The organism is Streptomyces puniciscabiei, assembly GCF_006715785.1.
Lineage (GTDB): Bacteria > Actinomycetota > Actinomycetes > Streptomycetales > Streptomycetaceae > Streptomyces > Streptomyces puniciscabiei.
Map to the genome: position 1 here is coordinate 3,127,460 of NZ_VFNX01000001.1, position 226,559 is coordinate 3,354,018.

Annotated in this window: 203 protein-coding genes, 15 tRNA genes, 1 other RNA gene, 4 pseudogenes and 1 riboswitch (2 of these 224 running past the window's edge); of the genes and pseudogenes, 114 read left to right on the plus strand and 109 right to left on the minus strand. The window is 71.0% G+C overall.

All coding sequences use genetic code 11. From position 1 onward, the window contains the following. From rpmH to FB563_RS14305, 9 genes are all read left to right on the plus strand, one after another. Positions 1-90: the 3' portion of a 50S ribosomal protein L34 gene (rpmH, locus tag FB563_RS14265; protein WP_003956500.1), read on the plus strand. It extends 48 nt beyond the left edge of the window; the window shows 90 of its 138 coding nt (coding positions 49-138); the start codon falls outside the window, past its left edge; the stop codon is at positions 88-90. 21 nt (positions 91-111) lie between these two features. Continuing rightward, positions 112-483, plus strand: coding sequence for a ribonuclease P protein component (rnpA, locus tag FB563_RS14270; RefSeq protein ID WP_079048889.1), 372 nt, complete (start codon positions 112-114; stop codon positions 481-483). After that, entirely contained in the window at positions 480-854 is a 375-nt protein-coding gene (yidD, locus tag FB563_RS14275) for a membrane protein insertion efficiency factor YidD (protein WP_055707457.1), read from the plus strand. The genes rnpA and yidD overlap by 4 nt, the downstream gene beginning before the upstream one ends. Positions 855-857: 3 nt before the next feature. Beyond that, positions 858-2,138: a membrane protein insertase YidC gene (gene yidC / locus FB563_RS14280; RefSeq protein WP_055707458.1), complete on the plus strand. Its 1,281-nt coding sequence runs from the start codon at positions 858-860 to the stop codon at positions 2,136-2,138. Between the two features lie 15 nt (positions 2,139-2,153). After that, positions 2,154-2,666, plus strand: a complete 513-nt coding sequence (locus FB563_RS14285) for a Jag family protein (protein ID WP_055707459.1) — start codon at positions 2,154-2,156, stop codon at positions 2,664-2,666. 116 nt (positions 2,667-2,782) lie between these two features. Then, entirely contained in the window at positions 2,783-3,499 is a 717-nt protein-coding gene (gene rsmG / locus FB563_RS14290; RefSeq protein WP_055707460.1) for a 16S rRNA (guanine(527)-N(7))-methyltransferase RsmG, read from the plus strand. Positions 3,500-3,764: 265 nt separating this feature from the next. Next, on the plus strand, positions 3,765-4,838 hold the full coding sequence (locus FB563_RS14295; protein WP_079048890.1) for a ParA family protein: 1,074 nt from the start codon (positions 3,765-3,767) through the stop codon (positions 4,836-4,838). Further along, positions 4,835-5,929: a ParB/RepB/Spo0J family partition protein gene (locus tag FB563_RS14300; protein WP_055707462.1), complete on the plus strand. Its 1,095-nt coding sequence runs from the start codon at positions 4,835-4,837 to the stop codon at positions 5,927-5,929. The genes FB563_RS14295 and FB563_RS14300 overlap by 4 nt, the downstream gene beginning before the upstream one ends. Positions 5,930-6,251: 322 nt before the next feature. Further along, positions 6,252-6,869 (plus strand): GNAT family N-acetyltransferase, encoded by a 618-nt coding sequence (locus FB563_RS14305; RefSeq protein ID WP_055707463.1) that lies wholly within the window; start codon positions 6,252-6,254, stop codon positions 6,867-6,869. Positions 6,870-6,973: 104 nt separating this feature from the next. Here FB563_RS14305 and trxA read toward each other — a convergent pair whose 3' ends face one another. The 7 genes from trxA to FB563_RS14340 all read right to left on the minus strand — a co-directional run bounded on the left by trxA (position 6,974) and on the right by FB563_RS14340 (position 16,951). After that, the gene (trxA, locus tag FB563_RS14310; protein WP_055707464.1) at positions 6,974-7,303 is read right to left on the minus strand and encodes a thioredoxin; all 330 of its coding nucleotides are present in this window, start codon (positions 7,301-7,303) and stop codon (positions 6,974-6,976) included. 45 nt (positions 7,304-7,348) lie between these two features. Beyond that, positions 7,349-8,320, minus strand: coding sequence for a thioredoxin-disulfide reductase (trxB, locus tag FB563_RS14315; RefSeq protein WP_055707465.1), 972 nt, complete (start codon positions 8,318-8,320; stop codon positions 7,349-7,351). 348 nt (positions 8,321-8,668) lie between these two features. Then, on the minus strand, positions 8,669-9,574 hold the full coding sequence (locus FB563_RS14320; RefSeq protein ID WP_055707466.1) for a zf-HC2 domain-containing protein: 906 nt from the start codon (positions 9,572-9,574) through the stop codon (positions 8,669-8,671). Then, positions 9,571-10,296, minus strand: a complete 726-nt coding sequence (gene sigM, locus FB563_RS14325) for an RNA polymerase sigma factor SigM (protein ID WP_055707467.1) — start codon at positions 10,294-10,296, stop codon at positions 9,571-9,573. Before sigM ends, FB563_RS14320 begins: the two co-directional genes overlap by 4 nt. Before the next feature lie 26 nt (positions 10,297-10,322). Then, on the minus strand, positions 10,323-12,041 hold the full coding sequence (locus tag FB563_RS14330) for a protein kinase family protein (RefSeq protein WP_055707468.1): 1,719 nt from the start codon (positions 12,039-12,041) through the stop codon (positions 10,323-10,325). Positions 12,042-12,159: 118 nt separating this feature from the next. Further along, positions 12,160-14,523, minus strand: a complete 2,364-nt coding sequence (murJ, locus tag FB563_RS14335) for a murein biosynthesis integral membrane protein MurJ (protein ID WP_055707469.1) — start codon at positions 14,521-14,523, stop codon at positions 12,160-12,162. A gap of 46 nt (positions 14,524-14,569) precedes the next feature. After that, the gene (locus FB563_RS14340; protein WP_055707470.1) at positions 14,570-16,951 is read right to left on the minus strand and encodes a DUF6049 family protein; all 2,382 of its coding nucleotides are present in this window, start codon (positions 16,949-16,951) and stop codon (positions 14,570-14,572) included. Positions 16,952-17,254: 303 nt separating this feature from the next. Here FB563_RS14340 and FB563_RS14345 point away from each other — a divergent pair, with 303 nt between their 5' ends. Beyond that, positions 17,255-18,697 (plus strand): CCA tRNA nucleotidyltransferase, encoded by a 1,443-nt coding sequence (locus FB563_RS14345; protein ID WP_055707471.1) that lies wholly within the window; start codon positions 17,255-17,257, stop codon positions 18,695-18,697. Between the two features lie 110 nt (positions 18,698-18,807). On the opposite strand, the gene FB563_RS14350 is transcribed toward FB563_RS14345, so the two are convergent. From FB563_RS14350 to FB563_RS14365, 4 genes are all read right to left on the minus strand, one after another. Beyond that, positions 18,808-19,305, minus strand: coding sequence for an LppU/SCO3897 family protein (locus tag FB563_RS14350; RefSeq protein WP_055707472.1), 498 nt, complete (start codon positions 19,303-19,305; stop codon positions 18,808-18,810). A 124-nt stretch (positions 19,306-19,429) separates the two neighbouring features. Continuing rightward, entirely contained in the window at positions 19,430-20,692 is a 1,263-nt protein-coding gene (locus tag FB563_RS14355; protein WP_055707473.1) for an MFS transporter, read from the minus strand. Positions 20,693-20,817: 125 nt separating this feature from the next. After that, positions 20,818-21,900, minus strand: a complete 1,083-nt coding sequence (locus tag FB563_RS14360; protein WP_055707474.1) for an inositol-3-phosphate synthase — start codon at positions 21,898-21,900, stop codon at positions 20,818-20,820. Between the two features lie 43 nt (positions 21,901-21,943). Then, positions 21,944-22,621, minus strand: coding sequence for a PadR family transcriptional regulator (locus FB563_RS14365; protein WP_055707475.1), 678 nt, complete (start codon positions 22,619-22,621; stop codon positions 21,944-21,946). A 789-nt stretch (positions 22,622-23,410) separates the two neighbouring features. Here FB563_RS14365 and FB563_RS14370 point away from each other — a divergent pair. Then, positions 23,411-25,687, plus strand: coding sequence for a transglycosylase domain-containing protein (locus FB563_RS14370; protein ID WP_055707476.1), 2,277 nt, complete (start codon positions 23,411-23,413; stop codon positions 25,685-25,687). A gap of 129 nt (positions 25,688-25,816) precedes the next feature. After that, a complete protein-coding gene (locus tag FB563_RS14375; RefSeq protein WP_199832883.1) occupies positions 25,817-27,361 on the plus strand; it encodes a glycosyltransferase family 87 protein in 1,545 nt (514 codons plus the stop codon). Positions 27,362-27,442: 81 nt separating this feature from the next. Here FB563_RS14375 and FB563_RS14380 read toward each other — a convergent pair whose 3' ends face one another. From FB563_RS14380 to FB563_RS14390, 3 genes are all read right to left on the minus strand, one after another. Further along, positions 27,443-28,474, minus strand: a complete 1,032-nt coding sequence (locus FB563_RS14380) for an alanine racemase (RefSeq protein ID WP_055707477.1) — start codon at positions 28,472-28,474, stop codon at positions 27,443-27,445. An 83-nt stretch (positions 28,475-28,557) separates the two neighbouring features. Continuing rightward, positions 28,558-29,679, minus strand: a complete 1,122-nt coding sequence (gene femX, locus FB563_RS14385) for a peptidoglycan bridge formation glycyltransferase FemX (RefSeq protein WP_055707478.1) — start codon at positions 29,677-29,679, stop codon at positions 28,558-28,560. A gap of 103 nt (positions 29,680-29,782) precedes the next feature. Beyond that, entirely contained in the window at positions 29,783-30,094 is a 312-nt protein-coding gene (locus tag FB563_RS14390; RefSeq protein WP_055707479.1) for a hypothetical protein, read from the minus strand. A gap of 272 nt (positions 30,095-30,366) precedes the next feature. Between FB563_RS14390 and rpsF the strand changes: the two genes are divergently transcribed. The 4 genes from rpsF to rplI all read left to right on the plus strand — a co-directional run bounded on the left by rpsF (position 30,367) and on the right by rplI (position 32,071). After that, a complete protein-coding gene (gene rpsF, locus FB563_RS14395) occupies positions 30,367-30,657 on the plus strand; it encodes a 30S ribosomal protein S6 (RefSeq protein ID WP_055707480.1) in 291 nt (96 codons plus the stop codon). A 74-nt stretch (positions 30,658-30,731) separates the two neighbouring features. Beyond that, positions 30,732-31,310 carry a single-stranded DNA-binding protein gene (locus FB563_RS14400; protein WP_030640108.1) on the plus strand — a complete coding sequence of 193 codons (579 nt, stop codon included), beginning with the start codon at positions 30,732-30,734 and terminating at the stop codon, positions 31,308-31,310. A 59-nt stretch (positions 31,311-31,369) separates the two neighbouring features. Further along, complete coding sequence (gene rpsR / locus FB563_RS14405; RefSeq protein ID WP_003949403.1) at positions 31,370-31,606, plus strand: 30S ribosomal protein S18; 237 nt, start codon at positions 31,370-31,372, stop codon at positions 31,604-31,606. Positions 31,607-31,624: 18 nt separating this feature from the next. Beyond that, positions 31,625-32,071, plus strand: coding sequence for a 50S ribosomal protein L9 (rplI, locus tag FB563_RS14410; protein WP_023548640.1), 447 nt, complete (start codon positions 31,625-31,627; stop codon positions 32,069-32,071). 140 nt (positions 32,072-32,211) lie between these two features. Here the strand turns inward: rplI and FB563_RS14415 are convergent, their stop codons facing one another. Next, a complete protein-coding gene (locus FB563_RS14415; protein WP_055707496.1) occupies positions 32,212-33,549 on the minus strand; it encodes an MATE family efflux transporter in 1,338 nt (445 codons plus the stop codon). A gap of 481 nt (positions 33,550-34,030) precedes the next feature. Here FB563_RS14415 and dnaB point away from each other — a divergent pair, with 481 nt between their 5' ends. After that, positions 34,031-35,509, plus strand: coding sequence for a replicative DNA helicase (dnaB, locus tag FB563_RS14420; RefSeq protein WP_055707481.1), 1,479 nt, complete (start codon positions 34,031-34,033; stop codon positions 35,507-35,509). Positions 35,510-35,590: 81 nt separating this feature from the next. Continuing rightward, positions 35,591-36,976, plus strand: a complete 1,386-nt coding sequence (locus tag FB563_RS14425; RefSeq protein ID WP_055707482.1) for a serine hydrolase domain-containing protein — start codon at positions 35,591-35,593, stop codon at positions 36,974-36,976. Positions 36,977-37,048: 72 nt separating this feature from the next. Here FB563_RS14425 and FB563_RS14430 read toward each other — a convergent pair whose 3' ends face one another. Further along, a complete protein-coding gene (locus FB563_RS14430) occupies positions 37,049-37,501 on the minus strand; it encodes a GNAT family N-acetyltransferase (protein WP_055707483.1) in 453 nt (150 codons plus the stop codon). Positions 37,502-37,510: 9 nt separating this feature from the next. Beyond that, the gene (locus FB563_RS14435) at positions 37,511-37,969 is read right to left on the minus strand and encodes a MarR family winged helix-turn-helix transcriptional regulator (RefSeq protein ID WP_055707484.1); all 459 of its coding nucleotides are present in this window, start codon (positions 37,967-37,969) and stop codon (positions 37,511-37,513) included. Positions 37,970-38,111: 142 nt separating this feature from the next. On the opposite strand from FB563_RS14435, the gene FB563_RS14440 reads away from it, so the two are divergent. Continuing rightward, positions 38,112-39,320 (plus strand): MFS transporter, encoded by a 1,209-nt coding sequence (locus FB563_RS14440; RefSeq protein WP_055707485.1) that lies wholly within the window; start codon positions 38,112-38,114, stop codon positions 39,318-39,320. A 107-nt stretch (positions 39,321-39,427) separates the two neighbouring features. Beyond that, complete coding sequence (locus FB563_RS14445) at positions 39,428-39,847, plus strand: GlcG/HbpS family heme-binding protein (RefSeq protein ID WP_055707486.1); 420 nt, start codon at positions 39,428-39,430, stop codon at positions 39,845-39,847. Between the two features lie 73 nt (positions 39,848-39,920). Here the strand turns inward: FB563_RS14445 and FB563_RS14450 are convergent, their stop codons facing one another. After that, the gene (locus tag FB563_RS14450; protein ID WP_055707487.1) at positions 39,921-40,787 is read right to left on the minus strand and encodes a GNAT family N-acetyltransferase; all 867 of its coding nucleotides are present in this window, start codon (positions 40,785-40,787) and stop codon (positions 39,921-39,923) included. Positions 40,788-40,938: 151 nt separating this feature from the next. Here FB563_RS14450 and FB563_RS14455 point away from each other — a divergent pair, with 151 nt between their 5' ends. Both FB563_RS14455 and FB563_RS14460 read left to right on the plus strand, forming a co-directional pair. Next, complete coding sequence (locus tag FB563_RS14455) at positions 40,939-41,571, plus strand: HAD family hydrolase (RefSeq protein ID WP_055707488.1); 633 nt, start codon at positions 40,939-40,941, stop codon at positions 41,569-41,571. Positions 41,572-41,872: 301 nt separating this feature from the next. Beyond that, the gene (locus FB563_RS14460; protein ID WP_234357828.1) at positions 41,873-43,153 is read left to right on the plus strand and encodes a globin domain-containing protein; all 1,281 of its coding nucleotides are present in this window, start codon (positions 41,873-41,875) and stop codon (positions 43,151-43,153) included. Positions 43,154-43,158: 5 nt separating this feature from the next. Here the strand turns inward: FB563_RS14460 and FB563_RS14465 are convergent, their stop codons facing one another. The 5 genes from FB563_RS14465 to FB563_RS14485 form a co-directional block, all read right to left on the minus strand. Continuing rightward, positions 43,159-43,641 (minus strand): NUDIX domain-containing protein, encoded by a 483-nt coding sequence (locus tag FB563_RS14465; protein WP_055707489.1) that lies wholly within the window; start codon positions 43,639-43,641, stop codon positions 43,159-43,161. 88 nt (positions 43,642-43,729) lie between these two features. Next, entirely contained in the window at positions 43,730-44,635 is a 906-nt protein-coding gene (locus tag FB563_RS14470) for a LysR family transcriptional regulator (protein ID WP_055707490.1), read from the minus strand. Positions 44,636-44,851: 216 nt separating this feature from the next. Further along, entirely contained in the window at positions 44,852-46,009 is a 1,158-nt protein-coding gene (locus tag FB563_RS14475) for a cystathionine gamma-lyase (RefSeq protein WP_055707491.1), read from the minus strand. Then, the gene (locus FB563_RS14480; RefSeq protein ID WP_055707492.1) at positions 46,006-46,497 is read right to left on the minus strand and encodes a low molecular weight protein-tyrosine-phosphatase; all 492 of its coding nucleotides are present in this window, start codon (positions 46,495-46,497) and stop codon (positions 46,006-46,008) included. The genes FB563_RS14475 and FB563_RS14480 overlap by 4 nt, the downstream gene beginning before the upstream one ends. A gap of 7 nt (positions 46,498-46,504) precedes the next feature. Next, a complete protein-coding gene (locus FB563_RS14485; RefSeq protein ID WP_055707493.1) occupies positions 46,505-46,882 on the minus strand; it encodes a phage holin family protein in 378 nt (125 codons plus the stop codon). 57 nt (positions 46,883-46,939) lie between these two features. Here FB563_RS14485 and FB563_RS14490 point away from each other — a divergent pair, with 57 nt between their 5' ends. The 4 genes from FB563_RS14490 to FB563_RS14505 all read left to right on the plus strand — a co-directional run bounded on the left by FB563_RS14490 (position 46,940) and on the right by FB563_RS14505 (position 49,323). Continuing rightward, positions 46,940-47,257, plus strand: coding sequence for a cupin domain-containing protein (locus tag FB563_RS14490; RefSeq protein ID WP_023548672.1), 318 nt, complete (start codon positions 46,940-46,942; stop codon positions 47,255-47,257). 163 nt (positions 47,258-47,420) lie between these two features. Then, positions 47,421-47,633: a DUF5326 family protein gene (locus FB563_RS14495; protein ID WP_055707494.1), complete on the plus strand. Its 213-nt coding sequence runs from the start codon at positions 47,421-47,423 to the stop codon at positions 47,631-47,633. Positions 47,634-47,856: 223 nt separating this feature from the next. Next, entirely contained in the window at positions 47,857-48,786 is a 930-nt protein-coding gene (locus FB563_RS14500) for an IclR family transcriptional regulator (RefSeq protein ID WP_244329019.1), read from the plus strand. A 99-nt stretch (positions 48,787-48,885) separates the two neighbouring features. Beyond that, positions 48,886-49,323, plus strand: coding sequence for an SsgA family sporulation/cell division regulator (locus tag FB563_RS14505; protein ID WP_142218691.1), 438 nt, complete (start codon positions 48,886-48,888; stop codon positions 49,321-49,323). A gap of 134 nt (positions 49,324-49,457) precedes the next feature. Here the strand turns inward: FB563_RS14505 and FB563_RS14510 are convergent. Beyond that, positions 49,458-49,904: pseudogene (locus FB563_RS14510) on the minus strand (YibE/F family protein); the annotation flags it as partial. 347 nt (positions 49,905-50,251) lie between these two features. On the opposite strand from FB563_RS14510, the gene thiC reads away from it, so the two are divergent. Then, the gene (gene thiC / locus FB563_RS14515) at positions 50,252-52,036 is read left to right on the plus strand and encodes a phosphomethylpyrimidine synthase ThiC (RefSeq protein ID WP_142218692.1); all 1,785 of its coding nucleotides are present in this window, start codon (positions 50,252-50,254) and stop codon (positions 52,034-52,036) included. Between the two features lie 413 nt (positions 52,037-52,449). Here thiC and FB563_RS14520 read toward each other — a convergent pair whose 3' ends face one another. The 3 genes from FB563_RS14520 to FB563_RS14530 form a co-directional block, all read right to left on the minus strand. Then, positions 52,450-53,310, minus strand: a complete 861-nt coding sequence (locus FB563_RS14520; protein WP_142218693.1) for a hypothetical protein — start codon at positions 53,308-53,310, stop codon at positions 52,450-52,452. A gap of 179 nt (positions 53,311-53,489) precedes the next feature. Further along, positions 53,490-54,569 (minus strand): metallophosphoesterase, encoded by a 1,080-nt coding sequence (locus tag FB563_RS14525; RefSeq protein ID WP_142218694.1) that lies wholly within the window; start codon positions 54,567-54,569, stop codon positions 53,490-53,492. 279 nt (positions 54,570-54,848) lie between these two features. Beyond that, positions 54,849-55,961, minus strand: coding sequence for a LacI family DNA-binding transcriptional regulator (locus FB563_RS14530; protein ID WP_142218695.1), 1,113 nt, complete (start codon positions 55,959-55,961; stop codon positions 54,849-54,851). Positions 55,962-56,393: 432 nt separating this feature from the next. On the opposite strand from FB563_RS14530, the gene hisC reads away from it, so the two are divergent. Next, positions 56,394-57,473, plus strand: a complete 1,080-nt coding sequence (gene hisC, locus FB563_RS14535; protein WP_142218696.1) for a histidinol-phosphate transaminase — start codon at positions 56,394-56,396, stop codon at positions 57,471-57,473. 13 nt (positions 57,474-57,486) lie between these two features. Here the strand turns inward: hisC and FB563_RS14540 are convergent, their stop codons facing one another. After that, positions 57,487-57,864 carry a cyclophilin-like fold protein gene (locus FB563_RS14540; RefSeq protein ID WP_055710497.1) on the minus strand — a complete coding sequence of 126 codons (378 nt, stop codon included), beginning with the start codon at positions 57,862-57,864 and terminating at the stop codon, positions 57,487-57,489. A 208-nt stretch (positions 57,865-58,072) separates the two neighbouring features. Here FB563_RS14540 and FB563_RS14545 point away from each other — a divergent pair, with 208 nt between their 5' ends. The 3 genes from FB563_RS14545 to cydD are packed head-to-tail and all read left to right on the plus strand — an operon-like array spanning position 58,073 to position 64,467. Further along, on the plus strand, positions 58,073-59,581 hold the full coding sequence (locus tag FB563_RS14545) for a cytochrome ubiquinol oxidase subunit I (RefSeq protein WP_142218697.1): 1,509 nt from the start codon (positions 58,073-58,075) through the stop codon (positions 59,579-59,581). 15 nt (positions 59,582-59,596) lie between these two features. Beyond that, the gene (cydB, locus tag FB563_RS14550) at positions 59,597-60,616 is read left to right on the plus strand and encodes a cytochrome d ubiquinol oxidase subunit II (protein ID WP_142218698.1); all 1,020 of its coding nucleotides are present in this window, start codon (positions 59,597-59,599) and stop codon (positions 60,614-60,616) included. Positions 60,617-60,675: 59 nt separating this feature from the next. Beyond that, a complete protein-coding gene (gene cydD / locus FB563_RS14555; RefSeq protein WP_142218699.1) occupies positions 60,676-64,467 on the plus strand; it encodes a thiol reductant ABC exporter subunit CydD in 3,792 nt (1,263 codons plus the stop codon). 42 nt (positions 64,468-64,509) lie between these two features. On the opposite strand, the gene FB563_RS14560 is transcribed toward cydD, so the two are convergent. The 5 genes from FB563_RS14560 to FB563_RS14580 all read right to left on the minus strand — a co-directional run bounded on the left by FB563_RS14560 (position 64,510) and on the right by FB563_RS14580 (position 69,996). Beyond that, positions 64,510-65,397, minus strand: a complete 888-nt coding sequence (locus FB563_RS14560) for a Cof-type HAD-IIB family hydrolase (RefSeq protein ID WP_199832899.1) — start codon at positions 65,395-65,397, stop codon at positions 64,510-64,512. Positions 65,398-65,497: 100 nt separating this feature from the next. Beyond that, positions 65,498-66,400: an LLM class flavin-dependent oxidoreductase gene (locus FB563_RS14565; protein WP_055707769.1), complete on the minus strand. Its 903-nt coding sequence runs from the start codon at positions 66,398-66,400 to the stop codon at positions 65,498-65,500. A 131-nt stretch (positions 66,401-66,531) separates the two neighbouring features. Then, positions 66,532-67,080 (minus strand): RNA 2'-phosphotransferase, encoded by a 549-nt coding sequence (locus tag FB563_RS14570; RefSeq protein WP_055707768.1) that lies wholly within the window; start codon positions 67,078-67,080, stop codon positions 66,532-66,534. A gap of 286 nt (positions 67,081-67,366) precedes the next feature. Beyond that, on the minus strand, positions 67,367-69,121 hold the full coding sequence (locus tag FB563_RS14575; protein ID WP_107100695.1) for an SDR family oxidoreductase: 1,755 nt from the start codon (positions 69,119-69,121) through the stop codon (positions 67,367-67,369). Positions 69,122-69,153: 32 nt separating this feature from the next. Beyond that, positions 69,154-69,996, minus strand: a complete 843-nt coding sequence (locus FB563_RS14580; RefSeq protein WP_055707767.1) for a M24 family metallopeptidase — start codon at positions 69,994-69,996, stop codon at positions 69,154-69,156. Positions 69,997-70,261: 265 nt separating this feature from the next. Between FB563_RS14580 and FB563_RS14585 the strand changes: the two genes are divergently transcribed. From FB563_RS14585 to FB563_RS14610, 6 genes are all read left to right on the plus strand, one after another. Then, positions 70,262-71,242: an ABC transporter ATP-binding protein gene (locus FB563_RS14585; RefSeq protein ID WP_055707770.1), complete on the plus strand. Its 981-nt coding sequence runs from the start codon at positions 70,262-70,264 to the stop codon at positions 71,240-71,242. Continuing rightward, positions 71,232-72,149, plus strand: coding sequence for an ABC transporter permease (locus FB563_RS14590; RefSeq protein WP_055707766.1), 918 nt, complete (start codon positions 71,232-71,234; stop codon positions 72,147-72,149). The genes FB563_RS14585 and FB563_RS14590 overlap by 11 nt, the downstream gene beginning before the upstream one ends. Continuing rightward, a complete protein-coding gene (locus FB563_RS14595) occupies positions 72,146-73,057 on the plus strand; it encodes an ABC transporter ATP-binding protein (protein ID WP_055707765.1) in 912 nt (303 codons plus the stop codon). Before FB563_RS14590 ends, FB563_RS14595 begins: the two co-directional genes overlap by 4 nt. A gap of 10 nt (positions 73,058-73,067) precedes the next feature. Then, complete coding sequence (locus tag FB563_RS14600; protein WP_055707764.1) at positions 73,068-73,787, plus strand: ABC transporter permease; 720 nt, start codon at positions 73,068-73,070, stop codon at positions 73,785-73,787. 78 nt (positions 73,788-73,865) lie between these two features. After that, positions 73,866-74,108 (plus strand): SGM_3592 family protein, encoded by a 243-nt coding sequence (locus FB563_RS14605; RefSeq protein ID WP_055707763.1) that lies wholly within the window; start codon positions 73,866-73,868, stop codon positions 74,106-74,108. 239 nt (positions 74,109-74,347) lie between these two features. After that, positions 74,348-74,433 (plus strand) — tRNA-Ser (locus FB563_RS14610). A gap of 191 nt (positions 74,434-74,624) precedes the next feature. On the opposite strand, the gene FB563_RS14615 is transcribed toward FB563_RS14610, so the two are convergent. The 9 genes from FB563_RS14615 to FB563_RS14655 all read right to left on the minus strand — a co-directional run bounded on the left by FB563_RS14615 (position 74,625) and on the right by FB563_RS14655 (position 84,531). After that, positions 74,625-75,425, minus strand: coding sequence for an HAD family hydrolase (locus tag FB563_RS14615; RefSeq protein WP_055707762.1), 801 nt, complete (start codon positions 75,423-75,425; stop codon positions 74,625-74,627). Further along, a complete protein-coding gene (gene serS / locus FB563_RS14620) occupies positions 75,422-76,699 on the minus strand; it encodes a serine--tRNA ligase (RefSeq protein ID WP_055707761.1) in 1,278 nt (425 codons plus the stop codon). The genes FB563_RS14615 and serS overlap by 4 nt, the downstream gene beginning before the upstream one ends. Before the next feature lie 582 nt (positions 76,700-77,281). Then, a complete protein-coding gene (gene pheA / locus FB563_RS14625; protein WP_055707760.1) occupies positions 77,282-78,217 on the minus strand; it encodes a prephenate dehydratase in 936 nt (311 codons plus the stop codon). Between the two features lie 97 nt (positions 78,218-78,314). Then, positions 78,315-79,598, minus strand: coding sequence for an iron uptake transporter deferrochelatase/peroxidase subunit (gene efeB / locus FB563_RS14630; RefSeq protein ID WP_055707759.1), 1,284 nt, complete (start codon positions 79,596-79,598; stop codon positions 78,315-78,317). A gap of 8 nt (positions 79,599-79,606) precedes the next feature. After that, positions 79,607-81,526: a copper resistance CopC/CopD family protein gene (locus FB563_RS14635; protein ID WP_055707758.1), complete on the minus strand. Its 1,920-nt coding sequence runs from the start codon at positions 81,524-81,526 to the stop codon at positions 79,607-79,609. 16 nt (positions 81,527-81,542) lie between these two features. Then, positions 81,543-82,016 (minus strand): copper chaperone PCu(A)C, encoded by a 474-nt coding sequence (locus FB563_RS14640; protein ID WP_055707757.1) that lies wholly within the window; start codon positions 82,014-82,016, stop codon positions 81,543-81,545. After that, positions 82,013-82,666, minus strand: a complete 654-nt coding sequence (locus tag FB563_RS14645; protein ID WP_055707756.1) for an SCO family protein — start codon at positions 82,664-82,666, stop codon at positions 82,013-82,015. The genes FB563_RS14640 and FB563_RS14645 overlap by 4 nt, the downstream gene beginning before the upstream one ends. Before the next feature lie 105 nt (positions 82,667-82,771). Continuing rightward, positions 82,772-83,536 (minus strand): YcnI family copper-binding membrane protein, encoded by a 765-nt coding sequence (locus tag FB563_RS14650; RefSeq protein WP_055707755.1) that lies wholly within the window; start codon positions 83,534-83,536, stop codon positions 82,772-82,774. 116 nt (positions 83,537-83,652) lie between these two features. Next, a complete protein-coding gene (locus FB563_RS14655; protein WP_055707754.1) occupies positions 83,653-84,531 on the minus strand; it encodes a hypothetical protein in 879 nt (292 codons plus the stop codon). A 186-nt stretch (positions 84,532-84,717) separates the two neighbouring features. Here FB563_RS14655 and FB563_RS14660 point away from each other — a divergent pair, with 186 nt between their 5' ends. Further along, positions 84,718-85,164 (plus strand): ATP-binding protein, encoded by a 447-nt coding sequence (locus FB563_RS14660; protein WP_055707753.1) that lies wholly within the window; start codon positions 84,718-84,720, stop codon positions 85,162-85,164. A gap of 71 nt (positions 85,165-85,235) precedes the next feature. On the opposite strand, the gene pdxR is transcribed toward FB563_RS14660, so the two are convergent. From pdxR to FB563_RS14675, 3 genes are all read right to left on the minus strand, one after another. Then, entirely contained in the window at positions 85,236-86,597 is a 1,362-nt protein-coding gene (pdxR, locus tag FB563_RS14665) for a MocR-like pyridoxine biosynthesis transcription factor PdxR (protein WP_055707752.1), read from the minus strand. 66 nt (positions 86,598-86,663) lie between these two features. Further along, positions 86,664-88,148 carry an aminopeptidase P family protein gene (locus FB563_RS14670; protein WP_055707751.1) on the minus strand — a complete coding sequence of 495 codons (1,485 nt, stop codon included), beginning with the start codon at positions 88,146-88,148 and terminating at the stop codon, positions 86,664-86,666. Positions 88,149-88,304: 156 nt separating this feature from the next. Beyond that, positions 88,305-89,702 carry a PP2C family protein-serine/threonine phosphatase gene (locus FB563_RS14675; protein WP_142218700.1) on the minus strand — a complete coding sequence of 466 codons (1,398 nt, stop codon included), beginning with the start codon at positions 89,700-89,702 and terminating at the stop codon, positions 88,305-88,307. 608 nt (positions 89,703-90,310) lie between these two features. Here FB563_RS14675 and FB563_RS14680 point away from each other — a divergent pair. Together FB563_RS14680 and FB563_RS14685 are read left to right on the plus strand one after the other, a co-directional pair. Beyond that, complete coding sequence (locus tag FB563_RS14680) at positions 90,311-90,994, plus strand: bifunctional DNA primase/polymerase (protein WP_055709573.1); 684 nt, start codon at positions 90,311-90,313, stop codon at positions 90,992-90,994. 198 nt (positions 90,995-91,192) lie between these two features. Continuing rightward, the gene (locus tag FB563_RS14685) at positions 91,193-91,900 is read left to right on the plus strand and encodes a hypothetical protein (RefSeq protein ID WP_234358021.1); all 708 of its coding nucleotides are present in this window, start codon (positions 91,193-91,195) and stop codon (positions 91,898-91,900) included. Between the two features lie 244 nt (positions 91,901-92,144). On the opposite strand, the gene FB563_RS14690 is transcribed toward FB563_RS14685, so the two are convergent. From FB563_RS14690 to FB563_RS14700, 3 genes are all read right to left on the minus strand, one after another. Continuing rightward, entirely contained in the window at positions 92,145-93,107 is a 963-nt protein-coding gene (locus tag FB563_RS14690) for a DUF5926 family protein (RefSeq protein ID WP_055709574.1), read from the minus strand. A gap of 680 nt (positions 93,108-93,787) precedes the next feature. After that, positions 93,788-94,426 carry an ATP-binding protein gene (locus FB563_RS14695; protein WP_055709575.1) on the minus strand — a complete coding sequence of 213 codons (639 nt, stop codon included), beginning with the start codon at positions 94,424-94,426 and terminating at the stop codon, positions 93,788-93,790. Between the two features lie 168 nt (positions 94,427-94,594). Next, positions 94,595-95,425: a glycerophosphodiester phosphodiesterase gene (locus FB563_RS14700; protein ID WP_055709576.1), complete on the minus strand. Its 831-nt coding sequence runs from the start codon at positions 95,423-95,425 to the stop codon at positions 94,595-94,597. Between the two features lie 258 nt (positions 95,426-95,683). Between FB563_RS14700 and FB563_RS14710 the strand changes: the two genes are divergently transcribed. The 3 genes from FB563_RS14710 to FB563_RS14720 all read left to right on the plus strand — a co-directional run bounded on the left by FB563_RS14710 (position 95,684) and on the right by FB563_RS14720 (position 98,528). Beyond that, a complete protein-coding gene (locus tag FB563_RS14710; RefSeq protein ID WP_142218702.1) occupies positions 95,684-97,177 on the plus strand; it encodes a S1C family serine protease in 1,494 nt (497 codons plus the stop codon). Between the two features lie 73 nt (positions 97,178-97,250). Beyond that, positions 97,251-97,338 (plus strand) — tRNA-Ser (locus FB563_RS14715). 203 nt (positions 97,339-97,541) lie between these two features. Continuing rightward, positions 97,542-98,528, plus strand: coding sequence for a hypothetical protein (locus FB563_RS14720; RefSeq protein WP_142218703.1), 987 nt, complete (start codon positions 97,542-97,544; stop codon positions 98,526-98,528). Positions 98,529-98,649: 121 nt separating this feature from the next. On the opposite strand, the gene FB563_RS14725 is transcribed toward FB563_RS14720, so the two are convergent. After that, positions 98,650-99,522: a bifunctional DNA primase/polymerase gene (locus tag FB563_RS14725; RefSeq protein WP_142218704.1), complete on the minus strand. Its 873-nt coding sequence runs from the start codon at positions 99,520-99,522 to the stop codon at positions 98,650-98,652. A 371-nt stretch (positions 99,523-99,893) separates the two neighbouring features. On the opposite strand from FB563_RS14725, the gene FB563_RS14730 reads away from it, so the two are divergent. The 6 genes from FB563_RS14730 to FB563_RS14755 all read left to right on the plus strand — a co-directional run bounded on the left by FB563_RS14730 (position 99,894) and on the right by FB563_RS14755 (position 105,516). Continuing rightward, on the plus strand, positions 99,894-100,211 hold the full coding sequence (locus FB563_RS14730; protein WP_055706249.1) for a hypothetical protein: 318 nt from the start codon (positions 99,894-99,896) through the stop codon (positions 100,209-100,211). Between the two features lie 216 nt (positions 100,212-100,427). Next, positions 100,428-101,363: a bifunctional MaoC family dehydratase N-terminal/OB-fold nucleic acid binding domain-containing protein gene (locus FB563_RS14735; protein ID WP_055706250.1), complete on the plus strand. Its 936-nt coding sequence runs from the start codon at positions 100,428-100,430 to the stop codon at positions 101,361-101,363. 51 nt (positions 101,364-101,414) lie between these two features. Beyond that, complete coding sequence (locus tag FB563_RS14740; RefSeq protein WP_055706251.1) at positions 101,415-101,858, plus strand: MaoC family dehydratase; 444 nt, start codon at positions 101,415-101,417, stop codon at positions 101,856-101,858. Then, on the plus strand, positions 101,855-103,021 hold the full coding sequence (locus FB563_RS14745; protein ID WP_055706252.1) for a lipid-transfer protein: 1,167 nt from the start codon (positions 101,855-101,857) through the stop codon (positions 103,019-103,021). Before FB563_RS14740 ends, FB563_RS14745 begins: the two co-directional genes overlap by 4 nt. Positions 103,022-103,190: 169 nt before the next feature. Further along, positions 103,191-103,745 carry a SigE family RNA polymerase sigma factor gene (locus FB563_RS14750; protein ID WP_055706253.1) on the plus strand — a complete coding sequence of 185 codons (555 nt, stop codon included), beginning with the start codon at positions 103,191-103,193 and terminating at the stop codon, positions 103,743-103,745. A 115-nt stretch (positions 103,746-103,860) separates the two neighbouring features. Next, the gene (locus FB563_RS14755) at positions 103,861-105,516 is read left to right on the plus strand and encodes a long-chain fatty acid--CoA ligase (RefSeq protein ID WP_055706254.1); all 1,656 of its coding nucleotides are present in this window, start codon (positions 103,861-103,863) and stop codon (positions 105,514-105,516) included. A gap of 66 nt (positions 105,517-105,582) precedes the next feature. On the opposite strand, the gene FB563_RS14760 is transcribed toward FB563_RS14755, so the two are convergent. Together FB563_RS14760 and FB563_RS14765 are read right to left on the minus strand one after the other, a co-directional pair. Next, a complete protein-coding gene (locus tag FB563_RS14760) occupies positions 105,583-110,214 on the minus strand; it encodes a hybrid sensor histidine kinase/response regulator (RefSeq protein ID WP_079048770.1) in 4,632 nt (1,543 codons plus the stop codon). Between the two features lie 279 nt (positions 110,215-110,493). Continuing rightward, positions 110,494-110,940, minus strand: coding sequence for an SSI family serine proteinase inhibitor (locus FB563_RS14765; RefSeq protein ID WP_055706256.1), 447 nt, complete (start codon positions 110,938-110,940; stop codon positions 110,494-110,496). A 246-nt stretch (positions 110,941-111,186) separates the two neighbouring features. Between FB563_RS14765 and FB563_RS14770 the strand changes: the two genes are divergently transcribed. From FB563_RS14770 to FB563_RS14785, 3 genes are all read left to right on the plus strand, one after another. After that, positions 111,187-111,277: transfer RNA gene (locus FB563_RS14770), tRNA-Ser, on the plus strand. 202 nt (positions 111,278-111,479) lie between these two features. Then, positions 111,480-111,552, plus strand: a tRNA-Arg gene (locus FB563_RS14780). 156 nt (positions 111,553-111,708) lie between these two features. Continuing rightward, positions 111,709-111,930, plus strand: coding sequence for a hypothetical protein (locus FB563_RS14785; RefSeq protein WP_055706257.1), 222 nt, complete (start codon positions 111,709-111,711; stop codon positions 111,928-111,930). Between the two features lie 324 nt (positions 111,931-112,254). On the opposite strand, the gene FB563_RS14795 is transcribed toward FB563_RS14785, so the two are convergent. After that, positions 112,255-112,746 (minus strand): MarR family winged helix-turn-helix transcriptional regulator, encoded by a 492-nt coding sequence (locus tag FB563_RS14795; protein WP_142218705.1) that lies wholly within the window; start codon positions 112,744-112,746, stop codon positions 112,255-112,257. An 89-nt stretch (positions 112,747-112,835) separates the two neighbouring features. Between FB563_RS14795 and FB563_RS14800 the strand changes: the two genes are divergently transcribed. The 7 genes from FB563_RS14800 (at position 112,836) to FB563_RS14830 (ending at position 120,954) form a co-directional block, all read left to right on the plus strand. Further along, positions 112,836-113,201, plus strand: coding sequence for an HGxxPAAW family protein (locus FB563_RS14800; RefSeq protein WP_142218706.1), 366 nt, complete (start codon positions 112,836-112,838; stop codon positions 113,199-113,201). Between the two features lie 273 nt (positions 113,202-113,474). After that, positions 113,475-114,350 (plus strand): DUF2797 domain-containing protein, encoded by an 876-nt coding sequence (locus tag FB563_RS14805; RefSeq protein ID WP_142218707.1) that lies wholly within the window; start codon positions 113,475-113,477, stop codon positions 114,348-114,350. Positions 114,351-114,455: 105 nt separating this feature from the next. After that, the gene (locus FB563_RS14810) at positions 114,456-114,779 is read left to right on the plus strand and encodes an antibiotic biosynthesis monooxygenase family protein (protein ID WP_055710394.1); all 324 of its coding nucleotides are present in this window, start codon (positions 114,456-114,458) and stop codon (positions 114,777-114,779) included. A 100-nt stretch (positions 114,780-114,879) separates the two neighbouring features. Further along, the gene (locus FB563_RS14815; RefSeq protein ID WP_055710393.1) at positions 114,880-115,620 is read left to right on the plus strand and encodes a response regulator transcription factor; all 741 of its coding nucleotides are present in this window, start codon (positions 114,880-114,882) and stop codon (positions 115,618-115,620) included. Continuing rightward, positions 115,617-117,260 (plus strand): sensor histidine kinase, encoded by a 1,644-nt coding sequence (locus FB563_RS14820; RefSeq protein WP_079049133.1) that lies wholly within the window; start codon positions 115,617-115,619, stop codon positions 117,258-117,260. Before FB563_RS14815 ends, FB563_RS14820 begins: the two co-directional genes overlap by 4 nt. Before the next feature lie 14 nt (positions 117,261-117,274). Continuing rightward, positions 117,275-118,768 (plus strand): bifunctional glycosyltransferase family 2/GtrA family protein, encoded by a 1,494-nt coding sequence (locus FB563_RS14825; protein ID WP_055710391.1) that lies wholly within the window; start codon positions 117,275-117,277, stop codon positions 118,766-118,768. Then, on the plus strand, positions 118,765-120,954 hold the full coding sequence (locus FB563_RS14830) for an ArnT family glycosyltransferase (RefSeq protein WP_142218708.1): 2,190 nt from the start codon (positions 118,765-118,767) through the stop codon (positions 120,952-120,954). The genes FB563_RS14825 and FB563_RS14830 overlap by 4 nt, the downstream gene beginning before the upstream one ends. A 74-nt stretch (positions 120,955-121,028) precedes the next feature. Here FB563_RS14830 and FB563_RS14835 read toward each other — a convergent pair whose 3' ends face one another. The 4 genes from FB563_RS14835 to FB563_RS14850 form a co-directional block, all read right to left on the minus strand. Further along, positions 121,029-121,499, minus strand: a complete 471-nt coding sequence (locus tag FB563_RS14835) for a PPOX class F420-dependent oxidoreductase (protein WP_055710403.1) — start codon at positions 121,497-121,499, stop codon at positions 121,029-121,031. A gap of 49 nt (positions 121,500-121,548) precedes the next feature. Beyond that, positions 121,549-122,370: a YceI family protein gene (locus FB563_RS14840; RefSeq protein ID WP_055710402.1), complete on the minus strand. Its 822-nt coding sequence runs from the start codon at positions 122,368-122,370 to the stop codon at positions 121,549-121,551. A gap of 105 nt (positions 122,371-122,475) precedes the next feature. After that, positions 122,476-124,953, minus strand: coding sequence for an MFS transporter (locus FB563_RS14845; RefSeq protein ID WP_055710401.1), 2,478 nt, complete (start codon positions 124,951-124,953; stop codon positions 122,476-122,478). A gap of 82 nt (positions 124,954-125,035) precedes the next feature. Then, a complete protein-coding gene (locus FB563_RS14850) occupies positions 125,036-125,530 on the minus strand; it encodes a MarR family winged helix-turn-helix transcriptional regulator (RefSeq protein ID WP_055710400.1) in 495 nt (164 codons plus the stop codon). 206 nt (positions 125,531-125,736) lie between these two features. On the opposite strand from FB563_RS14850, the gene FB563_RS14855 reads away from it, so the two are divergent. After that, positions 125,737-125,934: a hypothetical protein gene (locus tag FB563_RS14855; protein WP_055710399.1), complete on the plus strand. Its 198-nt coding sequence runs from the start codon at positions 125,737-125,739 to the stop codon at positions 125,932-125,934. Positions 125,935-125,962: 28 nt separating this feature from the next. Here FB563_RS14855 and FB563_RS14860 read toward each other — a convergent pair whose 3' ends face one another. The 9 genes from FB563_RS14860 to FB563_RS14900 form a co-directional block, all read right to left on the minus strand. Further along, complete coding sequence (locus tag FB563_RS14860) at positions 125,963-126,520, minus strand: hypothetical protein (RefSeq protein WP_341874416.1); 558 nt, start codon at positions 126,518-126,520, stop codon at positions 125,963-125,965. Positions 126,521-126,771: 251 nt separating this feature from the next. Then, positions 126,772-127,728: an RNA polymerase sigma factor SigF gene (locus FB563_RS14865; RefSeq protein WP_142218710.1), complete on the minus strand. Its 957-nt coding sequence runs from the start codon at positions 127,726-127,728 to the stop codon at positions 126,772-126,774. Between the two features lie 326 nt (positions 127,729-128,054). After that, positions 128,055-128,939 (minus strand): RNA polymerase sigma factor SigF, encoded by an 885-nt coding sequence (locus FB563_RS14870; RefSeq protein ID WP_055708364.1) that lies wholly within the window; start codon positions 128,937-128,939, stop codon positions 128,055-128,057. A gap of 144 nt (positions 128,940-129,083) precedes the next feature. Further along, positions 129,084-129,377 (minus strand): Dabb family protein, encoded by a 294-nt coding sequence (locus tag FB563_RS14875; protein ID WP_055708363.1) that lies wholly within the window; start codon positions 129,375-129,377, stop codon positions 129,084-129,086. Positions 129,378-129,387: 10 nt separating this feature from the next. Further along, positions 129,388-129,567 carry a hypothetical protein gene (locus FB563_RS14880; RefSeq protein WP_055708362.1) on the minus strand — a complete coding sequence of 60 codons (180 nt, stop codon included), beginning with the start codon at positions 129,565-129,567 and terminating at the stop codon, positions 129,388-129,390. 186 nt (positions 129,568-129,753) lie between these two features. After that, positions 129,754-129,838, minus strand: a tRNA-Ser gene (locus FB563_RS14885). Between the two features lie 45 nt (positions 129,839-129,883). Then, positions 129,884-130,315, minus strand: a complete 432-nt coding sequence (gene tadA / locus FB563_RS14890; protein WP_055708361.1) for a tRNA adenosine(34) deaminase TadA — start codon at positions 130,313-130,315, stop codon at positions 129,884-129,886. A gap of 56 nt (positions 130,316-130,371) precedes the next feature. Beyond that, on the minus strand, positions 130,372-130,908 hold the full coding sequence (locus FB563_RS14895; protein ID WP_055708360.1) for a tRNA adenosine deaminase-associated protein: 537 nt from the start codon (positions 130,906-130,908) through the stop codon (positions 130,372-130,374). A gap of 337 nt (positions 130,909-131,245) precedes the next feature. Further along, entirely contained in the window at positions 131,246-131,476 is a 231-nt protein-coding gene (locus tag FB563_RS14900) for a hypothetical protein (protein ID WP_411573209.1), read from the minus strand. A gap of 139 nt (positions 131,477-131,615) precedes the next feature. On the opposite strand from FB563_RS14900, the gene upp reads away from it, so the two are divergent. Beyond that, positions 131,616-132,251, plus strand: coding sequence for a uracil phosphoribosyltransferase (gene upp, locus FB563_RS14905; RefSeq protein ID WP_055708358.1), 636 nt, complete (start codon positions 131,616-131,618; stop codon positions 132,249-132,251). A 38-nt stretch (positions 132,252-132,289) separates the two neighbouring features. Here upp and FB563_RS14910 read toward each other — a convergent pair whose 3' ends face one another. The 6 genes from FB563_RS14910 to FB563_RS14930 all read right to left on the minus strand — a co-directional run bounded on the left by FB563_RS14910 (position 132,290) and on the right by FB563_RS14930 (position 135,794). Next, the gene (locus FB563_RS14910) at positions 132,290-132,922 is read right to left on the minus strand and encodes a LytR C-terminal domain-containing protein (RefSeq protein ID WP_234357878.1); all 633 of its coding nucleotides are present in this window, start codon (positions 132,920-132,922) and stop codon (positions 132,290-132,292) included. A 105-nt stretch (positions 132,923-133,027) separates the two neighbouring features. Next, positions 133,028-133,324, minus strand: a complete 297-nt coding sequence (locus FB563_RS14915) for a type II toxin-antitoxin system VapB family antitoxin (RefSeq protein WP_004943146.1) — start codon at positions 133,322-133,324, stop codon at positions 133,028-133,030. Between the two features lie 191 nt (positions 133,325-133,515). Continuing rightward, positions 133,516-133,644, minus strand: a complete 129-nt coding sequence (locus FB563_RS44905; protein ID WP_267888662.1) for a hypothetical protein — start codon at positions 133,642-133,644, stop codon at positions 133,516-133,518. A 64-nt stretch (positions 133,645-133,708) separates the two neighbouring features. Beyond that, positions 133,709-134,029 carry a hypothetical protein gene (locus FB563_RS43510; protein WP_208766296.1) on the minus strand — a complete coding sequence of 107 codons (321 nt, stop codon included), beginning with the start codon at positions 134,027-134,029 and terminating at the stop codon, positions 133,709-133,711. 399 nt (positions 134,030-134,428) lie between these two features. Further along, the gene (locus FB563_RS14925) at positions 134,429-135,097 is read right to left on the minus strand and encodes an HdeD family acid-resistance protein (RefSeq protein ID WP_055707989.1); all 669 of its coding nucleotides are present in this window, start codon (positions 135,095-135,097) and stop codon (positions 134,429-134,431) included. Positions 135,098-135,185: 88 nt separating this feature from the next. Then, a complete protein-coding gene (locus FB563_RS14930; RefSeq protein ID WP_055707988.1) occupies positions 135,186-135,794 on the minus strand; it encodes an HhH-GPD-type base excision DNA repair protein in 609 nt (202 codons plus the stop codon). Positions 135,795-135,925: 131 nt separating this feature from the next. Here FB563_RS14930 and FB563_RS14935 point away from each other — a divergent pair, with 131 nt between their 5' ends. The 5 genes and pseudogenes from FB563_RS14935 to FB563_RS14955 all read left to right on the plus strand — a co-directional run bounded on the left by FB563_RS14935 (position 135,926) and on the right by FB563_RS14955 (position 141,901). Further along, positions 135,926-138,058: a penicillin acylase family protein gene (locus FB563_RS14935; RefSeq protein WP_055707987.1), complete on the plus strand. Its 2,133-nt coding sequence runs from the start codon at positions 135,926-135,928 to the stop codon at positions 138,056-138,058. Continuing rightward, positions 138,055-138,651: a GNAT family N-acetyltransferase gene (locus tag FB563_RS14940; protein WP_055707986.1), complete on the plus strand. Its 597-nt coding sequence runs from the start codon at positions 138,055-138,057 to the stop codon at positions 138,649-138,651. The genes FB563_RS14935 and FB563_RS14940 overlap by 4 nt, the downstream gene beginning before the upstream one ends. 161 nt (positions 138,652-138,812) lie before the next feature. Next, positions 138,813-139,434 (plus strand): annotated as a pseudogene (locus tag FB563_RS14945) (SDR family NAD(P)-dependent oxidoreductase). Between the two features lie 4 nt (positions 139,435-139,438). Then, the gene (locus tag FB563_RS14950) at positions 139,439-141,286 is read left to right on the plus strand and encodes a copper resistance CopC/CopD family protein (protein ID WP_142218711.1); all 1,848 of its coding nucleotides are present in this window, start codon (positions 139,439-139,441) and stop codon (positions 141,284-141,286) included. Between the two features lie 261 nt (positions 141,287-141,547). Next, a complete protein-coding gene (locus tag FB563_RS14955; RefSeq protein WP_055710435.1) occupies positions 141,548-141,901 on the plus strand; it encodes a hypothetical protein in 354 nt (117 codons plus the stop codon). A gap of 115 nt (positions 141,902-142,016) precedes the next feature. Here the strand turns inward: FB563_RS14955 and FB563_RS14960 are convergent, their stop codons facing one another. The 6 genes from FB563_RS14960 to FB563_RS14985 form a co-directional block, all read right to left on the minus strand. Next, positions 142,017-142,688 carry a hypothetical protein gene (locus FB563_RS14960; protein WP_055710434.1) on the minus strand — a complete coding sequence of 224 codons (672 nt, stop codon included), beginning with the start codon at positions 142,686-142,688 and terminating at the stop codon, positions 142,017-142,019. After that, positions 142,681-143,943 carry an ABC transporter permease gene (locus FB563_RS42930; RefSeq protein ID WP_055710433.1) on the minus strand — a complete coding sequence of 421 codons (1,263 nt, stop codon included), beginning with the start codon at positions 143,941-143,943 and terminating at the stop codon, positions 142,681-142,683. Before FB563_RS42930 ends, FB563_RS14960 begins: the two co-directional genes overlap by 8 nt. Then, a complete protein-coding gene (locus FB563_RS14970; protein ID WP_107100804.1) occupies positions 143,943-144,695 on the minus strand; it encodes an ATP-binding cassette domain-containing protein in 753 nt (250 codons plus the stop codon). The genes FB563_RS42930 and FB563_RS14970 overlap by 1 nt, the downstream gene beginning before the upstream one ends. A 77-nt stretch (positions 144,696-144,772) precedes the next feature. After that, a complete protein-coding gene (locus FB563_RS14975) occupies positions 144,773-145,120 on the minus strand; it encodes a hypothetical protein (protein WP_055710432.1) in 348 nt (115 codons plus the stop codon). 212 nt (positions 145,121-145,332) lie between these two features. Then, a complete protein-coding gene (locus FB563_RS14980) occupies positions 145,333-146,604 on the minus strand; it encodes a glycosyltransferase 87 family protein (RefSeq protein ID WP_167528486.1) in 1,272 nt (423 codons plus the stop codon). 551 nt (positions 146,605-147,155) lie between these two features. Then, positions 147,156-147,243 (minus strand) — tRNA-Ser (locus tag FB563_RS14985). Between the two features lie 120 nt (positions 147,244-147,363). On the opposite strand from FB563_RS14985, the gene ffs reads away from it, so the two are divergent. The 6 genes from ffs to FB563_RS15020 all read left to right on the plus strand — a co-directional run bounded on the left by ffs (position 147,364) and on the right by FB563_RS15020 (position 156,250). Then, an RNA gene (ffs, locus tag FB563_RS14990) (signal recognition particle sRNA small type) lies at positions 147,364-147,460 on the plus strand. Between the two features lie 80 nt (positions 147,461-147,540). After that, a complete protein-coding gene (locus FB563_RS14995) occupies positions 147,541-149,928 on the plus strand; it encodes a DNA polymerase III subunit gamma and tau (RefSeq protein WP_142218712.1) in 2,388 nt (795 codons plus the stop codon). A 128-nt stretch (positions 149,929-150,056) separates the two neighbouring features. After that, complete coding sequence (purD, locus tag FB563_RS15000; protein ID WP_055710331.1) at positions 150,057-151,319, plus strand: phosphoribosylamine--glycine ligase; 1,263 nt, start codon at positions 150,057-150,059, stop codon at positions 151,317-151,319. A gap of 267 nt (positions 151,320-151,586) precedes the next feature. After that, positions 151,587-153,512, plus strand: coding sequence for a M48 family metalloprotease (locus FB563_RS15005; RefSeq protein ID WP_142218713.1), 1,926 nt, complete (start codon positions 151,587-151,589; stop codon positions 153,510-153,512). Between the two features lie 252 nt (positions 153,513-153,764). Next, positions 153,765-155,246 (plus strand): N,N-dimethylformamidase beta subunit family domain-containing protein, encoded by a 1,482-nt coding sequence (locus tag FB563_RS15015; RefSeq protein ID WP_055707127.1) that lies wholly within the window; start codon positions 153,765-153,767, stop codon positions 155,244-155,246. A gap of 104 nt (positions 155,247-155,350) precedes the next feature. Continuing rightward, positions 155,351-156,250 carry a phosphoribosylaminoimidazolesuccinocarboxamide synthase gene (locus FB563_RS15020; protein ID WP_055707128.1) on the plus strand — a complete coding sequence of 300 codons (900 nt, stop codon included), beginning with the start codon at positions 155,351-155,353 and terminating at the stop codon, positions 156,248-156,250. Positions 156,251-156,295: 45 nt separating this feature from the next. Here FB563_RS15020 and FB563_RS15025 read toward each other — a convergent pair. From FB563_RS15025 to FB563_RS15060, 8 genes are all read right to left on the minus strand, one after another. Next, a tRNA-Gly gene (locus FB563_RS15025) sits at positions 156,296-156,368 on the minus strand. Positions 156,369-156,391: 23 nt separating this feature from the next. Next, on the minus strand, positions 156,392-157,006 hold the full coding sequence (locus FB563_RS15030) for a response regulator transcription factor (RefSeq protein WP_055707129.1): 615 nt from the start codon (positions 157,004-157,006) through the stop codon (positions 156,392-156,394). After that, positions 157,003-158,262 (minus strand): sensor histidine kinase, encoded by a 1,260-nt coding sequence (locus FB563_RS15035; protein ID WP_055707130.1) that lies wholly within the window; start codon positions 158,260-158,262, stop codon positions 157,003-157,005. Before FB563_RS15035 ends, FB563_RS15030 begins: the two co-directional genes overlap by 4 nt. Before the next feature lie 22 nt (positions 158,263-158,284). Then, positions 158,285-159,028, minus strand: a complete 744-nt coding sequence (locus FB563_RS15040; RefSeq protein ID WP_055707131.1) for an ABC transporter permease — start codon at positions 159,026-159,028, stop codon at positions 158,285-158,287. A gap of 170 nt (positions 159,029-159,198) precedes the next feature. Further along, on the minus strand, positions 159,199-160,137 hold the full coding sequence (locus FB563_RS15045; RefSeq protein WP_055707132.1) for an ABC transporter ATP-binding protein: 939 nt from the start codon (positions 160,135-160,137) through the stop codon (positions 159,199-159,201). 127 nt (positions 160,138-160,264) lie between these two features. Next, a tRNA-Gly gene (locus tag FB563_RS15050) sits at positions 160,265-160,337 on the minus strand. 82 nt (positions 160,338-160,419) lie between these two features. Further along, positions 160,420-160,491, minus strand: a tRNA-Gly gene (locus FB563_RS15055). Positions 160,492-160,693: 202 nt separating this feature from the next. Then, on the minus strand, positions 160,694-161,011 hold the full coding sequence (locus FB563_RS15060) for a histone-like nucleoid-structuring protein Lsr2 (RefSeq protein ID WP_031164632.1): 318 nt from the start codon (positions 161,009-161,011) through the stop codon (positions 160,694-160,696). Positions 161,012-161,333: 322 nt separating this feature from the next. Here FB563_RS15060 and purS point away from each other — a divergent pair, with 322 nt between their 5' ends. The 3 genes from purS to purL are packed head-to-tail and all read left to right on the plus strand — an operon-like array spanning position 161,334 to position 164,538. Further along, entirely contained in the window at positions 161,334-161,606 is a 273-nt protein-coding gene (gene purS, locus FB563_RS15065; protein WP_055707133.1) for a phosphoribosylformylglycinamidine synthase subunit PurS, read from the plus strand. Then, the gene (gene purQ / locus FB563_RS15070; RefSeq protein ID WP_055707134.1) at positions 161,603-162,283 is read left to right on the plus strand and encodes a phosphoribosylformylglycinamidine synthase subunit PurQ; all 681 of its coding nucleotides are present in this window, start codon (positions 161,603-161,605) and stop codon (positions 162,281-162,283) included. Before purS ends, purQ begins: the two co-directional genes overlap by 4 nt. Next, positions 162,280-164,538, plus strand: coding sequence for a phosphoribosylformylglycinamidine synthase subunit PurL (gene purL / locus FB563_RS15075; protein ID WP_055707135.1), 2,259 nt, complete (start codon positions 162,280-162,282; stop codon positions 164,536-164,538). Before purQ ends, purL begins: the two co-directional genes overlap by 4 nt. Positions 164,539-164,636: 98 nt before the next feature. On the opposite strand, the gene FB563_RS15080 is transcribed toward purL, so the two are convergent. Together FB563_RS15080 and FB563_RS42935 are read right to left on the minus strand one after the other, a co-directional pair. Beyond that, positions 164,637-167,273 (minus strand): SpoIIE family protein phosphatase, encoded by a 2,637-nt coding sequence (locus tag FB563_RS15080; protein WP_234357806.1) that lies wholly within the window; start codon positions 167,271-167,273, stop codon positions 164,637-164,639. A 282-nt stretch (positions 167,274-167,555) separates the two neighbouring features. Beyond that, the gene (locus FB563_RS42935) at positions 167,556-167,960 is read right to left on the minus strand and encodes a hypothetical protein (RefSeq protein ID WP_167528487.1); all 405 of its coding nucleotides are present in this window, start codon (positions 167,958-167,960) and stop codon (positions 167,556-167,558) included. A gap of 25 nt (positions 167,961-167,985) precedes the next feature. Between FB563_RS42935 and FB563_RS15090 the strand changes: the two genes are divergently transcribed. From FB563_RS15090 to purM, 4 genes are all read left to right on the plus strand, one after another. Then, positions 167,986-168,783, plus strand: a complete 798-nt coding sequence (locus tag FB563_RS15090; RefSeq protein WP_055707137.1) for a maleylpyruvate isomerase family mycothiol-dependent enzyme — start codon at positions 167,986-167,988, stop codon at positions 168,781-168,783. 35 nt (positions 168,784-168,818) lie between these two features. Continuing rightward, positions 168,819-169,289 carry an META domain-containing protein gene (locus tag FB563_RS15095; protein WP_055707138.1) on the plus strand — a complete coding sequence of 157 codons (471 nt, stop codon included), beginning with the start codon at positions 168,819-168,821 and terminating at the stop codon, positions 169,287-169,289. Between the two features lie 212 nt (positions 169,290-169,501). Next, positions 169,502-171,031: an amidophosphoribosyltransferase gene (purF, locus tag FB563_RS15100; RefSeq protein WP_055707139.1), complete on the plus strand. Its 1,530-nt coding sequence runs from the start codon at positions 169,502-169,504 to the stop codon at positions 171,029-171,031. Between the two features lie 34 nt (positions 171,032-171,065). Further along, complete coding sequence (gene purM, locus FB563_RS15105; RefSeq protein ID WP_055707140.1) at positions 171,066-172,133, plus strand: phosphoribosylformylglycinamidine cyclo-ligase; 1,068 nt, start codon at positions 171,066-171,068, stop codon at positions 172,131-172,133. Between the two features lie 93 nt (positions 172,134-172,226). On the opposite strand, the gene FB563_RS15110 is transcribed toward purM, so the two are convergent. Both FB563_RS15110 and FB563_RS15115 read right to left on the minus strand, forming a co-directional pair. Next, positions 172,227-172,475, minus strand: a complete 249-nt coding sequence (locus FB563_RS15110; RefSeq protein ID WP_055707141.1) for a DUF3073 domain-containing protein — start codon at positions 172,473-172,475, stop codon at positions 172,227-172,229. A gap of 290 nt (positions 172,476-172,765) precedes the next feature. Next, entirely contained in the window at positions 172,766-173,872 is a 1,107-nt protein-coding gene (locus FB563_RS15115) for a Leu/Phe/Val dehydrogenase (protein WP_055707142.1), read from the minus strand. A 199-nt stretch (positions 173,873-174,071) separates the two neighbouring features. Here FB563_RS15115 and FB563_RS15120 point away from each other — a divergent pair, with 199 nt between their 5' ends. Both FB563_RS15120 and bldC read left to right on the plus strand, forming a co-directional pair. Further along, a complete protein-coding gene (locus FB563_RS15120) occupies positions 174,072-174,914 on the plus strand; it encodes a DUF8083 family protein (RefSeq protein WP_055707143.1) in 843 nt (280 codons plus the stop codon). 539 nt (positions 174,915-175,453) lie between these two features. Further along, a complete protein-coding gene (bldC, locus tag FB563_RS15125) occupies positions 175,454-175,660 on the plus strand; it encodes a developmental transcriptional regulator BldC (protein WP_003949541.1) in 207 nt (68 codons plus the stop codon). 460 nt (positions 175,661-176,120) lie between these two features. Here the strand turns inward: bldC and FB563_RS15130 are convergent, their stop codons facing one another. The 6 genes from FB563_RS15130 to FB563_RS15155 all read right to left on the minus strand — a co-directional run bounded on the left by FB563_RS15130 (position 176,121) and on the right by FB563_RS15155 (position 181,958). Next, a complete protein-coding gene (locus FB563_RS15130) occupies positions 176,121-176,312 on the minus strand; it encodes a DUF6274 family protein (RefSeq protein ID WP_055707144.1) in 192 nt (63 codons plus the stop codon). A gap of 457 nt (positions 176,313-176,769) precedes the next feature. After that, positions 176,770-176,844, minus strand: a tRNA-Asp gene (locus tag FB563_RS15135). Between the two features lie 96 nt (positions 176,845-176,940). Beyond that, the gene (gene hrpA / locus FB563_RS15140) at positions 176,941-180,885 is read right to left on the minus strand and encodes an ATP-dependent RNA helicase HrpA (RefSeq protein ID WP_055707145.1); all 3,945 of its coding nucleotides are present in this window, start codon (positions 180,883-180,885) and stop codon (positions 176,941-176,943) included. A gap of 59 nt (positions 180,886-180,944) precedes the next feature. Next, on the minus strand, positions 180,945-181,265 hold the full coding sequence (locus FB563_RS15145; RefSeq protein WP_208766297.1) for a hypothetical protein: 321 nt from the start codon (positions 181,263-181,265) through the stop codon (positions 180,945-180,947). After that, the gene (locus FB563_RS15150) at positions 181,262-181,468 is read right to left on the minus strand and encodes a DivIVA domain-containing protein (RefSeq protein ID WP_055708963.1); all 207 of its coding nucleotides are present in this window, start codon (positions 181,466-181,468) and stop codon (positions 181,262-181,264) included. The genes FB563_RS15145 and FB563_RS15150 overlap by 4 nt, the downstream gene beginning before the upstream one ends. Positions 181,469-181,685: 217 nt before the next feature. Next, positions 181,686-181,958, minus strand: coding sequence for a hypothetical protein (locus tag FB563_RS15155; protein ID WP_142218714.1), 273 nt, complete (start codon positions 181,956-181,958; stop codon positions 181,686-181,688). Positions 181,959-182,670: 712 nt separating this feature from the next. Between FB563_RS15155 and FB563_RS15160 the strand changes: the two genes are divergently transcribed. The 10 genes and pseudogenes from FB563_RS15160 (at position 182,671) to FB563_RS15205 (ending at position 189,946) form a co-directional block, all read left to right on the plus strand. Further along, positions 182,671-183,408 carry a GntR family transcriptional regulator gene (locus tag FB563_RS15160; protein WP_055708965.1) on the plus strand — a complete coding sequence of 246 codons (738 nt, stop codon included), beginning with the start codon at positions 182,671-182,673 and terminating at the stop codon, positions 183,406-183,408. Between the two features lie 568 nt (positions 183,409-183,976). Then, positions 183,977-184,246 carry a DUF6284 family protein gene (locus FB563_RS15165; protein WP_055708966.1) on the plus strand — a complete coding sequence of 90 codons (270 nt, stop codon included), beginning with the start codon at positions 183,977-183,979 and terminating at the stop codon, positions 184,244-184,246. After that, positions 184,243-184,692 (plus strand): Pycsar system effector family protein, encoded by a 450-nt coding sequence (locus FB563_RS15170; RefSeq protein ID WP_199832963.1) that lies wholly within the window; start codon positions 184,243-184,245, stop codon positions 184,690-184,692. The genes FB563_RS15165 and FB563_RS15170 overlap by 4 nt, the downstream gene beginning before the upstream one ends. Continuing rightward, positions 184,689-185,390: pseudogene (locus FB563_RS44010) on the plus strand (protein spdB); the annotation flags it as partial. The gene FB563_RS15170 and the pseudogene FB563_RS44010, both read left to right, overlap by 4 nt. A gap of 494 nt (positions 185,391-185,884) precedes the next feature. Next, positions 185,885-186,247 carry an RRQRL motif-containing zinc-binding protein gene (locus tag FB563_RS15180; RefSeq protein WP_055708967.1) on the plus strand — a complete coding sequence of 121 codons (363 nt, stop codon included), beginning with the start codon at positions 185,885-185,887 and terminating at the stop codon, positions 186,245-186,247. A gap of 13 nt (positions 186,248-186,260) precedes the next feature. Further along, entirely contained in the window at positions 186,261-186,578 is a 318-nt protein-coding gene (locus tag FB563_RS15185) for a hypothetical protein (protein ID WP_055708968.1), read from the plus strand. Between the two features lie 2 nt (positions 186,579-186,580). After that, a complete protein-coding gene (locus FB563_RS15190; protein ID WP_199832964.1) occupies positions 186,581-186,751 on the plus strand; it encodes a pRL2-8 in 171 nt (56 codons plus the stop codon). Further along, positions 186,745-187,047: a hypothetical protein gene (locus FB563_RS15195; protein ID WP_234357934.1), complete on the plus strand. Its 303-nt coding sequence runs from the start codon at positions 186,745-186,747 to the stop codon at positions 187,045-187,047. Before FB563_RS15190 ends, FB563_RS15195 begins: the two co-directional genes overlap by 7 nt. Positions 187,048-187,134: 87 nt before the next feature. Next, the gene (locus tag FB563_RS15200) at positions 187,135-189,279 is read left to right on the plus strand and encodes an FtsK/SpoIIIE domain-containing protein (RefSeq protein ID WP_055708969.1); all 2,145 of its coding nucleotides are present in this window, start codon (positions 187,135-187,137) and stop codon (positions 189,277-189,279) included. A gap of 205 nt (positions 189,280-189,484) precedes the next feature. Then, positions 189,485-189,946, plus strand: a complete 462-nt coding sequence (locus FB563_RS15205) for a hypothetical protein (protein WP_055708970.1) — start codon at positions 189,485-189,487, stop codon at positions 189,944-189,946. Here FB563_RS15205 and FB563_RS15210 read toward each other — a convergent pair. Continuing rightward, the gene (locus tag FB563_RS15210; RefSeq protein ID WP_063797131.1) at positions 189,937-190,899 is read right to left on the minus strand and encodes an HNH endonuclease; all 963 of its coding nucleotides are present in this window, start codon (positions 190,897-190,899) and stop codon (positions 189,937-189,939) included. The two genes, FB563_RS15205 and FB563_RS15210, sit on opposite strands and share 10 nt — an antisense overlap. A gap of 218 nt (positions 190,900-191,117) precedes the next feature. On the opposite strand from FB563_RS15210, the gene FB563_RS15215 reads away from it, so the two are divergent. The 6 genes from FB563_RS15215 (at position 191,118) to FB563_RS15245 (ending at position 196,422) form a co-directional block, all read left to right on the plus strand. Then, positions 191,118-191,813 (plus strand): class I SAM-dependent methyltransferase, encoded by a 696-nt coding sequence (locus FB563_RS15215; protein WP_055708972.1) that lies wholly within the window; start codon positions 191,118-191,120, stop codon positions 191,811-191,813. Further along, a complete protein-coding gene (locus tag FB563_RS15220; RefSeq protein WP_199832965.1) occupies positions 191,810-192,460 on the plus strand; it encodes a DNA cytosine methyltransferase in 651 nt (216 codons plus the stop codon). The genes FB563_RS15215 and FB563_RS15220 overlap by 4 nt, the downstream gene beginning before the upstream one ends. Beyond that, positions 192,457-193,347 (plus strand): bifunctional DNA primase/polymerase, encoded by an 891-nt coding sequence (locus FB563_RS15225; protein ID WP_055708973.1) that lies wholly within the window; start codon positions 192,457-192,459, stop codon positions 193,345-193,347. Before FB563_RS15220 ends, FB563_RS15225 begins: the two co-directional genes overlap by 4 nt. A gap of 349 nt (positions 193,348-193,696) precedes the next feature. Further along, positions 193,697-194,842 carry a DUF3631 domain-containing protein gene (locus tag FB563_RS15235; RefSeq protein WP_055708974.1) on the plus strand — a complete coding sequence of 382 codons (1,146 nt, stop codon included), beginning with the start codon at positions 193,697-193,699 and terminating at the stop codon, positions 194,840-194,842. Between the two features lie 180 nt (positions 194,843-195,022). Then, a complete protein-coding gene (locus FB563_RS15240) occupies positions 195,023-195,220 on the plus strand; it encodes a helix-turn-helix domain-containing protein (protein WP_055708975.1) in 198 nt (65 codons plus the stop codon). Continuing rightward, positions 195,220-196,422 carry a site-specific integrase gene (locus FB563_RS15245; RefSeq protein ID WP_055708976.1) on the plus strand — a complete coding sequence of 401 codons (1,203 nt, stop codon included), beginning with the start codon at positions 195,220-195,222 and terminating at the stop codon, positions 196,420-196,422. Before FB563_RS15240 ends, FB563_RS15245 begins: the two co-directional genes overlap by 1 nt. 92 nt (positions 196,423-196,514) lie before the next feature. On the opposite strand, the gene FB563_RS15250 is transcribed toward FB563_RS15245, so the two are convergent. From FB563_RS15250 to FB563_RS15265, 4 genes are all read right to left on the minus strand, one after another. Next, positions 196,515-196,588 (minus strand) — tRNA-Phe (locus tag FB563_RS15250). 24 nt (positions 196,589-196,612) lie between these two features. After that, a tRNA-Asp gene (locus tag FB563_RS15255) sits at positions 196,613-196,687 on the minus strand. A gap of 36 nt (positions 196,688-196,723) precedes the next feature. Beyond that, positions 196,724-196,796, minus strand: a tRNA-Glu gene (locus FB563_RS15260). An 80-nt stretch (positions 196,797-196,876) separates the two neighbouring features. Continuing rightward, a complete protein-coding gene (locus tag FB563_RS15265; RefSeq protein ID WP_425281732.1) occupies positions 196,877-198,451 on the minus strand; it encodes a metallophosphoesterase family protein in 1,575 nt (524 codons plus the stop codon). 82 nt (positions 198,452-198,533) lie between these two features. Here FB563_RS15265 and FB563_RS15270 point away from each other — a divergent pair, with 82 nt between their 5' ends. The 5 genes from FB563_RS15270 to FB563_RS15290 all read left to right on the plus strand — a co-directional run bounded on the left by FB563_RS15270 (position 198,534) and on the right by FB563_RS15290 (position 204,029). Then, positions 198,534-198,884 carry a metallopeptidase family protein gene (locus FB563_RS15270; RefSeq protein WP_142218716.1) on the plus strand — a complete coding sequence of 117 codons (351 nt, stop codon included), beginning with the start codon at positions 198,534-198,536 and terminating at the stop codon, positions 198,882-198,884. 408 nt (positions 198,885-199,292) lie between these two features. Next, positions 199,293-199,826: a hypothetical protein gene (locus FB563_RS15275; protein ID WP_142218717.1), complete on the plus strand. Its 534-nt coding sequence runs from the start codon at positions 199,293-199,295 to the stop codon at positions 199,824-199,826. A 235-nt stretch (positions 199,827-200,061) separates the two neighbouring features. Next, positions 200,062-202,236 carry a DEAD/DEAH box helicase gene (locus FB563_RS15280; RefSeq protein ID WP_142218718.1) on the plus strand — a complete coding sequence of 725 codons (2,175 nt, stop codon included), beginning with the start codon at positions 200,062-200,064 and terminating at the stop codon, positions 202,234-202,236. Positions 202,237-202,351: 115 nt separating this feature from the next. Next, on the plus strand, positions 202,352-203,857 hold the full coding sequence (locus FB563_RS15285; protein ID WP_055709474.1) for an amino acid permease: 1,506 nt from the start codon (positions 202,352-202,354) through the stop codon (positions 203,855-203,857). Positions 203,858-203,956: 99 nt separating this feature from the next. Beyond that, positions 203,957-204,029, plus strand: a tRNA-Lys gene (locus FB563_RS15290). 64 nt (positions 204,030-204,093) lie between these two features. Here FB563_RS15290 and arsM read toward each other — a convergent pair. After that, the gene (gene arsM / locus FB563_RS15295; protein ID WP_055709475.1) at positions 204,094-204,936 is read right to left on the minus strand and encodes an arsenite methyltransferase; all 843 of its coding nucleotides are present in this window, start codon (positions 204,934-204,936) and stop codon (positions 204,094-204,096) included. A gap of 106 nt (positions 204,937-205,042) precedes the next feature. Here arsM and FB563_RS15300 point away from each other — a divergent pair, with 106 nt between their 5' ends. From FB563_RS15300 to FB563_RS44020, 4 genes and pseudogenes are all read left to right on the plus strand, one after another. Next, positions 205,043-205,420: an ArsR/SmtB family transcription factor gene (locus FB563_RS15300; RefSeq protein ID WP_079049055.1), complete on the plus strand. Its 378-nt coding sequence runs from the start codon at positions 205,043-205,045 to the stop codon at positions 205,418-205,420. Then, complete coding sequence (locus FB563_RS15305) at positions 205,417-206,151, plus strand: aquaporin (protein ID WP_055709477.1); 735 nt, start codon at positions 205,417-205,419, stop codon at positions 206,149-206,151. Before FB563_RS15300 ends, FB563_RS15305 begins: the two co-directional genes overlap by 4 nt. 37 nt (positions 206,152-206,188) lie before the next feature. Then, on the plus strand, positions 206,189-206,614 hold the full coding sequence (locus FB563_RS15310; RefSeq protein WP_055709478.1) for an arsenate reductase ArsC: 426 nt from the start codon (positions 206,189-206,191) through the stop codon (positions 206,612-206,614). 216 nt (positions 206,615-206,830) lie between these two features. Then, positions 206,831-207,000 (plus strand): annotated as a pseudogene (locus FB563_RS44020) (IMP dehydrogenase); the annotation flags it as partial. 56 nt (positions 207,001-207,056) lie between these two features. On the opposite strand, the gene FB563_RS15320 reads toward FB563_RS44020, so the two are convergent. After that, positions 207,057-207,782 carry a TetR/AcrR family transcriptional regulator gene (locus FB563_RS15320; protein WP_055709479.1) on the minus strand — a complete coding sequence of 242 codons (726 nt, stop codon included), beginning with the start codon at positions 207,780-207,782 and terminating at the stop codon, positions 207,057-207,059. 138 nt (positions 207,783-207,920) lie between these two features. Between FB563_RS15320 and FB563_RS15325 the strand changes: the two genes are divergently transcribed. Beyond that, positions 207,921-208,562, plus strand: coding sequence for an NADPH-dependent FMN reductase (locus FB563_RS15325; protein WP_055709480.1), 642 nt, complete (start codon positions 207,921-207,923; stop codon positions 208,560-208,562). Positions 208,563-208,580: 18 nt separating this feature from the next. Next, positions 208,581-210,302: an MFS transporter gene (locus FB563_RS15330; protein WP_142218719.1), complete on the plus strand. Its 1,722-nt coding sequence runs from the start codon at positions 208,581-208,583 to the stop codon at positions 210,300-210,302. Positions 210,303-210,345: 43 nt separating this feature from the next. Here FB563_RS15330 and FB563_RS15335 read toward each other — a convergent pair whose 3' ends face one another. Next, positions 210,346-210,978, minus strand: coding sequence for a GTP cyclohydrolase II (locus FB563_RS15335; protein ID WP_055709954.1), 633 nt, complete (start codon positions 210,976-210,978; stop codon positions 210,346-210,348). A 116-nt stretch (positions 210,979-211,094) separates the two neighbouring features. Beyond that, entirely contained in the window at positions 211,095-211,604 is a 510-nt protein-coding gene (locus FB563_RS15340; protein ID WP_055709955.1) for a MarR family winged helix-turn-helix transcriptional regulator, read from the minus strand. Between the two features lie 62 nt (positions 211,605-211,666). Between FB563_RS15340 and FB563_RS15345 the strand changes: the two genes are divergently transcribed. Further along, positions 211,667-212,800, plus strand: coding sequence for a dihydrofolate reductase family protein (locus tag FB563_RS15345; RefSeq protein WP_055709956.1), 1,134 nt, complete (start codon positions 211,667-211,669; stop codon positions 212,798-212,800). A 79-nt stretch (positions 212,801-212,879) separates the two neighbouring features. Here the strand turns inward: FB563_RS15345 and FB563_RS15350 are convergent. Next, positions 212,880-212,953 (minus strand) — tRNA-Met (locus FB563_RS15350). Between the two features lie 112 nt (positions 212,954-213,065). Between FB563_RS15350 and FB563_RS15355 the strand changes: the two genes are divergently transcribed. From FB563_RS15355 to FB563_RS15365, 3 genes are all read left to right on the plus strand, one after another. Next, positions 213,066-214,259, plus strand: coding sequence for a PP2C family protein-serine/threonine phosphatase (locus FB563_RS15355; RefSeq protein WP_055709957.1), 1,194 nt, complete (start codon positions 213,066-213,068; stop codon positions 214,257-214,259). Positions 214,260-214,493: 234 nt separating this feature from the next. Continuing rightward, positions 214,494-214,640, plus strand: a riboswitch (cyclic di-AMP (ydaO/yuaA leader). A 9-nt stretch (positions 214,641-214,649) separates the two neighbouring features. Beyond that, positions 214,650-215,675, plus strand: coding sequence for a M23 family metallopeptidase (locus FB563_RS15360; protein WP_055709958.1), 1,026 nt, complete (start codon positions 214,650-214,652; stop codon positions 215,673-215,675). Positions 215,676-215,745: 70 nt separating this feature from the next. Beyond that, positions 215,746-216,690 carry an aldo/keto reductase gene (locus FB563_RS15365; protein ID WP_055709959.1) on the plus strand — a complete coding sequence of 315 codons (945 nt, stop codon included), beginning with the start codon at positions 215,746-215,748 and terminating at the stop codon, positions 216,688-216,690. Between the two features lie 77 nt (positions 216,691-216,767). Here FB563_RS15365 and FB563_RS15370 read toward each other — a convergent pair whose 3' ends face one another. The 4 genes from FB563_RS15370 to FB563_RS15385 all read right to left on the minus strand — a co-directional run bounded on the left by FB563_RS15370 (position 216,768) and on the right by FB563_RS15385 (position 221,794). Next, on the minus strand, positions 216,768-218,090 hold the full coding sequence (locus FB563_RS15370) for a PrsW family intramembrane metalloprotease (RefSeq protein WP_199833016.1): 1,323 nt from the start codon (positions 218,088-218,090) through the stop codon (positions 216,768-216,770). Between the two features lie 42 nt (positions 218,091-218,132). Further along, positions 218,133-218,981 carry a tRNA (guanosine(46)-N7)-methyltransferase TrmB gene (trmB, locus tag FB563_RS15375; RefSeq protein WP_142218720.1) on the minus strand — a complete coding sequence of 283 codons (849 nt, stop codon included), beginning with the start codon at positions 218,979-218,981 and terminating at the stop codon, positions 218,133-218,135. Positions 218,982-219,088: 107 nt separating this feature from the next. Further along, positions 219,089-220,306, minus strand: a complete 1,218-nt coding sequence (gene lhgO / locus FB563_RS15380) for an L-2-hydroxyglutarate oxidase (protein WP_055709898.1) — start codon at positions 220,304-220,306, stop codon at positions 219,089-219,091. 63 nt (positions 220,307-220,369) lie between these two features. Beyond that, complete coding sequence (locus FB563_RS15385) at positions 220,370-221,794, minus strand: NsdA family TPR-like regulatory protein (RefSeq protein ID WP_055709899.1); 1,425 nt, start codon at positions 221,792-221,794, stop codon at positions 220,370-220,372. A 668-nt stretch (positions 221,795-222,462) separates the two neighbouring features. On the opposite strand from FB563_RS15385, the gene FB563_RS15390 reads away from it, so the two are divergent. Together FB563_RS15390 and FB563_RS15395 are read left to right on the plus strand one after the other, a co-directional pair. Continuing rightward, positions 222,463-224,538, plus strand: a complete 2,076-nt coding sequence (locus FB563_RS15390) for an asparagine synthase-related protein (RefSeq protein ID WP_055709900.1) — start codon at positions 222,463-222,465, stop codon at positions 224,536-224,538. Between the two features lie 301 nt (positions 224,539-224,839). Beyond that, positions 224,840-226,559, plus strand: partial view of an AfsR/SARP family transcriptional regulator gene (locus tag FB563_RS15395; RefSeq protein WP_208766298.1) — the 5' portion only. Its footprint extends 1,616 nt past the window's final position; only the first 1,720 of its 3,336 coding nucleotides appear in the window; the start codon lies at positions 224,840-224,842; its stop codon lies beyond the right edge, outside the window.

The window sequence follows — 226,559 nt, forward strand, 5'->3', positions numbered from 1 at the left end:
CACGGCTTCCGGCTGCGTATGCGCACCCGTGCCGGCCGCGCGATTCTCGCGTCCCGCCGCAGCAAGGGTCGCGCCCGCCTGTCCGCCTGATCCCGATCAGGTCATGACGTCGTGCTGCCCACCGAGAACCGGCTGAGGCGGCGCGAGGACTTCGCGACCGCGGTCCGACGAGGTCGCCGGGCAGGACGCCCGACCCTCGTCGTCCACCTTCGTAGCGGTGCCACGGACCCGCACGCGCCTGGGGAGAGCGCTCCCCCGACGCGTGCGGGTTTCGTCGTGAGCAAGGCCGTGGGTGGAGCGGTCGTGCGCAACAAAGTGAAGCGCAGACTGCGTCATCTGATGCGTGACCGAGTCGCCCTGTTCCCCCCCGGTAGCCTGGTAGTCGTACGAGCGCTGCCCGGAGCGGGCGACGCAGACCACGCACAGCTGGCCCGAGACCTGGATGCCGCCGTTCAGCGGCTGCTGGGAGGGGGCGCGCGATGAAGTACCCGCTGCTGGCTCTGATCAAGCTGTACCAGTGGACGATCAGTCCACTGCTGGGGCCGGTGTGCAAGTACTACCCGTCGTGCTCCCACTACGGCTACACGGCCATCGACCGGCACGGTGCGATCAAGGGAACGGCGCTCACCGCCTGGCGCATCCTCCGGTGCAATCCGTGGTCGCTGGGTGGTGTGGACCATGTTCCGCCGCGCAAGCGCCCGCGGTGGCACGAAATGCTGCGCAACGCTTGGCGCGCACGCAAGGCGGGGCCCTCCGCCGCCGAACCGGCCACCGAAGCGAAGCCCGAGAGTCCTTCTTCCGAGCTTCCTCCGAGCCCGGCCGCAGAGACCTCGTCCCATGCCCAAGGAGCATGATTAGTGGACACGATTGCCAGCCTCTTCAGCTTCATCACGACACCCGTCTCATGGGTCATCGTCCAGTTCCACAAGATGTACGGCGCCATCTTCGGCCCCGACACCGGGTGGGCCTGGGGCCTGTCGATCGTGTCCCTGGTGATCCTGATCCGTATCTGCCTGATCCCGCTCTTCGTGAAGCAGATCAAGTCGACGCGGGCCATGCAGACGCTCCAGCCGGAGATGAAGAAGATCCAGGAGCGCTACAAGAACGACAAACAGCGTCAGTCCGAAGAGATGATGAAGCTGTACAAGGACGCGGGCACCAACCCGCTCTCCTCGTGCCTTCCCATCCTGGCGCAGTCCCCGTTCTTCTTCGCCCTGTACCACGTGCTCAACGGCATCGCGTCGGGCAAGACCATCGGCGTCATCAACCAGAGCCTCCTGGCGAGCGCCCAGAAGGCCCACATCTTCGGCGCCCCGCTGGCCGCGAAGTTCCTGGACAGCGCCGACACGGTGGCGAAGCTCGGTGCGTCGCTGACCGACGTCCGGGTCGTCACCGCGATCATGATCGTCCTGATGTCGGGGTCGCAGTTCTACACACAGCGCCAGCTGATGACGAAGAACGTCGACACCACGGTGAAGACGCCGTTCATGCAGCAGCAGAAGATGCTGATGTACGTCTTCCCGGTCATGTTCGCCTTCTTCGGTATCCGGTTCCCCGTCGGCGTCCTCATCTACTGGCTGACCACCAACGTGTGGACCATGGGCCAGCAGATGTACGTCATCCACAACAACCCGACCCCGGGTTCTAAGGCCCAGGCCGCCTACCTGGAGCGCCTGACCAAGCACGTCACGCACCACGGCAAGGTCCGCCGGCGCAGCGAGAAGGCCATCGTCAAGGCGATCGTCGCCAAGGGCCGCGACCGCAACGAGTTCGAGCGCAAGTTCGTCAACGCCCTGAACAAGGCCGGGCTCGCCGCCCAGACCGACGGCACCGTGGTGAAGAGCGTGGCCCAGGCCACGGCGCAGACCGCTGACGGTGTGGAGACCACCTCGGAGGCCGGCACCGGCACCGCCGCCCGGCGCCAGCAGCCCAAGCGCCAGTCGAAGGCACAGCGTCAGTCCGGCGGGCCCAAGCAGGCCGGCGGGTCCACCTCGCTGGAGAAGTCCGACGAGCCGCAGGACGCCAAGCCCACCGCTGCCCAGCAGGCCCCGAAGCCCAGCTCCGGCACCCGCAGCAAGGCCCAGTCCGGCCAGCGCAAGGGTGGCCCGCAGCGGCCCAAGTCCCCGTCCAAGAAGTAAGAAGGAGTCCATCCCGTGACGGAAGGCACCACCTCCGCCGCTGCCGAGGGTGCAGACGCCCTGACCCGCCTGGAGCAGGAGGGTGAGATCGCGGCGGACTACCTGGAGGGTCTGCTGGACATCGCCGACCTCGACGGCGACATCGACATGGACGTCGAGGCCGACCGCGCCTCCGTGTCGATCATCAGCGACACCGGCACCCGTGACCTGCAGAAGCTGGTCGGCCGGGACGGCGAGGTACTGGAGGCCCTGCAGGAGCTGACGCGCCTGGCGGTGCACCGGGAGACCGGCGACCGGAGCCGGCTGATGCTGGACGTCGCGGGTTACCGGGCCAAGAAGCGGTCCGAGCTGTCCGAGATCGGCGCCAAGGCCGCTGCCGAGGCAAAGAACACCGGCGAGCCCGTCAAGCTCAAGCCGATGACCCCGTTCGAGCGCAAGGTCGTGCACGACGCGGTCAAGGCCGCGGGGCTGCGCAGCGAGTCCGAGGGCGAGGAGCCGCAGCGGTTCGTCGTCGTGCTGCCCGCCTGATCGGCCCCACGTTTCACCGGCCCCGTCTGTTGAGCAGACGGGGCCGAACTTTGTCAGCCTGGTAGTTCTGGTGGCCGGTGCGTGAAGCGCCGGCGCGGTACGGAAGGACGGTCCCCGTGACGGAGGCAGCGGAGCTTCCCCCCGCGCCCGAGCAGGCGCGGGAAGTGTTTGGTGATCGCTTCGCCGATGCGGTCCGCTACGCGGAGCTGCTTGCCGAGGCGGGCGTGCAGCGCGGCCTGATCGGCCCGCGGGAAGTGCCCCGCCTGTGGGAGCGGCATCTGCTGAACTGCGCGGTGCTCTCCGAGGCCGTCCCCGAGGGAGTGACGGTCTGCGATGTCGGCTCCGGCGCCGGCCTGCCCGGCATCCCGCTGGCCCTGGTCCGGGAAGACCTGAACATCACCCTGCTGGAGCCGCTGCTGCGACGCACCAACTTCCTCACCGAGGTCGTCGAGCTGCTCGGCCTGGACCACGTCACGGTGGTGCGGGGCCGTGCCGAGGAGGTCCTGGGCAAGCTGCCGCCGGTCCATGTGGTGACCGCGCGGGCCGTGGCCCCGCTGGACCGTCTGGCCGCCTGGGGCATCCCGCTGCTGCGCCCCTACGGCGAGATGCTCGCGCTGAAGGGAGACACCGCCGAGGAGGAGCTGAAGGCCGCGGGCACAGCGCTGAGCAAGCTCGGCGCGGTCGAGACGTCGATCCTGCATGTGGGTGAGGGCATCGTGGACCCGATGTCCACGGTGGTGCGGGTCGAGGTCGGGGAGAGCCCGGGCGGTGTGCGGTTCGCGGCGAAGCGGGCGAAGGCGGCGCGAACGGGCCGGACACGTCGCCGTCGCTGATCCGTTCTGGCCAGGAGACGTACTCCACACAAGCTGCCAAACCTACGCAGGACGGAGTGTCGCAAAGGTCCGGTCGGTGTCGCTGTGCATCGTGTTTCACGTGAAACGTCGCTCACTGCTGCACGGGATCATCAGTCGAGGCCGCGCTGCCGCCGAACCTCGCGACCGAAAGCCTCTCGGTTCACTCGGAGGGGCAACGGAGTTGTCCACAGAGGTGGATTTCTCCACAGAACACCAGGCCTCACTGGTTCACGACCCCGAAGACATGGGAGGCTCTGTTCATTGCGAGCCTGAAGTCGAGGAGAGTGAATCCTTGCGGTCCGACGCCAACATCGCGGGACCGATGACCGATCCGGTCCCCGGTCCCCGTACCGAGTCGATGGGGGCGGATGTTTCACGTGAAACACCGCCTCCGATGGACGACACTCCGATCGGTCGTGCGGCCCAACTGGCGGTAGAGGCTCTGGGCCGCGCCGGCGAAGGCCTGCCACGGCCGGAGCAGACCAGAGTCATCGTGGTCGCCAACCAGAAGGGCGGCGTGGGCAAGACGACGACCACCGTCAACCTTGCTGCGTCGCTCGCTCTGCACGGCGGCCGGGTCCTCGTGATCGACCTCGACCCGCAGGGCAACGCGTCCACCGCCCTGGGGATCGACCACCACGCCGAAGTTCCTTCCATCTACGACGTGTTGGTGGAGAGCAAGCCCCTCGCCGAGGTCGTCCAGCCGGTCCCCGACGTGGAAGGTCTCTTCTGTGCCCCCGCCACCATCGATCTCGCCGGTGCGGAGATCGAGCTGGTGTCCCTGGTGGCCCGTGAGAGCCGACTGCAGAGGGCGATCCAGGCGTATGAACAGCCGTTGGACTACATCCTCATCGACTGCCCGCCCTCGCTCGGCCTGTTGACGGTCAACGCGCTGGTGGCGGGCCAGGAGGTCCTGATCCCGATCCAGTGCGAGTACTACGCACTCGAGGGCCTGGGCCAGCTGCTGCGCAACGTCGACTTGGTGCGGGGGCACCTCAACCCCACGCTGCATGTGTCGACCATCCTGCTCACCATGTACGACGGCCGGACGCGTCTCGCCTCCCAGGTCGCGGAAGAGGTGCGCACCCACTTCGGTGACGAGGTGCTGCGGACAAGCATTCCCCGCTCGGTCCGTATCTCCGAGGCGCCGAGTTACGGGCAGACGGTGCTGACCTACGATCCTGGATCGAGCGGTGCCCTCTCGTATCTCGAGGCGGCCCGAGAAATCGCGCTGAAGGGCATCGGCATCAGCTATGACGCGAGCCAGGCCCACAGCGCCGTCCAGAACGACCCAAGCATGGTGGAGGGGATCCAGTGAGTGAGCGACGGAGGGGGCTGGGCCGTGGTCTCGGCGCACTGATCCCCGCTGCCCCGACGGAGAAGAATCCGGCTCCGGCCGCCTTGGGAGGCGGGGCCTCCGCCTCCCCCGCGGCAGTCCCGGTACTGACGACCGACCGCGGGGTCGCCGCGGCGAAGGTGGCCACGCTGCCGCCGGTTTCACATGAAACCGACGAGCCCCCAGCAGGCCCCGCCATGGAGACGCCGGCCCCTCCGATGGGCGCGCACTTCGCCGAGATCCCCCTCGACGCGATCTCACCCAACCCGCGCCAGCCGCGTGATGTCTTCGACGAGGACGCCCTCCAGGAGCTGGTCACCTCCATCAAGGAGGTCGGTCTGCTGCAGCCCGTCGTCGTAAGGCAGCTGGGGCCCGCCCGCTATGAACTGATCATGGGCGAGCGTCGTTGGCGGGCCTGCCGCGAGGCCGGCCTGGAGGCCATCCCGGCGATCGTCCGGGCCACGGAGGACGAGAAGCTCCTTCTGGACGCGCTGCTGGAGAACCTGCACCGCGCACAGCTGAACCCGCTGGAAGAGGCGGCCGCCTACGACCAGCTGCTGAAGGACTTCAACTGCACGCATGATCAGCTGGCCGACCGGATCGGGCGCTCCCGGCCCCAGGTCTCCAACACGCTGCGGCTGCTGAAGCTCTCGCCGGCTGTGCAGAAGCGGGTGGCTGCCGGTGTCCTCTCTGCCGGGCACGCCCGGGCACTGTTGTCCATCGAGGACTCCGAGGAGCAGGACCGGCTGGCTCACCGCATCGTGGCCGAGGGGCTGTCGGTGCGAGCCGTCGAGGAGATCGTGACCCTCATGGGCTCGCGGCCGCAGAAGCCCCAGCGTCCCAAGGGGCCGCGTGCCGGCTCCCGGCTGTCCCCGGCCCTGAACGAGCTGGCGACCCGCCTGTCGGACCGCTTCGAGACACGGGTGAAGGTCGACCTCGGTCAGAAGAAGGGCAAGATCACCGTCGAGTTCGCCTCGGTCGACGATCTTCAGCGGATTCTGAGCACGCTCGCTCCCGGCGAGGGGCCGGTACTGCCGCAGGAGCTGCAGAACACGGACGAGCAGGACGACTGACCCTGGTCCGACCCACTCGGCCGTATAGAGAGCGGGCTGTGTCCGGTGTGTACCGGAACACCGCCCGCTCTTTGCTTTGAGGCGGTATCGAACGAATCGCATCGTGGATACGATGCGAAAGGGTATGGCACATCCACCGGACAGCATCTGCATCTCTGAGTGGGGAGACGGGGGCCATGCGATCGATGAGCCGCACCGGACTGGTGAGCGCCGGCCTGAGCCTTGGAGCGGTCGGCGGATTCGTCGGCAGCCTGCTCAGGGAGCGGAGCGCTCTGGCAGCCGCGCGTGATGCGGCGAGCGAGGAAAGCGAGGAACAGCCTTCATGGGGCGTCGGCTCGTGCCGCTCACGCTGGACAACCTTCAGGACCTTCCCCAACGCTGTCGGTCGTGTGTCTTCTGGGAACTGGATCCCGTCAGCGGCGAAGCGGCGGTGAGGGCCGGTACCTCGGCCCTGGAGAAGGAAGCCTGGATCTCCGCTGTCCTGCTGGACTGGGGATCATGCGGCCGGGTGGCCTACGTCGATGACGTGCCGGTGGGTTTCGTTCTCTACGCCCCTCCGGCCTATGTCCCGCGCTCGACGGCTTTCCCCACAAGCCCTGTCTCGCCGGATGCCGTGCAGTTGATGACGGCGTTCATCATGCCCGGATATCAGGGGCAAGGGCTGGGGCGAGTGCTCGTGCAGACGGTCGCCAAGGATCTCCTGCGTCGAGGCTTCAGGGCGATCGAGGCCTTCGGAGACGCTCGCTGGAAGGAGCCCGCCTGCCTGCTGCCGGCGGATCATCTTCTGGCCGTCGGTTTCAAAACGGTCCGGCAGCACCCCACGCATCCCCGCTTGCGGCTGGAGCTGCGGTCGACGCTCTCCTGGAAGGAAGACGTGGAGATGGCACTCGACCGGCTTCTCGGAGCGGTCCAGAAGGAACCGGCGTTGAGGCCGCTGTAGCGTCAGCGAAGTGCCAGAGACGGAATGGGCCAACCCCGCGGGGTTGGCCCATTCGTGTTTCACGTGAAACATGAACCGTCACTCGGACGGCCCCGTTCTCCGCCTTACTCGGCGATGAACTCCTCGAGGTCGCGAACGATCGCGGCCTTCGGCTTGGCACCGACGATGGTCTTGGCGACCTCGCCACCCTGGTAGACGTTCAGGGTCGGGATCGACATGACGCCGTACTTGGCAGCCGTACCCGGGTTCTCGTCGATGTTCAGCTTGACGACCTCGATCTTGTCGCCGTACTCGGCAGCGATCGCCTCGAGGGACGGGGCGATCTGGCGGCAGGGACCGCACCAGGCAGCCCAGAAGTCCACAAGAACGGGCTTGTCGCTCTTGAGGACCTCCTGCTCGAAGGAGTCGTCGGTCACGTTCTTCAGGTCGGCCACAGCGGGCTCCTTAACTTGATCGCGCGGGGGCGGGGAGGGGGGAGGTCAGACGACGGCGGTCTTCTCGGGCTCAGCCTTGTCCTCGTCCGCGAGGGCGGAGAGGAAGCGCTCGGCGTCCAGGGCGGCGGAGCAGCCGGTGCCGGCTGCGGTGATCGCCTGCCGGTAGGTGTGGTCCACCACGTCACCGGCGGCGAAGACACCGGTCACATTGGTGCGGGTGGACGGGGAGGCGACCTTCAGGTAGCCCTCCTCGTCCAGGTCCAGCTGGCCCTTGAACAGCTCGGTGCGCGGGTCGTGGCCGATCGCGATGAACAGACCGGTCACGGGCAGCTCGGACAGTTCGCCGGTCTTGACATTGCGCAGCTTCAGACCGGAGAGCTTCTGCTCGCCCTGGATCTCGGCGACCTCGCTGTCCCACACAAACTTGATCTTCGGGTCACCGAAGGCGCGCTCCTGCATCGCCTTGGAGGCGCGCAGCGTGTCCCGGCGGTGGACGATCGTCACGGACTTGGCGAACCGCGAGAGGAAGGTGGCCTCCTCCATCGCGGTGTCACCGCCGCCGATCACGGCGATGTCCTGGTCCTTGAAGAAGAAGCCGTCGCAGGTGGCGCACCATGAGACACCGCGGCCGGACAGGGCGTCCTCGTTCGGCAGGCCCAGCTTGCGGTGCTGCGAACCGGTGGTGACGATGACAGCCTTCGCCTGGTGGACCGTGCCTGCCGTGTCCGTGACGGTCTTGATCTCACCGCTGAGGTCGACGGAGACGACGTCGTCCGGGACGAGCTCGGCGCCGAAGCGTTCGGCCTGCGCCCGCATGTTGTCCATCAGTTCGGGGCCCATGATGCCGTCGCGGAAGCCCGGGAAGTTCTCGACCTCGGTGGTGTTCATCAGCGCGCCACCGGCGGTGACGGCGCCCTCGAACACCAGGGGCTTCAGCGACGCGCGCGCGGTGTAGAGCGCCGCCGTGTAGCCTGCGGGCCCGGAGCCGATGATGATCACGTTACGGACGTCGCTCACGGCTTGTTTCCTCGTCTCTGGTCTGCGTCAGTCGACCGGTGGGAGACCCTTTCGGGACTCTCACACCACCCAACGGATCCTACGGGGCGCGCATTCCCGGTGTGTCGGGGCGCACGCATACGGCGGGCCGCAGACAGCAAGACCACCTTCAGAGCGGCGTCTGCGGCTCCTGCGCCGCGGGGGAGCGGGGTCGCTGCCGCCAAGATCTGCCACCTTCTGATCTTGCGGCGTCTGATCTCGCGGCGTCGTTGAGGTGGCCTGCTGAACATTCATGCAAGTGGGTGACGTGGAAGGCCACGAGTTCGGTGCTCGTGGCCTTCCCTTCACCACAGCCTCGGCCGAGTCGTTTCAGGGCGTGGGGTAGGACTCTTTGAAGAGGACGGTGCCCGAAGCCGTGGGCGGTTGACGCATGCAGGCCGCGTCGACGATATAAGCCGTGACCCGGGCACTGTCATGGGTATCGGGCACGACGAGGAGGTAGGCGCTCTTCCCGGCGTAGGTGCCCACCTTCGAGGCCAGCGCGTGGTCACCCCGGAGGATGGCCCGCTGGATACAGCCCGGTACCGGGACCTCGGTCTGAAGCAGGGTGTGGGCGCTCTCTGTGCCCCCTGGCGTGCCCTGTCCGGAGTCGGTGCCGGAGCGCGGCCGCTGACCGGTGGTTCCGTGTGCGGTGTTCTTGTCCGAGGCCAACAGGTCCCGCACCTGGTTCTGCACACTGACACCGGAGAAGGCGCTGCTGGACGGACTCGGCTTGCCGTGAGCCGTCGTCGATGACGTCCCGTTGCCGAACACCTGGACCACCAGGGCCCCGGCTCCCAGCACGGCCGCGGTCAGAACACCCCCGAGAACGACGGCCCGGCGGCGGCTGCGGCCGGTCTTCTTCCGCCCTGGTCCGGTTGCCCCCTGCGGGCGCCCGGCAGGGCGAGAGGCCGTAACCGGTGTTTCACGTGAAACATGGTCGGCGATGTCCTCCCCGGAGGGGCTGTTGTCCTCCCCGGAGGCGCTGAGGAGTGCCTCGGCGGCGAGTGCCGCGTCGATACGGTCGGCCACGTCGGCCGGCATGCGCACAGTCTCCGATACGGACCCCAGCAGCCCCCGGATCTCCTCCAGTGAGGCATGGACGTCCGCGCATGGCTCGCACGAGTCGAGGTGGTGACGTATGGCGCTGCTGCGGTCCGGAGGGAGAAGGCCTTCGGTGAGGTCGGAGATCTCCGCGACGTCCGGGTGCCCGGCCGTGTCTGTCGTGGAAGTCACGCTCGCCCACCTCCGCCCTTCACTGCGGCTGAATCGCTCGGTCCGGCGTTCTTGAGGCCTTCGCTCGGAGACCCCGTTGCAGGTGGGACGGATGTCCCCTCCACCCGGTTCCGTCCCGTGCCGGGTTCTTTCCCGCTTCCGGAACCTTCGGGCCGTAGATGAGCCAGCAGAGGAAGCAGCCGGGCCCTGCCCCGGGCGCACCGGCTCTTCACCGTGCCCGTCGGTACATCGAGGATCCGGGCGGCCTCGGCCACGGGGTAGCCCTGCATGTCCACGAGGACCAGGGCGGCCCGCTGGTCGTGCGGGAGGGTACCGAGCGCTTCGAGGAGCTGGCGGTGCACGTCGTTGCGCTCGGCCGGTGCCGAAGCCGACTCGTGCGGCTCCAGCAGCTGTTCCAGCCGCTCGGTGTCGTCGACCGGCGAGGTCTTCCGTGAGGCGACCTTGCGGGCACGGTCCAGGCAGGCGTTCACCGTGATCCGGTGCAGCCATGTGGTGACGGCCGACTGGCCCCGGAAGGTGTGGGCGGCCCGGTAGGCCGACACCAGGGCGTCCTGGACCGCGTCGGCGGCCTCCTCACGGTCCCCCAGCGTCCGCAGCGCGACCGCCCAGAGCCGATCCCGATGCCGCCGGACGATCTCGCCGAAGGCATGGGAGTCGCCTTTTACATGGCGGGCGAGCAGATCCTTGTCGCTCACTCCGTCGTATCCGGCGTCCTCCGCCATCTGCCCCCTCCGGTCCGGGTGCGACGTCAGCCTGTGAACTTCACTTCGCCGATGGCCTGCTTCCAGCCGGCCGTGGAGTACAGGGTGGAGTCGTACCCCGAGTTCGGCACGGCCGTCAGCCAGACGAGGACGTACTGCGTCTTGACCGACTTGGTGACCTTCACCGTGGCGGCGGTGCCTGTGGTCGTGACGCTGCCGATATTCGTCATGGAGCCCAGCGACGCCGGCGTCAGCGAATCCGCAGCGTACAGCTCGACCGTCGTGTGGTTGCCGCCGTAGCGCATCTCGAGGGTGGCGGTGCTGAGGTTCTTCGCCGAGCCGAGGTCGTACACGATGCCGACACCCGGCTTGTACGGCGCGATCGACGGACCCTCGAGGAAGCTCTTGGTCTTCCAGTACGTCGACGGGTTGCCGTCGTAGGTCTTGGGTTCGGCACCGGAGTTCTGGGTGGGGCCGTCGGCGGTGAACTCCCGGGCGTTCTGGATCTTTATTGGCTGTGGCTTCGGCTTTGCCGCGCCTTTGTCGCCGTCACCCGTGGTCTGGCTCTTGTTGGTGTCGCCGGACTTGCCGCCCCGGTCCATCAAGGCGTCCGCCAACTGCCAGCTGCCCAGGCCGAGGGCGGCGATGAGGAGCGCGGACACCGCCCACTTCAGCGCCTTGCCGGTACGGCTCTGCAACGGGGGCGGCGGACTGGTGATCGGCTGGGTGGCTCCGGGGTGCGGCGCAGGGCGGCCGTACGTCCCCTGCTGGTAGGTCGTGCGCTGGTACTCCGGCGGGGCCGTGAACGCCGGCTCCGGCGGGCGGATGCGCGGCATCTCGCCGATCGCCTTCACCAGCTCTTCCGGCGTGGTGCACGGGGCCTCGTGACGGGAAGCGGTGGCACCGTCGTTCGCGAGCGCACGCATGGCCAGTTCGGACAGGCCCCGGTGCACACCGGCCCGCACCTGGTCCGGTGCGATCAGGCCGACGCCCTTGGGAAGCCCGGACAGGCCGTACGCGTCGCTCTCGTACGGCCAGCGCTGGGTCAGCGCCGCGTACAGCAGGGCGCCGATGGCCTCGGTGTCGGTGCGCTGCGGGGTGTCGGAGCTGATGCCGCGCAGCGCGGCGTTCACGGCGAGGCCCCGGATGCGCCACTGGCCGGTCGAGGCGCGCAGGACGGCGTTGGGGTTGAGCCGGAGATGGGCGAGGCCCTCGCGGTGCGCGGCCGCCATGGCGGACGCGACCTGACTGACCATCTGGTAGGCGTCGTGCGGTTCCAGCGGGCCGTTGGCGAGGAGTGTGGTCAGCTCGGTGGCGTCGGGCAGCCACTCGTGCACGACGTAGACGAGGTCGTTCTCCTCTACGGCGTCGAGGACCTGGACGAAACGGGGGTCGCCGAGCAGCGCGGAGGAACGGGCGGCGGCAAGCACGGAACGGGCTCGTACGTGCTCCGCGGGAAGGATGTGGACGCCGACCGCGCGGCGCAGTTTCTCGTCGACCGCACGCCAGCTGCTGAATCCGTCCAGACGGGTGACGCACTCCTCCAGGCGGTAGCGTCTGGCGAGCTTGTGACCGCTGTGCAGTTCGGGAGGCGAGGCCTTCTGCCCGGAACCTTCCGTACCGTTCCCCTGTGTCTGGTCGCTGTCCGTGTCCCGCTCCGGGTTCTTGGCCACCCCGTCGGCCGTGGACTGGTCCGCCTTGGCGGTCAGCGGTTGCTCACCGCTGTTGTCTGCCACGTCGACGGCAGCCGTGCTCCGTTCCGCCACCGTCGTCCCTGCCTCCCCATCCGTTGCACGCTGTCCGACGCCGAAACCAATTGTGCCCACAGTCCGCCGCTATGCACGACACACGGCGGCGGACGATGGTTGTGCGCCTACCCCCGCCTCAGCGGCCCAGACGCCCGCGGACCATGCCCACGAGCGAATTGAGTTCCTCGATGCGCATCCGGCGGGCGGCCCCGAAGAAGACGCCGAGCAGGACGGCACCACCGGCGATCAGCGCGGCGAAGGAACCGACGACGCCCTGGCCGAGGGTGTGTCCGATGCCGTAGCAGGCCGCGCCGCTGAGCAGGGCCGCCGGCACCGAGGCGATGCACAGGCGCGCGTACGTCCGCATCACCCGGGTGCCGTCCAGGTCACCGCCGAGCCGCTTGCGCAGCCGCCGCCAGGCGACGCCCACACCGATCGCGTAGGCGAGGCCGTACGCGGCCGCCATGCCGGCCACGGCCCAGCGGGCGGGCAGCAGGACGTAGCAGAGCGCTGAGGCGCCCGCGTTGACGGCGGCGACGATGACGGTGTTGTAGAAGGGCGTGCGGGTGTCTTCGTACGCATAGAAGGCGCGCAGGACGACGTACTGCACCGAGTACGGGATCAGGCCGAGGCCGAAGGCCATCAGCATGTATCCCATTTTGGTGGCCTCGCCGGTGCCCGAGGGGCCGAAGATCAGCGTGCACATCGGGATGCCGAGCGCGAGGAAGCCGAAGGCGATCGGCACGATGGCGACCGCGGTGGTCCGCAGGCCCTGGGAGATGTCGTCGCGGACCGCCCCGCCGTCGTCCTCGGCGGCGGAGCGCGAGATGCGCGGCAGCAGGGCGGCCATGAGGGACACCGTGATGATGGCCTGCGGAAGGCCCCAGATCAGCTGGGCGTTGGCGTAGGCGGCGAAGCCGGTGCCGGCGACACCGGAGTCCTTGCCGGCCGCCGTGGACAGCTGGGTGACGATCATGGCGCCGGCCTGGTTGGCGAGGACGAACAGGACCGTCCACTTGGCGAGCATCGCGGCCTTGCCCAGGCCGTGGCCGCGCCAGTCGAACCGCAGCCGGATCCGGAAGCCCGTCTCGCGCAGGTAAGGGATCATCGCCAGCGCCTGGACGACCAGACCGAGCAGCACACCGATGCCGAGTAGGCGCTGGCCCTCCGGCGGGATGTTCGTGACCTTCATGTGGGAGTCGGCGGCGGTGCCGTAGACCCAGATGAACATGCCGAGCGTCACGATGATGACGATGTTGTTCAGGACCGGGGTCCACATCATCGCGCCGAACTTGCCGCGGGCGTTGAGGATCTGACCCATCACCACATGGATGCCCATGAAGAAGATCGAGGGCAGGAAGTAGCGAGTGAAGGTGACCGCCACATCGTTGGCCGCCGGGTTGGTCGCGATCGGGTTGGACAGCAGCCGTACCAGCAGCGGGGCCCCGAACATCGCGAGACCGGTCAGTGCGGCCAGGGCCACCATCACCAGGGTCAGCAGACGGTTGGCGAAGGCCTCGCCGCCGTCGTCGTCCTCCTTCATCGCGCGCACCAGCTGTGGCACGAAGACGGAGTTGAGACCGCCGCCGACGGTGAGGATGTAGATCATCGTCGGCAGCTGGTAGGCGACCTGGAAGGAGTCACCGAGAACGTCGAGGCCGAGCGCCGAGACGATCAGCGCCGAGCGGACGAAGCCGGTGAGGCGGGAGACCATCGTGCCCGCCGCCATCACGGCACTGGACTTCAGCAGGCCGGCGGCCTTGCCGCCCTTCTTCGCGGGTGCGGCGGGGGCCGCTGGAGCCGCTGCTGGCTCGGGTTCCGCCTCCTGGTACGGGCCGACCGGATCCAGCGCCGTGGCCGGGGCGGGCACGGGCGGCTGCACCGGGTTCCCCGGGGCGGCCGGGTAGGAGGCCGCGGCGTACGGGTTGCCCTGCTGGGGGCCCTGGCCGGGTGCCGGCGGGTACGGGCCGGCGGAACCGTACCCGGTACCTGGAGCGGTGGCCGGCTGGGAGTAGCCGGGCGGATCCATGGGCGCGTGCCCACCGCCCTGCTGCTGGTCCTTGAAGAGATGGGCGAAGGCGTCCGGTTCGTGGCGCTCCTCGCCCGAGTGCGTGACCAGGTCGTCCACGCCCACGAACTCGGTCGTGCGCGGGTCGTCGCCGTACGGCAGGTACGGGGCCGGGCCCTCCGGTTCCGGCGCCGGCGTCTGGGCCCACACCCGGGGGTCGGGCGCGTACGGCGACTGGGCGGGCTGTCCGTAGAGCGGCTGCTGTCCGTAGCCGTCCTGAGTGGGCGGCGGGTGCGCGGCGCGGTCGTAGAGCGCCTCGGCGACCGGGTCCTGGGCGGCGAGGTCGTGCCCCCGGTAGGGGTCCTGGTCGTAGGCGTCCTGGAGGTACATGTCCGCTGCTTGCTGCGGTACCTGACCGGGCTCCGGCGGTGTCTCGGGGTAGCCCGAGCCGGCCGCGCCCTGGCCGCGATCACCGTCGTACGGCGCGTTCATGCTTACCCCACCTCATCGTCCCTGGCCCCACCGGCCACGACATCGCTCAACGGTCCACTCTCTCACCCGTCCCGGAGGGGTCGGGGCTTTCCGGTGCGGTGTCCGGCGCAGGGTCACTCGGGTGCTCCCGGTCGTCTGCCCCGGCGGGAGAGGCGGAATCCTCCGGTTCTTCCGGGAGACGGTCGGCGGGGGCGTCGGGGTTCCCGGACCCGTCGGCGGCCTGCTCCGCCGCGTCGGGACCGTTCTCCTCCGGCCGGCGGGCGGATGCCCGTTTGCGCTGGGTGTACATCCGGAAACCGGCGAGGACGAGGAGGAGCACGCCACCGCCGATGACCAGCATCACAGTGGGGGTGATCTCGGTGACCTTCACGTCGAAGCTCACGGGGTCGCCGTACTTCTGGCCGTCCTCGGTGTACAGCTGGGCGATCACCGTGACCCGGCCGTTGGCGTTGGCCGAGGTGGTGAACTTCACGGACTGGCTGTGCCCCCCGGAGATCTCCACCGGCTGCTCGGAGTAGGCCTTGCCGCCGATCTTCAGCCGGGTCGGCATGGTCGAGGTGAGGCGCAGGACCAGATGGCCGACCGGCTGGACGAGGTTGTTCTGGACGGTCACCGGGATGGTCGCGCTGCGTCCGGAGAGCTTGGTCTCCGACTTGTCGATGAGCTTGACCTGGTCGGCCAGCTCGTCGAGCCACCCCTCCACACCGTCGCGGTAGCTCTGCGCGTGCCAGCTCCCGCCGCGCCACGACGTGGACATCTCACGGTTTATGGCCCGTCCGAACGGTGTGACGACGCGGGACTGGTCGGAGAGGATCACCTGGAAGCTGTCGAGCTTGTCCTGGGTGCGTGCGATCTGCTCGAAGGCCGTCCGCGGCAGTTCCTGCCCGCGCAGGGAGGAGGGGTAGGCGGACCCCGACGGGATGCGCGTGGTGGCGTTCGGGTCGGGCCTGTCCTTGGCCGCTGCGGAGAGGTCCTGGGACTCGGACCAGTTCCCCTCCTGGAGCGCCTTCAGCGCCGCCGCCATCGCCTGTGCCTGGCTCCCGGTGGGCATGCGCTGCGGGGCGACGACGATGCTGCGCTGCTTGTCCGTCTGCGCGTTCACCTCGAGGCTCTGCGCCAGGAACTGCTGCACGGCGAGCGTGGCCGAGTCCGCCTTCGTGAGGTCGCCCTCGAAGGCCGTGGAGAGCCGGGCGTCGGAGACCACCGCCGTGGTGCCGCCGCCGACCGGGCGGGCGGCGGAGGGCGTGTACGGCAGCCCGGCGGTCTCCTGGAGGCTGTCGCTGCGGGCGATGACACGATCGGCCCCTGCGGAGGTGGCGACCTTCATGATCGCCGGGTCCACGGCCCCCTCCACCGGCCAGGCGAAGTCCGTGCTCGGTGTGACGTGGAGCACGGTCTTGACGGTGATGGCGGCGACGTCGGTGGCGTCCTTGAGGTGGCTGAGGGAGCCGGTGACGCTGGTGCCGTTGTGTGCCAGGGAGGCGAGGTCCGGGTCGGCGAACGGCAGCGCGACGACCTCCTTGCCCGCCACCGCGTCCTGCAGGTTCGCCAGCCACTGCTTGGCGAGGGCCTGGTGGTCCTTCGGGCCGGGCTTGGTGGTGTGGTTGTCCCCCGGCAGCCGGTAGTTGCCGGTCGCCATCCTGTCCACCGAGGCCAGCAGGTCCGGGTCGATCACCCAGGTGACGTCCAGGTCCTTGCCCAGCTCCACCATCTGGGCCAGCCGGCCGCCCGGCGTCAGTTCCTTGGCCAGGTCGTCGTTGAGGAACACCGGCGTCTGGAGCTCACCGGCGCCCGTCTTGGCCGTCATGTGGACCGTGGAGATCAGCGGCCACAGGTAGGTCGTCTTCGTCTTGGTGTCGGCCTCGGACGGCTGCCACGGCAGGAACGTCCGCTGGATGCCGAGCATCTGGTCCCAGGGCTGGGCGGCCGTCCTGCCGGAGAGGGAGACACCGAACTCGTACACGCCGTCGCCGCCGAGGTCGAGCTTGTCCACGGGGACGGAGATGCTGAAGTGCTCCGCGACACCGGGGGCCAGCTTGGCGAACTTCTCCACGTACTTGCCGCCGACCTCGGAGCCGGTGTCGCCGGTCAGGTCGTCGGAGTGCTGCGCGACGGAGTCGATGCCCGAGCGGGTGTCCAGCATGGGGCCCACCCGCAGGTCCACGTGGGCGCCGGTGACGGTCTGCCTGCCGTTGTTGGTCACGGTGCCGGACACGGTCAGCGTGTCCCCGTCGGTGGGGGCGCTGGGGGTCAGTGAGTCCAGGGCGACGGACACCGTGTCCGAGGAAGCGGCCTGGGCGGGCGCCGCGGAGGGCAGCTGCAGCAGCCCGGCCAGCAGCGGCGCACCAGCGAGCAGCGCGCCGGCGCGTCGCAGCCACCGGCGGGCAGGTGAGGCACTGGTCCCCTGGAATTCAGCCGCCTCGGCCACGCGCTCGCCCGTCCCTCGTCGTCGTCAGTGGTCGTCGGAATGTGCGTCCACGCATGGTAACGATGCGCGCCGAGGGGAAGTGCCGCGGTCTCCGTCACAAGATCGAGAAACACAGGCGTCCCGTCCTCTATATCCAGTATCGAGGGGAGAGCTTCCGTACGCCTCGAGGGCAGTGCTTGTGACGGGTATGCCAGGAGCTGTCCGCGCCCCTGCCGGCAGGCTGCCATCTGGATCACCTGGAGGGCGCCCCTGGTCACAAATGGAGGGCGTCCCAGGTCGCCGCGGCACGTACCCTCTTCTGTTGTGCCGAACCCGAACGAAGACACTTCCTCTGCCCTGAGCCAGGCGCAGCAGCGCGCGGTCGCCGAGCTGCTGCGGGTGGCGCCCGTCGCCGACGATCTCGCCCGCCGATTCCAGGCGGCCGGGTTCTCCCTCGCCCTGGTCGGCGGGTCGGTGCGTGACGCGCTGCTCGGCCGGCTCGGCAACGACCTGGACTTCACGACCGACGCCCGCCCCGAGGACGTTCTGAAGATCGTCCGCCCCTGGGCGGACGCCGTCTGGGAGGTCGGTATCGCCTTCGGCACCGTCGGCGCGCAGAAGGACGGCTACCAGATCGAGATCACCACCTACCGGTCGGAGGCCTACGACCGCACCTCGCGCAAGCCCGAGGTGTCGTACGGGGACTCCATCGAGGAGGATCTGGTCCGCCGGGACTTCACGGTCAACGCGATGGCCGTGGCACTGCCGGAGAAGGATTTCATCGACCCGCACGGAGGCCTTGAGGATCTCGCGGTGCGCGTGCTGCGGACGCCGGGCACGCCGGAGGAGTCCTTCTCGGACGATCCGCTGCGGATGATGCGGGCCGCTCGGTTCGCCGCCCAGCTGGACTTCGCGGTCGCCCCCGAGGTCGTCACCGCGATGACGGACATGGCCGGGCGTATCGAGATCGTCTCGGCCGAGCGGGTCCGGGACGAGCTGAACAAGCTGATCCTCTCCGCGCACCCGCGCAAGGGGCTGGGCCTCCTCGTCGAGTCCGGGCTCGCCGACCATGTGTTGCCCGAACTGCCGGCGCTGCGCCTGGAGCGGGACGAGCACCACCGGCACAAGGACGTCTACGAGCACACGCTGATCGTCCTGGAGCAGGCCATCGCCCTGGAGGAGGACGGTCCCGACCTCACCCTGCGGCTGGCCGCACTGCTGCACGACATCGGCAAGCCGCGCACGCGCCGCTTCGAGAAGGACGGTCGGGTCTCGTTCCACCACCACGAGGTGGTCGGCGCCAAGATGACCAAGAAGCGCATGACCGCCTTGAAGTACTCCAACGAGCTGGTGAAGGACGTCTCACGGCTGGTCGAACTGCACCTGCGGTTCCATGGCTACGGCACCGGGGAGTGGACGGACTCGGCGGTGCGCCGCTACGTCCGTGACGCGGGCCCGCTGCTGGACCGCCTGCACAAGCTGACCCGCTCGGACTGCACCACGCGCAACAAGCGCAAGGCAGCCGCACTGTCCCGGGCCTACGACGGCCTGGAGGAGCGCATCGCCGAGCTGCAGGAGCAGGAAGAGCTGGACGCGATCCGCCCGGACCTCGACGGCAACCAGATCATGGAGATCCTGGGGGTCGGCCCGGGCCCTGTCGTCGGCAAGGCGTACAAGCACATGCTGGAGCTGCGGCTGGAGAACGGGCCGATGGAACACGACGCGGCGGTGGCGGCCCTCAAGGAGTGGTGGGCCGAGCAGAGCTGATCTCTGCCGGGCCGGACGGAGCGATGTTTCACGTGAAACACCCCGCCCGGATCAGAACGCCGTAGGGGCGATGTTTCACGTGAAACATCGCCCCTACGCATGTTCAAGCGCTACTTCTTGTTGTCTCCGAGGCAGAGGACAAAGGAGTCGCTGCCTTCCTTCCACTCGATGGCAGCGGTCGTTCCCTGGACCGACTGGCAGGCGAGCATGGAGAGGCTGGTGCTGCCGTCCTTCTTGAGCACCTTGTAGTCCGCCTTGGCATCGCTGCAGTCCAGCTGCTCGATGTTCGGTTCCTTGTCGGTTCCCTTGTTCGTCAGGCAGTCGCCCACAGCCAGCTTCTGGGTGTCGTCGTTGTGGCTGTTGAGGTAGCCGCCGGCCGCCGCGATAAGGCCGACGACGATGATGCCTATGCGCACGTACAGCTTGACGTTGCGCTTCGGCCGCTGAGGAGGCACCGGTGCGTACGGTGCCGTGCCCTGCTGGGGGAAGCCGGGCTGGCCCGGCTGCTGCGGGTAGCCGCCCTGCGGAGGGTACGGAGCCTGGGGCTGGCCGTACGCCTGCTGGCCCTGTGCGAATGGGTTCTGGCCCTGGGGCGGCGGAGTCGTCACTTGGGTGTCCCCCTAAGAGAGTTGGTGAGCAGCGCACATAAGCGGCGCGTAAGACGCACGTAAGTTACCGGGCTCCACTGACACTTCTGTGACCGAGGGGGGCTCTGTGGCTTTGATGTGACACTCACCGGTGTTCAAAGCGGGCCATAGCCCCAGCAACTGCCCCGTAGATGACGGCGACTGTGATGACCAGCGTTGGCGAGCGTCCGTCCGGCGGCAGCATCAGGGCCGCCACTCCGGCCGCTCCGACGAAGGCCACGTTGAACAGCACGTCGTACACGGAGAAGATCCGGCCGCGGAAGCCGTCGTCCACGGAGGCCTGGACGATCGTGTCCGTGGCGATCTTCGCGCCCTGGGTGATCAGACCGAGGACGAAGGCCGCCACCAAGAGGGGGCCGGTGGCGAACGGGAGGCCGAGGGCGGGCTCCAGCACGGCCGCGGCGCCGGAGCACACCACGATCCAGCGCCCGGGCCTGAGGCGTCCCGCCGCCCACGGCGTCACCGCGGCAGCGGCGAAGAATCCCGCACCCGACAGCGCCAGCGCGAGCCCGAGCAGCCGGAGCCCGTCCTCCGGACTCGCGGAGAGGGCGTACCGGCACAGCATCAGCAGAAGGACAAGGAGCGCGCCGTAGCAGAAGCGCATCAGCGTCATCGCTGCCAGCGCCCATGCCGCTTCCCTGCGCCGCGGCGCGGCCAGATGACGGACGGCCGCCATGAGTTCGCGTGCCGTCGCGGCGAGGGCGGTGGCCATGTGCGGCCGTACCTGCTGCCGGTCGGGACCGAGGAGCGCGGGAGGCATGGTCAGGGAGGCCAGGCTTGCGCACAGATAGAGGAAGGCGCCGAGGAGTACCACCGCCGCGTCGGAGCCGGACGCCACGAGCCGTACGGCGAAGGCGAGACCGCCGCCCGCGGTCGCGGCGAGTGTTCCGGCTGTCGGCGACAGCGAGTTGGCGAGCAGAAGACGCTCGGCGTCCACCACGCGCGGCAGGGACGCGGACAGCCCGGCGAGGACGAAGCGATTGACGGCCGTGATGCAGAGCGCGGAGACGTAGAAGAGCCAGTCGGGGACCTGGCCGGCCATCAGTGCGGCGGTGATCGCGGCCAGCAGAGCGCGCAGCAGGTTGCCGTAGAGGAAGACCTGCCGGCGGCGCCAGCGGTCCAGCAGGACGCCCGCGAACGGGCCGACCAGCGAATAGGGGAGCAGCAGGACGGCCATCGCCGAGGCGATGGCGGTGGCCGAGGTCTGTTTCTCCGGGGAGAAGACGACGTAGGCGGCGAGTGCGACCTGGTAGACACCGTCGGCGCCCTGGGACAGGAGGCGGATGGAGAGCAGGCGTCGGTAGTACCGCAGGCGCAACAGGACGCGCAGGTCACGGACGACGGGCATGGAGCACAGCCTCACACATGCGGAAGGTCCCCGGGTCGGGGAACCCGGGGACCTTCACAGCCCTGGCAGGAGCGTTCTGGAGCGAGCGGTCGCCCTTGGGCGGCAGTGCTCAGCGCCGTGTCGAGCTAGCGCTCGACCTCGCCGCGGATGAACTTCTCGACGTTCTCGCGGGCCTCGTCGTCGAAGTACTGGACCGGCGGGGACTTCATGAAGTAGGAGGACGCCGACAGGATCGGGCCGCCGATGCCGCGGTCCTTGGCGATCTTCGCGGCGCGCAGGGCGTCGATGATGACACCCGCGGAGTTCGGGGAGTCCCAGACCTCGAGCTTGTACTCCAGGTTCAGCGGGACGTCACCGAAGGCGCGGCCCTCGAGGCGGACGTAGGCCCACTTGCGGTCGTCCAGCCAGGCCACGTAGTCGGACGGGCCGATGTGCACGTTCTTCTCGCCGAGGTCCCGGTCGGGGATCTGGGAGGTGACGGCCTGCGTCTTGGAGATCTTCTTGGACTCCAGGCGCTCGCGCTCGAGCATGTTCTTGAAGTCCATGTTGCCGCCGACGTTCAGCTGCATCGTGCGGTCCAGGATCACACCGCGGTCCTCGAACAGCTTCGCCATGACGCGGTGCGTGATGGTGGCGCCGACCTGGGACTTGATGTCGTCACCGACGATCGGCACACCGGCCTCGGTGAACTTGTCCGCCCACTCCTTGGTGCCGGCGATGAAGACCGGGAGGGCGTTGACGAAGGCGACCTTGGCGTCGATCGCACACTGGGCGTAGAACTTCGCCGCGTCCTCGGAGCCGACCGGCAGGTAGCAGACCAGGACGTCGACCTGCTTGTCCTTGAGGACCTGGACGACGTCGACCGGCTCGGCGTCGGACTCCTCGATGGTCTGGCGGTAGTACTTGCCGAGGCCGTCGAGGGTGTGGCCGCGCTGCACGGTGACACCGGTGGAGGGCACGTCGCAGATCTTGATGGTGTTGTTCTCGGAGGCGCCGATCGCGTCCGCCAGGTCGAGGCCGACCTTCTTGGCGTCGACGTCGAACGCGGCGACGAACTCGATGTCGCGCACGTGGTAGTCACCGAACTGCACGTGCATCAGGCCGGGGACCTTCGACGCCGGGTCGGCGTCCTTGTAGTACTCGACTCCCTGCACCAGCGACGCGGCGCAGTTGCCCACGCCGACGATGGCTACGCGAACCGAACCCATTCCGGTTGCTCCCTGTGTGTACGAGTGAGGCCCTGAGTGGGTCTCACGTGGCGGTGTCGCCGGGCGTATCCGTGCGGGGGGTGTCCCCGCGACGGGGCAGGCCGCCCGTCGATCCAGTGGTGGTGTCCTGCTGAGCGGGCCCCCCGGACGCGGAACGCTTGAGATCCCGCCCGGCCCGCTCGCTCTCGATGAGCTCGTTCAGCCAGCGCACTTCGCGCTCCACGGACTCCATTCCGTGGCGCTGGAGCTCAAGTGTGTAGTCGTCGAGGCGCTCCCGCGTGCGCGCCAGGGAGGCACGCATCTTCTCCAGGCGCTCCTCCAGGCGGCTGCGCCGGCCCTCCAGCACGCGCATGCGCACATCGCGCGACGTCTGCCCGAAGAAGGCGAAGCGTGCCGCGAAGTGCTCGTCCTCGTACGCGTCGGGGCCGGTCTGCGAGAGCAGCTGCTCGAAGTGCTCCTTACCTTCTGCCGTCAATCGGTACACGATCTTCGCTCGGCGTCCGGCGAGAGGAGCGGGGTCCTCATGGGCGCTGCCCGGTTCCTCGATCAACCAGCCGTTGGCGACCAGCGTCTTGAGGCAGGGATACAGCGTTCCGTAGCTGAACGCCCGGAACACACCCAGGGACGTGTTGAGTCGTTTGCGCAGCTCATAGCCGTGCATCGGGGACTCGCGCAGCAGGCCGAGCACGGCGAACTCGAGGATGCCGGAACGTCGGCTCATCGTCGCCTCCTCTCGGTCCCGCTGATCGCTCATGCGGGTCTCGCAGTGCCTCTCAGCGTCTTTATCTCGCGCTGATGTATCGACTCGATACATCAAGACGATAGAACGGCCGTCCGCAGGCGACAAGAGGGACGGTGGTGAACGGGATCACATCACCGATTCATACGGTGCGGGTTGCCTGTTTTGGGGTGAACTTCGGGGCTCGGCTGGTTTTGGTGGTGCGTAGTCTGTGCGGCATGCAATCCACCGGGAACCAAGTGACGCCCGGGGAGCGTCGTCGTCCCCGGTGCAGTACGGGTGAATGCGGGACCGACCACATCCGTACTTCGGGGGGACCGGAAACCAGCCGCCGTTCCAGGCGCGCACGGGTGCGCCTGCCCGAGGAGTAATCGTTCGATGAGCGAGCACCGTCGCAAACCGCCGCAGCCGCAGGGAGGCGGACGTGCCGCGGCCCGACGCGGCCAGTCCGGTTCGTCCTCCGGTCGCCGTGCGGCACCGCGAGGCGCCACCGGGTCTCCTGCCGACTCCTATGGGTCCAGTTCCTATGGGTCGGGTGCCAGCGGTCCGGGAGGTGAAGAGCGTGCCTACGGCGGCCGTGCCGAGGCCCGCCGAGCGGCACAGAGAGGCAGCCGCCGCAGAGGCGCGGACAACGCCGGTCCGGGTGGCCGGCGCGACGCTCCCGGCGGCCCGAACGGTCCCGGGCGCGGCAGAGGCCGCGCGTCGACCGCTCCCGGCAAGAAGCGGCTGATCGACTATCCCCGAGCCGGAAAGTACGGCTGGCGCCGCTGGGTGCCGTCCTGGAAGCTCGTCTCCGGGCTGTTCATCGGCTTCATCGGCAGCCTGGTCGCGCTGGTCGGTGTGGGCTACGCGATGGTCTCGATCCCCAACGAGAACGACGCCGCCAAGTCCCAGAACAACGTCTACTACTGGGCCGACGGCAAGCAGATGGTGGCCACCGGCACCGGCGTCAACCGCCAGAACGTCGACATCTCCCAGATTCCCGACGCCATGCAGTGGGCCGTGATCTCGGCCGAGAACAAGAGCTTCTACCAGGACTCGGGTGTGGACCCCCAGGGGCTGCTGCGCGCCGTGGTCAACATGGCGCGAGGTGGTCAGACCCAGGGTGGTTCGACGATCACCCAGCAGTACGTGAAGAACACGTACCTGAGCCAGCAGCAGACCCTCACGCGTAAGTTGAGGGAGATGTTCATCTCCATCAAGGTGGGGACGAAGCTCGACAAGAAGCAGATCCTGCAGGGCTACCTGAACACCTCGTACTTCGGCCGGGGCGCGTACGGCATCCAGGCGGCCGCGCAGACGTACTACGGCAAGAACGCCGTGGACCTCACGCCGAGCCAGTGCGCCGTGCTCGCGGCACTGCTCAAGGGCCCGACGTACTTCGACCCGGCGGGCAACGCGGACCTCGACCAGTCGGCGACCGCGGATGCCAACAAGAAGCGCTCGATGGATCGCTGGGCGTGGATCCTCGAGCAGATGCACAACGATCACCACCTGACTGACGACCAGTACCAGAAGGCCAAAGCGCAGTACCCCATGCCCGACGGCCGCAAGGCGACCAGGGGCATGACCGGCCAGATCAGCTACCTGGTCGACACGGCGAAGAAGTACGTCCTCGCGCACTCCGACATCACGGAGGCGCAGTTCGACCGCGGTGGCTACCAGATCTACACGACCTTCCAGAAGGACAAGGTCAACGAGCTGACCGCGGCCGTGAAGAAGGTCCAGGCGACACGCCTCGATCCGAAGCATCGCAGCCTGGACAAGTACGTGCAGTTCGGCGCCGCCTCGGTGAAGCCCAAGGACGGTGCGATCGTCGCCCTCTACGGCGGTGACGGCTACGAGAACGGCCACTTCACCAACAACGCCGACACCTCGGGTGTCCCCGTCGGTTCGACGTGGAAGCCGTTCGTGCTGGCCGCGGCCATGAAGTACGGCACGTACAACTCGGACGGCGTCGGTATCTCGCCACTGAGCAAGTACAACGGCGACGACCACCTCAAGGTCCGCAAACCGGATGGGTCGTATTACCTCAACAAGGACAACTCGATCTTCTATCAGAACAACGAGTCTCCTCACCCGTGGGGGTACATCACCCTTCGCAAGGCGATGGAGCAGTCCATCAACACGCCGTTCGTGCAGCTCGGTGTCGATGTGGGCATGACGCACGTCCGGGATGTGGCGAAGGCGGCCGGCATACTCCCCCAGAGCATGTCGGTGGACCTCAACCCGTCGTTCGCGATCGGTACGTCGACTCCGAGCGCGATCCGCATGGCCGACGCCTACGCCACGTTCGCCGCGTCCGGTGAGCAGACGGACCCGTACTCGGTGACGGCCGTGAAGACCAACGGCGCGGACGCGCCCAGCTTCGTCAAGCCCAAGCCGGCCCTCAAGGAGGCGATCGACCCGGACATCGCCAACAACGTCACGGACGTCCTGCAGAACGTGATCCAGAACGGTACGGGTCAGAAGGCCAAGGCTCTCGGGCGTACGGCGGCGGGCAAGACCGGTACCACCGACAGCAACAAGTCGGCCTGGTTCGTCGGCTACACCCAGCAGCTGTCCACCTCGGTGGCGATGTTCCGCGAGAACCCGAAGGACCACAGGCTGCTGTCCATGAACGGTACGGCCGGTGTCCCGTCGATCCACGGTGGTGACATCCCGACGCTGGTGTGGACCGAGTACATGCAGGCCGCGCTCAAGGGAGCCAATGACCTCGGCTTCCCGAACGCCACCGAGATCGGCAAGGTCCAGGACGAGCCCGGTGCCCCGTCCCCGACCCCGACGGTCAGCATTACGCCGAGCCAGACGCCGAGCGACTCGCCGAGCCCGTCGGCCAGCGAGCCGTCCACGACGCCCTCGCCGTCGGCGAGCCAGACGTGCAACGGCTGGAGCTGGAAGTGCGACACCACCGGAGGCACGAACACGGGCGGCACCGATGGAGGCCCGTCGCCGGCACCCAGCGTCTCGGATACGTCCGGGACCGGAGGTAACACCCGGGGTAACGGCAACGGCAACGGAGGCATCTTCGGTGGTCCCACCGGTTAGCCGCCTGGCCTGACCGGTTGGCGGCCAAATGGTCCGCCAAGGGTGTTTCACGTGAAACATGGGCCGTCGCACCCCCCGGGTGCGGCGGCCCTCGGCGCTTTCCTAGACAGGTACGGCAGGATGTGCCCCATGCCCAGTGCAGAGATGACGCCCGCGAGCATGCACGAGCCCGAGCCCGTGCGGCCCGCCATGGCAGAACCGGTGCGGCCGACCAGTGAGGACGAGCTCGCCCGGGCCGGCAGTGAGCTGATCGGCGGCCCCCTGGGGCGACGCGCGCTGCTCGGCACCTCCTGGTGGACCCCCGTTCGGGTGGTCGCGCTCGTGGCGATCGGCATGTTCGCCCTCGGCCTGGTCCAGAAGGCGCCCTGCTACAACAGCGCCTGGTTCTTCGGCGCGAGCAGCCAGTACACGAAGGCCTGCTACTCGGACATCCCGCACCTCTACCAGGGCCGCGGTTTCGCCGACCATCTCGTGCCGTACTTCGACAGACTCCCGGACGACATGTCCGGCGGCATGAGCTACCTCGAATACCCGGTGCTGACCGGTGTGTTCATGGAGGTGGCGTCCTGGCTGACCCCGCACAGCGGCACCCTCCAGTACCAGGAGCAGTGGTACTGGTTCGTCAACGCCGGGATGCTGTTGGTGTGTGCGGCTGTCCTCGCCGTCTGTGTGGCCCGCACCCACCGTCGGCGCCCCTGGGACGGCCTGCTGGTCGCCCTGGCGCCCGCCCTCCTGCTCACCGCGACCATCAACTGGGACCTGCTGGCGGTGGCGCTCACGGCCGCCGCGATGCTGATGTGGTCCCGGAGCCGTCCGGTCGCCTTCGGCGTCCTCCTGGGCCTCGCCACGGCCGCCAAGCTCTACCCCGTGTTCCTGCTGGGACCGCTCTTCGTGCTGTGCTGGCGGGCCGGCAAGTGGCGGGAGTACGCCCAGGCCGTGGGCGGCGCGGCGATCGCCTGGCTCCTGGTGAACGCGCCGGTCATGCTCTTCGCCTTCCAGGGCTGGTCGAAGTTCTACACGTTCAGCCAGGAACGGGGCGTCGACTTCGGCTCGTTCTGGCTGATCTGGGCGCAGAACTCCAGCAGTCCGCCGAGTACGGGCTTTGTGAACGCCGCCGCGATGGTGCTGGTGGTGCTGTGCTTCCTCGGCATCGCCGCGCTGGCGTTCACCGCACCGCGCCGGCCGCGCTTCGCCCAGCTGGCCTTTCTGATGGTGGCGGCCTTCATCCTCACCAACAAGGTCTACTCCCCGCAGTACGTCCTGTGGCTGGTGCCGCTGGCGGTCCTCGCCCGGCCCAAGTGGCGTGACTTCCTGATCTGGCAGGCCGGCGAGGTGGCGTACTTCCTGGGCATCTGGATGTACCTCGCCTACACGACCAGCGGCGATGCCCACAAGGGTCTGCCGACGCACGGCTACCACTGGTCGATCGTGCTGCACCTGGCGGGCACGCTCTACCTGTGCGCCGTCGTCGTACGGGACATCCTCATGCCGGAGCGGGACGTGGTGCGCCGGTCCGGCGACGACGATCCGTCGGGCGGGGTGCTCGACGGCGCGCAGGACGTCTTCGTGCTCGGCGCGGCAGCCCATCCGCCGCGGCACGCCGCCCACTTCGAGGGACCTCAGGTGGACTGGGGGATGCCGGAACCACCGTCTCCCGAGCGTCGTTCACTCTGAGCGAACGCGCCGTAGGAAGGGCATGAAGAAGGCCGTACACGCGGGGTGCGTGTACGGCCTTCTCGCTGACCTGGGCGGGATTCAGCGGTCCACGAGCCGGTCGAACTGCGTGGTGGTGTGCCGCAGATGGGCCACCAGCTCGTCGCCGACCTTCGGCTCCGGGGCGTCCGAGGGGACGAACAGAATCGACACCTGCATGTGCGGCGGCTCGGCGAACCAGCGCTGCTTGCCGCCCCAGACGAACGGAGAAAGGTTCCGGTTGACCGTGGCGAGGCCGGCCCGTGCGACGCCCTTGGCGCGCGGCATGACGCCGTGGAGGGCCTTCGGGGCCTCCAGGCCCACCCCGTGCGACGTACCGCCCGCCACGACCACCAGGAAGCCGTCGGAGGCGGCCTTCTGCTGCCGGTAGCCGAACCGGTCGCCCTTGGCCACGCGCGTCACGTCCAGTACGGCACCGCGGTACTCGGTGGCCTCGTGGTCCCCCAGCCACAGCCGTGTGCCGATGCGGGCACGGAACCGGGTCTGCGGGAACTGCTGCTGGAGCCGGATGAGTTCATCGGCCTTGAGGTGGCTGACGAACATCGTGTGCAGCGGCAGCCGGGCCGCGCGCAGCCGGTCCATCCAGCCGATGACCTCCTCGACCGCGTCCGAGCCGTCGGTGCGGTCCAGCGGCAGATGGATGGCGAAGCCCTCCAGCCGGACGTTCTCTATGGCCTGGTGCAGCTGGGGCAGGTCCTGCTCGCTGATGCCGTGCCGCTTCATCGAGGACATCACCTCGATGACGACACGAGCGCCGACGAGGCCGTACACGCCGTCGATCGACGACACCGAGCGCACCACCCGGTCGGGCAGCGGAACGGGCTCCTCGCCGCGCCGGTACGGCGTCAGCACCAGCAGGTCACCGCCGAAGAAGTCCTTGATGCGCGCGGCCTCGTAGGTCGTGCCGACGGCGAGCAGGTCCGCGCCCAGCCGCGTGGCCTCCTCCGCCAGCCGTTCGTGCCCGAAGCCGTAGCCGTTGCCCTTGCAGACCGGGACGAGTCCCGGGAACTGCTCCTGCACGTGCTTGTGGTGCGCCCGCCAGCGCGCGGTGTCGACGTAGAGCGTGAGCGCCATGGCCGGACCCGGAACCTTTCTCGTGGCTGCGGTGTGTCAGAGGTGGGAGAGCTGTGAACCCTATGGAATCAAACGCCCGCGGCTCAGCGGCGCGACATGTAGATGTCGAGCGCCTTGTGGAGCAGCTTGTTGAGCGGGAAGTCCCACTCGCCGAGGTACTCGGCGGCCTGCCCGCCGGTGCCGACCTTGAACTGGATCAGGCCGAACAGGTGGTCCGTCTCGTCCAGCGAGTCGGAGATGCCGCGCAGGTCGTAGACGGTGGCGCCGAGCGCGTAGGCGTCGCGCAGCATCCGCCACTGCATCGCGTTCGAGGGCCGGACCTCACGGCCGATGTTGTCGGAGGCGCCGTAGGAGTACCACACGTGCCCACCGACGATCAGCATCGTCGCCGCCGAAAGGTTCACGCCGTTGTGGCGGGCGAAGTACAGCCGCATGCGGTTGGGGTCCTCGGTGTTGAGGGCCGTCCACATGCGCTGGAAGTACGACAGCGGGCGGGGCCGGAAGTGGTCGCGCACAGCGGTGATCTCGTACAGCCGCTGCCACTCGGCCAGGTCCTGGTAGCCGCCCTGGACGACCTCGACGCCGGCCTTCTCGGCCTTCTTGATGTTGCGGCGCCACAGCTGGTTGAAGTTCTTGTGCACCTCTTCCAGGGAGCGATTGGCCAGCGGCACCTGGAAGACATAGCGCGGCTGTACGTCGCCGAAGCCGGCGCCGCCGTCTTCGCCCTGCTGCCAGCCCATGCGGCGCAGCTTGTCGGCCACCTCGAAGGCGCGCGGCTCGATGAAGTCGGCCTCCATGTCACGCAGGCGCTTGACGTCCTGGTCCTGGATGCCCTTCTTGATGGTCTCCGCGTTCCAGCGCCGGATGATCACCGGCGGGCCCATCTTCACGGAGAAGGCGCCCTGCTGCTTCAGGTGCGCCAGCATCGGCTGGATCCAGTCGTCCAGATTCGGCGCGAACCAGTTGATGACCGGGCCCTCGGGAAGATAGGCGAGATAGCGCTTGATCTTGGGCAGCTGGCGGTAGAGGACCAGGCCCGCACCGACCATCTCGCCGGTGCGCTCGTCGAACCAGCCGAGGTTCTCCGAGCGCCACTCCGCCTTCACATCGGCCCAGGCCGGGACCTGCATGTGGCTCGCCGCCGGCAGGCTCTGGATGTACGCCAGATGTTGCTCGCGGCTGATGGTCCTCAGGGTCAGGCTCATGTCGGGGCGCTCCTCGGGCTGGTGTGTCCCCATGGGTACAGGGGCTCCGGCTCTCGCGCCGAAGCCTACTGCGCCGTCCGAGCGCCCCGACTGGGCGTACGGCTTAGAAGAGGCCGCCGAACAATCCGCCGTTCGCCATGCTGATGAGGAAACCGACTCCCGAGGCGCCCATACCGATCACCAGCCCGAAGCGCTCTCGCGTGGTCACCGAGATCCACTGTCCGTAGATGCCGACGGCCAGTCCCACCAGCCCCGTCCACGAGGACAGCAGGTGCAGGCCGTGGAAGAAGGACGTGATGAAGGACAGGACGCCGAGCACGAGCGTCGCCGCCGTCAGGGCGTCCTGCAGCGGACGGCGCTTGCCGTCCGTGGCGAAGAGGGAACCGGCGATATTGGGATGCAATGCCTGTGCCATGGGCACCTCCTGCGGAAGACGGCGCACAGTAGCGCCGTACACACCCGACGTGTACAGGGTGACGGTCCTCACGGGCGGATTTCAACCGGAAGCGGGTGTGCGGGTAGTCTGTACCGTCTGCACTGGTGTCTGCCCACGCCTGCCCAGGTAACACTGCGGGATCCCTCAGAGGCCCCCGATTGTCAGTGGTGGCCGATACCGTTGCGTACGCATCACAACCCTCCTGCCACGGAACGACCGTGGCCGCTGAGTCCAAAGGAGGTGGGTTCCACATGCGTCACTACGAGGTGATGGTCATCCTCGACCCCGATCTCGAGGAGCGTGCGGTCTCCCCGCTGATCGAGAACTTCCTGTCCGTCGTCCGTGACGGTGGCGGCAAGGTTGAGAAGGTCGACACCTGGGGCCGTCGTCGTCTCGCCTACGAGATCAAGAAGAAGCCCGAGGGCATCTACTCGGTCATCGACCTGCAGGCCGAGCCTGGGGTCGTCAAGGAGCTCGACCGCCAGATGAACCTGAACGAGTCGGTCCTCCGGACCAAGGTCCTCCGCCCCGAGATGCACTGAGCCTTCGCGCTCAGCTGATCTCGGGATTCGAGTAGCAAGCAAGCAGCCAGAGCAAACCCGCCGAGAGGTTCCCCATGGCAGGCGAGACCGTTATCACGGTCATCGGCAATCTTGTCGATGACCCCGAGCTGCGCTTCACCCCGTCCGGTGCGGCGGTCGCGAAGTTCCGCGTCGCGTCCACTCCCCGCACCTTCGACCGCCAGACGAACGAGTGGAAGGACGGCGAGAGCCTGTTCCTGACCTGCTCGGTCTGGCGGCAGGCGGCGGAGAACGTCGCCGAGTCGCTCCAGCGAGGCATGCGCGTCATCGTGCAGGGCCGGCTGAAGCAGCGGTCCTACGAGGACCGTGAGGGCGTCAAGCGCACGGTCTACGAGCTGGACGTCGAGGAAGTCGGCCCCAGCCTGCGCAACGCCACGGCCAAGGTCACCAAGACCGCCGGTGGCGCTCGCGGTGGCCAGGGCGGTTACGGCGGCGGTGGCGGCCAGGGTGGCGGTGGCTGGGGCGGAGGCCCCGGCGGCGGCCAGCAGGGCGGCGGCGCTCCGGCCGACGACCCGTGGGCGACCGGCGCTCCCGCCGGTGGCCAGCAGGGTGGCGGCGGCTGGGGCGGAGGCTCCGGCGGCGGTGGCGGCTACTCGGACGAGCCCCCCTTCTAGGTCCTCGGACCAAGGGCGGGGCCGTACCCCAAACTTCTTGATCACACAGGAGAAACACCATGGCGAAGCCGCCTGTGCGCAAGCCGAAGAAGAAGGTCTGCGCTTTCTGCAAGGACAAGGTCACGTACGTGGACTACAAGGACACGAACATGCTGCGGAAGTTCATTTCCGACCGCGGCAAGATCCGTGCCCGCCGCGTGACCGGCAACTGCACGCAGCACCAGCGTGACGTCGCCACGGCCGTCAAGAACAGCCGTGAGATGGCGCTGCTGCCCTACACCTCCACCGCGCGATAAGGGAAGGGTGACCGACTCATGAAGATCATCCTCACCCACGAGGTCACCGGCCTCGGTGCCGCGGGCGACGTCGTCGACGTCAAGGACGGTTACGCTCGCAACTACCTGATCCCGCGGAAGTTCGCCATCCGCTGGACCAAGGGCGGCGAGAAGGACGTCGAGCAGATCCGCCGCGCCCGCAAGATCCACGAGATCCAGACCATCGAGCAGGCCAACCAGGTGAAGGCCCAGCTCGAGGGCGTCAAGGTCCGCCTGGCCGTCCGCTCCGGCGACTCCGGCCGTCTCTTCGGTTCCGTCACCCCGGCCGACATCGCGTCCGCGATCAAGGCTTCCGGTGGCCCCGAGGTCGACAAGCGCCGCATCGAGCTGTCCGCCCCGATCAAGACCCTGGGCGCCCACGAGACGTCCGTGCGTCTGCACCCCGAGGTTGCCGCCAAGGTCAACATCGAGGTCATCGCGGCGTGACGCTGCGCTCGGTTTGAGCAGCTGAGAGAGGGGCCGTCCCTGGCGGGGCGGCCCCTCTTCGCAGCTGGCGTCGGCATTCTCTATGCGCGGACGCGGCATGTTTCACGTGAAACCGGGACGGGGTGGCCCCGCCGATCCGTTCAGCGGGTGGCGCCCGTGACGATCCAGCGACCCGAGCGCGTGCGCAGCCACAGGGTCAGCATGCGGATGGTCATCATCAGTGTCATGGCGGCCCACAGCGCGGTGAGGCCGCCGCCGAGGGTGGGGACGAGCAGGGCGACCGGAGCGAACACTGCGAGGGTGACGACCATGGCCCCGGCCAGGTACGGCCCGTCACCGGCGCCCATCAGGACTCCGTCCAGCACGAAGACGATCCCGCAGATGGGTTGGGACACCGCCACCATCAGCAGCGCGGGCAGCGCCGCGTCCCTGACCCCGGAGTCACTGGTGAACAGCGGCAGGAACAGCGGACGGGCGGCCACCACGAGCAGACCGAGGACCACACCGGTCACGATGCCCCACTGCACCATGCGCCGGCAGGCCTCACGCGCTCCTTGTGCGTCGTTCGCACCGAGATGGCGGCCGATGATGGCCTGTCCTGCGATCGCTATCGCGTCGAGAGCGAAGGCGAGCAGGCTCCACAGGGACAGGATGATCTGGTGAGCGGCGATTTCGGCGTCACCCAGACGCGCCGCGACCGCGGTTGCGATCATCAGGATGGCCCGCAGTGACAGCGTGCGGACCAGGAGTGGAACGCCTGCCTGTGCCGAGGCCCGGATTCCGGGGGCGTCCGGGCGCAGGGAAGCTCCGTGCCGACGGGCCCCACGTACGACCACGGTCAGATAGACGGCCGCCATGGCGCACTGGGTGATGACCGTGCCCCAGGCCGAACCGGCGATGCCGAGCCCGGCGCCGTAGACGAGTCCCGCATTGAGGGCTCCGTTGGCGACGAAGCCCGCGACGGCGACATAGAGCGGGGTTCTGGTGTCCTGCAGTCCGCGGAGGACTCCCGTTGCGGCCAGGACGATCAGCATGGCCGGGATCCCCAGAGAGGAGACGCGCAGATACGTCGTGGCGTAGGGGGCCGCGGTCGTGGAGGCGCCGAACAGATCCACGATGACGGGAGCCAGCGGAAGGACGACGGTGATGACGGCGATGCCGAGCAGCAGCGCCAGCCAGATGCCGTCCATGCCCTGGCGGATCGCAGCCCGCAGATCGCCGGCGCCGACGCGCCGGGCCACCGCGGCGGTGGTGGCGTAGGCGAGAAAGACGAAGACACTCACTGCGGTGGTGAGCAGGGCCGAGGCGACGCCGAGACCGGCGAGTTGGGCGGTCCCGAGATGGCCGACGATGGCACTGTCCGCCATGACGAAGAGAGGCTCGGCGACGAGTGCGCCGAAGGCCGGGACGGCCAGCGTGACGATCTCTCTGTCGTGCTGTCGTCGGGTGGCCTTGGGTATCGCTGGAGCCTGTGTCATGAGCACTAATCTAATCGTCCACAGGTAAGCGATGCAATTGCCGACTGACCCTTACTTCTTCTCTTGTGGTGTGTCCTTTCGCGCACCGTTCGAAGCGATCTTGGCCCGACTGGGGAAGTTTTTCTTCTGCACAGCCGGTGGACGGTAAAGGTGCAGGTCAGAGCGATCTTGTGAGCGGAAGCGAGGGCTTGTTCACAGGGCTGTCCACCGGGTCGTGCACAGGTTTCGGTGAGTTCTCCACAGCATCCGGGCCGTCGTCCACATGGCCTGTGGATAACCAGATTGGCTGACGGTGCCGACGGGCCTACCGTTGTCCGGCGCCCGCTCCTTCCCTCGGCCCGGAAAGCGTCCCTTCCGCGGCCCGGGAACCGTCACAGATCCGACGCGTCGGAACCGGAGTTGGGCCTCTCATTTGTCAGTGTCGTGCCGTACAAAAGAGGACACGGCGAGGTCCGCCATGCGGACGGGAGGAGGTGGCTCGGTGAGCATTTCCGAGCCCTTGGACGATCCGTGGGCCGATGCCGGACCCAGTGATCGTCTGCCCGCCTCCCGTCGACGCGGTGAAGGCGGCCGGGGTCGTGACGAACAGCACGACCGGGGCCGGGAGAACGCCTCCTGGGACGGCGGGAGTCCCTCCTTCGAGCGCGTGCCACCGCAGGACCTGGACGCCGAACAGTCGGTGCTGGGCGGCATGCTGCTGTCCAAGGACGCCATCGCCGACGTCGTCGAGATCCTCAAGGGCCACGACTTCTACAAGCCCGCGCACGAGACGATCTACCAGGCGATCCTGGACGTCTATGCCAAGGGCGAGCCGGCCGACCCCATCACCATCGCCGCCGAACTGACCAAGCGCGGCGAGATCAACAAGGTCGGTGGGGCGGCGTATCTGCACGGCCTCGTCCAGACCGTGCCCACGGCCGCCAACGCCGAGTACTACGCGGAGATCGTCCACGAGCGGGCGGTGCTGCGCCGCCTGGTCGAAGCGGGTACTCGCATCACGCAGATGGGATACGCGGCCGACGGCGACGTGGACGAGATCGTCAACCGCGCCCAGGCCGAGATCTACGCCGTCACCGAGCAGCGCACCAGCGAGGACTATCTGCCGCTCGGCGACATCATGGAAGGGGCCCTCGACGAGATCGAGGCGATCGGCTCGCGCAGCGGCGAGATGACCGGTGTGCCGACCGGCTTCACGGACTTCGACTCGCTGACGAACGGTCTGCACCCGGGCCAGATGATCGTCATCGCCGCCCGGCCCGCCATGGGTAAGTCGACGCTCGCACTGGACTTCGCGCGGGCCGCCTCGATCAAGCACAACCTGCCGAGCGTCATCTTCTCCCTCGAGATGGGCCGCAACGAGATCGCCATGCGGCTGCTGTCCGCCGAGGCCCGGGTCGCGCTGCACCACATGCGGTCCGGCACGATGACCGACGAGGACTGGACCAGGCTCGCCCGCCGTATGCCGGACGTCTCGGCCGCGCCGCTCTACATCGACGACTCCCCCAACCTGTCGATGATGGAGATCCGCGCCAAGTGCCGGCGCCTGAAGCAGCGCAACGACCTGAAGCTGGTCGTCATCGACTACCTCCAGCTGATGCAGTCCGGCGGCTCCAAGCGCGCCGAGAGCCGTCAGCAGGAGGTCTCGGACATGTCCCGTAACCTCAAGCTGCTGGCCAAGGAACTGGAGATCCCGGTCATCGCGCTCTCCCAGCTCAACCGTGGCCCCGAGCAGCGCACGGACAAAAAACCGATGGTCTCCGACCTGCGTGAGTCGGGGTCCATCGAGCAGGACGCCGACATGGTCATCCTGCTGCATCGCGAGGACGCCTACGAGAAGGAGTCCCCGCGCGCGGGCGAGGCCGACCTGATCGTGGCCAAGCACCGTAACGGCCCCACGGCCACCATCACGGTCGCCTTCCAGGGTCACTACTCGCGCTTCGTGGACATGGCCCAGACCTGATCCGGAAGCCGGCCCGGGGAGGATGCAGTCCCCTCGGCAAATGAACTCGACGTCCGCCGCCCCAGCAGCTGAACTGGGCGCATGACTTCACCTCAGGAAGAGCTGCTCCCCGAAACGCGCCGTGCCCTGCTGCACCGGATCGCCGTCGCCCAGGCCGAGGGGCGGGCGCCGTCCCTGGTCGCGACCGTGGTGCGGGGCGGGCAGGCCGTGTGGCACGGGGCGCGGACCTCGGTGGACGGGCACGGGCCGGACGAGAACGTGCAGTACAGGATCGGGTCCATCACCAAGACCTTCACCGCCGTCCTGGTGATGCGGCTGCGCGACGAGGGCCTGCTCGACCTCGGTGACCCGCTGGAGAAGCATCTGCCCGGCACCGGCGCGGGCGAGGCGACGATCGCCGAACTGCTCGCCCACACCGCGGGGTTGGCTGCGGAGTCGCCCGGTCCCTGGTGGGAGCGGACTCCGGGCACCCTGCGCCCGGAACTGAGCGATGTGCTCGGCGAGCAGCCCCTTCTGTATCCGGTCGGCCGGCGGCACCACTACTCCAACCCCGGCTACACGGTGCTCGGCGCGCTGGTGGAGGAGCTGCGAGGCGCTCCGTGGGAGGAGGTGCTGCGCAGCGAGATCCTCGAACCGCTCGGGCTGCACCGTACGAGCACGCAGCCCCAGGCCCCGCATGCCGGTGGATGGGCCGTCCATCCGTGGGCGGACGCGCTGCTGCCGGAGCCGCTTGAGGACTTGGGCAGGATGGCACCAGCCGGTCAACTGTGGTCGACCACCGGCGACCTGGCGCGGTTCGCCGCGTTTCTGGCCACGGGTGACGACCGGGTGCTGGGTGCGGAGTCGGTGCGGGAGATGCGCACGCCTGCGGCGCCCGCCGAGGCGGCGGATGTGCTGGACGGGGCCACGTACGGACTCGGTCTGCAGATCCAGCGCCGTGACGGCCGGCTGCTGGTCGGCCACTCCGGTTCGCTGCCGGGCTTCCTGGCGAACCTCACCCTCAGCGTGGAGGACGACGTGGCCGCGGTGGTGCTCGCCAACTGCACCAGTGGCCCGCTGCTGGGAGGGGTGGGGGCCGACCTGGTACGGGTCGTCGCCGAGGCCGAGCCGCGGATTCCTGAGCCGTGGCGGCCGCTGCGCGAGGTCGATCCTGCGGTCCTGGAGCTGGCGGGGCAGTGGTACTGGGGGACCAACGCCTTCGGTCTTCGGGTGACCGCGGACGGCCTTCTCGCGCTCGGCCCGCTGACCGGCAGCGGCCGACGCTCTCGCTTCAGCTCCAACAGTGACGGTACCTGGACGGGACTGGAGGGTTACTTCGCCGGGGAGCTGCTGCGGCCGGTACGGCGCCCGGACGGGTCCCTGACCCATCTCGACCTCGGCTCGTTCGTGTTCACGCGGCAGCCCTACGACCCCGAGGCGCCGGTCCCCGGCGGTGTGGACCCGAAGGGGTGGCGGGGCATCGGCTAGGCCTTGACGGCACAGGGGGTGTGTTTCACGTGAAACACACCCCCTGTGGTGTTCCTCGTGTCCGGGGCCGCGTCAGAGCGGCAGTTTGAATCCCTCGTGCGTGGCGCTGAAGCCGAGGCGTTCGTAGAAGCGGTGGGCGTCGGTGCGTGTCTTGTCGGACGTCAGCTGCACCATCCGGCAATCCAGCCGACGGGCGGTGTCGATCGCCCACTCGATCAGCCTGGTGCCCAGCCCGCTGCCCCGTTCATCCGGGTGGATGCGGACGGCCTCGATGAGAGCGCGGGTCGCGCCCTTGTGGGAGAGCCCCGGGATGACCGTGAGCTGAAGCGTCCCGATCACGCGGTCTTCGCGGACGGCCACGACGAGGTGCTGGTTCGGGTCGGCTTCCAGACGTTCCAGCGCGGCCCGGTACGGGGCCATGTCGTCGGGGGACTCGCGCCGGGCGCCGAGCGGATCGTCGGCGAGCATCGCGACGATCGCCGGAAGGTCATCGTCGGTCGCTCGCCGTATTTCAAGATCTCCCATGCGTGCACCCTACGCCGGTGCGTTCAGTGACTCCACGACCCGTACCAGTGGGGCCAGTTCGGGGTTGCGGGAGGCGTCGTCCAGGGCCTCACGCAGGGCGGCGTCATTGGTGGGGCGCGCCTCCTCCAGCAGTCGCAGGCCCGCCTCGGTGACGTTGGTGTAGATGCCGCGCCGGTCGGTGGGGCACAGGTAGCGCTCCAGGAGGCCGCGGTCCTCCAGCCGGGTCACCAGGCGGGTGGTGGCGCTCTGGCTGAGGACGACCGCGTCGGCGACCTGCTTCATCTGCAGATGGCCCCCTTCGCCGTCGTGCTGGCGGCTCAGCACATCGAGCAGCGAGTACTCGCGCACGCTCAGGTCGTGCTTCGCCTGCAGGGCGCGCTCGATGTGTGCCTCGATCCTTCCATGCAGGGCAGAGAGGGCGCACCAGCCCTGGGCGAGGGCAGTGAGCGCGGGGTCCGTCGCTGTCATTGGCGTTCTCCTCCGTCCCGGAGCGGCTGCATCAAGGGTAGAGCAAGTCCGCAATAGTGCGCGTTTGCATTTAGCCCGCGTCTGCAACTATTGTGGACGCACGCAAAGCGCACCTGCAATCGTCTGGAAGGTGTACCCCTCCATGCCTCTCGCGCTCCTGGCCCTCGCGATCGGGGCCTTCGGAATCGGAACCACAGAGTTCGTGATCATGGGCTTGCTGCCCGAGGTCGCGGGCGACTTCGGGGTCTCCATCCCCACGGCGGGCCTGCTCGTGACGGGCTACGCGCTCGGTGTGGTCGTCGGCGCCCCGCTGATGACCGTGCTCGGCACGAAGGTCGCGCGCAAGCGCATGCTGATGCTGCTGATGGGCCTGTTCATCGCCGGAAACCTGCTCTCTGCGGTCGCCCCCGCCTTCGCGATCATGCTGATCGGACGCGTGATCGCCTCGCTCGCGCACGGCGCCTTCTTCGGTATCGGCTCCGTCGTGGCGGCCGAGCTGGTGGCGCCGCACAAGAAGGCCGGCGCCATCGCCATGATGTTCACCGGTCTGACCGTCGCCAATGTCGTCGGCGTCCCGCTGGGCACGCTCATCGGCCAGCACGTCGGCTGGCGCGTCACCTTCGGCATCGTCGCCGCCCTCGGGCTCGTCGGCCTCGCCGGTATCGCCAAGCTGGTGCCCGAGATGCCGAGGCCCGAGGGTGTGCACCTGCGGCACGAGCTGGCCGCCTTCAAGAACGCCCAGGTCCTGCTCGCCATGGCGATGACCGTCCTCGGCTTCGGCGGCGTCTTCGCGGCCATCACCTACATCGCGCCGATGATGACCCACGTCGCGGGCTTCGCCGACGGCTCCGTGACCTGGCTGCTGGTCCTGTTCGGCCTCGGCATGGTCGGTGGCAACCTCATCGGGGGCAAGTTCGCCGACCGCGCCCTGATGCCGATGCTGTACGTGTCGCTGGGCGCCCTGGCCCTCGTCCTGGCACTCTTCACGCTCACCGCGCACAACAAGATCGCCGCTGCCGTGACCATCGCCCTGATCGGTGCCCTGGGTTTCGCGACCGTACCGCCGCTGCAGAAGCGCGTACTCGACCAGGCGCACGGCGCCCCGACGCTGGCGTCGGCCGTGAACATCGGCGCTTTCAACCTGGGCAACGCGCTGTCCGCCTGGCTCGGCGGCATCGTGATCGAGGCCGGCTTCGGCTACACGTCCCCCAACTGGGTCGGCGCCGCCCTCGCCGCGGCCGCCCTGGTCCTCGCCGTCCTGTCGGCGGCGCTGGAGCGCCGTGACGGCGCCCGGAGCACCGTGGTCGCCTCCGGGGCGCCCGTCGGCCGGCAGACACCGGTGCACCACTGAGTCCCTTGCGCCACGGGCCTCGCCTGGCATCCACAAGGCCCCCGTCCCCGCGGCTCTCGTCCCCGGGTACGGCAAGTACCCCCAGCAACACCAAGGAGAGAACCTCCATGAGCACCACCGCAGTCGCCCCGCTGTCCATCGAGGACGCCGAATTGCTCGTCGCCACGGCGCGCCGGGCGGCCGAGGACGCCGGAATCACCGTCAGCGTCACCGTCCTGGACGCGGGCGGCCACCTGCTCGCCTTCCGCCGGGACGACCGGGCGGTGCTGATCTCGGGCGAGACCAGCACCCGCAAGGCCTACACGGCACTCCAGCTGAACACCCCGACCGCAGACCTGGTCGACGCCGTGCAGCCGGGCGGCCTCTTCCACACACTGCCCACGGCCCTCGACCGGCCCCTGCTGTTCATCGCCGGTGGGATGCCCGTCCACCGGGAGGGACGCCTGATCGGCGCGATCGGCGTCGGCGGCGGTGCGCCGGAGCAGGACCACGGCTTCGCCGCCGCGGCCGTGCGGGCACTCGTCTGAGCCGCGACCCCCACAGGGACAACGTCGGTCCCGCCGCACGACGCGGCGGGACCGACGTTCGCCGTACGACCGCTCAGCCCGCGGCCACGGTCAGCGGTGCGAACCGGCGGGTCCAGTCCCCCGGGAGATCCGCGATGCCGTACGTCATCACGGCGTTGAAGGCCACGGAAGCCAGTCCCCGGGCCTTCGCCCAGGTCAGCAGTTCCTCATGGCGTACATCGATGTCCGTGCGCAGGGGACGGTCCGTGTGGGCCGCCAGCGAGCCGATCAGGGCCTTGGCCGTCTCCGCGTCCCGGGCCACCAAGGGACCGACCACATGGGTGTCCATGTTGGGCCACGCGGCGGCGTAGCCGATGATCCGGCCGTCCTCCTCGGCCACTCGCAACTGGTCGGCGAAGGCGGGCAGGCGGGTGATCAGGGGAGTGCGGTCGGCGCCGAACACCTCCTCGTCGAGACGGAGGATCGCGGGCAGATCCTCCGCCGTGGCGGCACGGGTGGACACACCGGCTTCCGACCCACCGGGGATGAAGCGCCCACTCAGCATCTCCGCCCGGCCCGTGACCTTGAAGCCCAGTTCCTCGTACAGGGGACGGCCGTTGGGTGTCGCGTGCAGGGTGAGCGGCGTGGTGCCCATGGTCGACACCACATGGCGCATCAAGCGGCGCCCGACGCCCTGGCGGGCATGGCGTCCGGCGACCAGGACCATGCCGACGGCCCCGAGAGCCGGACGTCCCCACGGACCGTACTCCGTGACGACGCATGCGGCGACGAGACCACCCTCAGGGTCGTCGATGCCCAGGCCCTTTCCGGCGGTGAGGAGCAAACCCCACTTGTGTTCCTCGCGTGGCCACCCCCGGTCCTCGGACAAGTCGGCGCAGGCGGTGAGATCGCGAAGCGTCAGACGGCGGATGGGCAGAGCGGCGAGGGAAGGAGTCGACACGCAGGTCAGGCTGTCCGACCGGCCCCCTCGCCGTCCACCCGTTTCCCTGCGGCCACACGTGCTTTTGGTCATGCCATGGCCCTATGCACAGCCTGCGGACAGCAGGGAGGGTTTCACGTGAAACATCGGCAGACGGTTAGCCTCGGGGGCCATGGCGAGACTTCATCTCTTCGATCTTGACGGCACCTTGCTGCACGGCAGTACCGCTCCGGTGGAGATTTCCCGCCAGTTGGGGCTGGAGGCGGAGGCCGTGGCGCTGGACCGGGCGATCGCGGAGGGGCGGATCGGTTCGCCGGAGTACGCCGCGCAGGTGTACGACCTGTGGTCCGAGCTGACCGAGGCGCATGTCAGCGCCGCATTCGAGGCGGCTCCCTGGCTGGCCCGTATCCGAGAGGTCTGGGCAGAGATCAGAGACGCGGGCGAATACTGTGCGGTCGTGTCGCTCTCACCTTCGTTCTTCGTGGAGCGCCTTCTTGACTGGGGCGCTCACGCGGCGCATGGATCCCGCTTCCCGGCCGTGCCGTTCACCGAGCCCGTGGATCCGGCCGGAGTGCTCAGTGCCGCGGCCAAGGTGGACATCGCGGACAGGCTCTGCGAGAAGTTCGGTGTGACACGGGCCGACTGTGTGGCGTACGGCGACTCGATGTCGGACAAGGAACTGTTCGCTGCCGTACCGGTTTCTGTGGCGGTCAATGCGGATGCCCATCTGACAGGACTCGCGACGCACTCCTATACGGGACGAAATCTATGGGATGCCTATGAATTGGTGCGTCCTGCCCGGTAGTTGCCGGACTTCACGGTTCGCACCCCTGCCTGATTTGTGAGGAAGGGAGGGGGGACTTGTGTGCGTGGCGACGCCCGGTAGGGTCGACTCCGGTTCACGTCCGGGATGGAGTCCACATGTCCCGTGCGGGCCGAGAGCAGGGCGAGCAGCCTAACGGGACGGAGAGCGCGAGACCCGCGTCTCCAGGTATGCGTCCGCGGCACCCGATCGGGATGCAAGGCTGCGGGGTGCTACGGCAGACCGCCCGCCGGGGGAAAGCATGCACCTTCTCCGGGGAGAAGGTGCGCAGACCGACCGCGAGATGTTCGAGGCGAGGCACACCATGGACGCTCCGACCACCACGTCGGGGGAGAACGGCATGTCGGGCGGAGCCGACTGGTTCACGCCGCGCACGGAACCGTCGGCTCCGCCGCCGGACAGCCCAGAGCGCGTGCCGGTTCAGCAGTCTGCGCCGGCCGTCGAGGAGGGGTCCGCGGACGCCATCCTCATACGCCGCACGATGGCCGAGATAGGACCGGTCGCCGACAAGGTCACTTCTTACTTCTACGCGCTGCTCTTCGTCCGCCATCCGGAGCTGCGGGCCCTGTTCCCGGCCGCGATGGACACCCAGCGAGAGCGCCTGCTGAAGGCGCTGCTCACCGCGGCCGAGCATCTGGACGACACCTCGGTCCTCGTCGACTATCTGCAGAACCTGGGCCGTGGACACCGCAAGTACGGAACGCGGCCCGAGCACTATCCGGCCGTCGGGGAATGCCTGATCGGCGCGTTGAGCAGGTACGCCGCCACCATCTGGAGTCCGGAGACCGAGGCGGCGTGGGTGCGGGCGTACACGACGATGTCCCAGGTCATGATCGACGCCGCGGCGGCGGACGAACTGCGGTCTCCGCCCTGGTGGCACGCCGAGATCGTCACCCACGACCTCAGAACCCCCGACATCGCCATCCTCACCATCCGCCCCGACCAGCCCTATCCCTTCCTCGCAGGCCAGTACACGAGCGTGGAGACGCCCTGGTGGCCACGGACGTGGCGGTACTACTCGTTCGCTTCCGCCCCCCGTTCGGACGGCCTGCTGACGTTCCATGTGAAGGCCGTACCGGCCGGCTGGGTCTCCAATGCTCTGGTGCACCGCGCCCGGCCCGGAGACGTCATACGACTCGGGCCGCCGACCGGCTCCATGACCGTCGACCATACGACCGACAGTGGACTGCTCTGTCTGGGCGGCGGCACCGGCATAGCGCCCATCAAGGCCCTGATCGAGGACGTCGCCGAGCGTGGAGCGCGTCGGCCTGTCGAGGTGTTCTACGGCGCCCGCACCGACCACGACCTCTACGACATCGACACCATGCTCAGGCTCCAGCAGAGCCACTCCTGGCTGTCGGTCAGGGCGTTCATCGACCAGCAGGCCCATGTCCAGCTCCCCGATGCCCTGCGTGACTACGGCCCCTGGAACGAGTACGACGCCTATCTCTCGGGCCCGCCCGGGATGATCCGCAGCGGCATCGACACGCTCCGGGACATCGGGGTCCCAACGAGCCGCATACGGCACGACGCGGTGGAGGAACTGCTGGTCGTCGGGGACTGAGCGCGCTAACCGAGGTCCGGAGCGTGCATGGCGCGCACCCCCTCGATGTTGCCGTCCAGATAGTGGCGCAGCGACAGCGGGACCAGGTGGACGGAGGCGATGCCGACCCGGGTGAAGGGGACGCGGACGATCTCGTACTCACCGGCCGGCTCGTCCACTTCGGGGCCGTGCCGCCGGGTCGGGTCCATGGACTCCAGTCGGCAGACGAAGAAGTGCTGCACCTTTACGCCGGTCGCGCCGCCGTCCTCGCCGATGTGCTCGACGGTGTCCACGAAGCACGGCACCACATCAGTGATCTTGGCGCCGAGCTCCTCGGACACCTCCCGATGCAGGGCGTCCACGACGGTCGGGTCCCCGGGCTCGACGCCGCCACCGGGAGTGACCCAGTAGGGGTCGACACCAGGCTTGGTGCGCTTGATCAGGATCAGGTCGTCACCGTCGAGAAGAATGGCACGGGCGGTGCGCTTGACCACGGGTCGCACGGTCATGGGAGAAATGTGGCCCGGCTGGTTCCACGTGAAACATCGCGAGAAGTCACCTTGTGATTGCCTTCCGTGGGCGCTGTACCGGAAGGCCTCAGCACCAGGCCGTGGCCGCCCGCTGAAGCCACTCATGAGCCCGCGCGATGTGGGGCATGGCGAGGGTGCCGGTGCGCACCACCAGGAAGTACGTGCGCAGCGGAGGCACGGCCGGATCGTGGAGCATCGCGATCGTGCCGTCGTCGAGGGCGGAGGCGCACAGATAGCGGGGCAGCACGGCGAGTCCGGCACCCGCCATCGCGCAGGCGAGCACCGCACGTAGATCCGGAACGATGACCGTGCCCGAGGTGGCCGGGCGTGAGTCGAAGACGGAGGCCCAGTAGCGCGAGACAAAGGGCAGCGACTCGTGGACCTCGACGACGGGAAGATCCTCCAGTGCGGGCGCCCCCTTCAGGCGCAGCGCCTCCGCGCCGATTCGTTCCACCCAGCGCGGGGCGGCGACCAACACGTGTTCCTCGTCGCAGAGCGGAGTCGCGGTGAGCAGAGCGCCGCGAGGACGTGCCGTGCTGATGGCCAGATCATGGTGTCCGGAGGCCAGTCCTTCGAGCGTTTCCTCCGCCGTCCCGAAGGAGGCGCGCAGCGCGAATCCCTGGCCGTCGTCGCCGGTCAGCTCTGTCAGGGCGGGCAGGGCACGTTCGGCGGTGAACTCGGGCGGGCCGGCGAGGTGCAGGGTTCTGAGCGAGGACTCGTCGTCCAGGCCGCTCTCGGCTATCTCCACCAGGGCGTCGAGATGCGGAGCGGCCTTGTGCGCGAGTTCGTCACCGATGGTCGTCGGGGTCACCCCGCGCGCCTGGCGGAGGAAGAGAGGCTTGCCCAGCTGTCGTTCCAGCGTACGGATCTGCGAGGTGACGGCGGGCTGGGAGAGGCCGAGCAGGGCGGCGGCGCGGGTGAAGGAACCAGCCCGGTGCACAGTGACGAAAGTGCGCAGCAAGGCCAGGTCCATGGCGTGCCCTCCCCTATCCCTGCCCTCCTCCGGCCCCCAGGCAGGCCCCAACTATAAATAAGTCGATAGGTCTCTGTCGCTAGCGTGATTGGACACTGACAGAGAGTCAACTAGCCTTGTTCGCGCGGTTCTTCGGCGCGCAGGAACCGAAGACGGTCCGAGCCACGAGGGGGGAGGCTCGGACCGTCGTGCGCCGTCGGCCGGACGGCCGCCGGCTCACTCGGCGGACGAGCCGGACTCGTCCAGGGCCCGCAGCACGTCGGCGATCAGATCCTCGGGGTCCTCGGCGCCGACGGACATACGGATGAATCCTTCCGGCACCGCGTCCCCGCCCCAGCGGCGGCGCCGCTCGGCCGTGGAACGCACACCGCCGAAGCTCGTGGCGTCCTCCACCAGACGGAGGGCTTCGAGGAAACGCTCGGCACGCGCGCGCGTGGGCAGCGTGAAGGAGACCACGCAGCCGTAGCGGCGCATCTGCTGCGAGGCGGTCCTGTGCGAGGGATCGTCGGGCAGTCCGGGATAGCGCAGGCCGGACACCTCGGGCCGCTGCTTCAGCGCCTCGGCGACCGCGAGGGCGGTGGCGTTCTGCCGGTCGACGCGCAGCTGGAGTGTGGCGATGGACCGGTGCGCGAGCCAGGCCTCCATGGGTCCGGAGATCGCCCCGACGATCTTGCGCCAGCGTCGTACGGCAGCCATCGCCTCGGTGTCGCGGCCGGCGACATAGCCCAGCAGCACGTCACCGTGGCCGGTGAGCTGCTTGGTGCCGCTGGCCACGGAGAAGTCGGCGCCCAGTTCCAGCGGGCGCTGCCCGAGCGGGGTGGCGAGGGTGTTGTCGACGGCCACCAGAGCGTCCTGCGCGTGGGCCGCCGTCACCAGCCGCCGGATGTCGCACACGTCGAGCCCCGGGTTCGACGGGGACTCGATCCACAGCAGCCGGGCGCCGTCGAGAACCTCCAGCTGGGCATCGCCGCCGGTGGGGGCGGTGCGCACCTCGACGCCGTACGCCTCCAGCTGGGCGCGGACCAGTGGCAGCACCTGGTAGCCGTCGGAGGGCAGCACGACCACGTCGCCGACGCGCAGCTGGGAGAACAGCACGGAGGAGATCGCCGCCATGCCGGAGGCGAAGACCAGCGTCTCGACGTCGTCCCGCCCGGGCGCCTCCAGCTCGCCGATGGCGCGCTCCAGCAGCGTCCAGGTCGGGTTCTCGTCACGGCCGTAGAGATACGGACCCGTCGCCTCGCCGGGCAGGTGGAAATGCGCCGCGAACACCGGTCCGGGCAGGGTCGGCTCGTGCTTGACCGGTTCGGGCAGTCCGGCGCGTACCGCGCGCGTGCCGTCGCCGGTACGGCCCCGGTCCTCGGGGATGTCGCTCATGCGGCCCGGCCTTCCAGCTGCTCGCGTACGGCGGCGAGCAGACCGACGCTCGCCGCCTCCACCATCGCCAGGCACTCCTCGAAGCCGTCCCGATGTCCGTAGTACGGATCCGGAACGTCGAGGTCGTCACCGGCGGCGGGATCGTACGAGCGCAGCAGGCGGACCTTGCGGGCGTCCTCCTCGGTGGGCGCGAGGCGACGCAGGGCCTTGAGATGACCGGCGTCGAGGGCGATCACCAGGTCGAGACGGGAGAACCACGACGGCTGGAACTGGCGCGCGACATGATCGCTGTCGTAGGCGTGCTCTTCGAGGACCGAGATGGCCCGCGGGTCGGCGGGCTCGCCCTCGTGCCAGCCGCCGGTTCCGGCGCTGTCGACCTCCACCCGGTCCTCCAGGCCGGCCTCCGCCACACGCGCGCGGAAGACGGATTCGGCCATCGGGGAGCGGCAGATGTTGCCGGTGCACACGAAACAGACGCGGAAGGTCATGGCGCGCTCAGTCCTTGTCGGGGAGGACGACGTGCAGTGCCCAGGAGACGACGGAGACGATCAGACCGCCGACGACGGCCGTCCAGAACCCCTGCACGTGGAAGCTCAGGTCGAGCTTGCCGCAGACCCAGGAGGTCAGCAGCAGCATCAGGGCGTTCACGACCAGGGTGATCAGGCCCAGGGTGAGGATGAACAGCGGGAAGGTGAGGACCTTCAGGGTCGGCTTGACCAGCCAGTTCACCAGGCCGAAGATCAGCGCGACGACGATCAGCGTGGCGGCCTTCTTGGCCGTGCTGTCACCCGTCAGAGTGATCTTGTCCAACAGCCACACGGCGACCGCGAGGGCGCCCGCGTTGGCGATCGTCTTGACTACGAAATTCTTCATGTGTCTGATCGTGGCAGACAGGATCGGAACAGAGCAGAGGCGAGGGCGACAGCGGCGATGAAGGCATTCCGGCTGGACGAACTGGAGGCGGAGCGCGCCGCCAACGAGGGGGCCTACCTTCAGTTCCTGCGGGAGCGGAACATGTCCGTCGGTCTGTACGCCCTGAACGCGGGCGAGCACGACCCCCAGAAGCCGCACAACCAGGACGAGGTGTACTTCGTCGTCAGCGGCCGGGCCTCGATCACGGTGGGACTGGAGACGACCGAGGTGGCGCGGGGCAGCGTCGTGTACGTGCCGGCCGGGGTCGCCCACAAGTTCCATCACATCAGCGAGGACCTGAGAGTTCTGGTCGTCTTCTCTCCGCCCGAGGCGTGAGCCGGTACCCCCGGGTTCCCTAGGGGACGGGTCAGGGGAGGACAAGGGGCGCGGGGCCCCCGCGGGACCCCTCGTCGGCCCTAGCATCGAGTGCAGAACATCCAGGCCGTACGTGAAAAGGCGTGCGAGCACTCAGACGTACGAGAACGCAAAGGACGAGGGCATGCGAGAGATCTTCGCGGGACTGCCGTGGTGGGTGAAGTGGGTCGCGGTGCCGGTCATCGCCCTGGTCGTGTTCGGTGGCCTGATAGCCACGGTGCTCACCATCGTGATCGGCCTTCTCTTCAAGGCACTGGTCTTCGTCGCTCTGGTCGGCGGACTCATTTACGTCGTGCGCAAGTTCATGTCGAACTCCTCGTCACGCGGCGACTGGTGACGAACCCGGGGACAGGTGCTCGGCAACGGGCAGCACCGGTTCCCGGCAAGGCGATCGCCGGTTTCCCTCGGGCGAGGGAAGTTTCCCCGTGAGGCCGTCTGTGTGCGGCGGCGGACGATTAGAGTCCGGAAATCCCGCGGGGACCGGCCCCGCGGGCGGCGCAGACCCCCTCCGTGCTCTTCCCCTCCGCACGGGCTGCCCCTCGCGCTCCCGGGAGTGACCCTTGGCCACGGTTGACACCGCACCGGCAGAACCGCATCCACCGCGCTCCTGCGCACCCCCCACCCAGCGGCCGCCCTCCGTCGCCGTCCCCGGGCAACCGCGCACGATCGACATCCCGACGGCACCCCGCCCCACGGACACCTCCGGGCCACCGCACCCCGCCGAAGCCCCCGGCTCGCCGGCCGCCGCGACGCTCATCGGATCCGTCCAGCGCGCCATGCGCCTGCTGGAGACCGTGGCCACGCATGTGTACGGCGCTCCCGCCAAACAACTCGCCCGTGAGACCGGACTCGCCCTTCCGACGGCTTACCACCTGCTGCGCACCCTCGTGCACGAGGGCTATCTACGGCGCGAGAAGGGGCTCTTCTTCCTCGGCGAGGCGGCCGAACGGCTGGGCAGCAGCGGAGCACAGCAGAAACGTCGCAGCGCGGTGGCGGACACGCTCGCGCACTGGCGTGATTCGATCGGTGTGCCGGTGTACTACGCGATGTACCGGGACGGCGAGATCGAGGTCATGTGTGTCTCTGACTCACCCGAGGCGCCGGCGGTCGAGGAGTGGGCCGACTTCCGCGAGACCGGACACGCGCACGCCATCGGGCAGTGCCTGCTCTCCCAGCTGGACGAGGACGCCCGTCGCGACCATCTCGCGCGCTATCCCGTGCAGTCCATCACGCCGTACACGGTGCGTGACAACGATGCCCTGTTGCGGCGGCTTGCCCGGATGCCGCGCATGGAGCCGGTGGTGGAGCGTCAGGAGTACGCGCTCGGGACGGTCTGTGCGGCGGTACCGATCACGGTCGGCACCACCGTGGCCACGATGGCCATGTCGCTGCCCGTGCACCAGGCCGACCGTCTGCTGCCAGCGGCGTGGCGGCTGCAGACGGAGATCGGGCGGCATCTGGGCACGCTCAGCCTCTCTATCAGTATCTGAAAACTTACTCCTTGTGATCTGCCGTGTACTTTCAGCAAGATTTGACCACGGTTAGAGGGATTGATCCGGCCAGTCGACGTCCATACGACGGGGTAGACGATGCGCGAGTCCGTACAGGCAGAAGTCATGATGAGCTTTCTCGTGTCGGAGGAGCTCTCCTTCCGCATCCCGGTGGAGTTGCGCTACGAGACCTGTGATCCCTATGCCGTCCGGCTCACCTTCCATCTGCCCGGTGACGCGCCGGTGACCTGGGCGTTCGGGCGTGAGCTGCTGATCGACGGCGTCGGCCGGCCGTGCGGGGAAGGGGATGTCCACATCGCTCCCGCCGAATCCGAGGTGTTGGGCGAGGTGCTGATCAGGCTTCAGGTCGGCAGCGACCAGGCCCTGTTCCGTGCCTCCGCGCCGCCGCTGGTGGCCTTCCTGGACCGCACGGACAAGCTCGTGCCGCTCGGTCAGGAGGGTGCGCTGGCCGACTTCGACGCCCATCTGGAAGAGGCCCTGGACCGCATCCTGGCGGAGGAGCAGAGCGCCGGCTGAAGCGTTGGCACGGGGCGTAGAGCGGTCCGCCCTGCCGTGCGGGATTGTGCAGGAACGCTTCTGCGTGGGGAGCGCCGAGAGTCGAGGATCAGGCGGCTCACCTTGTGCAGGGCTCGGCCCTACCGCTTCCGCCGTCACCCCCGGCCGCCGCGTGCCGACGCCGACCGTGCCCCGGCCGGGGCCGCGGTGCCCGGTCCGGGGCGGTCGGTGGAGACGACGAGGGCGGCGAGGGCGGTGGTGAGGGGGACGGAGGCGACGAGTCCGATGGAGCCTACGAGGGTGCGGATGATTTCTTCGGCGACGAGTTCGCTGTTGGCGACGGTGGTGATGCTGCTCTGGGCGATGGTGAAGAGGAGCAGGAGGGGGAGTGCGGCGCCGGCGTAGGCGAGGACGAGGGTGTTGACCACGGAGGCGATGTGGTCGCGGCCGATGCGGATGCCTGTCCGGTACAGGGCGCGTCGGCCGAGGGTGGGGTTGGCGTCGTGCAGTTCCCAGACGGCCGATGTCTGCGTCACGGTGACATCGTCGAGCACGCCGAGGGAGCCGATGATGACGTCGGCGAGGAGGTGGCCGTGACCGTCGTCCCGGCGGCCTTCCCGCTCGGGCGCGTGGTCGTCGCCCGGCCCTGAACGCGGTCGGTGGGGCGGCTCGGGCGGCGGATACGGGTACTGCTCCATCCGGGTCACCGCCCGATCATCGCAACAGCGGAAGGGGGCCTACTGTTCACGGCGCCACAAATGACGCTAGCGTGGAGGCACCTTTGCACACGCGGGAGCTCGGAGCACCGGGCTGAGAGGGCGCTGATCTCCGTAGGCGCGATGTTTCACGTGGAACAACCGATGTTCCGCGCGGAATGCCGTCAGACGGAAGCCGCTGCGTCGACCGCCGAACCTGTTACCGGGTAATGCCGGCGTAGGGAGTAGGTCTCATGACCAACAAGGACGCACGCACGCCTGCCTCCGTTCAGGACGAGAAGTCCCAGGAGGCCGGGAAGTCCATCGGCTGGCACAAGGCGTACGTCGAGGGTTCGCGCCCCGACCTGCGCGTGCCGGTCCGCCAGGTGCACCTCACCAACGGGCAGTCGGTCACGCTGTACGACACGTCGGGCCCGTACACCGATCCACTCGTCGACACCGATGTCCGCAGGGGCCTGCCGCCGTTGCGGGAGAATTGGATCATCGCCCGCGGTGACACCGAGGATTACGCAGGCCGTCCCGTCCGTCCCGAGGACGACGGAATCAAGCACACCTCGCCGCGCGGTGGGCTGCGCAACCTGGACGCGGTCTTCCCGGGACGGCCGCGCCAGCCGCGCCGGGGCCGGGGCGGCGAGGCGGTGACGCAGCTCGCGTACGCCCGCCGGGGCGAGATCACCCCGGAGATGGAGTACGTGGCCATCCGCGAGAACGTCTCTCCCGAGGTGGTCCGCGAGGAGATCGCGGCGGGCCGGGCGGTGCTGCCGGCCAACGTCAACCACCCGGAGATCGAGCCGATGATCATCGGCAAGCGGTTCCTGGTGAAGGTCAACGCCAACATCGGCAACTCGGCGGTGACCTCCTCCATCGAGGAGGAGGTGGAGAAGATGACCTGGGCGACCCGTTGGGGTGCCGACACGGTCATGGACCTGTCCACCGGCCGCAACATCCACACCACTCGCGAGTGGGTGCTGCGCAACTCCCCTGTCCCCATCGGCACGGTGCCGCTGTACCAGGCCCTGGAGAAGGTCGACGGCAAGGCCGAGGAACTGACCTGGGAGATCTACAAGGACACGGTCATCGAGCAGGCCGAGCAGGGCGTGGACTACATGACCGTCCACGCGGGCGTCCGGCTGCCGTACGTGCCGCTCACCGCCAACCGCAAGACGGGGATCGTCTCGCGCGGCGGCTCGATCATGGCCGCGTGGTGCCTGGCGCACCACAAGGAATCGTTCCTGTACGAGAACTTCGAGGAGCTCTGCGAGATCCTCGCCGCCTACGACGTCACGTACTCGCTGGGCGACGGCCTGCGGCCGGGTTCGATCGCGGACGCCAACGACGAGGCGCAGTTCGCCGAGTTGAGGACGCTCGGGGAACTCAACCGGATCGCCAGGCGTTTCAACGTACAGACGATGATCGAGGGCCCGGGACACGTCCCGATGCACAAGATCAAGGAGAACATCGACCTTCAGCAGGAGATCTGCGATGAAGCTCCGTTCTATACGCTCGGCCCGCTGACCACCGACATCGCGCCGGCCTACGACCACATCACCTCCGGCATCGGCGCCGCGATGATCGCCTGGTGGGGCACGGCGATGCTCTGCTACGTCACGCCCAAGGAGCACCTGGGCCTGCCCAACCGTGACGACGTCAAGACCGGCGTCATCACCTACAAGATCGCCGCGCACGCGGCCGACCTCGCCAAGGGCCACCCGGGCGCCCAGGCGTGGGACGACGCACTGTCCGACGCCCGCTTCGAATTCCGGTGGGAGGACCAGTTCAACCTCGCCCTGGACCCGGACACGGCACGGGAGTTCCACGACGAGACCCTGCCGGCCGAGCCCGCCAAGACCGCCCACTTCTGCTCCATGTGCGGGCCGAAGTTCTGCAGCATGAAGATCTCGCAGGACATTCGCCGCGAACACGGTGGCAGCCGGGCCGAGATCGAGGAGGGCATGGCCCAGAAGTCGAAGGAGTTCGCGGCGAGCGGGAACAGGGTGTACTTGCCGATCGCCGACTGACGGCTCGCCTCTGGGCGGTGCTCGAGCGTAGCGCGTCATGAGTACCGTCCAAGGGCACGCTCACAGGTGCTCCGATGCGGTTGGTCTCGGCCTGCCTTGGCCCCGGCGCCGTTGTCAGAGGCGGGCGTTACGGTTCGCTGTGACACGGGAACTGTCGGAACGGTCGTATGTGATGGTCCACCGGATGGAGGGCCGCTCCACACCGATCCAGATGCATCTGGAGGCCTGGGCCACTGCGGGGCTCGCCCATGCCGGCAGAGCGGCGCGCGGCGTGCCATGGTGCTGAGCCTGATCGGCGCCTGGATGACGGCATGACGCCGACCCGGCCGGCCGGACGGGACGACGGCACACCGTTGGCCTCCCGGGCGGGCCCACGACGGCGTCGGCGTGAGCCGTGTCCGGGCTGCCGCGGGCTATTCGGGCTGGTGCTCCGGGCCGCCGAAGTCCGGGCTCGTGTAGTCCGGGCTGGTGAAGCCCGTCCGGCCGGACCGGGTGCCGTCGTCGGGGCTGCTGAAACCCGGGCGGTCGTATCCCAGGCGGGGCATACGGCCGCTCGGGGCGGGCGGGGTCGTACGGTGCACGGGGGCCCGTCCGGGCTCGGCGAGCGCCTCGGCGAGGAACGGCAGGATGCCGCGCTCCAGCAAGGCGCCCCGCCAGGCCTCTCTGGCGCTGTCCAGTTCCCGGTGCGCCGCGTCCAGTGCCTGGGCCTGCTCAGAACTTCCGTTGCGCAGGGCGGTGAGGAGCAGCCCGACGGCGGCGACGAGGATCGCGGCCGCGGTCACCGCGCCGAACACCCACCCGGCGGTGAGCATGGTCTGGGCGAAGGCCTGTCCGGGGCTCAGGGACTTCAGGATGTATCCGACGAGCAGGAAGATCGCCGCGGCGGTTCCGGAGAGGACGGGAGCCAGTACGGCGATGACCGCGACGGCGCCCGCGCCGGTGGTCTCGGCCGCGTCGCCGAAGGCGGTGACGAGCCCGGTGCCGGCCGAACTCTGGTCGGCGGGAGCGGAGTCGCCGGAGGCCGAGGGAGTCATCGCCGGCTGACGCAGTTCCTGGCGGACCTTCACATAGTGCTGGTATTCGGCCGCGGCGGCGGCCGTTATCAGTGCGGTGGCGTTGAGTGCCATGGTGCGCAGTTGTTCGGGATTGAGCCGCTGTCCGACAGCGGCCAGTTCCGGCCGCTGTGGTGCGGAGCGCAGCGCCTCATCGAGGAGCCGCTCGAATTCCTGGCGGTCCTCGCTCTGCAGGTGCTGCGGAACGCTGTTCATGTGCATCCCCCGATGCTCCGTAGGGCTTGGGGCTCGCACGCCGGCGAGCCGTCGGGCAGAAACGGAGGGGAGCCTGCTACGGATAAGTCGATGGTAGAGCCGTGACGGCACACGGTGACAGGGGGTTGCCGGAAATTGCCCTCCGGCCTGCGGTACGGAAGCCCGGGAAGCCCGCCCGCGAAGGGTCAGGTGGCCAGGGGAAGTTGCCGGACCAGTAGCTTTCCGGCCATGGTCACTCCGCCGTCCATCGCGATGGCGAGCCCGTCGGCGTAGACGTGCGGTCCCTCCACGACCGGGCCGGTGCCCTCCTCGCCGTCCTCGGAGCCGACCTCACCGAGGAGGTAGGGGATCGGACTGTGACCGTGAACGATGCGGGTGCCGCCGTACGTATCGAGGAGGGAGCGCACGGCGTCGGCGCCGCCCTCGTCGCGGAAGGAGAAGCGCTTGGTGAACTTGCGGAACAGATCCCAGCACTCGTCCGCGTCGTTGCGGGTGAGGGTCTCGCGGACGGTGTCGTTGACCGCCTCGATCGAGTCGCCGTAGTCGAGGTAGGCGGTGGTGTCCGAGTGCACGAGGAGATAGCCGTCGACCTCCTCTACGGCGTCGAGGCGGGCCATCCACTGCAGATGGTGGTCCTGGAGACGGTCCATGTCGGTCTTCTGTCCGCCGTTGAGGAGCCAGGCGGCCTGGAAGGTCGCGGTTCCCGCGCCGGAGTTGACGGGTGTGTCGCCGAACCGCTTGGCGCCGAGCAGCAGCAGCTCGTGGTTGCCCATGAGGGCCTTGCAGTAGCCGCCGGCCGCCGCGGCCTCGGCGGACAGCCGCATCACCAGGTCGATGACGCCGATGCCGTCGGGTCCGCGGTCGGTGAAGTCGCCGAGGAACCACAGCCGGGTGGTGCCGGCGCACCACTGGCCGGAGGCGTCGATCAGCCCCTGCTCCTGCAGTGCGGCCACCAGTTCGTCGAGGTACCCGTGGACGTCTCCGACGACGAACAGCGGTCCGGGCCCGGTCGCGGGCTGCGGAGCCGGGGCCGCGGGTGCCGTCTCGACGGAGACCTGGAGCGTCTCCGCCCGGTTGACGACGGGAAGGTCGCGCTGGGTGGGGGTGTAGCCGTCGGGGTACGCCTCGTCGGCGGGCGACGCGTTCTCGCCCGGGGGGACGGTGCGGACGTACGGACCGGTCTCGTGGACGTACGCAGGTACCCGGAAGTCGCGCAGCGTTGCCGTCCGCTCCACTTCGGGTCCCTGACCGGCCCCCTGAGTCATCAGACCCCTCCACCATCGCGCCGCATCTGCACCGCTTCGGACTGCCTGGTCGCAGCGGTCCGCGGTGTCGTGGGCCCATCATAGGAATGCGCGTCGCGCCGTGTGATGACCCAGGGGCGGTGAATCGGAACAAGACTCCAGTTCACCGCGGCTTTCGCCCCGTTTGGGCAGGTGTTCGGCCGGCTCCGCGCCGACCGGACCCCGGCCCTCCGGTCGCAGGCCCGCCGAGCCCCGTCCCTCGGCCGGTGCGGGCACGGGGCGAGCGCCCCGCTTTTGGCGCTACTTCTCGTCCGGCGTCCGTGGCGGGCTGACCGTCGTGCGCGGCGGACGCCGCTGTGAGGAGGTGCGCACGATCAGCTCGGTCGGTATCACCTGCTCGACCGGCTGGTCCGACTCCACGCCCTCGATGGCGTCGATGAGGAGCTGGACCACCGCGGTGCCGATGCGGCGGGGCTTCAGGGAGAGCGTGGTGATGGGCGGCTCGGTGCTGGCGTACACCATGGACTCGCTGCAGCACACGAGCAGCAGGTCCTCGGGGACGCGGAGCCCGTAGCGCCGGGCGGCGGCCAGCAGGTCGGTGCCGTTGGGATCGAACAGGCCGTAGACCGCGTCGGGCCGGTCGGGACGGGCGAGCAGCCGGTCGGCGGCGACGGCGCCCGCGCACGGGTCGTGCGCCGGGTAGGCCTCGTAGACCGGGTCCTGGCCGACCCGCTCGCACCAGCGCAGGTAGGCGGTGGTGGACAGGTGGGTGTACGTGTCCGTCGTGGTGCCCGTGAGCAGGCCGATGCGCCGGGCGCCGGCGTCGGCGAGGTGGTCGAGGATGCCGAGGACGGCAGCCTCGTGGTCGTTGTCGACCCAGGCGGTGACCGGCAGCGAGCCGGCCGGGCGGCCGTCGGAGACGACCGGCAGGCCCTGGCGGACGAGCTCGCTGACCACCGGGTCCTGATCGGAGGGGTCGATGACGACCGTGCCGTCCAGGGCGACGTTGGACCACACGTCGTGGCGGGAGGTCGCGGGGAGGATCACGAGGGCGTAGCCGCGGGCGAGCGCGGCCGAGGTGGCGGCTCGTGCCATCTCGGCGAAGTACGCGAACTCGGTGAAGGTGAAAGGTTCATCCCCGTAGGTCGTCACGGTCAGGCCGATCAGGCCCGACTTGCCGGTACGGAGGGTGCGGGCGGCGGCGGAGGGGCGGTATCCCAGCCGGTCGGCGACCTCTCGGACATGGCGCCGGGTGGCATCCGGGAGCCGGCCCTTGCCGTTGAGGGCGTCGGAGACGGTCGTGATGGAGACTCCGGCGGCGGCGGCCACGTCTCTGATGCCCGCCCGGCCCGGCCGGCTGCCTCGACGGGAGGTTTCCGCGCGGCTCACCTGGTGCTTCCCTGCTGCTGTCATGGCGAGCCGATAGTAGGGCTCATGTGGTGGGGTAGTGCGGACGCATATGCACGCGTTGACAGGCACGTTTCTGCATGGTCACGCTGCACCAACTGCATTAGAAACAAAGGTAGTTGAACGATCCTGCAGTAAGACGTGACGTGGCGACGCGTATGGACCTGCCAAGTGCTCGATGTCTCGAAGAGGTCTCAACTCACCTGCACGAGGGATGCGCGCCACGGCGCAAGCCACCGGCGCATAGATATATGTACGGCGCGCCCCCTGATACGTACGCCTTCGTACGGCGATGCCCCGGGATAGCGCCGGGGCGGATCGCGGTTCACGTTTTCCCCGGCCGCCACCTGTACGCACCGGGGCCGAATCCTCATAAGGTGAGGAGTATTGGAAGCCGGCGGCGTCGACGGTCCGCCGGTGGTCGCGAGGAGGACTGCGGTGAGCGAGACGAGCCCGAAGCTGCGCGCCGAGCTGGAGGGTATCCCCACCTACAAGCCGGGCAAGCCTGCCGCGGCCGGCGGGCCGGTCGCCTACAAGCTGTCCTCGAACGAGAATCCGTACCCGCCGCTGCCCGGCGTGATGGAGAGCGTGACGGCGGCCGCCTGTGACTTCAACCGCTACCCCGACATGGGATGCACCGGGTTGATGGCCGAGCTGTCGGAACGCTTCGGCGTCCCGGTCTCTCACCTGGCCACCGGCACCGGCTCGGTGGGCGTCGCCCAGCAGCTCATCCAGGCCACCAGCGGTCCCGGCGACGAGGTGATCTACGCCTGGCGGTCCTTCGAGGCGTACCCGATCATCACGCAGATCAGTGGCGCCCGGTCGGTGCAGGTGCCGCTCACGCCCGGCGATGTGCACGACCTGGACGCGATGGCGGACGCGATCACCGACCGGACGCGTCTGATTTTCGTATGCAACCCCAACAACCCGACCGGAACGGTGGTGCGGCGGGCCGAGCTGGAGCGATTCCTCGACCGGGTGCCCGGCGATGTCCTGGTGGTGCTGGACGAGGCCTACCGCGAGTTCATTCGCGATCCCGAGGTGCCCGACGGCGTCGAGCTGTACCGGAACCGGCCCAACGTCTGCGTTCTGCGCACGTTCTCCAAGGCCTACGGGCTCGCCGGGCTTCGCGTCGGCTTCGCGATCGCCCATGAGCCGGTCGCGGCGGCGCTGCGCAAGACGGCGGTGCCCTTCGGCGTCAGCCAGCTCGCGCAGGAAGCGGCGATCGCCTCACTGCGGGCGGAGGACGAGCTGCTCGGGCGGGTCGGCTCGTTGGTGTGCGAGCGCAAGCGCGTGGTCGACGCGCTGCGCGCCCAGGGCTGGACGGTGCCGGAGACGCAGGCGAACTTCGTCTGGCTGCGGCTGGGGGAGCGTACGGTCGCGTTCGCTCAGGCCTGTGAGCAGCACGGTGTGGTGATCCGGCCGTTCCCGGGCGAGGGTGTGCGGGTGACGGTCGGAGAGACCGAGGCGAACGACATCTTCGTGAAGGTGGCGGAGGCGTTCCGCAAGGAGCTGTAGCCCGAGGCGGGCTTTACTCGTCGATCAGTTCCACCCGGACGGGGTCGCCGTCTCGTACGGTCGCCAGCGCGCGGGCGTCCCCGTCCAGGCTTCCCAGGATGTTGCACGGACTCGCGAGGCGGCACTCCTCGCCTCGCGAGATCGGTGTCGGGCCATAGGGGAGGGCGAGCGCGTCGCCATCCGTCCAGAAGGCCACCGTGCCCGGCTCCACCACCTGCCGGGCGTCCGTTTCACATGAAACAGAGACTCCTGTGTCGAAATACACCTCCTCGCCCCATGTGCAGGCGCTGGAGGTGAGCGGCAGTGCCTTGGCGAGAGCCTGTGCGGTCGGGCTGTCTGCGTCGAGGGTCGCGGTGATGTTGCCCGCAGGCCAGGAAATACGTATCTGCATGACGCGCAATTCAACAAGATGTTGAAGTTGATGCCAAGGTCTTGACGCGAAGGCAGAGGGGGGACCCCCCGTTGGTTGCCGAAAATCAGTGAGTCATAATGGCTTGTGAATGTGAACGCGTTCACAAGCGCGTCCCGATTGCCCTGTCTGTGCGCGATAAGCGGGGCAAACCGCCGCTGTACCACGCCGTAGTAAGGAGAGTGACGACGTGGACCTGGCTCTGGCGCCGGAGACACTGGCGCGCTGGCAGTTCGGCATCACCACCGTCTACCACTTCCTGTTCGTCCCCCTGACCATCTCCCTGGCCGCTCTCACGGCCGGGCTGCAGACGGCCTGGGTGCGCACGGAGAAGGAGAAGTACCTCAGGGCCACCAAGTTCTGGGGCAAGCTCTTCCTGATCAACATCGCCATGGGCGTGGTCACGGGCATCGTCCAGGAGTTCCAGTTCGGCATGAACTGGTCCGACTACTCGCGCTTCGTCGGTGACATCTTCGGTGCGCCGCTCGCCTTCGAGGCGCTGATCGCGTTCTTCTTCGAGTCCACGTTCATCGGCCTGTGGATCTTCGGCTGGGACAAGCTGCCCAAGAGGATCCACCTGGCCTGCATCTGGATGGTCTCGATCGGCACGATCCTGTCGGCCTACTTCATCCTCGCGGCCAACTCCTGGATGCAGCACCCGGTCGGCTACAAGATCGACAAGGCCAAGGGCCGGGCCGAGCTGACCGACTTCTGGGCCGTGCTGACCCAGAACACCGCCCTCAGCCAGGCCTTCCACACCCTGTCCGCGGCCTTCCTGACCGGCGGCGCCTTCATGGTGGGCATCGCCGCCTACCACCTGGCCCGCAAGAAGCACATACGCGAGATGAAGACCTCGCTGCGGCTCGGCCTGGTTACCGTCGTCATCGCCGGTCTGCTCACCGCGGTCAGCGGCGACACCCTCGGCAAGGTCATGTTCAAGCAGCAGCCGATGAAGATGGCGGCGGCCGAGGCGCTGTGGGACGGCCAGAAGCCGGCACCATTCTCGATCTTCGCCTACGGCGATGTGGAGAAGGGCCACAACACGGTGGCCATCGAGGTCCCCGGGCTGCTGTCCTTCCTCGCCGACGACTCCTTCACCTCGTACGTCCCCGGCATCAACGACATCAACAAGGCCGAGCAGCAGAAGTTCGGCCCGGGCGACTACCGGCCCAACATCCCGGTCGCCTTCTGGGGCTTCCGCTGGATGATCGGCTTCGGCATGGCCTCCTTCGCCATCGGCCTGGCCGGGCTGTGGCTGACCCGCAAGAAGTTCATGCTGCCGCAGCATCTGCGGGTCGGCGAGGACGAGGTGCCGCATCTGGTGCTCTTCAAGAACAAGGCGCTCAGCCCCAAGCTCACGCCCTGGTGCTGGCGCATCGCGACCTGGACCCTGGCCTTCCCGCTGATCGCCAACTCCTGGGGCTGGATCTTCACCGAGATGGGCCGCCAGCCGTGGGTCGTCTACGGCGTCCTGCAGACCCGGCACGCGGTCTCCCCCGGTGTCTCGCAGGCCGAGGTCCTCACCTCGATGGTCGTCTTTACTTCGCTGTACGCGATCCTCGCCGTGGTCGAGGTCAAGCTGCTCGCGAAGTACGTCAAGGCCGGCCCGCCCGAGCTGACCGAGGCCGACCTCAACCCGCCCATGAAGATCGGCGGCGACACCCGTGACGCCGACAAGCCGATGGCCTTCTCGTACTAGGCCGGGGGAACAGTCATGCAACTTCACGACGTCTGGTTCGTCCTGATCGCCGTCCTGTGGACCGGCTACTTCTTCCTGGAGGGCTTCGACTTCGGGGTCGGCATCCTCACCAAGCTGCTGGCCCGCAACCGGCCCGAGCGGCGAGTGCTGATCAACACCATCGGGCCCGTCTGGGACGGAAACGAGGTGTGGCTGCTCACGGCCGGCGGCGCGACCTTCGCCGCGTTCCCCGAGTGGTATGCCACCCTCTTCTCCGGCTTCTACCTGCCGCTGCTGGTCATCCTGGTCTGCCTGATCGTCCGGGGTGTCGCCTTCGAGTACCGGGCCAAGCGAACAGAGGACAACTGGCAGCGCAACTGGGAGACGGCCATCTTCTGGACCTCGCTGATCCCGGCGTTCCTGTGGGGCGTGGCCTTCGGGAACATCGTGCGGGGCGTGAAGATCGACCAGCACTTCGAGTACGTCGGCAGTGTCGGGGACCTGCTCAACCCCTACGCCCTGCTCGGCGGCCTGGTCACGCTCACGCTGTTCACCTTCCACGGAGCGGTCTTCACCGCGCTCAAGACCGTGGGGGACATCCGGGTGCGGGCACGGAAGCTGGCTCTGTGGGTCGGCCTCGGCACGGCAGTCGTGACGCTCGGCTTCCTGCTGTGGACGCAGGCCGACAGCGGTGACGGCAAGAGCCTGGTGGCGCTCGTCGTGTCGGTCGCCGCCCTGGTGGCCGCGCTGGTGGCCAACCAGTTCGGACGTGAGGGCTGGGCCTTCACGCTGTCCGGCGTCACCATCGTGGCCGCGGTGGCGATGCTCTTCCTGTCGCTCTTCCCGGACGTGATGCCGTCCACGCTCAACCGGGACTGGAGCCTGACGGTCACCAACGCCTCGTCGAGTCCCTACACCCTGAAGATCATGACCTGGTTGGCGGCCATCGCCACGCCCATGGTGGTGCTCTATCAGGGCTGGACCTACTGGGTCTTCCGCAAGCGGATCGGCACGCAGCACATCGCTCCCGATGCTGCGGCCGGCGCCGCGCACTGAGTCCGTCGAGGGTGTGTTTCACGTGAAACACACCCTCTGGGCCGAAGGGCACGTTTCACGTGAAACCAATCGATCCACGTCTGCTGCGGTACGCCCGCGCCACGCGCTTCTTCCTCGTGGCGGTCGTCGGGCTGGGAGCCGTCGGTGCGGGGCTGGTCATCGCTCAGGCGATGCTCATCGCCGGGGTCGTCGTCGGTGCGTTCCAGCACGGGCGGTCCGTCGCTGAGCTGCGCACTCCCCTGCTGCTCTTGGTCGCCGTAGCCGGGGGCCGGTCGGTTGTCGCGTGGCTCACCGAACTCGCCGCCCATCGGGCGAGTGCGGCGGTGAAGTCCGAATTGCGGGGGCGTCTTCTCGACCGGGCGGTGGCGCTCGGTCCCGGGTGGCTGGCGGGGCAGCGCACCGGTTCACTGGTCACGCTGGCCACGCGCGGGGTCGACGCCCTGGACGACTATTTCTCGCGCTATCTGCCGCAGCTGGGGCTCGCCGTGGTGGTTCCGGTGGCGGTGCTGGCGCGGATCGTCACCGAGGACTGGGTTTCGGCGGCGATCATCGTCGGCACCCTGCCTCTCATTCCGCTGTTCATGATGTTGATCGGCTGGGCCACCCAGTCCCGGATGGACCGTCAGTGGCGGCTCCTGTCCCGGTTGTCGGGGCACTTCCTGGACGTGGTCGCCGGACTGCCCACGCTGAAGGTGTTCGGCCGGGCCAAGGCACAGGCGGATTCCATCCGGCGGATCACCGGCGAGTACCGGCAGGCCACCCTGCGGACCCTGCGGATCGCCTTCCTCTCCTCCTTCGCGCTGGAGTTGCTCGCCACGCTGTCGGTCGCCCTGGTCGCGGTGACGATCGGCATGCGGCTGGTGCACGGGGACATGGATCTGTACATCGGCCTGGTGATCCTTGTGCTGGCGCCCGAGGCGTACCTTCCGTTGCGGCAGGTCGGTGCGCAGTACCACGCGGCGGCGGAGGGGCTGGCCGCGGCGGAGGAGATTTTCAGCGTGCTGCAGACGCCGGTTCCGGCGTCCGGTACCGGTGAAGTGCCTTCCGGTGCGGTGGCGTTCGAGGGGGTCACCGTTCGCTACCCCGGTCGTTCGGCGGACGCCGTGACGGAGGTGTCGTTCAGCGTCGAGCCCGGTGAGACGGTCGCGCTGGTGGGGCCCAGCGGGGTGGGCAAGTCGACGTTGCTCAATGTGCTGCTCGGGTTCGTCTCGCCCAGCGAGGGGCGGGTCCGGGTCGGGGGAGCGGATCTCGCGGAACTCGATCTGGAGGAGTGGCGGTCGCGGATCGCGTGGGTGCCGCAGCGGCCGCATCTGTATGCCGGGACCATCGCGGAGAACGTACGGCTGGCGCGGCCCGAGGCGGACGACCGTGCCGTACGGCAGGCGCTGCGGGATGCCGGTGCGCTGGAGTTCGTGGATGCGTTGCCCGACGGGGCGGAGACCGTGCTCGGGGAGGACGGGGCCGGGCTGTCGGCGGGGCAGCGGCAGCGGCTGGCCCTTGCTCGCGCGTTTCTCGCCGACCGGCCCGTGCTGTTGTTGGACGAGCCGACGGCCTCGCTGGACGGGGGGACGGAGGCGGAGGTCGTGGCGGCGGTGCGGAGGTTGGCTGCCGGGCGGACGGTGCTGCTCGTGGTGCATCGGCCGGCGTTGCTGGGGGTTGCCGGTCGGGTCGTGCGGCTGGAGAGCGCGGAGGCGTCCGGCGCGGGGTTGTCCGGCGCCGAGTTGCTGAGTGCCCGGAGTTGCAGCCGGCCTGCCAGGGGGCTCCGCCCCCTGGACCCCCGTCCTCGCCCACCCGCCACCCGACTCGGTGGGCTGGAAGGTGACCCGACGGTGTCACGGCTCGGTGGGCTGGAGGGTGGCCCGACGGTGTCACGGCTCGGTGGGCTGGAGGGTGGCCCGTTGGTGTCACGGCTCGGTGGGCTGGGGGGTGACCCGGCCGCGTCCGGGGCCGACGGGGTGGAGGGTCGTCCGTCGGTGTCCGGGCTCGGTGGGCTGGAGGGTGGCCCGGCCGCGTCCGGGGGCGGTCGGTTGGAAGGGGGCTCGTCGGTGTCTGGGCTCGGGTCGATGGAAAGCGGCTCGAGTGGGGTGGGCTCGGCGCGGGGGCGGCGGGTGCTTGCACGGGTGCGGGCGCTTGCCGGGCCGCGGCGCGGGCGGCTTGTGTGGGCGTTGGTGCTGGGCAGCCTCGCGCTCGGGAGTGCCGTCGGGCTGATGGCGACCTCGGGATGGCTCATCTCGCGGGCATCGCAGCAGCCTCCGGTGCTGTATCTGATGGTGGCCGTGACGGCCACGCGGGCCTTCGGGATCGGGCGGGCGGTGTTCCGGTACGCCGAGCGGTTGGTGTCGCACGACGCCGTGCTGCGGATGCTGGCCGACACCCGGGTCGCCGTGTACCGGCGGCTGGAGCGGCTGGCGCCGGCGGGACTGCGGAGCGCCCGGCGCGGCGATCTGCTGACCCGGCTGGTCGCGGACGTGGACGAGCTCCAGGACTACTGGCTGCGCTGGCTGTTGCCCGCGTCGGTCGCCGTCGCCGTCTCCGCCGCCTCCGTCGGCTTCACGGTCTGGCTGCTCCCCGAGGCCGGCGCCGCCCTGGCGGGGGGTCTCGTGGCGGCCGGCGCCGGCGTCCCCCTCGTCACCGCGGCCGTGGCCCGGCGGACCGAGCGGCGGCTGGCCCCGGCCCGGGGTGCCCTCGCCACCCGCGTCACCGACCTGCTCTCCGGCACCGCCGAGCTGACCGTCGCCGGTGCGCTCCCCGCCCGTACGGACGCTGCCCGGCGAGCTGACGGCGCCCTGACCCGGATCGCCTCGCGTGCCGCCGCCGTGACCGCGCTCGGTGACGGGCTCACCGCGCTGATCTCCGGCCTGACGGTCACGGCGGCCGCGCTGTTCGGCGCCCAGGCGGTGGCCGCGGGCCGGCTCGACGGCGTGACGATGGCCGTGGTCGTCCTCACTCCCCTGGCCGCCTTCGAGGCCGTACAGGGGCTGCCGCTCGCCGTACGCCACCGGCAGCGGGTGCGGCACAGCGCGGAGCGCGTCCACGAGGTGCTGGACGCTCCGGAGCCCGTCCGGGAGCCCGAGCGGCCCCGGCAGGCGCCCGCCTCGCCGTTCCCGGTGGTGGTCAAGGGGGTGGGCGCGCGGTACGAAGGGCAGCGGCGGGACGCGCTGGCGGACTTCGATCTCACCCTGGAAGAGGGGCGGCGGATCGCGGTGGTCGGGGCATCCGGTGCCGGTAAGACGACCCTCGCCCAGGTGCTGCTGCGCTTCCTCGACCCGCGGGAGGGCTCGTACACGCTCGCCGGTGTGGACGCGTACGCGCTGGCCGGTGACGACGTACGGCGGCTCGTCGGGTTGTGTGCGCAGGACGCGCATCTCTTCGACAGCTCGGTGCGCGAGAACCTCCTGCTGGCCAGGAAGGGCGCCACCGAGGCCGAGCTGCGCCGGGTGCTGGACCGGGCCCGGCTGCTGGACTGGGTGGACGGGCTGCCCCACGGTCTGGACACGCTGGTCGGCGAGCACGGGGCCCGGCTGTCCGGCGGTCAGCGGCAGCGCCTGGCGCTGGCCCGCGCCCTGCTGGCCGACTTCCCCGTCCTGGTCCTCGACGAGCCCGCCGAACATCTGGACCTGCCGACGGCCGACGCGCTGACCGCCGATCTGCTGGCGGCCACTCAGGGCCGTACGACGCTGCTGATCACGCACCGGCTGGCGGGGCTGGAGGCGGTGGACGAGGTGATCGTGCTCGACGCCGGCCGGGTGGTGCAGCGGGGAAGCCACGCGGAGCTTCTCGCGGTGGACGGGCCGCTGCGGGCGCTCGCACGGCGGGAGGCCGAGGTGGATTCGCCGGCCGGAGCGCGGTGACCGTCACTCCGGTCACCGGCTTCTGCCGGCCCAGGGAGTGTGTCAGAAGCAGTCGGCGAGCAGCTGCTCGATCACCACTGCGACGCCGTCCTCGTTGTTGGCGACCGTACGGCCCGACGCTGCGGCGATGACGTCCGGGTGGGCGTTGCCCATCGCGTACGACTGGCCGGCCCAGGTCAGCATCTCGACGTCGTTGGGCATGTCGCCGAACGCGACGACCTCCTCGTGCGAGATACCGCGCTCGGCGCAGCACAGGGCGAGCGTGCTGGCCTTGGAGACGTCCGGGCCGCTCAGTTCCAGCAGGGCGCTGGGGCTGGAGCGGGTGACGTTGGCGCGGTCGCCGATCGCGAGCCGGGCCAGGGTGAGGAAGGCGTCCGGGTCGAGATCCGGGTGGTAGGCCAGGATCTTGAGCACGGGCTGGTCGGCGTCGGGGCCGTCGGGGGCGAGGAGGTGCTCGGCGGGCAGGAGGTTGTCCGGTATCTCCATGTGCAGCTTGGGATAGTCCGGCTCCTGGTGGAAGCCGTACGTCTGCTCCACCGCGAACACCGTGCCGGGCGCCGCCGCGCGCAGCAGACGTACGGCGTCCAGGGCGTTCTTGCGCGCCAGTTCGCGCACCTTCACGAAGCGGTGGGCGCCGGGGCCGCCGTGCAGGTCGACCACGGCGGCGCCGTTGCCGCAGATCGCCAGGCCGTGGCCGTGGACGTGGTCGGCGACGACGCCCATCCAGCGGGCCGGACGGCCGGTGACGAAGAAGACCTCGATACCTGCCTCTTCGGCGGCGGCCAGCGCGGCCACGGTGCGCGGGGACACCGACTTGTCGTCGCGCAGCAGGGTGCCGTCGAGGTCGGTGGCGATCAGCCGCGGCCGTAGGGCGGCGGACGGGGTCCCGGGCTGTCTGGTCGCTGAGGTCACCCGGTCATTCTCGCGCATATGCCCGCACGGTCGTGCGGAACTCCGCACAGATGAGACACAGATGACGCCCGGCCGCGCCGCCGCACCGGTCGGTCCGGCGGGGCGGTCGTCGCATCGGTCAGTCCAGCTGGGCGGTGGCCTCCATGGCGATCTGCTCGAAGACCTTCTCGTCCGCGGCGAAGTCGGAGTTCGGGATGGGCCAGTGGATCACGATCTCGGTGAAGCCCAGTTCCCGGTGGCGGCCGGCGAAGTCCACGAAGGCGTCCAGGGACCGCAGCGGCCGGGCGCGGTCCGGGGTGAAGCCCGTGAGCAGGATCCTGTCCAGGCCGGCCATGTCCCGCCCGGCGTCCGCGCAGGCCTCGGACAGCTTGGCGATCTGCCCGCGCAGGGCCTCGACGGACTGCTCCGGGGTGCCGTTCTCGTACAGCTTCGGGTCGCCGGTGGTCACCCACGCCTGGCCGTGCCGCGCGGCGAGCTTGAGACCGCGCGGTCCGGTGGCCGCCACCGCGAACGGCAGCCGCGGCCGCTGCACGCAACCCGGGATGTTCCGGGCCTCGTGCGCCGAGTAGAAGCGGCCCTCGTGGGTCACCGCGTCCTCGGTGAGGAGCCGGTCCAGCAGTGGCACGAACTCGGCGAACCGGTCGGCGCGCTCGCGCGGGCTCCACGGCTCCTGGCCCAGCGCGGTGGCGTCGAAGCCGGTGCCGCCGGCGCCGATGCCGAGGGTGATCCGGCCGCCGGAGATGTCGTCGAGGGAGATCAGCTCCTTGGCGAGGGTCACCGGGTGCCGGAAGTTCGGCGAGGTGACCAGTGTGCCGAGGCGCAGCCGCCCGGTGGCGGCAGCGGCGGCCGTCAGGGTCGGGACCGCGCCGAACCACGGGCCGTCACGGAAGCTGCGCCAGGACAGGTGGTCGTAGGTGTACGCGGTGTGGAAGCCGAGCTGTTCGGCCCGCACCCAGGCCGAACGGCCGCCCTCGTTCCAGCGGCGGTACGGCAGGATCACGGTGCTCAGACGCAGACTCATGCGTCCGAGAGTAAGCGGCCCCACCGACAACCGGCCAAAACGTCACCGTACGCGGCCGCTCAGCCACGGACTGGGCAGGACCAGGTGGACCTGCTCCTTGTGCGTGCGCTGATCACGACGGGAGCGCGCGTTCAGTGCGGTCCCGGAAAGCGCAGGTAGCGCGGGGGTACGGCCCTCGTCAGCCAGACACCGTTGGCGCTGACGTGGAAGACGTGGCCGTCGCGGTGCATGGCTCCGGCGTCGACGGTGAGCACCACGGGGCGGCCGCGCCGGGCACCGACCCGGGTGGCGGTCTCGCGGTCGGCGGAGAGGTGGACGTCGTGCCGGCTCATGGGCCTGAGGCCGTCCGCCCGGATCGCGTCCAGACTGCGGGCGACGGTTCCGTGGTAGAGGTACGGCGGCGGGGTCGCCGGGGGCAGGCCGAGGTCGACCTCGATGCTGTGGCCCTGGCTGGCGCGGATTCGGCTGCCGTCGATCGCGAAGCGCTGTTTGTCGTTGGCCGCCACCACGTGGTCCAGTTCCTCGCGCGTGAACCGGAAGCCGTGGGCGGCGGCCGCGGCGATCAGCGTGTCGATCTCCACCCAGCCGCCCGGATCCGGGGTGAGCCCGATGCGCTCCGGTTGGTGGCGCAGGTGTTTCGAGAGGTACTTCGACACCTTCACGGTACGTCTTTCGTCCATGTCTCCAGCGTGCGGGAGCGACGCGGATCACGCAGGTTTTTTTGGCGCGTAGGTTTGATCCACAACCAACTCGGTTTATCCACAGGCAAATTGACTGACCTGTGGACAATCACCTTGTGGAGTACGGTGATTCGCGAAATCCCTTATGACATAGGCTGTGTGAGGCACGACGGCCCAAGGGGCGTGCAGCGGCCTCGCGTTCGGCGGAGGGAGCCCCGGCATCCAGCCGTCCGCGCAGACGCCGGGTCGGCAAGCTCCGTACATAACATGCGAGTTCGGCGGGCCCTCACAACTTCGGTTCCACACGCGCCAGTCGACGCAGCAATCCAGGCAACGCCCGTGACAGCACATGCGCGCCCCGTGCTTCCGGTGTCACCGGCACCACCGCCCTGTTGCGGGCCACGGCCTCCAGGATGGCCTCGGCGACCTTCTCCGGCGGGTAGTTGCGCAGGCCGTACAGGCGGGCCGAGTTCTTCTGGCGGCGGCGCTCCTCCGCCTCGTCCACACCGGCGAAGCGGGCCGTGGAGGTGATGTTCGTGTTGACGATGCCGGGGCAGATCGCGCTCACCCCGATGCCCTGCCCGGCGAGTTCGGCGCGCAGGCACTCCGAGAGCATCAGCACCGCGGCCTTGGAGGTGCTGTAGGCGGGCAGGGCCCGGGAGGGCTGAAAGGCGGCCGCGGAAGCGGTGTTGACGATGTGACCGCCCTGGCCGCGCTCGGCCATCCGCGCGCCGAAGAGCCGGCAACCGTGGATCACACCCCAGAGATTGACGTCCAGCACCTTGCGCCAGTCCTCGGTCGTGGTGGCGAAGAAGGAGCCCGACAGGCCGATGCCCGCGTTGTTGACCAGCACGTCCAGCACGCCGTACTCGCGGTGCACCTTCTCCGCGAGCTTCTCCATCGCCTGCTCGTCGGAGACGTCTGCCGTCTCCGCCCAGGCCTCGGACGCGCCGATCAGACGGGACAGTTCGGCGGTGCGGGCGGCGGCCTCGGCGTCCCGGTCGACGGCCACCACACGCGCGCCGGCCTCCGCGAACGCGAACGCCGTGGCCCGGCCGATACCGCTGCCCGCCCCGGTGATCAGGACCAACTGGCCGCCGAACCGGTCGGCATGGCGGCCGGTGGCCTTCGGCTCGGGTCGGCCGCCGTCCACGGACATGACGAAGTCCTCTATCCATGAAGCGAGTTGGTCGGGTCGGGTACGCGGGACCCAGTGTTTGGCGGGGAGTGTCCGGCGGGTCAGCTGGGGCACCCACCGCTCCAGGTCGTCGTACAGGCGCTCCGAGAGGAACGCGTCCGCCTGGGGCGTGATGAGCTGCACGGGCGCGTGCGCGTACGCGTCCGGGCGCGGCCTGAGCAGCCGGGCGCGGACGTTGTCCCGGTACAGCCAGGCGCCGTGCGCCGCGTCGGAGGGCAGCGAGGAGGTCGGATAGTCGCCGCCGGGGACCTTCTCCACCCGCTCGAGGATCTTCGGCCAGCGCTTGCCGAGCGGGCCGCGCCAGGCCAGCTCGGGCAGGGCCGGAGTGTGCAGCAGGTACACGTACCAGGACTTGGCGCCCTGGCCGAGGAGCTGGCCCACCCGGCGGGGCGTCGGACGCTGCACGCGCGCGTTGATCCAGTGCCCGAAGTGGTCGAGGGACGGACCGGAGATGGAGGTGAAGGAGGCGATGCGGCCCTCGGTGCGGCCGACCGTGACGAACTCCCAGGACTGCACCGAGCCCCAGTCGTGCCCGACCAGGTGGACCGGGCGGTCCGGGCTCACCGCGTCGATGACGGCCAGGAAGTCGTCGGTGAGCTTGGCGAGGGTGAAGCCGCCGCGCAGGGGCTTGGGCGCCGTCGAGCGGCCGTGGCCCCGGACGTCGTACAGGACCACGTGGAAGCGGTCGGCCAGGCGGACGGCGACCTGGGACCAGACCTCCTTGCTGTCCGGGTAGCCGTGCACCAGCACCACCGTGGGCCGCTGCGGATCGCCCAGCTCGGCCACGCACAGCTCGACCCCGCCGGTCGCCACCCGGCGCTCCCGCGCACCCTTCAGCGCCATGTCCGCCGTCACCTCTCCCGTGCCGTCCGCCGTCACTTCTCCTCCGCCCAGCGCCGCACGTGCGGCAGATCGTCGTCCAGCCAGAACGCGCTCTGCTCGGGGTCCTTCGAGTCGGTGACCACGAGGATCTCCTCGAACTTCGCGCCCGTACCCCGGAAACCGAGGTGCGGTTCGACCGCCCACAGGCCCGGTTGCGGCGGATGGTCGGAGAAGCGGTACGGCGACCACAGCGGCGACCAGCCCTCGCGGTGGCCGTGCAGCGCGTCGGCGGCCAGACCCTTCAGGGACTGCGTGCCGAACCCGAACAGGTGGGGGGAGAAGCGGCGTTGCTTGACGCGGTCCACCTTGTGGGCGATCACGCCGAAGGGGTACGCGCGGTGCCGGTTGGCATAGCCCTGGCGGACCATGAGCCGGTCCACGTCCTCGTAGATCTCGCGCAGCGGGCGCCGTTCGCGCACCTCGCGCAGGATCAGCTCGCGGTGTGCCTCCAGGTCGGCCATCAGCCGGTCCTGCACCGGATTGACCCCGAGCGAGCCCGCGTAGCCGATGTCCGCCGTGTATCCCTCGAAGACCGGCGCCATGTCGAGGATGAACGGCATGCCGGGCGCCAGGGCGCGGTCGGTGGGGAAGAACTGCAGGGGGATGCGGAAGTTCACGAACGCCGTGCGGTCGCCGAACCAGGCGAAGGGCAGGTGGAACCAGTCCCGCACCCCGCGCTCGCGCAGCCACTCCCGCTGCATCCGCGCCGCCTCGCGCTCGGTCACGCCCGGCTCCAGCCGCGCCGCGACCGCCTCCGCGCACTCGTAGGCGAGGCGCTGCACCCGCCTGAACCCCCGCAACTCCACGGAGAGTTCGCTGCTCACTGCCGTCGTCATGCCGCCCCGTCCTGTCGCGGTGTCGACTCGTCCCGTCGCTGCGCCGACTCGTCCACGGACCGCCTACTCGTCCGTAACTTGACACTGGTGAATGTGGCAGTTGTTAGAGGCGGCGTCAATAGGAGGGTGGCAGGCTGTGGAAAACCCGGGGTAACCCTGAGGCAGGGCATCCCCTAGGGCCCCGTAATACTTGGGTCTGACGCCAAGACGGCTCTGAGGTCTGACGACCGGCGTGGCCCGCGTCACTACCGTCGTATGCGTGACTGTGATCGCGACCGAAAGCCTGAGCAAGCGGTTCCCCCGGGTGACCGCGCTCGACCGGCTGTCCGTGGACATCGGGCCCGGTGTGACCGGACTCGTCGGGGCCAACGGCGCCGGCAAGTCCACCCTGATCAAGATCCTGCTGGGTCTGTCCCCCGCCACGGAGGGCCGCGCCGAGGTGCTCGGCCTCGACGTCGCCACCAAGGGCGGCGCCATCCGCGAGCGCGTCGGCTACATGCCGGAGCACGACTGCCTGCCGCCCGACGTCTCGGCCACCGAGTTCGTCGTCCACATGGCACGCATGTCCGGCCTGCCGCCCACCGCCGCGCGTGAGCGCACCGCGGACACCCTGCGCCACGTCGGGCTGTACGAGGAGCGCTACCGCCCCATCGGCGGTTACTCGACCGGCATGAAGCAGCGCGTGAAGCTCGCCCAGGCGCTGGTGCACGACCCGAAGCTGGTCTTCCTGGACGAACCGACCAACGGCCTGGACCCGGTCGGCCGGGACGAGATGCTCGGCCTGATCCGCCGCATCCACACCGAGTTCGGCATCTCGGTCCTGGTCACCTCCCACCTCCTCGGCGAACTGGAGCGCACCTGCGACCACGTCGTCGTCATCGACGGCGGCAAGCTCCTGCGCTCCAGCTCCACCACCGACTTCACCCAGACCACGACCACCCTCGCGATCGAGGTCACCGACAGCGACACCCACCCCGACGGCACCCGCGCGGTCCGCGAGGCGCTGCACGCACGCGGGGTGGAGATCGAGAGCGAGGGCGCCGGACTGCCCGGCGCCGGACACATCCTGCTGCTGACCGCCCAGGGCGACGAGACGTACGACCTGGTCCGGGACGTCGTCGCCGACCTCGGCCTCGGCCTGGTGCGCATGGAGCAGCGCCGGCACCACATCTCCGAGGTGTTCACCAGCAGCGCCGAGCACAGCGGCGACGAGCAGCGGAAGGAGGCCGTCGGCCATGGCGGTTGAGCACCCCGTGCAGCCCCTGACCTCGCCCACGGGCGACCAGACCCGCATCCACGACATCGGCTACCGCGGCTACGACGGCCCGCGCCTCGGCCGCGCCTACGCCCGCCGCTCGCTGTACGCACAGTCCCTGCGCGGCGCCTACGGCCTCGGCCGCTCGGCCAAGACCAAGGTGCTGCCGATGCTGCTGTTCGCGGTGATGTGCGTGCCCGCGGCCATCATGGTGGCCGTCGCGGTCTTCACCAAGGCGCACGAACTGCCGGTGGCCTACACCCGCTACGCGATCATGCTGCAGGCCGTGATCAGCCTGTACGTCGCCTCGCAGGCACCCCAGGCCGTCTCCCGCGACCTGCGCTTCAAGACCGTACCGCTGTACTTCTCGCGGCCCATCGAGACCGCCGACTACGTACGTGCCAAGTTCGCCGCGCTCGCCTCGGCGATCTTCATCCTGACCGCCGCTCCCCTGCTCGTGATGTACGTGGGCTCCCTGCTGGCCAAGCTGGGCTTCGCCCACCAGACGAAGGAATTCGCCGAGGGACTGGTCTCCGTGGCCCTGCTCTCCCTGCTCTTCGCCGGCATCGGCCTGGTCATCGCCGCCGTCACCCCGCGCCGCGGCTTCGGCATCGCCGCCGTGATCGCCGTGCTGATCATCTCCTACGGCGCGGTCAGCACGCTCCAGGCCATCGCCAATGTGCAGAACCACTCCGAGGCCATCCCGTGGATCGGCCTGTTCTCGCCCATCACGCTCATCGACGGCGTCCAGTCCGCCTTCCTGGGCGCGACCGCCCGCAACCCCGGGGCGGTCGATCCCTCGGCCGGTCAGGGCGTGGTCTACGTCCTGGTCGTGCTCGCTCTGATCGCCGGCAGCTACGGCCTCCTGATGCGCCGCTACAAGAAGGTGGGCCTGTGACCACGCTCTCCATCGACCACGTCTCCCGCTGGTTCGGCAACGTGGTCGCCGTCAACGACATCACCATGACCATCGGCCCCGGCGTCACCGGCCTGCTCGGCCCCAACGGCGCCGGGAAGTCCACCCTGATCAACATGATGGGCGGCTTCCTCGCCCCCTCCACCGGCACGGTCACCCTCGACGGACAGCCGGTGTGGCGCAACGAGCAGATCTACCGGCACATCGGCATCGTCCCCGAGCGCGAGGCGATGTACGACTTCCTCACCGGCCGCGAATTCGTCGTCGCCAACGCCGAGTTGCACGGCCTGGGCGACAAAGCCGCCAGGCGGGCCCTCGCCACGGTCGAGATGGAGTACGCGCAGGACCGGAGGATCTCCACGTACTCCAAGGGCATGCGGCAGCGCGTGAAGATGGCGAGCGCCCTGGTCCACGACCCGTCGCTGCTGCTGCTGGACGAGCCGTTCAACGGCATGGACCCGCGCCAGCGCATGCAACTGATGGATCTGCTGCGGAAGATGGGCGACGAGGGCCGCACGGTGCTGTTCTCCTCGCACATCCTCGAAGAGGTCGAACAGCTCGCCCGGCACATCGAGGTCGTCGTCGCGGGGAGGCACGCGGCCAGCGGCGACTTCCGCAAGATCCGCCGGCTGATGACCGACCGCCCGCACCGCTATCTGGTCCGCTCCAGCGACGACCGCGCCCTCGCGGCCGCGCTGATCGCCGACCCCTCGACGGCCGGCATCGAGGTCGACCTGACCGAGGGCGCGCTGCGCGTCCAGGCCGTCGACTTCGGCCGCTTCACCGCCCTGCTGCCGCGGGTCGCCCGGGACCACGGCATCCGGCTCCTCACGGTCTCGCCGTCCGACGAGTCCCTGGAGTCCGTCTTCTCGTATCTGGTCGCGGCGTAGGAGGCCGAAGATGTACGACCCCACCGTCGCCCGGCTCACCTACCGGGCCCTGCTCGGCCGCCGCCGGGCCCTCATCCTCGGCGCGCTGCCGCTGCTGCTGATCGTGATCTCCGTGGCCGTACGCGGTCTGACCGGAGCCGACGACCAGACGGCCGCCGATGTGCTCAGCGGCTTCGCGATCGCCACCATGGTGCCGATCATCGGCGTCATCGCGGGCACGGGCGCGATCGGACCGGAGATCGACGACGGCTCCGTCGTCTATCTGCTGTCCAAGCCGCTGAAACGGCCCGCGATCATCTTCACCAAGCTGATCGTCGCCATCGCCGTCACCATGGTCTTCTCGGCGGTGCCGACCCTGATCGCGGGCCTGATCCTCAACGGCAACGGCCAGCAGGTCGCCGTCGCCTACACGGTCGCCGCACTGGTCTCCTCCATCGCCTACTCGGCGCTGTTCCTGCTGCTCGGCACGGTCTCCCGGCACGCGGTGGTCTTCGGACTCGTCTACGCCCTGGTCTGGGAGGCGCTGTTCGGCTCGCTGGTGCCCGGCGCGCGCACGCTCAGCGTCCAGCAGTGGTCGCTGGCCGTCGCTCACAAGGTCGCCGGCGGTGACCTGGTGACCTCGGACGTGGGCCTGCCGACGGCCACGGTGCTGCTGGTCGCGGTGACCGTGCTGGCCACCTGGTACGCCGGGCAGAAGCTGCGGACGCTGAAGCTGGCGGGCGAGGAGTAGGCCTGTGGCGCCTTGACGCGGGCTTGACCTCGTCCCCGGCAAACTGGGCGAACCGGATGTACGGCTAGGAGGCCGGTGATGGCGGAGGAGATGCCGCGGAACGACGAGCGCGGGCGGTCCGAGGCCGACGTCTGGGACGGCCTGGTCCTCGACGAGGGCTTCATACAGGGTGCCGAGGCCTCGGAGCCGTCCGCGCGGGCCCGGATGCTCGCCGCCCGCTGGCGGGCCGAGGAACCGGAGCCGCAGCCGTGGCGCTCCGACGAGCCGCCGGCGGGCTGGTTCTTCAGCAGGGCGCGGCGCCGCAGGTGGCGCCGCCGGTAATTCGGTGGCGCCCAACTCGGCGGTGGGGCAGTGTGGTTGTGCCCCTTCCGCCGGGAACGTCCCGGCGCCGTGTTCTGGGAGTGGAGGTGGGCGGTGTCCATGCACGGCAGTACGCCCAGCTCCCGACAGGGCAGCCCGAGGCCGGCTCCGGTGTAGTTACCCCACCGTGGAGCCCAAGGGGGCAGCCCGGGGCGGCCGCTTCGAGCACGCGATGTCGCTCTCGCGTGGGCCGCCCACCCGGAGGATTGGCCGAGTGGTAAGGCACCGGCTTGCTAAGCCGTGGTCGGGGGACAACCCCGCGCACGTTCGATCCGTGCATCCTCCGCGAGACGTTGTCACTGGGACTTGGCCGACCTGTCGGCCGACGGCGCCAGGAGTGGGGCACGACTGCCCGCAGCTGCGGCGACTTCGCAGACAACGGCACGGTAACCCCCTGGGGGCGCGGGGAACTGCGCGACCGGCCAGGCACGGACCGCACCCGGCGACGGGCCGCAAGCCCTACGGCGGACCCAGCTGCTAAGACAGCAACCGCTCCAGCACCACCGCGATCCCGTCCTCCTCGTGGGAGGAGGTAACCTCGTCGGCCACCGCGCGGAGATCCTCATGGGCGTTGGCCATGGCTACGCCCCGGGCCGCCCAGGCGAACATCGGGATGTCGTTGGGCATGTCGCCGAAGGCGATCGTGTCCGTGGCCTTCAGGCCGAGACGGCGGGCGGCGAGAGACAGCCCCGTGGCCTTGGACAGGCCCAGCGGGAGGAGTTCCACGATGCCCTCGCCCGCCATGGCCACGGTGACGAAACCGCCGGCGGCCTGCCGGGCGGCCTCCGCCAGCTCGTCGTCGCCCAGCGTCGGATGCTGTATGTAGATCTTGCCCAGCGGAGCAGCCCAGAGGTCGGACGCGTCCGTGAACGGGGTCGCCGGCAGCGTGCCCGTGACCGCGTAACCGGGTCCCACCAGTACCTCGCCGTCGAGCCCGTCCCGGCTGGCCGCCAGGTACAGCGGACCCACCTCGGCCTCGATCTTGGCCAGGGCCACGCCCGCCAGCTGCCGGTCCAGGGTGACCGAGGTCAGCAGGCGGTGCGCCCCGGCGTCGTAGACCTGCGCGCCCTGGCCGCAGACGGCGAGGCCCTTGTAGCCGAGGTCGTCCAGGATGGGCCGGGTCCACGGGGCCGCGCGGCCGGTGACGACGATGTGGGCCGCGCCCGCCGCGGTGGCCGCGGCGAGCGCGTCACGGGTGCGCTGCGAGACCGACCCGTCGGAGCGCAGGAGCGTTCCATCGAGGTCGGTCGCGATCAGCCGGTAGGGAAAGCCGGTCACTTGGCGACCGGCTCCAGGACCTCCCGGCCGCCCAGGTACGGGCGCAGCACCTCGGGGACCCGGACCGAGCCGTCGGCCTGCTGGTGGTTCTCCAGGATCGCCACGATCGTGCGCGGGACGGCGCACAGCGTGCCGTTGAGCGTGGCGAGCGGCTTGACCTGCTTGCCGTCGCGGACCCGGATGGACAGCCGGCGGGACTGGAACTCGGTGCAGTCCGAGGTGGAGGTCAGCTCGCGGTACTTGCCCTGGGTCGGGATCCAGGCCTCGCAGTCGAACTTGCGGGAGGCCGAGGCGCCGAGGTCACCGGAGGCGACGTCGATGACGCGGAACGGCAGCTCCAGCGAGGTCAGCCACTGCTTCTCCCACTCCAGCAGCCGCTGGTGCTCGGCCTGGGAGTCCTCGGGCGCGACGTACGAGAACATCTCGACCTTGTCGAACTGGTGCACGCGGAAGATGCCCCGCGTGTCCTTGCCGTGCGAGCCGGCCTCGCGGCGGAAGCAGGGCGAGAAGCCCGCGTACCGCAGCGGCAGCCTGTCCGCGTCGATGATCTCGTCCATGTGGTAGGCCGCCAGCGGGACCTCGGAAGTGCCGACCAGGTACAGGTCGTCCTTGTCGAGGTGGTAGACGTCCTGGGCGGCCTGGCCGAGGAAGCCGGTGCCGGCCATGGACTGCGGGCGGACCAGCGCCGGGGTGAGCATCGGGGTGAAGCCGGCCGCGGTGGCCTGGGCGATGGCCGCGTTCACCAGGGCCAGCTCCAGCAGGGCGCCGACACCGGTGAGGAAGTAGAAGCGGGAGCCGGAGACCTTGGCGCCGCGCTCGACGTCGATGGCGCCGAGCAGCTGGCCGAGCTCCAGGTGGTCCCTGGGCTCGAAGCCCTCGGCGCCGAAGTCGCGGATCGTGCCGTGCGTCTCCAGCGTGGCGAAGTCCTCCTCGCCGCCGACGGGCACGTCGGGGTGGACGAGGTTGCCGAGCTGGAGCAGCAGCTCCTGAGTCTCGGCGTCGGCCGCGTCGCGCTCGGCGTCGGCGGCCTTGACGTCGGCGGCGAGCTGGCTCGCCCGCTTCAGCAGCTCGGCCTTCTCGTCGCCGGTGGCCTTGGGGATGAGCTTGCCGAGCTGCTTCTGCTCGGCGCGCAACTCGTCGAAGCGGACGCCGGAGGACCTGCGCCGCTCGTCGGCAGACAGGAGGGAGTCGACGAGCGCGACGTCCTCTCCACGGGCGCGCTGGGACGCGCGCACACGGTCGGGGTCCTCACGGAGCAGGCGAAGGTCAATCACGAGGCCAAGGCTACCGGTGCGGGCTTGCCGCTCACGAATCACTATTACGCCGAGTTCGTATTCGCCATACTTTGTCGCTTACGTTCCGTTATGAGCGAATTGCACAACGTGTCGGAACTTATCGGTACCCGTCAAGGAAAAGTGTCTCACTCCCTGGGACGGGGCAGCGCTCCGGCGCCGGGTTGACCGGATTCCCTTGTGGAGAACGGGACTTCGCAAGCGTGCTGTCCACAGGGATCCACACCCCCGGGAGAGTTATCCACAGGCTGTGTGGAAGGTCTGTGGATTTCGGAATTGATCACTCCGGATCCTTGTGGCGGACCGAAGAATTCCCAGGGCAAACCCGGTTCACACCCACTTTTGAGTGGAAAGCGGTCGCTCCAAAAGATGAATCAATGGAAACGAGTGGACGAAGGGTGAGCTGCGGGGCAGTGGCCGCATCGGGGGCGTCGGGGGCGATTTGTCGACCGACTCACGCACCCTTGTCGACTTGTCCCCAGGTCGAGAAGCGGACCTGTGGATAACTTCTGTGGATAACGAAGATATGCAGGTAGTACTGGCTGGAAGCAGTCTACGGTCGGCTCAGAACCGGCCGTCCTGGCAGCGCGCCACCCAGTCCGCCGCCGCCATGAACTCCTCGTCCGAGGTCCCCGCCCGGGTCGCCGGAGCCTCCGCCGGCCCGATGTCCGCACGCGGGTAGGAGCCGAGGAAACGCACCTGCAGGCAGATCCGCTTCAGGCCCATCAGCGCCTCCGCCATCCGCCGGTCGGAGATATGGCCCTCGGCGTCGATGCAGAAGCAGTAGTTGCCGATGCCGGCGCCGGTCGGCCGGGACTGCAGCAGCATGAGGTTGATCCCTCGGGAGGCGAACTCCCCCAGCAGGTCGCGCAGCGCGCCGGGGTGGTCGTCGCGCTGCCACAGCACGACCGAGGTCTTGTCGGCGCCGGTCGGTGCGGCGGGCCGGGCCGGACGGCCGACCAGCACGAACCGGGTCTGCGCGGTCTCCGGGAAGTCGTGGATCCCGGTCTCCAGGGCATCGAGACCGTACCGAGAGGCGGCGAACTCGCCCGCGAAGGCGGCGTCGTACCGGCCCTCCTGGACCAGCCGGGCCGCGTCCGCGTTGGAGGCGGCCGACTCCCAGGCGGCGTCGGGAAGGTTCTTGCGCAGCCAGTTGCGCACCTGCGACTGGGCCGCCGGGTGGGCGGAGACGGTCTTGATGTCCGACAGCTTGGTGCCGGGCCGGACCAGCAGCGCGAAGGTGATCGACAGCAGCACCTCGCGGTAGATCATCAGCGGCTCGCCGGCGACCAGTTCGTCCAGGGTGGTGGTGATGCCGCCCTCGACCGAGTTCTCGATCGGCACGAACGCCGCCTCGGCCTCCCCGGCCCGCACCGCGTCCAGCGCGGACTGCACCGACACATACGGGACGAGTTCCCGGGTGGCCGCTTCCGGGAGCGTCCGCAGGGCCACCTCGGTGAAGGTGCCCTCCGGGCCGAGATACGCATAGCTCGCTGGCATGTCCTCACCCTAATGGCCGCAGCGGAAAGCGGCTTCCGTGTCTCAGGAACACCACTCGACCGGGTGGTTTGAAACCCCGATCGCCACTGAAAGGAGGTCAGCCCTCCAGCAGCCGCTGCCCCACGTACTCGCCCTTCGCGGCCCCGCCCGGCACCGCGAACAGCCCGCTCGTCTCGTGCCGGATGTACTGCGACAGCGCGTCGCCCCGGTCGAGCTTGCGCTGCACCGGGACGAAGCCGCGCAGCGGGTCCGCCTGCCAGCAGACGAAGAGCAGACCGGCGTCGGGCGTGCCGTCCGCGTCGAAGCCGTCGTGGTAGGAGAAGGGGCGCCGCAGCATGGCCGCGCCGCCGTTCTTGTCGGGCCGGGTGATCCGGGCGTGGGCGTTGAGGGGGACGACGTACTCGCCCTTGGCGTCGGTCTTCTCCAGGTCCATCGGGGTCGTCTCGTCGCCCCCGGACAGCGGCGCCCCGTTGGACTTCCGGCGACCGATGACCGCCTCCTGTGCCGGCACCGACAGCTTCTCCCAGTCGTCGAGGAGCATGCGGATACGGCGTACGACGGCGTAGGAGCCGTTCGCCATCCAGGCCGGCTCGCCCGAGGCGGGCACGAAGATCCGCCGGTCGAAGTCCGGGTCGGCCGGCTTGGGATTGCGGGTGCCGTCGAGCTGGCCCATGAGGTTGCGGGCCGTCATGGGGTGCGCCGTGGCGCCCGGGGTGCGGTTGAAGCCGTTCATCTGCCAGCGCAGCCGGGCCGCGCCGCCCGCGTCCTTCTGGATCGCGCGCAGGGCGTGGAAGGCGACCAGGGCGTCGTTCGCGCCGATCTGCACCCACAGGTCGCCGTCGCTGCGCGCCTTGTCGAGGTGGTCGGAGGAGAAGTCCGGCAGCGGGTCGAGCGCGGTCGGCCGTTGTTTCTCCAGACCCGTCCTGCCGAAGAAGGAGCGCCCGAAGCCGAAGGTGACCGTCAGCGAGGAGGGCCCGGCGTCGCGGGCCACATCGGTGTCGTCGTGCGGCGCGGCCTCGCCCGCCATCAGCCGCTCGGCCGTCGTGGACCAGCGGCGCAGCAGGGCTGCGGCCTCCCTGCGGCCGGCGCCCGCCACGAGGTCGAAGGCGACGAGATGGCCGCGCGCCTGGAGGCCCTCGGTGATGCCGGGCTGATGTTTCCCGTGAAACATCGCCCGGTCGGAGCCGACCGAGGTCAGCGGGGTGGCCGGGGCGGGTGCGGCGGCGTAGCCCACGGCCCCGCCGGCGGCGCCGAGCACGAGCCCGGTGGCGCCCGCGGTGCCGAGCAGCGCACGCCGGGAGAGGCCGTGGCCGCCCGCGGGCTCGGACGCCTCGGGCACCTCGGCGGAGGTAGGGGCCTGGGGGAGGGACTGGTCGGGCATGGTGTCGTTCAGCCGATCTGCGCGTTCTTGGAGACGGTCACCTGGTTGATGTCGGAGGTCCGCACGGTGACGGCGATCTTCCAGTCGCCGGCCATGGGGATCTGCACGCCGCTCGCTGCCCAGTGGCCGGTGGTGATGTGGTCGGGGGTCACGGGAAGCGGGCCGATCTTCTTCGCCTCCAGGGTGAACTCGACCTTCACCTCGGGGATGTCGAAGGCCCGGCCGCCCAGCCGCTGGACGTACACATGCATCTCGTTGCCGCCCACGCGCGCGGGGTCGAGGTCGACGCTGACGACGCCCTTGCCGTCGGCGCCGCCGGTGTCGAAGGGCATGTCCAGGGTCAGCGCGCCGTTCGAGGGTGCCGTGGCCGAGGCGGAGGAGGACGAGGAGGCGGCCTTGGCGTCCAGTTCGGTGCGGCCCGGCTCGGTCTGGGTCAGCCAGGTGGTGACGGCGAGCAGCACGACTGCGACACCGGCCTCGGCGAGCACCGTACGGCGCAGCCCGAAGCGGTTCGTGTCGCCGTCCCGCAGCCGCTTCTGCCGGGCGGCGTCCATCGCGGCCCGCTGCCGGGCGAGCTCGGCGGCGCGCCGGGGATCTCCGCTGCTCTTGCCCTTGTTGGACTGTTTGGCCGCACCCGAGGTGACCCGTTCCTTCGCGGGATTCTCGGCTGTGACGCCGGCCGTGTCGGCCAGCCGGCCCGTCCACCGCCGCGAGACCGACGCGATGCCGACCATGACCGCCACCAGCCCGATCTTGACCAGGAGCAGCTGTCCGTACCGGGTGTCGGTGAACGCCGACCAGGAGCCCAGCTGCCGCCAGGACTGGTAGGTGCCGGTCGCGACGAGCGCGACGACGGAGCCGAAGGCCAGGCGGGAGAAGCGGCGGACGGCGGCGGCCTCCACCGGCGTCTCGGCGGGCGCCCGGTACAGGGCGACCAGCAGCGCGGTGAGCCCGCCCAGCCACGCGGCGACGGCCAGCAGATGGACGACGTCGACGGGCATGGCGATGCCCGGCTGGAGCCCGACCGAGGCATGCTCGGCCATGGCCCAGCTGCTCGCGAGCCCCGCCGCGACGACCACACCGCCGACGGCGAGCCCGAAGGTCAGATCGCGTTTCTCCGCACCCTCCTCGCGCTTGGTGTAGGCGCCGAAGAGGACGGCGATGAACAGCGCGGCGGCGGCGAGCAGCAGCAGCCGGGAGACCAGCGCCGCGCCGGTCTTGGTCTGCAGCACCTGGCCCAGCAGACCGAGGTCGAAGACGTCGGCGAGCTTCCCGGAGGTGGTGTAGGAGCCGCGCAGGAGCAGCAGCCACAGGGTGGCCGCGGTGAGCGTGAGCCAGCCGCCGACGACCAGCCGCTGCAGGGGCCGTACGCCCGCACCGCGCTGCCAGCAGGCGAGCACGAAGGCCGCGCCGCCGGCGAGCACGATGAAACCGGCGTACGACGCGTAGCGCCCGAAGGCGTAGAGCGCGCCCACGACCCCGCCGCCCGCGACCGGCCCGGTGCCGGAGACCACGGTCTGCGAGGGCGCCCCGATGGAGAAGGTGTAGGCGCCGGAGACGGGATGGCTGTCGGCGGAGACGACCTGGTAGGTCACCGTGTAGGTGCCCTTGCCCAGGCCGCTCCTGAGCTTCACGGCGTACGTCGTCCCGCTCAGGTTGGCCGGTGCGCCGGTCTGGACCGGCTTGCCCCGGGGGTCGAGGACGCGCAGGGAGTCGTCGTTCATCGCCACCTTCTCGGAGAAGGTGAGCGCGACCTGGCTCGGTGCCTGCTTGACCACCACCCCCTGCGCGGGGTCGCTGCCGGTCAGCGCCGCGTGCGCGGAGGCCGGTGCGGCCCCCGCGAGCAGTGCGCCGATGACGGCGAGGAGCAGCAGCACCAGGGTGCGCAGGCTGCCCTTGTGTCGCGTGGGGGTGATGGTCCGCGTCACGGTGTCGGTCCCTCCCTCAGTGGCCGGTCGACGGGTTGTACGTGGCGGACTTCACCGGCATCTCGACGGTGAGGGGCCCGGACTGGGCGAAGGTGAGCTTCACGGTGACCGTCTGGCCCTTTTTCGGCTGATGCCTCAGCTTCTCGAACATCAGATGGTTGCCCCCGCTTTTGAAGACGAGTTGACCGTGGGCGGGTATCGCGAAGGAGCTCTTCTCCTGCATGGCGCCGCCCATGGTGCTGTGCATGGTGATCTGGCCGGCGGCGTCGCTGGTCACCCCGGTCAGCTCGTCCTGGGTGCCGCCGTTGTTGGTGATCGTCAGAAAGCCGGCCGCCATGTCGGCGGAGACCGGCTGCGGTATGTACGGCCCGCTCACCGACAGTTCGGCCTTCGATGAGCCGGAGGCGGAGCCGGAGTCCGAGCAGCCCGTGAGGGCCAGCGCACCCGCGAGCGCGGCGGCCGCGGTCAGGACGGCGGGGCGGTGCCTCACGGGTTCGCCCCCTTGACGAGCTTCGGCAGGTCCTTGGTGTAGTCGTCGACCGTGGCGTCCTCGCCGTAGAGGACGTAACCGCCGTTCGTCTTCGGGGAGAAGACGATGACCTGGGTGCCGTGGACGGAGACGAGCTTGCCGTTCTTGTCCTTCGTGGTCGGCTCCACGGAGATGCCGACGGAGCGGGCACCGGCCTGGACGGTGGCGAAGTCCCCGGTCAGCCCGATGAACTGCGGGTCGATGCCCTTGAGCCACTTGCCCAGTTCGGCGGGGGTGTCGCGGCCGGGGTCGGTGGTGACGAACACGACCCTCAGATCGTTCTGCTCGGCCTTGGGCAGCGCCTTCTTGGCGACGGCGATGTTGCTCATCGTCGTCGGGCAGATGTCGGGGCAGTGCGTGTAGCCGAAGTACAGCAGGGTCGGACGGCCCTTGGTCTCCTGGCGCAGGTCGTACTTCTTGCCATGCGTGTCGGTGAGGACCAGGTCCGGCTTCTGGAAGGGCTGGTCGAGGACGGTGGCGGCCTTGCCCGAGCCGGACTCCTCCGAGACCGCGGTGACCGGCGACTTGCCGTCGTTCCCGCTGCCGCAGGCGGAGAGGGTCAGGGTGGCGGCGGCGAGCAGCGCGGCCGCGGCGAACGTCTTCTTGCGCATAGAAAAATGTCCCAGATGTGAGTGCTCCGGCGCGCACCGGGGTCGTACGGCGGCCACGACAGCGTCGCACGCCTCGCACGACCCCCGTGCGCGGTCCGGAAGGGCTTAGGCGGTCCGGCGACGGCCCGCGAGGACGCCGTAGGCGACGCCCCCGATGCCGGCGGCGATGCCGATCACGCCGAGCACGCGCGCGGTGGTGTCGGTGTCGTGGGAGCCGGAATCGGCGGCGGCCGTGTCCGCGGTCTTGTCGGAGGCGTCCTCGGTGGCGCCCGCCGTGCCGTGGTGGTCGTCGGTCGCGGCGGACAGCTGCAGCACCGGCGCCGGGTTCTCCGGCTCGTCCTGACCGGCCTGCGGCACCTCGATCCAGCGCACGACCTCCTTGTTGGAGTACGTCTGGATCGCCTTGAAGACGAGCTGGTCGGTGTTCTCGGGCAGGGCGCCGAGGGACAGCGGGAACTTCTGGAAGTAGCCGGGCCGGATGCCCTTGCCGTCGGCGGCGGTCCAGGTGACCTTGGTGACGGCCTCGTCGATCTTCTCGCCGTGCATGGTCAGCGGCTTGTCCAGCCTGGACTTGGTGACCTGCACGTTCCAGCCGGCGACGGACTCGGGCATGACCGAGGCGAGCGGGTGGTCGGCCGGGAAGTTGACCTCGACCTTGGTGGTCGAGGCGTTGTCGCGCTCGTTGGGGACCTTGAAGTCGACTACCGCGTAGCCGCCCTTGGCCGCGGCCCCCTCCGGCTGCACGGTGACGTGCGCGAAGGCGGGGACGGACAGCGCCAGGACGGCCGTGCCCGCGACGGCGCCGGCGGCGGCGACACGAGCGGCGGTGCGACGAGAGGCGACACGGGGGGCGATATGAGAAGCCTGCATGGCAGGAGCACTCCACTCCGAGAGTTCCGATGGCGAAGAGAGGTACGCGCACGCGCGCGTACCGCGCGACGGCGGCAGCCCTCTTCCCGGATCGGTGGAGCGGTGCGCGCGTCGCGTCAGGCGGCGAGAGGGAAGCGGGCGGCGGGCGGACCGCGCCGGATCACCGTGTGCTGGAGTGCGGTGGTGTGCGGGTCGGGCGCCTCGTCCCGGGCGGTACGACGGCCGCGCGGGAGGGGCTCGGAGACGGGCAGCAGCCCGGCACACAGGGCGCGCGCCAGCGCGAGCGCGGCGCGCAGAGAACGTACGAGCACTCCCTCTGTGACTCCGTGCGCCGACAGCTCGATCAGCCGCAACAGCGCCAGGTCACCGCGGCGCAGCAGCCAGCCCGCTGCGACGGCCGCGAGGACGTGGCCGAGCAGCATCGGCAGCGAGGGCAGCAGCGCGGCGGAGGAGCCGGTGACGTCGTACGCGTGGTGCATGCCGCCCATGACCGCCACGGGCCGGCCCGAGCGGTCGACGAGGTGCGCGGCGAGCAGCAGGTGGAAGGCGCGCCCCGGGGTCAGGGCGGCCGGGCTCGCCCCGCACAGCAGCCTCGTGGCCTGCTCGACCAGCGCGGTGTCGCTGAGCGAGGAGACCGCCGTACCGGCCGAAGGGGAGCCCGTCGAGCCGGCGGAGCTCATCGAGCCCGTCGCCGTCCCGCCGGCGGCCATGGCGGCCCCGTGCTGGCCCAGCCCGAACAGCGTGTGCAGCGCGCTCTGGCCGAGCGCGAGGAGCGCGGCGATGCCCGGAAGCGAGCGGGCGCGCCCGGCAAGCGGCACCACGAGCAGCAGACAGCCGAGGAAGCCCGCGCCCAGCGTCCACAGGGGCACGCTCGCGCAGGAGGCGAGGGTGTGACCACACGCGGCCAGCGCGACGCAGACCGCGGCGAACACCGCGGCCCGCAGGATCCGGAGCCCCGCTCCGGGACGCGCCGTGGGCGGGTGGGGGGCAGTCATGGCGGCCTCATCATCGCACTGCGTGTACAGGCGCCCTACGACGGGGCCGGGGGAACGTCCCTCATACACCGATTCCTCCCTTGGCGCATCGGCCGTATGGGCGGAGTCACGTCAACTGTGTGCTTACGGCCCCCTACGGGCGGCAATACGTATCGGTATGTCGAGCCGCGGCCAGGAGGCTGGAGCATGAGCATCTGGTGGTCACTCCATCTGCGCCGCGAGGCCGCGAGCGTGCCGCTCGCCCGGCGCCTGCTGATCGGCACCATGGAGACGGCGGGCGTCGACCCCGAGATCTCCTACGACCTGTCCGTCGCCCTGACCGAGGCCTGCGCGAACGCCGTCGAGCACGGCGGGAGTGCCTCGCACGGCGGCACCTCGGAGGCGTACCGGGTGACGGCGTATCTCGACGGCGAGAAGTGCCGTATCGAAGTGGCCGATTCCGGACCGGGGTTCTTTCGCTCCCAGGAGATCCGGGCCGCCCGGGCGGACGCCGAGCACGGCCGCGGGCTCTGTCTCATCAAGGAACTCGCCGATCACGTGCACATCGGCGCCAAGCCCGGCCGGGGCGGCACGGTGGTGAGCTTCGACAAGATCCTCAAGTGGCGGAAGGACACCCCTCTCCTGGTGGTGTGACGACACCCGCTCCCGTGTGTTCCGCCGAAGGTGGCACTGGCAGTGACAGCCTCCGCAGGACTGCCGTCAAGTCAGCACAGCACCTTCGCCAGCGCCTCCAGCGCCTTCGGATACACCCGCTCACGCGGGGTGCCGTAGCCGACGACCAGGCCCTGCGGCCGGTCCCCGCCCGGCGCGTGCCAGTGGGTGCCGAGGGCACCGAGGGCCAGCCCGCGCGCCTCCGCCTGTGCCAGCACCTCCGCCTCGTCGGGCACGTCGATCAGGGCGTGCAGTCCGGCAGCGATGCCGTGCACGCTCCGGCCCGCGCCCAGCCGGTCCAGCAACTGGTCCCGGCGGCGCCGGTAGCGCAGCCGGCACGCGCGCACGTGCCGGTCGTACGCGTGGCTGTCGATCAGCTCGGCCAGGGCCAGCTGGCCGATGGTCTCGGTGTGGTGGTCGCTGTGCAGCTTGGCGTCGGCGACCGCGTCGACCAGATGCGCCGGCAGCACCATCCAGCCCAGGCGGAGTGCGGGGCCCAGCGTCTTGGAGGCGGTGCCGAGATACACCACCTGTCCGGGTGCCATGCCCTGCAGCGCGCCCACCGGCTGGCGGTCGTAGCGGAACTCGCCGTCGTAGTCGTCCTCGACGATCAGCCCGCCACGCGCGCGTGCCCAGTCGCCGAGCGCCCGCCGCCGCTCCGGGTGCAGGGTCACCCCGGTCGGGTACTGGTGCGCCGGTGTGACCACCACGGCGGCGGCCTCGCCCAGTTCCTCGGGACGCACCCCGTGCGCGTCGACCGGTGCCGGCAGGACCGTTCCGCCACCCCGCCGCACGACCTCCCGGTGGAACGGCAGCCCGGGGTCCTCCATGGCGACGGCGGCGCCGTCCAGCACGCGCGTGAGCAGCGCGAGGCCCTGGACGTACCCGGAGGTGATGACGATCCGCTCCGGCGGCGCCAGCACTCCGCGCGCCCGGCCCAGATAGCCGGAGAGCGCCGTGCGCAGCTCGATCCGGCCGCGCGGGTCGCCGTAGTCGTACGCCAGTGAGGGCGCCGTCGCCATGGCCCGGCGCAGCGCGCGCAGCCAGGCCGCCGCCGGGAACGCGCCGACGTCCGGGCTGCCGGGGCGCAGATCGAAACGCGGGGCACGCGTGCGTGCCGCCGTGCCGGGTTCGGCGGAGGCGACGGGCGGCAGCTCGGCGACCCGGGTGCCCGAGCCCTGGCGCGCCGTCAGATACCCCTCGGCGACGAGCTGGTCGTAGGCCGCCTTGGTGGTGCCGCGTGAGATGCCGAGCTCGGTGGCGAGCCGCCGGGTGGCCGGCAGCCGGGTCCCGGGCACGAGCCGCCCGTCGCGTACGGCGTCCCGCAGGGCCCGCTCCAGTCCGGCACGGCGGCCGGCCGCCGAGTCCGGCTCCAGATGCAGATCGACACCGACACCGGACCAGAAGTCGTCCACGAGACCTTCCCCCCAGGCACGCGAATGGCCGGGCACCTGCCCGGTACCCGGCCATTGAATCTCAGGTCAGCCCTTGAGCGCGGCCATCCACGCCTCGACCTCGTCGGAGCGGCGCGGCAGACCGGCCGAAAGGTTTCGGTTGCCGTCCTCGGTGACGAGGATGTCGTCCTCGATCCGGACGCCGATGCCCCGGTACTCCTCCGGCACGGTCAGGTCGTCGGCCTGGAAGTACAGGCCCGGCTCGACGGTGAGCACCATGCCCGGCTCCAGGGTGCCGTCCACGTACGTCTCGGTCCGCGCGGCGGCGCAGTCGTGGACGTCCATGCCGAGCATGTGGCCGGTGCCGTGCAGGGTCCAGCGGCGCTGCAGGCCCAGCTCCAGGACGCGCTCGACCGGGCCCTCGACCAGGCCCCACTCGACGAGCTTCTCGGCGAGCACGCGCTGGGCGGCGTCGTGGAAGTCGCGGTACTTGGCGCCCGGCTTGACCGCCGCGATACCGGCCTCCTGGGCCTCGTACACGGCGTCGTAGATCTTCTTCTGGATCTCGCTGTACGTGCCGTTGACCGGCAGCGTGCGCGTCACGTCCGCGGTGTACAGGGTGTGGGTCTCCACGCCCGCGTCCAGCAGGAGCAGGTCGCCGGAGCGGACCGGGCCGTCGTTGCGGACCCAGTGCAGGGTGCAGGCGTGCGGGCCGGACGCGCAGATGGAGCCGTAGCCGACGTCGTTGCCCTCCACACGCGCGCGGAGGAAGAACGTGCCCTCGATGTAGCGCTCGGACGTGGCCTCGGCCCTGTCGAGGACCTTCACGACGTCCTCGAAGCCGCGGACCGTGGAGTCGACGGCCTTCTGCAGCTCGCCGATCTCGAACTCGTCCTTGATCAGCCGGGCCTCGGAGAGGAAGACGCGCAGCTCCTCGTCGCGCTCGGCGGTGACCTTGTCGGTCAGGGCGGCCTCGATGCCGGCGTCGTGGCCGCGCACCACGCGCACCGGGCCGGTGGCCTCGCGCAGCTTGTCGGCCAGCTCGCGCACGTCGGCGGCCGGGATGCCGTACAGCGCCTCCGACTCGGCGAGGGAGTGGCGGCGGCCGACCCACAGCTCGCCCTGGCCGGAGAGCCAGAACTCGCCGTTCTCCCGGTTGGAGCGGGGCAGGAGGTAGATCGTCTCCTGGTGGCCGTCGGCGGTGGGCTCCAGGACCAGGACGCCGTCCTCGGTCTGGTTGCCGGTGAGGTACGCGTACTCGACGGAGGCGCGGAAGGGATACTCGGTGTCGTTCGAGCGGGTCTTCAGGTTGCCCGCCGGGATCACCAGGCGCTCGCCCGGGAAGCGGGCGGAGAGCGCGGCGCGGCGGCGGGCGGTCTCGGCGGCCTGCGGGATCGGCTGCAGGTCGCGCAGCTCCGTGTCGGCCCAGCCGGACTGCATGTTCTCGGCCAGCTCGTCGGAGACGCCCGGGTACAGGCCGTTCTTCCGCTGCTTGATGGGCTCCTCGGACTCGGCCTCCGGGCCCTCCGCGGTAGCGGAGTCGGGGACAGCCGGGTTGAGCTCCTCGGACACGTGATCCTCCTCGATACGCCTTGTGATCTCCCCCGGGGCCCGCGACGCTCCTGCTTGTGGCCGAGCGGGGACCACCATCATCGTACGGTCGTACCGTGGCCGGACCGGGACCGGATGACCTGTTATGCCCGGTCATGCCGTCCTCTGGGGCGGTGCTCAGTCGAAGCGGGCCGCCAGCAGCACCACGTCCTCCTCGCTGTCGGCCGCGTCCAGAGCGTCCGGCAGGACGGTGCGCAGGACGTGGTCGGCGACGGCGCCGGGGTCGTGGCGCAACGTGCGCGGGATGCTCGCGGCGGCCGCGTGCAGGCGGGCGAAGGCGCGGTCCGTCGGGTCGCCGGTACGGTGCAGCAGCCCGTCGGTGTAGAGCAGCATCGTCTCCCCGGCCTCGGCCTGGATCTCCACGCTGGGCGCCTCCCAGCAGGCGAGCATGCCGAGCGGGGCGGAGACGGAGGTCTCGGCGAACTCGGTGCGCCGCTCGCCGATCAGCAGCGGCGGGCTGTGCCCGGCACCGGCCAGGGTGATCTTGCGCAGCGCGGGCTCGCAGTAGGCGAACAGCGCGGTGGCCGAGCGGGCGGGCTCGGTAAGCCGCAGCAGCAGCTCCAGGTCGGACAGGACGGCGACCGGGTCCTCGCCCTCCATCACGGCGTAGGCGCGCAGGGAGGCGCGCAGCCGGCCCATGGCGGCCACCGCGCTGGGGCCGGAGCCGGTGACCGAGCCGACGGACAGGCCGAGGGCGGCGTCCGGCAGCGGCAGCGCGTCGTACCAGTCGCCGCCGCCGCGCGGGCCGGTGCGGTGCCGGGCGGCGAGCTGGACGCCGGGCACCCGGGGCAGCCGGGCGGGCAGCAGTTCCTCGGTGATGGTCGCCACGCGCGCGCGTGCGCTTTCCACCTCCAGCAGCCGGGCGAGGTGCTCGGTGGCGTGCCGGACGTAGAGCCCGGCGAGGTGGCGCTGCCGCTCGTGGGGCTGGGCAGGTTCGTCGTAGAACCAGACGGCGGCGCCGAGGCGGCCCGCGGAGTCGGTGGCGAGGGGCAGGGCGTAGCTGGCGGCGTAGCCGAGACGGACGGCCACCTCGCGGTGCCGGGGGTCGAGACCGTCCTCGGCGAGCAGGTCGGGGTGGAGGACCTCGGTGGCCGTGCCGGTGTCGTACGGCAGCGCGCCGCGCGGGACGGTCTCGATGTGGCCGAGATCGGCCCGGCCGAGGCCGAGGCCGAGAGTGGTGCGGGGGCCGAGCCCGTCGCCGGGTTCCAGGGCGACCAGGCCGCGGCGGGCGCCGACGAGGGCGGCTCCGGCGCGCAGGAGCTCATGGAGGGCCGGTTCCAGCGCGTTCGTGCGGGACAGGCGCTCGGTGAGCTCGTGGAGGGTCGTGAGATCCGAGACCCACCCGGCCAGCCGGTCCTGGAGGAGGGCGCCGGGCGCGGGGGTGTTGGGGGCGGGAACGGCGGCGGTCTCCGGGGAGGGTCCGGCGCCGGCGGCGGGGGGAGCGGGCGCAGTGTGTGCGGGCGCCGGAACGGCTGGATCGATTCCAGCCACTTTCGGAGGGTGCGGGGCGTTCATGGCGTCCGGCCTTCAGACCGGTGCGTATTGCTGAAAAGCATCGCAAACCCCCATGTCATTCTGCGCCGCTAGCAGTGTCTCCACATGTACACGCACTCGTGAGGGGATGTCCAGCATTGTCCTGCGGGGATTCCTGGTGTCCATGAGTCTCACGAGGTTTCCCTCGAACCCCTTGCCTTACTGCCAAGTTGGCTGAAAACTGCACCAGGTATCGGTCCATTGCGGTCGACTGGCCTTGCTCCACGGAGCGTCACAGCGGTCGTGATGGGTACGTACTCGGTGAAGGCCAGGGGTGGTTGGGGACCACCCGGAACCTGGCGACGGACCCGGGCGTCATAGCCACCGACGGCCGAGCCCCATCCTCCCTGGCGGAGGCGGAGAGAACCACGCGCGACGGCAAAACGCCAGACTTCGCCACCCCCGCGCCGCACCCGCGCTTTATGGACGCACTATGGACGCGGACGCGGCCCATGCTCGACCCCCTGGGGTTCCCCCTGCCGTGCGCGGGGGTGTGATGCGCCAACAGGTACGCACAGTGAAGTGATCGACACATGTTGTGATGTGGACCACGGTGTTGCCAGCGGTGCAACGGAAAGGAACGAGCGCTCATGCGCGAGATCCTCGGAAGGCGACGCAGGCTCCTGTCCAGGCGGAACGACGGGAGGCCCCGGCGTGAGGAGAGGCCTGAGCTGATCAGCGCGGCCCTGACCTTCGCGACCGAATGGCAGTGGCCGGTACTCCCGGGCGTGGCCCCGGACCCGCAGGGGCGTGCCCGGTGCGCCTGCCCCGACCCGGAGTGCACGGTGCCCGGTGCGCACCCCTTCGATCCCGGCCTGCTCGCCGCCACGACCGACGCCCGCATGGTGCGCTGGTGGTGGGCCAACCGGCCGAGCGCGCCGATCGTCCTGGCCACCGGGGGCAAGGCGCCCTGTGCGGTCAGCCTGCCGGCGCTCGCCGCCTCCCGCGCCCTCGCCCTGCTCGACCGGCGGGGCATGCGCCTCGGTCCGGTGATCGCCGCCCCGGCACGCTGGGCGCTGCTGGTGAAGCCGTACTCCCTGGAGCAGTTGGGCGAACTGCTCTACGCCAAGGACTTCGTCCCCGGCTCCCTGCGGTTCCACGGCGAGGGCGGTTACCTCGCCCTGCCCCCGTCGGAGACCGGCCAGGGCGCCGTCCGCTGGGAGCGTGCCCCGCTACCGGGCTCGGCCTCACCCTGGGTGCCCGATGTGGAGGCCGTGGTGGACGCCGTGGTCGACGCCCTCACTCGTACGGGTGTGAGCGCGCCCGAGTTGTAGCGGCGTGCGGCGCGGGCGCGGTCGCGAGCACCGCCGGGTCGTTATCTTCCGCACATGCTGCATATGTCTGGGGGACATGGCCGTCGGGCCTCTGGGGGGCCTTCTGGGCGGCACGGCCGCCGATCGACACGGGGCGCGGCGCGGCCGCCGAGAGTACGGCCGGCCGGGGCGCGCGAGCCGGACTCCCGGAAGCTGCGGTTGCTCGCGCTCGTGGGTGTCGTGACGGCCGCGGTCGTGCTGCCGCTCGCCGTGGCGTCCGCCGGGCAGGTGGGCGGGTCGATCCGGCACACGGTGGCCGAGAAGGCACGGGACGCCGTACGGGCCACCGCGGGTGAGGGCGCTTCGGGGCGCGCCCTCGCGAGCGACAAGGGCGCCGGGAGCGAGCCGGGTTCCGGGCGGAGTGAGCGGGGTTCCCGCCGGAAGGGGGGCTCCGGGCAGGGTGACGCGGGCTCTGGGCAAGGTGATGCGGGTGCCGGGCGGGAGGACGCCAAGCTGCCCTCGCTCGACGGGTCCCCTCGACTGCTCGGGCTGGGTCTGGCCACCGCCGCGCGGTGCGGCGCCCAGCTCACCTCTCCCGACGGCATCGAGGCGCAGACCTGCGTCCTGGCCCAGGGCGGCGACACCTGGGCCCGCACCTACTACCGCAACTCCACCGGCGAGCGGCTGGATGCCGTGCTCAGTCTGATGGGTCCGGCTGGTCACAGTGTGCAGATGCACTGTGTCACGGGCGGCGACGACGAGCCCGCCACCTGCGAGACGCCCCGGGAACGCAGCAGGGGCGGCATGGACGGCTACACGGCCGTCACCGAGTTCGCCAGGCGCGGGGCCGACGGCGCGCTGCTGCTGCGCTCGAGCAGCGACTCGGCGGACGGCGACGGCAAGTACGGTTCCGACAACGGCAGTTGATGCTCCGCGGCGCGCTGTGGGCGGCGTACGCGGACATGGAAAGACCCGGTTGCTGGCGACGGGGGATGCACCAGCAACCGGGCTACTGGAACGGTAACAAGAGATCGGCGGTTCGCAAATTCCGTCTGGGGCATTCGGCCACCGATTTCCCTGTCAGCAGGGCGAGTTGTGACAGGAGTCACCTGCTTTGCGGGCTGTGCGCGCGCCTTACCGACCGTTCAGTCGTCAGGCGCGCGCGGCGGCGTCAGCTGAGCGTGACCTGCCGGTTGGTCAGTCCGCCACGGGCCCGGCGCTCGTCCGCGGTGAGCGGCTCGGTGGCGGCCAGGGCGGCGCCCAGGCGCTCGGCGAACTCGGCGGCCGGCTTCTCCACGTCGTCCGCCGTGACCCCGCTCGGCAGGTCCCAGACCGGCACGGTGAGGCCGTGAGCACGGAAGGAGCCCACGAGGCGGGTGCCCTCGCCCAGCTGGGAACGGCCCGCCGCGTGCAGTCGCGCCAGAGCGTCCAGAAGCTGCTCCTCCGGATGCGGCATCACCCAGCGCAGGTGGTTCTTCTCGGGGGTCTCGCACCAGTACGCGGCGTCCACACCGGTCAGTCTCGCCGTCGGGATGGCGGCCGCGTTGGCCCGCTCCAGGGAGGCGGTCACCTCGGGCGTGGCGTTCTCCGCGTCCGGCACCCAGAACTCGAAGCCGCTGTGCACGACCGGCTCGAACGGCGCCTGGAGGTCGAGCACGTCCTGCAGCCGCGGGCCGCCGGCCGGGGCGCGGCGGCCCTGCACCGGGGTGCCGGCCTCGGCCGTCAGGGCGCGCTGGAGGGTGTCGGCGAGGTCGCGGCTGAGGTCACCGGACGCCGTGTCGTTCTGCAGGCCCAGCAGGACCGAGCCGTCGTCACGCCGCAGTGCGGGCCAGGCCATCGGCAGCACCGTGGCCAGCGTGACGGACGGGACGCCCTCGGGCAGGCCGTCCTTGAGGGTCAGCTCGACCGTCGCGGCCGGCACCAGCTCGCGCAGCGCCACCCAGTCGCACTCGCCGGGCAGCCCCTCGAACGGGCGGTGCACCAGCTCCGTCGCCGCGTGCGCCGCGGCCCGGCCGTGGCACGCCTTGTAGCGCCGGCCGCTGCCGCAGGGGCAGGGCTCGCGCGCGCCGACGACCGGGATCTCCTCATCGGTCAGCTGTGGCTTGGCCTTCGTCTGGGGTCGCTTCTTGGCCATCGTGGGTGTCTCCCGGTTACGGCGCTTCTCGTACGGGCGGGAGCCTAGCCGTTCAGGCCATGACCGGCGGGAACCTGTGGACAACGCACGCCCGCTCGACGCCAACGGTGTGAACCTGTGGAGAACTTCGGGGCGTCCCCGACTCGCCGCAGCGTCTTCCGAGGAGGGGTCCTGGCTCACCGGCCCGGCTCTCGACCGCCGGTCCGGTCCAGGTCGGGTGGTGCCGGCTTTCGTCCGGTGGTTCTGGCTTTCGGGCGCCGTGCGGTCTGTCGGGCCGACGTCGGGTGGTGCCGGCCCTCGTCCGCCCGTCCCGCCCTCGGGCACCGACCGGCCTGTCCGGCCGACGTCCGGTGGTCCTGGCCCTCGTCCGCCGGTCCCGCCTCGGGCTCCGTCTGCCGGGACCGGCTTCAGGCCTCCGTCCGGCGGCGCGGGTCACGGTGCGCGTCCGCCGGTCCAGGATCTCGCGCTCCGTCCGCCGGTCCTGGATCTGGCGCTCCGCTTGCCAGGCTCGGCTCTCAGGCTCCGTTCAGCTGGTCCGGTTCCTCGACCGCGTCCTTCGGACCGGTGTCGTTCACCGCGTGACCCAGGTCCTCGAAAATGACCGTCGGTCCGGTGTCCCGGGTCGCGCGGTGCCAGGGCCTCGATCAGGCCCGGCGCGTCCAACTCGCCGACCGTGTCCGTCAGTCGAGGTCCTTGAAGGCGTCCGCGAAGTCCAGCTCGGGCAGGTCCGGGAGTGCGGGGGACGTGACGCGCGTAGCGAAGCCGTTCCGGCGGCAGCCTGCATCGGGATCGTGCACGTCCTCGTGGACCACCACCCAGACCGTCACCTCGCCGTGGACGTCGTCCCGGACGCCCCAGTCGTCGGCGAGGGCCGTGATGATGTTCAGCCCACGGCCGCCGTGTGCGGTCACCGACGGGGTGGCCGGCGCCGGGCGGGTCGGACCGCCACCGTCCGTCACCTCGACGATGAGCCGTCCCCGCGCGTCCACTCGCCACGCGGCGCGCACGTCACCGTCGCCGGCCGGCGCGTCGCCGAGGGGCCGCCCGTGTTTGCACGCATTGCTCAGCAGTTCGGAAAGGATCAGTACGGCATCGTCGATGACCGATTCGGCCACGCCACCGCTGCGCAACTGCGAACGCATCCGGTGTCTCGCCTTCCCCACGCCCGCAGGGCCATGGGGTACGGCCATGCTCGACGACGTGGGCACCTCCTGTGCCACCACCAACGCCACCCCCGAGACCTCCTTTGCCCCACGCCACGGTGTGGATGCCCCATTGGCCTGTACCGGAAACCGGCCAATCCTCTTCCGGTGACGCATTCGCAACGGCCCTGCACGGAGCGAACGCGCCGGAGCACTCCCTGTGACGAAGGCCTTTTCTCTGGACGTCGTATGGCTGGATTTCAGTGGTGTGGCCGAGAGTGGAGGATTCAGCAGCCGCACAGCGGGGTCAAGGGACGGACACAGCTCCTTACCCGCCTCTTGAGGTCACAGGCGCCCCAGCCGGCGCAGCACCGCGCGCGGGCGGTTGGTGATGATGGCGTCGATGCCCAGCTCGACGCAGAGATCGACGTCCTCGGGCTCGTTCACGGTCCACACGTGCACCTGGTGACCGGCGCGTCGCAGCCGCTCCACATAGGCGGGGTTGTTGCGCACGATGCGGATCGAGGGCCCCGCGATCCGCACTCCCGCGGGCAGCCGTCCGTCGCGCAGCCGGGGCGTGAGGAACTGCACCAGATAGACCGTCGGCAGCGTCGGCGCGGCGGCACGCACGCGGTGCAGCGAGCGCGCGGAGAAGCTCATGACCCGGACCTGGGACTCGGCGGCGGAGGCCGGTGCGTCCAGTCCGAACCGCTTCAGCAGGGTCAGCAGCCGCTCCTCGACCTGGCCGGCCCAGCGCGTGGGGTGCTTGGTCTCGATGGCGAGTTCCACCCGCCGTCCGGCGTCCGCGACCAGCTCCAGCAGCCGCTCCAGCGTGAGCACGGAGGTCTCCTCGCGGTCCTCCGGCCGGTGCTCCCAGTCGGGCTCCTCGTCCCGTCCGCGCCAGCTCTCGCGCGTCTTCCAGGAACCGAAGTCGAGCGCGGCGAGATCGGCCAGTTCCAGCGCGGAGACGGCGCCGCGGCCGTTGGAGGTACGGTTCACCCGCCGGTCGTGGACGCAGACCAGGTGGCCGTCGGCGGTGAGCCGTACGTCGCACTCGAGGGCGTCGGCGCCGTCCTCGATCGCCTTCTTGTAGGCGGCCAGGGTGTGCTCGGGCGCGTCCTCGGAGGCGCCACGGTGGGCGACGACCTGGACGGAGCGCTGTAGTGCGTGGGTCACCGCGTCATGGTGCCACCGTCCGGGGGTGCGTGGGGGTGCTCAGGCGCACTTCTGCCCGTTTATGTAACTTTTGAAAGCAAGGCCCTATGTAAGGACTGGTCATGGACCCACAGCCACCGCTTATGGTGCCCTGACGGCTCGTGGGAAAAGCTGACCGCATACAAACGGAACCGTGAAGACTGACCACAGCACCATGCGCAGCCGCCGAGCGTGACCGTGCGACCGAACACCAACAGCCGTGGACCGAGGAGAAGAGCTGTGAGCACCGAGAACGAGGGCAACGAGGTACCCCAGGCCCCGTCCGCACCTCCTGTGCCGGTGGCCTCTCCCGCCGCTTCCCCGCAGGGCTCCGCCCCCGGGGGGAACGAGCCGACGGCCCCCCTCCCGCCCGTACCCCACGACGCTCCCGCCGCGGCCGGAACCCACCCGGGCGAGCCCACCACCGCGCACGGGTCCGGCCCGGCCGCCTCGGGTCCGGCCCCCGACGGCTCCTGGCCGCCCCCGCCGCCGGCCACCCCGCCCTACGGCGAGGGCGCGGCCCACGGTGACGGCGCCATCGGTGGCTTCGGTGCGGGTGGCGTGGGCGCCGGCGGCTGGGGAGCGTCGTGGCAGCAGCCCGCGCCCAAGCCCCGCAGCGGCCGCGGCGGTCTCGTCGCCGCCGTCCTGGTGGCCGCGCTGGTCGCGGGCGGCCTGGGCGGCGGCCTCGGCTACACCCTGGCCAAGGACAACGACAGCAGTGGCTCCACCACCGTCTCCGCCTCCGACAGCGGCGCCACCCAGGTCAAGCGCGCGCCCGGCACGATCGCCAACGTGGCCGCCCGGGCGCTGCCCAGCACCGTCACCATCGAGGCCGAGAGCACCAACGGCGAGGGCGGCACGGGCACCGGCTTCGTCTTCGACAAGCAGGGGCACATCGTCACCAACAACCACGTGGTGGCGGACGCGCTCGACGGCGGCAAGCTGACCGCCACCTTCCCGAACGGCAGGAAGTACGACGCCGAGGTCGTCGGCCACGCGCAGGGCTACGACGTGGCGGTCATCAAGCTCAAGAACCCCCCGTCCGACCTCAACCCGCTGGCCCTCGGCGACTCCGACAAGGTGGCCGTCGGCGATGAGACGATCGCCATCGGCGCCCCCTTCGGCCTGTCCAACACGGTGACGACCGGCATCATCAGTGCCAAGAACCGCCCGGTGGCCTCCAGCGACGGCAGCTCCAGCAGCAAGGCGTCGTACATGAGCGCGCTGCAGACCGACGCGTCGATCAACCCGGGCAACTCCGGCGGCCCGCTGCTGGACGCCTCCGGGGCGGTGATCGGGATCAACTCGGCGATCCAGTCGACCAACAGCGGCGGCTTCGGCTCCGGCCAGTCCGGCTCGATCGGCCTGGGCTTCGCCATCCCGATCAACCAGGCCAAGTACGTCGCCCAGCAGCTGATCAAGACCGGCAAGCCGGTGTACGCCAAGATCGGCGCCTCGGTGTCGCTGCAGGACTCCTCCAACGGCGCGAAGATCACCGACCAGGGCTTGGGCGGCTCCGCCGCGGTCGAGCCGGGCGGCCCCGCCGAAAAGGCGGGCCTCAAGCCGGGTGACGTCATCACCAAGCTGGACGACATGGTGATCGACAGCGGCCCGACCCTGATCGGCGAGATCTGGACCCACAAGCCCGGCGACAAGGTCACGATCACCTACAAGCGCGGCGGCCAGGAACACACGGTCCAGCTGACCCTGGGCTCCCGAGTCGGCGACAACTGACCCGACCGACCGGCACGCCGGACGTCCGATCCCGGTACGCTGTACCCGCTCCGTCCCAGGTGGGCGCGAGCGAGGTGGGTTGCCCGAGCGGCCTAAGGGAACGGTCTTGAAAACCGTCGTGGCGCGAGTCACCGTGGGTTCAAATCCCACACCCACCGCCAGCTCAATGGCCCCTGACCAGGCAGACCGGTCAGGGGCCATTGTGTTGGGCGCTGCCCATGAGTGGCCGCTGTTCCCCGCGGTTCCCCGTCATCCCTGGCATTGACATGCCCGAAACACCTTAATATGTGCAGGTCACCGGAGGGGGAGCATGATCGAAGTGAGACACACGTGCCCACATTGCGGACACGGCACAGGCCGGCTGATGCGTGTCGACCACGAAGGCGTTTCCAACTGCGCGCGCTGCCACAGGAGTGACTGGTCCCGTCGGTTCCCGTTTCCTGAGCCGGATCCCCACCGGGCGCAGCAGGAAGCACGCCGTGCAGAACTGAACGCGCTCTTCTCCGACTGGCTGTCACGCAACAAGCAGTCCACCCGTGACAAGACTCCCGAACCCATCACCCTGCCCCCGCCACGGCGCCCGGAGATGAAACGGGAGCGACTTGTCGAGCACGTCCCCGACAGGAAGCCCACCGAATCCAACACGGCTCAGGACACGAAGAACAGAGTGAGGAAGAGCCTCCTGGGCTACGGAGGCCTGTTGGTAGGGCTGGTGGCTTGGTTCGCCATCGTCGCGGGGGTCGCTGACGGTGACCAGGTCAAGGCCGCATCCGCCAAGCCAACAGCGTCGCCTGGCGTGTCCGCCCGTCCATCGGTCAAATCCTCCGTGCCTCCGTCGCCTTCACAGCAGCCGGCTCCCACGGAGCCGGTGAGGGACTACCAGGACTGGGACCTTGCCAAGGCTGTGGCGGACGCCCACAAGCGCCACGCCAGGTCGGTGACGTACACGGACCTGAGCGACCTGAACCGTAGTCCGGTTCACCTCGGCAATTGGAAGGTGTGCTCTCAATGGCCTGATGCTGGTGCCAACAGCACCGGAACTGTCACGTTCGCGGTTCTGAAGACGAACGAGGCGTGCGCCTGGCCGCCGCTGCCCGACTCCGGTCACGACTCGTCCTCGAACGGCAGCTCTGGCTCCAGCTCGGGCGGAAGCACGTCGACGTCTGCCGGCTCGCCCGCATCAGGCAGCTCCACCACGACGCAGTTGTGCAGCATCCGGTCCAACGCCGGTAACTGCTATCACGCCGGTCAGTTCTGCCGGAGGATCGACGTGGGGGCAACGACCACGGACGCGGCAGGGCGGGAGATCACCTGCGACTACGAGGCCGGCGCGAATCGCTGGCACTACTGAGGGGCCGGCGTGCTCGTCTGGGACACGCACCGGGCACGACGACGATGACGGCGGCTCCGCAGGGATGCCGGCGCGCCTCTGACCTGCGGCGCAGCGGTCAACGGCCGTGATCGGCCCGCTGTCACGGCCGGTGCCCCGTCATCCGGGCCGCGGAGGCGATCGTCGCGCGGGCCTCGCGTTCGGACAGGCCGGTGCCCAGGGCCGCCTCGGTCAGGGGGTCGGCCAGGGCGGGGCCGATGCCGTTCTCGTAGGCGCGGCAGGCCGCCCAGAAGAGGCGGGTGTTGCGCTGGCCCTCATGCGCGGCGAGGACGAACTGGACCAGGCCGCGGCCGTGGTCGCCGGGGACCGAAGGGTGCGCGTGCGGGGACCGGGGTGGCGGCACGAGCAGGCGCAGGAGGGACGGCGGGCAGGGGGCGGGGGCCAGGTGCGCGGTGCCGGGGGCGGTCGTGTACACGCCGTGGTCGGTGCGGGAGCCGGGGCCCACGAGGTAGCCGCCGGCGCCGCGGATGTCGATGCCGGGGGCGAGGCGCCCGGCTGAGTTCGGTACGACGACGTCCGGCGGGCCGGTGAGCCACAGGTGGCGCCCGCCGCTCGGGGTGCGGACCACGACCGTCTCCGGGATGGTGAACAGATGGCGCAGGGCCAGCTCGCGCAGCGCGGTCGAGGAGCTCGTGCCGGACTTGGTGTCCAGGTCGACGCCGATCAGGTGGTGGGGCGGCAGCCCGCAGGCGATGCCGTACCCCGTGGCCCAGGGCGCGGCGGCGAACAGCTCGCGGATGCGGACGGGGTCGGTCGAGGCGTCGTACACGCCGTGTCCGAAGCGGCCGCACTCGCCGTGGCAGCGCGGTCCGGCCGGGTCGGGGTCGTCGCGGTGGGGGGAGCGCAGGGCCGGAAGCTTCGTCCGGGACAGGGGGATGACGGCCAGGCCGCGTTCGGCGGCTGACAGTGCGTGTGCGAGGGCCAGCGTCGTGGCCTGCCGGTCGGTGTAGGCCATGTCTCCATGTTCGTACGTACGTTCGAAAAAGGGAAGGGGTGGCCGGTGGCGGCGCGCCCGGACCCGGAAGGTGGCCGGATGTTCGAAGGAACGGTTCATCCCTTGTGGTGCTTTGCAGCGGAAAAGCTCTGTCTGATCTCTTCTGCTCTGTGAAGGCGCGAAAGACGGCGATAGGGGTTTATCGACTTGTCATCACGCTTGCGTGCGAATCAGGCCTTACCTGGTGGTTCGCCGGGGATTCGGTGGGCAACCCTGATCTCGCGACGTCGTCCACGACCGTCAGAGCGGCCGGCCAACTGCCCTGACACAAGCCGTACTTCACGCACTGCCGGCCCAAGGGGCCGCAGGGTTCTCTGTTCTGGAGGAACAACATGGCAAGTATCCGTACCGCCCGCGTTCTCGCCGCTGTCGCCGCGCTCCCCCTCGCAGCCGCCCTCCTCGGCGGCGTCGCGGCCGCCGACAACGGCTCCCTCGCGGACAACGGATCGAGCGCCAACACCGGTGTGGCGGGCGTCATCGGCAGCGGAGTCGGCCACGACAACCACGGAAACTCGTCCACCACGCAGCAGAACGCGGTCGGCAACGGCGCCTCGAACCAGAGCAGCTCCGCCCAGGTCAACGGCTCCGCGTGGACGGCGATCCAGCAGGGCAACGACAACGTCGCCGTCCACTTCACCGAGCTGTGGTGACCCGGCGGCGAGGTCCCTCCCGCTGAGGGCCCTCGCGGGGTGTGCTTCGGGGTCGTCACACGTCTGCGCGGCGGTACTTCGGTGCCGCCGCGCAGGCGTTCTGCCGCGTCCGGCTCCGTGCCCGGCGACCTTGACACCCACCGAGATCTGACGGACAGTCAGAAACTGGCGGGCGTTCGTCATGATGATGCGGCCCGGGACGGCGAGGAGGCGGCGGTGAGCGCGCAGGAGGCGGTTCACGACCCGCTCGGCGCACGGCTCAAGGCGTACGAGGGGCGGCCGGCGGCCGTCGCGGGGCTGGGCAAGGACCCGGTGAACGCGCCGATGATCCGGCACTGGTGCGAGGCCATGGGCGACACCAACCCGGCCTACTCGGGCCCGGACGCCATCGCCCCGCCCACCATGCTCCAGGCCTGGACGATGGGCGGCCTGTCCGGACACGAGGGCCGCACGGGCGCCTACGACGACCTGCTGTCCCTCCTCGACGCCTCGGGCTGTACGGCCGTGGTGGCCACGGACTGCGAGCAGGAGTACCTACGGCCCCTGCGCCCGGGTGACCGGGTCACGTTCGACTCGGTGATCGAGTCGGTCTCCGGCCGCAAGACGACGAAGCTGGGCACCGGGTACTTCATCACGACCCGCACGGACGTCCGGGTCGACGGCGACCTCGTGGGCACTCACCGCTTCCGCATCCTCAAGTACGCCCCGGCCCGCCGCACACCCCCGGCCCCGCGCCCGCGTCCGGTGGTGGGCCGGGACAACGCCGGCTTCTGGCAGGGCGTGGCCGAGCGCAGACTCCTCATCCAGCGCTGCACGGACTGCGGCACCCTGCGCCACCCCTGGCTGCCGGGCTGCAACGCGTGCGGCTGCCTGGACTGGGACACGGTCGAGGCGAGCGGTGAGGGCACGGTCTACTCGTACGTGGTGATGCACCACCCGCCCTTCCCGGCCTTCGACCCTCCCTACGCGGTCGCCCTCGTCGAACTCGCCGAGGGCGTGCGGATGGTGAGCAATGTGACCGGGGTGCCGTACGACAAGGTGCGCATCGGGTTGCCCGTCCGGGTGGAGTTCCGCAGCTACGAGGACGTGGAGGGCACGCTGGTCCTCCCCGTCTTCCGGGTCGCCGAGGGCCACGGCGGGGACGAGGCCTGACCCATGGACACCGAGGCGACAGGGGCGTTGATCGCACGTGGGGAGCGGGTCATGAAGACGGCGCCGAAAACGGCACTCACGGCGGGCGCCGAGCTGCCCCCGCTGGAGATCCCGGTCACGCGGACGCTGATCGTGGCGGGAGCGATCGCGTCGCGGGACTACCAGGACGTGCACCACGACGCCGAGTCGGCCCGGCAGAAGGGCTCACCGGACGTCTTCATGAACATCCTGACGACGAACGGCCTGGTCGGGAGGTACATCACGGACCACTTCGGCCCGACGGCGGTGCTCCGCAAGGTCGCCATCCGGCTCGGTGCCCCCAACTACCCGGGAGACACGATGGTGTTGACGGGCACGGTCGAGGCGGTCGACGGCGACACCGCCACCGTGCGGGTCGTCGGCGCCAACTCCCTCGGCAGGCATGTGACGGGCACGGTGACGGTCACGGTCCCGGCGGTCCCCGCCCCCGCCCCGGACGCGGAGGGCCGTTCATGAGCGCCCGGGTGCGCGACACCCTGGCCGGGCGCGCCGCGATCGCCGGGATCGGGGCCACCGAGTTCTCCAAGGACTCGGGCCGCAGCGAGCTGCGGCTGGCCGTGGAGGCGGTACGGGCCGCGCTGGACGACGCGGGGCTGGCGCCGGCGGACGTGGACGGGATGGTGACGTTCACGATGGACACCAACCCGGAGATCACGGTGGCCCAGGCCTGCGGGATGGGCGAGCTGTCCTTCTTCTCCCGGGTGCACTACGGCGGCGGCGCGGCCTGCGCGACCGTGCTCCAGGCGGCGCTGGCGGTGGCGACGGGCGTGGCGGAAGTGGTGGTCTGCTACCGCGCCTTCAATGAACGCTCGGGCCGGAGGTTCGGCGCCGGCGTGCAGCACCGGGAGCCGTCGGCGGAGGGCGTGGCGCTCGGCTGGGTGCTGCCGTTCGGGCTGCTCACGCCGGCCTCCTGGGTGGCGATGGCGGCCCAGCGGTATCTGCACGCGTACGGGCTCACGCCGGAGGTGTTCGGGCACGTGGCCGTGGTGGACCGCAGACACGCGGCGACGAACCCGGCGGCGTACTTCCACGGCCGCCCGATCACGCTCGCCGAACACGCGGCGTCCCGCTGGATCGTGGAGCCGCTGCGGCTGCTGGACTGCTGCCAGGAGACGGACGGCGGGCAGGCGATCGTCGTCACCTCGGTGGAGCGGGCCCGGGACCTGCCGCACCCCCCGGCCGTGATCGCGGCGGCCGCCCAGGGCGCGGGCCGGGCGCAGGAGCAGATGACCAGCTTCTACCGGGACGATCTGACCGGCCTGCCGGAGATGGGCGCGGTGGCCCGCCGGCTGTGGCGGGCCTCCGGGCTCGGCCCCGCCGACATCGACGTGGGGATCCTGTACGACCACTTCACCCCGTTCGTGCTGATGCAGCTGGAGGAGTTCGGGTTCTGCGGGAACGGGGAGGCGGCGGACTTCGTGGCCGAGGAGCGGCTGCCGCTGAACACCCACGGGGGCCAGCTCGGGGAGGCGTATCTGCACGGGATGAACGGCATCGCGGAGGCGGTACGCCAGTTGCGGGGCACGGCGGTGAACCAGATACCGGGCGCGACCCGGACCCTGGTGACGGCCGGCACCGGGGTGCCTACATCGGGCCTGGTCCTGACGGCGGACGGCTGAGCGGCGGGCCCGCCCGCCGCAGGGAGTCAGGGTCGAACCCGTAGAAGGCGTCATCCCCCCGTCCACCTTCAGGAGGTGCAGCCGGCCCCACTCCTACAACCTGAGGGGGACGCTGCTTCGGGACCTGCGGCCGATCCGCCGGGCCTGGGCCCGCCCCTAGCGTGGAGCCATGACCACACCCGTCTGCACCAGCGCCTCGGCCCCCGCCGCACCAGCGCGGCAGACCCCTTACCCGTCGTTCGCGTCGTATGTGCGGGCCCGGCAGCCGGTCCTGCTGCGCACGGCGCGCTCGCTCACCGCGAACCTGAGCGACGCCGAGGACCTGCTGCAGACCGCGCTCGCCAAGACCTATGTGGCCTGGGAGCGGATCGAGGACCAGCGGGCGCTGGACGGCTATGTGCGCCGGGCGCTGCTGAACACCCGGACCTCGCAGTGGCGCAAGCGCAGGGTGGACGAGTTCACCTGCGACGAGCTGCCCGAGCCGGAGCCCGTGCCGGGCGACGACGACCCGGCCGAGCGGCAGGCGCTGCACGACGCCATGTGGCGGGCCATCACCAGGCTGCCGGCGCGGCAGCGGGCGATGGTCGTGCTCCGGTACTACGAGGACCTCAGCGAGGCGCAGACCGCCGAGGTGCTCGGGGTGTCGGTGGGCACGGTGAAGTCGGCGGTGTCGCGTGCGCTGGCCAAGCTGCGTGAGGATCCCGAGCTGGGCCTGGTCCGGTAGCGGCCGGATCGCGGAGGGCCGAATTGGGCTCGCCCTAGTGACATACCGCGCGGTATGTGCGCAGAATCAGCGGAACCTCTACCACCGCACAGGCAATGTCGCCCAGGAGGACTCCGTGCTGAGCACCATGCAGGACGTACCGCTGCTGATCTCGAGGATCCTGACCCACGGGGCCGCGGTCCACGGATCCTCGCGGGTGACCACCTGGACCGGCGACTCCGGGCCGCACCGGCGTACCTTCGCCGAGGTCGGCGCCCGCGCCGCGCAGCTGGCGCACGCCCTGCGGGACGAGCTGGGCGTGACCGGCGACGACCGGGTGGCCACGCTGATGTGGAACAACGCCGAGCACGTCGAGGCGTACTTCGCGATCCCCTCCATGGGCGCGGTGCTGCACACCCTCAACCTGCGGCTGCCCGCCGAGCAGCTGGTGTGGATCGTCAACCACGCCGCCGACCGCGTGATCATCGTCAACGGCTCGCTGATCCCGATGCTCGCGCCGCTGCTGTCCAAGCTGCCGACGGTGGAGCACATCGTCGTCTCCGGGCCGGGCGACCGCTCCCCGCTCGACGGCGCAGGCGCCCAGGTCCACGAGTACGAGGAACTGATCGCGGACCGGCCGACGGCGTACGACTGGCCGGAGCTCGACGAACGCCAGGCCGCCGCCATGTGCTACACCTCCGGCACGACCGGCGACCCCAAGGGCGTGGTGTACAGCCACCGTTCGATCTACCTGCACTCCATGCAGGTCAACATGACCCAGTCGATGGGCCTGACCGACCAGGACACCTCCCTCGTCGTCGTCCCCCAGTTCCACGTCAACGCCTGGGGCCTGCCGCACGCCACCTTCATGACCGGCGTGAACCTGCTGATGCCGGACCGCTTCCTGCAGCCCGCCCCGCTCGCCGAGATGATCGAGAGCGAGAAGCCGACCCATGCCGCGGCCGTCCCGACCATCTGGCAGGGCCTGCTCGCCGAGCTGACCGCCCGCCCCCGCGACGTGACGTCCCTCACCCAGGTCACCATCGGCGGCTCCGCCTGTCCGCCCTCCCTCATGGCAGCCTTCGACAAGCTCGGCATGCGGGTCTGCCACGCCTGGGGCATGACGGAGACCTCGCCGCTGGGCACGGTGGCCCGTCCGCCGGCCCACGCGGCCGGCACCGAGGAGGAGTTCGCCTACCGCCTCACCCAGGGCCGCTTCCCGGCCGGTGTCGAGGCCCGGCTCACCGGCCCCGGCGGCGAACGCCTCGCCTGGGACGGCGAGTCGGCGGGCGAGCTGGAGGTGCGCGGCCCCTGGATCGCGGGCGCGTACTACAACGGCCCCGACGCCGAACCCCTCCGCCCCGCCGACAAGTTCAGCGAGGACGGCTGGCTGAAGACGGGTGACGTCGGCACCATCTCCCCCGACGGCTTCCTCACCCTCACCGACCGCGCCAAGGACGTCATCAAGTCCGGCGGCGAGTGGATCTCGTCGGTGGAGCTGGAGAACGCGCTGATGTCCCACCCGGACGTCACCGAGGCCGCGGTGGTCGCCGTACCCGACGAGAAGTGGGGCGAGCGCCCGCTGGCCACGGTCGTCCTCAAGGAGGGCGCCACCGCCGACTTCGAGACCCTGCGCTCCTTCCTCGCCGAGGAGGGCCGCATCGCCAGGTGGCAGCTGCCCGAGCGCTGGACGATCGTCGAGTCGGTGCCGAAGACGAGCGTGGGCAAGTTCGACAAGAAGGTGCTGCGCCGGCGGTACGCGGACGGGGAACTGGACGTCACCCGCCTGTGACACCGCCGGACGCGCCCCGGGCCGCAGCGGCGGCCCGGGGTTCTACGCGTACGAGCGGCGCCTGAGCTAGTTGGTGCCGATCCGCGCCAGCAGATCCACGATCCGGCTCTGCACCTCCGTGCTCGTCGACCGCTCCGCGAGGAACAGCACCGTCTCGCCCGAGGCCAGCCGGGGCAGGTCGGCCTGGTCGACGGCGGCGGTGTAGACGACCAGCGGGGTGCGGTTGAGCTGCCCGTTGGCGCGGAGCCAGTCGATGATCCCGGTGAACCCGGCCTGCCGGCGCCGCACCTGCATCAGGTCCATCACCACCAGGTTCGGCCGGAACTGCCCCGCCAGCGTCACCGCGTCGTTGTCGCTCGCGGCCCGCGCCACCTGCATCCCGCGCCGCTCCAGCGTCGACGTCAGCGCCAGCGCGATCTCCGCGTGCTCCTCGATGAGCAGCACCCGCGGCGGATGCTGCTCGCTGTCCCGCGGCGCCAGCGCCTTCAGCAGTACGGCGGGATCGGCGCCGTACGCCGCCTCGCGCGTCGCCTGTCCGAGCCCGGCCGTGACCAGCACCGGCACCTCGGCCGCGACGGCGGCCTGCCGCAGCGACTGCAGGGCCGTACGCGTGATGGGGCCCGTCAGCGGATCCACGAACAGCGCGGCCGGGAACGCCGCGATCTGCGCGTCGACCTCCTCACGGGAGTGCACGATCACCGGCCGGTAGCCGCGGTCGCTCAGCGCCTGCTGGGTCGTCGCGTCCGGCGCGGGCCACACCAGCAGCCGGCGCGGGTTGTCCAGCGGCTCCGGCGGCAGCTCGTCGTCGAGCGGCTGCGGACGCGGGGTGTCCGCGATCTCGACCGCACCACCGGGACCGTCCAGCGGCTCGGGGCCCTCGGCGGCGTCGGCGTCCGGCGCGCCTATGGCGTACGACCGTCCGGCGCCCTCGGTGGCCGGGGCGAGCCGGGACTGCCCGGCCAGGGACGGATGCGCCGAGGCCGGCTGTGCGGCCGCCTGCTCCGGCTCCTGGCGCTCGGCCGGGTCGGGAGGCGTGCCGAGCTTGCGCCGGCGGCCGGAACCGCCCGGCGCGTGCGGCGGCGGGGTGGGCGTCGGCTGCTGCACCTGGGCGGCCTGCCGCGAGAACGGCACACCCTGCCCGAGCGTGCGGACGCTGATCGCCCGTCCCTGCGTCGAGTCCTCGGCGGGCAACGGCTGCGCGGCCCGCGGCGCCTGGGCTGCGGCGGGTTCCGCGGGCAGCGGCGTGCCGGGGGCCGGCGCACCGGTCTGCGGTACGGGCGTGCCCGCGCCGGAGGTGTCGTCGGACGCGGCACCGGGCCACTGCTGCGGCACGCCGGCCGCCGGCACCGGTCCGGTACCGGCCTGCGCGGGCAGCGGCTGGGCGCTCGGTACACCTCCGGGCGGGGTCGAGGTCGTTGCCGGGGCGGACTGCTGGGCCGGGACTGCCTGTCCCCCGGCCGCCGGGACCGGCCGGCCGGCAGTGCCCTGCGCGGGCGCGGCGGGCTGGGCCACGGGCGCCTGCGGTACGGCCGCCTGCTGACCGGGCGCGGAGGCACCGGCGGGGGCGACACCGGCCGGGGCGCCGGGTGCCGCCGCGGGCGCCGCCGCCGGAACGGCCTGGGCGGGGATGCCCTGTCCGGCCGTACCCTGCGCCGGAATGCCGTGAACCGGCGTGCCCTGACGGGGAGTCGGCGTACCCGCAGTCCGGGGTCCGGCCTGCCCGGGAGCGACCGGTACGCCCTGAGGGGGAGTCATCTGCCCCGGCACGGTCGGTACGGCCTGCCCGGGAGCCGCCTGGGCGGGAGCGACCTGTCCCTGTGCGGCCTGTGCCTGCTGAGCGGGATCCGCCGACTGGGCCACGGCGCGGCGCCGCCGACCGGTCGGGGCGCTGGTCGGATGCGGCTGCGGCGGGGTGTGGTCCCCGGACTGGTCGAGCGGTACGGCGTCGTGCCGGCCCTCGGCACCCGGTGCCCCCGCGGCGGACAGCGGCGGCTGAGCGGGCACCTGCACCGGCCCAGAGGCCTGAGGTGGAACGGGAACCGGACCGGCAGCCGGCCCGGCGCCCTGCGGCTGCCCCTCGGCAGCACCGGGAACGGCGGCAGCACCGGGAACGGCGGCCGCGCCAGGACCGACGGGCACGGCCGTACCCGGGCCGACCGGCACGGCCGGACCCCCAGGACCGACCGGCACGGCGCCTCCCGTCCCCACCGGCACACCGGCACCCGGAAGGCCACCGGCCGGCGGAACCGTACCCACTCCGCTCGCCGCGTCCGCGGACTCCGGGGAACGGTCGGCCTCGGCCGGCGGCAGGGCGAAGACCGTACGCACACCGGCCTCCTGGGCGGCGGCGCGCTCCGCCGCCGCGGCCAGCGCGCGCCGACGCCGGCCGGTCGGCCGGCCGCCCTCGGCCGGAACGGCCTCGGCACCCGGAACGGCCTGCGCGCCCGGAACGGTCTCGGCACCCGGAGCCGGCGCGCTGCCCGCCGCCGGCAGTGCGGGCGCGGGCGGCAGGGCGGCCTGCGGGGCGCCGGAGGCGGGGCGGGCACGCCGGCCCGCGGGCGCGGGCACGCCCTGCGGCGGAACGGCGGAGCCGAGTCCCGTACCGGAGGCGGCGGCCCCCGCGGCATGCTCGGCCGCGGTCACCACCGCGCCCTCGCTCACACCCGCGCCGGCACCGGCGCCGCTGTCGGCGGGGCGGCCGCGGCGTCGTCCGGTACCCCCGGACGCGGCCTCCGCGCCCTCGGCCGGGACCGCGCCGGTCTCGTCGGCGGGCGCGGCGGCACGCCGGCGGCGGCGCCCGGTCGGCGCGGGGCCGTCGGGGTCACCGGCCTGACCGGCACCGGAAACGTCACTCTCCAGGAAGGCGTCGGTGGAGGACCGCCGGGCCCGCCGCCGCCCACCGGCTGCCTGCTCGCCGGCACCGGCCTCGAACACGGCCACCTCGCCGGCGCCGGAGCCCTGCCCGCCCGCGTCCGGCGCGGCGGCCGGGAGTTCGGCGGCGGGCGCCTGCCCCGCGGCCACCCCGTCGACCGTCCCGGCGCCACCGCCGAGCGGCACCTCCAGGACGTACGCGCTGCCGCTCATGCCCGGCACCTCGTGCGTCTGCAGCACGCCGCCGTGGGCCCGTACGATCCCGCGCACGATCGGCTCGTGCACCGCGTCTCCACCGGCGTACGGCCCGCGCACCTCGATCCGCGCGACCTCACCGCGCTGCGCGGCCGCGACCACGACGGTGTTGTCCAGGTAACCGCCCGCGGAGACGGGCGAGTTGCCGGTGGCGTCGACACCGGCGACGTCCGCCACCAGGTGAGCGAGCGCGGTGGCGAGCCGCTGCGGGTCGACCTCGGCCTCGATGGGCGGCGCGTGCACGGCGAACTGCACCCGCCCCGGTCCGATCAGCTCGACGGCCCCGTCCACACCGGCGGCGACGACGGCGTCCAGCAGTACCTTCGTACGGGTGATGTCCTCGGCGCCCGCGTCCAGCCGCTGGTAGCCGAGGACGTTGTCGATGAGGGTGGTGATCCGGGAGTACCCGGCGCTCAGGTGGTGCAGCACCTGGTTGGCCTCGGGCCACAGCTGCCCGGCGTCGTCGGCGGCCAGGGCCGCCAGCTCGCGCCGCAGCTCCTCCAGCGGCCCGCGCAGCGACTGGCCCAGCAGGGTCAGCAACTGCTCGTGCCGCCCGGCGAGCGCCTCGTACCGGTCCTTCTCCCGCTCGGCGAGCGCGGCGTAGCGCTCCTCGCCGGCCGCGAGCTCCTCGGCGTGCTTCTCCCGCAGCTCCTCGAGCTCGGTGACGTGCTGCTGGCGCAGCGCGGTCAGATCGGAGGCGTGCTCCTCGGTGAGCCGCTCGACCTCCTCCGCGTGCGCCTTCTCCAGCGCGGCCTTCTCCTCGGCGAGGGTCTCGTACGGCCGCCGGTCGGTGAAGGTCATCACGGCGCCGACGAGCTGGTCCCCGTCCCGCACGGGCGCGGTGGTCAGATCGACGGAGACCTTCTCGTCCCCCTTGGACCACAGCACCTGCCCGCGCACCCGGTGCTTGCGCCCGGAGCGCAGGGTGTCGGCGAGCGGCGACTCCTCGTACGGGAACGGTGACCCGTCGGCACGCGAGTGCAGCACCAGCGCGTGCAGCTCCCTGCCGCCGAGCTCCCCGGCCCGGTAACCCAGTATCTGGGCGGCGGCCGGATTGACGAGCACGATCCGCCCGTCGGTGTCCGTCCCCACCACACCTTCCGAGGCGGCCCGCAGGATCATCTCGGTCTGCCGCTGCGAGCGCGCCAGCTCGGCCTCGGTGTCGACGGTCCCGGAGAGGTCCCGGACGACGATCATCAGCAGCTCGTCACCGGTGTACCCGTAACCGTCGTACGCCTGCTGCCCGTTCTCCAGATTCGCGCTCGTGACCTCGACGGGGAACTCGGACCCGTCGGTCCGCCGCGCGACCATCCGCGTCGGCTTGGTCCGCCCCCGCGGATCCATGTGATCGGGCCGCCGCATGGACCCCGGGATCAGCCGCGAGTCGAAATCGGGCAGCAGATCGAGCAGCCCACGCCCCACGAGAGCCGTACCGGGTGCCTCGAACGCCTCGAGCGCGATGGTGTTGGCGTTGACGACGGTTCCGTTGGCGTTGACCAGGACCAACGCGTCCGGCAGCGCGTCGAGTATGGCTGCGAGGCGAGCAGCGCCTCGGGATGGCCTGCTGCTCACGAGACGCCTTCCTCCCTGTTACCGCACCTTGCCGACCGCTCGGGCCATCTTGCCAACCGGCCCGCGACGTGTCACGCGAGGGAGTCTAAGCGCACACGTTGCGCTCGCGACGCCGGATGAGAGGGAGGTCCCACGACGAAGTGACACCGAACCGGCCACCACCCGCCGACCACCCCCTGCGGCTCCGCGAGACCTTCGCGGGACTTTTACGGGAGCGTTGATTTCACCGGGGGAGCCCCGCGCGCCGGGTGGCCGGCCGGGGCGGGGCCTCACACGGCATTACGTCGCCGGGCCCGACTTCGGGAGCAGTGGCACCATCCGGTCCCACCGCCCGGTCTCGCACCCGTCGCTGCGGTCGTAGGCGGCATCGATGCCGCGTCCGGCCCAGGTGCCGGTCACCCGCGCGGTGGCCGGTCCGCCGTAGAGCATGGTGCAGTCGGTGCCGGACGCGACGGGGGCGAAGAGGTCCCGCCCCCACCGTGCGCGCTCGTCCAGCATCCGACAGGCCTCCGCCGCGTCCGGATGACTGCCACCGGCCGGATGACAGAACAGCTCGTACGTCCCGTCCCACCCGGACCCGGCATGCCGCACGACGACGGTGAGGTGATCACCGGGCCGGTCCTCGGGCCGCACGGGCGGCGGCACGACGGGCGCGGCGACGGCGGGTACGGCGGAGAGGCCGACCAGGGCGGACAGGACCACCGGGACGGACGCGCCGGCGAGCACGGCCGCGCCCCCGCCATGCGCATGCCGCCGTCGCCGGGCCCTGCGCCCCGGACCCCGCTGAAGAGGAAAAACCATGCCCTGCCCAACGCCCCGACCGCCCGGACGTTGCGTCCGCGCCGCGCCGGGCAGAAGCCCTTTGCCCTGCGACCCGACTGCCTAGTACCGTGGGGGTCGATTGGTGACAGGCCGCGTGGCTGTGTCATCATCTGCACGCACCACTCGCGCGCTCGCGTGAGCGGTTGTGCTGGAGGCGTCGCCTAGTCCGGTCTATGGCGCCGCACTGCTAATGCGGTTTGGGCCTTAAAGCCCATCGAGGGTTCAAATCCCTCCGCCTCCGCACCGATCCCGAAGCCCCGGTCCCCAGGACCGGGGCTTCGGCGTTCCCACCCTCCGCCGCCCCACAGCCCCCTGCGGGCGTTTCCGCAGGTCACAAGGGGTGTGCCAATCGGATTTCACATGTCGGCGGCAGTCATGTAATGTTCTTCCTGTCGCCGGGACGGGCCGAAAGGGCCGAAACGGAGACAAGAACAAAAGAACAAGCACTCGTAGCTTAACGGATAGAGCATCTGACTACGGATCAGAAGGTTGCAGGTTCGAATCCTGCCGAGTGCGCACAGAGCAGAGGCCCCGGAGCGATCCGGGGCCTCTGGCGTTTCAGGGGCGGATGCCTCCTTGAAACTCCAGGTCAGGGGCGTGAGCGGGGGGCAGCCGTCTGGATCTGTGCCCATGGCCACAGCAAACCGGCTGAATGTGGGGTCATACTGAGCCATGACAAAGCCTGCTGCGCCGAAGCGTCATCTGCCCACCAGCCCCTTCAAAGCGCCGGTCACACCGGCTCCCAAGCACTTCGCCGTGGGCGACAAGGTCACACACGACGTGTACGGCCTGGGCCGAGTGGTCGGCATCGAGGACGGAGTCGCGGCGCTCGTGGATTTCGGTTCCGCGCAGATGCGGATCTTGAGCCCGTACGCCAAGATGACCAAGCTGTAGCACCGCTGTGCCCGGTCACGGCACACCAGGTCCCTTGAGGGATCTGCAACGAAAGAGAGTCCTCTCATCGACCTGACGTCGCTGTTCTCCGCCCCTGAAGGGCAACCCCGCGGCCGCACCGCGGCATCGCCGCCTCCGGCGACCAACCCCTTCCAGGCCCCTGACTTCGGGGAGGACGAGACCTTCCCGCTCGAAGACGAACAGGAGTCCCCCACGGGCATGCGTGCGGCGCGGCCCAAGGCGGCCTAGTTCCGCGTACGACGGCCGCTCCGGCAGCCGGCCGCGGGCCGTCTCCCATCCTGCGCCGAAACCGTTGACCGTCGGTCAGCACTCCTCGTCGGGGTCGTTCCGGTTCAGCTTCTCCAGATACTCGTGCGCCAGGGCGGTGGCCCTGGTGAACCAGTCGGTGATGACGGCCAGTTCCTCGGCGGAGTAGTCGGAGAACAGGGCCGTCAGGCGTTTGTAGTGGCCCGCGTACACCGCCTCCACGCGGGTCACGGCATCCGGTACGGCGGCCACGCGGACCCGGCGGCGGTCGGTGGGGTCGGGGCGCCGGGTGACGTAGCCGGCGCGTTCCAGGCGGTTGAGGATGCCGGTCACCGCGCCGGTGGTGACATGGGCGCGGGCGGCGAGATCGCCGGCCGTCAGCAGCTCGTCGCCGGCCTCCAGCACGAAGGCGAAACAGGTCAGGTCCGTGACGTTCAGGCCCAGGCGCCGGGCCAGCTCCTGCTGCCCGATCAGGTGGGCGGCGATGAGGTGGTCCATCGCCGACAGCGCCTGGGCCGGACTGGCGGATGGTCGCGGCGTGCCGTGCATCTTTCGGAATCCCTTAGCTCGTGAGATATTCGTCCTGCGGAACTTCTTAGCTCGTGAGGGAATCTGTATCCCGTTCCCGGAGGCGCTGTATGAGTCTGTACGACGAGGGTCACACGGTCGCCGGCTGGACCGGCTTCGGCATCGCGACGGCGGGAAGCGGTGTGGTGGGGGTGGGAGTGTGCACCGCCTCGCTGCCGCTGGTCGTGGGCGGGCTCGCCGTGGTGGCCGTGAGCGTTCTGGTGACCTGGGTCCTGCATCTGGCCGGCTGGGGCAAGCCGCCGGGGGTGCGGCCGCGGGGCCAGTGGGGGATGCGGGTCCGGGACACGCGGGCTCGTGAAGGGCATCCCGGGTGCGTCAGCTGCCGGCTGGCGGGGCGGGGGCGGAGGGGTGTGGTGGCTGCGGCGACGAGCCGGCCGACGGCTGCCGAATCGATACCCCTGTCACCTGTCGAGTGAACGCGCCTCCGACCAACGGCAGTTGGTGATCGCCGTCCCTGGGCCGCGGGACGGAGATGATGCTCGACGCACGAGCAGAAGGACACGCCCTCGCGCAGATCGAGCAGATCGCGCAGATCGCGCAGATCGAGGAAACGCGCCGGACCAACGAGCATCTCGGCCGCGCCAACGAGCATCTCGGCCCGCTGCGGCCGACCAGAGCCTCCCAGCCCGCCCTGCGCCCCTCCGCCGCCGGAAACCCGTTGTCAGAGCCAACCCCTACCCTCACGAGTGATGGCACACGTATGGAAGTGCAGGGGACTGCGCTGGTCGCCGGGCGGGCCCGTGCTGGTGTGGGACGGCGGGCGGCGCAGTGGGCTGCCCTGGGGGAAGCGCGTCGGCTTTGCCGTGCCGGAGGGGGGCGTGCGGACGTGCGTGGGGGCGCGGGGGCATGCGTGTCCGGTGCGGGCCGTGGTGCCGGGACGGAGCACGGGGGCCCGGTGCGAGGAGTGCGCGCGGCTGGACCGGGCGCACTCGGTGGCCGCCGACACGATCGCCGACGACCCGCGGCCGTACCGGGTGTACCTGGCGTGGTTCGGGCCCGGGATGGTGAAAGTCGGGATCACCGCGGTCGAGCGGGGCTCCGCCCGGCTGCTGGAACAGGGCGCCGTCTGTTTCAGCTGGCTCGGCACCGGCCCGCTGATGGCCGCACGGCGCACCGAGGAGCTGCTGCGGGCGGCGCTGCGGGTGCCGGACCGGATTCCGTACGCCGAGAAGCGCGCGGTCCGGCCGGCGCTGCCCGGGACCGGGGAGGAGCGTGCGGCGGAGGTGCGGGAGCTGCATGCGCGGGCCGTGGCGCTCAGCGGATGGCCCGAGTCCCTGCGCCCGGAGCCTTGTGAAGTGACCGATCACGTGCGGGTGTTCGGGCTCGCCGGTGTTCCGGCCCTCCTCGGGGAGGTGGTGGAGCTCGTCCCGGGTGGCGAGGTGAGCGGTGAGCTGGTCGCGGCCGCCGGGCCCGATCTGCACCTGGCGGTCGGCGGGCGCGGGGTGGTCGTGCTCGACACACGGCTGATGACCGGCTGGGAGCTGGTCCCGCCGGCCGCTTCGGAGGCTGCCGGACTCACCTTCCCCGTCCGGGAGTTCGCGCGACCGCAGGAGGGACTGTTCTGAGGGTTCCGAGGCCGGGGTGGCACGGGCAAAGACTCGGATCCCGTACGGATCCCCTTCGGTAAGGGCCATGGACGCTCAACCGGCGCATGACCGAGCGTGGTTGGCATGATCCTCCCCGAACCCCCTTACTACGCGGTCGTCTTCACCACCACCCGTACCGACGACGATCCCGACGGATACCGGCGCACCGCCGAACACCTCTCCCGTCTCGTCCGCGAAGTCCCCGGCTTCCTCGGCGAGGACTCCGCCCACACCCCCGGCGGACTCGCCATCTCCGTCGCCTACTTCCGGGACCTCGCCGGGATCGAGCGGTGGCGGGACCACCCGGCGCACCTCGCGGCCAAGCGGCGCGGGCGGGAGCGCTGGTACGAGCGGTACGCGATCCACATCGCCAGGGTCGAGCACGCGCACGCCTTCGCGCGGGAGTGAGTGGTTCCCAGGGGCTGCCTGAGAACCGCCTGTGTGTTTCTCAGGCAATTCACAGATTGGGGAAAGTCTCTTCTCAGAGGACCCCGACAAGGTGTGCACCATGACCACGACCTCGCCCCAGGGGCGCACCGAACTGCTGAGGCCGGACGGGAGCCCCGTCCGAGTGCTTGTGGTGGACGACGAGCTGTCGATCACCGAGCTGCTGAGCATGGCTCTTCGTTACGAGGGCTGGCAGATCAGGAGTGCGGGGGACGGGCAGGGAGCCGTCCAGACCGCCCGTGAGTTCCGGCCCGACGCCGTCGTGCTGGACATGATGCTGCCCGACATGGACGGGCTGACCGTCCTCGGGCGGCTGCGGCGCGAGCTGCCGGACGTGCCCGTCCTCTTCCTGACCGCCAAGGACGCGGTGGAGGACCGTATCGCCGGGCTCACCGCCGGCGGCGACGACTACGTCACCAAGCCGTTCAGCCTGGAGGAGGTCGTGGCGCGGCTGCGGGGGCTCATCCGCAGGTCCGGGGCCGCCGACCGGCGGTCCGACTCCGTGCTCGTGGTCGGGGACCTGACGCTGGACGAGGACAGCCACGAGGTGTCGCGGGCGGGGGAGTCCATCCACCTCACCGCCACCGAGTTCGAGCTGCTGCGCTTCCTCATGCGCAATCCGCGGCGCGTGCTCAGCAAGGCGCAGATCCTGGACCGGGTGTGGTCGTACGACTTCGGCGGGCAGGCCAACGTCGTCGAGCTGTACATCTCCTATCTGCGGCGGAAGATCGACGCCGGTCGTGAGCCGATGATCCACACCCGGCGCGGTGCCGGTTACCTGATCAAGCCCGCCGCGTCATGAGCGGACGGCGACGGCCGGGTCCGCAGCGGCGTCCGCAGAGGCGGCAGAAGCGACGAGCCGGGCAGCCGCGCACCCTGCGGACCCGGCTCGTCGTCGCGTCGGTGGTGCTGATCGCGGTGGTCTGTGCGGTGATCGGCACGGTGACCACGCTGGCGCTGCGCTCGCATCTGTACGACCAGCTGAACGGGCAGCTCAACGAGGTCGCCTCGCGCGCGTCGGGCGCCTTCGGGCCGCCGGGCCGGCAGCCGAGCGGCGGTATCCTCCCGGACGGGCAGAAACTCAAGGCACACCCGACGGAGCTCAGCGACTTCGTCACCAGGGGCCCGCAGCCCCAGGGGACCATCGCGGCCAAGGTCGAGAACGGTGTCATCACCGACGCCGAGCGGGGTGTGAAGTCCACCAGCGACCTGGAGATGAGCGCGAAGTCGCTGACCCGGGCGCAGCGCGCCGCGCTCGCAGCCGTGCCGCAGGTGGACGGGAAGCAGCAGACCGTCGACATACCGGGTGTGGGTGAGTACCGGGTCGAGTACCGGACGGGTGACAACGGCTCCTTCTACGTCGCCGTACCGACCTCCGGCGTCGACAGCACGATCAACACCCTGATCCTCGTCGAGATCAGCGTCACCGCCGCCGGTCTCGTCGCCGCCGGTATCGCCGGATACGTGCTCGTCGGCGTCGCCACCCGCCCCCTGCGCAAGGTCGCCGCCACCGCCACCCGGGTCTCCGAACTCCCCCTGCACTCCGGCGAGGTGAACCTCAGCGAGCGGGTCCCGGAGTCGGAGTGCGACCCGCACACCGAGGTCGGCCAGGTCGGTGCCGCGCTGAACCGGATGCTCGACCATGTGCACGGCGCCCTGCACGCCCGGCAGCAGAGCGAGATGCGGGTACGGCAGTTCGTCGCCGACGCCAGTCATGAGCTGCGCACCCCCCTGGCCTCCATCCGGGGATACGCGGAACTCACCAGGCGCGGGCGGGAGCAGGTCGGGCCCGACACCCGGCACGCGCTCGGGCGGATCGAGTCGGAGGCGGGCCGGATGACCCTGCTCGTCGAGGACCTGCTCCTCCTCGCCCGTCTCGATGCCGGACGGCCCCTGCAGTTCGAGCAGACCGATCTCATCCCGCTCGTCGTGGACACCGTCAGCGACTCCCGCGCGGCCGGCATGGACCACAACTGGCGGCTCGACCTGCCCGACGAACCCGCGCTGGTGTCGGCGGACGCGGCACGGATCCAGCAGGTGCTCGTCAACCTGCTCGGCAACGCGCGCAAGCACACCCCGCCCGGTACGACCGTCACCGCACGCGTGCAGCGGCGCGGGCCGTGGATGTGCGTGGACGTCGAGGACAACGGGCAGGGCATTCCGCCGGAGCTGCTCCCGCACGTCTTCGAGCGGTTCGCCCGAGGGGACTCCGCCCGCTCCCGCGCCACCGGATCCACGGGCCTCGGGCTCGCCATCGTGCAGGCGGTCGCGGCCGCGCACGGCGGTGCCGTCACCGTGGACAGCGTTCCGGGCCGGACGGTGTTCACCGTGCATCTGCCCGCGCTCACCCCCGCCGTCCCGCGGCCCGCCCCCGAAACCGACTGGCAATCGCACTCACAGGCACAGCACAGTGCCACCACATGGGTGCAACAGGGCGCTTGAGTTGAGTCGGTTCCATGCGAACCGACTCTTCTCCCGGCACCCTGCCGGCGCGGGAGCACCTCCCGGCCGGAGACGCCGGCACGCCTGTCCTGGACGTAGTGATCCCCGTCCACAACGAGGAGAAGGACCTCCAGCCGTGCGTCCGCAGACTGCACGAGCACCTCACGCGCACCTTCCCGTACGCCTTCCGCATCACGATCGCGGACAACGCGTCCACGGACACCACCCCGCAGGTGGCCGCGCGGCTGGAGGCGGACATCCCCGAGGTCACCAACTTCCGCCTGGAGCAGAAGGGCCGGGGGCGGGCACTGCGCACCGTGTGGTCCGCGTCCGAGGCGCCGATCCTCGCCTACATGGACGTCGACCTGTCCACCGACCTCAACGCCCTGCTGCCGCTGGTGGCGCCGCTGATCTCCGGCCACTCGGACCTCGCGATCGGCTCCCGGCTCGCCCGGACCTCCCGGGTCGTGCGCGGCCCCAAGCGGGAGTTCATCAGCCGGGCCTACAACCTGATCCTGCGCGGCTCGCTCCAGGCCCGCTTCTCCGACGCCCAGTGCGGCTTCAAGGCCATCCGGCGCGAGGTGGCGCAGGTGCTGCTGCCACTGGTGGAGGACACCGGCTGGTTCTTCGACACCGAGATGCTGGTGCTCGCCGAGCGGGCGGGCCTCAGGATCCACGAGGTGCCGGTCGACTGGGTCGACGACCCGGACTCCACCGTGCACATCGTGAAGACCGCGACCGACGACCTCAAGGGCGTGTGGCGGGTCGGCAGGGCGCTCGCCACCGGCTCGCTGCCGCTGGACCGGCTCACCCGGCCCTTCGGCGACGACCCGCGCGACCGGGACCTGACCAACGTGCCCAAGGGACTGGCCCGCCAGCTCGTCGGCTTCTGCGTCGTCGGCGGCCTGTCCACCCTCTTCTACCTCCTCCTCTACAGCGTCTTCCGGCAGTTCTCCGGCTCCCAGCTCGCCAACGCGCTCGCCCTGCTGGTCTCCGCGGTCGCCAACACGGCCGCCAACCGCCGGCTCACCTTCGGGGTGCGCGGCCGGGGCGGCGCCGTACGGCACCAGGCGCAGGGCCTGGTCGTCTTCGGCATCGGACTCGCGCTGACCAGCGGCTCGCTGGCCGCCCTGAACGCGGCCGGCTCCAGCCCCGCGCACTCCACCGAACTGGCGGTGCTCATCGCCGCCAACCTCGCCGCGACCGTGCTGCGGTTCCTGCTCTTCCGCGCCTGGGTGTTCCCGGACCGCGGCGAGTCCGACGCCGGCACGCCGGTCGTCGCCTCCCCCACCCTCTCCTCGCCGACCTACACCACGAGCACGACCCCGCCGTACGGCACGACCGCTGCGTACGCACCGCTGCCCCAGCGCCCGGTGCCGTACCGGCAGCCGCATCCGACGGCCACCCAGGTCCGCGCCGGTGAAGCCGCGGACGGCAGCTGGAGGGACGCCACCGTGCGACTGCAGCCGGTGCGCCCTCATGACACCGATCCGGGGGATCCCCGATGACCACCCAGTACGACCAGCAGAGCGGTACGACCGTGTGGGGCCCGCCCACGGGCGCTCCCCCGCACCCCCCGTCGCAGCCGCACCCGCACCGGGCGGCCGGTGCGCCCGAGGGGCCGTTCCTCCGCAGACTGTGGCGCGGCCGCCCCGAGGACCCCCGCTGGGCGCGCCCGGCCTTCCTCGGCCTGCTCACCGCGACCCTCCTGCTCTACCTGTACAACCTCAGCGCCTCCGGCTACGCCAACTCCTTCTACTCGGCGGCCGTACAGGCGGGCAGCAGGTCCTGGAAGGCGTTCTTCTTCGGCTCGCTGGACGCGGGCAACGCCATCACCGTCGACAAGCCGTCGGCGTTCCTGTGGCCGATGGAGCTGTCGGTCAGGATCTTCGGCCTGAACTCGTGGGCGATCCTCACGCCCGAGGTGCTGATGGGCGTGGGCACGGTGGCGGTGGTCTACGCGGCGGTACGGCGCCGGTTCAGCCCGGCCGCGGGCCTGATCGCCGGCGCGGTGCTCGCGCTCACCCCGGTCGCCGCGCTGATGTTCCGGTTCGACAACCCGGACGCGATGCTGGCCCTGCTGATGGCGCTGGCCTGCTACTTCGTCGTACGGGCGGTGGAGGACGGCCGTACCAGGTGGCTGGTGTGGGCGGGTGTGGCGATCGGGTTCGCCTTCCTCGCCAAGACGCTGCAGGCCTTCCTGATCCTGCCGCCGCTGGCGATCGTCTACGCCGTCTGCGGACCGGTCGGGCTGCGCAAGCGGCTCGGTCAACTGGCCCTCGCCGCAGCCGCGTTGGTCGTCTCCGGCGGCTGGTGGGTCGCCATCGTCGAGCTGTGGCCGGCCTCCTCCCGCCCCTACATCGGCGGTTCGCAGAACAACAGCTTCCTGGAGCTGACCTTCGGCTACAACGGTCTCGGCCGCATCAACGGCGACGAGACCGGCAGCGTCGGGGGCGGGGGCGGGGGGAACGGCTCCGGCCGCTGGGGCGCCACGGGCTGGGACCGGATGTTCAACTCCGAGATCGGCAGCCAGATCTCCTGGCTGCTCCCGGCCGCACTGATCCTGCTGGTCGCGGGTCTCGTGGCCACCCGGAAGCTGAAGCGGACGTCGGTGACGCGGGCCTCGTTCCTGGTCTGGGGCGGCTCGCTGCTGATGACCATGGTGGTCTTCAGCTACATGGCGGGCATCTTCCACCAGTACTACACGGTGGCCCTGGCTCCCTACCTGGCGGCCGTCGTCGGCATGGGCGCCGGGCTGCTGTGGGAGCGGCGGGGGGAGACCTGGGCGTCGATCACGCTCGCCGCGTCGGTGGTGGCCGCCGCTGTCTGGGGGTACGTGCTGCTCAACCGTACGTCCGGCTATCTGCCCTGGCTGAAGTGGCTGCTGCTGGTCGGCGGTATGGCGGCCGCGCTGGGCCTGATCTTCGCCGGTCGGATCTCCCGGCAGCCGGCCCTCGGGGCGGCGGCGGTGGGCCTGGTGGCCGCGCTCGCCGGTCCGACGGCGTACACCCTCAGTACGGTGAACTCCGCGCACACCGGGTCCATCCCGACGGCCGGTCCGGCGGGCGCGAGCACGATGGGCTTCGGCGGCGGCCGGGGGCCGGGCGGCAACGGCGGAGGCATGCGCGGCGGCTTCGGTGGCGCGATGCCGGGGCAGCAGGGTCAGCAGGGCCAGCAGAACGGCAACGGCTTCCCGGGCGGCGGCGGCTTCGGCGGCGGTATGCCGGGGCAGCAGGGCCGGAACCAGCAGCAGGGCAACGGCACCGCACGGGGCCAGGGCCACAACGGCAACGGCTTCCCCGGCGTCGGCGGCCTGCTGAACGGCGCGAACGTCTCCTCCGCCGCCAAGCAGCTGCTGGAGAAGGACGCCTCGAAGTACACCTGGGTGGCCGCGTCCGTCGGTTCGCAGAACGCGGCCGGCTACCAGCTCGCCTCCGGTGACCCGGTGATGGCGATCGGCGGCTTCAACGGCACCGACCCGTCCCCGACGCCGGCGCAGTTCAAGAAGTACGTGGCGGAAGGGAAGATCCACTACTTCATCGCCGGCGGCGGCATGGGCGGCGTGGGCGGTGGCACGGGCGGCAGCAGCGGCGGCAGCTCCTCGCAGATCAGCTCGTGGGTCGAGAGCAACTTCAAGAAGGTGACGGTCGGTTCGGCCACCTTCTACGACCTCACGCAGAAGACGAGCGGCTGACGGTTCGTACCCCGGGAGAGGCGGTGGCCGGAAGGTCACCGCCTCTCGTATGCCCCCGGTGATGCCCCGCCCGGCTACTGCCCCTCCACCAGCCGCGCCGGAAACCCTCCCGTGGCCACTGGCCCCCAGCGTTCGGGTGTCACTCGGATGATGGACTTGCCCTGCTTGACCATGGCCGCGCGGTACTCGTCCCAGTCGGGGTGTTCGCCGGCGATGTTGCGGTAGTACTCGACCAGGGGTTCCACCGAGTCCGGGGTGTCGATGACCTCGGCGGTGCCGTCGATCTGGACCCAGGGGCCGTTCCACTCGTCGCTCAGGACGAGCACGCTGACGCGGGGATCACGCTGGGCGTTGCGGGTCTTGGCCCGCTCGGGGTAGGTGGAGACGACGATCCGGCCCGAGTCGTCCACGCCGCAGGTCAGCGGGGAGGCCTGCGGTCCGCCGTCGGCGCGGCGGGTGATCAGCAGGGCGCGGTGGCGGGGTCGTACGAAGTCCAGCAGCTCGTCCAGCGACACACGGGTGTTGGTAGCGATGTTCGGTGCCATGGGGGCAGCCTAGGGGCAGCGCGCGCCCCTGTGGCTGACCCTGCTGTGCCTATGCCTGGGGCAGCGAGTCGCCCTGCACCGCCTGGATGTCCAGCTCCACCTTCAGCGTCGTACCGATCGCGGCGATGCCGGCCTGGAGCACCTGGTTGTAGTTCATCGCGAAGTCCTCGCGGTGCAGCTCGGCCGTCGCGCGGAACGCGGCGCGCGTGCCGCCCCACGGATCCGCGCCGGTGCCGAGGTAGGCGAGGTCGAGGTCGACCGGCCGGACCACGCCGTGCATGGACAGTTCGCCGTGGACCGTCCAGCGGTCCGAGCCGGCCGCCGTCACGCCCGTGGAGCGGTAGGTGATCTCCGGGTGCTGCTCGACGTCGAGGAAGTCCGCGGACTTCAGATGGCCGTCGCGCATGCCGTTGCCCGTGTCGATGGACGCGGCCTTGATGACCGCCTCGACGCGGGACTTGGTGACGTCGTCCGGTGCGATCTCGATCGTGCCGCCGAACTCCGTGAACCGGCCGTGCACGCTGGAGATCCCCAGGTGCTGCGCGACCGCGGCGACGGAGGAGTGCACCGGGTCGATGGTCCAGGGCCCGGGCGGCGGCAGCTCGGTGCCGCCCTGCCGGGCCAGCGTGACCGTGCCGACCTCGGCCCGGCCGCTCGCGGTGACGATCGCGGAGGAGGCCGCGGGCGCGTACCCGACGGCCGTCACGATCACCGTGTACGCCCCCGGCGCCAGCTCGGTGGCATCCCGTACGGCTCCCTCGGCGTCCGCCTCGGCGCGCAGCACCTGCGTACCGGTCATGTCGGTCACCGTGACGACCGCGTGCGACACGGCCCACCCGTCCCGCGTACGGATCTTCGCGGTCAGTCCCATCCCGTTTTCTCCCTGCAAAGCCTTACCAACTGGTCTCAACGAACCGGCCCGTGGCGGGGGTGCGCCTCCGTTCGAAACGCATCCCCTCCACGGGCCGGAACCGAACTACTCGCCGGGGTGGGCGAGTTCGATGTGGTGGCCGTCGACCCCGGTGCCGGCCACGGTCAGGGCCGTCGCCACCGGCGGGTAACCCGTGGCGATGACCGTGTACTCGCCGCTGTCCAGGTCGGTGAAGGCGTACGCCCCGTCCGAGCCGGTGGTGGCGGTGCCGACCACGTTGCCCGCCTGGTCGACGAGCGTCACCCGGGCGTCGGCCAGCGGACCGTGCGGGGCCCGGACGACACCCTGGAGGCGGGCGCCGGCGTCCAGGTCGATCTCGATCCGGGTGAGGCCGGTGGCACCGATCTCGACGGGCACGGCGCGCGGCCGGAACCCGCTCGCGTTGACCGCCATGGTCACCGTGCCCGGCACCAGGTCGGTGAAGGCGAAGTCGCCCTGCTCCCCGGTGGCGGCGGTGGCCAGCAGGTCGCCGCGCACATCGGTGACGATCACCATCGCGTCCTTGACCGGCAGCGCGCTGCCCGCGGCCCGGACCACACCGGTCAGCCCGCTGGTGCCGCTGAGCAGGATGTCGTAGGACACCGGCTCCTCGCCCACCACGACGGTGGAGGCCTGCGGCTGGTAGCCGTCGGCGGAGGCGATCAGGACGTACGACCCCGTGCCCGGGGCGTCGACGGAGTAGGAGCCGTCGGCCTGGGCCACCGCGCGGCCCAGCTGGCGGCCGGACAGCGAGATCAGGGTGACCGCGGCCTGCGGGACCGGGGCGCTCTCGGCGCCGCGGACGAAGCCGTGCACCGGGGTGCCGCCCGGGCCACCGGTGCCGGGCTCGGCGATGGTGGCGACGGCGGTCGCCGCCGGCTGGACGGCGGTGGCCGTGGCTCCGGAGGTGTCCGACACGACGGGGGTGGCCCAGCTGGGCACCCGTTCTGCGGCCGGAGCCTCGGTGGTGGCCTCCGTGGCGGGGGCGGCCTCGGCCGGGACCTCGGCCGGAGCGTGGCCTTCGGCGGCCTGTGCGAGCGCGCCCTTGGTCTTCAGGGGGACCTCCTTGATGAACAGCGTGATCAGGAAGGCGGCCGCGGCGAGGCAGCCGGCGATGAAGAAGACGTCCGCGATGCCGTGGCCGTAGGCGCTCTCCAGCAGCGTCCGGATGGGCGCCGGGAGCTTGTTCATGTCCGGGATGCTGTCGGTCGAGCCGGAGCTGCCGGCCAGGGCCGCCCGGTACTTGGGGCTCAGTGCGGCGACGCCGTCCTGGACGTAGTGCGTGATCCGGCGGGACATCACGGCACCCAGCGCGGAGACGCCGACCGCACCGCCGAGGGAGCGGAAGAAGGTGACCGTGGAGCTGGCCGAACCGAGGTCGGAGGGCGCCACCTGGTTCTGCGTGGCGAGCACCAGGTTCTGCATCATCATGCCGATGCCGAGACCCAGCAGCGCCATGAAGATGGCCATCTTCCAGTAGTCGGTGTCGTACCGGATGCCGCCGAGCAGCACCAGGCCGGCCGTGACCAGGACGCCACCGCTGACCAGCCAGGCCTTCCAGCGGCCGGTGCGGGTGATGAACTGACCCGAGACGGTCGAGGAGACGAACAGGCCGCCGATCATCGGGATGGTCATGACGCCCGACATCGTGGGGGACTTGTCGCGGGCCAGCTGGAAGTACTGACTGAAGAACACCGTGCCGGTGAACATCGCGACACCGACGAACAGCGAGGCCAGCGACGCCAGCGTGATGGTGCGGTTCCGGAACAGGCGCAGCGGGATGATCGGCTCGCTGGCCCTGGACTCGACGAGCACGAAGAGCGCGCCGAGGACGATCGAACCGCCGACCATCGCGTAGGTCTGCCAGGAGATCCAGTCGTACTTGTCACCGGCGAAGGTGACCCAGATCAGCAGCAGGGAGACGGCGGCGGAGATGAGGGTCGCGCCGCCCCAGTCGACCTTGACCTCCCGCTTGACCACGGGCAGGTGCAGGGTCTTCTGCAGCACGATCAGCGCGATGACGGCGAAGGGGACACCGACGTAGAAGCACCAGCGCCAGCCCAGCCAGGAGGTGTCGGTGATGACACCGCCGAGCAGCGGGCCGCCGACGGTGGCGACGGCGAAGGTGGCGCCCAGGTAGCCGGAGTAACGGCCGCGCTCACGCGGGGAGATCATCGCCGCCATGACGATCTGCGCCAGGGCGGACAGACCGCCGACGCCGATGCCCTGGAAGACCCGGAAGGTGATGAGCATGCCGGGGTTCTGCGACAGGCCGGCCGCCATCGACGCGACGACGTAGATGATCAGGGCTATCTGGACGAGCGCCTTCTTGCTGTACAGGTCGGCGAGCTTGCCCCACAGGGGAGTGGCCGCGGTCATCGACAGCAGGGCGGCGGTGACCACCCAGGTGTAGGCGGACTGGCCGCCGCCGAGGTCGCCGATGATGTGCGGCAGGGCGTTGGAGACGATCGTGGACGACAGGATCGCCACGAACATGCCGAGCAGCAGCCCGGACAGGGCCTCCATGATCTGCCGGTGCGTCATCGGGGCGTGGCCTGGGCCTCCCCCGTGCTTGGCGTGAGCCCGCACACCGGCTGGTGTGGTCGTTGCCATGGGCTTCCTTCTCTTACGTGCTTGCGGGTGTACGGGTGGTCTCTTCGAGTACGGGGGCGGGAAGCCGGACCGCGGTGGCCCGGCAGTCGCCGAAGGACGCGCGCAGGCGGGTCATCAGCCGGATCAGCTGGGTCACCTCGTCGTCGGTCCAGTCGGCGAGCCGCTCGGCGAGCAGACGCGTGGTCCGCCGGGACAGCTCGTGGAGCTGTTCCAGGCCCGCGGGCGTCAGCCGCAGGATGCGCGAGCGCTTGTCCGCCGGGTCCGGGTGCCGTTCGATCCAGCCGCGCGCGGCGACGTGCGCGACATGCCGGCTGGTGACCGACATGTCCACGGCGAGCAGCTCGGCGAGCTTGCTCATGCGCATGCCTCCGTGGCGGCCGAGCAGAGTCAGCACGGCGGCCGAGCCGGCCGGGCATTCGGGCGGCAGGATCCGCCCCATGTCCCGTTTCACGGCTCCGAAGGCACTGAGCTGACGCGCCAGCTCTTCGAACTGCGCCTGCCCGGCCATCACACCTCCCGATTCGTTGCTTGAGGCAACCTTAACCCTGTTTGGTTGCTGCAGGCAAATAACTGCCGGAGTCGACCGCGCAAAAACTTGGCAAAAGCAAGTATTGCAATCGTAAATATGCAGGTCGCTGCGGGCGAGGTGCCCCGGTCTGTTCCGGTGGCCCCCCACTTGGGCGGCCCGGCCCGTCTTCGCTAAGGTCTCGGGCCATGGCTAACACCCAGGGCCCCCAGGGCAATTACGACCCCGCCGGCAGCACCCAGATGTTCCGCGCGTTCGTCGACGAGGCCCCCCAGGGCCGCCAGCAGCAGGCCGCGGCCTCCTCCGGCCCCCGCGTCGGCCTCATCATCGGTGTCATCGTGGCCCTGGCCGTGGTGGCCGGTGTCGCCTGGCTGGCGATGAAGTAGCACCCGCTCCCGGCGATCATTTGACCGATCACTTCCACCGGACGGACACGTCCCGCGTCTCGATGTGCATGCCGAGCGGCACGCGCCAGGCGTCGACGCACACCGTCCAGGTGTGGTCCTCGTGCGCGCCCGGCGCGATCGGCGCGGGGAGGTCCACCGTCGAGTCGACCGTTTCCCAGTCGATGCCGAGCGCGCCGATGACGTGCGTCCCGAAGGTCACGCTGCCCGAACGCACGGCCGTCCCTCCGGAGTTGCGGAAGCCGACGGTCACTTTCTGGCACCAGCGCTGATCCGCCGGCTTTGTCGCGGGGGCGCCCCAGGAGAGGTCGGCGGGGGCGGGGGTCGCACTGCCGCTGGGAGCTGGGCCGGGCGGGGCGGCGGGTGGCGCCGTACGACCGCCTGGGCCGCCGCTTCCTCCTTCGCCGGCCGGACCCGGGGTACCGGGGGAGGCGTTGCCGCTGGGCTCGGTGGTGGTCTGCTCCGGGGTTCCCGAGGGCTCGGCGTGGTGTGAAGGTGCGGCATTTCCAGGGGAGTTGCCGCCGTCCTGGCTGCTGCCTTGCGCCCCGTCGAGCGGCACCAGCGTCACGGACCCCGTCGGACCGACAGAGCCCGGCCCGCGCTGTCCCGAGCCGACCGCGGCATATCCACCGCCCGGGCCATCGCCCCCGCACGCGGCCAGCACCCCGCCCAGGACGACGACGGCCGCCGACGCTGCCGTAACGGCGCCTCGGCGGCCACGTGTCCATGTCGTCGTACGAAGCATCGGGCCATGGTGACTGACGTACCATCAGATAGGAACCCCCGGGCGGGGGCCCTCTCTGCGCGGCCCGCGGAGCGCTAGTCCGAGATCAGACCCTCGCGCAACTGCGCCAGCGTCCGGGTCAGCAGCCGCGAGACATGCATCTGGGAGATGCCGACCTCCTCGCCGATCTGGGACTGGGTCATGTTGGCGAAGAAGCGGAGCATGATGATCCGGCGCTCCCGGGGCGGGAGTTTGGCCAGCAGGGGCTTGAGGGACTCGCGGTACTCCACGCCCTCCAGCGCCGTGTCCTCGTAGCCGAGCCGGTCGGCGAGCGAGCCCTCGCCGCCGTCGTCCTCGGGGGCCGGGGAGTCCAGTGAGGAGGCGGTGTAGGCGTTGCCGACCGCGAGGCCGTCGACCACGTCCTCCTCGGAGACGCCGAGCACGGCGGCCAGCTCGGTCACCGTCGGGGAGCGGTCCAGCTTCTGGGACAGCTCGTCGCTGGCCTTGGTGAGGGCCAGGCGCAGCTCCTGCAGGCGGCGCGGGACCCGCACCGACCAGGACGTGTCGCGGAAGAACCGCTTGATCTCGCCGACCACCGTCGGCATCGCGAAGGTCGGGAACTCCACGCCCCGTTCGCAGTCGAAGCGGTCGATCGCCTTGATCAGGCCGATGGTGCCGACCTGGACGATGTCCTCCATCGGTTCGTTGCGGGAGCGGAAGCGCGCGGCCGCGTAGCGGACCAGCGGCAGGTTCAGCTCGATCAGGGTGTCCCGGACGTAGGCCCGCTCGGGACTGTTCTCGTCGAGCGCGGCGAGCCGCAGGAACAGGGAGCGGGACAGGGTGCGGGTGTCGATGTCCCCCGAGGCCGGCGGGGCCGGGAGATCGGCGGGCGCCGGGAGGTCGACGGCCTCCGGGACGGGCGGGGCCGGCACGGCATCGAGGGCCGTGACGCCCTCGATGCCGTCGAGGACGTCGAGAGCGTCGAGCTCCTTGGGCGCTGCCTCGCCGGTTGCGGGCGTCAGCACCTTCGAGCTGCCCTGTTCTGCGGACATGCCACCCCCTTTGGGTCGCGGGACGGTCGTGGCGGCGCTGTCTTTCGGACAACGCAGCCTTCACCTGAATACCGGCGCCGAAGGCCCGGCAAACGCGTCTCACGCAGAATGTCACATGTCGGCAACACGCTGTAGAGACATGTCGACATGTGGGAGGCGAATCCGCCCTGGAAAGAAGGGGTCTGACGCTTTATCGGGACTCAACTGTCGGCATCTGTGCTGGTGAGCGATTCGCTCTCGGTGGTGATGCATCGAGCGGGTTTGCGATGCAGGGGGTGATCCCGGGCGTGCTTCCGTGCGCCCGCTGTGCTCCGTCTCGAGCGCTTCTACGCGTCGATGCGATTCGCCGAGCGCAGCCGCTGGAAGCTGCGGGCGAGGAGCCGGGAGACGTGCATCTGGGAGACGCCGAGTTCCGCACTGATCTGGGACTGGGTGAGATTGCTGTAGTAGCGCAGGAGAAGGATTCTCTGTTCGCGTTCGGGGAGTTGGACGAGCAGATGCCGGATCAGGTCGCGGTGTTCCACGCCGTCCAGGGCCGGGTCGTCGTAACCGATCCGGTCCAGCAGGCCGGGCAGTCCGTCGCCCTCCTGCGCGGCCTCCAGCGAGGTGGCGTGGTACGAGCGGCCCGCCTCGATACAGCTGAGCACCTCCTCCTCGCTGATCCTGAGCCGCTCGGCGATCTCGGCGGTGGAGGGGGAGCGGCCGTGCAGCGTGGTGAGGTCCTCGGTGGCGCTGTTGACCTGCACCCACAGCTCGTGCAGCCGGCGCGGTACGTGGACCGTGCGGACGTTGTCCCGGAAGTACCGTTTGATCTCGCCGACCACGGTCGGCATCGCGAAGGTCGGGAACTGCACGCCCCGCTCCGGGTCGAACCGGTCGATGGCGTTGATCAGGCCGATGGTGCCGACCTGGACCACGTCCTCCATGGGCTCGTTGCGGGAGCGGAAGCGGGCGGCCGCGTAGCGCACGAGCGGGAGGTTCGCCTCGATCAGCGCCCCGCGCACCCGGTGGTGCTCCGGCGTGCCCGGGGTGAGCTGCTTCAGCTCGGCGAAGAGCACCTGGGTGAGGGCTCGGGTGTCGGCACCGCGCCGCTTCTCGGGAGCCACGGGAGCGGGGGCGGGGGTGCTCGCCTCCTCCTGGGGCGGCGCAGTACTGGCCGACACGGTCAACGCCACCTCTTCGTCGCTCAATGATCGGTCAAAAGCGGTCATAGCATCACAAGACATGTGCACTGTGTGCAAGCACCCGATAACGCCGTGTTGTGTTCAACCACCGACAAGTTGGGGATCGAGTGGAGGTCCAAGACGCATGAAAGCCCCCCGCCGTTGCGGCGGGGGGCTGCCGGGCTGAAGTGGTCAGAATTCGTAGTCGGCGATCACCCACGTGGCGAACTCGCGCCACAGCGCGACGCCCGCCTGATGGGCCGGGTGCTCCAGGTAGCGCTTGAGGGCGTCGGCGTCCTCGACCGCCGAGTTGATCGCGAAGGCGTAGGCGATCGGCCGGTCGCTGATGTTCCAGCCGCACTCCCAGAAGCGCAGCTCCTCGATCTGGCCGCCGAGGGCCCGGAAGGCCTCCACGCCCGCCACGACCCGCGGATCGTCGCGCTCGACGCCCTCGTTGAGCTTGAAGAGGACCAGGTGGCGGATCATGGGGTGTACCTCAGCTCTTTCCTCCGTTGGCGACCCACGTCATGAAGTCGCCCACGGCCTTGGCCGCGTCCGATATGCCCTCGAAGACTATCTGGACGTAGTGGGCCGCCTTGGGCGGGTCCGTGATGATCACGTACAGCGCGAAGACCACGAGCACGTATACGGCGATCTTCTTGGCATTCACCGCCACCGCGGCCTCCCCTGTCCGTGCGCCCCTGCTGCCGGCCGCGAGTGTAACCTTCACGCCTCTTCCCGGGACCAACGGCCCGCCGCCCCGGGTCCTTTGCCGGGCCCGCCGGGAGGGCCCGCAGACGCACGAAGGCGCCGTCCACAGACGCACGAAGGGCCCCGTCTTGCGACGAGGCCCTTCTTCGAGCGGTAGCGGAGGGATTTGAACCCTCGGTGACTTGCGCCACACTCGCTTTCGAGGCGAGCTCCTTCGGCCGCTCGGACACGCTACCGAGGGAGACCTTACAGCACGCAGGGGCGTGCTCAGAAATCGGTATTCACCGGTCCCGGAAAAACTCGGTGAGGACGCGCGCGCATTCCGCCGCGAGTACGCCCTCGACGACCTCCGGGCGGTGATTGAGCCGCCGGTCGCGGATCACGTCCCACAGCGAGCCCGCCGCGCCCGCCTTCTCGTCCCGGGCGCCGTAGACGACCCGGTCGACGCGGGACTGGACGATCGCGCCCGCGCACATCGTGCACGGTTCCAGGGTGACCACGAGCGTGCAGCCGGCCAGCCGCCACTCCCCGAGCAGGGCGGCGGCCCGCCGGATCGCGAGGACCTCCGCGTGGGCCGTGGGATCGCCGGTGGCCTCGCGCTCGTTGTGCCCGACGGCGAGCACCGTCGTACCGTCCGGGGACAGCACGACGGCGCCGACGGGGACGTCCCCGCCCGGGACCGCCCGCCCGGCCTCGGCCAGGGCGAGCCGCATCGCTGCCCGCCAGCGGTCGCGTACGGGATCCGGGGCGGCGGCCGGGTTCTCGACGGTCAGCGGACGGTCTCCAGCACCTCCGAGGCGCCCAGCGCCTCGGCGATGGTGCCCAGCGCGTCGTCGGCGTCCAGCGAGCGCAGCTCCTTCTCGCTGATGCCCAGGTCGTCGAGGATCTGGCTGTCGCCCACCGGGCTGTGCGGAACGGCGTCGGCGGCGGCGCCCTCCTCGTCGTCCTCGTCGGACTCGGACTCGCCGTCCTCGGTGCCGTCGAGGTCGAGGGAGTCCAGGTCGGGGCCGTCGTCGGCACCCGGCTCCCGGCCGAGCAGCTCGTCGGTGAGCAGCAGCTCGCCGTACGCGCTGCGCTGGGCGGCGGCCGCGTCCGAGACGTAGATGCGAGGGTCGTCCTCGCCGTCCACGCGGACGACACCGAACCACGCGTCCTCCTGCTCGATCAGCACGAGCACCGTGTCCTCGTCGGGAGAGGCTTCCCGGGCCAGGTCGGCAAGATCCGACAGGGTCTCCACATCGTCGAGCTCTGTGTCGCTCGCTTCCCACCCGTCTTCGGTGCGCGCGAGCAGTGCGGCGAAGTACACCGTGACTCTCCCACTGGTCATAGGCGTGCCGGTTGGGGGTCCCCCCGGCGGAGGTAGTTGGGCGGAGGCGGCTTGGGCTCCGAGCCCCGCCCACTCGGAATCGTGGCAGAAACATGGCTGTCAGGGGACGTCTTCGGCTCCCTGTGTCTTGCGCGTTCGTTGCCGCCACCTGCGGATCGTACGCGGCTTTTCCGCGGACTCACGCACGCCCACCTCGCAAACGCCGCTGTGTGCGCGGATCTTCCTCGCTCCGGAACCGCCGCAGAACTTCCTTACCGTGTCGTGCCCCAGAGAAATCCGAAGAGGAATCCCAGGAGTGTCGCTCCCCTCGGTCGGTCTACCAGCGGAACGTCCGCATGCGCATCGCGTGCCGCAGCCGGGCGGCCTTGGCGCGCCGCGGCTGGACCCGGGCGCGCAGCGCGCGGGCCTCGGCGAGGTCACGCAGGAACTGGGCGCGCCGGCGCCGCCGCTCGGCGTCCGTCTCGGGTACGGCGCCGCGTATCGCGGGCTCGCCGGTGCCCCGGGTGTCCTCGGCGTCCCCGGGCGTGTTCTCGGGAAGGTCAGGCAGGTCCGGCACGTCACACCACCCCAGTTCCGTCCTTCCCACTTTCCCTCGGACGGCCGCTTCGATGCCAGGGCCGCACGGGGGGTCAGGGCCGCGGGTACGCCGGACGGGTGGGGGCTGCGGCGCGGGTACCGTTAGGGGCATGCGTCTCCACGTCGTCGACCACCCCCTGGTCGCCCACAAGCTCACCACGCTGCGCGACCAGCGCACCGACTCCGCGACCTTCCGCCGGCTCGCCGACGAACTGGTCACCCTGCTCGCCTACGAGGCCACGCGGGACGTGCGCACCGATGCGGTCGACATCCGGACGCCGGTCGCGCAGACGACCGGCGTCAAGCTCGCCCGCCCGCGCCCGCTGGTCGTGCCGATCCTGCGCGCCGGCCTCGGCATGCTGGACGGCATGGTGCGGCTGCTGCCGACCGCCGAGGTGGGCTTCCTGGGCATGATCCGCAACGAGGAGACGCTGCAGGCCTCCACCTACGCCTCGCGCATGCCGGAGGACCTCTCGGGCCGCCAGGTGTACGTCCTGGACCCGATGCTGGCCACGGGGGGCACGCTGGTCGCCGCGATCCAGGAGCTCATCAAGCGGGGCGCCGACGACGTCACCGCCGTGGTGCTGCTCGCCGCTCCCGAGGGCGTCGAGCTCATGGAGCGGGAGCTGGCGGGGACGCCGGTGACGGTGGTGACGGCGGCTGTGGACGACCACCTCAACGAGCATGGGTACATCGTGCCGGGGCTGGGGGACGCCGGGGACCGTCTCTACGGCGCTGCCGAGTAGTTCGCGCGGCTCATGGGGCGCCCCTCGCGGGGCGCTTCTCAGCAGCTCTTCTTCGTGGATGCCGTCGGTGCGGGGGCGGTCAGCTTGGTCAGGGCCTGGTCCGCGGCCGCCGGCGTGGCCAGGCTCTTGAAGCCGTCCCCGAGGATGAGGTCGAGATCGGCGCCCTTGCGGGTGTCGGTGCGCTGTTCGGCACCGGAGAGCTGCGTGCCCAGTACCGCCAGTGAGGTGTTCTGCGCGGAGGCCGGGCCGAGCAGCATCCCGGCGGTCTTGACCTTCTTGTCGAACTGCCCGGGCGCGTTGCCCACGTTGCCGATGCGGAAGCCCCGCTTCTTCAGCTCGTCGGCGGTGGCCTTGGCCAGCCCGGTGCGCGCGGTGGCGTTGTAGACGTTGACGGTGATCTGGCCCGGCTTGGGCAGGGACCTCACCTGTGCGGCCGTATCGGCCTTGGTGTGGCAGCCGGTCTTCGCGCCGGCCGTCGTGCTCTTCTTGGCGCCGCCGGTGAAGACGTCGATGAGCTGCAGGGTGCCCCAGCCGATCAGGCCGAGCACGGCGACGGACGCCACCACGGCGGCCACGAGCCTGGCGCGTCGGCGCGGCGGGCGCATCCGAGGGTATTTGTCCCCCGTGATCCGGTACTGGCCGCCCATGCCAGGGGGAGTGAGCATGCTCATGGGCGCAGCGTAGTGCGCCCGAGCGGCGCTGCCTATTAGATGATCAGTCGATGCCGCTCAGCGGAACCCGAAAGGGTCAAGGGTCAAGGACCGTGTCGCGCCGGGTCAGTCGAGTTCGAGCACGCGCGCGTGCAGCACCTGGCGCTGCTGGAGCGCGGCGCGGACCGCGCGGTGCAGCCCGTCCTCCAGGTAGAGGTCGCCCTGCCACTTCACGACGTGCGCGAAGAGGTCGCCGTAGAACGTCGAGTCCTCCGCCAGCAGGGTCTCCAGGTCGAGCTGCTGCTTGGTGGTCACGAGCTGATCGAGGCGGACCGGGCGCGGCGCGACGTCCGCCCACTGCCGGGTGCTTTCCCGGCCGTGGTCGGGGTACGGCCGGCCGTTTCCGATGCGCTTGAAGATCACACGGAAAGCCTACCGGTCAAGACCTTCCGGGCGCAGCCATGGCGGCCGAGTGCGGCGCTTGAAAAGATGCGGCAAACGGGTCATATACGGATGTCCCCCTCCGTATCCAGCACGGCTGTGGACCGCGGGCCGACGGCGTTCGGTGTTCGGCGCGGTCCGGCGGAGGCGGTGGCGCCCCCGCCGGGCCCGGTTCAGCGGTCGTCCCGGTCCTCGGGCGGCCGCTGCGGTTCTTCCTTCTTGCGCTCCGGCTCGGGTGCCGTCGCCCGCCGGGCCTCCGCGCGCAGCAGGGCGCGCAGGACGGCGTAGGGATCCATGGGCATGGCTGTGCTGCTCCTTGCGTCTGACTGACCTGTTGACCGGCCTTTCGCGGGGACGCGGGTGACGTCAGCAGCGCAGGACCACCGTGCGGAGCAGGGGCAGGGTGTACGGCACCCGAGGCGCGCCGGGGCAGGGCCGTGCCGCCGGCCGGGCGGGCGCCGGGTCGGGGAGGGGCGCGGGGCGCTCGGGTGCGCCGGCCCGGTGGACGGCCTGGGCGGGCGGCCGCAGGAGGGCGTCGAGGGCGTCGTGGTCGAAGGTCTCGGCGGAGGCGCCCAGCGCCGGGGCCGCCTCGGCCTGCACATGGGCGCCGGGCACCCACAGGGCGAGGAGCAGCACGAGCACCCGCAGCCAGGTACGGCTGCGGGAGAAGCTCCCGGTCCCGCTCACATGGGGTGTGTCCCCGGAGCGTGCGGGGAGTGCTGCACGCCGGGCCCGAGATCCGCCCGCACGGCGTAGGCCCTCTCGTCGAACTCCCTCCCCCGGCCTTCGGCCGGGCGGTGCCCCCGGCCCCGCGACGCCATGCACGCTCCCCCGAAGGGGGGCACCCCCAGTCGCCGCACCGGCCCCGGGCCCAAGTACGTCCAGTACGAGGGCCAGGGCCCGGCGCTCCCCCCGGCCTTCGGGGGGAGGGCCCCCAGAGCACGCACCTACGGCATCGATAGCCTCCCCCCGCTCGAACATGGCTCGCGCGGGGGCACCTCCCATCGCGGCGGGCGCGAGGCCCGCCCTCCTGGCGGACGGCGGGAGACGACAGGGCCTAGGAATCGGGGCCGTGGTTGACGCCGTTCACACCGTGTGGGGGACCGCCTTGGCCCGGCCGCGGATGCCGAACGCGGTGACGATCTCCCCGATGCCCACCGCGACCAGCCAGATGCCGGCGACGAGGGTCAGCACGGCGACCGACCGGAACGGCGAGTCGATGAGCACGATCCCGGCGATGAAGGTGACGACCCCGAGGCAGATCTGCCACCCCCGGGCGGGCATCCGCGAGTCGTGCAGGGCGGCCAGGGTCTGGGTGATCCCGCGGATCAGCCAGCCGATGCCGATCCACAGGGCGAGCAGCAGGATCGACTGCATGGGCCCGCGGAAGCAGAACAGGCCGAGCAGCATCGACAGGGCGCCGCTGATGAACGCCAGTACCCGCAGCGAGGTCGCCCGGTGTGTGCCGAACGCGGCGACCAGCTGGAAGACGCCGCTGATCACGAGGTAGATCCCGAACAGGACGCCCGCGGCGAGCAGGGAGGCGCCGGGCCACACGAGCACCAGGACGCCGAGGACCAGTGAGGCGATCCCGGTGCCCAGGACGACCTGCCAGGCGGCCCGGGACAGGGCGTGCAGCGGTCCCTCGAACGGCGGCTCGGGCTCCCGCCGCTCGCCCGGGGGCGCGGTCGCGTGCACATTCCGGTCGTCGTACTCCCGGCCCCACTCCGGGCCACTGCTGGGTGCCTCGGTCATGGTTCATGCTGTGAACGGCGGGGGCGGGGCGGCCACCAGGAAGAGCCCGGTCGGGTGACGCCGGCACGGAGCACCGGCCCCGCAGGAGTCACCCCTGCTTCCCGCCGCCCTTCGCCGCTTTCGCCGCCGCCTTCATCTCCTGTTTGTGCGCCCGGACCTTGGCCAGCGACTCGGGTCCGGTGATGTCGGCGACGGACCGGAAGGACTCGCGCTCGCCGTACGCCCCCGCGGCCTCCCGCCAGCCCTTCGGCGTGACGCCGAGCTGCTTGCCGAGCAGCGCGAGGAAGATCTGGGCCTTCTGCTTGCCGAACCCGGGCAGGTCCTCCAGTCGTTCCAGCAGCTCGGTACCGGTCGGCACGTCCCGCCAGACCGCCTCCGCGTCCCCGTCGTAGTGCTCGACGAGGTACTGGCACAGCTGCTGGATGCGCTTGGCCATCGAGCCCGGGTAACGGTGCACGGCCGGCTTCTCGGCGAGCAGCGCGGCGAAGGCCTCCGGGTCCATCGCGGCGATGTCGTGCGCGTCGAGGTCTCCGGCCGCTCCGACGCCGAGCCGGTCGGCGATGGTCCGGGGACCCTTGAACGCCCACTCCATGGGGACCTGCTGGTCGAGCAGCATGCCGGTGAGCGCGGCGAGCGGGGACCGCCCGAGCAGCGCGTCGGCGTCGCGGTCCTGGGCGAGGTGCAGGGTGACGTCCATGCGTCGATGGTGGCCCGGCGGCGCGCGCGGCGCAGCCGGGGTGGTCCGACGGCCCCTCCGCATCTCGCGTACGATCCCCTCACAGGAGTGAAGTTAGGCAAGGCTAACCTAAAGTAGAAGAGGGTGCCCGGGTGACCATCGAGACCTACCGCGACGCCTGGGGCATCCCCCACCTACGGGCCTCCAGCACCCTCGAACTGGCCCGTGCCCAGGGCCGGGTCACCGCGCTGGACCGCGCCTGGCAGCTGGAGGTCGAACGCCACCGCTCCCAGGGCACCTCGGCCGCCTTCCTCGGCGCCGGCGCCCTCTCCTGGGACGTCCTCGCCCGCCGGGCCCGCCTCGACGACACGGCCCGCCGCTGCTTCGCCGCGCTGGAACGCCGGGACCCGGAGACGGCCGACTGGGTGCGGGCGTACGTCGACGGCGTCAACGAGGGCCTGCCGGCCGGGGCCCGCCGGGCGCCCGAATTCACCCGCACCGGTCTCAGCCCCGCCCCCTGGCAGCCCTGGACCCCGCTCGGCGTCTGGCTCGCCACCCACCTGCTGTTCGCCGGCTTCCCGGCCAAGCTCTGGCGCGAGCAGGCGATACGGCACCTCGGTCCCGGCGCCGTCGGCCTGTTCGCCACGGACGGCCCCGGCACCGCGGGCAGCAACGGCTGGCTGGTCTCCGGCGCCCGTACCGCCACCGGGCACGCCCTGATCGCCGGCGACCCGCACCGCTTCATCGAGGACCCCGGCGTCTACCAGCAGATCCGCCTCGCCTGCCCCGAGTTCGACGTCGTCGGCCTGGCCGTGCCCGGCGTCCCCGGCATCCCCCACTTCGGCCACACCGGCACGGTCGCCTGGGCCATCACCAACGCCATGGCCGACTACCAGGACCTCTACCGCGAACGCCTGCGCCGCACCGGCGCGGGCGTCCAGGCCCTCGGCCCCGACGGCCACTGGCACCGGGCGGCCCGGCACACGGAGACGGTGGAGATCGCGGGAGAGCCACCGATCGAGACCGAGATCATCGAGACGGAGAGAGGACCGGTGATCGTCGGCGGGCCGGAGGGCCTGGAGGCGCGCAACACCGCTTCCGCAGATGAGGACAGCCCGCTGGAGCCCGGCGGGAACCCCGCCCTGGCCCTGCGCTACCCGCCCCGCGTCACCGCGGACCTCGGCTTCGGCGCCCTGCTCCCCCTCCTCAGGGCCCGTACGGTGAGGGACGTCGACCGCGCCCTGGACGCCTGGGCCGAGCCCGTCAACGTCGTACAGGCCGCCGACGCCCACGGCCGCACCCTCCACCGCGTCGCCGGCCGCGTCCCGGTCCGCGCGCAGGCCAACCGCCTCCACCCGGTCCCCGCCTGGCAGCCCGGCCACGACTGGCAGGGCTGGCACGAGACGCCGTACGGCCCCGTCGAGGACGGCATCGCGGTGATGGCCAACCAGCGCGGCCCGGCCACCCCCCTCGGCGTGGAGTTCGCCCCACCGCACCGCGCCGACCGCATCCGCGCCCTCCTCGACGCGCGCCGCACCTGGACCGCCGACGCCATGCCGGTGATCCACACCGACACCCACCTCGCCTCCGCCGCCCCGCTCCTGGACCAGCTCGCCGCGCTCGACGGCCTCACCCCCGCCGCGGCCCGCCTGCGCGACCGTCTGCTCGCCTGGAACCGGCACATGGACGCCGACAGCACCGACGCGGCCGCCTACGCGGCGCTGCGCGGCGCGGTCGTACGCCGGCTCGCCGCCCACCCGGTGTTCGCCCCGCTCGCCGAGCCCCCGGCCTGCCCGGAGGTCCTGCTCCCCTGGCTGGCCCTCGTCCCGCGCCTCGGCCACGCCCTCGAACACCTGCTGTCCGCCGAGGAGTTGTACGGCATCGACCGCCCGGCCGCGGTCCGCGCCGCCCTGGAGGAAGTGGCCGCCGAGCCGCCGGCCGGCACCTGGTCCGACACCCACCGCCTCGCCGCCTGGCGCGCACTGCCGTACCCGGAAGGGCAGGGGGACACGGCACCCGGACTCGCGGGCGACCACGACTGCGTGCTGTGCACCTCCGCCGTCCCCGGTCTCACCGACCGCGCGGCCCGCGGCCCTGCCGCCCGCTACGTCTGGGACCTCGCCGACCGGGCGGGCAGCCGCTGGGTGGTCCCTTTCGGCGCCGACGGTGTCCCCGGCAGCCCGCACCACCACGACCAACTCCCCTTGTGGCTCCAGGGGGAACTGGTCCCCGTCGTCACCGACTGGGCCCTGCTCACCCCCGACCCCACCGAGGAGATCCGATGACCGACCGCACCGACCTCCACGAACAGCACGTCGACGGCTTCGGCACCGTCCGCATCCGCCCCCTCGACCCGGCCTCCGACGCGGACGTCGTCCACCGCTGGGTGAGCGAGGAACGCGCCGTCTTCTGGGGCATGCACGGCCTCACCCGGGACCAGGTCGCCGAGATCTACGCCCACATGGCCGGCCTCGACACCCACCACGCCCACCTCGTCACCAAGGACGGCGTACCGGTGGCCCTGTTCCAGACGTACGAGCCGGCCGCGGACCGGGTCGGCGAGTGCTACGAGGTCCGCCCCGGCGACCTGGGCGTCCACGTCCTCCTCGCCCCGGCCGGCCCCGGCGGGCCGCACCCGGGCTGGAGTTCGGCGCTGCTGACCGTGCTGACGACGTACGCGCTGCGGACCCTGGACCGGCGCCGGCTCGTGGTCGACCCGGACGTGCGCAACACCGGGGCGATCGCCCGCTTCGAGCGCCAGGGCTTCGTGAGCGGCCCGGTGGTCGTCCTGCCCGAGGTGGACCTCCCCGACGTGTACCTGCCGGAGAAGCACGCCCAACTCGCCTTCCTGGAGCGCGGGACGGCCTTCCCCGGGTGACGACGACGCCGGGGGAAGGGCCGAAGCGTCCGGGCGGGCGGCCCGGGGGTTCCGCCCTCGTCGCCCTGCCCGCCGGGGACGACTTCTGCGCCCCGCACCGCTGACCGGCGGCATCCGCAGCTCATGGCGCCCGGATTCACCTGCGCCGACCACGAACGCCCATGAACAGCGGCCCGCTGACCCTGCTCGACGGACAGACCGCCCTGGTGACAGGCACGGGCGGCGGCATCGGCCGCGCCATCGCGCTGCGCTTCGCCGAGGAAGGCGCGGCGGTGGCCGTCCACTTCCGTACGGCGGTGGACGCGGCCGGTGACGTGGCGGCCCGGATCCGGGAGTCGGGCAGCGAGGCCGTCGTACTCCGGGCGGGCCTGACGGACGAGGAGGCCCGCGGGCGTCTGGTCCGGGAGGGCACCGACCGGTCCGGCGGCCGGCTCAGGGCCCTCGTCGACAACGCGGCGGTGCGGCCCGTCCAGCCCCTGCCCGGCATGACCGCGGCCGAGTGGCGGACGGTCGTCGACACCGACCTCACCAGCGTCTTCGCCTGCACCCAGGCCGCCGCCGCCCATATGCGGGGCCACGGCGGCGCCCGCACGGCGGCCCTGGAGTGCGGGCCCGACGGCATCCGCGTCAACGCCGAGTCGCCCGGACGGATCGACGGGGAGGGCCCGGTCGAGGCCCGGCCGGACGGCGTACGCCGTGTTCCTGGCCTCGCCGTTCGCGCGCTGGATCACCGGCCACCGCCTGACCGTCGGCGGCGGCATCCCGGCCCGGCCGACATGGTGAGTGCATGAATGAGCAGGGCGGCCGGTCCGCGCGTACTCATACGGAGGACCCGCGGCGAGGGAGGGGACGAGTGCTGCTGCGCGACCGACACCGGCGACGGCCGGGACGGCTGGCCCTGCTCTGCGCGGGGCTCTTCCTCCTCGTGCTCGGCACCGCGGCCCCCGCGTCCGCCCACGCGGCCCTGCGCTCGACCGACCCCGCCGACGGAACCCTCCTGCGCACGGCCCCCCGGCACGTCACCCTGACCTTCACCGAGTCGGTGGGTCTGCTCACCGACTCCTTCCGCGTCTACGACCCCGCCAACCACCGGCTGCGCACCGGCCCCGCCGAGCACGCCCCCGGCCGCTCGGACACGGCCCGTGTCTCCCTCCCCGCCAAGCTCGCCGACGGCACCTACACGGTGGCCTGGCGGGTGGTGTCCGCGGACAGCCACCCGGTGTCCGGCGCGCTCACCTTCTCGGTCGGCACGCGCACCGCGACGACCGTGAGCCCGGTCCCCGGAGACACGCAGGACCCCGTCACCGCGGCCCTGTACAACATCGCCCGCTACCTCGCCTACCTCTCCCTGGCCCTCCTCCTCGGCACGGCGTCGTTCGTGGCGTACTGCCGCCCGCCGACGGCGGCCCCGCTGCGCACCCCGGTGCTGGCCGCCGCCTGGACCCTCATCGCCACGACGGCCGCGCTGTACCTCCTGCGCGGCTCCTACGAGGAGGGCACCTCCCCCAGCCTCTCCCTGAACTCCCTCACGCACACGGCCACGACCCGCCCCGGCGCGCTCCTGCTCGCCCGGCTGACGCTGATGCTCGCGGCCGGCGCCGGGGTGGCGCTCCTGCGGGCCCGCCGCCGAAGGCTCCCGCGCCGTACGACGCTCACCGTGGCCGGGGCCGTCTCCCTCCCCCTCGCGCTGACCTGGACGGCGGCCGAACACGCCTCGGCGGGCATCCAGGTGCCCCTGGCCATCGCCGCCGCCACTCTCCATCTGCTGGCCATGGGGGCCTGGCTGGGCGGTCTGGCGGCCCTCCTGCTCACCCTGCGGCGCACCTCCCCGGCCACCGTGGCCCGCTTCTCCCGGCTGGCCTCCGCCTCGGTGACGGTGCTGGTCGTGACCGGCGTCTACCAGTCCTGGCGGGGCCTCGGCTCCTGGCAGGCGCTCACGGACACGACGTACGGCCGCACCCTGCTGGCCAAACTGGCGGCGGTCACCGTGCTGCTCCTGACGGCGGCCTGCTCCCGCACCTGGACGACCCGTCTGGCCGGGGAACCCCGGCCTGCCGTCGCCAGCGTCCGCGAACCGGCCACGGTCCCCCCGCTCCCGCGGCCCCCGCAGGCTCCGCAGCCCCCGGAACGCCCCGCCCCGGCCCCGCCCGTCCACATCCTGCGCCGCTCGGTGCTGGCGGAGGCGGCCGCCGGTCTGGTGGTGCTGGCCCTGACGACCCTGCTGACGAGCACGGCGCCCGGCCGCGCGGCCGAGGAGGCGACGGAGAGCGGAACCCCGTCGGCCGGTATCCCGACGGCCTCCGTCACCACGATCCCCTTCGACGTCGGCACCCCCGGCGGCCACGGCAAGGTCCAGATCACCCTGGACCCGGGCCGCGTCGGCCGCACCTCCGTCCAGGCGGTGGTCTACGGCCCCGACGGCGGCCTGTCCACGGTCCCCGAACTCCGTATCACCCTCACGCTGCCCGCCCAGCGTCTGGGCCCCCTCGACACCCGCGTCACCGACCGGGGCGGCTACTGGTCCAGCGACTCCTTCGACCTGCCCCTTCCCGGCACCTGGACGATGAAGGCGACGGTCCGGGTGTCGGACCTGGACCAGGTGACGGTGTCGGCTCCGGTGCGGGTGACGCGGTAGGCCTTTTCCCGATCGGTCCCGACTGCGCGGCCCATCTCCCGTTCCAGGGGGATGACTTACCGTTCGGATCAATATCCGGCGTCTTTCCCGGCATGCGCGTTGCGCAACGGAAATCCTGATGCGATCATGACAGTTGGCGCGAGCGTTCCACCGCTCACGCTTTTCAGTCGACCACCGGTAGCGGAATAACGGTTGGGGTTACGGCGGGGCAACGCCGTTATCCCGCCCCGCTACTGGCCTGCACATCAGGAGAAATCACTTATGGCGGAGCTCATTCGATCCGCGACGCGATCCCGCAAGACGCTGGCGAGGGCGGTCGCGATCGCGGGCCTGGCCGCGGCGAGCGTCACGGTGGCCGCCCCGACCGCGCTGGCCAGCGGCACGAGCCCCACGACGTACGGCTGCTATTCGAGCTGGGGCAACACCGGGTCCAACGGCCACTGCCAGTCGGTGGGGCGTACCGGTGACTTCCAGAACGAGATCGACTGCAGCTTCTCCGGGGACTCGTCGATCTGGTACCTGTTCCACAAGGGCAACTCCAAGCCCAACTGGGGCTATGTGGAGTGCAATTTCTCCGCCAACAGGTCCTGGATCAACTACAAGATCGACTCGTAAAAGGCGCGAGAAGATCAGTGCTGCAGGGGTGTCCCGAATCGGGGCACCCCTGCCGTGCGTGCATGACGCGTACGCAGGTACGCAGGGACAATTCAGAGTCTCGCGTACGCCGTGGTCAATTCCCCTCGGCGTGCCGCCTGTTCCGCCGAATCGCGCGCCGCAACCGGTTGACGCGCCATGGAGTCAGCGCCGTCGCGATCCCGCCCGCGAGCACGCTGCCGACCGCGATGCCCCAGCAGGGAATCGCGGACCCGGGCTGGTCCGTCCAGTCCCACCACCGGAACCGTCCCAGGCCGTCGATCTGCCAGTACGTCAGCGGGAACAGGGTGACCAGCGGAAGGATCCAGGAGAATCTCCAGCCCCAGGCCCGCCCGGACAGCAGGGCGAGCCCGACCCAGATCAGCAGGCCTCTCAGGAGCAGCAGAACGGTGTCCATGGGGCTCAGGAACGCCTCGCCCGCGGCGAGCAGCAGAGCGGACACGGAGACCGCCCCGACGAGGCAGGAGATCTCGACCCGCCGGAAGCCCCTGCCCGCCGCCTCTTCCAGGGACTCCATGGCGCTGCCCAGGCCGCCCACGGTGAGCACGGCCAGGGCCAGGGGAATCTCATGGCGCAGAGGGGTCGCGGAGGCTCCGCTGCCGCTGAAGGGGAAGGCGAGCCGGGCGGACCCGAACGCCACATCGCACGCGACCACCACGGCCCAGCCCACGGCGATGCCGCGGAAGCGATGCGCCCGCAGGTAGCGGATCCAGGACTCACGCCGATCGGGCCCGGGCAGATCAAGCACAGTGCGTACCCTCGATCACCTTGATCCGCTTCTTCACCCAGTCCACCTGTACCGGCTCGGGCTGCTTGATCAGCCGTGCGATCGCCCGCTGGTCGACACCGGGCGGCCCGCCGTGGATGTCGGACGGCTGCCCGGCGCCGGAGATCCGGGCCGCCAGCCACGAGTCGAGCTCGAAGTACGCCGCCATGCGCCGGTCGTCGGCGTCGCTGTTCGCCGCCTCGCAGAAGGGCGGGGTGGACGTCCGGGAGATCGCGATGGACATGCTGTCGGCCACCTCCCACATGGACCCTTCGAAGATCGAGAAGTCGGTGTCCTGCCCCTTGTCGCCCCTCAGCCCCTCCTCGTAGAACGACGAGGGGGACTTGATGAGGGGCGGCAGTGCCGACACGCGCCGTGCCAGCGCCTCGAGCCGCGGCAGGTACATGCGCTCCTCGGGCCACACGCAGATCTTCGGCTCGGTACGCGTGCACGCCGGAGCGCTCGGATTGGCCCGCGCCGTCTGCACGGGGCCTGCCGTGAGCACGCCCGCCAGGCACACGACGGCCAGCGCCGAGCTGCCGATGGCCGGCAGCCTGGCGATCAGCTTCCCGCGTTCACCGGTGTACCCGGACAGACTGCGGGGCGTGAGAACGGCGACGGCCACCGCGCAGAGCGCGAGCCCCCAGCGCACGGCGAGACGCCCCGGAGTCACTTCCACGGCGGGGGCGCCGGAGAGCACGAACAGGCCGGCCTTCGCCGGGCCGCCGTTCATGGTCACCACCAGGAAGCAGGCCAGACCGGAGATCACCGGGGTGGCGAAAGCGGACGGGAACCAGCGCCCGGCGATGTGGCCGACAGCGATGCACAGAACGATGAGCGCCGCCCCCAGCAGGAGGTAACTGGGCCACAGGAATCCGGGTCCGGCGTCGCGGTAACTGACCGCCGCGGCGACCAGGGCGCCCACGAGGTAGGCGACGCCGCCGTAGACGGCGACCGCCGTGATGTGCGTGACCTCGACCCGCCATCGGGGCCTGGTGCCCGCGGTGTGCTGGTCCTCGAAGCCGAGCCGGTGGATCCGGCCGGAGGCCCAGGCGGCGTAGGCCGCCAGGAACGGGCCGAGGTAGAAGGCGGGTATCTGGGCCGCCGCGCTGGCCTGCGGCCAGACGCCGATCCACCACTGGGACCGTCCGAAGAGAACCGCCACGTCCAGGGCGACGAGGACGGGGAACCACCAGCGAAGGGGAGAGCGCCGCAACTCCATCCAGAGGATGCGCATCAGGAGAGCTCCCCCTGCCCCGACAGGGCCGCCATGTACCCGCGCTCCAACGGGCTGTCGCCCGCCACTCCCGACCGGCTGTGGCCCGCGAGGGCCTCCGGGGTGCCGCGGAAGAGGAACCTTCCGGACTGCATGACGACGACCTGGTCGCAGACGGCCGCCACGTCCTCGACGAGGTGGGTGCTCAGGACGATCGCCGAGCCCGTCAGCGATCTGATCAGTTCGCGGAACTGCAGCCGCTGTTCGGGGTCCAGGCCGACGGTCGGCTCGTCCAGGAGCAGGAGTCGCGGTGAGCCGACGATGGCCGCGGCGATGCCCGCGCGGCGCAGCATGCCACCGGAGAGGGACTTCATCCTGGCCTGCGACCGTTCCTCGAGGAGGACGGACGCGATCGCCTTCCGGGCCGCGTCGTGGGCCTCACCGTCGGGAATTCCGCGCAGCCACGCGCTGTACCTGACGAAGTCGTAGACGGAGAAGGACGGAAAGTATCCGAATTCCTGGGGCAGGTAGCCGATCAAGGGGCGAGCCGACCTCGCCGACCGCTCGGAGTGCACCTTGGTGCCGCAGATCTCCAGGGTCCCCTCCTGTGGAGGCGCGACCGTGGCAAGAGTGCGGAGAAGTGTCGTCTTTCCCGCGCCGTTGGGGCCCAGAAGTCCATGGACCCCCACGTCGAGATCCCAGTGGAGTCCGGTGATCACCTGGTGCCGGCCGTAGCCCTGGGCGATTCCCGACAGCGATGCGATCGGTCCCACGTTGTTCCTTTCACGTGCGTGACCGGGTGCCGCCCGCGGCGGCACCCGGTCACCTCACCTCTACGTGCCGAGACGCATCAATTCGTGAACATGATGTAGGACTTCTCGATGTCGAAGGTGCACTCGACTCCGCCCCACTTGGGGTGCGACTCCCCGGAGTAGAAGACCGTCCAGATCGAGTCCTCGTTCCCGAAGGTGCACACGCCGCGGTTCTTGTACTGGCCGGTCTCGGTCACCCTGGCGCAGTGGCCCACCGATCCGGTGCTTCCCCAGGTCGAGTAGCAGCCGTTGAGCTTGGGGCTCGTGCCGCTCGCCAGCGCTGCCGGCGTGGACAGGGCGACGGCCGCGATCGCCGCGCCCGTGAGCGCGGCGACGCGCGTTATGGTGGTCCGCGCCCGTCTCGCGGGCTGAGTGTGCTCCGTCATCACTGTCTCCTCCTGATGTGCAGAGCGATGACGGGGGTGGGGCCGCAGCGTTGCCCCGCTGCGGCCCCAACCATGCTGTCCCGCCATCGAATAGTTGACTGCGAAGGCTTGATGAAGCGCCGTTCGCTATTTGTCATGATCACACTAATTTGTAGATCTTGCAACGGCATCGCGTGGCTGCGGCATGGAAGATGCCGTTCTGCCCTGGTTGCTCACGTTGAATTCCGCGGCGCAGGGGGGCCCTGGGGGGCGAGGCCGCGGCGGCGCGCCCCGGACAGGGCGGCGGTGAAGCGCGGCCACGTCAGCAGGACGACCGGGTAGATGGCGTAGCCGATGCGGGTCGCCGGGGACAGCACGATCGCCAGGATCAGACCGAGTGCCAGCCGGTCGGCACCGGCCACGGCGCTCGACGGCGGGCGGATCACGAGCGAGAGGCCCACACCCGCGGCGCTCAGCGCGATGAGCGCCATGGTGACCGCATCGCCGTGCGGAACCAGTACGGCGATCAGATGGCCCAGCAAGGGACTCTGCGCGGACGATGCCGTGGGACCGAGACCGAACGGGTAGAGAACGACGTTGCGGTAGAAGGCGTCGCTGTACGCCAGGGCCACCGGCAGAACGGCGAGCACGGCGACACCCAAGGCTCCGGCCGTGCACCTGACCGCGGCCCGCCGTCCGCCGCGCACCGCCAGTACGGCGACGAGCACCGGGATGGCCGGCCACGCGGTCCACTTCAGCGCGGCCGCCGCGCCCAGGGCCAGCCCGGCCCGTCCGGCGTCGCCCCGCTGGGTGAAGGCCAGGGCCAGGCACATCAGCCCGATGACCGGCGGGTCCACGCCACCGATGGTGAGCGGCAGGGCGACGACGGGACAGGCGCACAGCCACAGCACGCCCGTCCTGCCGGTGACTCCGCGCGGGGTGCCGAGCCGGCCGGCGCCCCCGTCCCGGCCGTTGGCCAGCACCCGTATCGCGGCCACCACGGCCGCCAGGAAACCGGCGAGGAACCACAACCGGGCGCTGGTGAAGGGAGCGTCGCCGAACAGCATGTGCGGTATGCCGAAGAGCGCCATGCCGGGGAGGTAGGGATTGAAGTCCCGCACCACGTGCGGCGTGGGGTTGTACGGGTTTCCGGAGGCGAACAGCAGATCAGCGGCCCGTTCCACGACGCCGACCTCCATCTGCTCCTTGCTGATCACCGTCAGGTACAGCAGGGGCACGACGATCGCGCCGGCCACCGCGACCACGGCCGGGGCCGGCGCCCAGCGTGCGGACGACCTCGCCGCGACCAGTGCGGCACAGCCGTAACCCAGTGCGGCGGCCAGTCCCCATGCCTCCTGCGAGGTGTCGGCGGGCGAGAGCAGGCCCACCGCGAGCGCGGACACGGCGCAGACCACCAGCACCGGCCAGTCCCACCGTCGCTCGACGCGACGCGACTCGGCGGCGGTGGTGGCGCCCGGCTCCGGTGCGCGAACGGCGGTGGCCATCAGGCACCGGACTTTCGCCGGACGCGCACGCCGAGGAGGCCGGATGGAGTGAGGGGGGCGATCATGGCGTAACTGTACAGTTGATGTGTACATGCCGCGCACGCCCGGTCGGGCACCTCACACGCCTCCGCCCGCCCGGGGAACCGGTCGGCACGGTCGGCCGCGATAAGAGATGGCCCTTTCCGTGCCGGGGTTCCAGATCACCGCTTCACAGAACTGCCGCTTCGCCGGCACACCGCCCTCCACCGCGGCCGCGATCCCGGGGGCGGCGGCGTGCGCACAGGCTGTGGACAGGGCGAATGCCCGGCGATCTCCGCGCGTGAGCCGTCCGCGGCCGCGAGAGTGTGCGCTTCGTCACCAAGCCCTCAGCGGCACGCCGGGCCGCGGCCGTGAACGAGGCCGAACGAGACGGAAACCGACACGGAAGCCGAGAGGGCAGCCGACACGGAAGCCGAGGGGGGCCGACATGGAACCCGAGAGGGGCCGACACGGAAGCCGAGAGGGATGAACGCCAGAGGGCCGGACCACTTTCGCGGTCCGGCCCTCTGGGCTGGCGGAGGATACGAGATTCGAACTCGTGAGGGGTTGCCCCCAACACGCTTTCCAAGCGTGCGCCCTAGGCCTCTAGGCGAATCCTCCGCCGGAAACATTACATGACCGAGGGGAGTGCTCGCGAACTCGTTCCCGCAGGCCGTCATCGGGGCGGTCGGCGGGGTGCGATCGGGTTCGGACCGCGGGCCGCGATCGGGTACTGTGGGGCACAGCCCCTCACGCGGCGCTATCTGACTGAACTCCCCCAGGGCCGGAAGGCAGCAAGGGTAGGTCGGCTCTGGCGGGTGCGTGGGGGGCCCTTGCGTTTCCGGGCCGGCATCCGTGGTCCGGGGCCGGGTTCCGCGGCGGGGCCGGTTGTCAGTGGGCGCCTATAACCTCGTATGCGTGTCGTCTCTCGCGCTGTACCGCCGCTATCGCCCGGAGACCTTTGCCGAGGTCATCGGGCAGGAGCATGTCACCGACCCGCTGCAGCAGGCGCTGCGGAACAACCGGGTCAATCACGCGTACCTGTTCAGTGGTCCGCGCGGCTGCGGCAAGACGACCAGCGCGCGCATCCTCGCCCGCTGCCTCAACTGTGAGCAGGGCCCCACTCCGACGCCGTGCGGCGAGTGCCAGTCGTGCCGTGACCTCGCCAGGAACGGCCCCGGCTCGATCGACGTCATCGAGATCGACGCGGCTTCTCACGGTGGTGTGGACGACGCCCGTGAGCTGCGCGAGAAGGCGTTCTTCGGACCCGCGAGCAGCCGGTACAAGATCTACATCATCGACGAGGCCCACATGGTCACGTCGGCCGGCTTCAACGCCCTGCTGAAGGTCGTCGAGGAGCCGCCCGAGCATCTGAAGTTCATCTTCGCGACCACCGAGCCCGAGAAGGTCATCGGCACCATCCGGTCCCGGACCCATCACTACCCCTTCCGGCTCGTGCCGCCCGGCACCCTGCGGGACTATCTCGCCGAGGTGTGCCAGAAGGAGGACATCCCGGTCGAGGAGGGCGTGCTGCCCCTCGTCGTGCGCGCCGGCGCCGGCTCCGTGCGTGACTCCATGTCCGTCATGGACCAGCTCCTCGCCGGCGCGGGAGAGGAGGGTGTGACGTATGCCATGGCCACCTCCCTCCTCGGCTACACCGACGGCTCTCTTCTCGACTCCGTCGTCGAGGCCTTCGCCACCGGGGACGGAGCCGCCGCCTTCGAGGTCGTCGACCGGGTCATCGAGGGCGGCAACGACCCGCGCCGCTTCGTCGCCGACCTGCTGGAGCGGCTCCGGGACCTGGTGATCCTGGCCGCGGTGCCGGACGCCGTGGAGAAGGGGCTCTTCGACGCCCCCGCCGACGTCCTGGAGCGCATGCAGGCCCAGGCCTCCACCTTCGGCGCCGCCGAGCTGAGCCGCGCCGCCGACCTCGTCAACGCGGGCCTGACGGAGATGCGCGGTGCCACCTCGCCCCGCCTCCAGCTGGAACTGATCTGCGCGCGCGTGCTGCTCCCGGCCGCCTATGGAGACGAGCGGTCCGTGATGGCCCGCCTCGACCGTCTCGAGCGCGGCGTCCACTTCTCGGGCGGCGCCGGTGCGCCCGCGATGGGCTACGTCCCCGGGCCCGAGGCCCACGGAGGCGGCGCTCCCCTGCCGCCTGCCGCCGCCTCCGTACCGCCCGGCGGCGGCCCGGCGGCGGCCCGCGCGGCCGTACGAGCCTCCAACGGCCCGGGTGCCGGGGGCCCCGGTGCGGGTGGAGCGGGCGTCGGCGGTCCCGGCGTCGGCGGTCCCGGCGTCGGCGGTCCGGCTCCGGCCGCCCCCGCGCCCACAGCCCCTGCCGCTCCGACAGCTCCCGCACCCGCTCCGGCAGCTCCCGCACCCGCTCCGGCAGCCGCCGCCCCGGCCACCCCGTCGGCCCCCGCGCCCGCCGCCGCCCAGGCCCAGGTGCCGCCTTCCGGCACACCCGTCCAGGCCGGTCCTTCCGCCCCGGCCGGTCCTTCCGCCCCGGCCACTGCCACACCCGGCGCCTGGCCCACCGCCGCCCCCGCCGGAAGCGGCCGACGCCCCGGTGGCTGGCCGACGGCAGCGGCACCCGCGGGCGGCGCGCCCCAGGGGCAGACCCCCGGCCGTGCCCCGGCCCAGCAGCAGGCCCCGGCATCCCCGCCGTCCCCCGCGGCTCCGGTACCGCCCGCGGCCGCCCCCGCCGGTGGCCTCGAACCCCGCATGCTCTGGCCGAACATCCTGGAGGCCGTCAAGAACCGCCGCCGCTTCACCTGGATCCTGCTCAGCCAGAACGCGCAGGTCACCGGCTTCGACGGCACCACCCTCCAGCTCGGCTTCGTCAATGCCGGTGCCCGGGACAACTTCGCCGGCAGCGGCAGCGAGGACGTACTGAGGGCGGCGCTGGCCGAGCAGTTCAACGTGCAGTGGAAGATCGAGGCGGTCGTCGATCCGTCCGGTGGCGGTTCCGCGCCCCCGCCGGCCGGCGGCTCGGGCTACGGCGGCGGAGGCGGTTACGGCGCTCCCGCCGCAGGAAGCGGGGGTTACGGCGCCCCGGCCGCGGCCCCCTCCGCGGCTCCCCAGCCCGCCCCCCGGGCAGCCGGGTCATCGTCGTCGGGCCCCGGGGCCCGGCCTGCCGCGACCGCCCCCCAGCCCGCCGCCGCGCCCGAGCCGCCCCCGGTCGCCCCCGAGGACGACATCCCCGAGGACGACGACCCGGACCTGGACGAGTCGGCCCTCTCCGGCCATGAACTGATCGTGCGGGAGCTGGGGGCGACGGTGGTGGAGGAGTTCTCGAACGAGTAGGGCGTGCTCACAGGCGTCCGAACGCGGAGCTCTCACGGTCGGTTCCGGGGCCTTCCGGGCCCCCTTTGGAGGAAACCCCAACAAACCCGGCCCCCGGCCTTCGGCAACCTTGCCATTAGGCTGGCCCCGTGAAGGTCCTCGTCATCGGCGGCGGCGCCCGCGAACACGCCCTGTGCCGTTCCCTGTCCCTCGATCCCGACGTCACCGCGCTGCACTGCGCCCCCGGCAACGCCGGCATCGCCGAGGTCGCCGAGCTGCACCCGGTCGACGCGCTCGACGGCAAGGCGGTCGCCGAGCTGGCCGCCGGCCTCGGCGCCGAGCTGGTCGTCGTCGGCCCGGAGGCCCCGCTGGTCGCCGGTGTGGCCGACGCCGTCCGCGCCGCGGGCATCCCGGTGTTCGGCCCGTCCGGGCAGGCCGCGCAGCTGGAGGGCTCCAAGGCCTTCGCCAAGGACGTCATGGCGGCGGCCGGGGTGCCGACCGCCCGCTCCTACGTGTGCACGACCGCCGAGGAGGTGGCCGAGGCCCTGGACGCCTTCGGTGCCCCCTACGTCGTCAAGGACGACGGGCTGGCCGCCGGCAAGGGCGTCGTCGTCACCGACGACATCGAGGCCGCCACGGCTCACGCCGCCGCCTGTGAGCGTGTCGTCATCGAGGAGTTCCTCGACGGCCCCGAGGTGTCCCTCTTCGCGATCACCGACGGGGAGACGGTCCTGCCGCTCCAGCCCGCCCAGGACTTCAAGCGCGCGCTGGACGGCGACGAGGGCCCGAACACCGGCGGCATGGGCGCGTACTCGCCGCTGCCGTGGGCGGAGCCGAAGCTGGTCGACGAGGTGCTCCAGACGGTGCTGCAGCCCACCGTGGACGAACTGCGCCGCCGCGGCACGCCCTTCTCCGGTCTGCTCTACGCGGGCCTGGCGATCACCAGCCGCGGTGTCCGGGTGATCGAGTTCAACGCGCGCTTCGGCGACCCCGAGACCCAGGTCGTGCTGGCCCGGCTGCAGACCCCGCTGGCCGGCCTCCTGCTGGCCGCCGCCACCGGCAACCTCGCCGACCTGCCGCCCCTGCGCTGGAGCGAGGACGCCGCCGTCACGGTCGTCGTCGCCTCGCACAACTACCCCGCCACCCCGCGCACCGGCGACCCGATCACCGGACTGGACGAGGTGGCCGCGAAGGACGCCCCGCACGCGTACGTGCTGCACGCCGGAACCAAGCGGGACGGCGACGCCGTCGTCAGCGCGGGCGGGCGGGTGCTGTCCGTCACCGCCACCGGCAAGGACCTGACCGAGGCGCGCGAGCGGGCGTACCGGGCGGTGGGCCGGATCCGGCTGGACGGTTCCCAGCACCGCACCGACATCGCCGCGAAGGCGGCCGCGCAGGCGGCGAACGCCTGACCTTCCCCTCCTGACAAGGCACAGGCCCCGGATCCCCGATCCGGGGCCTGATCTTTGCTGTCTGTCACCCACCTCTGACCAAAGCCATTCCATCGAGTGAGCAATCGGCCATACGGCTGACGGGGGCCGGGGCCCCAACTAGGGTGCCGCGCAAGCGTTCCGGCACTTGGCCCACCGGCATTGCGATGTCAGTGGCGGGTGCCACAGTGGGGGAGTGAGCACAACCAGGACAGCACGCCATCGGCAGCGAGGGGGTGAGGGCGGGACGTGACCGGAATCGGTGCGGAGGCGGGCGCGCAGGCCGCGCGCTCCCGGGCCCTGGCCGTACTGCGCGTCCGGGGCCGGGCGCTGGCCGTGGCCCTGCTGCCCGCGGCGGCCGCGGTGATCCTGCTGACCGGCGGCTCCACCGGCCACTTCGTCGGCCGGGGCTGGGACGTGGCCCGCTGGATCGTGGGCGTGCTCGCCGTGCTGGTGCTGCTGGCCGCCGTCGGCATCGCCCTGGTCGTGGCCCGGGCCCGCCCCGCCGTGAGCCCCACGGTGCCGATCCCGGAGGAGTCCGCCCCGGATCTGTACCGGATGGTGCGCGACCTCGCCGACCGGCTGGACGTGCCGGCCCCCTCGGCCATAGCGCTCACCCCGGACTGCGACAGCTGGCTGGAGGACCGTACGCACTCGGCCCACGGCCCGCCCGCGCGCCCCGCGCCCGGCGAGGACGAGCTGGCGGGCCCGGGCCGCCGCCGCGCGCCCGTCGCGCCGGTGCTCGTCATCGGCTCCCCGTTCCTGTGGTGGATGCGCGTCGGCGAGCTGCGCGCGGTCCTCGCCCCGGTCATCGCCGGTACGGGCCCCTCGGCGCACCCGGACATAGCCGCCGCCCGGCGTTTCGTGCGCGGCCTGGACGCGGCGGTCGCGGTCGCCGCGACACCGGGCCGCTGTCCGGCGACGCGCGGTGTGTGCGCGGCCCTCGGCTGGGTGGCCCGGCTGCTGCTGCGCGGCTGCCGGGAGCATGCGACGCAGATGGAGCGCGGGGTCGCCGCGGCGGCGGCCGAGCGGGCCCAGGCCGTGGACTACGGCCTGCGGATCGTGGCCCAGGAGCAGGTGGGCCTCGCCTACGCCGGCTGGGACCGGCTGCTGACCAGGGTCGCGCTGCCCGCCTGGCGCATGGGCCGCTGGCCCTCGCGGCTGGACGCGGGCGTGGTGGCGGCGCTCACCGAGCTGTCCCGGCGCGACCGCCTGGCCGAGGGCTTCACCTCCCGGCTCGGCGAGCGCCCCGCCTGCGACCTGCTGGAGGAGCCGGGCGCCGTGGACGAGGCCGCGTCCCTCCTCGCCGCCCGCCTCTTCCACGGCGGCCCCGCGGAGTCCGGCCCGGACTGGGCGCCGGTGGACTGGCAGGCGTACCCGGAGGAGGTCGTGGACCGCACCTGGCGCGCCGACGCCGCGCGCCTCCACCGTGTCCTCGACGCCCTGGGCGTCCGCCCCTCCCTCGACCCCACGACCCCCGACCCCGGCGGCCCCACCCTGGCCCGCATCCTGGACCACCTCACGGAGCCCGCCCCAGGAGCAGCAGTACCAAAACCACCGCACCACCCCCAGGCGACCGACGGCGAGCAAGTCCCCTCAGCCCCACCCGCCCCGCCGACCGCCCCGCAGGCCGCCGACGGCGAGGACGCCCCACAGGGGCCACCCGCACCCGACGACGAAAGCAGCACGGGTGGTGCGGGTGGGAAAGAAATCCCCGCCGAAGGCGAAGCCGTGGCGGGACCCCCGCCAGAGGACCCCGGCACCGAACGCAGCGCCGCCCTCGCCGCAGGCCTGACCGCCGAGCTGGCCCGCGAAGAGGCCGGCGCGCCGACCTCCGGTGCGACCGCCACCGGTACTGCCACCGGCGGGACCCCCGACAGCGCCCTGTGGGACGACGGCGGCCTGCCCCTCTTCCCGCTGCAGCCTCCCCGCACCGCCCGCGACCTCCTCACCGATCACGTCACGGCGATGGTCTGCTGCGCGGCCGTCGACACCGCCGGCGCGGTCCCCGCCCTGGACTGGCTGGACGGCCCCTCCCTGCTGCTGGGCGGCGAGCGGGCCGCCGACCTCACCCCCAAGGTGCTCAGCCTGATCGAGGAGGGGGACCCGGGCCCGCTGCGCGACTGGCTGGCCGCGACCGGGATACGCCCCGAGAAGCCCGTACGGCTCGTCTAGGGGCCCCGGCACGGCTCGTCCGAGGACCGCCCGGAACGGGAGTCCTGTCTTCCAGTTCAGGTCAATTCGCAACGACTAGTGACCGAGCCCGTGCGTTATGTGATGTGCTGGGAGCGACCACGCACCTGGCAAGGGCGTGCGACATACGACAGCACGGCCGAGGACGCCGAGGACTGCGCGCACCACCGAGCACAGCGAGCACGGCGAGCACCACCGAGACAGGACGACACGGGGGCAGGGAGGGGAGCGACCATGGCCTCGGACCACATCCGCCGCTGGGAGTCCGGAGCGCTCGCGCACGCCGTCACGGACCCCTTCGGCCAGGGCCCGGTGCCCTGGCTGCGCGGCAGCGAGACCTACTTCGACGACACCGGTCATGTCGTGCCCTGGTACGTCGACCCGAGCCCGCAGCCGCTCAAAGCCGTCGGTGCCGCCCCGCGCGTGCCCGGACCCCGCTCGGCCGACGACGTGCACCGCCAGATCAAGGGCTTCACCGCGACCGGCGCGGTCACGCCCGGCGAGGCGATCGACTTCCACATCACGGTCGACCCGCCCCAGGAGTTCGGCGTCGACATCTACCGGATCGGCCACTACGGCGGCGACGGCGCCGCGAAGATCACCACGAGCCCGCGCCTGTCCGGCATCGTCCAGCCCCCGCCGCTGGCCGCCGACCGCACCGTCTCCTGCCACCACTGGTGGCTGTCCTGGCGCCTCCAGGTGCCCTCCCACTGGCCCATCGGCGCCTATGTGGCCGTCCTCACCACAGCCGACGGCTACCGCTCCCACGTGCCGTTCACGGTCCGCGACGACCACCCCGCCGACCTGCTCCTGCTGCTGCCGGACATCACCTGGCAGGCGTACAACCTCTACCCGGAGGACGGCCGCACCGGCGCCAGCCTCTACCACGCCTGGGACGACAAGGGCCGGCTGCTCGGTGAGGCGGACGCGGCGACCACGGTCTCCTTCGACCGGCCGTACGCGGGGGCGGGCCTGCCCCTGCACGTCGGGCACGCCTACGACTTCATCCGCTGGGCCGAGCGCTACGGCTACGACCTCGCCTACGCCGACGCCCGCGACCTGCACGCCGGCCGCGTCGACCCCGGCCGCTACCGGGGCCTGGTCTTCCCCGGGCACGACGAGTACTGGTCGGTGCCGATGCGCCGGGCCGTGGAGGACGCCCGCGACCGGGGCACCTCGCTGGTCTTCCTCTCCGCCAACACCATGTACTGGCAGGTGGAGCTCGGCCCTTCCCCCTCCGGCGTGCCGGACCGGCTGCTGACCTGCCGCAAGCGCAAAGGGCCCGGGAAGCCGGCGCTGTGGCGGGAGATCGACCGGCCCGAGCAGCAGCTGGTCGGCATCCAGTACGCGGGCCGGGTGCCCGAGCCGCATCCGCTGGTCGTCCGCAACGCCGGCCACTGGCTGTGGGACGCGACCGGCGCGCACGAGGGCGACGAGATCGAGGGCCTGGTCGCCGGCGAGGCCGACCGGTACTTCCCGCGCACCCCGCTGCCCGCGCACGAGGAGCGCATCCTGCTCGCCCACTCCCCGTACACCGACAACGACGGAGTCCTGCGCCACCAGGAGACGTCCCTCTACCGCGCCCCCTCCGGCGCCTGGGTGTTCGCCTCCGGCACCTTCGCCTGGTCCCCGGCCCTGGACCGCCCCGGCCATGTGGACCCCCGCATCCAGCGCGCCACGGCCAACCTCCTGGACCGCATCTGCAAACGCGACTGACCCCGGCGGCCCACCATCCGGCACCCGCCACCGCCCCCTGGCCGAAACCGATCGCCCCCATAAGGGAGAATCGAGGTCATTGGACAGAACCACGGGGAGGAACCGTGTCCGGATTCGTAGAAAAGCCCGAGCCGATCCAGGTTCCGGGCCTGGTGCACCTGCACACCGGAAAGGTGCGCGAGCTGTACCAGAACGAGGCGGGCGACCTCGTGATGGTCGCCAGCGACCGCATGTCCGCCTACGACTGGGTGCTGCCCACGGAGATCCCCGACAAGGGCCGCGTGCTCACCCAGCTCTCCCTGTGGTGGTTCGACCAGCTGCGGGACCTGGCCCCCAACCATGTGCTCAGCACCGACCTGCCCGCGGGCGCCCCCGCCGACTGGGCGGGCCGCACGCTGGTCTGCAAGTCCCTGAAGATGGTCCCGGTGGAGTGCGTGGCCCGCGGCTATCTCACCGGCTCCGGCCTGCTGGAGTACGACGAGTCCCGCACGGTCTGCGGCCTCGCCCTCCCCGAGGGCCTCGTCGACGGCTCGGAACTCCCCGCCCCGATCTTCACCCCGGCCACCAAGGCCGAGGTCGGCGAGCACGACGAGAACGTCTCCTACGAGGAGGTCGCCCGCCAGGTCGGCGCCGACACCGCCGCCCAGCTGCGCCAGGCCACCCTCGCCGTGTACTCGCGGGCCCGGGACATCGCCCGTGACCGGGGGATCATCCTGGCGGACACCAAGTTCGAGTTCGGCTTCGACGGAGACTCCCTGGTCCTCGCCGACGAGGTCCTCACCCCGGACTCCTCCCGCTTCTGGCCGGCCGACCGGTGGCAGCCGGGCCGCGCCCAGCCGTCGTACGACAAGCAGTTCGTCCGGGACTGGCTGACCTCCGCCGAGTCCGGCTGGGACCGCAAGAGCGAGCAGCCCCCGCCGCCGCTGCCCGAGAAGGTCGTCCAGGCGACCCGGCAGAAGTACGTGGAGGCGTACGAGCGGCTCACCGGCCTCAGCTGGCACTAGCGACACGAAAAGACCCCGGCCCAGTGGACCGGGGTCTTTCTCCCGAGCGGACGACGAGGCTCGAACTCGCGACCTCAACCTTGGCAAGGTTGCGCTCTACCAACTGAGCTACGTCCGCGTTGCGCCGTGGCGCGAGAGCAACTATACCCAACCTCGCTCGCGCGCGAGACGCACTGCCGCATGACGGTTCTCGGCGCCGAGCTTCGTGACGGCCGAGGAGAGGTAGTTCCGCACGGTCCCCGGGGACAGCGCGGCCCGCTCGGCGATCTCCGTGACCGGCGCGCCGTCGGCGGCCAGCTCCAGCACCTCGGTCTCCCTCGCGGTCAGCGGCGAGTCCCCGGCGGAGATCGCGTCGGCGGCCAACTCCGGGTCCACATAACGGCTTCCGGTGTGCACGGTGCGGATGATCTCGGCGAGCCGCTGGGCGCTGACCGTCTTCGGGACGAACCCGCGCACACCGGCCGCGAGCGCCCGTTTCAGGTGGCCGGGCCGCCCGTGCCCGGTGACGATCAGCACCTGGCAGCCGGGCAGTTCCGCGCGCAGGGATGTGGCGACCTTCACACCGTCGGCGCCCGGCATCTGAAGATCCAGCACCGCGACATCGGGTTCATGGGCCCGTGCCATCGCCAGCGCCTCCGGGCCGCTGGCCGCCTCCGCGACGACCAGGAGATCGTCCTCCAGCGACAGCAGCGCGGCCAGCGCGCCCCGGATCAGATGCTCGTCGTCGGCGAGCAACAGCCGCACCTGAGTACTCATGAGATGACTTCGCTCACTTTCTCGCCGTCATGCCCCAGTGGCACCTGGGCCACCACCAGGAATCGGCCCCCGTCGACCGGCCCGGCCTCAAGGGTCCCGCCGACGGCCGCGAGCCGCTCGCGCAGTCCGGCGAGCCCAGAACCCCCACCCCCGTCGGGGGTTCCGGCCAGGCCGTCGTTCTCCACCGTCAGCACCGCATGCCCCTGCGACGACACGCGCAGAGACAGCGTGCAGCGCCCGGCGTCCGCGTGCCGCAGCACGTTGGTGGTCGCCTCGCGCACCACCCAGCCGAGGGCGGACTGCACGTCGGCCGGCAGCCCGGCCGGCTCGGCGCGGACCTCGCAGGGAATCCCGGCGGCCGTCAACACGCCCTGCGCACCGGCGAGTTCGACCCCGAGATCGGCCTCCCGGTAGCCGCGCACGACGGCCCGTACCTCCCGCTGGGACTCCTGCGCGATGCGCTGCACCTCGATCATCTGCTCCACGGCCTCCGGCCGCCCCCGGCGGGCCAGTTGGACGGCCAGCTCGCTCTTGAGCGAGATCACCGACAGGTTCCGCCCCAGCACGTCGTGCAGATCCCGCCCGAACCGCAGCCGCTCCTCGGCGACGGCGAGCCGGGCCTCGGCCTCACGGGCGCGTTCCGCCTCCCACAGCACGGCCAGGGTCCAGGCACCGCAGCGGCCGGCGAGCAGCGCGAAGACCGCCTGGAACATGCTCACCGCGGCGGTCACCACCAGACCGACGCCGTCGTGATCGGCGAGCCCGATGGCGGCCGCGAGCAGGACCGTGAACACCGCCGACCGGCGCAGGAACACCCCGACCGGGACCGTGAGCCCGTAGAGCAGCGCGTACGGCAGCACGAGGCCGCCGATCGCGAACCGGACCGTCATCTCCTGGGCCGCGTCCAGTCCGGCGAGCGCCACGAGCAGGGCGCAGGCCAGCGCCAGCAGGACGGCCGGCGCGCGGTGCGTGCCGGCCGGCAGCTCGGTGCGGCCGAGGTAGTGGTCGAGCGCGGGCCGGGTGAGTCGGTTCGACAGCGCGCACTGCAGCACCGCCAGGAGGGCGAGCAGGGCGCCGAGGACGAAGGCCGCGGGCCGGTGGGGGAGACCGCCGCCGACCAGCGGCAGCAGCACCCAGCAGCCCATGATGAACCACACCGTGCAGTACCAGGTCACGACGCTGAACAGCTCGACCCGCTCGGCCTTGCTGCGTTCGCCCCAGTGCCGCTGCTGCCAGCGCCGTACGCGTCCGACCATCCGCGCGTCCCCCGTTCCTTCCTCAGCGCCGTGGCTCCCACCGGAACCACCGCCGTACCCCACCCACCGCCACGATGATCCAGGCCACCGCGGTCGCCACGGTGCCCAGAGTCTCGTGGACGCTCAACTGTCCGGTCCAGCCGGCGCGGACGAGCCGCATCGCCGGGGACAGCGGAAGCAGTTCGCAGACGGAGGCGAGCCGGTCGGGCAGGACCTCGGTGGGGACCGCCATGCCGGAGCCGATCATGGAGAAGAACACCAGGGGCAGCGCGGTGACCTGTCCGCTCTCCACGCTCCGGGTGAAGGACGCGGTGAGTGCGGCCAGTGCGGTGCTCAGCACGAGCCCCGCCGCCAGCCCCAGGAGGGTCAGGTACGGCGCCCTGGGCGCGCCGGTGTGCAGCAGCACGGCGCAGCCGGTGCACAGCAGCAGGGCCTGGGCGAGGCCGAGGCCGACGGCGGGCAGGGCCGTGCCGGTGAGGATCTCGGCGTCGGTGAGTTCGCCGGTGCGCAGCCGCTTGAGGACGAGCTCCTCGCGGCGGGCGACGTAGACGCTGACCAGGGAGGTGTAGACGGCGAAGAGGAAGGAGAAGCCGATCCCGGCGGTCGTCATCACCACCCCGATGTTCAACCCCTGTTTCTTCAGATCCAGTTGGTCGAGGGCCGGCCGCACGCTGAACGGGAGGGCGAGCGGCATGACGAGCGCGGTGAGGACGACACCGCGGTTGCGCCCGAGCAGGGCCAGCTCGGCCCGCCCCAACGCCCGCATCCGCCGCCCGGCGGCAGCCCATGCGACTCCGCCGCGGCCACGGCCGCCCGCCCGGACCCCGGTCGAGCCCTTCACGCCGGGACCCGCCGCTCCTGCGTTCACCTTGTTCGCCCCGCTCACTCCGTTCGCCCCGCTCACTCCGTTCGCCCCGCTCACTCGGTTCACCCCGTTCACGCCGCCACCTCCCGCTCCCGTGCGATCTCGAGGAACGCCTCCTCCAGTGAGGCCGACCGCATGTCGAGGCCCCGCAGTTCGAGTCCGGTCCGGTCGGCCCAGGTCAGCAGCGCGGTGGCGGTCCGCTGCAGGTGTGCCGTGTGCAGCCGTACGACCCTCCCGGCCGTCTCGTGCCGGCTGACGCCGAGGTCGGCGAGCGGGGGCAGGTCGCCGAGGAAGTAGCCCTCGGGCAGCTCGAAGGAGATCCGGGACGGGCGGTCCGCGGTGACCTCGGCCGGCGTCCCGGAGGCGGCGATGCGCCCCTCGTGCAGGATCGCGAGCCGGTCGGCGAGGCCCTCCGCCTCCTCCAGGTAGTGCGTGGTGAGCAGCACGGTCGTCCCGGACTCGCGCAGGCGGCGCACCAGTTCCCAGGTGTCGCGGCGCCCTTCGGCGTCGAGCCCGGTCGTCGGCTCGTCCAGGAACAGCACCTCGGGGTCGCCGAGCAGCGCGAGCGCCAGGTCCAGGCGCCGCCGCTCGCCCCCGGACAGCTGCTTGACCCGTACGCCGGCCTTTCCGGCGAGGCCCACCAGGGCCAGCGTCTCCGCCTCCGGCCGGGCCCCGCTCGTACAGCCCGCCCACATGCGGGCGGTCTCGGCGACGGTCAGCTCGGAGGGGAAGCCGCCCTCCTGGAGCATGACGCCGGTGCGGGGGCGTACGGCGGCCCGCTCGTGGTAGGGATCCCGGCCGAGGACCCGGACCCGGCCGCCCGCGGGCAGCGCGAGGCCCTCCAGCAGCTCGACCGTGGACGTCTTGCCCGCCCCGTTGGTGCCCAGCAGCGCGAAGATCTCACCGTGGGCCACGGAGAAACTGATGCCGCGTACGGCCTCGAACCCGCCCCCGTACACACGCCGAAGGTCGGTGACCTCAATCACGTGTTCGTGTTCGTCGTAGTGCATGAGCCCAGCGTCCCGGCGGCCGGACCGGGCCGGCAGTGCGCGGTGTCATCACCCGGCATGACAAATGTCAGAGCGGATCACGGGCAACGAAAAGACCCCGGTCCTGTGGACCGGGGTCTTTCTCCCGAGCGGACGACGAGGCTCGAACTCGCGACCTCAACCTTGGCAAGGTTGCGCTCTACCAACTGAGCTACGTCCGCACTGCTCCCGACCGGCTCCCACCGATCGGTGCGAGCACCAGCCTACCTGATCCACAGGAGTGGTCGTGACGACCGGTGCCGGAGCGGGTGACAGGGATCGCACACTGCGCCTTCCCCCTGGAAGGGGGATGTTCTGCTACTGAACTACACCCGCACGCTCCTCGGGGTTTCAGCCTTTCGGCCTCGCCCCTCGGCGTGTCCCAGACATTAGCTGATCAACAGGGGGGTCGCGCAAGTCGGCTCCCCTAGTGCCCGGTATGCCCAAGTGCACGGTCCTCAGGGTCCTCTGACGGACCCTGAGGACCGCCCCTTCGCGGGCTCGTGTCGCCGGTCCGCCCGTGCGGCTCCGGCGCGCCTCACTGCGCGGCGCTGAACGCCTCGTAGACCTTCTTCGGGATGCGTCCGCGGGCGGGGACGTCCATCTTGTTGGCCTGGGCCCAGGCGCGGACGGCCGCCGGGTCGGGGGCGACCTCCGTCTGCTTGTACGCCTTGCCGGACCGCGACCGCTTGCGGCCGGCCTCGACGTAGGGCGCGAGCGCCTTGCGCAGTTTCTTGGCGTTGGTTTCGTTCAGGTCGATCTCGTACGACTTGCCGTCGAGTCCGAAGGCGATCGTTTCCGCCGCTTCCGAGCCGTCGATGTCGTCAAAGAGCGTGACCACGACCTTTTGCGCCACGAATATCGGTCCCTTCGTGCGGCACGTCGATACAGCTCACCGGCGATGACGTGCCGAGTATCGGCTATTGCCAATTCATTTGTACAGTGCTCGGCAATGCAAAGTGAAGCCCGACTAAATCCGTCCGCGTGTCCGAAGACAATAGGTGAACGGGGCGGACCGTGGAACTTTCCCAGAACTTTTCACGGCGGTCCGGCTTCGACACCCGATCGTGATGCGCCTCACGTAGTTTCCTACAACTCTACTCGCGTAGAAATTTTGTGCGGGTAGTCTGAAGACGCACTGCAGGAACCTGCTCAGCACCACACCACCGGGAGTGCCAGTGGCACGCGTCGTAGTCGACGTCATGCTCAAGCCGGAGATCCTCGACCCCCAGGGCCAGGCGGTCCAGCGTGCGCTGCCGCGCCTGGGTTTCGAAGGGATCTCGGACGTCCGTCAGGGAAAGCGTTTCGAACTGGAAGTTGACGGGCCGGTCGACGAGGCCGCGCTCGCCCGCATCCACGAGCTCGCCGAATCCTTCCTCGCCAACACCGTGATCGAGGACTTCACCGTGAAGGTGGAAGAGGCCGCGGAAGTCGCGGAGGCGGCGAAGTGACCGCTCGTATTGGCGTCGTCACTTTCCCGGGCAGCCTTGACGACCGGGACACGCAGCGTGCGATCCGTATCGCCGGGGCCGAACCCGTCGCGCTCTGGCACAAGGACAAGGACCTCAAGCAGGTCGACGCCGTCGTCCTGTGCGGTGGTTTCTCCTACGGCGACTACCTGCGGGCCGGTGCCATCGCCCGCTTCTCGCCGGTGATGGAACCCCTCATCGAGCAGGCGAAGGCCGGACTTCCGGTCCTCGGCATCTGCAACGGCTTCCAGATCCTCACCGAGGCCCACCTCCTCCCGGGCGCCATGCTCGGCAACGACCACCTCCACTTCATCTGCCGCGACCAGAAGCTGCGGGTGGAGAACGCGGAGACCTCCTGGACCACCGACTACCGCTCCGGCCAGGAGATCCACATCCCGCTGAAGAACATGGACGGCCGGTACGTGGCCGACCGGTACACGCTGGACAAACTGGAGGCCGAGGGCCGGGTCGCCTTCCGGTACCTGGACTTCAACCCGAACGGCTCGCTCAACGACATCGCCGGCATCACCAACGAGGCGGGCAACGTCGTCGGCCTGATGCCGCACCCCGAGCACGCCGTAGAGCCGCTGATCGGTACGGGCCGTACCGACGGGCTCCCGTTCTTCACCTCGATCCTCAAGAAGCTGGTCAACGCATGAGCCGGACGCCTCTGGACACGGTCGAGCACGCGGCCGCGACCCCCGACGTCGAGCTGCCCTGGGCCGAACTCGGCCTGAAGAAGGACGAGTACGAGCGGATCGTGGAGATCCTCGGCCGCCGCCCGACCGGCGCCGAACTCGCCATGTACTCGGTCATGTGGTCCGAGCACTGCTCGTACAAGTCCTCCAAGGTCCACCTGCGCCAGTTCGGCGAGAAGGCGCCCCAGTCGGACGCGCTGCTCGTCGGCATCGGCGAGAACGCGGGCGTGGTCGACGTCGGCCAGGGGTACGCGGTCACCTTCAAGGTCGAGTCGCACAACCACCCGTCGTACGTCGAGCCCTACCAGGGCGCGGCCACGGGTGTCGGCGGCATCGTCCGCGACATCATCGCGATGGGCGCCCGCCCGGTCGCCGTGGTCGACCCGCTGCGGTTCGGCGCGGCCGACCACCCGGACACCAAGCGCGTCCTGCCCGGCGTCGTCGCCGGCATCGGCGGCTACGGCAACTGCCTGGGCCTGCCCAACATCGGCGGCGAGGTCGTCTTCGACGCCTGCTACCAGGGCAACCCGCTGGTCAACGCCGGCGCCATCGGTGTGATGCGGCACGAGGACATCCACCTGGCCAAGGCCTCCGGCGCGGGCAACAAGGTCATCCTGTACGGGGCCCGTACGGGTGGCGACGGCATCGGCGGCGCCTCGATCCTCGCGTCCGAGACCTTCGACGACGCCAAGCCGAGCAAGCGCCCGGCCGTCCAGGTCGGCGACCCCTTCCAGGAGAAGCTCCTCATCGAGTGCACCCTGGAGGCGTTCCGGGAGAAGCTGGTCGTCGGCATCCAGGATCTCGGTGCCGCCGGTCTGTCCTGCGCCACGTCCGAGCTGGCCTCCAACGGCTCCGGCGGGATGCGCGTCACCCTGGACGACGTACCGCTGCGCGACTCGACGCTCTCGCCGGAGGAGATCCTCATGAGCGAGTCGCAGGAACGCATGTGCGCGGTGGTCGAGCCGGAGAAGGTCGACCGCTTCCTGGAGATCTGCGCCAAGTGGGACGTCATCGCCACGGTCATCGGCGAGGTGACGGACGGCGACCGGCTGGAGATCTACTGGCACGGCGGCAAGATCGTGGACGTCGACCCGCGCACGGTCGCGCACGAGGGCCCGGTGTACGAGCGGCCGTACGCCCGCCCGTCCTGGCAGGACGAGCTCCAGGCGGACGACGCGAACAAGCTGCCGCGCCCGGCGACGAGCGAGGAGCTGAAGGACCAGGTCCTGAAGCTGGTGGGCTCTCCCAACCAGGCCTCGAAGAAGTGGATCACCTCGCAGTACGACCACTTCGTGCAGGGCAACACCGTCCTCGCCCAGCCCGAGGACTCCGGCATGATCCGCGTCGACGAGGAGACCGGCCTGGGCGTGGCCATCGCCACGGACGGCAACGGCCGTTACGCCAAGCTCGACCCGTACACGGGCGCGCAGCTGGCCCTCGCCGAGGCCTACCGGAACGTGGCCACCACCGGTGCCAAGCCCCTCGCGGTCTCCGACTGCCTGAACTTCGGCTCCCCCGAGGACCCGGCGGTGATGTGGCAGTTCGCGGAGGCGGTACGCGGTCTCGCGGACGCCTGTCAGCAGCTGGGCACCCCGGTGACCGGCGGTAACGTCTCGCTCTACAACCAGACGGGCGAGGCGGCCATCCACCCGACGCCGGTGGTCGCGGTCCTGGGCGTGATCGACGACGTCGCCCGCCGCACCCCGGTCGCCTTCCAGGAGGAGGGCCAGCTGATCTACCTCCTCGGCGACACCCGTGAGGAGTTCGGCGGCTCGGCCTGGTCCCAGGTGATCCACGACCACCTGGGCGGTCTGCCCCCGAAGGTCGACCTGGAGCGGGAGCGGCTGTTGGGCGAGATCCTGATCTCCGCCTCCCGCGACGGCATGATCGACTCCGCCCACGACCTGTCCGACGGCGGTCTCGTGCAGGCCGTGGTCGAGTCCGCGCTGCTCGGCGGCAAGGGTGCCCGGCTGGTCGTCCCGGACGGCCTGGACGCCTTCACCTTCCTGTTCTCCGAGTCGGCCGGCCGCGCCATCGTCGCGGTGCCGCGCTCGGAGGAGGTCCGCTTCAACGACATGTGCGGTGCGCGGGGCCTGCCGGCCACCCGGATCGGTGTGGTGGACGGGGATTCGGTGGAGGTCCAGGGCGAGTTCACCCTTTCCCTCGCCGAACTGCGCGAGGCCCACGAGGGCACCATCCCGGCGCTGCTGGCCTGACCGGCCCGCGTCGGCGGCGGCCCGCATCACCCCCACGGGTGGCGCGGGCCGCCGTCACGTCCGGGACGGGCTCTCGCTCGCACAGGACGGGCTCTCGCTCACAGATCGCCGAACTGTTCCAGGAGGACGTCGACCGGCGTGTGGGCCGAGGCGGCGGCCGCGCCGTTGTGCAGGGTGCGTTCCGCCCAGATGACCTTGCCGCCGGCGGTGTACCGGGTGCCCCATCGCTCGGCGAACTGCGCGACGAGGAACAGGCCCCGCCCGCCCTCGTCCGTGGTGGCCGCCCGCCGCATGCGCGGCGAGGTGCTGCTCGCGTCCGCGACCTCGCACACCAGACAGCGCCCGTACAGCAGCCGCACGGTGATCGGCGGGGCGCCGTACCGGATCGCGTTGGTGACCAGCTCGCTGACGATCAGTTCCAGGCTGAACGCGACCTCCTCCAGCCCCCACCGGTCCAGCTGCTCCCTGCACCGCGCCCGTACCGAGGGCACCACCGCCGCGTCCGGCGGCACGTCCCACTCGGCCAGGTGCGCGCGCGGGAACAGCCGGGTACGGGCCACCAGCAGGGCGATGTCGTCGCGGCGGGGCGCGGGCCGCACGGCGTCGATCACCGTCTGGCAGGTCTCGTCCGGGGTACGCCCCGGGGCTCCGCCCAGCAGCCGGCGCAGTGCGTCCAGTCCGGCCTCGACGTCGCGGGTGCCGTCCTCCACCAGGCCGTTGGTGTACAGCACCAGCTGCGCGCCTTCCGGCAGGTGCAGCTCGGCGGTCTCGAAGGGATAACCGCCCAGACCGAGCGGCGCCGACAGAGGCACGTCGGGACAGTGGACCGTCCCGTCCGGGCCGACCACCACCGGGACGGGGTGCCCCGCCCGGGCCACCGTGCAGGTCCCCGTCACCGAGTCGTAGATCGCGTACAGGCAGGTCGCCCCGGTCACTCCCTCTCCCTCGCGGCCGTCGGGGTGGGCGCCGGTGGAGTTGCCGACGGAGTCCTCGTTGTCCATGCGGACGACCAGGTCGTCCAGGTTCCCGAGCACCTCGTCCACCGGGAGGTCCAGCGCGGAGAAGTTGTGCACCGCGGTGCGCAGCCGTCCCATCGTCGCCGCGGCGTGCAGCCCGTGACCGACGACATCGCCCATCGCCAGCGCCACCCGGGAGCCCGGCAGCGGGATGACGTCGAACCAGTCCCCGCCCACCCCGGCCTCGGCCGGCAGATACCGCCAGGCCACCTCCAGCGCGTCCTGCTCCGGCTGCCCCCGCGGCAGCAGACTGCGCTGCAGTGCCACGGCCGTCGTGTGCTCCCGGGTGAACCTGCGGGCGTTGTCGATGGCCACGGCCGCCCGCGCGGTGAGCTCCTCGGCGAAGGACAGGTCCTCCGGCTCGAACGCCTGGGACGCCCGGGTCCGGTAGAAGTTCGCCACGCCCAGCGACACGTTCCGCGCCCGCAGCGGCACGGCCACCAGGGAATGCAGGCCGAGCTCCAGGGCCCGGCCGGTGCGCTCGGGATCCTGCTCCCGCCAGCCGCGCGCCCGCCACAGGTCCGGCTCCAGCACACCGCTGCCCTGCTGCAGCGCCCGCATCTGCGGGGTCGCGGGGGAGAAGGCGACGACGTCGTCCAGCGGGTAGACCGGCAGCATCTCCTGCGCCCCGCCGATCGCCGTGCGCCGCAGGTGGTGCCAGCCTTCCGCCGTCGGCTCCCGCCCGTGCAGCACCGGGTCGAGCAGATCCACCGTGACGACGTCGGCGAACTGCGGCACCGCGGCCTCGGCCAGCTCCTGGGCCGTGCGCCGCACGTCCAGCGTCGTCCCGATCCGCATTCCGGCCTCGTACAGCAACCGTAGCCGCGACCGTGCCACCTCGGCCCGCCCCGACACCGCCGCCAGCTCCGTGGTGTCGCGCAGCGTCACGACGCTGCCGCTCGGGCGGTCGCCGGGGAAGGTGGGCCGCTTGTTCACCGCCAGCAGCCGGTCGCGCACCGGCTGCACCGCGTCGGTGACCGCGTCCGGCGAGGTGAGGAGGCCGGTGAGGCCCTCCGGCAGTCCCAGGTCCCGCACGTCGGTGCCCCGTTCGTCCGCCGGCAGGGCCAGCAGCCGCCGCGCCTCGTCGTTGGCGAGCACCAGCCGCCCGTCGACGTCGGTGATCAGCACGCCTTCCCGTACGGCGTGCAGGACCGCGTGGTGGTGCTCGTACATCCCCGCGAGCTCTGCCGGGGCCAGGCCGTGCGTCTGCCGCAGCAGCCGCCGGGCGACCAGCGTCGTCCCCGCCCCGGCCACCACCAGGGCGACCACGCCGGCACCGAGGGCCATCGACAGCTCCGGCAGCCACAGGTGGGCCACGTTCCTGACCGTGATGCCCGCGGAGACGAGGCCGACGATCCTGCCGTGCGCGTCGGTCACCGGCACCACCGCCTGTACGGCCGTCCCCTTGCCCGCGGGCAGCGGCGGCCCGCCGACCTGCTCGATGACGGTGTGGCCGTGCAGCGCCGGCTCGATGGTGCCGACGAACTTCTTCCCGATCTCCCGCGGGTAGGGGTACGTGTAGCGGATTCCCTGGGTGTTCATGACGACGACGAAGTCCACGCCGGCGCGCTTGCGTGCCGCCTCGGCCCGCGGTTGCAGCACCGCGCTGGGATGGGGGCCGAGCAGTGCCTGGGCCGTGCCGGGGGCGTTCGCGAAGGACTGGGCCGCGATCACCGACGCCCGGCGCCCCTGCCGGACAGCGTCGTTCGCCGCCTGCATCACCAGCCCCGCCACTCCGGCGCAGACCAGCAGCAGCACGATCAGGACCTGGATGAGGAACACCTGCCCGGCCAAGCTGCGCGGGTTGATCAGGCGGGGAAGCCGACGGGAGCGGGCGGCGAGCGGACCGTACGACCATATCCGGAATCGCCCGAAAGGCACCTCCACGTACCCTTCATAACACTTCCGATGCCACCCGGCTGATCGGCGCCGGGTCGGGCGATGGGGAGGTGCCGCTCGTCCCTCGGCCTGCGGTGCGGTGAGGGGGGCGAGGGGGCGTCGTCATGAGGCTGCGGGGCGCGTGACGGTCTCCGGCTGGGCCTGGCGCGTCCTCGGCGGCCGCAGGGTGAGCCAGCACGGACGGCGCCATGACCGGGGCCGCGCAGGAATACCGCCCACTCCCGCCGCGCGGTCCGCTCCGCGCAGGAACACCGTGTCCAGCGCGGAGACGTACCGCCGCCCCACCCGCCGCGCGGTCCGCTCCGCGTGGGCCGGGCAGGGAGCCGACGGCGCCCGTGCGGTGCGCTCGCGGCACCCCGGCGACATGGCCGCCCTGCGCGCGGAGGAGACCGGCGACCGGGTGTTCGCCGCCTCGCCGTCGGCGAGAGCCCGGAGTCGGTCGCGGCCCTCGCCGCCGAGCGGGCGCACCGCGCCTTCGGACCGGTCGAAAACGGCCTGAAGGGACACGCCGTCAGGGCATAGGCTCACCGCCATGCCACCGGCCAAGAAGCGCGCCCGCAGTTACGACCCGGCCAGGACCCGGGCAGCCGTCCTCGCCCAGTTCGGAAACGTGCGCGAGGCCGTACGAGGTCTCGGCCCCGAACGGCTCGCCCTCCCCACCCGGCTCGGGGAGTGGACCGTACGCGACCTGATCGCGCACATCGGCATGGCGCTCACCGCGATCCCCCGGGCGCTCGACCAGCCCGAGCCGCCCAAGGCGGACGCCGCCCCGCTCGACTGGCCCTTCGCCACCGCGGCCAACGCCGCCGCCATCGACGAGTTCACCCGGAACCTCGCCGCCGGACACCCCGACCCCGGCGCCTACCTCGCGGACGTCGAGCGGTCCCTGCGCGCGGTCCTCGACGAGCATCCCGGCGGCCGGATCCTCCGGACGAGTGCGGGTGCGATGTCCCTGGACGACTACCTCGTCACCCGCGCGGCCGAGCTCGTCGTCCACACCGACGACCTCAACGCCGCCGTGCCCGGCCTGGCCGTGCCCTACGACCGGCAGGCCCTGGCCGCCGCCACCCGGCTGCTCGCCGACGCCCTGGCCGTGAAGGCGCCCGGCGGTTCGACCGAGGTGCGGGTGCCGCCGTTCGCCGTGGTGCAGTGCGTCGAGGGGCCCCGGCACACCCGCGGTACCCCGCCCAACGTCGTGGAGACCGACCCGCTGACCTGGATCCGGCTCGCCACCGGGCGTCTGAGCTGGAAGGACGCCCTGGAGGAGGCCAAGGTGAGCGCCAGTGGGGAGCGGGCGGACCTCGGGGGGCTGCTGCCACTCATGTCGTAGCGGAACCGGCACGACCGCTCTACCGTCGAATCCCCATGAACCGGTACAAGAAGCGCATGATCCTCGGACCGGGGGCCGTCTCGCTCGCCGCGCTCATGGTGGCGTGCGGCACCGGGAGGGCGGACAGTGGTGCGGTGACCGTCCAGCAGCCGTCCCCGCAGCCCGTGACGGGCGTCGACTGGCGGGTCGACGGCCTCACCGTCGGCGGTACGACCCGGCACGCGCCCGCCTCCGCCCGCCTCCGCATCGACGAGAACGGCAAGGCGGCCGGCAACCTCGGCTGCAACCAGTTCAGCGCCCGGGTCACCGTCCGCGGCGACCACCTCACCTTCGGGGACCTGCGCACGACGCGGATGGCCTGCGCCCCGGACCGGATGGACTTCGAGCGCGCGCTCGCCCGCGCCCTCACCACCGGCACGCTCGTCGCCAAGGCCGACCACGCGAAACTGACGCTCACCGACGGCGACGGCGACCGCATCCACCTCAGCCGCAACGCGTCCGAGTGACCGCCAGGCGATGTGCGACACCTCACTCACGCACCCGGTGAACCGGACCGTGACCGTCGTACGCGGTTCCGCCGTCGGCTCCCGAAGACCCGGGTGAACCTCGTTGACCTGCGTAAACGAGGAAACCGACAAGGTGATCAGCACGGCCTTGCCCGTCAGGGGCGCGTATCCCCAATTCGGACCAGTGGTCGATCTCGCCTACACTCGGTGGCGTGCCACGTGGTGACGGTCGACTCAATCACGATCTGCTTCCCGGCGAGAAGGGCCCCCAGGACGCTTGCGGCGTCTTCGGTGTCTGGGCTCCGGGTGAAGAGGTCGCAAAGCTCACGTACTTCGGGCTCTACGCCCTCCAGCACCGGGGTCAGGAATCCGCGGGAATCGCGGTCAGCAACGGCTCCCAGATCCTCGTCTTCAAGGACATGGGCCTGGTCTCCCAGGTCTTCGACGAGACCTCGCTCGGTTCCCTCCAGGGTCATATCGCGGTCGGACACGCCCGCTACTCGACCACCGGCGCCTCCGTGTGGGAGAACGCCCAGCCGACGTTCCGCGCCACCGCGCACGGCTCGATCGCGCTCGGCCACAACGGCAACCTGGTCAACACGGCGCAGCTCGCCGAGATGGTCGCCGACCTGCCCAACGACAACAACAGCCGCTCCACCCGGGTCGCGGCCACCAACGACACCGACCTGCTGACGGCGCTGCTCGCCGCCCAGGTCGACGAGGACGGCAAGCCGCTGACCATCGAGGAGGCGGCCCACCAGGTCCTCCCGAAGGTGCGGGGCGCCTTCTCGCTCGTCTTCATGGACGAGCAGACCCTCTACGCCGCCCGTGACCCGCAGGGCATCCGCCCGCTGGTCCTGGGCCGCCTGGAGCGCGGCTGGGTGGTCGCCTCCGAGACCGCCGCCCTGGACATCTGCGGCGCCAGCTTCGTGCGCGAGATCGAGCCGGGCGAGTTCGTCGCCGTCGACGAGAACGGTCTGCGCTCCTCGCGATTCGCGGAAGCGAAGCCCAAGGGCTGTGTCTTCGAGTACGTGTACCTGGCCCGCCCGGACACCGACATCGCCGGCCGGAACGTGTACCTCTCCCGCGTGGAGATGGGCCGCCGCCTCGCCAAGGAAGCCCCCGTCGAGGCCGACCTGGTCATAGCGACCCCGGAGTCCGGCACCCCGGCCGCCATCGGCTACGCGGAGGCCTCCGGCATCCCCTTCGGTGCGGGTCTGGTGAAGAACGCCTACGTCGGCCGGACCTTCATCCAGCCCTCGCAGACCATCCGCCAGCTGGGCATCCGCCTGAAGCTGAACCCGCTGAAGGAAGTCATCAAGGGCAAGCGCCTGGTCGTCGTCGACGACTCGATCGTGCGCGGCAACACCCAGCGGGCCCTGGTCCGCATGCTCCGCGAGGCCGGCGCCGCCGAGGTCCACATCCGGATCTCCTCGCCGCCCGTGAAGTGGCCCTGCTTCTTCGGCATCGACTTCGCCACGCGCGCGGAGCTGATCGCCAACGGCATGACCATCGAGGAGATCGGCACCTCGCTCGGCGCCGACTCGCTCGCCTACATCTCCATCGACGGCATGATCGAGGCGACCACGATCGCCAAGCCGAACCTGTGCCGCGCCTGCTTCGACGGCGAGTACCCGATGGAGCTGCCGGACCCGGAGCTGCTGGGCAAGCAGCTGCTGGAGACCGAGCTGGCGGCCGGTCCCGCCGCCACGGCCGCGGCCGACGCGATCCGCCGCCCGTAACACCCTGCAGTACGACACGAAAGCTCTCACAGTCATGTCTGAGACAACTGGTGCCAGCTACGCAGCGGCGGGCGTCGACATCGAGGCGGGCGACCGCGCGGTCGAGCTGATGAAGGAGTGGGTGAAGAAGACCCAGCGCCCCGAGGTCCTCGGCGGCCTCGGCGGCTTCGCCGGCCTCTTCGACGCCTCCGCCCTCAAGCGCTACGAGCGTCCCCTCCTCGCCTCCGCCACGGACGGCGTCGGCACGAAGGTCGACGTCGCGCGCCGCATGGGCGTCTACGACACCATCGGCCACGACCTGGTCGCCATGGTCATGGACGACATCGTGGTGTGCGGCGCCGAGCCGCTGTTCATGACCGACTACATCTGCGTCGGCAAGGTCCACCCCGAGCGCGTCGCGGCCATCGTGAAGGGCATCGCGGAGGGCTGTGTGCTCGCCGGATGCGCCCTGGTGGGCGGCGAGACGGCCGAACACCCCGGTCTGCTGGGCGAGGACGACTTCGACGTCGCCGGGGCCGGTACGGGCGTCGTGGAGGCCGACCGGCTGCTCGGCGCTGATCGCATCCGTACGGGCGACGCGGTGATCGCCATGGCGTCCTCCGGCCTTCACTCGAACGGGTACTCCCTGGTCCGCCACGTCCTGCTGAACACGGCCGGCCTGGCCCTGGAGTCGGAGGTCGCCGAGCTCGGCCGGACCCTCGGCGAGGAGCTGCTGGAGCCCACGAAGATCTACTCGCTGGACTGCCTGGCACTGATGCGCACCACGGACGTGCACGCGTTCTCGCACATCACCGGCGGCGGACTCGCGGCCAACCTGGCCCGCGTGATCCCCGACGGGCTGCACGCCGTGGTCGACCGCTCCACCTGGACCCCGGGCGCGATCTTCGACCTGGTCGGCAGGACCGGGAACGTCGAGCGCCTGGAACTGGAGAAGACCCTCAACATGGGCGTCGGCATGATGGCGATCGTCCCCGCGGAATCCACCGAGGTGGCCCTCGCGACCCTGGCCGACCGAGGGGTCGACGCCTGGGTGGCCGGCGAGATCACCGAGCGCGGTGCCAAGGAGACGGGCGCGGAGCTGGTGGGGGACTACGCCCGCTGAGCGTCGGCGGGTGACTGCACCCGCCGATTCTGCGGGTAGCACAGAAGCCGGTCGGTGGCTGTGCCACCGACCGGACTGGTGCTCAGTGCAAGGTCAAGCGCCGCGACGGTGTTGTGAGGGACCCTCGTCCTCGTCCTCGTCGTCCTCATAGAGGTCGGCGTAACGGGAGTACAGGTCGTCCTCGTCATGCTCATCGTCCTCGAACGGCTCGCCGTTCGGCGGCTGGCTCGAAGTCGATGCGCCCAGTTCACTGGCCAGACGTGACAGGTCAGTCCCACCGCTGTTGTACTTCAGCTGGCGGGCGACCTTTGTCTGCTTGGCCTTGGCCCGGCCGCGCCCCATGGCTCGACCCCCTCGGTGACGGGGCTCAACGGCCCCAGAGTCTGACACGCGTTCATGATCCGGAACGGACCCTCCGCAGAGAGGCCGGTCCGTAGGGCTTCCACGGTACCTGAGCCCGCGCCCATACGGTACGTCGCCCGCAGCACGCGCGTGTGCCCAGGACCTTCGAGGCGCCCTGTCCTCGCTGGTCAGTGGCGATTTTAACCACTTATCGGGGAACGACCCGCCGGTGGAAGTGAGAGTTCTCTCGAAGTTCCCGCCGACGGGTACCGCTCACCTGTGCGATCGGGTCAGTGCACAGCGTGTCCGGCGCGTGCCTCGGCCATCCGCTGCTCGGCGATCCGGTCGGCCGCAGCGGCCGGCGGAATCCCGTCTTCCTTCGCACGTGCGAATATGGCCAGCGTGGTGTCGAAGATCTTCGCCGCCTTCGCCTTGCACCGGTCGAAGTCGAACCCGTGCAGCTCGTCGGCCACCTGGATGACCCCGCCCGCGTTCACCACGTAGTCCGGCGCGTAGAGGATCCCGCGGTCGGCGAGGTCCTTCTCCACACCCGGGTGCGCGAGCTGGTTGTTGGCCGCGCCGCACACCACCTTGGCGGTGAGCACCTCGACGCTGTGGTCGTTCAGGGCGCCGCCGAGCGCGCAGGGGGCGTAGATGTCGAGCCCCTCGACCCGGATCAGCTCCTCGGTGTCGGCCACGGCCGTCACGCGCTCGGGGTGCTGGTCGAGGATCCGCTGGACGGCGTCCGTGCGCACGTCGGTGATGACGACCTCGGCGCCCTCGTCCAGCAGGTGGCGCACCAGGTGGTGGCCGACCTTGCCGACGCCGGCGACACCGACCTTGCGGCCGCGCAGCAGGGGGTCGCCCCACAGGTGCTGGGCGGAGGCGCGCATGCCCTGGTAGACGCCGAAGGCGGTGAGCACCGAGGAGTCGCCGGCGCCGCCGTTCTCGGGGGAGCGGCCGGTGGTCCAGCGGCACTCACGGGCCACGACGTCCATGTCGGCGACGTAGGTGCCGACGTCGCACGCGGTGACGTAGCGCCCGCCGAGCGAGGCGACCATGCGGCCGTAGGCGAGGAGCAGTTCCTCGGTCTTGTCGCGCTCCGGGTCGCCGATGATCACGGCCTTGCCGCCGCCGTGGTCGAGTCCGGCCATGGCGTTCTTGTACGACATTCCGCGTGCGAGGTTGAGGGCGTCGGCGACGGCCTCGGCCTCGGTGGCGTAGGGATAGAAGCGCGTTCCGCCGAGGGCGGGGCCCAGGGCGGTGGAGTGGATGGCGATCACGGCCTTGAGGCCGCTCGCGCGGTCCTGGCAGAGCACGACCTGCTCATGGCCGCCCTGGTCCGAGTGGAACAGGGTGTGCAGGACATCAGCAGGTGCCCCAATTACGTCGGTCACTGTGGTGACTCCTGTGTAAAGAGCGGCGAGTGGGGTGGAACCCCGTACGGGTGGCGGGGTGCCGTGGCATGAGCGTAGAGCCTTGGCACGACCACCATCCGTGCAGTGTTCAGGATCACTCGCGCGGGGCGCTGACGCACGCATGACCGTGGCACGATTTGCAGTGTTTCGAGCCGGGTCCGCTGGGGAGGGAGCAGGCGTGCCGAAGGTGTCCTCCGTGGTCGTCCCCTATGCCGCGTACCTGCGCGTGTACGAGCCGCTGGGCGCCTTCGCGGAGCCGGAGCGCAGCCACTGGGCCCGCTACGCCCGCCGCTCCGACCGCCCCTCCTACCAGGACGAACTGCGCCGTTCCCTGGCCGACTTGCTGCCCACCCCGCCGGTCGCCGTGCCGGTGCACGAGTCCAGCGACGCCTTCGTGCTGGAGGTCGACGGCGTGGTGTGCGTGTGCCCCTGGCGCACCCGGCTGCGCGGCTGGCTGGCGCTCGGCGAGCTGACCGAGGAGCTGCCGGCGCCGGTGCTGGACGCGGTGCTGCCGCCGGTCGTACGCCGCCAGGCCGCGCAGGACTACGAGCGCTGGCTGGCCCGCAACCCCGACGCCCGCCCGTGGATCCGCACGGCGACCTGGCAGGTGCCGCTGAACTGGTTCGTGCTGGTCTCGGACGAGGAGCGGCGCTACGAGAAGGGCACCGCCGAGGTGCCGCCGCTGCTGCGCTACCGCACGCCGATGGTGCAGGCCCGGCGGCGGGTGGCGCGGGCGCTGCGCACGCTGAGGGACACCGTCGAGGAGAGCCCGCTGATCGACGGCCTGGTGGACGTCGGCCGCTGGCTGGAGGAGTTCCACCCGCGCTCGCTGGTGGAGCTGGACTACGGCGGCCTGGTGCATGTGCTGTCGGCCGGTGAGCTGGAGGGCGACCACTCGGCGGCGGACGTGGCCGAGGGCATCCAGGCGCTTCGGCGGGGCGACGGCGCGGCGGCCGGGGAGGCCTACGCGCGGCTCGTGGAGCGGTGGCGGGCGGTCCGGGACCGGCGCTCGGCGAACTGAGGTTCCGGGAGCGCTCGAAGAGTGACGTACATCACGGCCCAAATGGCGCCGAACGACGTACGGTCTAGGCCACTTGACCATGTGACGGGACGTTGGTCCCGATCTGGACTTTTGCCCCAAGGGTGATGGACGGCACTTACGCGGCCCTTGCGTCTCTTGCCACCCCTCATGCCAAAATAGGACAAGGAGTCCGGGGAGGGTTCCTTCCGTCCAACTGTGCTCCACTGTGGGCGGATTCTCGGCATTGCGCGCTTTGGGGGGTCTTGTGGCTCCTGATCGTCCTGTGACTGATCGTCACAGCGGCGTGACTGTCCGCTATGGCATGGTCCATCGGCTTCCGTCGCTGATGAACACCTGGGAGGGCAATTCCATCGGTTTGGCCGACGCGGCTGGACAGATGGTGTAGTTGTAGTGCCGAGGACAAGCCGTTCGTCCTATAACCGACTCGACTCGCGTCCGCCATTTCGGGCAACGCGGGTCAAGGTGCAGAATTTAGAGGAAAGAACCGAGAAGGTTCGGTTCTCCCGAGGAGGCCGCTCATGACCGCTCGCACCCCTGATGCCGAGCCGCTGCTGACCCCGGCTGAGGTCGCCACCATGTTCCGCGTCGACCCCAAGACGGTCACGCGGTGGGCGAAGGCCGGCAAGCTCACGTCCATCCGTACGCTCGGCGGGCACCGCCGCTACCGCGAGGCCGAGGTCCGCGCACTGCTCGCGGGCATCCCGCAGCAGCGCAGCGAGGCCTGAACAACCGAATAACCGGGCAAACCGGCAGGTCCCCCAACCGGCCGAGGCGCCCGAACCCTAGCTCCAAGCGACGCGGGACCTGCCCCAACAGGCCCCTCGCCCAAGCCGAACAGCACGTTGCAGGCAGCGACACAGGGTGCGTCGTAGATCGCGCTGGACTCCGCCGGGTCCAGCGCGATCTTTTCTGTGCGCTGGTCGGGGGTGCGGGCGGGCTCCGTGGGCGGCCTTGTCGGAGTCTGGGCAGGGCTGTCGGATCGGCTGTGCGTGAGCCCTGAGAGGGGTGCAATTGCACATATTAAATTGATCCGTTGTAGGACAGGGGTAAGTACCGCCCTTTCAAAAACTCATGCGGTGACTCCCGTCACACATCCCGGCTGTTGTTGCCGACGGCACGGGTGCGCTAGTGGAGCGTCCCGCTCCAGCGTCCCACGCGGGAAAGGGTGTTGGGGACGGGCGCCGGTCACGCGCCGCGGGGACGCTGCTCCTCGCCCTCCCCGTCGCCGGCTTCGGGGACCCGGGGGCCTGCGTCCATCGCCAGCCGCAGCAGGTGATGACAGATGGGGCAGTGGCGGGTGAGATGCCGGTAGGACGACGCGGCCGCCAGATGGGCCCTCAGCAGCGCCCGCGTCTCGTGCCTGACCGATGCCGCCATACGCCACCTCCGCGGACCGCACAGGGGAACGGGCCCTGCTCTCTGGGTACCGAGGGAATGTGACGCCGTCAAGGCCGCGGGACGGCGCCGCCGGTTCGGCCGGGCTCCCCGCGGGGTGCCGCCCCCGGCCCCTCGCTACGGCCTTGAACGGGCCTTGCCCAGGGTTCCCCGGGGGCTGCCGTCCCGCCAGAGCCTTGCCACGGCCCTGAACGGGCCTTGTCCTCAATCGCCGGACGGGCTGAACACGCCGACCGGCACCGAGAAGCCGACGACATGGAGAAGGGCCCGCTTCCGTTGCCGGTGGGGGGCCCTTTGTGCTGCGGTCCTGACGGGATTTGCTGTATCCGATTGCGGCTCCGCCGCGGGCGCGGCCTCGGCTGTGGCGGGTTGGCGGGTGCTCGGGTGGTGGCATGGGGAAGGGCCCGCTTCCGTTGCCGGATGCGGGCCCTCTCTGCTGCGGTCCTGACGGGATTTGAACCCGCGGCCTCCACCTTGACAGGGTGGCGAGCACTCCAAACTGCTCCACAGGACCAGGTTTCGCGGCGCTCGGCTTGTGCACTGCGCTGCGAGAAGAGACTGTACAGGAGGTGAGGCCGCCTGGTCGAACTCACCCCCTGTGCCCGAGCGGTTACGGAACGGCCGCGTCGATCGCCTTCACGATCCGCTTGTCGGAGACGGGGTAGGCGGTGCCGAGGGCGTGGGCGAAGTAGCTGACCCGCAGCTCCTCGATCATCCAGCGGATGTCCAGGACCGAGGAGGGGACGGGGCGGCCCTGGGGGAGCTGCTCCAGGAGCCAGGCGTACTCGTCCTGCATCTCGTGGACCTTCTCCATGCGCGTGGTGTCCCGCTGGACGTTCGTCGGCATCTGCTGCAGACGCCGGTCCACGGCCACCAGGTAGCGCACCAGGTCGGGAAGGCGCCGTATGCCCGCCCAGGTGACGAACCCCGGCTTCACGAGCGCGTCCAGCTGCTTGCGTACGTCCGTCAGGTTCGCCAGGAGCGCGGGGCTGCGCACGGCCTTCAGGCGGCGCTCGCACGCCTGCCAGGCGGCGAGGACCTGCTGCACCTGGGCGACCGTACGGACCGTCGTGTCGACGATCTCCGCGCGCACCTTGTCGTACAGCTTCCGGTACGACTCCTCGTCCCAGACCGGACCCCCGAAGTCGGCGATCAGCTTGTCGGCCGCCGCCATCGCGCAGTCGTCGAACAGCGCCTGGACGGAGCCGTGCGGGTTCGCGGACAGCGCCAGCTTCTGGGCGTTCGTCAGCTTCTCGGACGCGAACTTCGCCGGGTTCACCGGGATGTTGCGCAGGATCAGCCGCCGGGTGCCCTGCCACATGGCCTCGGCCTGCTCGGCCTCCGTGTCGAAGAGCCGCACCGAGACCGTGTCGCCGTCGTCCACGAGCGCCGGGTACGCCTTCACCGGCTGGCCGGCCCGGCGCGTCTCGAAGACCCGGGTCAGCGCGCCGATCGTCCAGTCGGTCAGCCCCTTGCGCTCCAGGGACTCGCCGCCCTCGCGGGACGCGGTCGCCGCTGCCGCCTGGGACAGGGCCTTCCTCGCCTTCGGCTTCAGCCGGAGCTTCAGCGCCTGGAGGTCCTTGTCCTCGGCCAGCTTTCGGCGCCGCTCGTCGACGATCCGGAAGGTGATCTTGAGATGGTCGGGGACCTTGGACCAGTCGAAGTCGTCGGCCTCGAAGGGGACGCCGACCATGCGCTTCAGCTCGCGGGCCATCGTCACCGTCAGCGACTCCTGCAGGGGCACCGCCTTCTCCAGGAACGCCTTCGCGTAGTTCGGAGCGGGCACGTAGTTGCGGCGGACCGGCTTCGGCAGCGAGCGGATCAGCTCGGTCACGACCTCCTCGCGCAACCCCGGGATCTGCCAGTCGAAGCCCTCGTCCGTGACCTGGTTGAGGACCTGGAGCGGGATGTGGACCGTCACGCCGTCCGCGTCCGCGCCCGGCTCGAACTGGTACGTCACCCGGAACTTCAGCTGCCCCTGCCGCCAGGAGTCCGGGTAGTCGGCCTTGGTGACCGCCTCCGCCGACTCCCGGATGAGCATCTCCCGCTCGAAGTCCAGGAAGTCCGGCTGCTCCTGCCGCTTCCGCTGCCACCAGGAGTCGAAGTGCGCGCCGGACACGACGTGTTCGGGCACCCGCTGGTCGTAGAAGTCGAAGAGCGTGTCGTCGTCGACGACGATGTCCCGGCGCCGGGCGCGGTGCTCCAGCTCCTCGACCTCGCTCAGCAGCTTGCGGTTGTCGGCGAAGAACTTGTGGTGCGTGCGCCAGTCGCCCTCCACCAGCGCGTTGCGGATGAACAGCTCGCGGGAGGTCTCCGGGTCGATGCGGCCGTAGTTCACCTTGCGCTGGGCGACGATCGGGACGCCGTACAGCGTGACCTTCTCGTACGCCATCACGGCCGCCTGGTCCTTCTCCCAGTGCGGTTCGCTGTACGTCCGCTTCAGCAGGTGCCCGGCGAGCGGTTCGACCCACTCGGGCTCGATCTTCGCGTTGACCCGCGCCCAGAGCCGGCTCGTCTCGACCAGCTCGGCCGACATCACGAACTTCGGCTGCTTCTTGAAGAGCGCCGAACCCGGGAAGATCGCGAACTTGGCGTTGCGGGCACCCAGGTACTCGTTCTTGTTGCCCTCGCGTACGTCCTTCATCCCGATGTGGGAGAGGAGGCCGGCGAGGAGGGAGGTGTGGATGCGGTCGGCCGGGGCGTCCTCATCGCTGAGGTGGATGCCCATCTGCTTGGCGACCGTCCGCAGCTGGGTGTAGATGTCCTGCCATTCGCGGATGCGCAGGAAGTTCAGGTACTCCTGCTTGCACATCCGGCGGAAGGAACTGGATCCGCGCTCCTTCTGCTGCTCGCGGACGTACCGCCACAGGTTCAGGTAGGCGAGGAAGTCGCTGGTCTCGTCCTTGAAGCGGGCGTGCTGCTGGTCGGCCTGGGTCTGCTTGTCGGCCGGGCGCTCGCGCGGGTCCTGGATGGACAGCGCGGCCGCGATGACCATGACCTCACGGACACAGTCGTTCCTGTCGGCCTCCAGCACCATGCGGGCCAGGCGCGGGTCGACCGGCAGCTGGGCCAGCTTGCGGCCGGTGTCGGTGAGGCGTTTGCGCGGGTCCTTCTGCGCGGCGTCCAGCGCGCCCAGCTCCTGCAGCAGCTGCACGCCGTCGCGGATGTTGCGGTGGTCCGGCGGGTCGATGAAGGGGAACTTCTCGATGTCGCCGAGACCGGCCGCGGTCATCTGCAGGATGACGGAGGCGAGGTTCGTACGGAGGATCTCCGCGTCCGTGAACTCGGGCCGGGCGAGGAAGTCGTCCTCGCTGTACAGCCGGATGCAGATGCCGTCGCTCGTCCGGCCGCAGCGGCCCTTGCGCTGGTTGGCGCTGGCCTGCGAGATCGGCTCGATGGGCAGCCGCTGGACCTTGGTGCGGTGGCTGTAGCGGCTGATCCGGGCGAAGCCGGGGTCGATGACGTACTTGATGCCGGGGACGGTGAGGGACGTCTCGGCGACGTTGGTGGCCAGAACGATCCTGCGCCCGGTGTGCGGCTGGAACACGCGGTGCTGCTCGGCGTGCGAGAGCCGCGCGTAGAGGGGCAGGATCTCGGTGAACCTGTATTTCTTCTTCTCGAGCGCGTCGGCGGTGTCCCGGATCTCCCGCTCACCGGAGAGGAAGACCAGGATGTCTCCCTGGCCCTCGGCCTGGAGCTCCTCGACCGCATCGCAGATGGCGGTGATCTGATCCCGGTCGGCGTCCTCGGAGTCCTCCTCCAGCAGGGGCCGGTAGCGCACCTCCACCGGGTACGTCCGCCCGCTGACCTCGACGATCGGGGCGTCGCCGAAGTGCCGGGAGAAGCGCTCGGGGTCGATCGTCGCCGAGGTGATGACGACCTTGAGATCCGGCCGCTTCGGCAGCAGCTGGGCCAGGTAACCGAGCAGGAAGTCGATGTTGAGGGACCGCTCGTGGGCCTCGTCGATGATGATCGTGTCGTAGGCGCGCAGCTCGCGGTCGGTCTGGATCTCGGCGAGCAGGATGCCGTCCGTCATCAGCTTGATGAAGGTGGCGTCCGGGTTCACCTGGTCGGTGAACCGCACCTTCCAGCCGACGGACTCGCCGAGCGGCGTCCTCAGCTCCTCCGCGACCCGCTCGGCGACCGTGCGGGCGGCGATGCGCCGGGGCTGCGTGTGCCCGATCATGCCGCGCACGCCACGGCCCAGCTCCAGACAGATCTTCGGGATCTGCGTGGTCTTGCCGGAGCCGGTCTCACCGGCCACGATGACGACCTGGTGATCGCGGATGGCCGCCGCGATCTCGTCCTTCTTCTGGCTGACCGGCAGCTGCTCCGGGTAGCCGATGGCGGGCACACGGGAGCGCCGCTCGGCCATCCGGGCCTCGGCCTTGCCGACCTCCGCCTCGATCTCGGCGAGGACGGCGGCACGGGCCTCCGGCTTACGGATCTTGCGCGCGCCCTCGAGCCGCCGGCCGAGCCGATGCGCGTCGCGCAGCGACAACTCGGTCAGACGGGGGGCGAGGGTGCCGAGAGCGGGGGCGGGATGCGTAGACATACGGGATCCAGGATCGCACCCCGCCCGAAAAACACGCGAACGATTTGACCGGGGGCGGCTCAGGGGGTCCGCGGGGCGGGTGCTGGGGCGGCGGCCGGCTCGGTGTTCTGCCGGGGTGCCGTGTCCCTGAGGGCGATCGACTTCGCCGTGTTGGAGACGGCCTTGATGCCCAGGTAGGCGGTCGTCATGCTGCTCACGGCGGTGAACGCGGCGGTCAGGACGCCGACGATCACGGACTTGTCGCCGTCGAGCCGCCACACCCCGAAGATCGCGACACCGGCGATCGCGAGATTGCTGACGACGACCGCGAGCAGCCCGTACCGTGCCCTGTCCTTCTCCAGCTCGGTGTCCGGTATCGCTCTCGCCTGGTCCCGGCTCATCTCCCCGTCCCCCTGTTCCGCAGCTGCGCCACCCGTGCGTCCACCTGCGCTCGGTCGTACCCGCGCCGGACGATGTCGAAAACCGGCGGCGCCTCGGACGCCGTACCCGCGGCCATCCCGGCCAGATACGCGTCCACCTGGGCACGGTCGTAACCACGCCGAGCGATGTCGAAACCCTGGAAACCCTGGAAGTCGTCAGCCATGAATGTCCCCCTACGACGAAGGCCCCGTTCGCTGAACGGGGCCTTCTGGCTGTGGCTGGGGCCGGGGTCGAACCGGCGACCTTCCGCTTTTCAGGCCGCGTCCAGGTGGGGCGCGGCCTGATCGTACTGGGCGCCGGTGACCTGGGCTAGCAGTAGTTGTGCGCTGCTGTTGGCGTACCGGTTGGCGTACGCCGCCACGCTGTTAAAGAGTCCTCCGCTACTTCTCCAGGCTCACGGCCCCGCCCCGGTCCGCTTCCACCAGGGCGGGCGACGAGCGACGAGTAAGGAGAACAGCGGACGTGATGGTCGTGCCGATCACGGTGGCAAGAGCGGTCGCCTCATTCGGCTCGATGGCGTGGGTGACGATGCCCGCGCTGAGCGTCATACCGGCGGCCGACACGCCGATCGAGACGAGGAGATTCCGCTTCCTCGGAGTGACCTGCGTCTCCTTCTCCAGACGCTTGCAGGCTCCGTTATTACAGTGGGCCACGGGTAAGGCCCCTTTCTAGGTGTCGCGACAATGCCCGGCGGCCCCCTGTTCCAGCAGGGGGCCGCAGTCATGCCGGGGGCAGACTGCGGCCAAAGGCCTGTGGGAGCACCCCGGTGGGGCGCTGGAGCAATTGCCTCACCCCCGCGACCGGCGATGCAAGCAACGTGTCCTGCGCCACAGTTGCTCATTGGTACTCGAAAAAACGGGCGTGTCGGACACTTATTGACGCCTTAACCGACATTGCGGGCGCCCTGTTAGGGTCCGCTCACGTGCAGCGATGTGAGGTACGCCCCATTTGCCTGGCCGTTATCATGCATCGAATTAGTTGGACAAGCCCGCTTTTTCTGCACCTTGCGAGGATGTGGCGCAAGTCACCTTTTCGATAGTCTTCCAGGTCAGCGCACCTTAACCTCTGGCCAAAGGTGCCAGGGTGGGGTGAGATTCGCGCCCACCAGCTCCGGAGTGCTCAACGTGATTCCCGTCACAGTCCTTGGTGCCTGGGTCTCATCGTCCAGGGCGTCCGTCCGTATCGGCTTGATCGGTTTGGGCTCGACCTCGTAGGTCACACGTCCCCCGGTCCTACTGCCCATCGCCCCTGGTGGGGAGAGTCCGTCGTGCTGCGGCAGCGATTCGTATCGCTCCCGTGGTGAGGTACCTGGCACCTCTGTGCCAAGCTGGTATTCAGAACCACCCTAGGGAAGTGAGGAGCTTGATGGCGGAGACCGCCAGGGAGATCGCCGACGAGCTGCGGGAGCGCATTCGTTCAGGCGAGCTGCGTCCCGGCGCCCGACTCCCGGGTGAGCCGAAGCTGGTCAAGGACTACGGGGTGGCCAAGGAGACAGCCCGAAGGGCCTTGACGCTGTTGGTGACCGAAGGGCTCGCCGTGCGCCGGAAGGGCAGCGGTACGTACGTCCGGGAGTTCCAGCCGATTCGGCGCGTGGCGAACGAGAGGCTTTCCCAGGAGCGCTGGGGTGGAGGTCGTTCCATCTGGAGCGCTGACGTGGGCCAGCGCCACATGAGCGTGACCGAGCTGCGTGTGTACGAGGCGTCCGCCCCGGACGACGTGGCCCAGATCCTCGAATTGGAGGACGGTGCCGCCGTCATCATCCGTGATCGCCTCTTCGCCGTGGAGGGCGAGCCGGTGCAGGCCGCTGTCTCATACCTCCCTGCTGACCTCGTGCGGGAGTCGGCGATTGCGCAGGAGGACACCGGTCCGGGCGGCACATACGCCCGCCTCGCCGAGTTGGGGGCAAAGCCTGTCCGGTTCGTGGAGGAGCTGCGGGCGCGGATGCCGAGCCAGGATGAGTCCGAGCGTCTGCACCTGGCCGAAGGGACGCCGGTAGTCGAGATCTACCGCACCGCGCTCACGGAAGACGGCAAGCCGGTCGAGGTGAACAGGATGCTGCTGGATGCCGGCGTCTATGTCATGGAGTACCGCATCACGGGCTGACCAGCACCACAGCAGACCCGGAGGGGCCCGCCATCGGTGGGCCCTTTTTTCGTGCCCTGTTGACCTCCCTAGGGATGTCTGCCTAAATGTCCCTAGGGAGGTTCGCCGCCCGGGGGCTCCGAAAGGGGCTTGTCCGGCGTGCGCGGATCCCTCAGGGGCCCGGGACAGAGCGGGCCGAGGGCGCCGGGGTCCTTGTCATTCACCCGAGGGCTTAGACCGAAAGGTCATGTCTCCATACGCCTGAAACGGGAGCGCGCTCCCGAAGGAGACCCACGAACTCACTGCTCAGCCACTCAAAGGAGCGGGCTGTGATGCGTCGACATACCTGGGGTGCTGCCGGTACGGACCGGTCGGCGGCATCCGCGCTTTTCCCTCGGTCCCTCTTCGGCTTCGCGGCGTCTGACGCTGCGGCCGGCTGCCTCTCCCGCCCGTGCGGGCCGCCATGCGCGGGGCCGGACGGGCGGGGGCGCGGGGAGCCGGATGTTCCGACTTCAACGGCGTGCGCCCCCGGTGCGGGAACACCGGGGGCGCGGTTCGGGCCGTTCCTATGCGAGAGGAACACGACCCAATGGAGCACATCGTCACTGTTCAGGACGCTGTTACCGCGTTCGCCGACTTCATGGAGCCGACGGATGCGGAGCTGGACGCGATCGAACAGGAGATGCCCGCGATCCTCGCGGACGTCGACCTGTTGGACGCGCAGATCATCACCCTGGACCGCACCCCGAGTGAGCTGGATGCCCGCCGGATCCGCCGGGCCCGCCGCCGGGTGCTGGCGGAGCGGGCGACGCTGGCGAACCGCACGGCCACGGCGAGCCTGCCGGGTGGCGCGGCATGAACCCCACCACCGGACAGAGCCTGATCGCCGCGCACGCCGAGGTGAAGGCGGAGATCGCGCGGACCGACAGCAAGACCAGTCTTCTGCTGGCGTTCGTCGGCGCGGTGTTGGCCGGTGCGTGGAGTGTCGGCCACGGCATGACGCTCACCCGCCCCGCCCTCATCGTCGGCGGCGTCGGCATGGGGCTGCTGCTGGTCGCGGCGGGGCTGCTGCTGCGGTCGGTCCGCCCGAACCTGGGCGGTGGGCACGGCTTCCCGCTGTGGGCCACCCTGACCCCCGATCAGATCACCGACGCCCTCTCTCAGGATCTGGCCGCCGACGTCGCGGGCCTGTCCCGTCTGGCCGTCGCCAAGTTCACCTGCCTGCGCCGCGCGGTCGACCTGACCCTTACCGGCGGTGCCCTGCTGGTCCTGGCCGCAGTGCTGGCGTTCGGGGGTGCGGCGTGAAGGCGAAGACCGCGCTGCCCGCCGTCGCGATGACGGCGGTGTCCATGGTTCTCACCCTGGCCGTGGTCGTGATGTGGCTCGGTCAGACAGTGCCATGGCTGGTCGCTCTGGTCGTCGGTCTCGGGATCGACGGCGGATGGCTGGCAACCCTCGCCTACGAACGCCGTCTCGCCGCGCAGGGCGACCACAGCAACGTCGTGACCGGAGTCGGCTGGTGCTTCGGGTCCATCGCGGCCGGCGTCCTGGTGGCGCACGCGCTGCTCACCCCGGACGGCTCCGCCGCCGCGTGGCTGGCCGTGGCCTGGCTCCCCGTCGCGGCTAAGGCGCTGTGGCTGGTGCACGGGCTGTGGGAGCGCACCGCGCTCACCCCGGCCGCGCTGGAGTCCATCCGGGGCATCCAGCAGGAGGCCCGAGATAGGGCGGCTGTCGACCGTGCCCGGCTGCGGGCAGAAGCCGTCACCGAGGAGACGAGGCTGACGGCGGTCACCGGTGCCGGTGCCCGCGTCGCCCGCGTCCAGGCCAAGACCGCCAAGACCCTCTCGGGGGCCTGGTCAGAACTGGAGCGGGCGCGGGCCAGTGAGGACACCGGCCTGGCCCTGGCCAGCGTGGCGGGCCGTCCCGCACCGGGTGCCGCGCCCTGCTGGGAGCTCCCGGTGTGGGGCCCGATCGAACCGGTAGCCGTACCGTCGGTCCCCTCGATCGACCCGGCCGACAACGATTCCACAAATGCGAAGAAATCGAACCAGACCGAGAGGATTCGGTCTAGGGCTGAGCTGCTGGAATCGACCCCGCTCGCGGTGACGCTGACCCGGCTTGCGGTCCCCGATCCGGTCCCGGCCGACGCGGGCAAGGCGAGTCTTCCGCTCAAGCCCGTTCCGGCCCTGACCGCCTCCACCGGATCGACCCCGCCGGGGTCGACTCGATCGGGGCGTCCGGTGGCGGCCGAGTCGACCGGTCCGACCGGGCGGGTCACGTTCCGGGTGCCGGAGTCGGCGAAGACCCCGCGTGTGAAGCGCACCCCGGAACAGCTCCTTAACGAGGCGCGGGCCCTGACGGCCGGCTGGCCGCAGTCCCACATCACCGGGGAGCGGATCCGCCGGGAACTGCACGTCTCCCCGGCCAACGCCCGAACGCTGCGGGATGCGCTGCTCGCCGAGCGCGCGGCGGGTGGTGACGGCGGGGCGGTCGCCTCGTGAGCGTCCGGTTCTGGGATCCCGACGGCGAGAAGTTCGGCATCCCCACCTACCCCCTGCACCTGGCCCCGGACGGGTTGGCCACGCGTCGGCAACTGCGGGCGCGTGGTCTTAGGCCGGGCGGTCAGGAGGTGGCGGCGCAGTTGATGTGGCGCTACTCGCGCGGTATCGCCGTCGCCTATCTCTACCGCCTGGACCTGGCCAAGCCCGTGAGGCCGATGACCCCGGCCCGCTGGCGGGCGCACGAAGCGATGATGCGCCCCCGCCGGATCTGCACCGCGTGTGGCAAGGACGTCGGTTACGTCGTGCGCACCTCCACCGGCCTGTGCGAGCCGTGTGACCCCACCCTCATGACCGCCTGAGCAAAGGACTGATATGGGCAAGCCTGACACCCGTCGCCTGGACAAGGCGATACAGCAGACCGAACGCATGCTTCAGGCCGTGCGTAATCAGGAGATGTGGCCGCTGGAGGGGCACGAGCGGCGCGCGATCCTGCGGGCCGTGGCCGGTGGCGCCTACAGCCTGCACCGGGGCAACGGCACCGCCCGCGCGGACAACAGGATCGACACCGTGTGGAGTTCGGCGGAGACCCGGCTTGTCACGGAGATCGCCGCGCTGAAGACCGAGCGGCAGCGCGTCGTGACCGAGCACGCGCAGGCCAAGGCCGCGAAGAAGTCCTCGGGGTGGTGGTGACCATGACCGCGCAGCAGACGCCTCCGGGTCAGTGCCCGCAGTGCTGGCAGCACGCCTACGACCGGCGCATCCACCGCAAGCTGGGGCCCCGCGAGGACTGCTCGCAGTGCGTGGACCACATGGTCAACGGCTGCCCGTACATCGTGCCGAAGAAGGAATCCCGCTGGTGGTGACCCGTCGCTGCCCCGCCGCGCACCCGGACGACCCCACCGCCTGTGTCGGCCCGGCCGTGGTAACCGTGGTGGACGCCACCGACGTCGGCGCCGACGGGTGCGAGCACCACGCCGCCCGGCTGCTGGCCAGTCTGTACGGGGGCCGCGTCTACCCGCTGCCCGACGCCCCGCCCGGCGCCGCCATCCGCGTCTTCAAGGCCGCCAACGGCATCCGCCCGTTCTGCTGGGTCGACGGCCCGCGCACCGAGCCGTCCCAGCTCAGCCACGCCGAGAACCGCGCCCGCAACAGTCGCTGATCCCGCGTAACGCCCCGCCCGCGCCGTCGGGCGGGGTACCCCTCGACTTCCCGCCCCCACTTGGGGGCAGTTCAGGAGACCTCTGCCATGGGCGACACCGTCGTTCACCTCTACAAGACCCCCGACCCCGACGACTCCGGAGGCTCCGTGGCCGGTGAGGGGTCGACTCTGACTCTCGTCACCGACCCACCGGCCGAACCGGCGGCACCGGTGCTGCCGTTGTGGGTCCGCTCCAGCCGCGCCATCAAGACCGCCGTCACCCACGAGACGACCCGGACCGCCGCCCGCGCCATGGCCCGCCACAGCCTGTACGTGGCCGGCGGCGCGCGGATCGTGGCCCGCCGTACCTGGGACGGCCGTACCGCCGCCCGGTACGAGCGGATGATCCGGGCGGCGGAGGCCGCGGGCAACCACGAGGCGGCTGCCGAGTGGGAAGAGCGCGGGCAGCGCTACCGCGAGGCACGCCACCGCCGCCGCATGGACCTGCTGCACTCCCCGCTGGACGCCGCCAAGGGCGCGGCCGTCAGCGCCGGTATGGGCATCGGCGGCTTGGTGCTGCTCGGTATCGCGATGGCGGTAGCGACCAAGGACCCGACCGAGGTCGTCACGCCGCTCATGGCGGTCATCAAGTTCATCAACCTGATGATCACGATCGTGCGAGTGGTGTGGGGGCCCGCGATCACGATCGGCCCGTTCCTCGTCCTGCTGGCGCTGTGGTCGGTCGGTGCCCACCAGCACGCCGCCCCGCAGTGGGCCCTGCCCGCCACCATCCGCAACGGCGAGGGCGAGCCGATCACCCCGTCCATCGTGGTCAAGGCCCTGCGTGACCTCGGGGTTCCCGCGCTGCGCAAGGCCATCACGGAAATGGGCGACGCCGGCGCGTCGATGCTGTCCCCGATCGTGATCGCCGGATGCGGCGTCGAGGTCGACGTCACCTTGCCCTCCGGGGTGTCCACGAACGAGGTGCAGCAGCGGCGCCGCAAGCTCGCCGAGAACCTCTCCCGGCATGAGCACGAGGTGTTCATCACCATCCCGCAGGCGGCGCGCACGGTGCGGCTATGGATCGCCGATTCCGGCGCGCTGGATGAGCCGATCGGCCCGTCCCCGCTGGTCACCGACGCCACCCTGACCGCCAACTACAAGACCGGCAAGGCCCCCTGGGGTGAGGATCTGCGCGGGGATGCCGCCGCGCTGAGCCTGTACCAGCGGCATCTGCTGGTCACGGGTCTGTCCAACCAGGGCAAGACCGCCGCGCTGCGCGCGCTCGCCCTGTGGGCGGCTCTGGACCGAACAGTGGAATTCCGGATCGCCGACCTCAAGGGCGCAGGCGACTGGGCCATGTTCGACGGCCTGGCAACCGTGCTCATCCAGGGTCCGGCCGATGAGCAGGTCATCGAGGCCACCGAGATGGTTGAGGGCCTGGTGGAGGAGATGAACCGTCGGATCGAGGTCCGCCGCTCCAACCCCGGCGCGGTGTTCGAACCGCTCATCGGCATCGTGGACGAAGCACAGGTGGCGTTCATGTGCCCGGCCGTGGACGAGGACAAGCGGCCCTACGGCGGATCCAAGGCCACCAGCCGGTACTTCATGGCCGTCCGCAAGGTCCACAACCAGGGCCGCGTGGTCGACGTGCTGATGTGGGAGGGCACCCAGGACCCCACCGACCAGAACCTTCCCAAGCTCGTGCGCGAGGGCGCCCACACCCGCGCCTCCCTCGCCCTGGGTACCGAGTCTCAGTCCCGCATGGCACTCGGGGACAAGGCCGTCGACGGCGGCGCCGCCCCGCACCTGCTGCGTCAGGGCCTGGACAAGGGAACCCTGGTCGTCGCCTCCGACGGCATCGAGATCCCCAAGGGCCAGTCGTCCATCACCGTGCGCACGCACTTCATCGACGACGAGGGCGCCACCGCCATCACCGACCGGGCCAAGGCCCTGCGTACCGGCGTCGTCACCCTGCACGCCATCGAGCGCGACAAGGAGCGGGACCCGCTCGCCGACATCGCGGCCGTGGTCGGCACCGATGCCCGCGTGCGCACGCAGGAGGTCATCACCCGGCTCGCCGGCCTCAACCCGGAGGCGTACGGCGGCTGGTCGTTCCTCGACCTCAAGCGCGTCATGGACGGCACCGGGGCCGAGCCCTACAAGTCCGACGGCGTGATGGTCATCAGCCGTGACCGCCTCGCCCACGCCCTCGCCGACCGCGACGACACCGGTTCCGCTTCCGCTTCCTGACGGCAGGGAGGCGACCCCCGCCGGTCAGGGAGGCAGGGAGAACTCCCTGAAGCCCTCCCTGACCCGCCTCCCTGGCCCTGACCAGCACAAATGATCGTCCAGGGAGTCAGGGATTCCTCCAGCTCAGAGGCCCGAAAACCCCTCCACACGGCATCCCGAAGGGGGTGCCTCAGCTTCCCTCACTCAGTACCGGAAGGGATTCCGCATGCACCCCGACCGCACCGACAACGCGCCCGCCGTACGAGCCCAGGAAGTCCACCAGCCCACCCCCCTCGTGGCCCCGTACACGGCGCCCCTGTCCGCCGTCCAGCCGCACACGGTGCCGACGGTCGCGAGCGTCGTCCTGGCGGACGGCCGTGTCGTCACCGGCTACGCCATCGAGCCGGTCAAGCCGGAACCGGTCACCGCCAAGCCGGTCGTCGCCCGCGCGGCGGTGAACGTTGCCCTCGGGGGTGTCGGGTTCCTCGCCCTGTGCGGCGGACTGCTGCTGCTCACCACGTTCATCACCGCCCTGACTGCCCTCATCACCCAGCTCATCACCCTCGCTGCCGTCATCTTCGGCGGATGGATCGCTGCGCAGATCTTCAGCGGCCGCGGCCACGGCGAGGGCGGGACGACGGTGAACATCCGCAAGGCCGTCATCAAGCGCAACCGTTTCTACAGCTGATCGGACTGCGGGTTGCTGTGCTGCTGCCTGTCCTGACGATGGATATCCCAGTGGGCTCCGAGCCACACGCGGTGCTGCGGGTGCAGCGTCAGGGCAAGGGTCTGACCGTCCATCTGTCCGTACAGCGGGTAGCTGCGGATGTCGTCACTGACGTCCAGGGTGGCCGTATCAGGGTTCACCGCGATGCGGCCCAGGTCGAACAGACGATGCAGATCGCGGCGCAGCAGCAGACCACCGTATTCGTGGTGCTCACCGGATTCGGCATAGCTGTACAGGTGCGCCGCTTCGAGTGCGGCGGCTGGTGCAGGGCCGCTGAACGCGCACACTTCGCCCTGCTCTTCCAGCAGACGCTTACGGAACAGTGCTTGCCCTAGGCGCACTTCGACGGAGGCGCGGCGGTGTCCGCCCCGGATGACAACGCGTGCGCTGTCGGTGATGTCCGCAGGCACGCGAGCGCCTGCGGCCAGCAGGGCGGCGCGCACCTTCTCCCAGCGGGCGGGACGCATGGCGTGCTGCGACGCCGGCTTGTCACACAAGGCCCGTACCTGGGGGCCGGTCAGACGTCCGCTCAGGTCCTGCCAGGCCCTGCTGTGGTGGGACCGGTACGTCGTGACGGCCCTCGTGCGCGTGCCGGGATCGTTGAACCTCTCCCGGCATGTGGCGCACCACCACCGCTGGTCACCCGTCTTGAGCGGCTTGAAGGATGCCTTGTTGCACGCGCGGTGGAAGTAGGTGCTCTTGATCTCGCTGCCCACGTCTATCCGCTCTATGACGGATATACCGAGCAGCTTCTTCTTGTCCCACAGCGCAATCAGGTCGCCTGCGGCCAGGTTGGCGTGCTGGGGAACGGTGCTGTCCCAGCTGTAGTGCCGGGCCGGGTCGTCGTCGTAGCCATCGTTCCCGCCGTGCACACGCTCGGCGCCCACCGCCAGCACAAACCACGTAGTTGCCATGGCTGTCCGCCCCCCTGTCCGGTTGTCTCCGCGCCTAATGCCCGGTTTGGCCAGACACAGTAATCCGCCGCACTGACAGCCGGTCCCAACCAGCGGAAATGCAGGTCCTTCAGCCAACTAGACATCGAGCAAACCAACTTGCCCGGAGCGGGCCAACTCTCGCCAAAGAACCCGGCCCGCTCCGGTCTCCGTCCGGTACAGAACTGGAGACAAACAGCATGACCCAACCCACCGACATCCGGCGAGTGCGCGGCCACCGGCCGCGTCTGCTGGACCTGTTCTGCTGCCAAGGTGGCGCCGCCAAGGGCTACGCCGACGCCGGGTTCGACGTGACTGGCGTCGACAAGGAGCGGCAACCACGCTACCCGTACCGGTTCGTGCAGGCCGACGCCATCGCGTTCGTGCTGGAGCACGGGACAGGATTCGACTTCATCCACGCCTCACCGCCATGCCAGCACGATAGCGACTGCCAGCGGATCCAGGGGCGCGAGCACCCCGACCTGATCGCCCCTACCCGCGCCGCGCTGGAGACGGCCGGGCGGCCGTGGGTGATGGAGAACGTGGGCGGAGCGCTGCCCAAGCTGCGTGGTCCGGTGATGTTGTGCGGGCAGATGTTCCGGCTGGAGAACTACCGGCACCGCTTCTTCGAGCCCGGCGGAGGCTTCACCCTCGACCAGCCCGGCCACCCCGCCCACCTGGTCCCGCAGGCCAAGATGGGCCGCCCGGTCCCGCCCGGCCACTACGGCCAGTTTGTCGGCAACTTCTCCGGCGTCGCCCTCGCCCGCCGGGTGCTGGGGGTGCCGTGGATGAACCGCGACGGCATCCGCGAGTGCATCCCGCCGGCCTACACCCACCACATCGGCACGGCCGCGCTCGCCCTGCTCGCTACGGACCGCCTGGGGGTGGCCGCATGACGGCGAGCGTGCTGCCGCTGCGGCGACCCAACGGCCTGCGGGTGCTGGACCTGTGCTGCGGTGCCGGGGGCCTGTCCATGGGCTACTACCTGGCCGGGTTCGACGTCGTCGGCGTCGACATCCACCCCCAGCCCAACTACCCCTTCACCTTCGTCCAGGCCGACGGCCTGGAGTACTGCGCCGATCACGGCCACGCCTTCGACTTGGTCCACGGGTCGTGGCCGTGCGAGCGCTACGCCACCGTCACCAGGTGGCGCGGCAACCCGGACAACCATCCCGACCTGATCAGCCCCGGCCGCAAGGTCATGCAGGCGACCGGGCGGCCGTGGGTGATGGAGAACGTGCCCGAGACCGCGGCGGCGGGTCTGCTGCGGCCGGATTACCTGCTTTGCGGCACCCAGTTCGGTCTCAGCCTCCGCCGTCACCGCGTCTTCGAGACGTCCTGGGGCGGGGGCGGGGACCTAGTCCCGCCCTGCTGGCACCGCAAGGGACTGCTCGCCTTCGAGCACAAGGGCGAGCGCGCCTACGCCGACGCCATGGGCTGCACCTGGATGACCAACCTCGAAGCCCGAAAAGCCGTACCCCCCGCCTACACCCGCTTCATCGCCGCCCAGTACCTGGCCCTGGAAGGAAGGACCGCCGCGTGAAGACCACCCTGCTGCATGCCGCGCTGCAGGCCGCCGAACAGGGCTGGCACGTCTTCCCGCTCCGCCCCGGCACGAAGCGGCCTGCCCTGCACGGCGAACAGGCCTGCCCGCGTACCGGGCCATGCTCGAGCGGCCACCTGAAGTGGGAGCAGCGCGCCACCACCGACCCCGACCGCATCCATGCGGCCTGGTCACGGGCGCCGTTCAACGTCGGTATCGCCACTGGTCCATCCGGGCTGCTGGTCGTTGACCTGGACGTGCCCAAGGACAAGGGCAGTTCGGACGCGCCTTGCGGCGCGGCGACCTTTGGAGCGCTCTGCGAGCGCGCCGGGCACGCCGTCCCGGCCACCTACCGGGTGCGGACCGCGAGCGGCGGGAGGCATCTGTACTTCAGCGCCCCGCCCGGCGTCCGTCTGGCCAACACGGCTGGAACCGTAGGGGGGTTGGTGGACACCAGGGCATGGGGTGGGTACGTGGTCGCCGCCGGCAGTATCACGCCCGCCGGAGCGTACGAGTCGCTGTGCGGCCTTGAGACGGCCGTACTGCCCGAGTGGCTGCAAACCATCCTGCAACCGGCCCCCGCGCGGCCTGTGGGCCCGTTGAGGCTGCCTGCGGTGGACGGCAGCCGCGCGGCACTGGCCGCGCTGGAAGCCGAATGTGCGGTCGTGGCCGCCGCCCCCGAGAGGCAGCGCAACAACACGCTGAACCGGTGCGCCTTCAAGGTGGGGCGGTTCGTCGCGTGGGGCGACCTCCCCCGGCACGTGGCGGAGGAGGCCTTCCAAGGGATCGGCGAGGCGGCTGGACTCACCGCTGCCGAGTGCCGCACCACCATCCGCAGCGCCCTGGACAGCTCCATCAGCAAGGCCCGACCCAGGGACGCGGCATGACCGCCACCGCCACCCTCCCCTTGGAAGGCCGACCCCCGGCACCCACAGGCCCACAGGCCGCTCCACAGCCTGTGGACACGGCGGCCGTAGGCGAGCCGAAGGGCGCCGCCCGTAAGGGCGTCCGAACTGCTCTTCGTTCTGACCCGCACACCGGGGACGGCTGGTACCCCGTCGCGTGGCTGCACATCTGTGCCCCGCGCGGCACGGTGCCCACGGCCACCTCGAAATGCCTGTGCGGCTGGGACCGAAGCGCCGTCGGCCACGCCCGGGTGCTCGCCCTGATCGAAGCTCACACCGCCCACCGCGACACCTGCACGCTCCGCAACCCCCAGGAAGGAAGGGCCGCTGCATGACCCCCACCATCGACGGGGCCGCGCTGCTGGACGAGGTGGAAGCGTTCCACCGGCGTTTCAACGTCTTCCCGACCGAGGCCGCCTACGTCGCTGTCGCGCTGTGGGACGCCCACGCGCACCTGCTGGACTGCTTCGACTCCACCCCGCGTCTGGCCTTCCTGTCCCCGGAACCGGGCTCCGGTAAGTCCCGCGCGCTGGAGATCGTGGAAACCCTCGTCCCGCAGCCCATGACGGCCGTCAACGCGTCCGCCGCCGCCCTGTTCCGATCCGTCTCCAACCCCAACGGCCGGCCGACGATCCTGTTCGACGAGATCGACACGATCTTCGGACCGAAGGCGGGAGACAACGAGGAACTACGCGGATTCCTCAACGCCGGACACCGCCGCACCGGGGTCACCTACCGGTGCATCGGCGACGGCGGCAACCAGACTGTGCAGGCCTTCCCCTCGTACGCCGGGGTCGCCGTCGCCGGACTCGGCAACCTGCCCGACACGATCATGACCCGCTCCGTCATCATCCGGATGCGCCGCCGGGCGCGCAACGAACGCATCGAACCCTTCCGGGCCCGCATCCACGAGGCGGAAGGCCACCAGCTCCGTGATCGACTCGCCCAATGGGCCGAACACGCCCGCGGGTTCGTCATGGGAGCCTGGCCCGACATGCCCGACGGCGTCACCGACCGCCCGGCGGACGTGTGGGAACCCCTGCTCGCCGTCGCCGACGCCGCCGGCGGCGCCTGGCCCGAACGGGCTCGCGCGGCGTGCGTGACGCTGGTGACCGCCTCCAAGACCAACGACAAGGGCAGCCTGGGAATCCGGCTACTGACCGACCTGCGCGACCACGTCATGGTCGGCATCGACCGGCTGCCCACCGTCGCCATCCTGGACCGGCTCAACGCCCTAGACGACGCCCCATGGGCCGACCTGCATGGCAAGCCTCTCGACAACCGGCGCCTGTCCAAGATGCTCGCCGAGTACATGACGGCCGACACCGAGCCGATCACCTCCCGCAACATCAAGACCGCCGGAAGCGTCCTCAAGGGCTACTACGCCGCCGATCTGCGCGACGCGTGGGCCCGCTACTGCCCCCCTCCTCCGGAAAGTCCGCTACCTCCGCTACCGGACACGGAAAACGCGGCCTGACCAGCAACAACGGGGTAGCGGCAAGCCGCATCGCGAGCCGCTACCCCGCCGCTACCCATCCGCTACCGCTACCCCTTCCCGCTACCTCAAACAGGCCCCTGACCTGCGCGGTAGCGGCGGTAGCGGAAGTAGCGGCCCCCAGAGAGGCCCCCGAAGGACTGCCCGCGGAGGAGTCAACGCATGAGCACCGCCCTGCCCCCGAGCCACGAGGCGCTCACGGTCCCCGAGGTCATGGCCGCACTGCGGCTGAGCCGCTTCAAGGTCTACGACCTCATCAGGTCCAAGCAACTCCCGAGCTTCACCATCGGCCGCGCCCGACGCGTACCGGCCGATGCCCTCCGCACCTACATCCAGAACCGTTTGGGAGACGACGACTGATGGCCAAGCGTGCCAACGGCGAAGGCAGCATCACCATCCGAAAGGACGGCACGTACCACGGCCGCGTGTACGTGACCACGACGAGCGGCATCCGTAAGCGCGTCTCGGTCTACGGCAAGACCCGTGACGAGGTACGGCAGAAGATCACCGAACTCCAGGCTCAGGAGAACCAGGGCATCCCGGTGCCTGACACGAACATGAACCTGGAGGACTACCTCACCTACTGGCTCGCCACGGTGGTCAAGGTCAACCGGCGCCCCAAGACCTACCAGGGCTACGAGAGTGTGGCGCGTGTCCACCTCGTTCCGGGACTGGGCCGGAAGAAGATCCGAACCCTACGGGCCGCCGAGGTCCGGACGTGGCTCGCTCGCGTTGCATCCGAGTGCCAGTGCTGCAAGCACGGCTGGGACAAGGAGCGCCCGGAGCCGGAGTGCTGCGCGGCGGGCGAGTGCTGCAAGACCCTGCTGTCCCGCCGCATGGTGCAGTCCATTCACGCCGTACTCCGCAACGCGCTGCAGAACGCCGTGCGGGAGGAACTGATCGTGCGGAACGTCGCCCAGCTCGTACAGGTCCCCACGCCCTCGTACGACACCGGGAAGGGGCTGAGCGTCGCCGATGCACGGCTTCTGCTCCGTGCATCCGGAGACGACCGGTTGCACGCCGTCTACGTGCTGGCCCTGGTCCTGGGGATGCGGCGCGGCGAGTTGCTGGGGCTTCGGTGGGACACGGTCGACCTCGACCGAGAGACGCTCACCGTGGAGCGAGCGCTACAGCGCGTCGGGGGAGAGCTGCGACTCGTCAAGCCAAAGACCCTGGCATCCGTCCGCACGGTTCCGCTGCCGCCCCTCGTGGTGAAGGCGCTCGCCGAGCACCGTGAGCGGCAGGCACAGGAGCGGGCCGCCGCCGGCACGGAGTGGAAGGAACAGGGCCTGGTCTTCACGTCCCGCATCGGCACCCCGCTGGAGCCAGACAACCTCCGGCGTAGCTGGTACCCGCTCCGGAAGCGTCTCGGTCTGGAGATCCGGTTTCACGATCTCCGGCACTCGGCCGTGTCGCTCCTGCTGGACATCGGGGTGCCGCCCCACATCGTCCGGCAGATCGTTGGACACAGCGATATCGGGGTGACCATGAAGGTCTACGCACATGCCTCCCTGGACGAACAGCGGAAGGCGCTCCGGAAACTGGGTGACACTCTCTCCTGAGACCCGTTGGCGTACGGGTTGGCGTAGACGGCACGAAAGAGCCCCTCCCCGGCGGAATCGGGGAGGGGCTCAAGCCCTGGTCAGGGCGGCGGTGGCTGGGGCCGGGGTCGAACCGGCGACCTTCCGCTTTTCAGGCGGACGCTCGTACCAACTGAGCTACCCAGCCACGGTGTTTCACGTGAAACACCAGCGGTCCTGACGGGATTTGAACCCGCGGCCTCCACCTTGACAGGGTGGCGAGCACTCCAAACTGCTCCACAGGACCAAGCTTGCGTGCAACAGTGTCGCACACGGTATTGCGTGCCCCCAACGGGATTCGAACCCGTGCTACCGCCTTGAAAGGGCGGCGTCCTAGGCCGCTAGACGATGAGGGCTATCGGCCCGCCTGGGCGCTTCTCAGCGCGTCGGGGACGTGAGAAGCATATGGGATGGCGGGGAGTATCGCCAAAACGGTTTACGGCGCCGGGGCGGACGAGGTGGCGGGGGAGGGGGACGGGGTGCCCCGGGAAGGCGTGCTCCTCGGTCGGTTCTCGTCCGCCAGATGCCGGCTGACCTCGGCCGTCGCCTCGCCCAGCCCGCCCAGCTTGATCGCGTCCCAGGCCTGGAGACGGTGGCTGTCGCGGTCGAAGTACAGGATCGAGGCCTCGATGGGCGCGGGGTACTTGTGCTCCACCGCCCGCAGCCCGCTGCCGCCCGTGGAGCCTTCCATGCGCAGCCGGGTGCCGTAGGGCAGCATCTCGTCCCCCTCGTGGTGCAGATGGCCGCACAGCACCAGCGGCACCTCGCCGTCCGTCTCCCGGGCCGCGGACGGCTCGTGGGCGATCGCGACATCGACCGGGGTGCCGGCCGCCTTCTGGTCGCGCAGGGCGCTGGCCAGCCGGTCTCCCGCCAGCTGCTCGGACGCGTTCCCGCCGGGCACCACCGAGCGGTCCGGGGTGAACTGCGGGTCGCCGATGCCCGCGAAACGCAGGCCCGCGACGGTCTGCGCCCGGCCGTCGTCCAGGACGTGCACGTTCTTCATCCGCTGCAGATAGCGCTGGGTGACCCGGGAGTCGTGGTTGCCGCGCACCCAGACGTACGGCACCCCCAGGTCCCGGATCGGGTCCAGGAAGCCGTTCTCCGCCGCCGTGCCGTGGTCCATCGTGTCGCCGGAGTCGACGATCACGTTCACCTTGTACTGCTCCACCAGCGAGGCGATGATCTTCCAGCTCGCCGGGTTGATGTGGATGTCCGACACGTGCAGGACCCGGATGGTGGAGGGGTCCGGCTGGTAGGCCGGGAGCGCGGAGGTGACGTCGTAGAGCTTCGTCACATTCGTCACCAGGCGGGCCAGCTCCTGCTGGTAGACGTTGAATTCCGTGACGATGCTGCGCGCGTTGCCGACCACCGACGGCGCCGAGCTGAGCAGCCCGGAGAACTTCGGCTCGAGGATCGACTTCGGGTTCCAGGTGGCGTACGCGCTGGCCCCGGACGCGGCCAGCAGGGCAAGGGCGAGGCCGCCGGCGGCGAGGGCGCGGCGGGGGCTGCGGTAGACGGCGAGGCCGAGGGCCGTGGCGCCGGCGACCACGGCGACACAGGAGCGCACGGCCAGGTCCAGCGTGTCGTGCTCGACGTCCCTGGCGACCTCGTCCTGGAGGCCGGAGATCCGCTCGGGGTGATCGACCAGGGCCTGGGAGCGCACCGGGTCCAGCTGGTCGACGTTGACGTCCAGGCGGACGGGTGCCACATGGCTGTCCAGGGTGAGGGCGCCCAGCGGTGAGACGTTGATCTTCGTGCCGCCGGTGAGCGACGGGCGCAGCGCCATCGTCGTGTTCATCGGACCGACCGGGGCCCGTACGTTTCCGACGATCAGCAGGCCCAGCCAGGCGCCGACCAGGACGACGGCCGCCAGGGCGAGGGCGTGGAGCCAGGGGCGGGGGCGGGCGGCGAGCTCCAGGGCGGGCAGCCCGCGGGTGGCGGGGCGGGCGGGGCCGGCGGGGCGTATGCGGTTCGTCATCGTGCGGAAGGCGGCGACGGAGACGCGGACCATTGGTGCCGTATGCCCGTGTACCGGCCCGGATATGCGGTGCCGCACCACTCTCGTACGGGCCCCCGTACCGGACAATGGCCATGTGCTGGAGATGACGCGCGAGGAGTTCGAGGAACTGGTCGCCGAGGCGCTGGACCGGATCCCGCCGGAGCTGATGCGGCTCATGGACAACGTGGCGGTGTTCGTGGAGGACGAACCGCCCGCCCACGACCCCGGGCTGCTCGGTCTGTACGAGGGCACGCCGCTGACCGAGCGGGGCGAGTGGTACGCGGGCGTGCTGCCCGACCGGATCACCGTCTACCGGGGGCCGACACTGCGGATGTGCGACAACCGCGAAGACGTCGTCGCGGAGACCGAGGTGACCGTGGTGCACGAGATCGCCCACCACTTCGGCATCGACGACGCCCGGCTGCACGCCCTCGGGTACGGGTGAGTGCGGGGGGTTTCGGGTGGCGGTTCCGCCTCGGCTCCGCCTTCGGCGGGGATTTGGTTCCCACCCGCACCACCCGTGCGGCTTTCGTCGTCGGGTGCGGGTGGCCCCTGTGGGGGGTCCACGCCGTCGGCGGCTTGCGGCGCGTGTCCGGCTGAGCGGTGGTGCGCGTGCGGCGGATCACCGGGGCGTGTGCGGCTGGGCGCGGGACGGGCGTGTGGCGGGGCATCGGGGCGTGTGCGGCTGGGTGGGGGCGCGCTTGTGGCCTTGGGCGGCGTGGGTGTGGGGTGCGCGGGGACGCGTGTGGCTCGGGTGTGGAGCGTGCGGGGATGCGTGCGGGGCGCGTGTCCTCTTGTGGGCGGCGGGAGTTGGGGAGGTTGACTTCTTTCCTTGCCTCCGGAGGTGGCCGCCGTGCGCCCCTTGTCCGTACCCGTCCGGCTCACCGTCACGGTGCTGGCCCTCGCCGCTGCCACCGGCTGTGTGAACGTGGGTGACGACGCGGGCCGGGCCAGGCCCGCGCACTCGGCGGGGCAGCACGGCGGTGCGGCGCCCGACGGCGGCCCGGCGGACGGCGCCGGAGGCTTCGGCGGGCACGCCGGCGCGGCCGGTGACGGCAAGCACGAGCACGGCGGCAAGACCGAGCCGGGCAAGGAGTCGGCCTCCCCGTCGGCCACCGCCCCGTCCGGCGAGGGCAGCTCGCCCGCGGCCCCGGCGAAGCCCGGCAAGCCCGGCAGGACCGTCGACCCCGGGAACCCGGCGCCGACCAACGCCCCGCCGACCCCGCCCGTCACCTCCGCCCCGCCCGAGCCGCCCGCCTCCACCCCGCCGCCGGCGACCTCCCAGCCCCCGTCGGCCGAGCCGTCCTCCTCCGCCCACGAGGCGACGGGAACACAGCTCGTCCAGCGCGAACCGGCTCCGGAGCCCGGGGCGGACGGCGGAGCGTGATCTCCGGGGTTGTCGGAGACCCGGCTCACCTGCGGAAACGGCGCCGGTTTGCCTTCAGGGGCAGTAGGTGCGTATGGTAGTAGATCGTTTGATCCCATTTGCCCGGCGCCACCACAGAGCGCGCCGTGTGGCGCGTACTCTCCTTTGCCGTGGCGGACCGCATTGAGGCGGTCGTGAGCGAATCACGGAGTTGACGGGCGCGTGCCGAAGAGACTCCGGAAGGTTTCGCATTCGCATGTCCGTGTCCAGTACTGATCAGTTCGTCGTGTCCGAGAACGAGCTCGCCGAGTTCGAGGGCGACCTCGCCGACGCGACGACCGAGATCACCGAGGCCCCCGAGGCCGCTGACACCAACCAGACCCAGACCCCCCAGATCACCTTCGCCGACCTCGGCCTGCCCGAGGGCGTCGTGCGCAAGCTCGCGCAGAACGGTGTGACGACCCCCTTCCCGATCCAGGCCGCGACCATCCCGGACGCACTGGCCGGCAAGGACATCCTCGGCCGGGGCCGCACCGGCTCCGGCAAGACCCTCTCCTTCGGTCTGCCGACCCTGGCCCAGCTGGCCGGCGGCCGTACCGAGAAGAAGCGCCCCCGCGCGGTCATCCTCACCCCGACCCGCGAGCTGGCCATGCAGGTCGCCGACGCCCTCCAGCCGTACGGCGACGTCGTCGGGCTGAAGATGAAGGTCGTCTGCGGCGGCACCTCGATGGGCAACCAGATCTACGCCCTGGAGCGCGGCGTCGACATCCTGGTCGCCACCCCGGGCCGCCTGCGCGACATCATCAACCGCGGCGCCTGCTCGCTCGAGGACGTGCAGATCGCCGTCCTCGACGAGGCCGACCAGATGTCCGACCTGGGCTTCCTGCCCGAGGTCACCGAGCTGCTCGACCAGGTCCCGGCCGGCGGCCAGCGCATGCTCTTCTCCGCCACGATGGAGAACGAGATCCAGACCCTGGTCGACCGCTACCTGAACAGCCCCGTCTCCCACGAGGTGGACGCGGCCCAGGGCGCGGTGACGACCATGTCGCACCACATCCTCATCGTGAAGCCCAAGGACAAGGCGCCGGTCACCGCCGCGATCGCCTCCCGCAAGGGCCGCACGATCATCTTCGTCCGCACCCAGCTGGGCGCCGACCGCGTCGCCGAGCAGCTGCGCGACGCCGGCGTGAAGGCCGACGCGCTGCACGGCGGCATGACCCAGGGGGCGCGTACCCGCACCCTGGCCGACTTCAAGGACGGCTACGTCAACGTCCTGGTCGCCACCGACGTCGCCGCCCGCGGCATCCACGTCGACGGCATCGACCTGGTCCTGAACGTGGACCCGGCCGGCGACCACAAGGACTACCTGCACCGCGCCGGCCGCACCGCGCGGGCGGGCCGTACCGGCACGGTCGTGTCGCTCTCCCTGCCGCACCAGCGCCGCCAGATCTTCCGCCTCATGGAGGACGCCGGCGTCGACGCGGCCCGCCACATCATCCAGGGCGCCGGCGCCTTCGACCCGGAGGTCGCCGAGATCACCGGCGCCCGTTCCATGACCGAGGTCCAGGCCGAGTCCGCGAACAACGCCGCCCAGCAGGCCGAGCGCGAGGTCGCCCAGCTCACCAAGCAGCTGGAGCGCGCCCAGCGCCGCGCCACCGAGCTGCGCGAGGAGGCCGACCGGCTGGTCGCCCGGGTCGCCCGCGAGCGCGGCGAGGACCCGGAGGCCGCGGTGGCCGAGGCTCAGGCGACGGCGGCGGAGGAGCTCGCGGCCGTGGCCGAGGAGCCGGCGGCGCGGGAGACCGAGCGCGAGGAGCGTCCGGCGGCTTCGGCGCCGTACGAGCGCCGGGAGCGGCGCGGCTTCGACCGGGACCGCGGTGACCGCGGCGGCCGTGGTTTCGAGCGTCGCGACGAGCGCCGTGACGACCGCCGTCCGTTCGACCGCGACCGTGGTGACCGCGGTTTCGAGCGCCGTGAGGAGCGCGGCGACCGCGGTGGCCGTGGCTTCGAGCGCCGTGACGACCGCCGTCCGTTCGACCGTGACCGTCGTGACGACCGCGGTGGCCGTTCCTTCGACCGGGACCGTGGCGAGCGTGGCTTCGAGCGGCGTGACGACCGGGGCGGCCGTGGCTTCGAGCGCCGTGACGACCGCCGTGACGAGCGCCGTGACGACCGCCGTCCGTTCGACCGTGACCGTCGTGACGACCGCGGTGGCCGTTCCTTCGAGCGCCGCGACGACCGGGGTGGCTTCCGTCGCGACGAGCGCGGCGGGCACCGGGGCAGCGACCGTCCGTTCAACCGTGACCGCCGCGACGACCGCCCGGGCTTCCGGTCCGGCGGCCACGAGCGCCCCTACGGCCGCCGTGACGACCACCGCGGCAACGGCTCCTTCGGCCGCCGCGAGGACAAGCCGCGCTGGAAGCGCAACGGCTGACGCCGAGTGACTTCCGAGTGACCCGGAAAAGGGCCCGTACGACTTCGGTCGTACGGGCCCTTTTCCGTCACCGGGTGACGCATGTCACGCCCCCGCTGAGGGAATTGCTGGGGGCATGACAGAAGATGCGAGAGTGAGTGGGCTGTCGGACGAGGAACGGCTGGCCCAGCTCGGTTACACCCAGGTCCTCGCCCGCCGGATGTCGGCGTTCTCGAACTACGCCGTCTCCTTCACGATCATCTCGGTCCTGTCCGGCTGTCTGACCCTCTACCTCTTCGGCATGACCACCGGCGGCCCCGCGGTGATCACCTGGGGCTGGGTCGCGGTGGGCCTGATGACGTTGTTCGTCGGGCTGTCGATGGCCGAGATCTGCTCGGCGTACCCCACCTCGGCCGGCCTGTACTTCTGGGCGCACCGCCTCGCACCACCCCGCTCGGCGGCGGCCTGGGCCTGGTTCACCGGCTGGTTCAACGTGCTGGGCCAGGTCGCGGTGACCGCCGGCATCGACTTCGGCGCGGCCTCCTTCCTCGGCGCGTACCTGAACCTCCAGTTCGGCTTCGAGGTGACCCCGGGCCGCACGGTCCTCCTCTTCGCGGCGATCCTCGTCCTCCACGGCCTGCTGAACACCTTCGGCGTGCGGATCGTCGCGTTCCTGAACGACGTGAGCGTGTGGTGGCACGTGCTGGGCGTGGCGGTGATCGTGGCCGCGCTCGCCTTCGTCCCCGACCACCACCAGTCGGCGTCGTTCGTGTTCACGAAGTTCGTCAACGAGACGGGCTGGGGCAGTGGCCCGTACGTCGTCCTGCTCGGCCTCCTCATGGCCCAGTACACCTTCACCGGCTACGACGCCTCCGCCCACATGACCGAGGAGACCCACGACGCGGCCACGGCGGGCCCGAAGGGCATCGTCCGCTCGATCTGGACCTCCTGGGTCGCCGGTTTCGTGCTCCTGCTCGGCTTCACCTTCGCCATCCAGTCGTACGACAGGGAACTCACGTCCCCGACGGGCGCGCCCCCGGCCCAGATCCTCCTGGACGCGCTCGGAGCGACGACGGGCAAGCTCCTGCTCCTCGTCGTGATCGGCGCCCAGCTCTTCTGCGGCATGGCCTCGGTGACCGCCAACAGCCGCATGATCTACGCCTTTTCCCGCGACGGCGCGCTGCCCTTCTCCCGGGTCTGGCACACGGTCAGCCCGCGCACCCGCACCCCCGTGGCGGCGGTGTGGCTGGCGGCACTGGGCGCGCTGGCCCTCGGCCTGCCCTATCTGATCAACTCGACGGCGTACGCGGCGGTGACCTCGATCGCTGTCATCGGCCTCTACATCGCCTACGTCATCCCGACCTTCCTGCGGGTCCGCAGGGGCGCCGCCTTCGAACGCGGGCCCTGGCACCTGGGCCGCTGGTCGGGGGCGATCGGGATCGTCTCGGTGGTGTGGGTGGTGGCGATCACGGTCCTCTTCATGCTCCCGCAGGTCTCCCCGGTCACCTCGAAGACGTTCAACTACGCCCCCGTCGCCGTCCTGGTCGTCCTCGGCTTCGCCGCGACCTGGTGGCTGGCCTCGGCCCGCCACTGGTTCCTCGCCGAGCAGCGGACCCGGGCCGCGAACCTGGTCGAAAAGTGACGATCCGGAGCCTTGCCGCCCACCCGACGCGGCCGGGTCACCGATACCCGATCGGAGACCCGGCCTCGTCCGGCTATGCTCGGACAGGCAACATCGCCTGGGCCCTTAGCTCAATTGGCAGAGCAGTGGACTTTTAATCCATTGGTTGTGGGTTCGAGTCCCACAGGGCCTACGGCTGGCGGGCGGGGGCATGGCCCCTGACCTGCGGTGCAGCGCCTGAGTCGGCTTCGGTGGGCTCAGGCGCTGCTGTGTGTCCCGGCCGGAGTGCAGCAGGCGTCGACGCCACGGCAACTGCCATCCGAACTCCCTGTCTCAAAGGTCGCGTCGGAGACAGCGGGCTTGGTGGCCCGGACGATCGCGGAGTGCATGCCGTCCGCCACGGAGTGCGTCGGGGTGATCTCGACGCCGGTGAAGCCGGCGGCTTCCAGTCCGGCGCGGTACTCGGCGAAGGACAGCGCGCCCGCGATGCAGCCGACGTGGTCGCCACGCTCCGCGCGCTGCTCCGGCGTGAGTGCGTCGTCGGCGACGACGTCCGAGACGCCGATACGGCCGCCGGGCCTGAGGACGCGGAAGGTCTCGGCGAAGACGGCCGGCTTGTCGACGGACAGGTTGATCACGCAGTTGGAGATGACCACGTCGATGGTGTTGGCGGGCAGCGGGATGGCCTCGATGGTGCCCTTGAGGAATTCCACGTTGGCGGCGCCGGCCCGCTCGGTGTTGGCCAGGGCGAGGGCGAGCATCTCCTCGGTCATGTCCAGCCCGTACGCCTTGCCGGTCGGGCCGATGCGGCGGGCGGAGAGCAGGACGTCGATGCCGCCGCCGGAGCCGAGGTCCAGGACGCGTTCGCCCTCGCGGAGTTCCGCTACGGCGGTGGGGTTGCCGCAGCCGAGGGAGGCGGCGACCGCTTCGGCGGGGAGGGCGTCGCGTTCGTCGGTGGTGTAGCGGGTGGAGCCGAAGTTCTCGTCGACCTCGACGGGCTCGGGTCCACAGCAGGCGGTGCCGCCCTCGGTGACCTTTACGGCCGCGGCAGCGTACCGCCGGCGGACGGTTTCGCGCAGGTCGGTGGACTGCTCGCGCATGGCTTCACTCCTGGGTGACGGGGCATGGCGGTGCACTGGAACTTCTTGTATTGACGTTTGTTGATGCAACCTTGCGCCTTGGATCGAGAGGCGTCAATATAGAGATGTGTCGAAACAAGAGCTCGAGTTGATCGGCCAGGAGGATGCCGCCGCCTGCTGCCCGGGTCTGGCTGCCGCGCCGTTGGACGACGAACGCGCCGCTGAGCTGGCCAAGGTCTTCAAGGCGCTGGGCGATCCGGTGCGGCTGCGCCTGCTGTCGATGATCGCCTCGCGGGAGGGCGGCGAGGTCTGCGTGTGCGAGATGACGCCGGCCTTCGACCTGTCCCAGCCGACGATCTCCCACCACCTCAAGCTCCTGCGTCAGGCCGGCCTGATCGACTGCGAGCGCCGCGGGACCTGGGTGTACTACTGGGTGCTGCCCGGAGTCCTGGACAAGCTCACCGGGTTCCTGACGACGCCCCGGGCCGCCGGGGTGACGGCGTGACCGCTTCGCTCGGCCGTCGTGTCGCGGCCGAGGCGGTGGGGACCGGCCTGCTGGTGGCTGTGGTCGTGGGCTCCGGTATCCAGGCGACCGAGCTGTCGCACGACGTCGGCGTTCAGTTGCTGGCCAACTCGCTGGCCACCGTCTTCGGTCTGGGCGTGCTGATCACGCTGCTCGGACCCGTCTCCGGCGCGCACTTCAACCCCGCCGTCACCCTGGCCGCCTGGTTCACCGGCCGGCGCACCGGCGCCGGGCCGAGCCTGCGGGATGTCGCCGCGTACCTGCCCGCGCAGATCACCGGGGCGATCGGCGGCGCGGTGCTGGCCGACGCCATGCTCGCCGAGCCGCTCGTGAGGTTCTCCGCCCACGACCGGTCCGCCGGCCACCTCTGGCTGGGCGAGGTCGTCGCCACGGGCGGGCTGATCCTGCTCGTCCTCGGCCTGGAGCGTGTCGGCCGCGCCTCCCTGGCCCCGGCAGCCGTGGCCTCCTACATCGGGGCCGCGTACTGGTTCACCTCCTCCACGTCCTTCGCGAACCCGGCGGTGACCATCGGCCGGGCCTTCACCGACACCTTCGCCGGGATCGCCCCCGCCTCCGTCGCCCCGTTCGTCGCGGCCCAACTGCTCGGCGCCGTACTCGGGCTGACCGCCGTGGCGGTCGTGTACGGAGGTCCCACTCGCGCGGCAGACGGCGTGGTCGTCCCGCACGGCGAGCCCGGACTCGCCTCCTCCTGACTGCCCGACCGCCCCTCCGCCCGCAAGGACACCTGCCATGAGCACCGTTGCACCGCGCCCCTCCGTGCTGTTCGTCTGCGTCCACAACGCCGGCCGCTCCCAGATGGGTGCCGCCTTCCTCACCCGCCTCGGCGGCGACCGGGTCGAGGTCCGCTCGGCCGGCTCCGCTCCCGCCGACGCGGTCAACCCGGCCGTCGTCAACGCCATGGCAGAGGTGGGCATCGACATCTCGGCCGAGACGCCCAAGGTGCTCACCGGTGAGGCGGTGCAGTCCTCGGACGTGGTGATCACGATGGGGTGCGGGGACGCCTGCCCAGTGTTCCCGGGCAAGCGGTACCTGGACTGGCAGCTCGAAGACCCGGCGGGCCAAGGTGTGGACGCCGTACGGCCGATCCGGGACGAGATCGAGCAGCGAGTACGCGGCCTGCTGGCCGAGCTGGGCATTCCGGCAGCATCGGCCTGAGCCCGGTCGCGGTCTCGGGCTCGCTCCGTCTCACTGGCGTTCGGCGTGTTCCCGGAGCCGTGCGAAGGGCGGACGCGCGTGGTCTACCGTGGCGAGGAGCCGTCGCGGGCCCGGGCGAACGCGGTCCACTTCGCGCTCGGCGCCCGCACCGCCTGGCACTCCCACGGCCTGGGCCAGACCCTCGTCTGGACCCCGCCGGGCGAGGAGCACGGGCACGGCGCCGCCCCCGTACGCCACTTTCTGCCCGGTCTCATCGGCCGCGTCCTGACCGGCCGCATCAACCCTGTCCGGGTCTTCGACCTCACCCTCCCCCTCGACCGAGCCGCGGAGGGGTTTACGAGGCCATGGACGCACGTCGCGCCGTCAAGACCCCGCTCCGGCCCTGACCCACGGGCCGGCCACGGCCTGTCCGGCTACCGATGCCGGCTGTTCGGGCCGGCGGTCACGTGGGCACCACGCCGTCCCTCACCGCACTCGCACCGGCACCGGTCCCGTAGGCCCGCAGGAACGCCGCCACTCCGCCCCTGATCAGGCGGTCCGTCTCCGTCGCGGGGAGGGGGAGGACGCCGTAGTGGGTGGACTGGACGAGGGTGTGGGTCGTCAGGGCCATGAAGTGGGCGGCGGCCATGGGCGCGTCGCCGTGCGGGTCGAGCAGGCCGGCGTCGGCGAGGTGCGTCATCGCCTCGGCGACGGCCCGGCCGACCGGCTCCGGACCTGCCTCGTGCCAGGCCTTCAGGACCTCCGGCGGCACATGGTCGGCCTCGGCGTGGATGTGGCGGACGAGGGCGAAGTGGTTCGGGTACTCGGCCATGAGGTCGGCGAACCCGCGGGCCAGGGCGACCAGATCGCGCTCCAGGTCGTCGGGGTGCGGGGGGCGCTCAGGGTCCAGCACCGCGCGCAGGCAGGCCAGTTGGGCGTCACGGACCTCGCTGGACGTCCAGGTCACCACGGTCTGGAAGAGCTGTGCCTTGCCGCCGGGGAAGTGGTTGTAGAGCGTGCGCGTGGAGACGCCGGCCTCGGCGGCCAGCGCGTCGACCGAGGCGCGCGCATAGCCCTCGCGGCCGAAGACCGTGCAGGACGCGCTCGCGATCGCCATCTGTTTCTCCAGCTTGCGCGGTGAGACCTCGCGTCGCGCCCGCGCCACCCGGGCTTCGTTCGTTTCGCCCACGCCTGCCTCCTGTCGTCCTCCTCCGACCGGCCACTCTAGCCGACTTACAACGAGCGTTGCACTTTCTACAACGTGCGTTGTACTTTGCTGTGCGGGAGGCCGCACCGGGCGGCCCACTCACAGGAGATGGGGATTCCTATGTCTGTTGAGCGTGTGCCTGTGTCTGTTGAGGGTGTGCCTGCTGACCGCGCCGAAGCACCGCTGCGTGTCGCCGTCATCGTCGGCAGCGTCCGGGAGGGCCGGCAGGGCCGGGCCGTCGCGGACTGGTTCCTCGGCACCGCCGCCGGCGACACCGGCCTCGACTTCGACGTCATCGATCTCGCTGAGATCGACCTCCCGCTGGTGCTGCCCGACTGGGGCGGTGCCCCCGGCCCCGAGGCCGTCGCCGCGCTGCGGGACGTCTCGCCACGGCTCGCCGCAGCCGACGCGTTCGTCGTGGTCACGCCCGAGTACAACCACAGCTTCCCGGCGTCCCTGAAGAACTTCATCGACTGGCACCACGCCCAGTGGCGGGCCAAGCCGGTGGGCTTCGTCTCCTACGGCGGCCTCGGCGGCGGCCTGCGCGCGGTCGAGCAACTCCGGCTGGTCTTCGCCGAGCTGCACGCGACAACCGTGCGCGACTCGGTCAGCCTGCACGGCCCCTGGTCCGGTCTCGGTCAGGACGGCACGCCGCTGGACGCGGCCGTGTGCACCGGCGCCGCCAAGGGCATGCTCGGTCAACTCACCTGGTGGGGACGGGCGTTGCGGACCGCGCGGGCCGAGCGCCCGTACGTCGGCTGAGGGCGGGGACGGGGAGAGATGCGTACGACCGCACCCACCGCGGCGGCCCCGGCCCGCCCGGCACCGGACCCGGCCACCGCCCTGAACCGCATCCTGGCCGTCACGGTCACCGGCATGGTGATGGCGGTGCTCGACATGACGATCGTCAACGTCGCGCTGCGCCGGCTCTCGCAGTCCTTCGGCGCCTCGCTGGAGACCATCCAGTGGACCACCACGGCGTACACGCTCGCACTGGCCGCCGTCATCCCGACCGCCGCCTGGGCCATGTCCCGGATCGGCGCCAAGCGGACCTATCTGACCGCGCTCACCCTCTTCACCCTCGGCTCGCTGCTCGCCGCCTGCGCCTGGGACGCGGGCAGCCTCATCGCCTTCCGCGCGGTCCAGGGGCTCGGCGGGGGGCTGCTGCAGCCGGTCGGCATGACCATGGTGATGGGCGCCGCCGACCGGTCCAGGCTCGGTCGCGCGATGGCCGTCGCGGGGCTGCCCATCCTGGTCGGGCCGGTCGCCGGGCCGGTACTCGGCGGCTGGCTCCTCGACGCCGCCTCCTGGCACTGGATCTTCCTGATCAACCTGCCCGTCGGCACCCTGGCCCTGACCCTCGCCCTACGCCTGCTGCCCGCGGACGCACCGACGCCGGGGGCCGGGAGGGCACCCGGGACCGGGAGGATTGCCGGGGCCGAGAGGACGGCGGTGACCGGCAGGACGACCGAAAGCGTGAGGAACGCCGGAACCGAGAGGACGGCGGTGACCGGCAAGACCGCAAGGGCGGCCGGAACCGAGAGGACGGCCGAAAGCGTGGGGACCGCCGGAACCGGCAGAACGGCCGTGTCCGGCAGGACGGCCGGCGCCGGGACACCCACCGGCGCCATGACGCCCACCGGCACAGCGGGGTCCACCGGCGTCGCGAGGTCCACCGGCATAACGAGGCCCACCGGCACCCTGACGCCCCCCGCCCGTCTGGATCTCCCCGGCCTGCTGATGCTGTCCCCCGGCCTCGCCCTGCTCCTGTACGGCCTCGCCCGGGGTGGTGAGCGCGGTGACCTCACCACGCCCGGTGCCCTCGTGCCGGCGCTCGTCGGCGCGGCCCTCGTCGCGGCCTTCGTACGCCGGGCGCTCACCGCGTCCGCTCCGCTGCTGGACCTGCGGCTGCTGCGCGACCGTACCTTCGCCGCCGGCGCCGGCACGCTCGCCCTGTTCACCTGCGGCTACTTCGGCTCGATGCTGCTCGGCCCGCTGTACTGGCAGCAGGAGCGGGGCCTGAGCGCCACTGCGGCCGGACTGCTGGGCGCGCCGGTCGGTCTCGTCGTCGGTACGACGATGCAGATCGCGGCGCGACGGATCGACAGGGCGGCTCCGCGCCGGCTGGTCGGGACCGGGATCGCGGTGGCCGCCCTCGGGATGGCGCTGACGGCCTGGCAGGTGGGCGTGCCCGGGATCACGCCCTGGCGGATGGTCGCGTCGGCCATGGTGATGGGCGTCGGCACCGGCATGGTCCTGATGCCGACGATGACCACGGCGAGCCGGGGCCTGCCCGCGGAGCGGCTCGCCGCGGCGAGCACCGCGCTGAGCATCAACTCCCAGCTGGGCGCGTCCGTCGGCACGGCCGTGCTGTCGGTGGTGCTGGCTACGGCGGGCACACACCCGTCCGGCTTCCGCACCGCGTACGCCGTCGCGGCGACCCTGCTGGCCCTGGCGGCCCTGCCGGCACTGGCCCTCCCGGGCCGCCGGCGGACGCGGTGACGGCGTCGCCGTGGGGCGATGGGCCACCGGGCCGCCGACGGGCTCAGCCCACGCCCAGCTCGGCCAGCGGCAGGGTGTGCCGGGTCTGGAGGACCTTCGCACGCAGGTAGCGCACGTTGTGGGCCGTGGTGAAGACGCCGGTCGGCACCCGGTCCCGTACCACCACGCCCAGTGCGCGCAACTGCTCGGCCTTGTCCGGGTTGTTGGACAGCAGGTCCAGGTTTCCGATGCCGAGGGCGGCGAGCATCTGCGCGGCGGCCGTGTAGTCGCGGGCGTCCTCCGGCAGGCCGAGCGCGGCGTTCGCCTCGTAGGTGTCGAGGCCCTGGTCCTGCAGGGCGTAGGCGTCGAGCTTGTTGTAGAGACCGATGCCGCGGCCCTCCTGGCGGAGGTAGAGCAGGACGCCGCCGCGGTCGGCGATGCGCTCGACCGCCTCGCGCAGCTGGGGTCCGCAGTCGCAGCGGGCCGAGCCGAAGACGTCGCCGGTCAGGCACTCGGAGTGCAGGCGCACCAGCGGGACGGCGCCGGGGGCGGGGTCGCCGAGGACGACGGCGACGTGCTCCTGGCCGTCGGCCAGGCCGTGGAAGGTGACGAGTTCGGCGTCGACGCTGTAGCCGTCGTGGAAGCGCAGCGGTACCCGGACGCGGGCGCGCGGCGTGGCGGCGGGGGTGTCGGGCATGCGGGTCCCTCCGGGTGCGGGCATGTGCTTCAGTTTTGAAGCAGCGCTACGCAGGGGACCCTACATCATGCTTAAAAGTTAAAGCAATCGGATTCGGGTGATCCGCTGCGGGGCGGTCACGAACAGGACGAACGGCGCCGCCAGGGCACGTCCTCCGTGCCGGACTCGCCACCGTCGCCCTGCAGCCCGCGTGCGATCCCCGCGCAGATCTCCTCAAGCTGCCCCACCTGCTCCGGTGTGAGCCGGTCGAACAGGGTGGCGCGCACGGTCTCGACATGCCCGGGCGCCGTACGCTGCAGTACGGCCAGTCCCTCGTCCGTCAGCACGGCGATGCTGCTGCGCTTGTCCCAGCGGCACTCCTCCCGGCGCACCAGACCGTCCCGCTCCAGCCGGGTCACCGCGTATGTCAGCCGGCTGCGCGTGATCTTCAGCGACTCGGCGAGGTCGGTCATCCGCAGCCGCCGGTCGGGCGCCTCGGAGAGGTTGGCCAGCACGGAGTAGAACAGGTGCGGCATGCCGGCGTCCTGCTGGAGCTGTCGGTCGATCGCGTCCTCCAGGAGGTGGGTCGCGGCCAGGTACGCGCGCCAGGCGCGCTGCTCCTCGGGGCTGAGCCAGCGGGTCGTCATGCCGCCAGTGTAAGTTTGTTTCAAACTTGAACCAAGCCTCGCCCCGCAGGGAGACCGCGCCGATGTCGTACCCGTACGTGCTGCTGTCCGCCGCCGTCTCCCTCGACGGCTATCTCGACGACACCGGCCCCGACCGGCTCCTGCTGTCCAGCCCGGCCGACTTCGACCGGGTCGACGCGGTACGGGCCTCCGTCGACGCCATCCTGATCGGCGCCGGCACGATCCGCGCCGACAACCCGCGGCTGCTGGTCAACTCCGCCGAGCGCCGGGCGGCGCGGGTGCGGGAGGGCCGGCCGGAGTACCCGCTGAAGGTCGCCGTCACCGCCGGCGGCGACCTCGACCCGGACGCCAACTTCTGGCACACCGGCGGCGAGAAGCTGGTCTACACGACCGACGAGGGCGCCGAGCGGGCGGCCGGGCGCGTCGGCGGCACCGCGGACATCGTGCCGCTGGGCCCCGACCTCGACTGGCGGGCGCTGCTGACCCACCTGCACGACGTGCGCGGCGTCGAGCGGCTGATGGTCGAGGGCGGCGGCACGGTCCACACCCAGCTGCTGCAGCTCGGCCTCGCCGACGAGCTCCAGCTGGTCCTCGCCCCGCTGTTCGTCGGCGACCCGGCCGCACCCCGCCTGTTCGGCCCCGGCGGCTACCAGGCCGGCCGGCTGCGCCTGACCGAGACCCGCAGGATCGAGGACGTCGTCCTCATGCGCTACGAGCCCACGGCCCCCGGAACCGGCCCGCTGCCCACCGCGGCCGACCGTCACTGGTTGCGTACGGCGTGCGAACTGGCCGCGCTGTGTCCGCCCTCGCGGACGGCCTTCAGCGTCGGGGCGCTCGTCGTGGCCGGAGACGGCACGGAGCTGGCCCGGGGCCATTCGCGGGAGGGGGACGACCCCGTGGTCCACGCGGAGGAGGCCGCGCTGGCGAAGCTCGACCCGGCGGATCCCCGGCTGGCCGGTGCCACGGTCTACAGCAGTCTGGAGCCCTGTGCCCGGCGGGCCTCCCGTCCGGCGCCCTGTGCCGAGCTGATTCTGCGGGCGGGGGTGCGGCGGGTGGTCACGGCCTGGCGGGAGCCGGACACGTTCGTGGATTCGGCCGACGGGAGCGGGGTGCTGGCGAAGGGGGGCACGGAGGTGGTCGTACTGCCTGAGCTGGAGGAGTCCGCCAAGGCGCCGAACAGGCATCTGCTCGGCTGAGCCCCTCCCCGGGCCCGCCCGGGGCCGGGGAAACACTCAGGGCCCGGAAACCAATGGCTTCCGGGCCCTGAGCCTTCAGTAGCGGGGACAGGATTTGAACCTGCGACCTCTGGGTTATGAGCCCAGCGAGCTACCGAGCTGCTCCACCCCGCGTCGTTGTGTCTCTACTGTACACCACCCGGTCATCCGATCGGCCGCACCGGGGTCGCCCGCCGCCGCGTCGCCCGCAAACCTGGACTCACGTCGGACATGTGGGAGACAAGCGGTGCGCCCTGGTGAGGTGGAGGAGAGCCCGTACGCCAGGGCGGGCGGCCGGCTCCCCGGCGACCCCGTGCCCGACCCCGGCCTCGGCGACGAGCCCGTGCCCGTGCGCGTGCCCGTGCGGCGGACTCCGCGGCCCGCCCCGCGCTCCCTCGCCCGCGCCCTGCCCGCCCCGCTGATCGCCGGCGGTGTGCTGTACGGCCTGCTCACCCCGAGGGAGTTCACCGCCGTCCCGTTCTTCACCGCCGCGCCGCTGATCGCCGCGCCCCTGTCCTCGCTGCGCACCACCGTGCTGACCGGTGTCGCGGCCGTCACCGCCATGTACGCGGTGCACACCCGGACCGGCGAGCATCCGGTTGTGGCCACCGTCACGGACGTCGTCACCGTGGCCACGGTCGCCCTGCTGGCCGTCGCCATCAACCGCGTGGTCCGCCTCGGCGACCGGCGGCTCGCCTCCGCCCGGGAGATCGCCGAGGCCGCCCAGCGGGCCGTACTGCCCGAGCCCGCCGAGCGGATCGGCGGCTTCGAGATCGCGGCCTGGTACGAGGCGGCCCGGCAGGACGCCTTCATCGGCGGCGATCTGTACGCCGTGCAGGACAGCCCGCACGGGATCCGGCTGATCGTCGGCGACGTGCGGGGCAAGGGGCTGGGCGCGGTCGCCGCCGTCGCCGTGCTGATCGGGGCGTTCCGGGAGGCGGCCGAGCAGGAGCTGACGCTGGAGGCGGTCGTGCAGCGGCTGGAGCGGGCGCTGGCCCGGGAGGGGACCCGGAGGGACGGGGTCGACGCCTTCGAGGGGTTCACCACCGCCGTGCTCGCCGAACTCCCGCACGGTGAAGGCCTGGTACGGATCGTGAACCGCGGGCATCCGCCGCCGCTGCTGCTGTACGCCGACGGCACCTTGCGCACGCTGTCCGCGCCCGAGCCCGCGCTGCCGCTCGGCATGGCCGACCTCGGGATGTGGCCCGACCGCGCCCAGGAGGAGGGCTTCCCGCACGCGGCCACCCTGTTGCTCCACACCGACGGCCTGTCCGAGGCGCGCGACGCGTACGGCCGGTTCTACGACCCCGAGCGGCGGCTCGCCGGACGCGCTTTCCCCGGTCCGGGCGTCCTGCTCGACCGGCTCGCCGGTGAGGTGCGGCGGCACTCGGGCGGCGGGATGGCGGACGACATGGCGCTGCTCGCCGTACGCCGCACGTGATCGTCTTCACGGCCGGTGAGCGGACGAACGCCCTCCGCATAACATCTGAGACACCATCAAAAATGCCGAGACTCCTGAACGGCGGTCAACTCGCCCGGTTTGCCGCGGTAATGGTTGGTAAGTCCTGGCCCGAAAACCTTAACGATCAAGCCGAACGGCTTGGAAAGTGACTGGCAGGTCTATTAACGTTCGATAACGCAGCGCGGTCGTCCCAGCCGTCACAAGAGGCGGCTCCGTGCGCACGCGCCGAATCCCGCGAGGGAACCGGGGAACCACCACCTTGGGGTGAATCGCGCGAATGCCGCAGTTGGTATACGCGCGTAGGAGACCTTCCTGCTCCGAACCCGTCAGCTAACCCGGTAGGCGGAGGAAGGAAAGGAGTACGCCCGAGTGGCGTCCAACCGGCCCGCCCCAGAAGCCCCGTTCGTGCCCTCGCAAGCCCAGCCGGAGACCTTCGGCTACGGCGCCTACCGCGCCGAGGAGGGGCCCTGGGAGGAGTGGAACCCCACCGAGGACTCCGTCGCCTCGGCCCGTGGCCGGCACCGCGTCACCAAGCAGCGCGGCGGCTTCGCGCGCAGCTCCACCGTCCTCGGCGTCGGCGTGATGGCCGCGGTCGGCGCGGGCGGCATGGCCAGCGCCAACACCGGAAAGCCGCCGGTCTCCATATCCCTGCCGGACCTGGACTCCGTCGAGCACATCTTCGGCGGCTCCTCCGATGCGCACCAGGCCACCGCCACCGGCCTCAGCAAGGTCGGCGTGACCACCGACAGCACCGACAGCGGCAGCGCGGGCGAGGCCCTGCGCAACCGGATCATGGCCCAGGCCGAGCAGCAGAAGGGCCAGGCCGACAGCAAGGCCACCGCCGCCGCGATCGCCGCGGCCGACCAGCAGACCGCCGCCGCGGCCGCCAAGGCGGAGAAGGAGGCCGCCGCCAAGGCCGCCGACGCCAAGGAGAAGGCGGAGGCCGACGCCAAGAAGACCGCCGAGGCCAAGCGGCTGGCCGAGCTGGCCAAGCAGTACACGCTGCCGGTCGTCTCGTACACGATCACCGGCACCTTCGGGCAGCCCGGCGCGATGTGGTCCTCCGGCTACCACACCGGCCTCGACTTCGCCGCCCCCACCGGCACCCTCATCAAGGCCGTCCACAGCGGCACGGTCACCCAGGCCGGCTGGGCGGGCGCCTACGGCTACCGCACCGTCATCACCCTGGACGACGGCACGGAGCTGTGGTTCTGCCACCAGTCCTCGATCAACGTCTCCGTCGGGCAGAAGGTCTCCACCGGCCAGGTCATCGGCCGCGTCGGCGCCACCGGCAACGTCACCGGCCCGCACCTGCACCTGGAGGTCCACCCGAACGGCCAGGCCACCGCCATCGACCCGGCGCCGTGGCTGCGCGACAAGGGGCTCAACCCCTGACCGTGCCATTCGTGTGAATCCGGCGCCGACGGTGGGATGTGATCATCCCCCGTCGGCGTTGACTTGGAGCATGACTTCTCTGCGCACACTCGGCTCCTCCGACCTCCAGGTCTTCCCGCTCTGCCTGGGCGGCAACGTCTTCGGCTGGACCGCCGACGAGGAGACCTCCTTCGCCGTCCTCGACGCCTACACGGCGGCCGGCGGCAACTTCGTCGACACCGCCGACTCCTACTCGGCCTGGATCGACGGCCACAAGGGCGGCGAGTCCGAGACGATCATCGGCAAGTGGGTCAAGGCCCGCGGCAACCGTGACAACGTCGTCATCGCCACCAAGGTCAGCCAGCACCCCGAGTTCCAGGGCCTGTCCGCAGCCAATATCAAGGCCGCCGCCGACGCCTCCCTGCGCCGCCTGGACACCGACTACATCGACCTCTACTACACCCACTTCGACAAGCCCGAGGTCCCGGTCGAGGAGATCATCGGCGCGTTGGACGAGCTGGTGAAGGTGGGCAAGGTCCGTCACATCGCCGCCTCGAACATCAGCCCCGAGCGCCTGAAGGCCTCCCTGGACTTCTCCGACCGCGAGGGCATGGCCCGCTATGTCGCCCTCCAGCCCCACTACAACCTGGTCTCCCGCGACACCTACGAGGGCCCGCTGCAGGACCTGGTCGGCAAGGAGGGCCTGTCCGCGGTGCCCTACTTCTCCCTCGCCTCGGGCTTCCTGACCGGCAAGTACCGCCCCGGCACCAAGGTCGACAGCGCCCGCGCGAGCCGGGCCCAGGAGTACGCGGAGTCCGAGCGCGGCCAGAAGGTCCTGGCGGCCCTGGACGAGGTCGCCGCCGCCCATGACGCCCCCGTCGCCAGGGTCGCCCTCGCCTGGCTCGCGGCCCAGCCGACGGTCACGGCCCCGATCGCCTCGGCCCGCACGGTGGACCAGCTCCCCGCCCTCCTGGACGTGGTGGGCCTGACGCTGACGCAGGAGGAAGTGCAGAAGCTGACGGAGGCGTCGGCCTAGGTCACCTTCTCCCGCCGCGAGGGCGCTCAGTCACGGCGGCGCATTCCGGCGGTGCCGAACTCTCCGCGACCCATCGGCTACGACCGATACGGGTTGTAAGCGGAGTAGGGCGCCGCCGGATAGCCGTACCCCGGCTCATAGGCCATGGGCACCGGCACCGGCGGGTGCACCGGCCGAACCGGCGGAGCCAGCCGCGCCGCGTACTCCAAGGCCGGCCGGGCCACCTCCCTCCGCTTCCACAGCTCGTCCAGCAGCTCCCGCTCCCGTACGACGAAGCCCGCCCCGGCCTTCCCCTTGCGCCCCCGGTGCCGCAGGAAGGCGAGCGAGGTGGCGTACGCCTCGTACTGCGCCACCGCCCGCGCCGCCGGCCGGCCGCCGTGGTGCCGGGCGTAGTCACGGGCCGTCCGCCGCGCCCGCATCGACCCGAGCGCGAACGGTTCGGCCGGCCCCAGCCAACCGGCCAGCACATACGCCGGCAGCTCCTCCCGCACGGTCCGCAGCTCCCGTTGCCGCGTGAAGATCGCGAGCCAGGTCAGCAGCCCGAACACGGGCACCATGAAGCAGCCGTAGACGGCGAAGAACCCGAACTCGCCGAAGGTGGAGGAGCCGTTCCAGAAGGCGTGCATGCTCATCGCGAGCAGCAGCCCGCACACCGGCAGCAGGGCCCGCCGGGCGCGCTGCCGCTCGGCGGAGAGCGCGGCGGTGCCGAAGCCGAGGCCGGTGAGGGTGGTGAACAGCGGGTGCGCGAACGGGGACATCACGATGCGCACGAAGAAGGTGGCGGCGGTGACGGAGGCGATACCGCGGCCGCCGCTGATCTGGTCGGCCCCGAAGGCCGTACCCAGGTAGAGGATGTTCTCGGTGAACGCGAACCCGGTGGCGGTGATGCCCGCTATCACCACCCCGTCGACGATCCCGGTGAAGTCACGTCTGCGGAAGAGGAAGACGAGCAGGACGGCGGCGGCCTTGGCGGACTCCTCCACGATGGGCGCTATCACCGTGGCGCCGAGGGTGTCGGCACTGGCCGGATCGGCGGTGGCGGTGGCTATCCACTTGGTCGCGAAGCTGTTGGCGACGATGGCTATCAGCGCCGCCGCGCACGCCCCCCAGGCGAAGGCGAAGACCAGGTTCCGCCAGGGGCCCGGCTCCACCCGGTCCAGCCACCGGAAGGCGGCTATCAGCCAGGGCACGGGCAGCACGGCGAGACCGAGCCCGACGAGAAACCCCTCGGTACCGGTCTGCCTGCGCACCAGCGCGAGGATGACGAGACCGGACAGCGCGAGCAGGGTGATCAGTGCTCCGTACCGCACCCACCTGCGCTGCCACCAGTGCGGATGGCGGAGCAGCACAGGTCCGTGGGGGCCCGGGGGATACGTCGGAAACGGAGGACTGGTGGCCACGGCATCGACCCTAACGGTGACGCGACGAGGGGCTGGAGCGGTTTATCGGTCCTGATGACCGGACTGTTCGCGGTCCTGATGCGGTACGCGTCTGAAGAGCAGATCGTTCACCACATGTCCCTTGTCCAGTCCCTGCCCCTCGAAACGGGTCAGCGGCCGGAACGCGGGGCGCGCCGCGAAACCGCCGTCCGCCTGCGTGTTCTCGAAGTCCGGGTGCGCGCTGAGCACCTCGAGCATCTGCTCGGCGTACGGCTCCCAGTCGGTCGCGCAGTGCACGAGCGCGCCGGGCTTCAGCCGCGTGGCGGCGAGCGTGAGGAACTCGGGCTGGATGAGGCGCCGCTTGTGGTGCCGCTTCTTGGGCCAGGGGTCGGGGAAGTACACCCGCAGCCCGTCGAGGGAGTCGGGGGTGAGCATCTCCCGGAGCAGGATGATCGCGTCCCCGTTGCCCACCCGGACGTTGGACAGTCCGCCGCGGTCGGCGAGAGCCAGCAGATTGCCCTGTCCCGGGGTGTGCACGTCGACGGCGAGGATGTTGGTGTCCGGGTCGGCGGCGGCCATCTGCGCGGTGGCCTCGCCCATCCCGAACCCGATCTCCAGCACCACGGGCCTGTCGTTCCCGAACAGCTCGCCGAGGTCGATGACCCGCTGCCCGTCGATGTCCAGTCCCCACGTGGGCCACAGCCGCTGCAGCGCGTCCGCCTGCCCGGCGGTCACCCGGCTGCGCCGCGGCTGAAAACTCCGGATCCGCCGCTCGAAGTGGGACCCGGCGGGATCGGCCTTGGGCCCGTCCGGAAACCGCGGCTCCCCCTTGGCCCGGGTGCGCCGGACGGACACGCCGGGGGTGTGGGGGGCCGGCGTGGGGGCTTCGGGGGCGTTGAGGAAGTCAGACACAGTGCTTCCGATTTTACGGTGCCCTACGAGGGTGCCCTCTTGGCCGACCGAGACGGGTGGGCGAGTGGGAAACGGGGGCCCGGGGGGCGGAGCTCCCTGGTAGGGCACTACAGCGAACCGAGCATGGACAACACCCGGCGCCCTATTTCCCGCCCGATCGGCAGCGAAGCGGTAGCCGCGGGCGAGGGCGCGTTCAGCACGTGCACGGTCCGCGCCCCTTCCCGGATCAGAAAGTCGTCCACCAGCGTCCCGTCCCGCAGCACCGCCTGCGCCCGCACCCCGGCAGGGGCCCGCACCAGGTCGTCCGCGGCCACCCCGGGCAGCAACCTGCGCACCGCCTCCAGGAACGCCCCCTTCGACAGCGAGCGGTGCAGCTCCCCCGCGCCGTATCTCCAGTGCCGTCGGGCGATCGCCCACGAGCCCGGCCAGGCCACGGTCCCGGCCAGCTCCCGGGGTCGCACGACCCCCCAGCCGTACCCCTCCCGGGCGAGCGCCGGCACCGCGTTGGGGCCGATGTGCACGCCTCCGTCGATGCCCCGGGTCAGATGGACCCCGAGGAACGGGAAGGCCGGATCCGGCACCGGATACACCAGCCCGCGCACCAGCTCCGGCCGCGCCAGCTCGTAGTACTCCCCGCGGAACGGCACGATCCGCACCTCGGGTTCGTCCCCGGTCAGCCGGGCCACCTCGTCGCAGTACAGCCCGGCGCAGTTCACCATCACCCGCGCGCGGACGACATCCCCTGCCGAGGTGAGCACGGCCACGCCCCGCTCCGGGCGCCGGTCGATCCGGACGACCCGGGCGCCGTACCGGATCTCGGCCCCGGAGGCCCGCGCCAGCTGCCGGGCGACCCCGACGAAGTCGCACACCCCGGTCGTGCCGACGTGTATGGCCGCCAGTCCCCGCACCTCGGGTTCGTACTCACCGATCTGGGCGGAGCCCAGCTCCCGCACCGGTATGCCGTTCTCCCGGCCTCTTTGCACGAGCGCGTGCAGGCGGGGCAGCTCCTCGCGCTCCGTGGCGACGATCAGCTTGCCGGTGACGGCGTGCGCGATGCCGTACTCGGCGCAGAACTTGACCATCTCGGCGGCGCCCCGCACCGCGTACCGCGCCTTGAGGGAGCCCGGCCGGTAGTAGATCCCGCTGTGGATGACCCCGCTGTTGCGCCCCGTCTGGTGCCGGGCCGGCCCCGGCTCCTTCTCCAGCACGGTGACCGCCGTGCCCGGCGCGGCCCGCGTGATCGCATACGCCGTGGACAGCCCGACGATCCCCCCACCGACCACGAGCACATCACAGTCGTACGCCCCGACCGGCACCTGCACCACCTCCCGCTACCGATAGTGCACTGCGCCACTGACAGTGGCTTCAAACGCCAGTGGTGACGGTTCTCATGCCGGGGCCATCAGCAGCGGGCGGGCCCGCTCCCGCAGCTCCACCACCCGCGGCTCGTCCCTGTACGGCTCCAGCCGGTGCAGAAGATCCTTCACGTACTCGGTCGTGCGCGCCGACGAGATGCGCCCGGCCACCTCCACGGCCCGCACTCCCTGCTCACAGGCGGCGTCCAGATTCCCGGACTCCAGCTCGGCCACCGCCGAGACGACCAGCCGCAGCCCGTGCGACCGCACGAACTCCTCCGTCGGCTTGGACAACGCCTGCTCGGTGAAGCGCCGCACCTGCCTGGGCGCCTTCAGGTCCCGGTAGCACTCGGCCGCATCCGCAGCGAAACGGTCATATCCATAGAAACCAAGCCAAGAAGGATCGTTGTCCCCCTCCCGGGACCGCTCGAGCCAGCCCTCGGCCGCCTTCAGCGCCGCACCCGCCGCCTGCGCGTCCCCGGCACGCGCGTGTGCCCGCGCCTCCACCAGCCGGAAGAAACTCATCGTGCGCGCGGTCGCCAGCCCCCGGTTGCGCTCCAGTGCGGCCTGCGCCAGGTCGACCCCCTCGTCGCCGAAGCCGCGGTACGTCGCCTGCAGCGACATGGACGCCAGCACATAGCCGCCCAGCGGCACGTCCGCCGCCGCGCGCGCGAGCCGCAGCGCCTGGATGTAGTACCGCTGCGCCGCCTCCTGCTGGCCGGTGTCGAAGGCCATCCACCCGGCGAGCCGGGTGAGTTCGGCGGAGGCGCCGAAGAGCGCGCGGCCGACCTCGTCGGAGTAGGAGCCGAGCAGCAGCGGTGCCGCCTCCACCCGCAGGCACTCGGGGACCATCGACGAACGCCAGTCCCCGCCGCCGTACTTGGAGTCCCAGCGCCTCGCGTCCTCGGCGGCCTCCCGCAGCTTGCGGACATCGCTGTGGCCGACTTTGATCGGTGCGCCGGACCCCTCGGCGGAGCCCGCCTCCCGCGCGACCGAGCTGTCGGCGGGGGTTATCAGCCAGCGCGAGGCGGGCGTTGCGTATGCGCTCACTGCGAACGATCCGGCGAGCGACTGCCAGATGCCACCGGAGCCGGCCCGGCGTCCGGCGAGGTCGAGACGGTACAGCTCCGTCGCCGACTTCACCGCCTGTCCGACGTCTCTGGGGAAGGCGAGGCCCACTTCGGGCGCGGGATCCGCGTCCGCCAGGCCGATCTCGTGGAGCGGCACCGGGCGGCCGAGCTTCTGGCCGATGGCGGCCGCGATGAGGTGCGGCGCCGCGCCCTGCGGCACCATCCCCTTCGACACCCAGCGCGCCACCGAGGTCTTGTCGTAGCGAAGAGTCAACCCGCGCTGCGCACCAAGGTCGTTGACGCGCCGGGCGAGTCCTGCGTTGCTGATTCCCGCGAGGGCGAGAACGGCGCCGAGCTTTTCGTTCGGCCCGCGTTGCTCCCTGGACATGCGCCACCCCTCGACACAGACGGCTGCCGCGCTGGCATAACCATGCGGCATTCGTAAACCCAGCGTAGTTCGCCGCATCCCAAGCGTTAAGGGGCATTGTTCCGGTTGGCGGGATTGTGGTCCGTACGAAGGTGCGGTCCTGTACGCACCGTGCACGGCCTGTCGCCACGTGCCCCCACGCGTGTGGCCGTGCGCCCGTCCGTGCGCTCTTCTCCGGCCATCGAGGGAGCGGTTCCATGGCTCTTGCGTGGGTCGGCCCGCTGTACTGGATCCAGTGGGCTGGGGGACACCGCCACCTTCATCCCCGCGGGTGGCGGACCGGTCCGGGAGGCGATGCCCGCCTCCCGGACTGTGCGCGTGTCCGCGCCGCCACGCGTTCCGCAGGCCTGTACGGAGCGTGCTCACATCCCGTGGCGCTCAACATATTTGGCTGAAAATCGCCCCGGCCTGTCGCGGTTGACATGCGCTCCGACCATGCAACTTGAGGGCGCTAAGGGCGTTTTGGGGGAGCGTACAGGGGGCGCATTCGAGTCGCACCCACCCTCCGCCCGCTGGGCATTTCCCTCGATCGAAGCCGGTGCCGCCGCCCCTCCACAACGCGCCTCTCGTGGCAGCATGGGGATCCGGTTCGTACGGTGCACTGTTGTCCACAGCCTGTGGAGGCGTCGATGCGGTGGTTGGTGGGTTGGAGCAGCACCGCCGCGGGTGTCGCCGGGATCGGTTCCGCGGGCGCCACCGGCTACGACGGCGAGACCCTGCACCCGGTCGGCTCCCAACTCCTGTGGGGCGACCCGGATCCGCTGTGGGCCGTCGGCGACTGGCGCCCGGACGAGGTGCGCGTGGTGCGGGCCGACGCGGACAACAGCATCGCCGTCCTCGGCATCTGCGGCGCCTCCGACGAGGAGCTCAGACGCGGCCTGTTCACCGCGCGCGGGGGCGCACTGCGCCATCTGACCGCCTGGCCGGGCAGCTACACGGCCGTCGTCAGGGTCGGCCGCCGCATCACCGTCTGCGGCGACCTCGCGGGCGCCCGCCCGGTGTTCCACACCCCCTGGGCCGGCGGCACCGCCTACGCCACCGCCGCGCTGCCCCTGGCCGACCTCATCGAGGCCAACCTCGACTTCGCCCACCTGGCCGCCCTGCTCGCCGCCCCGGACGTACCCGCCGCGCTGCGCGACACCACGCCGTACGAGGGCGTCCGGCGCATTCCGCCGGGGCACGCACTCGTGCTGCGCGCCGGGGCGCGGGAGATCGCCGGGTACGAGCCGGTCGCCTCCCTCGCCGTGGCCGCGGCCCCGGCCGATCCCGACCGCGCCGTGGACGCCGTACGGGACGCGCTGGTGGAGGCGGTCCGCACCCGGTTGTCGGCCCCCCGGCACGTGCCCGACCTCGACCCCGGCCCGGTGCCCGGCATGGGACCGGCCGAGCGGCGGGCCCGGCGCGGGATGCCCGTGCCCGGCATCGGTGCCGACCTCTCCGGCGGCCCCGCCTCCGGCACGCTCGCGCTGCTGGCCGCCGGGCTGCCCGGCAGACCCGGCACGCTGCTCGGCCACGGCACGGGCGCGGGCGAGCGGCTCCTCGCCGTCACCTTCAACGACCTGGCCGTGGGCGGCCGGGAGGCCGAACTGGAGCGCGCCGGCGCCCTGGCCGCCAACCCACGCCTGCACCACGTCGTCGTGACCGGCGCCGAGGACACCCTGCCGTACGCCGACCTCGACGGCCCCCTCACCGACGAACCCGGGCCCTCGCTGGTGACCGCCGTCCGGCACCGCGCCCGGCTCGCAGCAGGCAGCGCCGACCACTTCACCGGCCACGGCGCCCGCCAGGTCCTGGACGCCCACCCCGCGCGCCTCGCCGACCTCCTGATGGACCGCCAACGGCGCCACCTGGTGCGCCCGGTCGCCGCGCTCGCCAAGGCCGACGGCTCGGTGATGGTCCCCGCGCGCGTGTACGGCGCCGCCCGCCGGCTCGCCCGCACGCCCTACCGGGCCGGTCTCGAGGTGCTGGCCGAGCGGCTGATGCGGCGCCGCTTCGACGAGCCCGGGGGAGCGGTCGGCGCGTCCCTCGCCGCGCTGACGTGGGCCAGACCCGGGCCGGCGGCCCGTTGGCTGACCGGGGAGGCGCTGGCCGAAGTATCGGTTCTGCTGCAGGCGGAGGCGGACCGCTCGGCAGCCGGGCACCAGCGTCCCGGCGAGTACCGCGCGCGTGCCGGCCTCGCCCGCCACGCCGCCGACCTGCGCGTCCTGGAACAGGCCGCCGAGATCCGCTCCCAGCGCCTGCACGCGCCGTTCCTCGACAACCAGGTCGTCCGCGCCTGCCGCGCCCTCCCGGAGGCCCTGCGCGTCCGCCCGGGCGCTCGCTCCTCGATCCTCCGTACGGTCCTGGAGGGCGCCGGCGTCGCCGACCTCCCGCCCGGCTGGGGCGCTCCCTCCCACGCCTCCTCGGCGGCGGCCGCACGCGCGGGCCTGCGCGTGGCGGCGGAACCCCTCCAGGACCTCTTCGCCAGCCCCCTGCTGGCCGACGCCGGCCTGGTGGAGGCCCGCGTCGTCCGCAAGGCGCTCCGCGCGGCGGCCGCCGGGGAGCCCCTCCCCCTGGACGGCCTCGCCGACCTGATCTCCCTCGAACTCTGGCTCCACCGCCTCCTGGCCCGCCGGGGGACGTGCTGGACGGGGACACCGGCACGCGCGCGTGCGGTGCCCTCCGGGATCCAGCCGCGCCGGGGAGCCCTGGCCTCCGGCGCTTGACGGCTCGGGTACTGCCCCAGCTCCATCTGGGGGCTGCCGCCCGGCCCCCGCCGGGTGGCTCCCGCCGTCAGCCGCCGCGGGTGCGTTGTGGCTGGTCGCGCAGTTCCCCGCGCCCCTGGGGGGTTGCAGTCGCCGCATCCGGATTCGCGCCGCAGGTGCAGGCGGTTGGAGCCGCAGGGGTGGCGCAGGCGGCACCCGGCAAGCGGCCCAAGCCCCGCCCAGGACCAGCACCGGGTACCGATCCAGCACAGCTGAGCGAAACCACGTCGCCCCACCCCGAGCCCCCCGCGACAATGACCAGGTGCGGTACAGAATCCTGGGCGTGGCCCAAGCAGCGGACGACCAGGGCACCCCCGTACCCCTCGGCGGCCGGCGCCTGCGCGCACTGCTCACCGCCCTGGCGCTCCGCCCCTCCCGCCCCACCACCCCCGACATCCTGATCGACGAGATCTGGGCGGACGACCCACCCCAGGACGCCCCCGCCGCGCTCCAGGCTCTCGTCGGCCGCCTCCGCCGCGCCCTCGGCCGGCACACCGTCGCCTCCACCCCGGGCGGCTACCGCCTGGAAGCGACCGAGGACGACGTGGACCTGTACGTCTTCGAACGCCTCCTCGACCTCGGCACCAAGGCCCTCGCCGGCGGTGACCCGGCCACCGCCCACCGCGCCCTCACCGAGGCCCTCGCCCTCTGGCACGGCCCCGCCCTCGCCGACCTCCCCGACCGCACCGCCGCCACCCGCCCGGAGGCCCTGCGCCTGGAGGCCACCCGAGCCCGCGCCACCGCCGCGCTCGACCTCGGCCGCGCCCCGGACGTCGTACCGGAGCTGACGGAACTCACCACCGCCCACCCGCTGGACGAGCCCCTGCGCGCCCTGCTCATCCGCGCCCTGCGCGACAGCGGCCGCCCCGCCGACGCCCTGGCCGCCTACGAGTCCGCCCGCCGCACCCTCGCCGACACCCTCGGCACCGACCCGGGCCCGGAACTCGCAGCTCTGCACGCGTCGTTGCTCACGCAGGGGGAACCGGGGCAGCCGAGGGTTTCCGAGCCGTCCCCGGCCCCCGCTCAACCCCCCGAACGCACCGGCAACCTCCGCCGCCGCCTGACGTCCTTCGTCGGGCGGGAACCGGAACTCGAGGCCATTCGTTCCGACTTGCACAGGGCCCGCCTGGTCACGCTCACCGGACCGGGCGGCTCGGGAAAGACCCGCCTCGCCGAGGAGGCCGCCGCAGGGCTCCCCCAGGCGTGGCTGGTCGAGCTGGCCCCGCTCGACCATCCGGAGGCGGTGCCCGGCGCCGTGGTCAGCGCGCTCGGTCTGCGCGAGACCGTGCTGATGACCAACGAGCTGGCGACCCCGCAGGCCGACCCCGTAGCCCTGCTGATCGAGTACTGCGCCCCGCGCAGCCAACTCCTGATCCTTGACAACTGCGAACACGTCATCGGCGCGGCCGCCGCCCTCGCCGAGACCCTCCTCACCCACTGCCCGGGACTCACGGTCCTCGCGACCAGCCGTGAACCCCTCGGCGTCCCTGGTGAGTCGGTGCGCCCGGTCGAGCCCCTGGTCCCGGAGCAGGCGCACCGCCTGTTCGCCGAGCGCGCGGGGGCCGTCCGTCCCGACGCCGACGCGGTGCTCGCCGACACCGCTGCCGTGGCGGAGATCTGCCGCCGCCTGGACGGGCTGCCGCTCGCCATCGAGCTGGCCGCGGCCCGGCTCAGGCTGCTGACCCCGCGGCAGATCGCCGACCGGCTCGACGACCGCTTCCGCCTGCTCACCTCCGGCAGCCGGACGGTCCTGCCCCGCCAGCAGACCCTGCGCGCGGTCGTCGACTGGTCCTGGGACCTGCTGGACGAGCGCGAGCGTACGGTGCTGCGCGAGGTGTCGGTGTTCGCCGGCGGCTGGGACCTCGCGGCGGCCGAGGCCGTGTGCACCGGCCCGGCGGCCGACCTGATCGGTGCCCTCGTCGACAAGTCCCTCGTCGTGGCCGCGCCCAGCGGTCCCGACGGCTCCGGCGGCATGCGCTACC

Excerpts from the sequence above, each read along its gene's own strand:
- yidD (WP_055707457.1), top strand. The coding sequence starts at position 480 with ATGAAGTACCCGCTGCTGGCTCTGATCAAGCTGTACCAGTGGACGATC.
- FB563_RS14295 (WP_079048890.1), top strand. The coding sequence starts at position 3,765 with ATGGGAGGCTCTGTTCATTGCGAGCCTGAAGTCGAGGAGAGTGAATCC.
- FB563_RS14305 (WP_055707463.1), top strand. The coding sequence starts at position 6,252 with ATGGGGCGTCGGCTCGTGCCGCTCACGCTGGACAACCTTCAGGACCTT.
- sigM (WP_055707467.1), bottom strand. The coding sequence starts at position 10,296 with ATGGCGGAGGACGCCGGATACGACGGAGTGAGCGACAAGGATCTGCTC.
- murJ (WP_055707469.1), bottom strand. The coding sequence starts at position 14,523 with ATGAACGCGCCGTACGACGGTGATCGCGGCCAGGGCGCGGCCGGCTCG.
- FB563_RS14355 (WP_055707473.1), bottom strand. The coding sequence starts at position 20,692 with ATGCCCGTCGTCCGTGACCTGCGCGTCCTGTTGCGCCTGCGGTACTAC.
- FB563_RS14360 (WP_055707474.1), bottom strand. The coding sequence starts at position 21,900 with ATGGGTTCGGTTCGCGTAGCCATCGTCGGCGTGGGCAACTGCGCCGCG.
- FB563_RS14365 (WP_055707475.1), bottom strand. The coding sequence starts at position 22,621 with ATGAGCCGACGTTCCGGCATCCTCGAGTTCGCCGTGCTCGGCCTGCTG.
- FB563_RS14375 (WP_199832883.1), top strand. The coding sequence starts at position 25,817 with ATGCCCAGTGCAGAGATGACGCCCGCGAGCATGCACGAGCCCGAGCCC.
- FB563_RS14380 (WP_055707477.1), bottom strand. The coding sequence starts at position 28,474 with ATGGCGCTCACGCTCTACGTCGACACCGCGCGCTGGCGGGCGCACCAC.
- femX (WP_055707478.1), bottom strand. The coding sequence starts at position 29,679 with ATGAGCCTGACCCTGAGGACCATCAGCCGCGAGCAACATCTGGCGTAC.
- FB563_RS14390 (WP_055707479.1), bottom strand. The coding sequence starts at position 30,094 with ATGGCACAGGCATTGCATCCCAATATCGCCGGTTCCCTCTTCGCCACG.
- rpsF (WP_055707480.1), top strand. The coding sequence starts at position 30,367 with ATGCGTCACTACGAGGTGATGGTCATCCTCGACCCCGATCTCGAGGAG.
- FB563_RS14400 (WP_030640108.1), top strand. The coding sequence starts at position 30,732 with ATGGCAGGCGAGACCGTTATCACGGTCATCGGCAATCTTGTCGATGAC.
- rpsR (WP_003949403.1), top strand. The coding sequence starts at position 31,370 with ATGGCGAAGCCGCCTGTGCGCAAGCCGAAGAAGAAGGTCTGCGCTTTC.
- rplI (WP_023548640.1), top strand. The coding sequence starts at position 31,625 with ATGAAGATCATCCTCACCCACGAGGTCACCGGCCTCGGTGCCGCGGGC.
- FB563_RS14415 (WP_055707496.1), bottom strand. The coding sequence starts at position 33,549 with ATGACACAGGCTCCAGCGATACCCAAGGCCACCCGACGACAGCACGAC.
- FB563_RS14425 (WP_055707482.1), top strand. The coding sequence starts at position 35,591 with ATGACTTCACCTCAGGAAGAGCTGCTCCCCGAAACGCGCCGTGCCCTG.
- FB563_RS14430 (WP_055707483.1), bottom strand. The coding sequence starts at position 37,501 with ATGGGAGATCTTGAAATACGGCGAGCGACCGACGATGACCTTCCGGCG.
- FB563_RS14435 (WP_055707484.1), bottom strand. The coding sequence starts at position 37,969 with ATGACAGCGACGGACCCCGCGCTCACTGCCCTCGCCCAGGGCTGGTGC.
- FB563_RS14440 (WP_055707485.1), top strand. The coding sequence starts at position 38,112 with ATGCCTCTCGCGCTCCTGGCCCTCGCGATCGGGGCCTTCGGAATCGGA.
- FB563_RS14445 (WP_055707486.1), top strand. The coding sequence starts at position 39,428 with ATGAGCACCACCGCAGTCGCCCCGCTGTCCATCGAGGACGCCGAATTG.
- FB563_RS14455 (WP_055707488.1), top strand. The coding sequence starts at position 40,939 with ATGGCGAGACTTCATCTCTTCGATCTTGACGGCACCTTGCTGCACGGC.
- FB563_RS14460 (WP_234357828.1), top strand. The coding sequence starts at position 41,873 with ATGTTCGAGGCGAGGCACACCATGGACGCTCCGACCACCACGTCGGGG.
- FB563_RS14465 (WP_055707489.1), bottom strand. The coding sequence starts at position 43,641 with ATGACCGTGCGACCCGTGGTCAAGCGCACCGCCCGTGCCATTCTTCTC.
- FB563_RS14470 (WP_055707490.1), bottom strand. The coding sequence starts at position 44,635 with ATGGACCTGGCCTTGCTGCGCACTTTCGTCACTGTGCACCGGGCTGGT.
- FB563_RS14475 (WP_055707491.1), bottom strand. The coding sequence starts at position 46,009 with ATGAGCGACATCCCCGAGGACCGGGGCCGTACCGGCGACGGCACGCGC.
- FB563_RS14480 (WP_055707492.1), bottom strand. The coding sequence starts at position 46,497 with ATGACCTTCCGCGTCTGTTTCGTGTGCACCGGCAACATCTGCCGCTCC.
- FB563_RS14485 (WP_055707493.1), bottom strand. The coding sequence starts at position 46,882 with ATGAAGAATTTCGTAGTCAAGACGATCGCCAACGCGGGCGCCCTCGCG.
- FB563_RS14490 (WP_023548672.1), top strand. The coding sequence starts at position 46,940 with ATGAAGGCATTCCGGCTGGACGAACTGGAGGCGGAGCGCGCCGCCAAC.
- FB563_RS14495 (WP_055707494.1), top strand. The coding sequence starts at position 47,421 with ATGCGAGAGATCTTCGCGGGACTGCCGTGGTGGGTGAAGTGGGTCGCG.
- FB563_RS14505 (WP_142218691.1), top strand. The coding sequence starts at position 48,886 with ATGCGCGAGTCCGTACAGGCAGAAGTCATGATGAGCTTTCTCGTGTCG.
- thiC (WP_142218692.1), top strand. The coding sequence starts at position 50,252 with ATGACCAACAAGGACGCACGCACGCCTGCCTCCGTTCAGGACGAGAAG.
- FB563_RS14520 (WP_142218693.1), bottom strand. The coding sequence starts at position 53,310 with ATGCACATGAACAGCGTTCCGCAGCACCTGCAGAGCGAGGACCGCCAG.
- FB563_RS14525 (WP_142218694.1), bottom strand. The coding sequence starts at position 54,569 with ATGACTCAGGGGGCCGGTCAGGGACCCGAAGTGGAGCGGACGGCAACG.
- FB563_RS14530 (WP_142218695.1), bottom strand. The coding sequence starts at position 55,961 with ATGACAGCAGCAGGGAAGCACCAGGTGAGCCGCGCGGAAACCTCCCGT.
- FB563_RS14540 (WP_055710497.1), bottom strand. The coding sequence starts at position 57,864 with ATGCAGATACGTATTTCCTGGCCTGCGGGCAACATCACCGCGACCCTC.
- cydB (WP_142218698.1), top strand. The coding sequence starts at position 59,597 with ATGCAACTTCACGACGTCTGGTTCGTCCTGATCGCCGTCCTGTGGACC.
- FB563_RS14560 (WP_199832899.1), bottom strand. The coding sequence starts at position 65,397 with ATGCGCGAGAATGACCGGGTGACCTCAGCGACCAGACAGCCCGGGACC.
- FB563_RS14565 (WP_055707769.1), bottom strand. The coding sequence starts at position 66,400 with ATGAGTCTGCGTCTGAGCACCGTGATCCTGCCGTACCGCCGCTGGAAC.
- FB563_RS14570 (WP_055707768.1), bottom strand. The coding sequence starts at position 67,080 with ATGGACGAAAGACGTACCGTGAAGGTGTCGAAGTACCTCTCGAAACAC.
- FB563_RS14575 (WP_107100695.1), bottom strand. The coding sequence starts at position 69,121 with ATGGCGCTGAAGGGTGCGCGGGAGCGCCGGGTGGCGACCGGCGGGGTC.
- FB563_RS14580 (WP_055707767.1), bottom strand. The coding sequence starts at position 69,996 with ATGACGACGGCAGTGAGCAGCGAACTCTCCGTGGAGTTGCGGGGGTTC.
- FB563_RS14590 (WP_055707766.1), top strand. The coding sequence starts at position 71,232 with ATGGCGGTTGAGCACCCCGTGCAGCCCCTGACCTCGCCCACGGGCGAC.
- FB563_RS14600 (WP_055707764.1), top strand. The coding sequence starts at position 73,068 with ATGTACGACCCCACCGTCGCCCGGCTCACCTACCGGGCCCTGCTCGGC.
- FB563_RS14605 (WP_055707763.1), top strand. The coding sequence starts at position 73,866 with ATGGCGGAGGAGATGCCGCGGAACGACGAGCGCGGGCGGTCCGAGGCC.
- pheA (WP_055707760.1), bottom strand. The coding sequence starts at position 78,217 with ATGCCAGCGAGCTATGCGTATCTCGGCCCGGAGGGCACCTTCACCGAG.
- efeB (WP_055707759.1), bottom strand. The coding sequence starts at position 79,598 with ATGCCCGACCAGTCCCTCCCCCAGGCCCCTACCTCCGCCGAGGTGCCC.
- FB563_RS14645 (WP_055707756.1), bottom strand. The coding sequence starts at position 82,666 with ATGCGCAAGAAGACGTTCGCCGCGGCCGCGCTGCTCGCCGCCGCCACC.
- FB563_RS14650 (WP_055707755.1), bottom strand. The coding sequence starts at position 83,536 with ATGCAGGCTTCTCATATCGCCCCCCGTGTCGCCTCTCGTCGCACCGCC.
- FB563_RS14655 (WP_055707754.1), bottom strand. The coding sequence starts at position 84,531 with ATGACTGCCCCCCACCCGCCCACGGCGCGTCCCGGAGCGGGGCTCCGG.
- FB563_RS14660 (WP_055707753.1), top strand. The coding sequence starts at position 84,718 with ATGAGCATCTGGTGGTCACTCCATCTGCGCCGCGAGGCCGCGAGCGTG.
- FB563_RS14675 (WP_142218700.1), bottom strand. The coding sequence starts at position 89,702 with ATGAACGCCCCGCACCCTCCGAAAGTGGCTGGAATCGATCCAGCCGTT.
- FB563_RS14680 (WP_055709573.1), top strand. The coding sequence starts at position 90,311 with ATGCGCGAGATCCTCGGAAGGCGACGCAGGCTCCTGTCCAGGCGGAAC.
- FB563_RS14690 (WP_055709574.1), bottom strand. The coding sequence starts at position 93,107 with ATGGCCAAGAAGCGACCCCAGACGAAGGCCAAGCCACAGCTGACCGAT.
- FB563_RS14695 (WP_055709575.1), bottom strand. The coding sequence starts at position 94,426 with ATGCGTCACCGGAAGAGGATTGGCCGGTTTCCGGTACAGGCCAATGGG.
- FB563_RS14720 (WP_142218703.1), top strand. The coding sequence starts at position 97,542 with ATGCGTGTCGACCACGAAGGCGTTTCCAACTGCGCGCGCTGCCACAGG.
- FB563_RS14725 (WP_142218704.1), bottom strand. The coding sequence starts at position 99,522 with ATGGCCTACACCGACCGGCAGGCCACGACGCTGGCCCTCGCACACGCA.
- FB563_RS14730 (WP_055706249.1), top strand. The coding sequence starts at position 99,894 with ATGGCAAGTATCCGTACCGCCCGCGTTCTCGCCGCTGTCGCCGCGCTC.
- FB563_RS14740 (WP_055706251.1), top strand. The coding sequence starts at position 101,415 with ATGAAGACGGCGCCGAAAACGGCACTCACGGCGGGCGCCGAGCTGCCC.
- FB563_RS14745 (WP_055706252.1), top strand. The coding sequence starts at position 101,855 with ATGAGCGCCCGGGTGCGCGACACCCTGGCCGGGCGCGCCGCGATCGCC.
- FB563_RS14750 (WP_055706253.1), top strand. The coding sequence starts at position 103,191 with ATGACCACACCCGTCTGCACCAGCGCCTCGGCCCCCGCCGCACCAGCG.
- FB563_RS14785 (WP_055706257.1), top strand. The coding sequence starts at position 111,709 with ATGACAAAGCCTGCTGCGCCGAAGCGTCATCTGCCCACCAGCCCCTTC.
- FB563_RS14795 (WP_142218705.1), bottom strand. The coding sequence starts at position 112,746 with ATGCACGGCACGCCGCGACCATCCGCCAGTCCGGCCCAGGCGCTGTCG.
- FB563_RS14800 (WP_142218706.1), top strand. The coding sequence starts at position 112,836 with ATGAGTCTGTACGACGAGGGTCACACGGTCGCCGGCTGGACCGGCTTC.
- FB563_RS14805 (WP_142218707.1), top strand. The coding sequence starts at position 113,475 with ATGGCACACGTATGGAAGTGCAGGGGACTGCGCTGGTCGCCGGGCGGG.
- FB563_RS14810 (WP_055710394.1), top strand. The coding sequence starts at position 114,456 with ATGATCCTCCCCGAACCCCCTTACTACGCGGTCGTCTTCACCACCACC.
- FB563_RS14815 (WP_055710393.1), top strand. The coding sequence starts at position 114,880 with ATGACCACGACCTCGCCCCAGGGGCGCACCGAACTGCTGAGGCCGGAC.
- FB563_RS14820 (WP_079049133.1), top strand. The coding sequence starts at position 115,617 with ATGAGCGGACGGCGACGGCCGGGTCCGCAGCGGCGTCCGCAGAGGCGG.
- FB563_RS14825 (WP_055710391.1), top strand. The coding sequence starts at position 117,275 with ATGCGAACCGACTCTTCTCCCGGCACCCTGCCGGCGCGGGAGCACCTC.
- FB563_RS14830 (WP_142218708.1), top strand. The coding sequence starts at position 118,765 with ATGACCACCCAGTACGACCAGCAGAGCGGTACGACCGTGTGGGGCCCG.
- FB563_RS14835 (WP_055710403.1), bottom strand. The coding sequence starts at position 121,499 with ATGGCACCGAACATCGCTACCAACACCCGTGTGTCGCTGGACGAGCTG.
- FB563_RS14840 (WP_055710402.1), bottom strand. The coding sequence starts at position 122,370 with ATGGGACTGACCGCGAAGATCCGTACGCGGGACGGGTGGGCCGTGTCG.
- FB563_RS14845 (WP_055710401.1), bottom strand. The coding sequence starts at position 124,953 with ATGACGCACCGGCAGATCATGGAGGCCCTGTCCGGGCTGCTGCTCGGC.
- FB563_RS14850 (WP_055710400.1), bottom strand. The coding sequence starts at position 125,530 with ATGGCCGGGCAGGCGCAGTTCGAAGAGCTGGCGCGTCAGCTCAGTGCC.
- FB563_RS14855 (WP_055710399.1), top strand. The coding sequence starts at position 125,737 with ATGGCTAACACCCAGGGCCCCCAGGGCAATTACGACCCCGCCGGCAGC.
- FB563_RS14865 (WP_142218710.1), bottom strand. The coding sequence starts at position 127,728 with ATGTCCGCAGAACAGGGCAGCTCGAAGGTGCTGACGCCCGCAACCGGC.
- FB563_RS14870 (WP_055708364.1), bottom strand. The coding sequence starts at position 128,939 with ATGACCGCTTTTGACCGATCATTGAGCGACGAAGAGGTGGCGTTGACC.
- FB563_RS14875 (WP_055708363.1), bottom strand. The coding sequence starts at position 129,377 with ATGATCCGCCACCTGGTCCTCTTCAAGCTCAACGAGGGCGTCGAGCGC.
- tadA (WP_055708361.1), bottom strand. The coding sequence starts at position 130,315 with ATGCGGCTCGCCCTGGCCGAGGCCGGGCGGGCGGTCCCGGGCGGGGAC.
- upp (WP_055708358.1), top strand. The coding sequence starts at position 131,616 with ATGCGTCTCCACGTCGTCGACCACCCCCTGGTCGCCCACAAGCTCACC.
- FB563_RS14910 (WP_234357878.1), bottom strand. The coding sequence starts at position 132,922 with ATGAGCATGCTCACTCCCCCTGGCATGGGCGGCCAGTACCGGATCACG.
- FB563_RS44905 (WP_267888662.1), bottom strand. The coding sequence starts at position 133,644 with ATGCCCATGGATCCCTACGCCGTCCTGCGCGCCCTGCTGCGCGCGGAG.
- FB563_RS14925 (WP_055707989.1), bottom strand. The coding sequence starts at position 135,097 with ATGACCGAGGCACCCAGCAGTGGCCCGGAGTGGGGCCGGGAGTACGAC.
- FB563_RS14930 (WP_055707988.1), bottom strand. The coding sequence starts at position 135,794 with ATGGACGTCACCCTGCACCTCGCCCAGGACCGCGACGCCGACGCGCTG.
- FB563_RS14940 (WP_055707986.1), top strand. The coding sequence starts at position 138,055 with ATGACCGACCGCACCGACCTCCACGAACAGCACGTCGACGGCTTCGGC.
- FB563_RS14950 (WP_142218711.1), top strand. The coding sequence starts at position 139,439 with ATGAATGAGCAGGGCGGCCGGTCCGCGCGTACTCATACGGAGGACCCG.
- FB563_RS14955 (WP_055710435.1), top strand. The coding sequence starts at position 141,548 with ATGGCGGAGCTCATTCGATCCGCGACGCGATCCCGCAAGACGCTGGCG.
- FB563_RS42930 (WP_055710433.1), bottom strand. The coding sequence starts at position 143,943 with ATGCGCATCCTCTGGATGGAGTTGCGGCGCTCTCCCCTTCGCTGGTGG.
- FB563_RS14975 (WP_055710432.1), bottom strand. The coding sequence starts at position 145,120 with ATGACGGAGCACACTCAGCCCGCGAGACGGGCGCGGACCACCATAACG.
- FB563_RS14980 (WP_167528486.1), bottom strand. The coding sequence starts at position 146,604 with ATGGCCACCGCCGTTCGCGCACCGGAGCCGGGCGCCACCACCGCCGCC.
- FB563_RS15015 (WP_055707127.1), top strand. The coding sequence starts at position 153,765 with ATGGCCTCGGACCACATCCGCCGCTGGGAGTCCGGAGCGCTCGCGCAC.
- FB563_RS15030 (WP_055707129.1), bottom strand. The coding sequence starts at position 157,006 with ATGAGTACTCAGGTGCGGCTGTTGCTCGCCGACGACGAGCATCTGATC.
- FB563_RS15035 (WP_055707130.1), bottom strand. The coding sequence starts at position 158,262 with ATGGTCGGACGCGTACGGCGCTGGCAGCAGCGGCACTGGGGCGAACGC.
- FB563_RS15040 (WP_055707131.1), bottom strand. The coding sequence starts at position 159,028 with ATGCGGGCGTTGGGGCGGGCCGAGCTGGCCCTGCTCGGGCGCAACCGC.
- FB563_RS15045 (WP_055707132.1), bottom strand. The coding sequence starts at position 160,137 with ATGCACTACGACGAACACGAACACGTGATTGAGGTCACCGACCTTCGG.
- purL (WP_055707135.1), top strand. The coding sequence starts at position 162,280 with ATGAGCCGGACGCCTCTGGACACGGTCGAGCACGCGGCCGCGACCCCC.
- FB563_RS15080 (WP_234357806.1), bottom strand. The coding sequence starts at position 167,273 with ATGCAGGCGGCGAACGACGCTGTCCGGCAGGGGCGCCGGGCGTCGGTG.
- FB563_RS15090 (WP_055707137.1), top strand. The coding sequence starts at position 167,986 with ATGCCACCGGCCAAGAAGCGCGCCCGCAGTTACGACCCGGCCAGGACC.
- FB563_RS15095 (WP_055707138.1), top strand. The coding sequence starts at position 168,819 with ATGAACCGGTACAAGAAGCGCATGATCCTCGGACCGGGGGCCGTCTCG.
- purM (WP_055707140.1), top strand. The coding sequence starts at position 171,066 with ATGTCTGAGACAACTGGTGCCAGCTACGCAGCGGCGGGCGTCGACATC.
- FB563_RS15110 (WP_055707141.1), bottom strand. The coding sequence starts at position 172,475 with ATGGGGCGCGGCCGGGCCAAGGCCAAGCAGACAAAGGTCGCCCGCCAG.
- bldC (WP_003949541.1), top strand. The coding sequence starts at position 175,454 with ATGACCGCTCGCACCCCTGATGCCGAGCCGCTGCTGACCCCGGCTGAG.
- FB563_RS15130 (WP_055707144.1), bottom strand. The coding sequence starts at position 176,312 with ATGGCGGCATCGGTCAGGCACGAGACGCGGGCGCTGCTGAGGGCCCAT.
- hrpA (WP_055707145.1), bottom strand. The coding sequence starts at position 180,885 with ATGTCTACGCATCCCGCCCCCGCTCTCGGCACCCTCGCCCCCCGTCTG.
- FB563_RS15145 (WP_208766297.1), bottom strand. The coding sequence starts at position 181,265 with ATGAGCCGGGACCAGGCGAGAGCGATACCGGACACCGAGCTGGAGAAG.
- FB563_RS15150 (WP_055708963.1), bottom strand. The coding sequence starts at position 181,468 with ATGGCTGACGACTTCCAGGGTTTCCAGGGTTTCGACATCGCTCGGCGT.
- FB563_RS15160 (WP_055708965.1), top strand. The coding sequence starts at position 182,671 with ATGGCGGAGACCGCCAGGGAGATCGCCGACGAGCTGCGGGAGCGCATT.
- FB563_RS15165 (WP_055708966.1), top strand. The coding sequence starts at position 183,977 with ATGGAGCACATCGTCACTGTTCAGGACGCTGTTACCGCGTTCGCCGAC.
- FB563_RS15170 (WP_199832963.1), top strand. The coding sequence starts at position 184,243 with ATGAACCCCACCACCGGACAGAGCCTGATCGCCGCGCACGCCGAGGTG.
- FB563_RS15185 (WP_055708968.1), top strand. The coding sequence starts at position 186,261 with ATGGGCAAGCCTGACACCCGTCGCCTGGACAAGGCGATACAGCAGACC.
- FB563_RS15190 (WP_199832964.1), top strand. The coding sequence starts at position 186,581 with ATGACCGCGCAGCAGACGCCTCCGGGTCAGTGCCCGCAGTGCTGGCAG.
- FB563_RS15200 (WP_055708969.1), top strand. The coding sequence starts at position 187,135 with ATGGGCGACACCGTCGTTCACCTCTACAAGACCCCCGACCCCGACGAC.
- FB563_RS15205 (WP_055708970.1), top strand. The coding sequence starts at position 189,485 with ATGCACCCCGACCGCACCGACAACGCGCCCGCCGTACGAGCCCAGGAA.
- FB563_RS15210 (WP_063797131.1), bottom strand. The coding sequence starts at position 190,899 with ATGGCAACTACGTGGTTTGTGCTGGCGGTGGGCGCCGAGCGTGTGCAC.
- FB563_RS15215 (WP_055708972.1), top strand. The coding sequence starts at position 191,118 with ATGACCCAACCCACCGACATCCGGCGAGTGCGCGGCCACCGGCCGCGT.
- FB563_RS15220 (WP_199832965.1), top strand. The coding sequence starts at position 191,810 with ATGACGGCGAGCGTGCTGCCGCTGCGGCGACCCAACGGCCTGCGGGTG.
- FB563_RS15235 (WP_055708974.1), top strand. The coding sequence starts at position 193,697 with ATGACCCCCACCATCGACGGGGCCGCGCTGCTGGACGAGGTGGAAGCG.
- FB563_RS15240 (WP_055708975.1), top strand. The coding sequence starts at position 195,023 with ATGAGCACCGCCCTGCCCCCGAGCCACGAGGCGCTCACGGTCCCCGAG.
- FB563_RS15245 (WP_055708976.1), top strand. The coding sequence starts at position 195,220 with ATGGCCAAGCGTGCCAACGGCGAAGGCAGCATCACCATCCGAAAGGAC.
- FB563_RS15265 (WP_425281732.1), bottom strand. The coding sequence starts at position 198,451 with ATGGTCCGCGTCTCCGTCGCCGCCTTCCGCACGATGACGAACCGCATA.
- FB563_RS15280 (WP_142218718.1), top strand. The coding sequence starts at position 200,062 with ATGTCCGTGTCCAGTACTGATCAGTTCGTCGTGTCCGAGAACGAGCTC.
- FB563_RS15285 (WP_055709474.1), top strand. The coding sequence starts at position 202,352 with ATGACAGAAGATGCGAGAGTGAGTGGGCTGTCGGACGAGGAACGGCTG.
- arsM (WP_055709475.1), bottom strand. The coding sequence starts at position 204,936 with ATGCGCGAGCAGTCCACCGACCTGCGCGAAACCGTCCGCCGGCGGTAC.
- FB563_RS15310 (WP_055709478.1), top strand. The coding sequence starts at position 206,189 with ATGAGCACCGTTGCACCGCGCCCCTCCGTGCTGTTCGTCTGCGTCCAC.
- FB563_RS15325 (WP_055709480.1), top strand. The coding sequence starts at position 207,921 with ATGTCTGTTGAGCGTGTGCCTGTGTCTGTTGAGGGTGTGCCTGCTGAC.
- FB563_RS15330 (WP_142218719.1), top strand. The coding sequence starts at position 208,581 with ATGCGTACGACCGCACCCACCGCGGCGGCCCCGGCCCGCCCGGCACCG.
- FB563_RS15335 (WP_055709954.1), bottom strand. The coding sequence starts at position 210,978 with ATGCCCGACACCCCCGCCGCCACGCCGCGCGCCCGCGTCCGGGTACCG.
- FB563_RS15340 (WP_055709955.1), bottom strand. The coding sequence starts at position 211,604 with ATGACGACCCGCTGGCTCAGCCCCGAGGAGCAGCGCGCCTGGCGCGCG.
- FB563_RS15345 (WP_055709956.1), top strand. The coding sequence starts at position 211,667 with ATGTCGTACCCGTACGTGCTGCTGTCCGCCGCCGTCTCCCTCGACGGC.
- FB563_RS15365 (WP_055709959.1), top strand. The coding sequence starts at position 215,746 with ATGACTTCTCTGCGCACACTCGGCTCCTCCGACCTCCAGGTCTTCCCG.
- FB563_RS15385 (WP_055709899.1), bottom strand. The coding sequence starts at position 221,794 with ATGTCCAGGGAGCAACGCGGGCCGAACGAAAAGCTCGGCGCCGTTCTC.
- FB563_RS15390 (WP_055709900.1), top strand. The coding sequence starts at position 222,463 with ATGCGGTGGTTGGTGGGTTGGAGCAGCACCGCCGCGGGTGTCGCCGGG.